The following is a 226,169-nucleotide window of genomic DNA, read 5'->3' on the forward strand; positions in this document are numbered from 1 at the left end:
GGTAGCGGATGCGAAAGCGGGGGAGCACGCGGTGTACGTCTATTCGCCCGAGGACTGGCCGCAGTGGCAGGCGGCGCAGCGGCGCGATGCGACGACGCGGTATATGGCGCGTACGCCGGTCAAGGCGCTGGAAGGGGCAGCACGCGCCTTCCCGGCGTGGCCGTTTGCCGTCGTGTTCGCGCTGGCGATGCTGCTCCTGTGGTGGCGCGAACGCCGTTGATGTCGTGGGGCGGGCGGGCCCCGCCCACCCCACGAACCCCGCTCAGAACGCGTAATCGACCTTCGCGTACATCGAGCGGCCGTTCACCCCGAACGGGCAGGTCTCCCAGCAGTAGGTGAAGCCAAGCTGCGGGAACGGCGCCGCCTTGACCGGATCCCACTTGGTCGGATACGTATCGAACAGGTTGTTCACGCCCAGCGACAGGCTCAGTTTCCGGGTGAAGCTGTAGCGTGCCGTCAGGTCGACGATCCACTTCGCGTCCCAGGTCTGGATGAAGCCTGGCGTGAAACCCTGTCCCTCGACTTCGCCGAAGTAGTTGGCGCGCGCCGTCGCATTCCACGGACCCGTGGTGTAGTCGGCCGCCACCACGTGGTGCTGGCGCGGCTGGCCTTTCTCGATCAGCGTCACCTGGGTGTCGTCGAACAGCTGGGCGCCGGTGAGCACCGAGGATTGCGAGTGGCGGTCCTTGACCTTGGTGCGGTTGAAGCCGAGCTGGCCGGACAGGATCAGCGTCGAACCCTGGCCGCGCGTGGTGTGCTGGGCCACCAGGTCGAAGCCGGTGGTCGAGGTGTCGATCGCGTTGGTGAAGAACTGGGCCTGGCCGACGCGCAGCGGATCGAGTATGGCGCGGATCGGGCAGGCCGCGGCGCTCGGGCAGGAGCCCGACTCCGGCGCGATGTTCGACGAGAACACGATGCGGTCGTCGATGTTGGTGCGGTACAGGTCGGCCGTCACCGAGAAGTTGCTGGTCGGGCGCAGGATCATGCCGATGCTGGCGCTCTTCGACGTCTCTTCCTGCAGCGGCGCGATGCCGAAGGCGCGCGTGACGGGGCTGTTCTCACGCGCGGTCAGGGTCTCGGTCAGCACGCCGGCCGCATTCAGGTTGGTCGACACCGAGCTGTAGAACTTCTGCTGCACGCCCGGCGCCCGGAAACCGGTCGAGCCGCTGGCGCGCAGGCCGATCGTGCGCGAGGGGTCGTAGCGCAGGCTCAGTTTGCCGATGGTGGTGTTGCCGAAGTCCGAGTAGCGTTCGTGGCGCACCGCCGCGCCCAGCGACAGCGCGTCGATCTTGCGCTCCAGGTCGAGGTAGTAGGCGGTGTTGTGGCGGCCGTCGTCGACTTCGGTGCCCGGCGTGTAGCCCGGGAAGCCCTGGATGCCCGAGGCCGCGATGCCGCCCGTCTGGTCGCGGATGATGATGGCGGGGTTGTTGGTGCGGCCGTACTGGTAGGAGACCGGGTCGCCCGCGACGATCTGGTAGTTATCGCGGCGCCATTCGAAGCCGGCGCCGATGTAGAGCGGGCTGCCGGCGACGTTCATCGAACCCTTGAAGTCGAGGTTCAGCGTGGTCTGGTCGAACTTCAGCTTGCCGGTGTCGGCCTCCAGCGGCGAGCTGCCGTTCTCGTAGAAGTAGCTGACGTTGATCGAGTTCCGTTCGTGGAAGGCGAGTTCGCTGCGGCCGTGGTTGACGCTCAGGTCCACGCTCCAGTCGCCCGTCAGGTCATGGCGGTAGCCGACCGCCAGCGAGGCGTCCTTGACGGTGGTGATGATGTTCGGCAGGAAGCCGTTCGGATACACGGACGGCACGTTGCGCCCGTCCTCCGCGGTGCGGAAGAATCCCGCCGCGTCGCCCTTGCGTTTCGACGCGCCGCCGAAGGTATAGAATTCGCCGCCGCCGCTTGGTATCGCCGCGTTCAGCCAGGCGTAGACGTCCTTGGCCTTGCTGTCGCCGATGCGCTGGGTCACGCGCGGCGGATTCACGCGCGCCGTGTCCACGCCGGCGCGGTTGGTCTCGTCGCGGTCGCGCCACTCGGCCGACAGGTTCAGGTAGCCGCCGTCGGCGCCGAGCGTCATACCTTTGTGCGCGCTGGCCGTGTAGGTGTCGCCATCGCCTTCCTTGGTGGTGCCGGCGCTGGCGCTGAGCTGGGTGTCGGTCGCCCCCTTTTTCAGCACGATGTTGATCACGCCGGCGATCGCATCCGACCCGTACTGCGCGGCCGCGCCGTCGCGCAGCACCTCGATCGACTGGATCGCCGACAGCGGAATCGCATTGATGTCGGTGCCGGCCGAGCCGCGGCCGATGGTCTGCTGCACGTTGACCAGGGCCTGCTGGTGGCGCCGCTTGCCGTTCACCAGCACCAGCAGCTGGTCCGGGCCGAGGCCGCGCAGGGTGGCGGGGCGGATGATGTCGGTGCCGTCGCTGATGAAGGTGGTCGTGAAGTTGAACGACGGGTCGAGGTCTTGCAGCACTTTGCCCAGTTCGAGCGAGCCGGCCGTCTGCAAGTCCTTGGCGCTGATCAGGCCCACTGGCACCGCGGTGTCGAGCGCCGTCTTGGCCTGGGTGCGCGAGCCCAGCACCACCACCGTCGCGGTGTCCAGCTGCGCCGCGTTGTTTGCGGCTTCCTGTGCGAATGCGGATGCCATCGCCGATACCAGCGCCGTCGCCAGCAAGGCGTGTTTCTTCCCTTGGTCTGCCATCTTGTCCCCTTGTGTTGAGTTGGATCGTCATGACGAAAACTAAGTCGTCCATAACCACAGAGAATTGATTCTGCGCAAACATTTCTGTAAGTACAAGTGTCAACTGTGCCGTTCGCAACACTTTTCGTAAATTATGCGTATTGACGAAAATGCAGGGGGAGGTGGTTTACAAGGTGGACAAGATGTGGCATTCAGGCGTGGTCGCGCATCCACTCCTTGAGGCCGTCGACCCACTTTTTCGCGGGCAGGTTGAGGTGGCGCCGGATCTCGCCCGCGCGCTCGTACAGCACGGCGAAGTCGATCTGCGGGGCGTGCTTGAAGGCGAGAACGACGATGTTCGCGTCGTGCACTTCGGGCAGCCAGACCACGGCGTCGAAGACCTGCTGCATGGTGAGCAGGTTCTTGTCGTAGCTGTTGAAGTCGCCGAAGACATTGGCGGTCATGATGCCGTCTTCACTCAGGCAGTCGTAGCAGCCCTGGTAGAAGTCGAGCGAATCGAGCACGGGGCCGCGCGCGTCGTGGTCGTAGAGGTCGACCTGCAGGACGTCGACCTTGCCGTGGTTGCCGGCGTCGAGCACGAAGTCCAGCGCGTTCATCTCGCGCACGTCGAGACGCGCGTCGTTTTCGGGGAGGCCGAACAGGGCGCGGCAGATGGCGATCACGTTGGGGTTCAGCTCGGCCGCTTGTACCCGCGCGTTGGGGAAGCGGCGGTAGCAGAACTTGGTCAGCGCGGCGCTGCCCAGGCCCAGCTGGACGATGCGGCGCGGGGCGTGCTGGAACAGGGTCCACATCATCATCATTTGCACGTATTCGAGCTCGATGGCGTCGGGCTTGGACAGGCGCATCGCGCCCTGCACCCAGGAGGTGCCGAGGTGGAGGAAGCGCACGCCCTCGAATTCGTCGATGTTGGCGGGCGGGTGGCCGGGGGCGGCGAAGCGGGGATCGATGCGGGAGTACGAGGGAGGCATGGGGCGGATGATACCGTACGGGCGAGCCAGTCCAGTGGACTGGATCGCGCTTCGCCGTCCGCGCGTTCAGCTCCCGGACGCGTAGTGGCGGCTCATGCGGGAGTCGAACGCGCGGACGGGGGACCCGTCCACCCTACGCAACCCCGTTCCTGCCGAACTCGCGGAAGCCGGGGCGTTCGTTCAGACGGTCGTAGTAGGCGGCGACGTTGGGATAATCCGGCCGCGCCATTGGCGTCATCATCCAGCGGTTCACCGACAGCCCGAGCACGATGTCGGCCAGGGTGAATTCCTCTCCCGTGACGTAGGCGCCGGTCTTGGCCAGCTGCACCTCGAGGATGCCGATGTGGCGGTTCCAGTTGGCGATGCCCGCTTCGATCTGCGCCGGGTCCTGGTGCGCCGGCGAGTTGCGCACCAGCGCCATGAAAGCGTAGCGCCAGGCGGTATTCAGCTCGGTCGACTGCCAGTCCATCCATTGCTCGACACGCGCGCGGCCTTGCGCGTCGTCCGGCAGGAGCGACGATGCGTGCTTGTTGCTCAGGTAGCGGCAGATCGTATTCGATTCCCATAGCACGAAGCCGTCGTCGACCAGCACCGGCACCATCGCATTCGGATTGAGCGAGGCGTGGCTCTCGTTCCAGTCTTCGCGGTCGTAGGACAGATCGAGTTCGGCGCAGGTCCACAGGACCTTGCGGACGTTGATCGAGGTGGTTTTACCGATGATCTTCATGGCGCGGTTCCGGGCAGGGTGGGAAGGATGAGGGTGACGGCCAGGCCGCCGCCCTCGCGGTTGGACAGCAGGATGCGGCCGCCGTGGGCTTCGGCGATTTCGCGCGCCAGGGCAAGCCCGAGGCCGGTGCCGCTGCGCTTGGTCGAATAGAAGGGGACCAGGGCGTTGGTGAGCACGGCGTCACTCATGCCGGCGCCGCGGTCCAGCACGTCGATGCGCAGCGCATCCTGCACGCGCCGGACACTTAGCTCGACGTCTTCCGGCCGTGAGCCCGATTCGTGCGCATTCTTCAGCAGGTTGAGCAGGGCCTGTTCCATCTGCGCCGCGTCGATCCAGGCCGGCGCCGAGGGCAGCTCGCCGGCGAGGCGGAATGCCACCTGGTCGGCCAGCCGGTCGACGAATACGTCCCAGGGGTAGGCTTCCAGGCGCGGCGCCGGCAGCTTGGCGAAGCGCGCGTAGCCGAGGATGAAGCTTTCCAGGTGGCGGGTGCGCTCGCCGATGGTCTGCAGGATCTGCGGCAGGCGCTCGGTCTGGCCGCGCCGCACCAGTTCCTGGCCGGAGTGGGCCAGCGAGGTGAGCGGCGCCAGCGAGTTGTTGAGTTCATGGCTGATCACGCGGATCACCTTCTTCCAGGTCTGCACCTCCTGGCGCCGCAACTCAAGGGTAAGGTGGCGCAGCAGCAGCAGCTCGTGGCGGCGGCCGTTGAGCGTAAAGCTCGAACGCGCCAGGTGGTAGACCTCTTCGTCCTCGGCCTCGCCCGCCGTGAACAGGCCGTCGCCGCCGCGCGCCAGCGCTTCCTTCAAGGCCGGCGCCGCCCCTTCGAGCACGCTGCCCAGCTGGTGGCCCTCCAGCTTGCGGCCGTTCGACAGCAGCTGGCGCGCCGCCAGGTTGGCGTAGACGATGGCGCCGCTGCCGGGGCCGAAATCGGTCACCAGCAGCATCGCCACGGGCGTATTCTGGACCATGGTATCGAGCAGCAGCTCGCGCTGCACCAGGCCGAGGCGCTGCTCGCGCAGCACGTTGCCGAGTTCATTGTGGGCCGCGATCAGGTCGGCCAGCTCGTCGTTCTGCGGCCAGTGCAGGCTGAAGGAAAAGTCGCCGTCGCGGTAGCTCGCCACCGTGCCTTCCAGCGCGCGGAACAGCGACAGGATCGGCTGGATCTGCGAGCGAATGGTGATGATGGCGATCGGGACGATGGCCAGCAGGCAGGCGCAGAACACCAGCACCGGGTGGCCGGGGAAGAAGTAGTCCAGGCCGAGGGCGATCAGCATGCCGAGGGCCAGCAGAGTGCCGACCAGCGCCGACCAGCGCGTGACCAGGGAGAGACGAAAGCCTGTGCGTTTTTCCGCGCTCATGCGCCGCGCGCGATGCCGAGCCGTTCCATGCGCCGGTACAGGGCCTGGCGCGACAGTCCGAGTTCGCCGGCCGCCTGAGCCACCACGCCGCCTGCGCGCGCCAGCGCCTGGACGATGGCGTCGCGGTCCGGCTCCGCGTCCTGGCTGGCGCCGGCCACCAGCGGCAGGCCGAGATCCGCCGCCTTGATCACATCCCCTTGCGCCAGCAGGCTGGCGCGCGCCATCACGTTCTTCAGCTCGCGCACATTGCCGGGCCAGCCGTGGGCCAGCAGCGCGCTTTCCGCCAGCGGATGCAGAGTCTTCCCGCGCAGGAAGGAAAGCGCCAGCGGCAGGATGTCGCCGGAACGCGCGGCGAGCGGCGGCAGGCGCAGTTCGATTACGTTGAGGCGGTAGAACAGGTCTTCGCGGAAGGTCCCGGCGCGGATCATGGCGGACAAGTCCGCATTGGTGGCGCTGATCACGCGCACCTTGACCTGGCGCTCGCGGTTCGAGCCGAGGCGTTCGAAGCGCCCCGTCTCCAGCACGCGCAAGAGCTTCATCTGCCCGGCCAGCGGCAGGTTGCCGATCTCGTCGAGGAACAGGGTGCCGCCGTCGGCCGCTTCGAACTTGCCCTCTCGCGGCCTCAAAGCGCCGGTGTAGGCGCCGGCGTCGGCGCCGAACAGCTCGGCCTCGATCAGCTCGGAGGGCAGGGCGCCGCAGTTCAGCACCACGAAGGGGCCGCTTGCTACCTGCGAGTTGGCCTGGATGATCTCGGCGATGCGCTCCTTGCCGGTGCCGTTCGGCCCCGTGATCAAGACCGGCACGTCGGCGCGCGCCACCTGGCAGGCCAGGGTGAGCACGCGCTCGGTGGCCGGGTCTTGCCAGACCAGGCCGCGCAGGTCGAAGTTCTGTTCCAGTTCCCGTTTCGCCTTGCGTTCGCGCTGCAGGCGCTGGCCCAGCGCCCGGTTGGCCTGGCCCAGCTCGATCAGGTTGGTGACCGTGGTGAGCAGGCGCTCGTCGTTCCAGGGTTTCGACAGGTAGTCGGCGGCGCCGGCCTTGATCAGTTCCACCGCCGCATCCAGGTGGGTCCAGGCGGTGAGCAGGATCACCGGCAGGTCCGGGTGGCGCCGGCGGATCTCGCGGAACAGCGCGACGCCTTCCTCGCCCGAGGTGGTGTCCAGGGTGAAGTTCATGTCCTGGATCACCAGGTCCACTGCCTCGCGCCCGAGGATGTCGAGTCCCTCCTCGGGCGAGGCGGCGCGCAGCGCGGCGATGTCGTGGAGCGAGAACAGGACCTCGAGCGCGATGGCGACCGCGGCGTTGTCGTCGATGATCAGAACGGTGGGCATGGCGACAAGGATACCATTGCTGTTCAGGCGCTGCGGGTGGCGGTCGCCGGCGAGATGCTGGCCGCGCGCCACGCCGGACCGTAGGCGGCCAGGATGCCGAGCGCCCAGAACACCACCGCGCCGCCCACCAGATAGTGCAGCGGCAGGCGCGCCATCTCGAGCTTCGACACCAGGAGGTGGTTCAGGCCCAGTCCTAGCAGCACCCCGCCGAACACGCCGGCGCTGGTGATCAAGACGTTCTCCGTGATGAAATAGCGCAGGATGTCGAGCTTGCGCGCGCCCAGCGCGCGGCGCACGCCGATCTGCTTGCGGCGCTGGGTGACCCACAGGCTGGCCATGCCGACGATGCCGCTGCTGGTGACCAGCAGCAGCAGCACGCTCACCACGATCAGCATCCACGACAGCGCCACGTCGGCGCGGTAGCGGTCCTTGCGGTCGTCCTCGACGGTGGTGGTGCGCAGGATCATCGGGGTGCTGGACGACTTGCGCAGCGCCTCCTCGGCTTCCTTGATGACGCGGTCGCGCTGGCCGGGTTCGGCGCGGATCGCGTACAGATTGCCGGGCTGGCCGTACAGGGTCGTGGGCATGATGACCGAGAACTCGGCGGTTTCGCCGACGTCGGCGTGGGCCGACTGCAGGCGTTCGACCACGCCGACCACCTCGAAGGACTGGGCGGCGTCGCCGATCCCGAACCAGAGTTGCTTGCCCACCGCCGGCGCGCCGGGCCACAGCTTCTCGGCCAGCGCCCTGGTGACGATGATCTGCTTGGGCAGTTCGCGGCTTGCGTTCTCGTTGATCTCGGTGATTTCGCCCGGCAGGAAATCACGCCCTTCGACCAGCTTCAGGCCGAAGGTCTTGATCAGCGAATCGCCGGAGACGTACTGCGAGGCGGGCGCGGTCTCGCGCTGCTGGCGCGGGTCGGCCGTGACGCTGGTGGTGCTGCCGCTGCGCGAGACCGGCATCTGCGACACCTTGGCGGCGGAGGCGACGCCCGGCACCGCGCGCAGCACCGCGAGCTCGCGCTTGATATTGGCCAGCATCAGCTCGGGGCCGTCGCTGCTCAGGTTGCGCACGCGGAAGTAGAAGGTCGAGGCCTCGTCCGACAGGCCGGTGGGGCGCGCGGCGACGGCGCGCCGCTCCTCGACGATGTGCAGGGCGTTGGCCAGGATCGCCAGGCTCAGGGCAACCTGCAGCGCGACCAGGATCGGGCCGGTCTTGTTGCGCAGCAGGGCGGACAGGATGGGACGGATTTCCATGATGAGTCTCCGGTATGCGTTATTGCGATTTCAGCTGGATCGCCGGCGTCACCTGGCAGGCGCGCCAGGTCGGCAGCAGGCCGGCCAGCAGGGCCGCTGCAACCGACATCAGGAAGGTCAGGGCCAGCATCTGCAGGTCCATGCGCGCGACCGCCGCCATGCCCTTGCTCTGCATGCCGATCAGGGCCAGGAAGGCGAAGGCCAGCACCAGTCCCAGCACGCCGCCGACCAGGCCGACCACGCCGGTCTCGATCAGGAACTGCTGGAACACGTCGCGGCGCGAGGCGCCGAGGGCGCGGCGGATGCCGACCTCGGAAGCGCGCACCGAGAACTTCGCCAGCAGCAGGCCGACGGTGTTCACCAGGCACAGCACCAGGAAGCCGAAGGCCAGCCAGGCCGCCAGCTTGCTGTCGTTGCCGACCACCTTCATCTCTTCCATCCACTCCATCACGTTGTACAGCATGTTCGGCGCATTGCGTTTCAGGCGGCCCAGCTTGCGCTGTTCATTGGCGTAGCTGTCGAGGAAGGACTGCACCTCGGCGCGGTCGCTGCTCGATTTCGCCTCGATCCAGAACTGCAGCCAGGTGCATTCGGAAGCCAGCAGGGCGGCCCAGCCCGGGTCGCGGCTGCCGCTGCAGCTCATGCTGCCGTTGTGGACCATCTCATGGCGGATCGCGTTGGAGAAGGGGATGAAGAATTCCTCGCCGTTGCCGAAGCGCTGGCCGCCGATCAGCTTGTAGAAGCGCGGCAGCGGCGCCCAGGTGTCGATCACGCCGACCACGGTGTAGGGCGTGCCCTTCATGCGTACCTGCTTGCCGACCGGGCTGGCGTCGCCGAACAGTTTTTCGGCGATCTCGCGGCTCAGCACCACGACGTCGGCGGCGCGCTGGTCGTCGGCCGCGCTCCACGGCTGGCCGTGCAGAAAAGGCACGTCGAACATGGCGAAGAAATCGCGCGTCGGCGCCAGACCGGTGGAGCTGAAGGCCGGGATGTCGCTGCGCGGCGGTTCGATCGCGACGCCCACGTTGTACATCACGGTGCGGCGCTCGCCGACGCCGCTTCGCAGCAGGTTGTCGGCGTCCGGGTAGCTCAGTTGCCGGTCGTTCGGGCCTTCGCTCGGAACCCAGTTCTCGGGCGAGCCGTTGTCGACCAGCGGCACGAACAGGCGGTCGCTCTTGTGCGGGATCGGGTTGGCCGACATCACGTGCAGGATGGTGAGGGTCGACACGCTGGCCGCCACGCCGATGGCCAGGGTCAGCACCATCAGCGCGGTCAGCGCCGGATTGCGGCGCAGGCTGCGCACGCCGAGAGTGAAGTAGTAGGAGAACATGACTCGCCGCTCCTTATGCCATGGCCTTGTCGACCAGGGACGGGCCCTTGCGCACCAGGTCCGAGACCTGGCCGTCGATGATGTGCACGTTGCGGTGGGTGCGCACGGCCAGTTCCGGGTCGTGGGTCACCATCAGGATAGTGGTGCCGGCCGCATTGATCTCTTCCAGCAGCTCCATCACGCCGCGCGCCATCTGCGTATCGAGGTTGCCGGTCGGTTCGTCGGCCAGCAGCAGCTTCGGGCTGCCGGCCAGCGCACGCGCGATCGCCACGCGCTGCTGCTGGCCGCCGGACAGCTCGGCCGGGTAGTGCTTCATGCGCGAGGCCAGGCCGACTTTCGACAGCGCGTCCTCGATGCGCTCCTTGCGCTCGCGCGCATTGAAGCCGCGGTAGCGCAGCGGAACGTCGACGTTGTCGAACAGGTTCAGGTCGGGGATCAGGTTGAAGCCCTGGAAGATGAAGCCCAGCTTCTCGTTGCGCAGGCGCGAACGGGCCGCGTCGTCCAGGCCCTTCACGTTGACGCCGTCGAGGACGTACTCGCCCGAGGTGAATTCCTCCAGCAGGCCGGCGATGTTCAGGAAGCTGGTCTTGCCGGAGCCGGAGGGGCCGGTGACGGTGACGAATTCGCCCGGCTTGACTTCGATCTCGAAGCCGCGCAGCGCGTGGGTCTCGATCATGTGGGTGCGGTACACCTTGCTCAGGTTGGTCATGCGCAGCATGGGATTCTCCTCGTTCGTATTGGACTTAGCGGTTGATCGACACACGGTTGGCGTTGTTGAAGGTATCGGTGCCGGCGACGACCACCTTGTCGCCGGGCTGCAGGCCGGACAGGATCTCGACGGCGGAAATGCTGGTGGCGCCCAGCTGGACCGGGGTGCGCACGGCGATGCCGTCCACCACCTTGTAGGCGAAGCGTCCGCCCTCGCTCTCCACGAACGGCCCGCGCGGCAGCATCACGACGTTGGGACGCTCCTCGATCAAGAGGCGCGCGGTCACGCGCTGGCTCTGGCGCAGGCCTTTCGGTTGTTCGCCGTCGAAGCGCACGCGCGCCAGCACCTGGTTCTTCACGACTTCCGGCGACAGCGCCGACAGCTTGCCGGTCGCTTTCCCGGACGGCAGGGTGATCTCGGCGTTCATTCCGAGGCCGATGTCGGCCACGTACGATTCCGGCACCTCGACCTCGACTTCGAGCTTGGACAGGTCGACCAGGGTCATCAGGGGCGCGTTGGCGGCGACCACCATGCGGTTCTGGACGTTCAGGGTGCCGATGAAGCCGTCGACCGGCGCGCGCACGGTGAGCTCGTCGACGCGGCGCTGGGCATTCGCCATCGACAGGCGCTGGCGTTCCAGCTCGTTGACCTTGGTTTTCAGGGCCAGCTGGACGTCGTCGCCTTCCAGGCTGGCCGCCTGCGCCGCGTGGCGGGCGCGGATCTCGGCCGAGTTCAGGGCGTCCTTGGCCTTCTGGTAGTCGATCTTGGCGATGATGCCGACCTGCGCCACGCCCTCGTAGCGCTCGAGGGTGCGCTGGGCCGACAGGCGATCGATTTCGGCGGTGTCGGCTTCCCGTTGCGCAAGCAGCTTCTGCTTGCGCGCCAGGATCTGCTGGCGCGCGACTTCGGCTTTCAGCTGCTCGTAGGTGGACACTTCGCGCTTGAGCGCATCGGTGAGGTCGGGCGACTCCAGCTCGGCCAGCACGGCGCCCTTCTTCACGGTGTCGCCGGCGGCGACCTTCAGGTTGACGGTGGACGGCGCGGTCGAATACAGGGTGGGGCTGACGGCGGCCACGACGCGGCCGTTGACCGCGGCGTCGCGCACCAGGGTGCCGCGGGTGACTTCGGCGATGCGCAGGCGGCTCTCGTTGACCGAATGCTCGCTGCTGCTCCAGGCGCCCAGCACGGCGACGGTGACGGCGACCAGGACGACCGCGCCGCCCACCCACAGGGCGCGGCGCTTGATGGTGTGGACGGGCGCCGGGGTGAGGACGGCGTCTTGTTGTGATGTATCGCGGATCATGATGTGTCCAGTAACGACGTGATGCGGTCGTTATTGCATGATCCGTGCCAGCTATTAAGTCATTGATTCATAAGGAAACGGACAGGCCGGACGAGGTGTCCGGGCTGTCCGCGTGGGGGTGTCCGACCGTTCGCGGACACGTCGGTATGCGGCTTGTCGCGACCGTTATTTAAGCGGCTTCTGCTTCTGCGCGTAGGTGCCCATCACTTCACCCTTGCCGATCACGTGGCCCTGCATCGCCTGCAGCAGCTGGTCACGGTCCGCGCCCCATGGCACGTCGAGCATCTTGTCGAGCGCATACACCTGGAAGTGGTAGTGGTGCGGCCTGTCGCCCACCGGCGGCTTCGGCCCCGTGTAGCCCATCGAGCCGCGCGTGTTGCGGCCCTGGAGCACGCCTTCCGGATCGGTCAGGCGCGGCTGCTCCTGCAGGCCCTCGGGCAGGCTGGTGACGCTGGCCGGGATGTTCCAGGCCAGCCAGTGCACGAACGGCGTCATCGGTTTCGCATCCGGGTCTTCCATCACGATGGCGTAGGACTTCGCGTTCGGCACCGCTTTCCACGTCAAGGCCGGCGAGACGCCGTCGGCGTATTCGCTGTACTTCTGGTCCATCGCGCCGCCCGCCTTGAAGCTCGGCGAGCTGACCGACAGCGTGCCCTGCGACTGGGTCTCGGCACGCTTGTTCGCCAGCGGCACGTTATTGCCCTTGTTGGCCTGCTGCTGCATCGGGCCGGCAGGCGCCATGGCGGTGAGCTTGCCCGGCTTGCCGGCGCTGTGGGCGACGCGGTAGATGACGCCGTTGGCATCGTCCGCCATCAGCAGCGAACCGTCCTTGGCCCAGGCCAGGCCCACGGGACGCGCGATGTGGGTCTTGCCGCCGTCGGTCAGGAAGCCGGTGACGAAAGGTTCGACCGACTGCGCCTGGCCGTTCGCGAAGCGCACCCGCACGATTTCGTAGCCGGATGCCTGGGCGCGGTTCCAGGAGCCGCGCATGGTCACGAACGCATCGTTCGCGTATTCGGCCGGGAAGCCGCCGCGGTAGCCGAACACCATCTGCATCGGCGCGGCGTGGGCGGTGTAGCCGACCACCATCGGCTGGCTGCGTGCTTTCCACTCTTCCTTCTTGATCTCGCCGACCGGAGTGCTCTGCGGGTAGATCTCGCCGCCGGCATAGACGTGCGGCCAGCCGTACATCTTGCCCATCTCGATCTTGTTGACCTCTTCCGGCTGCTGCTCGTCGCCGAGGAAGTCGATGCCATGATCGAAGGCCCACAATTCTCCGGTCTGCGGATGCCAGTCGAAGCCGATGGTGTTGCGCAGGCCGCTGGCCCAGATGCTGCGCTGCTGGCCGTCCGGCGACAGGCGCAGGATGGTGGCGTTTTCCGGATTGCTTTCGTTGCAGGTGTTGCAGGTGCTGCCCACGGTGAGGTAGAGCATGCCGTCCGGGCCGAAGGCGATGGTGCGGTTCGGGTGCTGGCCGGAATCCGGCAGGTCGCCGACCAGCAGTTTCAGGTCGCCCAAGCGGCCGTCCGGCTTGATGTCGGCGACGAACAGTTCCTTGACGGTGACGAGGTAGAACTTGTTGTCCTTGATCGCCATGCCGTGCGCGCCGGCGCGGTTGGCGACCTCGATCGGCGCGCCGTCGGCGCGGCCGTCGCCGTTGGCGTCCTTCAGCAGCAGCACGTCGCCCTGGTCGCGGCGGCTGACGTAGATGTCGCCGTTCGGCGCCACCGTGATGATGCGCGCGTTCTTCAGGCCGGTGGCGAAGGGCGTCACCGTGAAGCCGGCGGGCGCCTTGATGCCCCGCATGCGCTCGGGCGTGGCCTCGACCTTGTTGGGCTTGAAGATGTTGGCCGTGGCCGATGCGCGCGTGCCGTCGCCCTGCTGGGCGAAGGCCGCGCTGACCGCCAGGCCGAGTACCGCTGCTGTCGCTGCGCGTTTCATTTTGGTAACTCTCCCTCGTCATGTTATATGGATGTGAAAAGGGATCGTGCCAGAGTGTCGCGCGGCGGTATGTGGGCGAACGTACGCAGCCGGTCGCGCCGGCGGGTCAGCTCACGGCGCGGCGCTCCGGTAATAGCCCGCGCGCGCGATGGCTTCCGGCGCGTTGGCGACCTCCCAGGCGATGGCGGCGATCGCCATCGCCGAATACTGCTGGGCGGAGCGGAACGGCAGCACCTTGTCGTAGGTGTCGGCGACGGTATGGTGCACCTGGCCGTAGTCGAAGTCGGTCAGCACCGAGAAGCGTGGCGTGGGGATGCCGTGCGCGGCGAAGACGATGTCGTCGCTGCCGGTGCGTCCCGCGGCGCGCTCGCGCGGCGTGTCGTCGATGCCGGCCTCGAAGGCGAAAGCCGGGTGGACGCCGCGCAGGTCCTGCTCGACGCGGGCGAACACGCTGTTCCAGGCCGACGGGATGGTCATGCCGCTGATGGCGCCGGGACGCCCGTCGCGATTGAGCATCATGACGACGCCGGGCAGGCGGACGGCGTGCTGCCGGGCGAAGGCCGATGAACCTGTCAGGCCGTTTTCTTCGGCGGCGAAGGCGGCCAGCATGATGGTGCGGCGCGGCTTGATCCCGGCGGCGGCGAGCAGGCGCATCGCTTCCAGCATGGTGGCGACGTTGGCGCCGTTGTCGGCCGCGCCGGCGGCGCCGTCGAAGCTGTCGAGGTGGGCGCCCAGCAGGACGATCTCCTCGGGTTTTTCAGCGCCAGGGATGCGGGCCATCACGTTGTGGTAGGCGACGGGCCCCGGGTAGAACCAGTTGCGGATGTCGAATTCCAGCGTCACCGCTTCGCTTGCGGCCACGCGCCGCCTGATGTCGGCGTACTGCGATTCGGCCAGCTTGATGTCGGGCAGGTTTGGCAGGGCGTCCCAGCTGGTGGGCGCGGCGGCGCCGGAGGACAGCGGTTCTTCGCCGGCCTGGATGGTGCCCAGGGCGCCGGCCTGCTCGAGCGCGCGCATGATGGCGCGCGGCTGGTGACGGTACTCGCCATCGCGCCCGCTGCCGCTGCTCAAGCCTCCGATCAGCACCCACTTGTCCCTGAACTGCGCGGCGCGCGCCTGCGCCTCGTCCAGGGTGGCCGGGCCGATGACGGCGAGGCCGTGCTGCACGCCTCTGGTGCCGGCCGTGTAGGCGGGCGTCGCGATGCGGAGCAGCTGTTCGACCGGCGCCACCATGCGCGCCGTCCACGGACCGCGGTTGAAGCCGAGCGCCACCTGGCCTGCCTCTTCCAGCTCGGCCTCGATGCCCCATTGGCGCAGCTGGCTGCGGGTCCAGGCCGCGGCGTGGGTATAGGCGTCGCTGCCGGTCATGCGGCCGCCGAAGCGGTTGCTGAGGATGTCGAGCCATTCCATCGCACGCGGTTCGGACTGGCCGAGGGCCAGCATGCGGCGCACGGCCGGATCGGCAGCGCCGGATGCGTCCATGCCGCTGAACGACGCCGGCAGCGGATCGCGGCCGGACAGGCCGGCGAGGAAGGCGGCCAGCTGTCCCTTGTCGCGGGCGGCCAGGGCCCGGTCCAGCGCGGGCGAGGCCGGCGCCGCTTGCCGGCGCAGCAGGGTGGCGTAGGCGTGCAGCACGCCGTCCATCGCGGCGTCGTCGATGGCGGCCTGCTGCTGCGCGGATTCCGGATGGCGGATCTGGAAGGCCATCGCGCTGGCGGTGTACTGGAACCTCAGTGCGTCGCGCGCCTCCGGGTGGGCGGCGCCCTTGAGCCAGGTGTAGGCGGTGCTGCCATAGTCGATGGACAGGTCGGGGATGGCCTCGACCCAGGCTTTCAGCCAGGCGCCGTCGCGCTGCATGGCCTCGCGCGGGCGCTGCTGCGCCTCCTGCGCGATGCGCAGCACGCGCGCGCGTTCTTCCGGCGTCGACGGGCCGCGTCCGGCCTCGCCCGCGGGTTCGTTCGATGGCGCGGCAGCCGGGGCGGGCAGCAGTGCGGCGAGCGGGCGCAGGTCGCGCGCGGCGACCCGGACGCCGGTCACCGGCTTGGGTTCGTCCTCGTCGGTTTCGACCAGGCGCTGGCCAACCAGCCGGTCTCCCTGTGCCTGCAAGGTCCAGCGGATGGTAACGTCGGCGACGATGTCGCGGCCATTGCGGCCGCTGGTCACGCGCTTGCCGCCGTGGGTGAAGACCGCGCCGGCGCCAGTCAGGCGGCCTTCGACCTGGCGCGCCGACGTCACGTGTCCCCGTTCGTCGAGCCAGGAGATGGTGCCGGCCAGGCCCTTGCCGCTGCGCGTGATGGTGAAGATGCCCTGGCCCATCTCGTCGGTAGTGACGCCGTTGCTGGTGCTGGCGCCGACCGCCGTCTCGAACCGCCATTGGCCGGCCAGGGTCGATGCGGCGGGGACCTGGGCGCCGGCTGCGCCGGCGGCGAAGAGGGCGAGGCAGACGGCGGCAAGCGGGCGGGTGGAGGGCATGGGCGTCCTGGTCGGATGAAGTTGACGGAGAGACGGCAGCATAGCCACCGGCATCCTTGTCGATCTTTCCATTTCCGACGAACGGCTTTCTTGGGCGACTGGATTGCGCGCCCGGCCGATAAACGGTGCTATGCGGCTTCGCGCAGCGTCCGCGCCGCCGCCACCATGTTTTCCAGCGCCGGCAGCACCTCTTCCCAGCGCCGCGTCTTGAGCCCGCAGTCCGGATTGACCCACAGCTGCGCCGGCGGAATGCGCGCGGCCGCCTTGCGCATCAGGCCGACGATCTGCGCGCGGCTCGGGACGTTCGGCGAGTGGATGTCGTAGACGCCGGGGCCGATGCCGTTCGGGTAGCGGAAGTCGTCGAATGCGCCCAGCAGCTCCATGTCCGAGCGCGAGGTCTCGATGGTGATCACGTCGGCGTCCATGGCGGCGATGGCCGCGATGATGTCGTTGAACTCCGAGTAGCACATATGGGTGTGGATCTGGGTCGCGTCGCGCACGCCGTTGGCGGCGATGCGGAAGGACTCGACCGCCCAGTCGAGATACGTATCCCAGTGCGCACGCCGCAGCGGCAAGCCTTCGCGCAGCGCGGCTTCGTCGATCTGGATGATGCGCACGCCGGCGCGTTCCAGGTCCTGCACTTCGGCGCGGATCGCCAGGGCCAGCTGGCGGCAGGTGGCGGCGCGCGGCTGGTCGTCGCGCACGAACGACCAGTTGAGCATCGTGACCGGGCCGGTGAGCATGCCCTTCATCGGCTTCTCGGTGAGCGACTGGGCGTAGGCGGTCCACTCGACCGTCATCGGGCGCGGGCGGCGCACGTCGCCGTAGAGGATGGGCGGCTTGACGCAGCGCGAGCCGTAGGACTGCACCCAGCCGTTGGCGCTGAAGGCATAGCCTTCGAGCTGCTCGCCGAAGTACTCGACCATGTCGTTGCGCTCGGCCTCGCCGTGCACGAAGACGTCCAGGCCCAGGTCTTCCTGCGCCTTGATGCAGCGCGCGATTTCGGCCTGCATGGCGGCGCGGTAGCCTTGCGCGTCGAGTTCACCGCGCTTGAATTGCTGGCGCGCCTGGCGGATGTCAAGCGTCTGCGGGAAGGAGCCGATCGTGGTGGTGGGGTAGCTGGGCAGGTTCAGCAGCGCCGCCTGTTCGGTCAGGCGCTGGGCGTGCGGGCTGGCGCGGCGGCCCAGGTCCGGCGTGATGGCGGCGACGGCCTGCGCGACCTCCGGCGAGTGCACGCGCCTGGAGGCGCGGCGGCGGTCGACCGCGGCGGCGTTCGCCAATAGCGCTTCCTGTACCTTGACCCTGCCGTGGTCGAGAGCGCAGGCCAGCAGGCGCAGTTCTTCCAGCTTCTGCACGGCGAAGGCGAGCCAGGAGCGGATTTCGGGGTCGAGATGCGTTTCGCTTTCCAGGTCCACCGGCACGTGCAGCAGCGAGCACGATGGCGCGATCCACAGGCGCTCGCCGAGCTGGCGCGCCACCGGTTCAAGCCAGGCCAGGGTGGCGTGCAGGTCGGTCTTCCAGATGTTGCGGCCGTCGACGACGCCGAGCGACAGCACCTTGCTCTCGTCCAGCAGCGCGATCGCGGCCGCGACTTCGTCCTGCGCGTTGATGGCGTCCAGGTGCAGGCCGGCCACCGGCAGGGCGCAAGCCAGCGCCAGGTTGTCGGCCAGCGGGCCGAAATAGGTGGCCAGCAGCAGCTTGGGGCCGTGGCCTTGCAGAGCGGCGTAGGCGTCCTGGCAGGCCTGGCGCCATGCCGGATCGAGGTCGGTGACGAGGGCCGGTTCGTCGACCTGCACCCAGTCGACGCCTTCCGCTTTCAACCAGTCGAGCAGCTGGGCGTACACCGGCAGCAGGGCGGGCAGCAGCGCCAGGCGCTCGCTCGCATCCTTCGACTTGCCGAGCCAGAGATAGGTGAGGGGACCGATGATCACCGGCTTGGCGCGCACGCCCAGGTCCAGCGCTTCGCGCAGCTGCTGTTGCAACCGCGTGGTGTCGAGGGCGAAGGTGGTCGATGCGTCGAACTCGGGGACGATGTAGTGGTAGTTGGTGTCGAACCACTTGGTCATCTCGCCGGCGTGCACGCAGCCGCAGGCGCTGTCACTGGCGGCGCGGCCGCGGGCGACGCGGAAGTACTGGTCGAGCGGCGTGCCGCCGTGGCTGCGGGCGCGAGCAGGGACATTCCCGAGCAGGAAGCTCGTGTCGAGCACCTGGTCGTAGAACGAAAAATCGCCGACGGGGACCAGGTCGAGCGCGGATTGCCGGGCCCAGTGGCGGGCGCGCAGCTCGGCGGCCTGGGTTTCCAGTTCGGCTGCGGTGGCGGCGCCCTGCCAATGACGCTCGAGTGCGAATTTCAGTTCGCGGCGGGCGCCGATGCGGGGGAAGCCGAGGTTGTGCGTGATGGTCATGGCAATGGTCCTGTTGATGTTGGAGCCATGATAGGTCGGACAACCCATGAATAAAATTGATATGATTTCATATATCAATCGAATTAATTCATGCATCATGATCGAGCGTATCCACCTGCTGATCCTGCGCGAAGTAGCAAGCCGCGGTTCGCTGACCGCTGCCGCCGAAGCGCTGCACCTGACCCAGTCCGCGTTGAGCCACGCGATCCGCAAGCTGGAGGGGCAGATCGGCGTCGACGTCTGGACCCGCGACGGCCGCAGCCTGCGCCCGACTCCGGCGGGCCTGTATCTACTGGCCCTGGCCAGCCGCCTGCTGCCCCAGTTCGAGCACGCCGAGCGCCTGATGAGCCAGTACGCGCAAGGCCAGCGCGGCACCCTGCGCATCGGGATGGAGTGCGCGCCCTGCTATCAATGGCTGTTGAAGGTGGTGGCGCCCTACCTGGCGGCCTGGCCGGACGTCGACGTCGACGTCAAGCAGCGCTTCCAGTTCGGCGGCATCAAGGCGCTGGAAGAATGGGAGATCGACGTGCTGGTGACGCCCGACCCGCTGCACAAGACGGGCCTTAGCTGGGTGCCGGTATTCGACTACGAGCAGGTGCTGGTGGTGGCGCGCGACCATCCGCTGGCCGGACGCGCCTACGTCGAACCCTGCGACCTGGTGGACGAAGTCCTGATCACCTACCCGGTCGACATCGACCGCCTCGACATCTACAACATGTTCTTCCTGCCCGCCGCCTGCGCGCCGCGCCAGCGCAAGACCATCGAAACCACCGACATCCTGATGCAGATGGTCGCCAGCGGCCGCGGCGTGGCGGCGCTGCCGCGCTGGCTGGTGGAGGAGTACGGCCTGCGGATGCCGGTCGTGCCGGTGCGCCTCGGGCCGAACGGGATTCCGAAACAGATCTTCCTCGGGCGGCGCGAGGACGAGACGAAGCTCGATTATCTGGACGCGTTCGTACAGCTGGCTGGCAGCGTCGGTGACAATGCTTGAGCTTTGGGGTATGGAGCGGCTGATAAGATCGCCCGATGATCCGTTCCGCATTCGCCCGCCTGTTCGACCTCGATTCAGAACCGCCCGAGCACTTCTTCACCACGGTCGAGATCGGCCGCCTGCAAAGCGTCACCCACGACCCGCGCCGCGCGCTCGACGAGCAGACCTGGCGCGACCTGCTGCTGGAAACCTATGAGGAACGCCTGGCGCAAGGCAGCAGCATCTACGGCCGCCAGCTGCTGCACCGCCGCCTGCGCGACGGCCTGGACGATGCCGACTGCGCGGCGCTGGGCGAGCGCCTGCGCGCCCTGGCGGACGATCCGGCCCGGCTGGATGCCTTGACAACGGCGCTACGGCCGCTGCGCCATGCCGGCCTTGAGGTCGCCGGCCTGCTGTTCGAGGACACGCTGCCGCCACGGCCAGCCTGGGCCTACTTCACCTGGGTGCTGCCGTTCCTGCTGCTCGTCTCGCTCGGCCTGCTGGCCACCCAGCCGCTCGGCTGGCTCGCGACCATCGCGGCGCTGGCGCCGTTGATGGCGCTGCAGATCAGTTATCACCGCCGCCTCGAGATGTGGAAGAACACGCTGGACAGCCTGAACGCGCTGCTATCGGCGAGCGGCAAGCTGGCGCTGCTGGGCGGACCGCTGCTCGATCCCTTCGTCGCGATGCAGCGGGAAACCACGCGCCTGCACAAGCGCCTGGCGCGCTCGCTCCTGCTGCGCGCGATTCCGCTCGCCGAGCCCTATCTCAACTGGTTCGGCGCCTACAACGTGGGCCGCTACTGGAAGACCATCCGCAGCGTCGAGACGGCGCGCGGCTTCCTGCGCACGCTGTACCTGGAGGCCGCGACGCTGGAGGCCGATGTCGCGCTGGCGCGTCACTTGCGCGAGCGCGGCGGCTGGTGCTGGGCCGAGCGCGGCCCGGCGCGCCGGCTGGTGCTGGAAGAGGGCACGCATCCGCTGATGGACAAGCCCAGCGCCTTGTCCGTCACGCTGGACGGCCGCGGCGCCTTCATCTCGGGCCAGAACGCGTCGGGCAAGAGCACGTTTCTGCGCATGGTCGGCCTGAACCTGGTGGCGGCGCGCGCCTTCGGCTTCTGCTATGCGAAGTCCGCGCGCCTGCCGGCCGTGCCGGTGCGCGCCAGCATGCAGAACGAGGATTCGCTGCTGGGCGGCGAGAGTTTATATATGTCGGAACTGCGCCGCGCGCGCGAACTGCTGCAGGCCGACGTGGCCGGCGTCTGCCTGATCGACGAAGTCTTCCGCGGCACCAACCACCTGGAGTCGGTGTCGGCCGCCGGCGCAGTGCTGGAACGTTTATCCAGGCGTGACCTGGTGCTGGTGTCCTCGCACAACCTGGTACTGGCGCGCATCCTGGCAGCGGAGTTCGACCCGCTGCGCATTGACACCGGCAGCGGACGGCCAGTGCTCGCACCGGGCGTGCTGCGCGACCCGAACGGCATCGCGCTGTTGGCCACGCAAGGCTTCGGTCCCGAGATCGAGGGCAGGGCGGCGGAGGTGGCGCGCTGGCTCAGTGCCCACCTGGCCGAGCAGGCAAGCGCTACTGACGCCTGAGCGGCTTGCCGTTGGCGATCACCTCGCGGCAATCGCCCTTCATGGTCGCATCGTCGTAGTCGGTCCAGCCCCAGCTGTCGACATAGCGCTTGTGGCGCTTCAACGAAGGATGGACGAAGCTCCAGTCCAGCCGCTCGCCGGGATAGCGGATGTCCGCCATGTCCAGCACCGTGTGGAACATGTTCTCGGTCGAGAGCCGGAATGTACGGTGCTTGCGCAGCTGGTCGACCTTGTCCGGGAAGCGCTCGCCGTAGGCATCCGAATACCAGACGAAAGCCGGCACGTGGAATTCGTACTGCGTGTTATGCCCGTGGAAGGCGATCTTGCACGACTTGTCGTACAGTGTCTGGCCATGGTCCGCCACATACAAGAGCGACGACGGCAGGCTTGATTCCTTCAGCAGCCCGATCACGTTCGACAGGAACCAGTCGGTATAGAGAATCGCGCTGTCGTAGCTGTTGTTCATCTGCGGCTCGATGCGCACGTCGGTGTAGTCCGGCTTTTCAAGCGACAGCAGCGACGGCTGCCAGCGGTCGAATTCCTTCGGATAGCGGTGGCCGTAGTTCCAGTGGCTGCCCAGGGTATGCAGCACCACCAGCACCTTCTGCGCCGGATCGGCGATCGCACGCCGCAGCGGGTCCAGCAGCACCGCATCGTGGTTCGACGCATCCGAGAAGCCGCCCAGGTTCAGGAACTGGACGTCGTCCGCCTCTTTCGCGAACACCGACACCGGCGTGTCGAACTTGCCGAACGAGACCTGGTTCGAGATCCAGAAGGTCTTGAAGCCGGCTTCCTTGAACGCCGACAGGAAGGACTTCTCCGTGAAGCCATCCTTCAGGCTCTGCATCGCGGGCTTGCGCGAAATGATGACCGGCACCGACAGCCGCGTGGCCGACACCGGGGTGATCACGTCCTTCAGCATCACCAGGTTCTCTTCACGCGCGAGCAGGGGATTGGTGTCGCGGACGTAGCCGTTCAGGCTCCAGCGGTCGTAGCGCGAGGATTCGCCGATCACGACCACCACGACTTGCGGGCCATGTTCCGGCCCGGCCTGGGCAGCGCCGAAGCGAAAAGACGCGCTGCGCCGGTTCAGCTCCGCGAGATAAATGCGCTCCTTGTAGAAGTCGACGCCGCGCATCGTCAATCCGAAGGGCCAGGAGCGGGCCACGACGGCGCGTTCAACGGGGAGCGAAGGCAGGCCCAGTTTGCCGCCGAACGCCACCGCCGCGGCGCCGAGGGCGAGCACCGCCAGCACGACCCAGCGCGAGCGGTCGTCCCAATCCAGTTCGCGCGTACGCCAGGCCACCACCCAGGTCGAGCCGAACCACAGCAGCACCGCGAGCAGGACCGCACCCAGCAGCCAGGCTTTCCCGCCCAGGAATTCCAGCGCCTCGCTGGGGCTGGTCTCGGTGATGATGCCCAGGTGGTGGGTCGAAATGCCCTGGCCGTAATAGGTCAGCAGATAGAGTTCGGTCGGCAGCGCCAGGAAGGCCGGCAGCAGCAGGAGATGAAACCAGGCCGGCCGCTTGCACAGGGCCCAGACCGCGATCCAGGCGCATAGTCCGGTGCCGAGCAATTGCCAGCCATCGTCCTCCTGCGGACCCACGAGACGGGCGATGAAGGGCATGCTGGAGAGCAGCGCATAGCTCAGCAGCAGGTACAGGGTGGCGGGGCGCAGCGGACGGGACATCGACGCGGGTAATGGGCGAAATCGCCTATTATCTCGTCTTTATCGCAGGAAATGCGATCTTTTGCTGGGCTCGCCAAGCGGCCATATGCCCATTTTTGTAGCAAGCTTGCCACATCCACCACGGTAAACCGCCGTTTACCCCGACGAGGGCCTTGACGAGACGGCAAAGCGGTTGACCCTCGCCCATATCGGGTCTATACTCGCAGGTTCTCGATTTATTCTGCACGTGGTATACGCATTCGCAGCCGCTCCTTTTGTTGAGTGGCTTTCGTCGCCTCCGCTATGCGCAAGAAACCGGGACTAGGTTTCAGTCCCCGGTCCAAGACAGCATCGGCCCGGGTCATCAACGTAGTAACTTTGTTGGATTTTTGAACGATGCCAACCATCAATCAACTGATTCGCAAGCCGCGTGAAGCCGCGGTTGTGAAGAGCAAGTCGCCGGCACTGGAAAACTGCCCGCAAAAGCGCGGTGTTTGCACCCGTGTCTACACCACGACCCCGAAGAAGCCGAACTCGGCACTGCGTAAGGTCGCTAAAGTTCGCCTGACCAACGGTTTCGAAGTCATTTCGTACATCGGCGGTGAAGGCCACAACCTGCAAGAGCACAGCGTCGTCCTGATCCGCGGCGGCCGTGTGAAAGACTTGCCGGGTGTGCGTTACCACATGGTCCGCGGCGCGCTGGATACCCAGGGCGTGAAAGACCGTAAGCAAGCTCGCTCGAAGTACGGTGCGAAGCGCGCTAAAGCAGGCGCCAAGAAGTAATTCTCGGACTGTAATCCTGCGGCCCTGTCACAGACAGGTCACATTGAAAAGTTAAGTTGAGCCGGCCGGAAGGCCGAGTAAGTGAAAGATCATGAGGGTCTTTCGCGAGTGCGGATCCCGCACTCAACTGAAGATAGGAAGGAATTGAAATGCCACGTCGTCGTGAAGTACCCAAGCGCGAAATCCTGCCGGATCCAAAATTCGGCAACACCGATGTCGCCAAGTTCGTCAACGTCCTGATGCTGTCCGGTAAAAAATCGGTCGCTGAAAACATCATCTACGGTGCGTTCGAATACATCCAGTCCAAATCGGGCAAAGACCCGCTGGAAGTGTTCACGACCGCGATCAACAACGCCAAGCCGCTGGTGGAAGTCAAGTCCCGCCGTGTCGGTGGCGCCAACTATCAGGTGCCAGTGGAAGTTCGTCCGGTTCGTCGTATGGCGCTGTCCATGCGTTGGTTGCGCGAAGCCGCAAACAAGCGCAGCGAAAAATCCATGCCGCAACGCCTGGGTGGTGAACTGATGGAAGCCGCGGAAATGCGCGGCGGCGCGATGAAGCGCCGTGACGAAGTGCACCGTATGGCAGAAGCGAACAAGGCGTTCTCGCACTTCCGCTTCTAAGCATCTCGCAGTATCTGTTGTTCAGGCCGGGCGCGTTTTGATCTCAAAATGTTGCCCGGTTTTGTCCATTCAAAGATTTAGGAAAAATTATGGCACGCACTACCCCCATTGAGCGCTACCGCAACATCGGTATTTCCGCTCACATCGACGCCGGTAAAACGACCACCACCGAGCGCATCCTGTTCTACACGGGTGTGAACCACAAGATCGGTGAAGTGCACGACGGCGCCGCCACCATGGACTGGATGGAGCAGGAGCAGGAACGCGGCATTACCATTACCTCGGCAGCGACGACCTGCTTCTGGAAAGGTATGGCCAACAACTTCGAGCCGCACCGCTTCAACATCATCGATACCCCGGGCCACGTCGACTTCACCATCGAAGTGGAACGTTCGATGCGCGTGCTGGACGGCGCCTGCATGGTCTACTGCGCAGTCGGCGGCGTGCAGCCGCAGTCGGAAACCGTGTGGCGTCAGGCTAACAAGTACAAAGTCCCGCGTCTGGCCTTCGTCAACAAGATGGACCGTACCGGTGCGAACTTCTTCAAGGTGTACGAGCAGATGCGCGCCCGCCTGAAGGCCAACCCGATTCCGCTGCAGATCCCGATCGGCGCCGAAGACAACTTCAAGGGCGTGGTCGACCTGGTCAAGATGAAGGCGATCCTGTGGGATGACGCTTCGCAGGGCATGAAGTTCGACTACGTCGACGTGCCGGCCGAGCTGGTCGATTCGGCCAACGAGTGGCGCGAAAAGCTGGTCGAAACCGCCGCGGAAGCGTCGGAAGACCTGATGAACAAGTACCTGGAAGAAGGCGACCTGTCGGAAGCCGAGATCAAGAAGGCGCTGCGCGAGCGCACCATCAACGGCGAAATCGTCCCGATGATGTGCGGCACCGCATTCAAGAACAAGGGCGTGCAGGCAATGCTGGACGCGGTCATCGAATACCTGCCGTCGCCAGTGGACATCCCGCCGGTCGGTGGCACCGATGAAGACGACCAGCCGGTCACCCGCAAGGCCGACGACAGCGAGAAGTTCGCTGCGCTGGCATTCAAGATCATGACCGACCCGTTCGTCGGCCAGCTGATCTTCTTCCGCGTGTACTCGGGCGTCATCAATTCGGGCGATACCGTCTACAACCCGATCAAGGGCAAGAAGGAACGCGTCGGCCGTATTCTGCAGATGCACGCGAACCAGCGCGAAGAGATCAAGGAAGTCCGCGCGGGCGACATCGCCGCAGCAGTCGGCCTGAAAGAAGCAACCACCGGCGAGACCCTGTGCGATCCGTCGGCCCCGATCATCCTCGAAAAGATGGTGTTCCCGGAGCCGGTCATCCAGCAGGCAGTCGAGCCGAAGACCAAGGCTGACCAGGAAAAGATGGGCCTGGCACTGAACCGTCTGGCTCAGGAAGACCCGTCGTTCCGCGTGCGTACCGACGAAGAGTCGGGCCAGACCATCATCGGTGGTATGGGCGAGCTGCACCTGGAAATTATCGTTGACCGCATGAAGCGTGAGTTCAACGTGGAAGCGACCGTCGGCAAGCCGCAGGTCGCCTACCGCGAAACCATCCGCAAGGCAGTCACCGACGTCGAAGGCAAGTTCGTCAAGCAGTCGGGCGGTCGCGGCCAGTACGGTCACGCTGTCCTGTCGATCGAGCCGCAAGAGCCGGGCAAGGGCTTCGAATTCGTCGACGCCATCAAGGGCGGTGTGGTTCCTCGCGAATACATCCCGGCAGTCGAGAAGGGTGTGCGCGAAACCCTGACCGCCGGCGTGCTGGCTGGTTACCCGGTGGTGGACGTGAAAGTCACCCTGACCTTCGGTTCGTACCACGACGTCGACTCGAACGAAAACGCGTTCCGCATGGCGGGCTCGATGGCGTTCAAGGACGGCTGCCGTAAGGCGAATCCGGTCATCCTCGAGCCGATGATGGCCGTGGAAGTGGAAACGCCGGAAGACTACGCCGGTTCCGTGATGGGCGACCTGTCGTCCCGCCGCGGTATGGTGCAGGGCATGGACGAAATCCCGGGCGGCGGCGGCAAGATCATCAAGGCCGAAGTCCCGCTGTCGGAAATGTTCGGTTACTCGACCTCGCTGCGTTCGGCGACCCAGGGCCGTGCGACCTACACGATGGAGTTCAAGCACTATTCGGAAGCTCCGAAGCACGTGATCGACGCGATCGTCACCGCGAAAGCCAAGTAATACAAGACCGGAGACGGGGTCCATGTGGGTCTCGTCTCCAAGCAAGCTAAAAACAAATAAACGTTTCTTTTAAAGGAAGATAGGAAATGGCAAAGGAAAAATTCGAACGGACCAAGCCGCACGTCAACGTCGGCACCATCGGTCACGTTGACCACGGCAAAACCACCCTGACGGCTGCAATCGCAACCGTTCTGTCGAAGAAGTTCGGCGGCGAAGCCAAGGCCTACGACCAGATCGACGCGGCTCCGGAAGAAAAAGCACGCGGCATCACCATCAACACCGCGCACGTCGAATACGAAACCGCGAACCGTCACTACGCGCACGTCGACTGCCCGGGCCACGCCGACTACATCAAGAACATGATTACCGGTGCTGCGCAGATGGACGGCGCGATCCTGGTGTGCTCGGCCGCTGACGGCCCGATGCCGCAGACCCGCGAGCACATCCTGCTGGCGCGTCAGGTTGGCGTTCCGTACATCATCGTGTTCCTGAACAAGTGCGACCTGGTCGACGACGCGGAACTGCTGGAACTGGTCGAAATGGAAGTGCGTGAGCTCCTGTCGAAGTACGAGTTCCCAGGCGACGACCTGCCGATCATCAAAGGTTCGGCACGTATGGCGCTGGAAGGCCAGCCGGGCGAAATGGGCGAAGAGTGCATCGAGCGCCTGGCCGAAGCCCTGGACAGCTACATCCCGACCCCGGAACGTGCCGTCGACGGCGCCTTCCTGATGCCGGTGGAAGACGTGTTCTCGATCTCGGGCCGCGGTACCGTGGTGACCGGTCGTGTCGAGCGCGGCATCATCAAGGTCGGCGAAGAGATCGAAATCGTCGGTATCATCGACACCGTGAAGACCACCTGCACCGGCGTGGAAATGTTCCGCAAGCTGCTGGACCAGGGTCAAGCTGGCGACAACGTCGGCCTGCTGCTGCGCGGCACCAAGCGTGAAGACGTCCAGCGTGGCCAGGTCCTGGCCAAGCCGGGCTCGATCAAGCCGCACACCGACTTCACCGGCGAAGTGTACGTCCTGTCGAAAGACGAAGGCGGCCGTCACACCCCGTTCTTCAACAACTACCGTCCGCAGTTCTACTTCCGTACGACTGACGTGACCGGTTCGATCGTGCTGCCGGCTGACAAAGAAATGGTCATGCCAGGCGACAACGTGTCGATCACCGTCAAGCTGATCGCTCCGATCGCGATGGAAGAAGGTCTGCGCTTCGCAATCCGCGAAGGCGGCCGTACCGTCGGCGCCGGCGTGGTGGCAAAGATCATCGCCTAATTTCGGTTAGCGAGATCCGCCCGGGGACGCCCAGCCCTTGCAAGGGCTGGGCGCTATGCGGGCACGGGACATGTCCCGTGAATTCCCCGCAACGCTCCCTCGGGCACAACAATGGGGACAGGCTTTTTCGGCCTGTCCCCATGTTTATGAAGGGGAAGGGTGATATACTCCCGCCTCTTGAGCAGTACCGAAGCACCTTTCACACATTGCCGGCGTCAAGCCGGAACGTTCTTTTAAAGGAAATAGCATGTCCGCTCCGAACCAGAAAATCCGCATCCGCCTGAAAGCGTTCGACTACAAGCTGATCGACCAGTCCGCCCTGGAAATCGTCGACACCGCCAAGCGCACCGGCGCAGTGGTCAAGGGCCCGGTCCCGCTGCCGACCCGCATCCAGCGTTTCGACATCCTGCGTTCGCCGCACGTCAACAAGACCTCGCGCGACCAGTTCGAAATCCGCACCCACCAGCGCCTGATGGACATCGTTGATCCGACCGACAAGACCGTCGATGCACTGATGAAGCTGGACCTGCCGGCTGGCGTCGACGTCGAAATCAAGCTGCAGTAATTCCATTCCCGCCGGCGGAGCGATCCGCCAGGGAAAAGAAGGCCGGGAATCCGCGAGGGTTTCCGGCCTTTGTCTTTGATGGCTTACTGAAACAGTGCGTGGAGGACCGGCGCCAGTTGGCCGCCCAGCACCACGACGGCGCCGAGCAGCAGCACGGCCAGGGCGTAGCGGCCGAGCCAGCCGACCATGGTCGGATGGCGCGACATATGCGTGAAATGCGAGCGGATGGTGGCCGAAGTGAGGCGCGTGGCATCGTCCGGCAGGTGATCGAAGTTCGACATGGGGCCTCCGTGCAAAAGCCTATTGTCGAACTCGCTGCAGCTGGGCTTTTGAGCTACCACAATAGCCGACGCAGCTTGGTGGGGAGGATTCTTACGCGGCACTTAAGCTAATAGGCGTGGCAGGCAGCTTATGCAGGCCACATTGTCCGTGCAGGGCCCACGTGGTGTAATCGACACGATCACCATCACACGCTTATCGGATGCCCCAGCTTCACATGCCACGACGGTTCGGCACTGGCCTGTCCATCGTCCTCGCCCACCTCGTCCTCGTCGCCGCACTGCTTCACCACGCGAATCGTCCCCGGCTCGAGGATACCGGTCCGGTCGAATACATGCGCTACATCGTGGTGCCGAGACCGGCCGCGCCGGTAGTGGCGGAGCGCGCGGCGCCCATTACGACCCCGCCGCTACGCCGCAGCCGCCCGGCTGCGATAAGGAGCGAGGCGCAGCCGGCCATGACAATCGTCTCCCCAGCCGAACCGGCAGCAAGGCAGGCGCCGACAGAAGTCGCAGCGCCGTCCGCCTCACCATCGCCAAAGCTCGACATGGCCGCCCTGCGCGCCGACGCCCGCCGCGCCAGCAAGGACTACGCGCCGGAGCCGTTCGAACAGGTGCGGGCCGCCGAGAGCCGGCTGGAGGCCGAGAAGAGGGATCTGGGCCGCGCCATCGCCAACACCAAGCGGCCGCCGTGCACCAAGAAGTACAGCGGCGGAGAGAAGCTCAACCTGATCGCCCTGATTCCGCTGGCGATCGACACCATCACCGATACGGGTTGCAAGTGGTGAACTCGGGCTAGTGATCTCGCAGACATATTTTGTACCGGTTTGATTAACGATCGTATCGAATGACGATGCAATTACGTATCGCTTTCGTTTGCAATCGTATCGATAATCGATACAAGCAGATCCAGGTACAATGAAGCTCCCACATCGCGTTTCACTCGCAGACGCACTTTTTACCAAGACGACCAAGGCGGTGATCGCGCGTCTGTTCACTCGACCAGAACAATCCTGGCATTTGAGAGAGCTGGCGCGTGCTGCCAACGTGTCTCCCACAATGTTAAGCAAGGAAATCACTACGCTCGCAATGGCAGGCATCGTACTGGACGAACGCGATGGAAACAGGCGACGTGTGAGAGCCAACAGCGACTGTCCAATCTTCGATGAGCTCAAGGGAATTGCGCGCAAAACAGCCGGGTTGGCTGACACGATTCAGGAAGCACTTTCCCAGATTGCGGGAATCGAATGTGCTTTTATCTTCGGATCCGTGGCACGGGGTGAAGAGAGGCCAGGGAGCGACGTCGATGTATGTGTCATCGGTTCGGCAAGAAACCGCGAAGTCATGTCAGCCATGGCAGCGATCGAAGAAACGGTCGGCCGTCCTGTGAGCTGCATCGTCTATACTTCAGACGAGATTCGGAAAAAAATTGTTGATGAAAACGCCTTCGTGTCCAGAATGCTGGCAGCGGAAAAGATTTTCGTCATAGGAGGCAAGGATGAGCTCAAGCGATCAACTCGCCAACTTGCAGAGCAGGGGACTCGTCTCTCCCTATGAGGCTGACCTGATCGAGATCAAAGCCCATATCGACGCCGCCACGAGCTACCTGACAGACGCCCAGAACAAGCATAACGGCAGCCTGACAAGGCTCATGGTCGGCAATATAGCCGGGCACACTTCTTACCGCAGCGCTCAAGATGGCGGGCTACCGGACATCTTCCGATCGGGGACATCGGGCTTTACTCTACGGTATTCTCGATGTACTTCTTCCCGGCGCATCCGGGGCAAAGGCCACCTTGTCCGCTGCACATAACGCCAGAAACAAGTCGGACTATGAAGGTGACATTGTCGATCCGACGGAAGGCATGATCGACGACCTGGTCGACGCTGTCAAAAGTGTAAAAGAAGAGGTCGACTTCAACGACAAGAAGTTCAAGGGTGCGCACGACTTGAAAAACAAGGGCAGCTGAATAAGCTGCCTTGTCAGCTCAATGTTCCACGCGTCGGCTCAGTCTTTCGAGCCCGTCTTCCACCTCAAGCCAAAACCAAAGTGCCGGTCCATCAGCTCGTGCGCGCTGGTGCCGCCCTGCTGCTGGAAGTACTCGGCCAGCTTGGTCACCACCAGGGACCCGCCGCGGTTCTCGATCAGGGCGATGGCGCACATCATCTGGTTGCCGCCGCCGTCCAGGCGCACTTCGATCGGCGCCTGCTCGGGAGCGGCGATGGTCACCACGCCGTCGGTCGCGGACCAGTTGGGCACGCCCTCGTAGATGAAGGAAAAGATCAGCGCGCGGCGGATGCCGTCGAAGCGTTCGCCGTTGATGAACAGGTTCTCGCCGCCGGCGGTCGCGCCGGTGCGGTCGTCGGCGTCGAGGCGGATGTAGGGTTCGCGCTCGAAGTCGCCCCAGGCGTTGCCGAGGGCTTGCACCAGGCCGCGGCGGCCGTCGGCCAGTTCGACCATGCAGCCGAGGTCGAGGTCGATGCCGCCGCGGCCCTTGCGGCCAGCGGTCGCGCCGCTCATCAGCTTGTCGAAGAAACCGGTCTTCGCCGGCTGCGGCGCGGCGGTGGCGGACTGGTTCCAGTTCAGGTTGACGTGGATGCGGCCGAAGCCGCGGCCGGCGCGCTTGTCGAGCGAAACCTTGTCGCCGCGTTTTTCGAGCGTGACCTTGGACAGCGAGACCTTCGGCGCAGCCGGCGCCGGAGCAGGAGCCGCTTTGGGCGCCGCCTCGGTGCCGCCGAAGTGCGCCAGCAGCGCCGACAGGCCACCATTGAATCCCTGGCCGACCGCGCCGAAGCGCCAGCTGCCGTCGCGGCGGTACAGCTCCGCGATGATGATGGCCTTTTCGTCGCCGAAGTCCGATCCCGACAGCGGGAAGCCGACGGCGCCGCCGATCTTCAAGGTGCAGCTGCCCAAGGCGCGCATGGTCTGGGCGCCGTCGATGGCGGCCACGAACACCAGCTTGGAGATCGACGCCGGCAGGGTGTCGAGGTTGACGGCGAAGCGCGATCCCGAACCCGCCAGCTCGAGGCGCACCGCGCCTTCCGGGCTGGCCAGCTGGTTGTAGAACACCATGTAGCGGTCGTCCGACAGCTTGTCCTGCGCATCCAGGCCGAAGCAGGACACGTCGACCGACATGCCGGGCGCGTGGAGGTCCACCTCGACGGTGAAGGCGTGGCCGCAGCCCAGGTCCGCCAGCTTGGCCTTCTGGCCGCGCGAAAAGGTGCTCATGTCGGTTCTCCTTCCATCGAACGGGCGCCGAAGCGGTGGGATTGCTCGACCAGGCGCTCGGCCCAGGCGCGGTGGGTGGCGACTTCGCACATGGCGTCGTCCATGCGGAACACGGCGGGGCTGGCCTCGTCGAGGATGGCGCGCGCCACCGCGAGATCCTGCGGGCGCACCTTGTAGTGCTGCTCGATCGGCGCGATCTGGGTCGGGTGGATCGCGGTCTTGCCGACCATGCCGTAGGCGAGGTCTTCGAGCACTTCCTGGTCCAGCAGCTCCGGCAGGTCGAGGTACTCGAACACCGGCGCGGTGAGCGAGAAGCCGTAGGGACGGAAGGTCGTCACCAGGCGCGCGATCACGGGGCCGAGCGGGGTGCGGTAGATCGTCATGCCGCGCGGGCGGCGCAGGCCGAGCAGGGCGAGCAGGTCGTTGCCGCCGATGCGCAGGGCCAGGATGCGATGGCGCACGCCGGGCGCCTCGAAGGCGGCGCGCAGCAGCTGCATCTCGCTGTCGCTGAACACCTCGGCCGTTTCCAGCGTCGGCATCAGGACGTGGTCGGTATCGCGCACCAGGCGGAAGTAGGTCTCGAAGTTCTGGCGCGTGACCTTGGGCAGCACGAAACCGGTGAGCTTGTCGGCGCCGGGCATGGCCAGCACGCGCGCCATGACCTCGGGATTACGGACGCGCACGAAGCGCTCGGCCGGGATCCCGGCGCGCATGTTCGCCAGTACCACCGACAGGTTGAACAGCGACCAGCTCAGCTCCCGGTCGGCGATCGCATCTTCCAGGCAGAAGATGAGCGAGCGCGCCTGCGGCAGTTTTTCACCGTTCGCGATGCTCGCCAGGCTCTTGTGATTGGCCGGCACGTACAGCGACGCGCCCAGTGATTTAGCCATCCGATGCACTCCTGATCAGGGATACTGCGTGGTAGGGCAGGCTCGGGTCGATCTCGACCGGGACCTGTTTTTCTTCGGCCAGCACTTCGAGGTGGGCCACGTCCGGCGCGCCGGATGCGCGCAGCAGCAAGAGGCGCGGCACGCGGCGCAGCAGCACGCGTGTGGCTTCGCCGATGCCGGGTTTGATGAGATTGACGTCGTTGACGCCGTAGCGCGCCATGGCGCCTTCGAGCCAGGCGCGCGAACGCTGCGCTGCCGCGTGTGCGTCGGGCTGCACCGCGGGCGGCAGTTGCGCTGCGCGCGCAATCGCCAGCGCCGTGACCTCGTCCGCGAAGCGCTGCGACTGATCGTGCGCGGCGAACTCGCCGTAATAGACGCAGCCATGGAAATCGTCCGGCCCGATGCGCTCGTCCAGCACCGTGCGGCTGACCAGCCCCGACACCGTCGCGTTCAGGATGCTGGACGGGATCAGGTAGTCGTCGCCTGAAGCGGCGCAGGCCGCCGCCCCGGCCAGGTCCGACAGCACGTACAGCCCGCTGTCGATCCGCGTACGCTCGCGCGCATTGAAGGCGGAGACCGACGACGCCAGCTCGCGCGCGATCACGCCCTTGCCGGTCCAGCCGTCCACGAACACGATCGATTCCGGCGCGTGGCCATTCGCGAGGATGTGGCGCAGCGCGGCCCCATCGATGCCGCGGTCGCGCACGATCGAGACGCAGTAGTGCACGGCCTCGCGCCCCAGCACCTCGCGCAGCAGGCGCGTCACGATCACGCCGACCGGCGTGCCGGCGCGCGCCAGCGAGACGACGGTGATCGCGCCCGGATGCCGCGCGGCGATCAGCTGCGCCAGGCGCAGGCAGTCGGCCGCCAAGCGCGCGTTGTTGGCGCGGCAGGCGTCCTCGAACACCGTCATGTAGCGCGGCGAGGGCGGCGATTCGGGCGACAGCATCTGGCTGTAGTGGCGCCGGCCGGACTGGATCAGGCGCTCCTTCTCCGCTACCTCCGTGAATTCCTGCGCGGGCAGGCGGGTCAGCAGGAAGTCGACGTCGCCGGCGCGGTAGCTGCCCGAAAAGCTCACAGCGCCTCCACGGTCAGGCGCGCCAGCTGGGTGGCGCGCGGGACGATGGCGTAGTCGCAGGCCGCCATGAAGCGCGCATCCGACCGGCTGTCGCCCATGCCGAAGGTCACGATGTCGCCGTGCTCTTCGCGCAGCAGCGCGGTGACGTGGGCCACCGCATTGGCCTTGTCCAGCGTCTTCGGCAGGATGGCCAGGTTGTTGCCGTTGCGGTGGACGCAGTACTCATCGTGGCCGTCGGCGATCCAGGGCAGCACCGCTTCCTGCTCGACCGTGGCCAGGCGTTCGTGGCGCTTGTCCGGATCCTTCACGACCAGGAAGAAGGGCGTGGCGAAATCCTCGATCATGCGCGCGCGGCCCTTGTAACCGGTGCGCGCGCAGTAGTCGTCGAGGTGGCGCGCCAGCTCCTGCAAGCCAGGCAGGGCGGCGTGCATGGCGGCGCGGCTCTGCTCGAGCCACGGCCGGTTGGCTTCACCGCCCGGTTCCAGCACCACGCCGCCGTAGTTGATGATGGCGTAGCTGTCGAAGGGCAGGTGCACGCGCTTGAGGCCATCGTGGTCGCGCGCGGTGGTCGGGATCACCGTCGTCCCGTCCTGCACGAAGGAGAGGAAGGCGCGCTGGGCGCGCGTGGTGTACGAGCAGATGCTGCCGTCCTTGTAGTAGGCGGCCGGCTCGAGCAGGTCGGCGCCGTTCAGCGGCCCGCACTTCTCGAAGGTCTGGAACAGCGTGTCGTCCAGGTCAGCGAACAGGAACTTCTTCAACGTGATCCTCGGACTGGAAGTGGAAAAGGCGCGCGTCCAGCAGGCCGGCGAGCTCGCGCAGGGCCGGATTGGACGCGGTCTCGTGGCAGACCAGCACGTGGTCGTACTGGCCGGGCGCGATATTGTAGATGAAGTTGGCGACCCCTTCGCCGTAGTTGTCGGGGAAGCGCAGGGCGTGGCTGACCGCGCCCCAGGTCAGGATCGGCGAGCGCGTGGTCGACTGCACCTTGACGTTCACGCCGCGCCGTTCCAGCGCCGCGCCGAGCAGCGTCGCCGCGTGCATGAATTCGCCGGTGCCGAGCACCGCGACCGTGGCGCCGGGCGCAAACTCCGCGGCCAGGCGTTCCGCCAGCTGCTCGGGCGCGCGCAAGGCCTGCGACAAACCGAGGCGCCCGAAGCCCGTGCTGGCGCCGCGGTCCGCATCCGGATCGAAGCGCTGCGCCGCGTCGTTCGGCGCCACGTAGTCGGACGGCTGGAAGCGGTATTCGCCGTCGACCAGCGCGCCCAAGGTCACGGGCAGGCCGAAGCGCGCCGACAGGCCGGCGGTCGCATCCGCCCCCATGAAGTTGGTGATGGTCGCCAGGTGCACCCGGTCGATGCCCGGGTTCAGGCGGCGGCAGGCATTGGTCAGGTTCAGGAAGGTGTTGCCGGTGCTGGCCTCGTCGTCCACCAGCACCAGGGTGCGGGCGCTCAGGAGCAGCGCGCGCAGGGCCGGGTCCTGCGGCATGTGCAGGAACTGGCGCGGCGCGTGGCTGTGCGCTTCTTCGAACTCGATCAGGTCGCCGCTGCCCACGCGGTAGCGCGTGGTATGCACGAACAGGGCTTCCTGCCCCGGATGCGCGCACAGCCAGGCTTCGAACACGCCCTGGCCCAGGCCGATCGCGGTTTCCGCCATGGCGATGAAGACGATTGGGCCCTCGACTGGCGGCACGGTCGCGGCGAGGCGGTCGTGGACACGCAGCATGGTCGATGGCGTGACCGGCCAGTGCTTGCCCAGCACCTTGCTCAGGAAAAGAAAGCCGCGCCTGGCGTTGGCGCGCGCGGCGAAGCCGAGCAGCGCGTCGGCTTCGAGAGCGCCTGCTCCCAGGGTCAGCTCGAGGGCGCCGGTGGGCAGCGTCACGCAGCGCCGTCCCAGGTCGCGTGGATCGGGCTGCGCGTTCATGGCAATTCCTGCGCCTCGGCCATTTCGATCACGCGCATGCCGTTGCGCACTTCCGGCACGGTCACGCTATCGAAGCCGTCGGCGAAACCCTTCAAGGCAATCCAGGGCAGGTTGGGGCCGGCCGCGCAGGCCATGCCGATCCCGCCCGACATGCGCGGGTTGATCTCGAGCAGGCGGGCGCGGCGCGCGTCGCCCTGGCCGGAGTCGCGGAACTGCACGTTATAGATGCCGTTCAGGCCGTAGTCGGCGGTCAGCCTGGCCGTGGCCTCGATCAGTTCCGGCCGCATGTCGATCTGCTGCCCGCTACCCGCCTGCGGCAGCTTGCGGCGCGCCACCGCGGCGACCAGGCGGCCATGGTCGCCGACGCAGTCGACGCTGTATTCCTGGCCGTCCAGGTATTCCATCAGCAGCATGGTGCGGAACTCGCCCAGCTCGGCCAGGCCGCGGCGCAGGTCCTGGTAGCCGATGTGGTACTCGACGCCGGCCAGCAGCAGGGCCGCGCTGCTGCGCTCCTCGTCGACCACGGCGAAGCCGATGCCGTAGATGCCGTGCGAGGGCTTGATGCATAGTTTCGCGTGGCGCGGACGCAGCTCGTCCCAGGCCGCATCGAAGCCGGCCAGGCTGTCGAAGCGGCGGAACTCGGCCACCGGCGCCTGCGGCAGCATCGTCTCGGCATAGAAGCCGGCCTTGTCGTGGATCAGCGCCAGCTTGGCGGGCGTGGCCGCACTCAGCACGCGCGTGCCGATCGCGGCGAAGCGCTCATGGTGGGCGGCAAGGGTGGAGGCGCCGCGGCCCGGCACGAAGATGTCGATGCGCTTGTCGCGGCAGAAGTCCAGGCACCAGTCGGCATAAGCCGTTGCCTCGAGCCCGGTCGGCTCGCCGTGGAACTCGTGGGCGATGCGCGCCGCCGGCATGTGGCGGTTGGGATTGCTGTGAATGAGGGTGAAACGGCCGTCGGTGTCGGCCTCGCGGATCAGTTTGAGGGCGGTGTAGACGGACGAAAAGGTCCTGTTGTACCAGACGCGCATGAAGTCTTTCGGGAGGATGAGGGCGCGCCCGCGGCAGGGGCGGGCGCGCGGGACCGGAGGACGGCGCCGTCCGGTCTGGGGGTGCTTTTGCTCAGACGTTGACGCCGAAGGAGCGCGCCAGTGGGCCGAGGCCGCCCTTGAAGCCCTGGCCGACCGCGCGGAACTTCCACTCGCCGTTATGGCGGTACAGTTCGCCGAAGATCATCGCGGTTTCGGTCGAGCTATCTTCGGACAGGTCGTAGCGCGCGATCTCGGCTTCGCCGGCGGCGTTCAGGCAGCGGATATAGGCCTTGGCGACCTGGCCGAAGCTCTGGCGGCGCGCGTCGGCATCGTGGATGGTGACGCAGAAGGAGATTTTTTCCACTTCCGGCGGCACGCGGGTCAGGTCGACGGTGAGCTTCTCGTCGTCGCCGTCGCCCTGGCCGGTGGTGTTGTCTCCGGCGTGGACCACCGAGCCGTCGCTCGACTTCAGGTTGTTGTAGAAGATGAAATCGCTGTCGCCGCGGACCTTGGCGTCGGCCTTGAGCATGAAGGCGCTGCCGTCGAGGTCGAAAGCGGCGCCGTCGGTCGAGCGCGGATCCCAGCCCAGGCCGATGATGACCTTGGTCAGGTTCGGGGCTTCCTTGCTCAGGTTGACGTTGCCGCCTTTCTGCAGACTGATTGCCATGTGCACTCCTTTTGGGTAGTCGGTAGGATGGTCCCGATGCCGCTGCAGCATCGGGAGCAAACGCCAATATAGGCGTTAATTGCTCGATTGTACACAGTGACTTGGCTGGCCCGGAAGTCACATTCGCCGCTCTCGGCGACGGGCGCCGTGATCAGCCTCATGTCACGTTCCGGTCACGATCGCAGTGGCGGGAAAGAAGGCGCCGGCACATCCGGATGTACGCACGACACATTTTCCAAAGTACAATCCGGCCTGTTATCGATTGCCAGGATTATCATGCCACCGACGCTGAGCGCGCTCACCCTCGCCGTCCTGCTCGCCGCCACGTCCGCGCCCCTGCCGGCAGCGTCCGGCTCGGCTACGCCGCTGCCGGTGGCCGCGCCGGACAGCCAGGGGATGTCCGGCGCGCGCCTGGCGCGCCTGCACGATTTCATCGGTGGCCTGGCCGCGCGCGGCGATTACCTGGGTGCGGTCACGCTGCTGGCTCGCAACGGGCGGATCGTCGACTGGCGCGCCTACGGCCACCTGGACCTCGCGCGCACCCGTCCGATGCCGCGCGACGCCATCTTCCGCATCTATTCGATGAGCAAGACCGTCACTGCGGTCGCCATGATGACCCTGATGGAGGAGGGCAGGTTCGCCCTCGACGACCCGGTCGGCAAATACCTGCCCGAACTGCGCGCGATGCGCGTGCATACCGGCGGCCCGCTCGACGCGCCGCAGAGCCGGCCCGTGGCGCGGCCGCTCACGATCCGCCACCTGCTCACCCACACCCCCGGCTTCGCCGTCTACGGCAAGGAGGGACAGCCGCTCACGCTGCTGTTCGAGCGCGCCGCGCTGGGCGAGTCGCGCGACCTGGCCGACTACGTGGCGCGCCTGGCGCCGCTGCCGCTGGCGCACGAACCCGGCGCCGAATTCCATTACGACGGCGTGCCGATCCAGGTGGCCGGTCGCCTGGTCGAAGTGCTGTCCGGGATGCCGCTGGACGTTTACCTGGAGCGCCGCATCTTCGCGCCGCTGGGCATGCGCGACACCGGCTTCGAGGTGCCGCTGGCCAAGCGCGCGCGCATCGCCGCCATGACCACCACCGGCGCCGACGGCCGGCTGGCGCCGCCGGCGCCCGGCAGCATCGCGGCCGCGGGCGAGCGCAGCAATCCCTACTTCAGCGGCGCCGGCGGCCTGTACTCGACCGCCGGCGACTACGCGCGCTTCGCCCAGATGCTGCTCGATGGCGGCAGCCTGGACGGCGTGACCATCCTGGGCCGCAAGACGGTCGACTTCATGATGCAGAACCAGCTCACCCAGCTCGACGCCGGCGTGCGCGAGTCCAGCCCCGGCGAAGGCTTCGGCCTGGGCGGCTCGGTGGTGCTGGACACCGCGCGCCGCGGCCGTCCCGGCTCGGTGGGGCAGTACGGCTGGTCGGGCGCGGCCGGCACCTACTACACGGTCGACCGCCAGGAAAAACTGGTGGCGATCCTGATGACCCAGCACCTGCCGCAAGGCCTGCCGCAGGATCCGCCACGGCTGGCCGTGCCCTTCTACAACCTCGTCTACCAGAGCCTGGTGCAAGTGAAAGGGCCGTAAATGGCGACCATGAAGCAGGTAGCGGAGCGCGCCGGGGTCTCGACCTCGACGGTCTCGCATGTGATCAACAATACCCGGGTGGTCAGCGACGACGTGCGCGAGCGCGTGACCGCCGTGATCGCCGAGATGCGCTACATCCCGAGCGCCGTCGCGCGCAGCCTCAAGAACGACCGCACGCACACGATCGGGATGATGGTCCCGAACAATTCGAACCCGTACTTCGCCGAACTGATCCAGGGGATCGAGGACGCCGCCTTCAAGGTCGGCTACAACGTCATTCTCTGCAACGCCTACGACGACCCGCGCAAGCAGGCGGCTTACCTGCGCGTGCTGATCGAAAAGCGCATCGACGGCATGATCCTGGTCGCCAGCGGCGCCGACGAGGAACTGGCGCGTTTGCTGGCGCACCAGCAGACCCCGATGGTGCTGGTCGACCGCGAAGTGGCCGGCGTCCAGGCGGACTTCGTCGAAGCCGACCACGAAACCGGCGGCTACCTGGCCACCCGCCACCTGATCGAGCTCGGTCACCGCGCGATCGCCTGCATTTCCGGTCCCCGCGACTTGCCGCCCAGCCTCGACCGCGTCAACGGCTACCGGCGCGCGCTCGCGGAGGCCGGACTCGATGCGCCGTCCGGCTACCTGGTGTACAGCAATTTCACCAGCGAAGGCGGCTACCGCGCCCTGCAGCAGCTGCTGAAATTGGGCAAGCGCCCCACCGCGGTCTTCGCCGGCAACGACCTGATGGCGATCGGCGCCCTGTGCGCGGCCAGCGAGGCCGGCCTGCGCATCCCTTCCGACCTGTCGGTGATCGGCTACGACGACATCGCCCTGGCCTCGTATTCGACGCCGCGCCTGAGCACCATGGCCCAGCCCAAGTACGACATGGGCCAGCGCATCGTCGGCATGCTGATGGAGCGCATCATGGGCAGCGCCCAGCCGCTGCGGCGCGAACTGCTGCAAACCCGGCTGGTGGCGCGCCAGTCGACCGCCGCGCCACGCTAGCGCGCCTGCGCCCACGGCGGATGATGCCGCAGGAGCCTGCCGCACCCCTGTCCTGCCCTTGTTCAATTACTTCTTGACATTGCAGTTTGGCCATTGTTCAATGTGTCAAACGATTGCGCAAACGATTGCGCGCGGCAAAAAGAAGAGTTGGAGACACATGAACAGCAAGAGCACGGGCACGCTCCCCGGCGTGCGGCCACGCATCGCCGTGGTCGGCAGCATCAATATGGACCTCGTGTTCAGGACGCCCCGCATGCCCACGGTCGGTGAGACGATCACTGGCCGGCATTTCTTCCAGACGCCAGGCGGCAAGGGCGCGAACCAGGCTGTGGCCTGCGCGCGCCAGGGCGCGACGGTGGACTTCGTCGGCGCGGTCGGCGCCGACCTGTTTGGACAGCAGGCTTTGGCAGGGCTGGCCGCGGAGGGGATCGGCACCGGGCATATCGTTTCCAGCGACGCCGCCGCCAGTGGCGTGGCCGGCATCTTCGTCGCCGATGACGGCGCCAACAGCATCGTGATCGCCCCCGGGGCCAACGACCTCCTCAGCGTGGCTCAGGTGGACGCCGCCAGCCCGGCGATCGCGGCGGCGGCCTTCCTGGTCTGCCAGCTCGAATCGCCCCTCGACAGCGTGCGCCGCGCGATCGCCATCGCGCGCGCGCACGGGGTCGGCGTGGTGTTCAATCCGGCGCCGGCGCGCGACCTCGACGACGCGCTGCTGTCCCAGGTGGACTACCTGGTGGTCAATGAAACGGAGGCCGCCCAGCTGAGCGGGATCGCGGTCGACGATCCGGAAAGCGCGGTGCGCGCCGCCGGCGCCCTGCGTGCGCGCGGCGCCGCCGTCGTGCTGCTGACCATGGGCGATCAGGGCGTGCTGGTGTCCAGCCCCGATTACACCCGTTTCATCCCGGCCGTGCAGGTGGATGCGGTCGACACCACCGCCGCCGGCGACACTTTCGTCGGCTCGCTCACGGTCGGACTGGCGCGCGGCCACGACTTGGGCGCCGCCGTCGCCGAAGCCCAGTATGCAGCGGCCCTGACCGTCACCCGGATCGGCGCCCAGAGCGCGATCCCGACGCGCGACGAAGTGATCCACCTGATGACCCAACGCCGAGGCTCGCCATGACCTGACCACCGACCGGACGCACCGACGGCCGCCGCCACGATGCGGCGTTTCGATCAAATTTCACAGCATAAAAAAATCATGACAAACGAGACAATGAAATTGAACCCCATCGCAGCGGCAGTCGGTGCGCTGCTCCTGGTCTGCGGCGCCGCCAGCGCCCAGACCACCACCCCGGCCGATCCGCAGAACGTCGCGGACGGCGCCAGCGTGGCCAGCAGCCGCGTGATCGTGACCGGCACCCGCACCGCCAAGGCGGTGGACAAGATCCCGGGCGCCGTCAACGTGATCAGCAGCGCGGAAATCGCCAATTCGCTGGCGGTGTCGGAAGACGCGACCGCGGTGCTGGCGCGCATCGTGCCCGGTTATTCGGAATCGACCCAGGCCATGAGCAACACCGGCGAGACCCTGCGCGGCCGCATCGCGCTGCGCCTGTTCGACGGCATTCCCCAGACCTCGCCGCTGCGCGAGACCAACCGCTCCGGCTCCTTCACCGACCTGGGCGTGATCGGCCGCATCGAAGTCATCAACGGTCCCTCGGCCTCGGAAGGGGTGGGCGCCGCCGGCGGCATCATCAACTACATCTCGAAGCGTCCGACCAAGATGGGCAACGAGATCACCGTCACCTCGAAAATCAATTCCCAGTTCAAGGACGACAGCGAAGGCTGGAAGCTGGGACTGGAAGTGATGCACAAGGACGATGACCTCGACCTGCTGTTCGCGACGTCGGAAGTGGACCGCGGCATCGGCTACGACGCCAACGGCCGCCGCATCGGCATGAACGCCTCCGGTTCGCTGCAGGACACCACCGGCCGCAATATCTTCGTCAAGGTCGGCCACGATTTCGGCGCCGGCAAGACCCAGCGTATCGAAGCCCAGGCCAGCAAGTTCCGCCTCGACGGCAAGGCCGGCTACGTCTACCAGGAAGGCAACCGCGCGCGCGGCCTGACCGACACCTCGGTGCCGGGCCGCCCCTTCGAGGGCATGGCCGAGTTCAACGACTTCCGCCAGTATGCGCTGAACTACACCAACTCGGAGGTGTTCGGCGGCACCCTGTCGGCCCAGGCCTACCGCGCCAGCCAGGCGATGCGCTTCGTCGCGGAAAAGGGCGGCGCCGACAAGCAGGACCCGCTGATCGCGCCGCTCGGCACCCTGACCGACCAGTCCGAGGTCAATTCGCAGAAGCGCGGCCTGCGCACCGGCTGGAGCCGCCCCGACCTGGCCGGCGTCGAAGGCCTCGAGCTGCGCGCCGGCATCGACGTGGTGCGCGACGAGACCGAACAGAAGCTGGCGCTGACCAACCGCACCTGGGTGCCGCCGATGGTCTACACCAGCACCGCGCCGTTCGCCCAGCTGTCCTGGGACGTCGGTCCGGTCACCCTGGCCGCCGGCATCCGCCGCGAAAGCGGCGAACTGTCGGTCGACAGCTACCGCACCACCTATTACAACAACCGTGTGCTGGTCGAAGGCGGCGAACTCGATTACCAGGCCAATCTGCCGAACGTCGGCGCGGTGTGGAAGATCGCGCCCGAATGGTCGGTCTACGGCTCCTACGGCAAGGGCTTCAGCCTGCCGAACGTCGGCATCCCGCTGCGCAACGTGAACAAGCCGGGCCAGACCGTGTCCGGCATCCTCGACCTGCAGGCCGTCATCGTCGACAACAAGGAGGTCGGCCTGAACTGGCGCGGCCGCCAGGGCAGCTTCGGCGTGTCGGCCTACCGCTCGTACTCCGACTTCGGGGTCTCGCTGTCGATCGACCCGCTGACCAACGACTTCATCATGCGCCGCCAGCCGGTGCGGATCGAGGGCCTGGAGCTGACCGCCGAATACATCGTGTCGCGCACCCTGCGCGCCAACGCGCTGTACTCGCGCATCCGCGGCAAGACCGTCAGCCGCGACGCCGGCCCGCTCGACACCGAGATGGGCATCGCCAACATCAACCCGGACAAGATCGGCGGCTCGCTGCTGTGGCAGTTCTCGGAGGCGGGCAATGTGCGGATCGGCTTCACCTCGCTGCAGGACCGCGAGATCAACGTCGGCAAGTCGAGCCAGGAAAAGACCAAGGGCTACACCCTGTTCGACCTGAACGGCAGCTACCGCACCCGCTACGGCGACCTGACGCTCGGCGTGGAAAACCTGTTCAACAAGTTCTACATCCTGACCAGTTCGCAGATTCCGGCTTTCCAGAACTATGCGGCGGGCCGCGGGCGTTCGGTGTCGCTCACCCACAGCATCAAGTTCTGATCCGGCGGCAAGGAAACGCATGCGCAGCAAACTGTTCGTTCCGGGATCGCGTCCCGAATTGTTCGCCAAGGCGCTGGCCGGCCAGGCCGATGCCATCTCGATCGACCTGGAAGACGCGGTGCCGCCCGAACGCAAGGAAGAGGCGCGCGCCAACGTCGCCGCCTTCCTGCGTTCGCCCGCGGCGCTGGCCAGCAGGAAGCTGATCATCGTGCGCGTCAACGGCCTCGATTCACCGTATTTCGAGGACGACGTGCGCGCCGTGGCCCAGGAGGCGCTGGGGCTGCTGAACCTGCCGAAGGCCGAATCGGCGCAGGACGTCGCCGCCTGCGCCGCCGCGCTGGCGCGCGCCGAGCAGGCCAACGGCGTGGCGCGCCCGACGCGCATCCTGGCGAATATCGAAACGCCACGCGGACTGCGGCTGGCGCACGAGATCGCCGCAGCCGACCCGCGCGTGGCCGGCCTGCAGCTCGGTTTCGCCGACCTGTTCGAAGCCCACGGGGTGGCGCGGCGCGACTCCGCCAACGTGCACGCGGCGATGTTCCGGCTGCGCATGGCGGCCGCCGAAGCCGGGGTGTTCGCCTACGACGGCGCCTTTCCCGACTTCCGCGACGCCGACGGCTTTCTTGCCGAGGCGGCGATGGCGCGCCGCCTCGGCTTCTGGGGCAAGAGCTGCATCCACCCGAACCAGGTAGCGCTCGCCAACCGGGCCTTCAGTCCGGACCAGGAGGAACTCGACCATGCGCGCCGCGTGGTCGAGGCCGCGCGCGCGGCCCAGGCCCAGGGCCTGGCCGCATTCACGGTGGACGGCAAGATGGTCGACCTGCCGTTCGTGCGGCGCGCGCAGGCGCTGCTGGCGCAGGCTCCTCAGGCTGCTCAAGCCGCGCCAACTGCTGCTTCCGAACCGGATGCGCCGCCGCGCCGGCCCTTGTCGGGCGTGCGCGTGCTCGACCTGTCCGCCTACATCGCCGGTCCCTACGGCTGCACGCTGCTGGCCGACATGGGCGCCGACGTGATCAAGGTCGAGCCGCCGGGCGGCGACAACCTGCGCAAGTACCCGTCCACGCTGGAAGCCGAGAGCCGCGCCTTCCTCGGCGTGAACCGCAGCAAACGCGGCATCGCGCTCGACCTCAAGCAGCCCGAGGGCCTGGCAGCGCTATTGACGCTGGTGGACGGCGCCGACGTCCTGGTGCACAACTTCCGTCCCGGCGTGCCGGAGCGTCTCGGGATCGGTTACCAGCAGCTGCGCGCGCGCCGGCCCGGCCTGGTCTATTGCGCCGTCACCGGCTACGGCGACGGCGGACCCATGAAGGACAACGCCGGCTACGACCAGGTGCTGCAGACCTTCACCGGCATCTGCGCGCTGCAGGGCGCGGCTGGCGGACCGCCCGAGATCGTGTACGGCTCGGTGGTCGACTACTACGCGGCGGCGCTGCTGGCCGGCGGCGTGTCGGCCGCGCTGGTCGAGCGCGGCCGCAGCGGCCAGGGACAGTACGTCGGCGTGTCGCTGCTGCGCAGCGCGCTGGCGATGCAGTCGGCGCGCTTCGTCTGGGCCGAGGGCGAGCCGCGCGCGATCGGGCGCGACATGCGTTCGGGCGGCATTACCGGCATCCATCCGGCAGGGGAGGGCTATCTCTACCTGTCGGCCAACACGCCCCACTTCTGGCGCACCCTGTGCGAACGGACCGGCTTGACCGAGCTTGCCGATGACCCGCGCTACGACAGCGTGCGCAAGCGCGCCGAGCAGGCCGAGGTGCTGGTGCCGCTGCTGCGCGGCGCGCTGGCGCTGAAAAGTGCGCGTGAATGGGAACGGGTATTCGGCGCCGACGTGCCGTGCGCCGCGGCGCGCACGGTGGAAGACATGTTCGACCATCCGCAGGTGCTGGCGGAAAACATGGTCGCCACCTTGCAGCACCCGGCGCTCGGGACTTACCGCGGCTTCGCCGAGGCGGTCCGCTTCGGCAATGCGTCGCCCGCCGCGCCCTTCGGCGCGCCCGCCTACGGCCAGCATTCGGACGAGGTGCTGGCCGCGCATGGCTACACGCCGGAAGAGATCGCGCGCCTGCGCGGACTCGGCGTGCTGGCCTGAACCACGACATGACAAGCGATTCGACGATGACGATACGATTCTGGATGGGGGCAGGCGGCGCATCGGCCCGCCTGTGGGCGCCGCTGCTCGCCGTGCTGTTTGCTTTGCTGCTTAACCTGCTTCTGGCGCTGGGCGCCGGCCCGGCCCGCGCCGACAACCTGGTCACCCTCCGCACCGCCGACCTGCCGGCGCCGCCGGGCATGACCCAGCCGCCGCGCCTGCTGGCGCTGGGCGAGCGCCTGCTGGCGCTGGACGCTTCCTCGGCCTGGCTGCTGGACGCTGGCAACAAGACCTGGCAGCGCCAGCCCGGCTGGACGCCGCCCGCCGGCGTCGTCGCCAGCGCTTCTGGTGCGGTTGGCGCCGTGCTGCTGGCGGATGCGGGCGCACTGCCGCTGCGCCTGACGCTCGATGGCGGGGTGCTGCGCAGCGCGCCGCTGCCGGCCCTGCCCCTGGCGCTGCGCGGTCCGCGCGCCGCCCTGCTGGGCGACACCCTGTACGTGGCCGGGACCGACGGCGCCGGCGCGCTGCAACTGCTGGCGCTCGAACTGAACACGCAGGGCGCGGCCTGGGCCGCCATGCCGGCCTGGCCGGGGGCCAGCGGCGCCGTCACTTCGCTGGCGGCGCAGAATACGCGCGTGGTCGCGACCCTGGCGGATCCCGCCGGCGGCGGCGAGCACCTGGTCACCTGGAACGCCAGGAAAGGCTGGCGCACCGCGGCGCGCGCGGCCGGACGGGTGCTCGACGGCGGCGTGCGCGCCACCGGCCAGGCCCACCTGCTGTACTTGCTGCAGACCGCGGCCGGGGCCGAGCTGTGGACCTACCATACGATTACCGATACCTGGGCGCGCCAGGGCGCGGCCGGCGTCGTGGGCGCACCCGGCGCGCAGCTCGCCGGGGCGGCCGGCTGGGGCGCCGGCCTGGTGTGGGCCGCCGCCGGCGCCGACGGCAAGACCGTGTTCACCACCGGCGTGCTGGAAGCCGGGCAGCGCCTCCTGCGGCCGCTCGACTGGGTCATGATCATTGCCTACCTGGTCGGCATGCTGGGCATCGGCTGGTACTACTATGCGCGCGAGAAGCGCAACTCGACCGCCGACTTCTTCGTGGGTGGACGTTCGATTCCGTTCTGGGCCGCCGGCATCAGCCTGTACGCGGCCAACACCAGCTCGATCAGCTACATCGCGATTCCCGCCAAGGCCTTCGAAACCAACTGGCAGTACATGACCAACAACCTGATCGCCGTCATCGCGCTCGGTTTCGTCGCGGTCGCCATCGTGCCACTGCTGCGCCGCCTGAACCTGATGTCGGTGTTCCACTACCTGGAGATCCGCTTCCACCCGGCGATCCGCATGCTGGCCAGCCTGATCTGCATCCTGGTGCAGATCGGCAGCCGCATGAGCGTGATCCTGCTGCTGCCTTCGCTCGCGATCGCCACCATCACCGGCATCGACGTCACCTGGAGCATCCTGATGATGGGCGGCTTCACCATCGTCTATACCGCGATGGGCGGCATGAAGGCGGTGGTCTGGACCGACTTCGTGCAGCTGATCGTGAAGATGGGGGGCGCGCTGTTCGCGATCGGCTTCATCATCTGGAAGCTGGACGGCGGCGTAATGGAGTTCGTGCAGACCTCGATGGCCGAGGACAAGACCAGGCTGTTCGACTTCAGCTGGGACCTGACCCAGCCGACCGTATGGGGCTTCATCTTCCTGGTCATCTTCGACGTCGTGCTGACCTTCCCGAAAGACCAGGTGCTGATGCAGCGCGCGCTGTCGACCAGGTCGGCGCCGGAGGCGACCCGCTCGATCATCACCTTCGCCCTGATCTCGATCCCCGGCGGCTTCATCTTCTACACCATCGGCACCGCGCTGTTCGCCTTCTACAAGAGCAATCCGGAGCGCATGAACCCGGCGCTGTCGATCGACGCCACCTTCCCCCTGTTCATCGCCGCCGAACTGCCGGTCGGGATCACCGGCCTGATCATCGCCGGCATCCTGGCGGCCGCGATGGCGACCTTGTCCGGCATCATGAACAGCGTCGCGACCCTGGCCTCGGTCGACTTCTACGAGAAGATGGTGAAGAATCCGACGCCGAAGAAGAGCGTGCTGTTCGCCGAAGTGGCGACCGTGGTCACCGGCCTGATCGGGATCGCTGCGGCGCTGTGGCTGTCGCGTTTCAATTCGCATTCGCTGTTCGACGTCTCGATCGAGCTGGCCGGCCTGCTCGGCGGCGGCTTCGCCGGCGCCTATACCCTGGGCATGTTCACCCGCCGCGCCAACTGGCAGGGCGTGGCCCTGGGCATCGCCGGCAGCACCTGCCTGACCACCTATGCCTGGTCGGTCAAGCTGGTCCATCCCTACTTCTACCTGCCGGTCTCGATCATGCTGTGCATCGGCATCGGTTACCTGGCCAGCTTCCTGTTCCCTGCGCCCCGGCAGTCGCTGGCGGGCCTCACCATCTACGCCGACAAGTAAGGCGGATCACCACTTTGCATACCATGCCCACATCCAAAGAGCCGAAGTTCTACGATACCCCGCTGCCGCACACCATTCCCGCCCACCTGCCGCTGCCGGGCAAGTCGCCGGATTGGCCCTTCCTCACCATCGGCAAGTGGAAGATCGAGGTCAACAACTACGCCGAGAGCTGGCGCGAACAGCTGGCGATCTGGCGCACCGAGCACAAGATCCGGATGGGCTACAGCGACGCCGAGTACCGCCATCCGAAGCTGCAGTGGGCGCAGAAGAATATCGTGCACACCCAGATGATGGTCGAGGACCGCTATTTCTACGACCCGCACACGCGCCGCTACACGGTCGACCGCTACCTCGACGACCTCGAGCAGCGTTACGGCGGCATCGACAGCGTGCTGGTCTGGTATATCTATCCGAACATCGGGATCGACAACCGCAACCAGACCCAGCTCGCCCACGACATGCCGGGCGGCCTGGAAGGATTGACGGGCGCGGTGCGGGATTTCCAGCGTCGCGGCGTCAAGGTGTTCCTGCCCACCATGCCATGGGATAACGGCACCCACGACCAGGGCCAGAGCGACTGGGACGCGGTTACCGCACTGGCGCTGGCGGTCGGCGCCGACGGCGTCAACGGCGACACCTATAACGGCGTGCCGGGCGCCTTCCGCGCCGCCGCCGACGCCGCCGGCATGAAACTGGTGTTCCAGCCCGAAGGCTCGCTCACCTCCGACGAAATGCTGCAGTGGAACCACCAGACCTGGGGCAAGGCGTCGACCGAGATCATCCCGGCGGTCAGCAAGGTGAAGTGGCTCGAGTCGCGCCACATGGTCAACCTCGAGAACCGCTGGTGCCGCGACCGCACCGACGACTTCCAGTACATGTTCTTCAACGCGATCGGCTACACCAGCTGGGAAAACGTGTGGGGCATCTGGAACGGCTTCACGGCGCGCGACGGCGAAACGCTGCGCCGCCTGGCCACCATCCTGCGCACCTTCCACCGCCAGGCGGTCAGCCCGGACTGGCAGCCGTACGCGATGGCGCTGCAGCAGAACGTCTTCGCGAGCATGTTCCCGGCCGGCGGCGTGACCCTGTGGACGGTGGTGAACCGCAACGAGTACGAGGTCGGCGGCGAGCAGCTCACCGTGGATCACGCGCCGGGCCGCCGCTACTACGACCTGTGGAGCGGCGTGCCGATCGAGCCGCTGGTCGAAGGGCAGGGCCTCGAGACCACCGCCACCTTCGCCTTCACCATCGAGACGCGCGGCTATGGCGCGCTGCTGGGGGTGGACGCCGGCGCGGCATGCGACGGCCTGGACGAGGTGCTGGCGACCATGCGCGACTTCGCCGCCAGGCCGCTGCAATCCTTTTCGGGCGCCTGGACCCCGCTGCCGCAGCAGCTGGTCGACAGCGGCGCCACGGCGCCGCGCGCCGAGGCGCCCGCGGGCATGGTGGCGATTCCGGGCGGCGTCTTCAATTTCGAGGTGACCGGCATCGAGGTCGAGGGCTATACCTGGGCCGGCATGGACTTCCAGTATCCCTGGGAGAGCACGGCGCGCCGTGCGCACCGCCATCGCATGAGCATCGCCCCCTTCCACATCGACCGCTATCCGGTGACGAACGCCGAATTCAAGCGCTTCCTGGACGCCAGCGGCTACTGGCCCGAGGACGACCACAACTTCCTGCGCGACTGGATCGACGGCGCACCGCGCGCCGGCTGGGACAACAAGCCGGTGACCTGGGTCGGCCTGGAAGACGCCCGCGCCTACGCCGCCTGGGCCGGCAAGCGCCTGCCGCGCGAGTGGGAATGGCAGTATGCCGCGCAGGGGCTCGACGGCCGCATCTACCCCTGGGGCAATACGTGGAAAGCGGAAGCCGCGCCCGCCGTGTTCACCGGCCGCGAGCTGCCGCCGCCGGCCGACGTCGACGCCCATCCCGCGGGCGCCAGCCCCTTCGGCGTGATGGACCTGGTCGGCAATGTCTGGCAGTGGACCGACGAATACGTCGACGAGCACACCCGCGCGGCCTGCCTGCGCGGCGGCAGCTTCTACGAGCCGCAGACCTCGCACTGGTACTTCCCGCAGGCGCGCCGGCTCGACCAGCACGGCAAGTACCTCTTGATGGCGCCATGCAAGGACCGTTCGGCCTTGCTCGGCTTCCGCTGCGTGATGGACGCCGCATGACGACGGAACCCGACCTGTTTGTCCTGTCCGCCTTGCCAGGGCCCGGGCGGGTGCGCCTGGGCGGGCTGCTGGGGGAGGCACTGGACGCCAACCTGGCCGGCCGCCTGTCGCACTTCATCGCCGACGAGACCAGCCCCGCGATCGCGCTGTTCGGCCAGGCCCACAAATGCTGCAACCATGAGGGCGACTGGTATGGCGAACATGCAGGCAAGTGGCTGGCCGCCGCCGCCCGTGCCGCCGCGCGCAGCGGCGACGCCGCCTTTGGCGCGCAGGTGCGGCGGGTCGCCGACTACCTGGTCGCCCAGCAGGAAGCCGACGGCTATCTCGGCACCTACGCGCCCGAGCGCCGCTTCACGGTACCGCAAGGACCGGCGCCGCGCAGCTGGGACGGCGCCCCCGCCAAGCGCACCTGGGACGTCTGGACCCACAGCTATCTGGTGCTGGGGATGATCGAAGCCTGGCGCTGCCTCGGCGAACAACGCTACCTGGACTGCGCGCGCCGCATCGGCGACCTGTGCCTGCACGCGCTGACCGAGGGCGGCATCGACGTCACTACCCAGGGCAACCACTTCGGCATGTCGGCCACCGTGCTGCTCGATCCGGCCGCCGAACTGTACCTGGCGACCGGCGAGGAGCGCTACCTGGCGCTGGCGCGCCGCGTGCTGGAGCAGGCCAACGCCCGGCCCGAACTGAACCTGCTGCCGCAGGCCCTGGCCGGCGTGGACGCCGCCGAGATCGCGACCGGCAAGGCCTACCAGCTGTGCTGGAACATGGTCGGCGTGGCCAAGCTGTACCGCGCCACCGGCGAGCCGGCGCTGCTGGAGGCGGTGCGCAAGGTCTGGGACAGCATTCGCGGCCACCACCTCAGCCTGGGCGGCGGACCGTGGGGAGGGGTTGCGCACCGCTCGCGCGAAGTGTTCAACCACCGCGGCGTGTTCAGCCCCTACGGCTACGTCGAGACCTGCTCGACCTTTTCCTGGATCCAGCTGAACCGCGAACTGCTGGCGATCACCGGCGAAGCCCGCTACGCCGAGGAGATCGAGCGCGCCGCCTACAACGACCTGCTGGGCGCACAGGCCCCGAACGGCGAGGACTGGTGCTACTACATCTACCCGAACGGAAAGCGCGTCCACACCACCTACTGGCGCTGCTGCAAGTCGAGCGGATCGATGGCGCTGGAAGAGCTGCCCGGCGTGGCCTGGACGGTGCGCGGCCGTGACGAAATCAGGGTCAACCTCTACGGACCGGGCGAGGCCAGGCTGGCGCTGCCGGCGGCCGGGGAGGTTGGACTGCGCCAGGACACCGCCTATCCTTTCGAAGGCGCGGTGCGCATCACGCTGGCGCTGGAACGACCTGCGCACTTCGTCCTCGCGCTGCGCTCGCCCTCCTGGGCCGGGCTGGTGCGCGCCACCGTGAATGGCGTAGGGGCGAGCGCAGCCGATGCGTTCGCGGCCGGTGGATGGATCCGCATCGAACGCGAATGGCAGGACGGCGACGTGGTCACCCTGGCGCTGCCGATGCGGCCGGTGCTGCACGCCCGGGTCAGCCAGAACACCCAGGAATCGCTGGCGCCCGACGGCTCGCCGGTGGCCCAGCAAGTGATGCGCTACGATTACGTGGCGATCACGCGCGGGCCGCTGGTCTACGCAACCAGCCTGATCGATGGGTTCAAGACCGAGGAGACGCTGCGCCTGCCGGAGGACCCGCAAGCCATGCTCGAAACGGCGCCGCCGCCCGAAGGCTACCGCGGGCCTGCGGTGCGCATGCACCTCGGCTACCGTGCGCCGCTCACCTTCCTGCCATATTTCGAAGCCGGAGGCCGCCAGGATGGCACGTGGCGCCTTACCTGGATGCAGGTGGCGCCGAACCTGGCTTGACTCGCCGCCAGCCGCGGACCCTGCCACGGCTTCCTTTCCGTTTCGCCCCGCGCGCGGTAATGGCCCGGGGCGTTTTTTTTGCCTGCCCATGCAGTGCACGCATGCCTGAGAATTTTCTAATACAGAAAACAACTAATATAATTTTCTGATTGTTTAATATTCGGAAAATAATGTAGTATTTTGAAAAAAGAGAGGTTTGACCGCGATCCCATTACCAGGAGTGCATCATGTACCGAAGCGTTCTGCAGCCGTCGAATACCGTGCCCGTAGCAAACGATCTCGCGCTCGCACAGCGCGGTCTTCCCCGCCGCAAGGCCCTATCCCTCGCCGTCGCCTCTCTTCTCTCGCTGGCCTGCGCCCAGGCCGCGGCCCAGGCCGGGCAGGGCGCCGATGCGGCGTCCAGCCCCGCCGCCGACGCCAGCGACCGCACCGAAGTCGTCACCGTGACCGCCACCCGGCGCCGCGAGCCGATCCGCGACGTGCCGCTGCGCGTCGAGACCATCTCCACGGAAGCACTCGAGCGTTCCGGCGCCGCATCGCTGACCGACTACGTCGGCTCGCTGCCGGGCGTGCACGTGGAGAGCGACGGCGGCCCGGGACGCGGCCAGGTCAACATCCGCGGCGTCGGCGTCGGCGGCCTGAGCGCGCCGACGGTCGGCATCTATATCGACGACGTGGCCTTCGGTTCCAGCACCGGCTTCGTCGGCGAGGCGGTGTCCTCGCTCGACCTGTCGCTGCTCGACCTGCATCACGTGGAACTGCTGCGCGGCCCGCAAGGCACGCTGTACGGCGCCGGCGCCATGGGCGGCCTGCTCAAGTACGTGACCAACGACCCCGATCCGAGCGGCCTGTCGGGCAAGGCCGGCGTGGCGGTGCGCCAGAGCCGCAAGGGGGCGCTGGGCCACACCGAGCACGCGGTGATCAATGCGCCGCTGAGCGAGGGCGTGGCGGCGCTGCGGGTGGCCGCCTTCAACGAGCATGACGGCGGCTTCCTGCGCGCGGTCGGCCCGGCGGCGGGCAAGCACGTCAACGACGGCGACACGCGTGGCATGCGCCTGTCGGTGCTGCTCGACCCGAGCTCCAAATTGCGCATGCGCCTGACCGCCACCCAGCAGGACATCGAGCGCGACGGCACCGTCATCGCCCAGTACGACGCCCGCACCGGCCAGCCCCTGCACGGCGACCTGACCCAGTTCCTGTACCGTCCCGAACCCTATTCGATCAGGACCGGGGTCCTGTCCGGCACCGTCGAATACGAGATGGGCTGGGCGCGCCTGAACGTGATCGCTTCCAGCCAGCGCTTCAAGGCCAAGACGGCGCTCGACGCCACCGACATCGTCGGCGGCGAAGGGCTGAACTTCGCGGGCCTCGACAACGATACCAAGCTGCGCAAGCGCAGCGCCGAGGTGCGGCTGACCTCGAGCCGCGGCCCGATCGAATGGCTGGCCGGCTACTACCATACCAAGGAAACCGGCAGCCGCTACCAGCGCCTGTTCGCCCAGCTGCCGGACAATTCGGAGATGGACTTCGTCACTTCCGGCCAGCCCTCGACCTTCCAGGAAAACGCCGTCTACGGCGACATCACCTGGAACCCGTCGGCCGAATGGTCGGTCACGGTGGGTGCGCGCAATGCCAGGAACCGCCAGCTCTACGGCACCGTCACCAACGGCGTGAAGGACTTCGAATCGGGCGGCAAGGAAGGCTCGAAGACCTACCTGGCCACGGTGCGCTATTCGATCGACAAGACCAGCAGCGTCTACTTCCGCGCCGCCAGCGGCTACCGTCCGGGCGGCCCGAACCCGCCGGCGCTCGACCAGGACGGCTCGGTGGTGCCTGGCGCGCCGCTGACCTTCGATGCGGACGAGCTGTGGAGCTACGAGGTCGGCTACAAGGCGGACCTGATGGACCGCCGCCTGTTCCTGGAGCTGGCCCTGTTCGACATCCGCTGGGACAAGCTGCAGCAGCCGGTCGCCTTTGGCGTCACCACCCTCACCGGCAACGCCGGCAAGGCCGAATCGAAGGGCCTGGAGCTGGCCCTGCGCTACAAGGTCAACGATGACTTCAGCGTGGACGGCAGCCTGGCCTGGACCGACGCCAAGCTGACGGAAGATGCGCCGGCCCTGGGCCAGTCGGGGGCGCGCCTGCCGAATACGGCCAAGGTATCGGCCTCGATCAACGCCAGATACGACTTCGACCTCGCCGGCAAGCGCGCCTGGGCGGGGGCGGGCGTGCGCCGCGTCGGCCAGCGCAATGCCGGTTTCGATTCGCCGCAGACTTCGATTCCCTATTTCAGCGTGCCGGGCTACACCCTGGTCGATGCGCAGCTGGGCGTGGACGTCGACGGCTGGGAGGTCGGGGCGTTCGTGCGCAACCTGACCGACAAGCGCGCCCTGAGCGGCGCCGACACCGCGCTGACCGCCTTCGGCGGCCCGCTGCGCGCCACGCCGGTGCAGCCGCGCACCGTCGGCCTGAGCGTGGCGAGGGCCTTCTGATGCGGCGCGCCTCCTTTGCCGCCTGGCTGTCCGCACTGGCCCTGGCGGCAGGCAGCGCCATGGCCCAGGCGCCGCAACAGCCTTCCGTTCCCGCCGCACCCAAGGCGCAAGCCCCGGCGGCCGTCTCCGGCGAAGTACCGGTCACGCCCGAAGCGAAGTCCGCCGCGCCGGCCTTGACCGCCGCCGACGTCGAGACCTGGCTGGACGGCATGATGCCGAGCGCCCTGCGCATCGCCGGCGTGCCCGGCGCGGTGGTCGTCATCGTCAAGGACGGCCAGCCCTTGCTGCAGAAGGGCTACGGCTATGCCGACTGGGACAAGTCGCAGCCGGTCGACCCGAACCGCACCCTGTTCCGCCCCGGCTCGATCTCCAAACTGTTTACCTGGACCGCGGTGATGCAGCTGGTCGAGCAGGGCAAGCTCGATCTCGACACCGACGTCAACCGCTACCTCGACTTCACCGTCCCGGGCCGCAACGGCAAGGCGCTGACCCTGCGCCACATCCTGACCCACACCACCGGACTGGAGGAAGCGGGGCGCGCCCTGATCGTCTACGGCGAGCACGGCTCGGACAACACGCAAGTCCTGAAGAACTACATCCCGCCCTACCTGTACGACCCCGGCACCACCCAGGGCTACTCGAACTGGGCCACTGGCCTGGCCGGCTACATCGTCCAGCGCACCAGCGGCCTGTCGTTCGACGAGTACATCGAGCAGCGCATCTTCGCGCCGCTGAAGATGACGCAATCGAGCTTCCGCCAGCCCTTGCCGAAAGCCTTGCGCGGCCAGATGTCGCAGGGTTACATCAGCGTCGACGAAGAACCGAAGGGCTACGAGGTCGTCAGCCTGCCGCCAGCCGGCAGCCTGGCCTCGCCCGGCTCGGACATGGCGCGCTTCATGCTGGCCTACCTGAACGGCGGCGAGCTCGATGGGCAACGCATCCTGAAACCGGAAACGGTGAAGCTGATGCATACCCGGATCACGCGCGGCATGCCGGACCTGAACGGCATCGGCCTCGGTTTCTACCAGCAGGACATCAATGGCCACCGTTCGGTCGGCCACGGCGGCGACACCATCCTGTTCCACTCCGACCTGATGCTGCTGGTCGACGACGGCATCGGCATCTACGTGTCGGTGAACTCGCCGGGCCGCAACGACCTGGGCAAGTGGCTGCGCGAGCGCCTGTACCACGGCTTCGCCGACCGCTACCTGCCCGATACCCGTCCGGCCGTGGCGTCCACGGTGGACCAGGCCACCGCCGAAGCCCATGCGAAGCTGATGGCCGGCGCCTACCGCAACAGCCGGCGCGAGGATTCGACCTTCTTCTCGATCCTGCAGCTGATCAGCCCCTTGAAAGTCGAGGCGGTCGAGGGCGGGCGCGTCGCGATCACGGTGGGCGGCAGCCGCAGCGTGTTCCGCGAAGTGAAGCCCTTCCTGTGGGAGGAAATCAACGGCAAGCGCCGCCTGCAGGCGATCGCCGAGAACGGCGTCGTCAAGCGCTGGGGTCTGGAGCCGTATGTGTTCGCCTTCATCTTCGAACCGGTGCCCTTCATGGCGAGCGGCACGATGCTGACGCTGCTGCTGGCGTCCCTGGTGGTGATCCTGGGCACGGTGCTGGCCTGGCCGGTCGTGGCGCGCCTGCGCCGCCGCCATGGCCTGATTCCGCCCCTGCGTTCGCTCACCTGGCTGCGCCTGGCGTGCTGCCTGGCGCTGGTCAGCGTGCTGCTGTGGGCAGGCGTCTTCGTCAAGATGGACAACAGCGACCCGGGCACCCTGCTGGCCCTGGCCCAGCTGAGCAGCTGGCTGGCCTTCCTCGGCGGCCTGGGCGTGGCGCTGTGGCATGCGCGCACGGTGTTCGCCGCCGGCGGCCGCAGGACGGTGCTGGTGCTGCCCGTGCTGTGGGTGCTGTGCTTCCTGGTCCTGACGGCGGTGGGCTTCGCCCATCATCTGCTGAGCTTCAACCCCAACTACTGATCCGCGAGGCGTTCGATGAAAGTGCGTACCCATTTCCTGTCCCTCCTCGCGGCCGCCACCCTCGGCCTGGCGCCGGCCCTGGCCGGCGCCCAGGGGCAGAAGTCGCCGGCCGACCTCGCGCCGACTCCCAAGCAGCAGCTGGCGCCGAAGGAAAAGGCCGAGGCGGTGCTGGACAAGAGCCGGGCCGCCGATCCGCAGGTGCCGGAAGCGCCGCGCGCGGCCGCCAATGGCAATGGCGCGGCCGGCGCGCACGCCCTGGAGGCCGCCGATCTCGAGGCCTGGCTGGACGGCCGCGTGCCGTATTCCTTGAAGAGCGGCGAGATCGCCGGGATGGTGATCAGCGTGGTCAAGGATGGCAAGGTCCTGCTGCAGAAGGGCTACGGCCTGGCCGACGTCGAGGCCAAGGTGCCGATGGACCCGGCCACCACCCTGGTGCGCCTGGGCTCGACGTCGAAACCCTTCACCTGGACCGCCGTCATGCAGCTGGTCCAGCAAGGTAGAATCGACCTCGATCGCAACGTCAACGACTACATCGACTTCAAGATCGAGGAAGCCTACGGCAAGCCGATCACCATGCGCGACCTGATGAACCACCGCGCCGGCTTCGAGGAAGGCTTGAAGGACCTGCTGGGCTACGATCCGAAGCGGGCCCAGACCACCGAGCGCTACCTGAAGGAACATCCGCGTCCGATGCTGTGGGCGCCGGGCGAGGCGCCGGGCTATTCGAACTATGGCGTGGCGCTGGCCGGCTACATCGTGCAGCGGGTCTCCGGCATGCCGTTCGAGACCTATGTCGAGCAGCACATCCTCAAGCCGCTCGGCATGAACCACTCGACCTTCGTGCAGCCGGTGCCGCAAGGCTTCCCGGGCTTCCTCTCGAAAGGCTACAACACCACGCAGGAGCCGCCGTCGCCCTTCGAGCTGGTGATCACGGCGCCGGCCGGCTCGTTCACCTCGACCGCCAGCGACATGACGCGCTTCATGCTGGCCCACCTGGGGCAGGGCAGCGTCGACGGCGTGAGCATCCTGGATGCCGCGACCACGGCGCGCATGCACAGCCCCAGCTACACCCACCAGGGCCTGCCCGGCTTCGGCACCATGGCGCACGGCTTCTTCCACGTGCAGCAGAACGGGCGCCTCGTGATCGGCCACGGCGGCGACACCATCGTCTACCACACCGAGATGAACCTGCTGCCCCAGGAAGGCGTCGGCATCTTCTTCACCTATAACAGCCGCGGCAAGGACAGCGCCGTGTATGGCGCGCGCAAGGAGCTGATGGACGGCTTCATGGACCGCTACTTCCCGGCCCCCGCCGCGGCGGAACCGCCGACCCTGGCCACGGCGCAGGCGGACGCGCAAAAGATCGCCGGCCGCTACCAGAGCTCGCGCCGGGTCGACCACGGCTTCCTGCGCTTCTTCTACCTGCTGCAGCAGACCGTCATCACCGCCAACCCGGACGGCACCATCGCCGTGCCGGATGGCCTGGGCGAGATGGGCACCTACCGCGAAGTCGGGCCGCAACTGTGGCGCAAGGTCGGCGGCGCCCAGATGATGGCGCTGCGGGAGATCAATGGCGTCAAGACCGTGATCGACAGCGACAATCCGGTGGCGGTGCTGCAGGAAGCGAGTTTCCTGAACTCGGCGCCGCTCAACGTCAGCATCCTGCTGCTCTCCTTTTTGATCCTGGCAACGAGCCTGGTGGCCTGGCCGGTGGGCAGCCTGCTGCGCCGCGCCGACCGCGCCACCAGCGGCGCCTCGCCGGAACTGGCGCGCCTGCGGCGCTTGCAGCGCTGGGCGGTGCTGGTGTCGCTGGTCTACATCGCGGCCTGGTTCATCCTCATCAAGCCGATCCTGAGCACCGACGTCGCGGTCTACCACAGCGGCATCGACTGGGTCGTCGGCCTGCTGGAAGCGAGCGGCCTGCTGGCGATCGGCGCGGCGGTGGTGGGCGTGTGGGTGGCGTGGCGCATGCGCCGCCTCGATGCTTCGCGCCTGACCCGCGTATGGTCGGTGCTGGTGGCGCTCGGCCTGGTGGGCGTGGTCTGGCTCGGCCTGTCCGGCCACCTGATCACCTGGAACCTGAACTACTGATATGCGCCTCTTCGTCGCCCATCTGGCCACCGAGACCAATACCTTTGCCGCGGCGCCGACCGGGCTGGGCGACTTCGAGGAGATCGGCATCCACCACGGCGATGCCAGCGTCCGGGATCCGGAAGGCGTGGGCGCATTCATTCGCTACTTGCGTGGCCTGATAGACGCCGACGGCGGGGAACTGGTGGAGAGCCTGTCCACGCTGGCCCAGCCGGGCGGGCGCACCGTGCGCCATGTGTACGAGGCGATGCGCGACGAGATCCTGGCGGACCTGCGCGCGGCGCTGCCGGTCGACGCGGTGCAGCTGCTGCTGCACGGCGCCATGGCGGCGGAGGGCGTCGACGATTGCGAGGGTGACCTGGCCGCGCACATCCGCGAGATTGTCGGCCCCGGCGTGCCGATCGGGCTCGAACTCGACCTGCACTGCCATTTCACGGAGCGGATGCGCACGGCCGCCGACGTCATCATCGCTTTCAAAGAGTATCCTCACACCGACACTGACGAACGCGGCGCGGAGCTGTACCGGATCCTGAAGGACGCTGCGTTGGGCAAGGTGCGCCCGGTCACCGCCGTCTTCGATTGCAAAATGGTCGGTCTGTGGCACACGACCCGCGAGCCGATGCAGGGATTTGTCCGGCGCATGCAGGCGATCGAACGCGCGCCGGGCGTGCTGTCGGTCTCGCTCGGCCATGGCTTCCCCTGGGGCGACGTGCCGGAGGCGGGAGCCAAGCTGTGGGTCGTCACCGACAATGACCCGGCGCTGGCGCAGACGCTGGCGCAGCAGCTGGGACGGGAATTCTGGGCGCTGCGCGAGCGCATCGGCCCGGAGGCCTGCAGCATCGACGCGGCGCTCGACGCGGCCTTCGAATCCGGCGCCGGCGGAGCGGATGCGCATGGACCGGCGGTGCTGGCCGACGTTGCCGACAACCCCGGCGGCGGCGCGGCCGGCGACAGCACTTTCATCCTGCGCCGCCTGGTCGAGCGCCGGGTCGCGAACAGCGTCGTCGGCGCGATCTGGGACCTGGGCGCGATCCACGTCTGCAAGGGCGCGGGCGTGGGCGCCCAGCTGGACCTGCGCATCGGCGGCAAGTGCGGGCCGGCCTCCGGCCAGCCGCTCGACCTGCGCGTGACCGTGCGCGCCATCGTCCCGAATCATTCGCAGAGTGCGCTCGGCACCCGCGAGCGCCTGGGCGACTGCGTGTGGGTCGAGGCGGCCGGCGGCCTGCACATCCTCCTGTGCTCGATCCGCACCCAGACCTATGGAACGGACGCCTTTACGGGCGCCGGCATCAGCCTGGCCGACAAGGCCATCGTGGTGGTGAAGTCGACCCAGCACTTCCACGCCGAATTCGCGCCGATCGCGCGCCAGGTGCTGTACGTGACCACGCCGGGGGCGATGAGCTTCGACTTCGCCGCCATTCCTTACCGCCTTCGTTCCCCGGATTACTGGCCGCGCGTGCCGGATCCGCACGGCTTGTCGGCAATTTAGCGTTCCGGAAAACGGGCACGCCGCGTTTTCAATCGTGGCAAGGCCGCACTATAATGGACGCACTAGAAGAGGACACCGATGGCTAGCAAACGCGCGATCAATCACGGACCGGACGCCAACCTGGGCGAATCGCTGCGGCGCATCCGCAAGGAACGCGGCATGACGCTGATCGAGGCCGGCGAGAAGAGCGGCATGCCGATGTCCACCATCTCCAAGATCGAGAACAACAAGATGTCGCTCAGCTACGACAAGCTGCTGCGCATCTGCAATGCGCTGGAAATCGATATCTCCGAGCTGTTCAGCGGCAGCCCCACGGTGGAAAAGGCGCCGGCGCCGGCCTCCAGCGGGCGCCGCAGCATCAACCGGCGCGGCACCGGCTACGTCATCAACACGCCGAACTATTCGCACCTGTACCCGGCGGCCGACTTGCTGAACAAGCGCTCGGTGCCGATCTTCGCCGAGATCCACGCGCGCTCGCTGGCCGAATTCGGTGAGCTGATCCGCCACCCGGGCGAGGAGTTCGCGCTGGTGCTGGAAGGCGCGGTCGACCTCTACACCGACCTGTACGCGCCGGTGCGGCTGGAGACCGGCGACTCGATCTACTTCGACAGCGGCATGGCGCACGCCTATATCGCGGTGGGAGAGGGCACCTGCCGGGTGCTGTCGGTGTGCACCTCGGACGAGCCGAGTTCGGAGGGCACGTATGCCTCGCTGATCGATCCGTCCGAGCCGGCGCCCGACCTGGTGCCGGACAGCGCGCCCGCGCTCAAGGCCGCCGCCAAGCCGGCCGCCAAGAAGAAAAAGCCGGCCGCTCAGGGCCGGTAAGCCGTCACTTCGATCTCGACGTCCACGTCGAAGGCCAGCTTCGCCTGCACGGTCGAGCGCACCGGCAGGTGCGGCGCCTTGAACCAGTTCGCATAGATCGCGTTGAAGCGCGCGAACAGCGCCAGGTCGGACAGCCACACCGTCACCCGCACCACGTCTTCCAGGCGGCTGTCCTGCTGCGCCAGGCTGGCCGCGATCCGCTCGAGCACGCTGGTGGTCTGCTCCTCGATCGTCCCGCGCAGCGGCGCGCCATCGTCGCCCAGCGGGATCTGCCCGGACAGGAAAACGAATCCGCCGGCGCGGACCGCTTTCGAAAAAGGCAGCGGCAAATCGCTGGGCGTGCGTGCGATGTTGGACATGACAATCTCCTCCTTTGAAAGTTTTCTGATTCAGAAATAAAAATCATTATCACCAGGCCCCCACGCGCCGTCAACCGTTTCGCCGCAGCTGTTGCGGAACGCGGTCCGCTTCCCGGAATTGTTTCAGAAAGTGCTTGCAAGGGCATCCGGCGTCGCATATCTTTCAGGTATAGAAGAATTTTCTTTTTCTGAAAAAAGTGGATCGTATGAGTCATGACACTGCGGATTTCATCGTGATCGGCTCCGGCATCGGCGGCGCCTCGGTCGCCTACTGGCTGTCGCAGCGGGCGCGCGTCATCGTGCTGGAGGCGGAATCGCAGCCCGGCTATCACAGTACCGGGCGTTCGGCCGCGCTGTTCATGGAAAGCTACGGGCCAGAGCAGGTGCGCGCGCTGACCCGCGCCAGCCTCGACTTCTTCCGCAATCCGCCGGCCGGCTTCACCGAGCACCCGCTGCTCACGCCGCGCGGCGCCTTCGTGTTCGGCACGCCGGGCCAGGAAGCGCTGCTCGATGAGCACGAAGCCCTGGTGCGCGCCACTTCCTCGCCGGTCGAGCGCCTCGATGCCCAGGCGGCGCTCGCATTTTTGCCGGTGCTGCGTCCCGACCAGGTCATCGGCGGGGTGCTGGAAAAGGATGCCGCCGACATCGATGTCGATGCCCTGCTGCAGGGCTTCCTGCGCGGGACCCGCGCGAATGGTGGGAATACCATCTACGACGCCGGCGTTACCAACATCCAGCGCATCGACGGCCTGTGGCAAGTCACGACCCGCGCCGGCACTTACCGCGCGCCGACCGTGGTGAACGCCGCCGGCGCCTGGGCCGACGAGGTCGCGCGCCTGGTCGGCGCCGCGCCGGTGGGCCTGGTGCCGAAGCGCCGCTCGGCCTTCATCTTCGCCCCGCCCGAGGGGATGGCGACCCAGGACTGGCCGCTGTTCCTCGACGCGACCGAATCCTTCTACATCAAGCCGGACGCCGGCATGCTGCTCGGTTCTCCCGTGAACGCCGACCCGGTGGCGCCGCACGACGTGCAGGCGGAAGAACTCGACATCGCGATCGCGATCGACAATATCGAGCGCCTGACCACCCTGCGCATCCGCCGCCCGACCCACGTCTGGGCCGGCCTGCGCACCTTCGCGCCCGATGGCGAACTGGTGGGCGGCTTCGATCCGGCCTTGCCCGGTTTCTTCTGGGCCGCGGGGCAGGGCGGCTACGGCATCCAGTCGGCGCCCGGCGCGGGGCGCTATCATGCGTCGGTACTGCTGGGCGAAGCGCCGGCGCCGGAGCTGGCGTCCTTCGGCTTCGATCCCGCCCGCATCAGCCCCGCACGCTTTTCTTCCTGAAGGCCGGCCATGCACGTCTATCTCGCCGCACTCGCCCACGAGACCAACAGCTTCTCGCCGATCCCGACCACCTTGCGCTCCTTCGAGGAGGGCATCCTGGTACGGCCCGGCGCCGGAGCGCAGGATCAAGCCCTGGCCCGCGACTTCCCCGGCTACGGCTTCCTGCTCGAGGTCGCGCAGGAACACGGCGACCGGGTCACGCAAGGCCTGTGCGCCTGGGCCCAGCCGGGTGGGCCGGTGGCGCGCGGCGTATACGAAGCGCTGCGCGACGAACTGCTCGAAGAGCTGAAGGCTGCGGGCCCGGTCGACGCGGTGTTCCTGGTGCTGCACGGCGCCATGATCGCCCAGGGCTATCCCGACTGCGAAGGCGACCTGCTCGAACGCGTGCGCGCCATGGTCGGCCCCGATGTGCCGGTCGGCGCGCTGCTCGACCTGCATGCGACCGTCACGCCGCGCATGGCGCGCAGTTGCCCGGGACTGGTGGCGTGCAAGGAGTATCCGCACACCGACTACCTGGCGCGCACGCGCGAGCTGCATGCGATCCTGGCGAACATGCACGAAGGCAGGGTGCGCCCCGCAACACTGCTGCGCCGGGTGCCGATGCTGGGCCTGTTCGGCACCGGCGAGGCGCCGATGCGCGCGCTGTTGCGCCAGGTGGTGGACCATGAGGCCGAAGCCGGCATCCTGTCGATCTCGCTGATCCACGGCTTCCCCTGGTCCGACACGGTCGACACCGGCGGCGCCGTGCTGGTGGTGTTCGAACAGGGCGCGCAAGCGCGGGCCGAGGCCATCGCCGCCCGGCTGGCGCAGGACTTCTACGCGCTGCGCACGCTCGGCGCGCGCTCGATGCTGGCGCTGGACGCCGCGGTCGACGCCGCCCTCGCGCCCGGCAAGCCAGGACTGGTGGTGATGGCGGACAGTTCCGACAACCCCGGCGGCGGCGCGGCCTGCGACAGCACGTTCGTCTTGCGTGCGCTGCTGGAACGCGGCGCGCGCGACGTGGCGCTGGGCATGCTGTGGGATCCGCAGGCGGTGCAGCTGGCGATGGATGCGGGCGTCGGCGCCAAGCTGCCCCTGCGCGTCGGCGGCAAGGTCGGTCCCGGCTCCGGCCAGCCGGTCGACCTGCAGGCCACCGTGACGGCGGTACGCCGCGACGCGCGCCAGCATGGCTTGGCCGGCAAGTACACGGAAAGCCTGGGCGACGCGGTCGCGATCCATGCGGACGGCATCGACATCGTCCTCAACACCCGGCGCCAGCAGGTGTTCTCGCCCGAATGCTTTACCGAACTCGGTATCGACCTGACCAGCAAGCGCCTGGTGGTGGTGAAATCGACCCGCCATTTCCGCGCCTGGTTCGACACCATCGCCGCCGAGACGGTGATCTGCGACGCCCCCGGCGCCCTGAACGGCGACCTGGCGCGCCTGCCCTATGTCCACTTGCAGCGGCCGATGTGGCCGCTCGATCAGGAGACCGGCCATGCGTAAGGACGCCACCTGGTTCGGCCAGCCGCGCGGCCTGACCATCCTGTTCCTGACCGAGATGTGGGAGAAGTTCTCCTTCTTCGGCATGCGCGCGCTGCAGATCTATTACATGACCAAGGAGCTGCAGTACAGCCAGGCGAATGCCTCGCTGATCTTCGGCGCCTATGCGGCCGGCGTCTACCTGACGCCGATCTTCGGCGGCATGATCGCCGACCGCTGGCTGGGCCGGCGGCCGGCCGTGGTGATCGGCGGCCTCCTGATGGCGTTGGGCCACTTCATGATGGCCTTCGAATCGCTGTTCTTCCCGGCGATGGCCGTGATCGCGATCGGCAACGGCCTGTTCCTGCCGAACCTGCCGAGCCAGGTCACCCTGCTGTACCCGAAGGACGACCCGCGCGCCGGCGCCGCCTTTAACGTCTACTACGTCGGCATCAATCTGGGCGCTTTTCTTGCGCCGCTGATCTGCGGCACCCTGGGCGAGGTCTATGGCTGGCACTACGGCTTCGGCGCCGCCGGCATCGGCATGTGCCTGGGCCTTGTGGTCTACCTCTGGGGCGGCAAGTACCTGCCGGCGGAAGCGTCGAAGCCGAGCGGCCGTCCGGGCGCCGTCGATTCGAACGAGGGCATGTCGAACGTGCCGATGCTGGTCGGGGTGGCGCTGGCCGTGATGCTGTTCCGGATCGCCTACGAGCAGACCGGGAATACCTTTGCGGTCTGGTCGGACAATGCGGTCGAGCGTACCGCCTTCGGCCTGACGATTCCCGTGACCTGGTTCCAGTCGCTCAACCCGATGTTCGTGTTCCTGTTCAGCCCCCTGCTGGTGCGCATGTGGAATGCGCGCGCCGCCCGCGGCCTCGGCACGCCGGCCTTGAAACGCATGGGGCAGGGCGCGCTCGGCATCGGCGTCTCGTATGCGCTGCTGGCCGGCCTGATCGTGCTGGCGGCCGGCATGGGCTTCACCATCGGCTGGCCCTGGATGGTGCTGTTCTTCGCCGTCTTCACCCTGGCCGAGCTGTACATCCTGCCGGTCGGCCTGGGCCTGTTCGCGACCCTGGCGCCGAAGCGCTTCGCCGCCACCACGGTGGCCGCATGGTTCTTCTGCTCCTTCACCGGCAACCTGCTGTCGGGCGTGATCGGCGCGACCTGGGAGCGCATGCGTCCCGAGACCTTCTTCCTGATGATGGCGGCGATCGCCTCGGTGTCGGGCCTGATCCTGTTCGGCATCCATCGCAAGCACCAGGCGACGGTGGCGCTGCCGGACGTGGCCATTCCGCCGGTGGAGAAGGCCTTGTAGACCATGCTTGTCCTGCGCAACGCCCTGGAGGCCGACCTGGACGCCGTGTTCGAGATGGCGCAGGGGATCGGGCCGGGCATGACGACCCTGAAGGCCGACCGCGCGGCGCTGCGCGAGCGCCTGGCCCTGGCCGCCGACTCCTTCGCCGGCGAGGCCGCGCCGGAAGATGCCGACTACCTGTTCGTGCTCGAAGACCTGGATAGCGGTCGGGTATGCGGCGTCTCGGCCATCAAGGCCGCGGTCGGGGTCAAGGAAGCCTTCTACAACTACCGGATCGCCACCAGCGTGCACGCCAGCCCCACCACCGGGCTGGTCAACCGGGTGCAGTCGCTGCACCTGAGCCACGACCTGTCCGGCGCCTCCGAACTGTGCTCGCTCTACCTGCGCCCGGAGTACCGCAAGGGCAGCAACGGCCGCCTGCTGTCGAAGGGACGGCTGCTGTTCATGGCCCAGTTCCCGCAGCTGTTCGGCGCCAAGGTGTTCGCCGAGATGCGCGGCTTCCAGGACGAACATGGCGCCTCGCCGTTCTGGGAAGCGGTGGGGCGGCCCTTCTTCCACATGGATTTCCACGAAGCCGACGACTTGTGCGGCAAGGGCGACCGCCTGTTCATCGAGCACCTGGTGCCGCGCCTGCCCCTCTACACCCACCTGCTGGGGGAAGATGCGCGCGCGGCGATCGGCCGCACCCACGTCGACACGGCGCCGGCGCGCCGCCTGCTCGAGCAGGAAGGCCTGCATTTCGACGGTTACATCGACATCTTCGACGGCGGCCCGGTCCTGCAGGCCAAGCTGCACGACCTGCGCGCCCTGCGCGAGAGCCGCCTGGCGCCGGCGCGCGCCGGCACGCCGCAAGCCGCCGTGCCGACCCTGGTCGCTTCTACCGGGCGCCACGCTTTCCGCGTGGTGGTCGCCGACACCGACCCGGACGCGCCGATTCCGACGCTGCCGCAGGCGGCGCTGGATGCGCTGGGCTGCAACGCCGGGACGCCGCTGCGCCTGATGCCCTTGTCCTCAGGCGGCCTGCCGCAGCGCCACTGAAGCGGATTCCTCCGCCAGGTGGATGGCCTGCGCCGGCAGCGCCAGGCGCACGTCGCGCTGTTCCAGCATCGCCACGATGCGCAGGTAGATTTCCTGCTGCGTGTCCATGAAGACCCGGTAGTCGGCGCTGTCGACGTAGTACACGGTTTCGAAGGTGTAGCCGGGCGCCGCCAGCGAAGCCAGGTGGGCGCGGTCGAAGCGTACCTGCGGCTGGGCGGTGACGATGCCTTCCACCAGGGTGGGCAGCTCGCGCAGGACCGGCTCCGGCGTGGCGTAGGTGACGTCGAAGCGGAACACCACGCGCCGCGCTTCCATGCGGCGCAGGTTCTGGATCCGGCTCTTGAGCAGGTCGGCGTTCGAGAACACGATCTGCTCGCCGCCCAGGCTGCGCACCCGGGTGGTCTTCAGGCCGATCCGCTCCACCGTGCCGAGCATGGTGTCGACGATGATGAAGTCGCCCACCACGAAGGGTTTGTCGAGCACGATGGAGAGCGAGGCGAACAGGTCGCCCAGGATGCTCTGCACCGCCAGCGCGATGGCGATACCGCCGATCCCGAGGCTGGCCACCAGGGTGGTGATGTTGACGCCCAGGTTATCGAGGATCATCAGCGCCAGCACCGCCCACAGGGCCACCCGCAGCAGGAAGGCGATGGCGGCGGCCGAGGTCACGCGATCGGGATCTTCCGCCTGGCGTGCGCGGGTCCCGGCCAGCCAGGCGCGTACCGCATGGTCGCCCCAGACCGCGCACTGCACCAGCACGGCGACGACGGCGATGCGGCTCAGCACCAGCCGGGTGTGCTCGGGCAGGACGAGCAGGGCGGCGCCCGCGTACAGGCCGACCAGCACCAGCACCGCCAGGTGGGTGCGCGACAGGGCCGCGACGGCCGCCCCGGCGACGCGCGCATTGCCGGGATCGGCCATGACCAGGCGCGACAGGCGGCGCAGCAGGATGGCCTTGATGGCGTCCAGGCCGGCCGCGACCACGGCGACGGCCACCAGCGCCACCAGCCAGTCGGACAGCGGATTGCCGAGGAAGACGGTATGCATGTGCAGCCCTCCCGTCATGCCGCCGGGCGTTCGTCGATGGCCGCGGCGGGCGCCAGCGCCGCCAGGAAGCCTTCGCCCCAGCGCGCCACGTCGTGCTCTTCGACGATCATGCCGAGGCGCGCGGCGCGGTAGGCGACTTCGTCGGCGCCCATGGTGAGGGCCTGGTACAGGGTCTCGCTCATGGCGTTGGCATCATACGGGTTCACCAGCAGCGCCCCGTGCAGTTCGACGGCGGCGCCGGCGAACTCGGACAGCACCAGCACCCCGGGTCGGCCCACGGCCTGGCGCGCGGCGACGTATTCCTTGGCCACCAGGTTCAGGCCGTCGCGCAGCGGCGTGATCCAGGCGATGCCGCATGCGGCGTAGTGGGCCACCACGTCCTCGAAAGGCAGGGAGCGGTAGAAGTAGCGCACCGGGACCCAGCCGAGGGTGGAAAAGCGGCCGTTGATGCGGCCGACTGCGCGGTCGAGTTCCTCGCGCAGGCTGTCGTAGATCTCCATGCCGCTGGCGGCCGGGGTGACGATGTTCAGCAGGGTGACCTTGCCCAGCAGTTCGGGATGGCGCTCGAGCATGCGCTCGAAGGCTTCCAGCTTCTCGAGCGAGCCCTTGACGTAGTCGAGACGCTCGATCGAGACGATGCCGGTGCGGCCGTTCAGATAGCCATCGAGTTCGGCCAGCTGGTGCTGGACGGTCTCACCCTGCACCAGGGAGTGGATCAGGCCGACGTCGGTACCGACCGGATGCGCGCCCAGCGCAACGCGTCGCCCGCCCACTTCGATGGCGGTATTCAATCGGTCGACCCCGAGCGCGCAGCCATAGGTCAGGAAACGCGGCGCGCAGGGCACGCTGCCCGCCACCTCGACCGGCGCGAAGGAGCGCACCGCGTCGACGAAGTTCTCGACGTAGCGCGGAATGTGGAAGCCCACGTAGTCGCACTGCAGCAGGCTGCCGATGATGTCGCGCCGCCACGGCAGGATGTTGAACACGTCGCTCGAGGGGAAGGCGGTGTGGTGGAAGAAGGCGATCGTCAGGTCCGGGCGCAGCGGGCGCAGGAAGGCCGGCACCATCCACAGGTTGTAGTCGTGGATCCAGGCGGTGGCGCCATGGGCCGCCTCGCGCGCGGTCTGCTCGGCGAACAGGCGGTTCACTTCCAGGAAGCGCTCCCAGTGGGCCTGGTGGAACTCGGCCTTGTCGGGGAAGGAGAAGATGATCGGCCAGAATGCCTCTTTCGAGAACTTTTTATAGAACAGGTCGATGTCTTCCGCGGTGAGCGCGATGCGCGCCGCCTGCAGCTGCGGGTAGCGTGCGGCGTCGACCGCGACGTGGGTCTGGAAGCCGCCTGGGGCGCGGCTGTCCTGCTGCGACCAGGCGACCCAGGAACCCTTGCGTCCGCCGGCGAAGAAGTTGAGCAGGGTCGGCATGATGCCGTTCGGGCTCTTCGGGCGGCGCTGCAGGGTGATGCCGTCGACCACCAGCTCGTCGTAGGGCAGGCGGTGGTAGACCATCACCAGTTCGGCGTCCCCGAAGGGCTGGGCCGTTTCTTGCGGCGCCGGCTCGCCGAGCGCCATGCCGTGGCGCGCCAGTCCTTCCAGGATGCCGCCGCAGCCCTCCTGCGTCGCCACGTGCACGCGCGGATTCTTGCGCACGCGCTCGACCAGGGCCGGCTCGGAGCCGCCCACGGCCACGCCGCGGAAACCCGCTTCGAACATCGACAGGTCGTTCAGGGTGTCGCCCGCCACCACCACGCTGGCCGGATCGAAGCCGGCCGCCAGGACCAGGCGGCGCAGCGCGGCGCCCTTGCCGACGCCGCGCGGCAGCACGTCGAGGTAGCGTCCGGCCGAGAACAGCAGCTCGCAGTCGAGGGCTTCCACCGCCGCCTGCAGCGCCGGCGTGATCGCGTCCTCGGTAGCGAGGAAGGAACAGCGCCGTTCCTGCGGCACGCTCTGGCGCACCAGCTGCGGGAATGGCTGCAGCGCCTTCAGGACCGCCTGGCTGCCGGGCCAGTGGGCGGTCAGTTCGTGCTGGATCGGCTCGACCGGGCGCAGCTCGCGGTCGACCACCGTCGCGCCGACGTCGGCGATGATGTAGTCGGGCGTGGGGATGGTCGGGTCGCTCAGCAGGGGCATGACGGTCTCGAGGCCGCGTCCGGTGACGAATACCAGGGTGGGACGGGCGCCGCCGGCAGCGGGAAGGGCGGCGAACAGGTCGCGCACGCGCCGGCGCGCCTCATGGGTGCCGGCCAGCAGCGTACCGTCGAGGTCGGTTGCCAGCACGAGGCGGGTTGGGTCGAGGGGGCGGGATATGACGGTCATGAATCATCCTTGTAACGATGCGTCCGCGCGCGGATGGCGGCGGACCGGGTCGGGCATGCGGGACGGGCCGGGAGGCGCACATGCGGAATAAAGGCAGGCGCTGCGCGGGACGCAGCGGGGATCTGCCGGCGAAGGGGGAGTACGAGGTTTTTTGTAAATTACATTTGTACAATAGCATTTCGTGGCGGCATCGACAACCCTTGATCCGATTGCGGGGCCGTTGAAAAAAGCTATTGCAAAACTGCTGAGGGGCTACGTATAATGCGGCTCCCCGGGCGGTTAGTTCAGCTGGTTAGAATACTTGGTCGACATCCAAGGGGTCGCAGGTTCGAATCCTGCACCGCCCACCAGACTTCCAGATCGCAGGCTCCCAGCAATGGTTGTAGCCTGCAGAGAAAAGGCGCAGCGGTGTGCCTTTTCTGTGCCGGCCAGCCAGGCCGGATTCCTCGCTCTTCTCCAGGATACTGCGTAAAACGCAACAGGCCGAGTACACCTCGAAAACCCTGTTGCGTCGTTGCCGTTTGCACGTTATACTAGCCGGCTTCGGTATGGACGCGTCTTTTTATGTCCGTACTTTTTTAGTAGTACTAATTAGCCCCGCCCAATCGTAGGTGGGAATGGAGAAAAAATGAGCCTGGGCCTCCTCGGTCGCAAGGTTGGCATGATGCGTATCTTCACGGATGACGGCGATTCGATCCCTGTCACCGTGCTGGACGTGTCCAACAACCGTGTTGCGCAAGTCAAAACCCCTGAAACTGATGGCTACACTGCGGTGCAAGTCGTCTTCGGCCAGCGTCGCGCTTCCCGCGTGAACAAGGCCGCTGCTGGTCACTACGCCAAAGCTGGCGTCGAAGCCGGCACCCTGCTGCGTGAATTCCTGATCGATTCCGCCAAAGCCGCCGAACTCAAAGCCGGCGACACCATCGATGCATCGATGTTCGAAGTGGGCCAGAAAATCGACGTGCAAGGCACCTCGATCGGTAAGGGCTACGCCGGTACCATCAAGCGTCACAACTTCGCCTCGGGTCGCCAGACCCACGGTAACTCGCGTTCGCACAACGTTCCTGGCTCCATCGGTATGGCGCAGGATCCGGGCCGCGTGTTCCCGGGCAAGCGCATGACCGGTCACATGGGCGACGTTACCGTCACCACCCAGAACCTGGAAATCGCCCGCATCGACGCTGACCGTCAACTGCTGCTCGTGAAAGGTGCCGTTCCTGGCGCCAAGAACGGCCAGGTGATCGTCAAGCCGGCTGTCAAAACCAAAGCCAAGAAAGGAGCCTAAGCATGGAACTCCAGCTCCTGAATGAGCAAGGTCAAGCTGGCGCCGGCGTTGCAGCTGCCGACACCGTGTTCGGCCGCGAATACAACGAAGCCCTGATCCACCAGATCGTGGTCGCCTACGCCGCCAACGCGCGCAGCGGCAACCGCAAGCAGAAGGATCGTGAAGAAGTCCACCACACCACCAAGAAGCCATGGCGCCAGAAGGGCACCGGCCGCGCTCGTGCTGGTATGTCGTCGTCGCCTCTGTGGCGCGGCGGTGGTCGCATCTTCCCGAACACCCCGGACGAGAACTTCTCGCACAAGGTCAACAAGAAGATGTTCCGCGCAGGTATCTGCTCGATCTTCTCGCAGCTGGCCCGCGAAGGCCGTCTGAGCGTTGTCGAAAACCTGTCGATCGAAGCTCCGAAGACCAAGCTGCTGTCGCAAAAGCTGCAGAGCATGGGCCTGGAATCGGTCCTGGTGATCACCGACACCATCGATGAAAACCTGGAACTGGCGTCGCGCAACCTGCCGCACGTGCTCGTCGTCGAGCCGAAGGCAGCTGACCCGATGTCGCTGGTGTTCTACAAAAAAGTCCTGGTCACCAAAGCTGCACTGGCCAAGATCGAGGAGATGTACGCATGAGCGCCGCAATCAAATTCAGCGAAGAGCGCCTGATGAAGGTGCTGCTGGCTCCGGTCATTTCCGAAAAGGCGACTTTCGTCGCCGAAAAGAACGAACAGATCGTGTTCAAGGTTCTGCCGGATGCGACCAAGCCGGAAATCAAGGCTGCCGTCGAACTGCTGTTCAAGGTCGAAGTGGAATCGGTGCAAACCGTGAACCGCGAAGGCAAACAGAAGCGTTCGGGCCGTTTCACCGGTCGCCGCAACCACACCAAGCGTGCTTTCGTGTGCCTGAAGCCAGGCCAGGAAATCAATTTTGTCGAGGAGGCTAAATAATGGCACTCGTTAAGATGAAGCCAACCTCCCCAGGCCGCCGCGGCATGGTGAAAGTTGTGACCGAAGGCCTGTACAAGGGCCGTCCGTTCGCAGCGCTGTTGGAAAAGAAATCGAAGACCGCCGGCCGTAACAACAACGGCCACATCACCACCCGCCACATCGGCGGTGGTCACAAGCAGCACTACCGCCTGGTTGACTTCAAGCGCAACAAGGACGGCATCCCTGCCAAGGTCGAGCGTATCGAATACGACCCGAACCGTACCGCGCACATCGCTCTGCTGTGCTACGCCGACGGTCACCGTGCGTACATCATCGCTCCGAAGGGCGTCGCTGTCGGCGATACGCTGATGAACGGTTCGGAAGCACCGATCAAGGCCGGTAACTGCCTGCCGATCCGCAACATCCCGGTCGGTACCGTGATGCACTGCGTCGAAATGCTGCCTGGCAAAGGCGCACAGATGGCCCGCACCGCCGGCGCCGCTGTCGTCCTGATGGCCCGCGAAGGCACCTACGCCCAGGTCCGCCTGCGCTCGGGTGAAGTCCGCCGCGTGCACATCGAGTGCCGTGCAACCGTGGGTGAAGTCGGCAACGCCGAGCACAGCCTGCGCAAGATCGGTAAAGCCGGTGCGATGCGTTGGCGCGGTGTGCGTCCGACCGTCCGCGGTGTCGTCATGAACCCGATCGACCACCCGCACGGTGGTGGTGAAGGCCGTACGGCAGCGGGTCGTCACCCGGTGTCGCCATGGGGCCAGCAGACCAAGGGCAAGAAGACGCGTTCGAACAAGCGCACTTCGTCGATGATCGTCTCGCGCCGCGGCAAGAAATAAGGGATAAAACATGACTCGTTCATTGAAAAAAGGGCCGTTCATTGACGCCCACCTGGTGAAAAAAGTCGAAGCCGCGCAAGCGACCAAAGACAAGAAGCCAGTCAAAACCTGGTCGCGCCGCTCGACGATCACTCCTGACTTCATCGGTCTGACCATCGCCGTGCACAACGGCAAGGTCCACGTCCCGGTGTACGTCTCGGAGAACATGGTCGGCCACAAGCTCGGCGAATTCGCGCTGACCCGTACGTTCAAGGGCCACGCTGCTGACAAGAAGGCGAAACGATAATGGAAACTAAAGCAATCCTCAAAGGCGTTCGCCTGTCGGAACAAAAGGGCCGCCTCGTCGCTGACCTGATCCGCGGCAAGAAAGTTGACGCAGCACTCAACATTCTGCAGTTCAGCCCGAAAAAGGGCGCGACCATCATCAAGAAGGTTCTCGAGTCGGCAATCGCCAACGCGGAACACAACGATGGCGCCGACATCGACGAACTGAAGGTCGTGCAGATCTACGTCGAAAAGGGTCCGATCCTGAAGCGCTTCACCGCACGTGCGAAGGGCCGCGGCGATCGTATTTCGAAACAATCCTGTCACATCTACGTGACTGTCGGTAACTAAGGGGTCACACGATGGGTCAGAAAATCCACCCAACCGGCTTCCGCCTGGCGGTCACCCGTAACTGGGCGTCGCGCTGGTACGCTGGCAACGGCAACTTCGCCGACATGCTGAAGGAAGACCTGGAAGCTCGCGCTTTCCTGAAGAAGAAGCTGAAGAACGCTTCGGTCGGCCGCATCGTCATCGAGCGTCCTGCCAAGAACGCACGCTTCACGATCTACTCGTCGCGTCCGGGCGTCGTGATCGGCAAGAAAGGCGAAGACATCGAAGTCCTGAAGACTTCGCTGGCGAAGATCATGGGCGTGCCCGTGCACGTCAATATCGAAGAGATCCGCAAGCCGGAAATCGATTCGCAGCTGATCGCCGACTCGATCTCGCAGCAGCTCGAAAAGCGCATCATGTTCCGCCGCGCCATGAAGCGCGCGATGCAGAACGCCATGCGCCTGGGCGCTGTCGGCATCAAGATCATGTCGTCGGGCCGCCTGAACGGCATCGAAATCGCACGTACCGAATGGTACCGCGAAGGCCGTGTGCCTCTGCACACCCTGCGCGCCGATATCGACTACGGCACCAGCGAAGCATCGACCACCTACGGCATCATCGGCGTCAAGGTCTGGGTCTACAAGGGCGACCGTTCGGTCACCGGCGAAGCCCCGGTCATCGACACCCCGCCGGATGAGAAGAAGCCACGCGGCCCGCGTCGCGACGACGGCAAGCCGTCGCGCGGCCCACGCCCGGCCGGCGCCGGCCGTCCTGGCAATGCAGCACCTACCGTCCGTGCACGTCCGGCTGTCAAGCCTGCCGCTCCGGCCGCCGCTGCGCCAGCTGAGAAAGCAGGAGAATAAGCATGCTGCAACCATCGCGCAGGAAGTATCGTAAAGAGCAGAAAGGCCGCAACACCGGCATTTCGCACACCCGCGGCACCGCGGTCTCGTTCGGCGAGTTCGGCCTGAAGGCAGTTGCCCGCGGCCGTATCACCGCACGCCAGATCGAAGCGGCGCGTCGCGCAATGACCCGTCACATCAAGCGTGGCGGCCGTATCTGGATCCGTATCTTCCCGGACAAGCCGATTTCGAACAAGCCGGCCGAAGTCCGTATGGGTAACGGTAAGGGTAACCCGGAGTACTACGTCGCTGAAATCCAGCCAGGCAAGGTCCTGTACGAGATGGATGGCGTCGCAGAAGAACTGGCGCGCGAAGCGTTCCGCCTGGCCGCTGCCAAACTGCCGCTGGCGACCACCTTCGTGGTCCGTCAAGTCGGCCAATAACAGGAGTTGAATATGAAAGCATCGGAACTCCGCGGCAAGGACCAGGAAGCGCTGCAAAAGGAGCTGAATGAGCTGCTGAAGGCCCAGTTCGGCCTGCGCATGCAAATCGCTACCCAGCAGCTGGGCAACACCGCGCAGCTCAAGAAAGTACGTCGCGACATCGCGCGTGTGAAGACTGTGATGAACTCGAAGGAAGCCAAATGAACGACACCACTAAAACGGCGCTGAAGCGTACGCTGGTCGGCAAGGTCGTGTCCGACAAAATGGACAAGACGGTGACCGTCCTGATCGAGCGTCACGTGAAGCACCCGCTGTACGGCAAGATCATCGTGCGTTCGAACAAGTATCACGCGCACGACGAGTCCAACCAGGTCAAGACCGGTGATACGGTCGAGATCACGGAAGGTCGCCCGATCTCGAAGACGAAGGCCTGGACCGTGACCCGTGTTGTGCAAGAAGCACAGGTCATCTAAGCCTTAAAATTTGTCTTGCGTGGCCCGCTGGTATCTGTGATACTAGCGGGCTTCGTTCATGTGTCGCCGCAGTTTGTACCCGCGGATCAGCGGCCTGTAACGAAAGTTATATTGGAAAGTCCAATCACCCAATCGTGAAGCTCCAGCAGGGGCGGCACGGCGGGACCAAGACTGACCGCAGGCCCACGGTTTCCGTGGGGTTTACTACGGCTTAAGTTGGGAAAGAAAATACTATGATTCAAACCGAAAGCCGGCTCGAAGTAGCCGACAACACCGGTGCCAAGGAAGTTCTGTGCATCAAGGTGTTGGGCGGCTCGAAGCGCCGTTATGCGAGCATTGGCGACATCATCAAGGTCACCGTCAAGGTGGCTGCGCCGCGTGGCCGCGTCAAGAAGGGCGAAATTTACAACGCCGTGGTCGTGCGCACCGCCAAGGGTGTGCGCCGCCAGGACGGTTCCCTGGTCAAGTTCGACGGCAACGCCGCCGTTCTGCTGAACGCCAAGCTGGAGCCGATCGGCACCCGTATCTTCGGACCGGTCACGCGCGAACTGCGTACCGAGAAGTTCATGAAGATCGTGTCGCTGGCACCTGAAGTTCTGTAAGGAATCGACATGGATAAAATTCGTAAAAACGACGAAGTCATCGTTCTGGCCGGTAAGGACAAGGGCAAGCGTGGCGTCGTTCAGAAGCGTGTAGACGCTGAGCACGTCATCGTTGAAGGCGTCAACGTCGCTAAGAAAGCGACCAAGCCGAACCCGATGACCGGTGTTACTGGTGGTATCGTCGACAAGACTATGCCGATTCACGTGTCGAACGTCGCGCTGTTTAATGCTGCGACCGGCAAGGCAGATCGCGTTGGCTTCAAAGACCAGGACGGCAAAAAAGTCCGCGTCTTCAAGTCGAACGGCGAAGTAGTGAAGGGGTAAGATAAATGGCCCGTCTCCAACAAATTTACAAAGACAAAGTCGTCGCCGAGCTGACCGAGAAATTCGGTTACAAGTCGATCATGGAAGTCCCGCGCCTGACCAAGATCACCCTGAACATGGGTCTGTCGGAAGCAGTCGCCGACAAGAAGATCATCGAGCACGCTACCGGTGACCTGACCAAGATCGCCGGCCAGAAGCCGGTCGTCACCAAGGCCCGCAAGGCAATCGCAGGTTTCAAGATCCGCGAAGGCTACCCGATCGGCACCATGGTGACCCTGCGCGGCAACCGCATGTACGAATTCCTGGACCGCTTCATCACCGTGGCGCTGCCGCGCGTGCGTGACTTCCGCGGTGTGAATGGCAAATCGTTCGACGGTCGTGGCAACTACAACATCGGCGTCAAGGAACAGATCATCTTCCCTGAAATCGACTACGACAAGATCGACGCGCTGCGTGGCATGAACATCTCGATCACCACCACCGCTAAGACCGACGAAGAAGCCAAAGCGCTGCTCGCCGCCTTCAAATTCCCGTTCAGGAACTAAGAGCATGGCAAAACTTGCACTGATTAACCGCGAAAAGAAGCGTGCAGACCTGGTGGCGAAATTCGCTCCGAAGCGTGCCGCTCTGAAAGCAATCATCGACGACCAGTCGAAGTCGGAAGAAGAGCGTTACGATGCGCGCCTGAAACTGCAGGCCCTGCCGCGTAATTCCGCACCGACCCGCCAGCGTAACCGCTGCGCCATGACCGGCCGCCCACGTGGCACCTTCCGTAAATTCGGTCTGGCCCGTACCAAAGTCCGCGAATTCGCCATGAAAGGCGAAATCCCGGGTATGACCAAAGCCAGCTGGTAATAGGAGAATAAGCAATGAGTATGAGCGATCCTATCGCCGATATGCTGACCCGCATTCGCAACGCACAAACTGTCCAAAAAACCTCGGTCGCAATGCCGTCGTCGAAAGTCAAGGTTGCCATTGCCAACGTCCTGAAGGACGAGGGTTACATCGAAGATTTCGCAGTGACCACCGAAGGTGGCAAGGCGGAACTGAAAATCGGTTTGAAGTATTACACCGGCCGTCCGGTCATCGAGCGCATCGAGCGCGTGTCCCGTCCTGGCCTGCGCGTCTACAAGGGCAAGGATGACATCCCGTCGGTCATGAATGGCCTGGGCGTGGCAATCGTCTCGACCCCGCAAGGCGTGATGACCGACCGCAAGGCACGTGCTACCGGCATCGGTGGCGAAGTGCTGTGCTACGTGGCTTAAGGAGTAGACATGTCTCGAGTAGCTAAGATGCCAATCGCCGTCCCGGCAGGTACCGATGTCGCGATCAACGCGTCGTCGATCACCGTCAAGGGCCCGCTCGGCACCCTGACCCAGCCGCTGAACGGCCTGGTCAAAGTGGAAAACAACAACGGCACGCTGACTTTCGACGTGGTGGACGATTCGCGTGAATCGAACGCCATGTCGGGCACCCTGCGCGCCCTGGTCAACAACATGGTTACCGGCGTCACCAAGGGCTTCGAGAAGAAGCTGAACCTGGTGGGCGTGGGCTACAAGGCAGCTGTGCAGGGCAACGCCCTGAACCTGTCGCTGGGCTTCTCGCACCCGGTGCTGCACGCGATGCCGGAAGGCGTCACCGCCGTGACCCCGACCCCGACCGAAATCCTGATCAAGGGTATCGATCGCCAGAAGGTCGGCCAGGTCGCCGCTGAAGTGCGCGCTTACCGCTCGCCTGAGCCTTACAAGGGCAAGGGTGTCCGTTATTCGGACGAAGTGGTGAAGCTTAAAGAAACCAAGAAGAAATAATCGGAGCTGACATGGACAAGAAACAATCGCGTCTGCGTCGCGGACGTCAAACCCGCATCAAGATCGCCCAGCTGGGCGTGAACCGCCTGTCGGTTCACCGCACCAACCTGCACATCTATGCGAACCTGATCAGCCCGGACGCTAAGGTGCTGGTGTCGGCTTCGACGCTGGAAGCCGAAGTCCGCGCCGAACTGGCTGGCAAGACCGGCGCCGGCGGCAACGCTGCCGCTGCCGCCCTGGTCGGCAAGCGCGTCGCAGAAAAAGCACTGAAAGCAGGGATCACCGAGGTCGCATTCGACCGTTCGGGTTTCCGTTACCACGGCCGTGTCAAAGCGCTGGCAGAAGCTGCCCGCGAAGCCGGTCTGAAGTTCTAAGGAAGAATCGTCATGGCAAAAATGCAAGCGAAAATGCAAAGCGACAAGCCGGATGATGGCATGCGCGAAAAAATGATCGCGATCAACCGCGTGACCAAAGTGGTCAAGGGTGGTCGTATCATGGGTTTTGCAGCGCTGACCGTGGTCGGTGACGGCGATGGCCGCATCGGCATGGGTAAAGGCAAGTCGAAGGAAGTTCCGGTCGGCGTGCAAAAAGCGATGGAAGAAGCCCGCCGCAACCTGATCAAGGTGCCCCTCAAGAACGGTACGCTGCACCACACCGTGTCCGGTCGTCACGGCGCCTCGCGCGTCATGATGATGCCGGCCAAGCCTGGTACCGGCGTCATCGCTGGTGGCGCAATGCGCGCTATCTTCGAAGTGATGGGCGTGACCGACGTGGTCGCCAAGTCGACCGGTTCGTCGAACCCGTACAACCTGGTTCGCGCGACCCTCGACGGTCTGTCGAAAATGAGCACTGCTTCCGACGTCGCCGCCAAGCGCGGCAAGTCGGTCGAAGACATCCTGGGTTAAGGGGAACAAACATGGCAAACACTGTCAAAGTCAAGCTCGTCAAGGGCCTGATCGGTACCCGTCAGGATCACCGTGCCACCGTGCGCGGCCTGGGTCTGCGTCGTGTCAACTCGGTCTCCGAGCTGCAGGACACCCCGTCCGTGCGTGGCATGATCAACAAAGTCGCGTACCTCGTTAAAGTTGTTTCGTAAGCCCTCGGGCTTACGTACGGAGAAATCAATGGAACTCAATACCATTCAACCAGCTGACGGCGCCAAGCACGCGAAGCGTCGCGTTGGCCGCGGTATCGGCTCGGGCCTGGGCAAGACTGCCGGCCGCGGTCACAAGGGTCAGAAATCGCGTTCGGGCGGCTTCCACAAAGTCGGCTTCGAAGGCGGTCAGATGCCTCTGCAGCGTCGTCTGCCGAAGCGTGGCTTCAAGTCGCTGAACGCATCGTTCAAGGCTGAAGTGCGCCTGTCTGACCTGAACAACCTGGCTGTCGGCGAAATCGACATCCTGGTGCTCAAGGCAGCAGGCGTCCTGCCGGTGGTGGCGCGCGACGTGCGCGTCATCCTGTCGGGCGAGATCACCAAAGCGGTGACCCTCAAGGGCCTGAAGGCAACTGCCGGCGCGAAAGCGGCGATCGAAGCAGCTGGCGGTTCGGTCGCTTAATTGCGGCCCTGCCTGATCGGAGCAAAAATTGGCGACTAATTCACAACTTGGTAAAAGCGCCGCTTCCGGCTTCCCCTGGGGCCGGCTGTGGTTTTTGCTTGGCGCATTGGTCGTGTACCGCATCGGTGCTCACATCCCGGTCCCCGGGATTGACCCGGTGCAGCTGGCAGCGCTGTTCAAGCAGAACGAAGGCGGCATCCTGGGCATGTTCAACATGTTCTCGGGTGGCGCCCTGTCCCGCTTTACCGTGTTCGCCCTCGGCATCATGCCTTACATTTCGGCTTCGATCATCATGCAGCTTGCATCGATCGTCTCGCCGCAACTCGAGGCGCTGAAGAAAGAGGGCGAGGCCGGCCGCCGCAAGATCACCCAGTACACCCGTTACTTCACGGTTGCGCTGGCACTGTTCCAGGCGTTCGGCATCGCGGTCGCGCTCGAAGCGCAGCCAGGCCTCGTGCTCGATCCGGGCATGGGCTTCCGCTTCGTCACGGTGACGACGCTCCTGACCGGCACCATGTTCCTCATGTGGCTGGGCGAGCAGATCACCGAACGTGGTCTTGGCAACGGTATTTCGATCATCATTTTTGCCGGTATCGCAGCGGGTCTGCCGTCGGCCCTGGGTGGCCTGGTCACCCTGGTTTCGAACGGTTCGATCAGCAGCATTGCCGCGATCATCATCGTGATCCTGGTGGCAGCGGTAACGTATGCCGTCGTGTTCGTGGAACGCGGACAGCGCAAGATCCTGGTGAATTACGCAAAACGTCAGGTCGGCAACAAGATCTATGGTGGCCAAACCAGCCACCTGCCCTTGAAGCTGAACATGGCCGGCGTGATCCCGCCGATCTTCGCCTCGTCGATCATCCTGTTCCCGGCGACTATCGTGGACTGGTTCACGCGTGGCAAGGATTCCTCGAGCCCCTTCATCGGGTTCCTCAAGGATCTGGCCGCGTCGCTGGCGAACGGTGAGCCGCTTCACGCGGTACTGTATGCGGTGGCGATCGTGTTCTTCTGCTTCTTCTACACCGCGCTGGTATTCAACAGCAAGGAAACGGCGGACAACTTGAAGAAGAGCGGCGCATTCGTTCCGGGCATCCGTCCGGGCGAGCAGACTGCCCGCTACATCGACAAGATCCTGATGCGCCTGACCCTGGCCGGTGCGGTCTATATCACCCTGGTGTGCCTGGTGCCGGAGTTCCTGACCTCGCAGTGGAAAGTTCCTTTCTACTTCGGTGGCACGTCGCTCCTCATCGTAGTCGTGGTGACGATGGACTTCATGGCACAAGTGCAGAACTACGTCATGTCGCAGCAATATGAATCGCTGCTGCGCAAGGCGAATTTCAAGGGTGGGATTCCGTCGCGTTAAGCGAGGAAGGCATAGACCGAATGGCAAAAGACGACGTCATCCAAATGCAGGGGGAGATTCTGGAGAATCTCCCGAACGCAACGTTCCGCGTGAAGCTGGAAAACGGGCACGTAGTTCTGGGACATATCTCGGGTAAAATGCGGATGAATTACATCCGCATTCTCCCGGGTGACAAGGTGACGGTGGAACTGACCCCGTACGACCTGTCCCGGGCTCGCATTGTGTTCCGCACCAAGTAAAAATCATTAAAGTAAACGAACCGAAGAGAGTGCAAAATGAAAGTTAACGCTTCAGTCAAGCGGATCTGCCGCAACTGCAAGATCATCAAGCGCAAGGGCGTGGTCCGTGTGATCTGCGTCGAGCCGCGTCACAAGCAGCGTCAAGGTTAAGAGGAATAACGAATGGCACGTATTGCAGGGGTTAACATCCCAAATCATCAGCACACTGTTATCGGCCTGACGGCGATCTACGGTATTGGCCGTCCGCGTTCGCAGAAGATCTGCGACGCCACCGGTATCGCGACCAACAAAAAGGTCAAGGACCTGGACGATAACGAACTCGAGAAGCTGCGTGACGAAGTCGCGAAGTTTGTCGTGGAAGGCGACCTGCGCCGCGAACTGTCCATGAACATCAAGCGTCTGATGGACCTGGGCTGCTACCGCGGCATGCGTCACCGTAAGGGCCTGCCAGTGCGCGGTCAGCGCACCCGCACCAATGCACGTACCCGCAAGGGCCCGCGCAAGGCCGCTCAATCGCTGAAGAAATAATCTAGGAACCGACCATGGCCAAGCAACAGAGCAGCGCAGCAGCAGCCCGCGTGCGCAAGAAAGTCAAGAAGAACGTCGCCGAGGGCATCGCCCACGTGCACGCGTCCTTCAACAACACCATCATCACGATCACCGACCGCCAGGGCAACGCCCTGTCGTGGGCAACCTCGGGCGGCGCCGGCTTCAAAGGCTCGCGCAAATCGACCCCGTTCGCAGCGCAGGTTGCTGCCGAAGCCGCGGGCAAGGTCGCTCAGGAATCGGGCGTGAAGAACCTGGAAGTGCGCATCAAGGGCCCAGGCCCGGGCCGTGAATCGGCTGTGCGTGCACTGAACAACCTGGGCATCAAGATCACCGAGATCCAGGACGTCACCCCGGTTCCGCACAACGGCTGCCGTCCGCCGAAGCGTCGTCGTATCTAATACGGCGTCGATTCGGGGGTAGGGGAGGCCTCGTGCCTCTCCTGCGTCGCGAAAAGCCAACGACGGGGCCTTGCGCCCCGTTGTGTTTTACGAGATTGGCCGGTGCAGTGCCCTGAAAATGGGTTATACTGCCCGGCTCTTGTCGTCTGCCGTTTTCACGGCGGGCGTTTTTTCAAGCCACGTCCGCTCTCTCGCAGAAGCGGACTAGCGCCTGGGCCGCATGGCTCTGGGGCGTGATCAATTTAAAAGGTATTCAACGTGGCACGTTATATCGGACCAAAAGCAAAACTGTCGCGCCGTGAAGGCACCGACCTGTTCCTGAAGAGCGCACGCCGCTCGCTCGATTCGAAGTGCAAACTGGACATCAAGCCAGGCCAGCACGGCGTCAAGTCGGGTGCCCGCACCTCGGACTACGGCAACCAGCTGCGTGAAAAGCAGAAGGTCAAGCGCATGTACGGCGTCCTCGAGCGTCAGTTCCGCCGCTACTTCGCTGAAGCATCGCGTAAAAAAGGCAACACCGGCGAAACCCTGCTGCGCCTGCTGGAAACCCGCCTGGACAACGTCGCGTACCGCATGGGCTTCGGCTCGACCCGCGCCGAAGCACGCCAGTTGGTGAGCCACAAGGCCTTCACCGTCAACGGCCAGGTCGTGAATATCGCTTCCTACCAGGTCAAGACCGGCGACGTGATCGCTGTTCGTGAAAAAGCCAAGAAGCAAGTGCGTATCGCTGAAGCGCTGTCGCTGGCTGAACAGATCGGCTTCCCGAGCTGGGTGTCGGTCGATGCCAAGAAGTTCGAAGGCACCTTCCGTTCGTTCCCGGAGCGTAACGAGATCGCTGCTGACGTCAACGAAGCGCTGATCGTCGAACTGTACTCGCGTTAATCGACTTCGTCGCGGTCTCCCCGCGACGAAGTCGTCCCGGCGAAGGCCGGGATCCAAGTTTGCCGGCATATCGAAAAACTTGGGTTCCGGCCTGCGCCGGAAGTCGGAGCCGCCAGTGGCGGGTACGACGGTGGTGTGCGGCTGCAGCGACCAAAGGTCGGCGCCGCAACAGGATCAGAATTTCACTTCCCGTCGTTCACTAGAATTCGTATCACCGCCTGCTCATCGAGCAGGCGCTTTTATTAATGCCATCAGCCTTATCGGTGTAACGAGCCGAGGGTATTGAAGAGGACATTTCATGCAAAACAGTCTGTTGAAGCCACGTATTATCGATGTCGAAGCAATCGCTCCGGGTCACGCCAAAGTCGTGATGGAGCCGTTCGAGCGTGGTTATGGCCACACCCTGGGCAATGCGCTGCGTCGCGTGCTGCTGTCGTCGATGATCGGCTACGCGCCGACCGAAGTGACGATCGCCGGTGTCGTGCACGAGTACTCGTCGCTGGACGGCGTGCAGGAAGACGTCGTCGACCTGCTGCTGAACCTGAAGGGCGTGGTCTTCAAGGTCCACAACCGTGATTCGGTCACCCTGACCCTGAAGAAGGAAGGCGAAGGCGCCGTCCTGGCATCGGACATCGACCTGCCGCACGACGTCGAGCTGATCAACCCGGACCACGTGATCGCCCACCTGACCGCCGGCGGCAAGCTGGACATGCAGATCAAGGTCGAGAAGGGCCGCGGCTACGTTCCCGGCAACGTGCGCCGCCTGTCGGAAGACACCAACAAGACCATCGGCCGCATCATCCTGGACGCATCGTTCTCGCCGGTCCGCCGCGTGTCGTACGCCGTGGAATCGGCCCGTGTCGAACAGCGTACCGACCTGGACAAGCTGATCATCAACATCGAGACCAACGGCGTCATCACCCCGGAAGAGGCGATCCGCCAGTCGGCACGCGTGCTGGTCGACCAGCTGAACGTGTTCGCCGCCCTGGAAGGCACCGAAGCCGCCGCCGAAGCACCGTCGCGCGCACCGCTGGTCGATCCGATCCTGCTGCGTCCGGTCGACGACCTGGAACTGACCGTCCGCTCGGCAAACTGCCTGAAAGCGGAAAACATCTACTACATCGGCGACCTGATCCAGCGTTCGGAAAACGAACTGCTCAAGACGCCGAACCTGGGCCGCAAGTCGCTAAACGAAATCAAGGAAGTCCTGGCTTCCCGCGGCCTGACCCTGGGCATGAAGCTGGAAAACTGGCCGCCTGCAGGTCTGGAAAAGTAATTGCTGTACCTGCCCGGGCAATGTCGTTCGGGCAGTCTTAAACCCCTAGAACCGGTCCGCGGACATGCGCAAGCATGAACGATCGAAGAACTGGACATTAAACACTCGAAAGGAAGTACCATGCGTCACCGTCACGGCCTCCGTAAGCTGAACCGTACCTCGTCCCACCGCCTGGCAATGCTGCGCAACATGACCGTCTCGCTGCTGCGTCATGAAGCCATCAAGACCACCGTGCCGAAAGCCAAGGAACTGCGTCGCGTCATCGAACCGATCCTGACCCTGGGCAAGACCGACACCCTGGCCAACAAGCGCCTGGCATTCGCTCGCCTGCGCGATCGCGAAATGGTGCAGAAGCTGTTCGCCGAACTCGGCCCGCGTTACGCCAACCGCAACGGCGGCTACCTGCGCATCCTGAAAATGGGTTTCCGCGTGGGCGACAATGCGCCGATGGCCTACGTCGAACTGCTGGACCGTCCGGAAGTCACCTCGGCTGAAGAAGCACCGACCGCCGAGTAATCGCTTCGCGCGACTCGAAAGAACCAGGCCTTGCGCCTGGTTTTTTTTCGCCAGTATGGCGCCGGGCCGAGCAGGGCGGCGGCGGCCGGTGTACCATGCCGGTGCGCTGTAACAACTCATCCGACACCATGTTCCTTTCGTTTCACCGTTTCACGAGCGGCCTGCTGCTGGCCTGCCTGGCCATCCTGCTCGGCTTCGCGCCGGGCGCCCGCGCCGACGACTTCCTCGACCCCGCCATCGCCTTCCGTTTCGAGGCGCGCATGCTCGACCCGCAGACCGTCGAGGTGCGCTACGGGATCGCCGACGGCTACTACATGTACCGCGAACGCTTCGCCTTCCGCGCCGCCGGCGCGAAGCTGGGCACGCCCGAGATCCCGCCGGGCAAGGTGAAATACGACGAGACCTTTCAGAAGGACGTCGAGACCTACAAGGGCGAGGTGGTGATCCGGATTCCGGTGGAAGGCAGCGGGCCGTTCACGCTCACCGCCACCAGCCAGGGCTGCGCCGACGCGGGCCTGTGCTATCCGCCGCAGGATCACAGCGCCCAGTTGGCGGCAGGTGGCGGCGCTCCGACTGCGCCTGCGCTGCCGATCGGGGCAAGCGCGGGCGCGAATCCGCCGCAGATGTCGACCGGGCCCTTGTCCTCGCAGCCGGCAATGGATACTGCACCCGCAGCAGCGCAAACCGCACCTGTCGCGGCCGAGCCGGCGCCTGCAGTGACGGCAGCGCCCCAACCGGCATCCACCGCGCCATCCGATATGTCGCGCATCGACGCCGTGCTGCAGGGCGGCCGCCTGCTCGCCATCGTCCCCGCCTTCATCCTGCTCGGCCTCGGCCTGGCCTTCACGCCCTGCGTGCTGCCGATGGTGCCGATTTTGTCGTCCATCATCGTCGGCGAAGGCCAGGTCAGCCGTGGCCGCGGCTTCCTGCTCTCGGCGACCTATTCGCTCGGCATGGCCATCGTCTACACCCTGCTCGGCGTCGCCGCCGGGCTGGCCGGCGAGGGCTTGTCGGCCGCGCTGCAGAACCCGTGGGTGCTGGGCGCCTTCGCCCTCTTGATCGTGGCGATGGCGATGTCGATGTTCGGCTTCTACGAGCTGCAGCTGCCTTCCAGCCTGCAAAGCCGCCTGGCCGGCGCCTCGAGCCGCCAGTCCGGCGGCAAGCTGCTCGGGGTGTTCGCGATGGGCGCGATCTCGGCCCTGATCGTCGGCCCCTGCGTGGCCGCGCCGCTGGCCGGCGCCCTGGTCTACATCAGTCAGACCCGCGACGTCGTCGTCGGCGGCGCGGCGCTGTTCTCGATGGCGGTGGGGATGAGCATCCCGCTGCTGCTGGTCGGCGTCTCGGCCGGCACACTGCTGCCGCGCGCCGGCGCCTGGATGGAATCGGTCAAGCGCCTGTTCGGCGTGCTGATGCTGGCGATGGCCCTGTGGCTGGTGTCGCCGGTGCTGCCGCCGATCGTGCAGATGCTGGGCTGGGCGGCGCTGCTGCTGGGCTATGGCTTCTACCTGCTGCGCAAGCACAAGCACTGGGTGGCGATGGCGGCGGGCGCCGCGTTTGCCTTGCTGGGCGGTATCCAGCTGGTCGGCGCCGCCACGGGCGGACGCGATGCGCTTGCTCCGCTGGCGCACCTGACAGGCGGCGCGCATCAGGGGCTGGTCTTCAAGCGAATCAAGACCGTGGAGGACCTTGACCGCGAGCTGGCCAATACGGGCGGCAAGACGGTGATGCTGGACTTCTATGCGGACTGGTGCGTGTCGTGCAAGGAGATGGAGAAGCTGACCTTCGTCGATCCGAACGTACAGGCGAAGCTGGCGAATACGACCCTGTTGCAGGTGGACGTGACGGCCAACGATGCGGCGGACAAGGCCATGCTCAAGCGTTTCAAGCTGTTCGGGCCGCCGGGGATCATCCTTTTTGGGGCGGATGGAAAAGAGATCGACGATAGTCGGGTCATCGGGTATCAAAACCCGCAGAAATTCCTGGCGTCTCTGGCGAAGCTGCCGTGAGTTGAACGCGTGGGCGGCGGACCGCCCACCCTACGGAAAATCGCTTTTGCAGGGTGGGCAAGTTTCTTGCCCACGCGGTCAGCCAGCCTGAAATTAGCCGCGCATCATGCCGTGGCCGCCGCGGTGATGACGGCCATGCTTCTGCTCGTCGAACACCTTGCGCTGTTCCGGCGTGAGGGCCGCGTACAGGCTGTTCAGGGCCGACAGGCGCGCTTCCATGCGGGCGGTGCGCTGCTTCTGCATGGCGATCTGGCGTTCCAGGCGCTGCGGGGCGGTGAGGGCGGTGCGCTGCTCCTTCGTCAGGCGCTGGCCGGCACGGTCACCCTGCTGCTGCGGCGCCATGCTGGCCACGAAAGCCTGCCACACGGGCTGCTGGGCGCGGGTCAGCTTGAGGTCGTCGGCCAGCCTGGCCTGGCGGGCGGCGCGGTGTTCGGCGCGCTTGGCCTTGAACTCGGCGAACTTCGCCTGGCGCTGTTCCGGCGTCAAATTGCGGAACTCGGCGCGTTTCGCTTCGCGCTGTTCCTTGCTCATCGCATGCGGATGGCGGCCTTCCTGGGGCGCGGCGGTCTGGGCCTGGACACCCAGCGAGGCGCCGGCGATGCCGAGTGCGGACAGGACGATGACCAGGTTTTTGCGGACGGTATTCATGGTTGTTTCCTCTGTGAGAATGAGAAGTCGGTCGGTGTGCACCTTGCATCCGGACTGCTCGCTGCACGGTTCCCATCATCGGAAAAAACTGTAACCGCGGGATTTCCCCTGTCCGGTACTTTGTATCAATATGTTTCGCGCTCAGCGGCATATACAAGCCGATACAAAACGGCTGTCCAAGGGTGCGCCGAATCCGGATAATTGCGGTCATGGACAATCCCTCTACGATCTTGATCGTCGACGACGACCGCGATATCCGCACTCTGCTCGCCGACTACCTCGAGTCGAACGGCTACCGCACGATCGCCGCCGCCGACGGCACCGGCATGTGGAAAGCGCTCGACGACGCGCGCCCGGACCTGATCGTGCTCGACCTGAACATGCCGGGCGACGACGGCCTGACCCTGTGCCGCAAGCTGCGCGCCACCTCCAGCCTGCCGGTCATCATGCTGACCGCCCGCAACGAGCCGCTCGACCGCATCCTCGGCCTCGAGATGGGCGCCGACGACTACCTGCCGAAACCCTTCGAGCCGCGCGAACTGCTGGCGCGCATCCGCAGCGTGCTGCGCCGTTCGCATGCGATGCCGTCCAACGCCCCGTCCGAGAACGTGCAGCAGATGCGCTTTTCCGGCTGGACCCTGGACCTGACCGCGCGCCACCTGGTCAACCCGCAGGGCGTGGTGATCATGCTGTCGGGCGCCGAGTTCCGCCTGTTGCGCGTCTTCCTCGAGCATCCGAACCGCGTGCTCAACCGCGACCAGCTGCTGAACCTGACCCAGGGCCGCGACGCCGACCCCTTCGACCGCTCGATCGACATCCAGATCTCGCGCCTGCGCCAGAAGCTGGGCGAAGACGCGCGCATGCCGCAGATCATCAAGACCGTGCGCAACGGCGGCTACGTGCTGGCCGGCCAGGTGACCGTGGAGCCGCCGGCGTGAAAGCCTTCTTCGGCTCGATGACCGGGCGCGTGTTCATCACCCTGCTGCTCGGCATCGTGATCTCGGCGGCGCTGACCCAGCTGGCCGCCGACCTCGAACGCCTGCGCGTGATCGAACAGCAGCGCGACCAGCACCTGCTGGAACGCGCCGAACAGCTCGTCATGGCGACCGAGATCGTGCCGACCTCGGCGCGCTCGGTCTACCTGTCGGTGGCGAACCGTCCCGGCCTGCGCCTGGAAGTCGGCAACGTCACGCCCCCAAGCCAGCCGCCCAGCTGGTTCGCGCGCTCGCTGGCGGCGCGCCTGGGCGACGGCTACCGCATCACCTCGGCCGCCGGCCGCCCGGCCTCCTGCGACATGCCGCAGCGGCAAATGGTGCTCTATGGCCTGGTCTCGACCGACTGGCGCGGCGCCTGCGAAACCCTGAACGTGCGCCTGCGCGACGGCGAGGAGCTGCGCCTGTCGGTGCTGCCGCCGCGCTCGGTCTTCACCGGCCCCGAAACCGACTACCGCACCACCATCGCCTTGTTCCTGGTCAGCATCGCGGCGCTGGCCTACCTGGTGGCGCGCATGACGACCCGACCGCTCAAGGTGCTGGCGCGCGCCGCCCAGGACCTGGGCCAGGACATCAACCGCGCGCCGCTGTCCCTGGACGGCGCCAGCGAGATCCGCCAGGCCAGCGCGGCCTTCAACGCCATGCAGGCGCGCATCCGCCAGTACATTTTCCAGCGCACGCAGATGCTGGCCGCCATCACCCACGACCTGCAGACTCCCTTGACGCGCATGCGCCTGCGCCTGGAAAAGGTGTCGGACCGCGAGCTGCAGGAGCGCCTGATCGGCGACCTGTCGGCGATGCAGGAAATGGTGCGCGAAGGCCTGGTGCTGGCGCGCAGCATGGACACCACCGAGAACATGCAGATGCTGGACCTCGATTCGCTACTGGAAGCCGTGTGCGCCGACGCCGTCGACGCCGGCCAGCAGGTCGAGCTGAAGGGCCACGCCGGCATGGCCCTGATGGGCCGGCCGCTCGACCTGCGCCGCTGCCTCGGCAACCTGATCGACAACGCGGTGAAGTACGGCCGCGACGTGCGCGTCTGCGTCGACCGCAGCAACGGCGCGGCGCGGGTGCGCATCCGCGACAGCGGCCCGGGCATCCCGGCCACCGAGCTGGGCCGGGTGTTCGATCCCTTCTACCGGATCGAGACCTCGCGCTCGCGCGAGTCGGGCGGCACCGGCCTGGGGCTGACGATCGCGCGCAACATCGCCGAGCAGCACGGCGGCAGCATCGCCCTGGCGAATCACCCGGAAGGCGGCCTGGAAGTCACGCTGATGCTGCCGGAGTACTACCCGAACAAGTGATACAAAGCGACACCGCATACACAATCCTGAAACATGGCCGTGCGAGAATGGTGCGCCCCGCGTATGGGCATGCGCGGCAGGCTGGATAATCGAAAGAAATAGCCGCCGGGACTGGCGGCAAGGGACGAACATGAAAAAGAAGAATGCTGGTTGGATCGTGGGTGTCGTGGCGGTCGCCGTGGCGGGCGCCTGGTACCTGAACAAGGGCGACACGGCCCACGCCGGCGGCCCCGGCGGCCAGGGCGGCCCGGGGGGCAAGAACGGCATGCCGCCGACCACGGTCAACGTGGTGGCGCCGCAACGCCAGGACGTCGGCGTGGAACTGTCCGCCAACGGCACCGTGACCCCGGTGCGCACCGTCGACCTGCATCCGCAGACCACCGCGACCATCCGCAAGGTGCACATTCGCGAAGGCCAGTTCGTCAAGGAAGGGCAGGTGCTGTTCTCGCTGGACGACCGCGCCGACCGCGCCAACGTGGCGCGCGCCGAAGCGCAGGTGGCGCAGAACCGCGCGACCCTGGCCGACCTCGAGCGCCAGTACAAGCGTAGCCAGGAACTGGCTGCCCAGAACTTCCTGTCCCAGAGCGCCGTCGACTCCCTGAAGAGCCAGGTCGAGGCATCGCGCGCCCTGGTGCAAAGCAATGTCGCGGCCACGCGCGCCAGCCAGGTCAGCGCCAGCTACACCACCATCCGCGCCCCGATGTCGGGCCGGGTCGGCGCCATCGACATCCACCCGGGCGCCCTGGTGCAGCCGACCACCTCGCTCACCACCATCACCCAGCTCGACCCGATCGACGTCTCCTTCAACCTGCCGGAATCGAGCCTGGGCAGCGTGCTCGCGGCCTCGCGCGCCGGCAAGGTGGCGGTGCAGGCCAGCACCGGCGACGCGGGAGCCAGGCCGGTGACCGGCGAACTCAAGTTCGTCGACAACGCGGTCGACGCCACCGCCGGCACCATCCGCGTGAAGGCCCAGTTCGCCAATCCGGATGCCAGCCTGTGGCCGGGCCAGTACGTGACCACCAAGGTCACGGTGCAGACCATCCGCGACGCCGTCGTGATTCCGCAGAACGCGATCATCACCAGTACCAACGGCACCTTCGTCTACGTGGTGGGCGAGGGCATGGAGGCGAAACAGGTCAAGGTGGCGCGCCTGCACGGCTTCGGCGAGTATGCTGCCGTGACCGGCCTGCTAGGGACCGAAAAAGTCATCACCGAAGGCAAGCAGAACCTGCGCCCGGGCGGCAAGGTCAAACAGGCTGGCGCCCCCGGCGCCAAGTCCCAGCCGACCGCCCTTGCCAAGAAGGATGAAAAGGCATGAACCTGTCCGAACTGTGTATCCGCCGTCCCGTGATGGTGGTGCTGCTGTCGCTGGCCCTGGTGCTGGTCGGCGTGCTGGCCTACATGCACATCCCGGTCGCGGCGCTGCCGAGCTATAACACGCCGGTCATCAACGTCAACGCCAACCTGGCCGGTGCCAGCCCGGAAAACATGGCCTCGTCGGTCGCGCTGCCGCTGGAAAAGCAGTTCGCGACCATCGCCGGCATCAAGATGATCAGCTCGACGAATACCCAGGGCAATACTTCCCTGACGCTGGAGTTCGACGAATCGATCGACGTCAACCAGGCCGCCGTCGACGTCCAGGCCGCGCTGCTGCAGGTGCAGCGCCAGCTGCCGCAGGAAATGACCGACCTGCCGTCCTACCGCAAGATCAATCCGGCCGACTCCCCGATCCTGTTCATGCACATGACCTCGCCGTCGATGGACTTGTCGGAGCTGAACGACTACGCGGAAAACCTGGTCTCGCCGGCGATCTCGACGCTGCCGGGTATTGCCCAGGTGACGGTGAACGGCGGCAAGCGCTTCGCCGTGCGGGTACGCGCCCGCCACGACCTGATGAGCGCCCGTAACATCTCGATGGCCGAACTGGCCACCGCTTTACGTTCTGCCAATTCCATCACCCCGCTCGGCATCCTGGACGGCCCCAGCCAGAGCCTGACGATCCAGGGCGGCGGCCAGCTCATGAAGGCCGCCGACTTCGCCGGCCTGATCGTCGCCACCCGCGACGGCCTGCCGGTGCGCCTGCGCGACATCGCCTCGGTCGAGGACAGCTACCAGTCGGTCAAGGCCACCGGCAGCCTGAACGGCGAGCGCTCGATCGTGCTGATGGTGCAGCGCCAGCCCAATGCGAATACCGTGCAGGTGGTCGATGCGGTGCGCGAGCTGATGCCGCGCTTCGAGACCCAGCTGCCGCAGTCGATCAAGATCCACCTGGTCAATGACCGCTCGGTCTCGATCCGCGAAGCGATCCACGACGTCAATCTCACCCTGGCCGGCACCGTGATCCTGGTCATCCTGGTGATCTTCCTGTTCCTGCACCGCCTCACCGCGACCCTGATTCCGGCCGTCACCGTGCCGATCTCCCTGCTGGGCGCGCTGTCGCTGCTCTATGCCTTCGGCTATAGCCTGGACAATATTTCGCTGCTCGGCATCACCCTCGCCGTCGGCCTGGTGGTCGACGACGCCATCGTGGTGCTGGAAAACATCGTGCGCCACATGGAGCTGGGCAAGAAGCCGATGCAGGCGGCCCTGGTCGGTTCGCGCGAGATGGGCTTCACCATCATCTCGATCTCGATCTCGCTGGTGGCGGTGTTCATCCCGATCTTCTTCATGCCGGGTGTGATCGGCCTGCTGTTCCGCGAATTCGCCGTGATCGTCGGCCTGGCGGTGCTGGTCTCGGCCATCGTGTCGCTGACCCTGGTGCCGATGATGTGCTCGCGCCTGATCAAGCACGGCGGCCACGTCGATCCGAAGGACATGTCCTGGGTCGGCCGCCGCTTCGAGGCGATGTTCACCAATGTGCGCGACGGCTATGCCCGCACCCTGGACATGGCGCTGCGCCACCGCTTCCTGGTCCTGATGCTGGCGGTCGGCACCGTGGTGCTGACGGCCGTACTGTACTCGACCATGCCGAAGGGCTTCTTCCCCGAGGAAGACATCGGCCAGCTGCGCGTGACGGTCGAGGCGGCGGAAGACACCTCGTCCATGAAGCTGATGCAGCTGCAGGCGCAAGTGGTCGACATCGTGCGCGCCAGCCCCTACGTGCAAGATACGACCTCGTTCAGCGGCGGCGGCAATACCGGCCGCATGTTCCTGGTCCTGAAGCCGCGCTCGGAGCGCCCGCCGATGTCGCAGGTGGTGGATGAGCTGCGCAAGGCCACCCGCGGCGTCGCCGGTGTGCAAGTGTTCCTGTCGCCGGTGCAGAACCTGCAGCTGGGCGGCCGCCAGTCGAAGAGCCGCTACCAGTACACCCTGCAGAGCGTGTCGGGCGGCGAGATCGGCCAGTGGGCCGACCAGTTCCTGGAACGCATGCGCGCCGATCAACGTTTCCGCGACGTCACCAGCGACTCGCAGAACAAGGCGCTGCAGGCCACCATCGACATCGACCGCGACAAGGCGGCGCTGCTGGGCGTGGAGATGGCCGACATCCGCACCGTGCTGTATGCCTCCTTCGGCGAACGCCAGGTCTCGACCATCTACTCGACCGCGGCCAGCTACTACGTGATCCTGGAAGCGGCCGAATCCGACCGCTACTACGACGAAGCACTGTCGCGCGTGTCGGTGCGTTCCAAGAACGGCGACTTGGTGAAGCTGTCGAGCTTCGCCAAGGTCCGGCGCACTGTCGGCCCGCTGGCGGTCAACCACCAGGGGCAATTGCAGGCGATCACCCTGGCCTTCAACCTGGCGCCGGACGTGCCGCTGGGCGACGCCACCGCCGCCATCGAACAGTTCGGCCGCGACATGAAGCTGCCGGCGTCGGTGATCACCAACTACGGCGGCGACGCGGCGGTATTCAAGGATACGCAATCGAGCCAGCTGATCCTGATCATCGCGGCGATCGGCGTGATCTACGTGCTGCTGGGCGTGCTGTACGAGAGCTATATTCACCCGCTCACGATTCTGGCCGGCCTGCCGTCGGCGGCGGTGGGGGCGCTGCTCACCTTGTGGCTGTTCAATATGGACCTGACCCTGATCGCGATGATCGGCATCCTGATGCTGATCGGTATCGTCAAGAAGAACGCGATCATGATGATCGACTTCGCCCTCGACGCCCAGCGCAACCAGGGCATGAAGCCGGTCGACGCGATCCGCGAGGCCTGCATCCTGCGCTTCCGTCCGATCCTGATGACGACCCTGGCCGCGATGATGGGCGCGCTGCCGATCGCGCTGGGCATCGGCGCCGGCGCCGAGCTGCGCCAGCCGCTGGGCCTGGCCGTGGTGGGCGGCCTGATCTTCTCGCAGGTGATCACGCTCTACATCACCCCGGTGATCTACCTCTACCTGGACAAGTACAGCGGCACCGGTCCGATGACCGACAAGCAGCTGACCAAGCTGGAAGAGGCCGCGGCGCATTGAGGCTGCAGTTGGCAGCGCGGAAACATCTTGTAACATCCTTCAAGGTGTCCGCGCCGCCGCTAAGCATCCTCTAAGCTGCGTCCTAGTCGCAAAACGGTTAGACTGCGGCTCTCGTGCCGCATTGCGGTAACAAAGTTGCCAGAACCAGGAACCGTTCGACCTTGCGTGACCATTCCCACACCTACGAGGAGCACAGCGACGTCTGCGCACATTGCGGCCAGACGCTGCCGGGACGCGCCGCCCCGAGCTATGGGCGCCAGGGGCCGAACCGCCCGGCCCTGGTGGCGACCATCCTGCTGCACGTGCTGCTGGTAGCGATCTGGTTCTTCCATCCCGACAAGGACGGCAAGCAGGCCAAGCCGGCCTCGGGGGCCGAGGGCGAGGTGGTGTATGTCGCGCCGCTGCAACAGCCGGCCAAGCCGCCGCCGCGTGCGCAGGCGCCGTCGCCCACGAAAACGAAGCCGACGCCGCGTCCGCGCCAGGAGCGGATCGAGATCGCGCGCCTGCCGGATACCATCACCCTGCCGGAAGAAAAGCCGGTCGAGCAGCCCAAGCCCGAGCCGCAAAAGAAATTCGACGAAAAGCAGCCGGTCGACATGGCCGACTTCATCGCCGCCCGCCGCGCCCAGCGCGGCGCCCCGACCGGCAGCGAAGACACCACGCCGGAAAGCGAGGCCACCAAGGGCGCGCGCAACGCGATGGCCAATATCGCCGCCATCAACGGCCGCGGCCGCGAAGACCGCAACGAAACCGGCGGCGTGTTCTCGGTATCGAACAAGACCTTCCACAGCATGGACCTCAAGTTCCGCGGCTGGAACCCGAACTTCAAGCGCCGCTGGCTGACCAGCGTGACGGTGGAGCAGGGGAGCGAGGCCGATGTCGAGATCGCCGTGGTCAAGAAGATGATCGAACTGATCCGGAAAGAAAAGACCGGCGATTTCGAATGGGATTCGCACCGGCTGGGCAAGATCGTCAAGCTCAGTGCGCGGCCGGCCGATACGGATGAGCTGATGACGTTCTTGTTCAAGGAGATGTTTCCGGAGTATAAGCCGCCGGCGCAGTGGCGGTGAGGTTCCGGGCTGATCGGGGAAAATTGGGTTCCGGCCTTCGCCGGAACGACGGTTTTTAGGCTAGAGGTAAAAGTTGCAGCACCTCTAGCTTGGAGACCGTCATGCGCGCCACTGGCGCCCATGACTCCCGGCGAAGGCCGGGATCCAAGTTTGCATGAAGACCTACAACGCAAACAAAAAGGCTGTGTTCGCGTTAGTTATGGATTTGCAGCCGCCTTCACTGAACTTGTCGTACCGCAGCACATAGCCACTGCGCTGGTGTACGCAACGCTTGCGCATCCAGTAATCGCTGCCACCCCGAATAGTTCGCCAGGTAGCGACTGGCCACACCCTTGAAGCGCACCAGCCAGTTCTTGAAGCGACTGTGCCAGCCATTCACGTTCTGGATGTGGATCGCACCGCGTGCGCGCCGCCCGGCCCGCACGTTGACGGATTCGTACATGATTCCGGCGTCAAGGGCAAACCGGACGTAAGCCGCAGCGCCATCGCTGATGAGCAGCCCGTCGCTGGGCAGCACCGATTGCAGGCAGGTGCGCAGTTGCGCAGCGGTCACGGGACCACGTCCGGTATGAAAGTCCAGCGTCGTGCCGATGCGGTCACGCGCTACCAGCAGGCAATCGTGCTCGCGGTTGATGCCGCGCCGCCGGGCGGCGCCACCACGCTTGCGCGGCGGGCGTGACAAGGTGCGCGAACCCTTCTGCGATTCCAGTCTGTAGGTTTCGTCGGCCTCTATGATTCCCGTCAATGCTGCGGGCCGGTGCCGGGCGGCGCCCGACGCGAATCGGTGGCGCCAGCGAAAACTCGTTGTGCGATGCACGCCGGTAGCGAGCGCAGCGTCGCGTACAGTGCGTGATTCCAGCAAGCACTTGATATATGGCAGCCAGCACTCGCGCTTGCGCAGGCGGGCCAGCGGCGTGCCGGTCAGCGCATTGAAGGAGCGACGACAACCTTGGCAGCGATAACGCTGCAGGCCGCTGGCGAAGCCGGAGCGGTGCAAGCGCGCGCAAGCACAGTGCGGACAGGGCCGACCTGCAGCGGCCGCTTCGATGAGCGCCAGGCATTCGGCCGGGTCGCGGATGCTGTCGAGCCAGTCGCGCAGCCGGGCAAGATCGGCGCTGGACAATGGCGCGGCGGTCAGAAAAGCAAACAATTCGTCGAAGCGCGGGCCTTGCATCGTCACTCCAGATGAGTTAACTCGACAATGCGTAGGACTTCGACAACGCGATTTGGTTCACCTACCTATCGCGAACACAGCCAACAAAAACGGCGCCACCGGCGCCGTTTCTTCTTTAACGCAAGCGGGGTATCACCCCTGCGCCTTCAACTTCCGCGCCACCTCCAGCGCAAAATAGGTGAGCACCCCATCCGCCCCCGCCCGCTTGAACGCCATCATCGACTCCATCATGACCTTGTCATGATCCAGCCACCCGTTCTGCGCCGCCGCTTTCAGCATCGCGTATTCCCCGCTGACCTGGTAAGCAAACGTCGGCACCTTGAACTCGTCCTTCACGCGCCGCACCACGTCCAGATAAGGCATCCCCGGCTTGACCATCACCATGTCCGCGCCCTCGGCCAGGTCCAGCGCCACTTCGCGCAGCGCCTCGTCGGTATTGGCCGGATCCATCTGGTAAGTGTTCTTGTCGGCCTTGCCGAGGTTCGCCGCCGACCCCACCGCGTCGCGGAAAGGCCCGTAGAAGGCCGACGCATACTTGGCCGAGTAGGCCATGATGCGGGTATGGATGTGGCTATCCGATTCCAGCGCGCCGCGAATTGCACCGATCCTGCCGTCCATCATATCCGACGGCGCCACCACGTCCACGCCGGCTTCGGCCTGGGCCAGCGACTGGCGGATCAGCATCTCGATGGTCTTCTCGTTGACGATGTAGCCGTTCTCGTCCGGCAGGCCGTCCTGGCCGTGGGTCGTGTACGGGTCGAGCGCCACGTCGGTCATGATGCCCAGTTCCGGGAAGCGCTTTTTCAACTCGCGCACGGCGCGCGGCACCAGGCCTTCCGGATTGGTGGCTTCGACACCGTCATAGGTCTTGAGCGAGGCGTCGACCACGGGGAACAGGGCCAGCATCGGAATGCCGAGCGACACGGCTTCCTCGGCCACCTTCAGCAACAGGTCGACCGACAAGCGCTCCACGCCCGGCATCGAGGACACTTGCTGGCGCTGGTTCTCGCCGTCGAGGATAAAGACTGGATAGATCAGGTCGGACGGCGTGACGACGTTCTCGCGCATCAGGGCGCGCGAGAAAGGGTCGCGGCGCATGCGGCGCATGCGGGAGGCGGGATAGCTTGTGGGAACGATGATCGTCATAAACTTTTCTCCAGTACTTCCAACAAATGTTTATTCCGCGCTGTCGGATTCCGCTGGCGCGTCCTCGTTATCCAGCCCCAGCAGCTCGATGATCTTGGCGTCCGCCTCCTCGATGCCGATGCGCTTGAGCGCCGAGAACAGCTGCACCGTGAACGGGAAGCCTTCGCCTTCTTCGTCGACATAGCTGTCGAGGATCTTCTGCGCCTGGCGCAGGGCGTTGGTCTTTTCGTTCTGGTTGAGCTTGTCGGCCTTGGTCAGGATGCAGTGGATCGGCTTGCCGGTCGGCGCGAACCATTCCAGCATCTGGACGTCGAGGTCGGTGAAGGGACGGCGCGAATCCATGATCAGGACCAGGGCGGCGAGCTGCTCGCGGCGCTGGACGTAGTCGCCCAGCAGCTTCTGCCAGTGCAGCTTGGCGGTGCCGGACACTTCGGCATAGCCGTAGCCGGGCAGGTCGACCAGCAGGGCGCGGATTTCCTCGACAATGGTCGGGTCCTTGCGGTGCTGGGCGACGTGGGCGCCGCCGATCGAGAAGTAATTGATGTGCTGGGTGCGGCCCGGCGTCTTGGATGCGAAGGCCAGGCCCTTCTGATTGGTCAGGATATTGATCGCCGTGGACTTGCCCGCGTTCGAACGCCCGGCGAAGGCGATTTCGGGCACGACCGTGCCGGGCAGATCGCGCAACTGATTAACGGTCGTGAAGAACCGGGCTTGCCAGAGTTGGGACATGGGAAGTTGGGAAAGGTTTAAATGACAACGGAATGGCGATGCGGAAACAAAGCTATTGTACAATAAGGGGTTCATTGCCGCTCCCCGGGGGAGCACCAGTAAGGCCGCTGCACTGTATCACTGTAAATTCCAAAATCTGTTTTTGACTTTTTCAGGGTGCTTGAATGAATCGTCTGACGTTTCCGCTTTTGAAGTCCTTGTTGCTTGCAACCCTGGCTGTGTGCGGTACGGCATCCGCGGCCGAAGCTCCGCGCGCCGCCGCCAAGGCCGATCCGGCCAAGGGCGGAACCCTTTACGATTCGGGCGACGCCGCGCGCGGCCTGCCGGCCTGCATGTCCTGCCACGGCGCCGCCGGCAACTCGACCATCGTCGCCAACCCGAAACTGGCCGGCCAGATCGAAGCCTACACCCACAAGCAGCTGGTCGACTTCACCACGCCGAACCGCCAGCAGCCGATCATGACGACCTACGCCAAGATGCTGACCGAGGACGAGAAGCGCAATATCGCCGCCTACCTCGCCACCCAGAAGCAGAAAGCCGGCGCCGCCAAGAACAAGGACACCGTCGAGCTCGGCCGCAAGATTTACCGCGGCGGCATCGCCGAGAAGGGCGTCGCCGCCTGCGCCAGCTGCCACGGCGCCACCGCCGGCGGCATCCCGGCCCAGTACCCGCGCCTGTCGGGCCAGCACCAGGACTACACCTACGCCCAGCTGGAAGCCTTCAAGTCCGGCACCCGCAAGAACAGCATCCAGATGACCACGCTGTCGCAGCGCATGTCGACCGAGGAAATGAAGGCGGTGTCGGACTATATCGCGGGCCTCAAATAAGCAGCGCCGGTCACGCAACCGGGTGTCGATGTCGTACGGTGGACGGGAAACCCGTCCGCCATTACGTGTATGCTCTGGTGGTTAAATACGCTGTAGAGAAGTAATCATGAGTACCACCGGAATTGAATTGAACACCCGCCGCCGCGGGTTCGCCGAAGCGGTCGAGCTGGTGTCCTCGATGCGTTTCGCCATCAGCCTCCTGGTCATCGTGGCGATCGCCGCGATCATCGGCACCGTGCTCAAGCAGGCCGAGCCGATGCCGAACTACGTGAACCAGTTCGGCCCCTTCTGGTTCGAGGTGTTCGCCCGCCTCGGCCTCTACAACGTCTATACCAGCCCCTGGTTCCTGGCCATCCTGGTCACGCTGATCGTCTCCACCGCCCTGTGCGTGGTGCGCAATGCGCCGAAGATGGTCAAGGACATGCGCAGCTGGCGCGAAAACGTGCGCGAAGAGTCGCTGCGCAACTTCCACCACAAGACCGAATGGACCGCGCCGCTGGACCGCCCCGGCCTGGCTGCGCAGACCGCCGCGCGCCTGCGCCACGCCGGCTACGCCGTCAAGCTGGTGGACAAGGACAACGGCACCCTGGTCGCGGCCAAGAAGGGCGCCGGCAACAAGTTCGGCTACATCTTCGCCCACTCGGCCATCATCGTGATCCTGCTGGGCGGCATGCTGGATTCGGAATTGCCGGTCAAGTTCCAGCAGTGGTTCTTCGGCAAGACGCCCTTCGGCGGCAGCGGCGTGATCGCCGACATCCCGGCCCAGCACCGCCTCGGCGTGTCGAACCCCACCTTCCGCGGCAACACCCTGATCGCGGAGGGCCAGACCAGCAACACCGCGCTGCTGCCCCAGCCTGCCGGCGTGCTGGTGCAGGAGCTGCCGTTCTCGATCCAGCTGAAGAAATTCCACATCGATTTCTATTCGACCGGCATGCCCAAGCTGTTCGCCAGCGACGTCGTGGTGCGCGACCCGGAGACCGGCAAATCGTTCCCCGCCACCATCAAGGTCAACCACCCGCTGATCTACAAGGGCGTCGCCGTCTACCAGTCGAGCTTCGAGGATGGCGGCAGCAAGCTGAAGCTGACCGGTTTCCCGATGCGCGGAGACAAGAGCGAATCCTTCGAGATCGGCGGCGCCGTCGGCGCGTCCACCGAACTGAAGCAGGGTGGCGAGACCTGGACGGTCGAGTGGTCGGGCTTCCGTCCCTTCAACGTCGAGAACATGGCGGCGGGCCAGGACGCCCGCGCGGTGGCGAAGAACACTTCCTTCAACGAGCAGCTCAGCGCCACGCTCGGCAAGGCCTCCGGCTCGGCCGCGAAGAGCGCGGACAACAAGGACCTGAAGAACGTCGGCCCGAGCGTGCAGTACAAGCTGCGCGACAAGACCGGCCAGGCGCGCGAATTCCTGAACTACATGCAGCCGATGACCCTGGAAGGCGCACAGGTCTACCTGGCCGGCGTGCGTTCCAGCCCGGCCGAAAACTTCAGCTTCCTGCGCATCCCGGCCGACGCCGAGTACAGCGTGCGCACCTGGATGCGCCTGCGCGCGGCGCTGGGCGATCCGGCCCTGCGTAACGAGGCGGCGCGGCGCTACGCGGCGCGCGCACTGGCGCCCGAGCAGCGCAGCCAGGACGGCCTGGCGCGCCAGCTCGAGGAATCGGCGGCGCGCACGCTGGCCATCTTCGCCGGCGAGGGAGACGCGCGCGGCGGCTTTGTCGGCGTCTCCCGGTTCCTGGAAAAGATCCCGCCGGCCGAACAGGAAAAGGCCGCCGGCATCTTCATGAAGATGCTCAACGGCGCCCTGTGGGAGCTATGGCAGGCCGCGAATGCGCGCGCCGGCCTTGATCCGGTCGAGCCGAGCGAGGCCAACGGCCGCTACCTGCAGCTGGCCACCAATGCGCTGTCCGACAGCGTGTTCTACGGCGCCCCGGTCTACCTGCAGCTGGAGGAATTCGAGGAAGTGAAGGCCTCGGTGCTGCAGATGACGCGCTCGCCGGGCAAGGGCATCGTCTACTTCGGATGCCTGTTGCTGGTAGCCGGCGTGTTCGCAATGTTTTATATTCGTGAACGGCGCATCTGGGTGTGGGTGCGCCACCAGGACGGCGGCGCGCATGCGCTGATGGCGATGAGCACCCAGCGCAAGACGCTCGACTTCGAACGCGAATTCGACGACCTGAAAGAAAAACTGCCGCAGCGGGCTTGACCCGCGCGCAACCAGGAGACCAGCATGGAACTGTCGCAAACCGGAGCGGGCCAGCCCAAGGCCTACGTCGAGCAACCCGGGTTCTTCCGCAGCCTGAAGCCGGCGGACTGGCTGTACGCCATCGCCCTGCTGGCGGCGGCGCTGTTCGCGCTGAACCGCTACGCCCACCACATGGACATCTACGAGCAGGCGATCCTGGTGGCGACCGCGCCGACCTTCGCCCTGCTCGGCTGGCACTGGAAGCCGATGCGCTGGCTGCTGCCCCTGGTCGGCCTGCTGTCGCTGTGGGCGATCTCGCTCTACGGCGGCGTCATCGACGCGGCCAACCAGAAGTTCTTCCTGAAGTACATGCTGTCGAGCCAGTCCGCGATCCTGTGGATGAGCGCGCTGTTCGTGTTCTCGACCGTGTTCTACTGGCTGGGCCTGGCCAGCCGCTCGGAATTCGGCGGCTCGGTCGGCAGCAAGCTGTGCTGGGCCGGCGTGGTGCTGGGATCAAGCGGCATGATGGTGCGCTGGTACGAGTCCTACCTGCTGGGCCCCGACGTCGGCCACATCCCGGTGTCGAACCTGTATGAGGTCTTCATCCTGTTCGCGCTCATCACCGCGCTGTTCTACCTCTACTACGAAGGCCGCTACGCGACCCGCCAGCTGGGGCCCTTCGTGCTGTTGATCATCTCGGCCGCGGTGGCGTTCCTGCTCTGGTACACGGTCTCGCGCGACGCCGCCCAGATCCAGCCGCTGGTGCCGGCCCTGCAGAGCTGGTGGATGAAGATCCACGTGCCCGCCAACTTCATCGGCTACGGCACCTTCGCCCTGGCCGCCATGGTCGGCACCGCCTACCTGCTGAAATCCCATGGCATCCTGGCCGACCGCCTGCCCGCGCTGGAAGTGCTGGACGATGTGATGTACAAGTCGATCTCGGTCGGCTTCGCCTTCTTCACCGTCGCCACCATCCTGGGCGCCCTGTGGGCGGCCGAAGCCTGGGGCGGCTACTGGTCGTGGGACCCGAAGGAGACCTGGGCCCTGATCGTCTGGCTCAACTACGCGGCCTGGCTGCACATGCGCCTCATGTCCGGCCTGCGCGGCCGCGTGGCGGCCTGGTGGTCGGTGGTGGGCTTGCTGGTGACCACCTTCGCCTTCCTGGGCGTGAACATGTTCCTGTCGGGGCTGCACTCGTACGGCGAACTGTAAGGTTCTTCAGTTGCCTCGATAGGTCGAATAGCCGAAAGGGCTCAGCAGCAGTGGGATGTGGTAGTGCTGCGCCGGCGCATCCACGGTGAACTCGACCGGGATGCGCGGGAAGAAGCTCGGCTGTCCCTTGCGGGCGAAATGCTCGCCCGTCCTGAACACGATGCGGTAATCACCCGCGGCCATCGCCTTGCCGTCGGGGTAGAGGGCAGGAATACGCCCCTGCTCGTTCGTCACGCCGCTCGCCAGTTGCATCCATTCCGTTCCCTTGCGCTGCTCGAGCGTGACCTGGATGCCCGCGCCCGGCTGGCCGCTCTGCTGGTCGAGCACATGGACGCTGAGCGGGTTGGCCGCGGCGGATGCCCCCAAGCCGGCGGCGCCGAGCAGGGTGGTGAAGGTAAGTTGGCGGACGAGTCGCATGGTGGTTCTCCACTGAAGTCAGGAAGCCGCCATGCTCGCATACCGCCCCCCACGGCCGGCTGACCGCCAGATGACAGCTTCGTCATCTTCGGACGCGAGGCTTCGGCATAGAATGCGGTTTTCTTTTCCATTCCCGCCATGACCATCCTCGTGATCGAAGACGAGCCGAAGACCGGCGACTACCTGCAGCGCGGCCTGGCGGAATCGGGCTTCGCGGTGCGCCTCGCGCGCAACGGGCGCGACGGCCTGGCCATCGCCCGCGAGGAAGACGTCGAGCTGGTGGTGCTGGACGTCATGTTGCCGCGGATGGACGGCTGGCAGGTGCTGGAAGCCTTGCGCGCGGATCCGGATACCGAGCAGATCCCGGTGCTGTTCCTGACGGCGCGCGACGAGGTCGCGGACCGTGTGCGCGGCCTGGAGCTGGGCGCCGACGACTACCTGGTCAAGCCATTCGCCTTCGTGGAACTGGTGGCGCGTATCCGCACCCTGCTGCGGCGCGGACCGGTGCGCGAGGAAGAGCTGATCCGCATCGCCGACCTGGAGATCGACGTGCTGCGCCGCCGTGTTCGGCGCGGTGGCCAGGCGGTGCTCCTGACGGCCCAGGAGTTCGCCCTGCTGCATTTGCTGGCGCGACGCCAGGGCCAGGTGCTCGCGCGCGCCCTGATCGCATCCCAGGTCTGGGACATGAACTTCGACAGCGACACCAATGTCATCGATGCCGCCGTGCGCCGCCTGCGGCGCAAGATCGACGACCCGTTCAGTCGCAAGCTGATCCACACGCGGCGCGGCATGGGCTACGTCTGCGAAGCGCAGGACCCGGCATGAAGGCGTCCTTCCGGCAGTCCCTGGCCCTGCGCGTGACCCTGGCCTTCGTGCTGATCGTCGCCGTCAGCGCCGCGGGCCTCGGGGTCTACCTGTACCGTGCTTTCATGACCGAAATCGTACGCCGCGACGACCTCCAGCTGCTGGGCAAGCTGCGCCAGGTACAGATCGTGCTCGGCCGCCCGGGCGCGGCCGAACTTCTTGCGGCGCAGCCCGATTTCTTCCGCGACACCATGCGTGGCCAGGAAAATTCGCTGGTGCGCATCGTCACGGCCGACGGTACGGTGCTGGCCGATATCAACCCGGCCGGCGAACGCTATCCCGTGCCGGCCGCAGCCGGCACGGCGCCGGGTGCGGGCGCGATCGCGGGCTGGACGACGCGCGGCGGCATCCCGGGACGCGTAGTGGCCGGCAGCGCCCGTCTGGGCGCCACTCCCGTGACCGTCGTGGTGGCGCGTGCCTACGGGGAGCGCACCGCTATGTTCGCACGCTACCGCGGACGCATCCTCGGCGCCTGTGCAGTCGCGGCGCTGGCGGCCGCTCTGCTCGCCGCACTGATGCTGCGGCGCGGATTGCGTCCCCTGCGCAAGGTGGCGGAGCACGCCGCGCTGGTCAAGCCAGGCACTCTGGCGCAGCGTCTCGACATCGCGGACGCGCCGTCCGAGCTGCGGCCGCTGATCGACGCCTTCAACGCCATGCTGGGCCGCCTGCAAGAGGGCTACGCACGCCTGTCCGGATTCTCCGCCGACCTGGCGCACGAATTCAGGACGCCGGTGACGAACATGATCGGACAGAGCCAGGTGGCGCTGGGGCAAGGCCGCAGCCGGGAAGAATACGAAACCCTGCTGGCGTCGAACATCGAGGAACTCGAACGCCTTGCGCGCATGATCGAAAGCATGCTGTTCCTGGCCCGTGCCGGCCAGGACGAGGTCGTGCTCGCGCGCCAGCCGCTGGCGGCGCGCGACGAACTGGCGCGGGTGGCGGATTTCTTCGAGGGCATGGCAGAGGAACGTGGCCTGCGCCTGCAATGCAGCGGCGAGGGACACTTCGCCGCCGATGCCGGGCTGGTGCGGCGAGCGCTGGCCAACCTGGTCTCGAACGCCGTGCGCCATGCGGACGCGGGCACGACCGTCGTCCTGCATGCCGAGTCCGGTGTGGGCACGGTCGCGTTGAGCGTCCAGAACAAGGGCGCGCCGATTCCACGCGCGCACCTTGGGCACCTGTTCGAGCGCTTCTACCGGGTGGACAGCGCCAGAAGCGATGGCGCGGGTTCGACCGGACTGGGCCTGTCGATCGTCAGCGCCATCATGAATTTGCACGGCGGCAAGGCGACCGTGATATCGGACGGTCCGGAAACCTGTTTCACGCTCGTCTTCCCAGCGAATGACGCGCTTTTGTCCGGCGCGCCAGGCGCCATCTTGCCGGGCGGATAGGTGCGCTAACGCGCGCCTAAGCCGACTGGTGTAATCTGAAGTCTCTCTCTGCAGCGGAGTCAACCATGCTTTTCAAACGCAATCCCGACGGGATCATCCTGCCCTCCGAGATCACGCCGCGCGAGGTCTACGAAGGCCGGCGCCAGTTCATCGCACGCGCCGCCGCGACCGCCGTGGCCGGCAGCGGCATCTGGGAGATGGCCAACCGCGAAGCCTTCGCGCAAGCCACGGCCCAGCGCCTGGCCGCCACCCGCAACGCGGCGCTGTCGACGACCGAAGCGCAGACGTCCTTCAAGGACGCCAGCTCCTACAACAATTACTACGAATTCGGCACCGACAAAGGCGACCCGGTCGAGAACGCGCATACGCTCAAGACCCGGCCCTGGACCGTCACCATCGAGGGCGAGGTGAAGAAGCCCGTCACGCTCGACATCGACCGCATCCTGAAGCTCGCGCCGCTGGAAGAGCGCGTCTACCGCCTGCGCTGCGTCGAGGGCTGGTCGATGGTGATTCCCTGGGTCGGCTATTCGCTGTCGAACCTCCTGAAGCAGGTCGAACCGACCGGCAATGCGAAATACGTCGAGTTCACCACGCTCGCCGACCGCCGCCAGATGCCGGGCCTGCGCAGCCCCGTGCTCGACTGGCCCTATGTGGAAGGCCTGCGCATGGACGAGGCCATGCATCCGCTGGCGCTGCTCGCGGTCGGCATGTACGGCCAGGTGCTGCCGAACCAGAACGGCGCGCCGGTGCGCCTCGTCGTGCCCTGGAAGTACGGCTTCAAGTCGGCCAAGTCGATCGTGCGCATCCGCCTGGTGAGCCGCCAGCCACGCACCGCCTGGAACGATTCGGCGCCGAACGAATACGGCTTCTATTCGAACGTGAACCCGAACGTCGACCACCCGCGCTGGTCGCAGGCCACCGAGCGCCGCATCGGCGAGGACGGCTTCTTCCAGAGGAAGCGCAAGACCCTGATGTTCAACGGCTACGACCAGGTCGCCTCGCTGTACGGCGGCATGGACCTCAAGAAGTTCTTCTGACGATGGCATTCAATCCTTCGCCCAAGCAGCTCACGGTGATCAAGGCGCTGGTCTTCGTGCTGGCGCTGCTGCCTTTCCTGCGCATGGCCTGGCTGGTGGCGCAGGGCGTGCCGGTCGAGCCCTTGGAGTTCCTGACGCGCGGCACCGGCGACTGGACCCTGTACTTCCTGTGCATCACGCTGGCCGTCACGCCGCTGCGCCGCCTCAGCGGCTGGAACTGGGTCATCAAATTGCGCCGCATGCTCGGGCTGTACGCCTTCTTCTACGCGCTGCTGCACTTCGTGACCTTCTTCTGGTTCGATCACTTCTTCGACATCGCCGAGATGCTCAAGGACGTGGTCAAGCGGCCCTTCATCACGGTCGGCTTCATCGCCTTCTTGCTGCTGATCCCGCTGGCCGTCACCAGCACCAATGCGATGGTGAAGCGCCTGGGCGGCAAGCGCTGGCTGTGGCTGCACCGGCTGATCTACCTGATCGCGCCGCTCGGCATCCTGCACTTCTGGTGGATGAAGGCGGGGAAGAACGACTTCCAGGAGCCGATCATTTTTGGTGCGATCGTGGCGCTGCTGCTGGCCATGCGGGTCTACTGGAGTTATGCGAAGAAGGCGCAGGCAGCGCGCGCCTGAAAAAAAGCCCGCTGGCGCGGGCTTCGTTCTTACTTCAGCATCGACTCGAGCGCGAACAGCTCGGCCGGGTTCTCGCGCCGGCGGATCTGGTGAACCCGGCCGCCGTCGACGATGACTTCGGCCGCGCGGCCGCGCGTGTTGTAGTTCGAGGCCATGGTCATGCCGTAGGCGCCGGCCGTCATGATCGCCAGCAGGTCGCCCGGCTGCACGTTCAGCGCGCGCTCGCGCGCCAGCCAGTCGCCCGATTCGCACACCGGGCCCACCACGTCGTAAGTCAGCTTGTCGCCCTCGCGCGGCGCGACTTCCTGCACGCCCATCCAGGCCTGGTACAGGGTCGGGCGCATCAGGTCGTTCATGGCCGCATCGACGATGGCGAAGTTCTTTTCCGCGCCGGGTTTCAGGAATTCGATTTTCGTCAGCAGCACGCCGGTATCGGCCACGATCGAGCGGCCCGGCTCGAAGATCACCTTGACCGGGGCGCCGCCATGCTTTTGAGCGCGCCAGGCGTCGATGCGGGCGAACAGGCGGCCCAGGTACTCGCCCACCGGGACCGGCGGCTTGTCGCCCTCGGCGCCATAGTTCACGCCCAGGCCGCCGCCGATGTCGAGGTGATGGATGTGGATGCCCTCGCCGTGCAGGGTGTCGATCAGTTCGATCAGCTTGTCCAGGGCTTCGAGCAGCGGCGCGTCGTCCAGCAGCTGCGAGCCGATGTGGCAGTCGATGCCGACCACGTCCAGGTTCGGCAGGCTGGCGGCGGTGCGGTAGGTGGCCAGCGCATCGTCGAAGGCGACGCCGAACTTGTTCGCCTTCAGGCCGGTGGCGATGTAGGGGTGGGTCTTGGCGTCCACGTTCGGGTTCACGCGCAGCGACACCGGCGCGCGCTTGCCCATGCTGCCGGCCACCTCGTTCAGGCGGTGCAGCTCGGGGATCGACTCGACGTTGAAGCACAGGATGCCTTTTTCCAGCGCCAGCCGCATTTCCTCGACGGTCTTGCCGACGCCCGAGAAGATGGTCTTGCCAGGGTCGCCGCCGGCCGCGATCACGCGCAGCAGTTCGCCGCCCGAGACGATGTCGAAGCCTGCTCCTTCACGCGCCAGCAGGTCGAGGATGGCGAGGTTCGAGTTGGCCTTCATCGCATAGCAGACCAGCGCGTCGCGCCCCGTGCATGCATCGGCGTAGGCGCCGAAGTTTTCGAGCAGGGCGGTCTTCGAATAGACATAGGTCGGCGTGCCGAATTCCTCGGCGATGGCGGACAGGGCAACGCTGTCGGCGTGCAGGACGCCGTTCTGGTACTGGAAATGCGACATGAGGGTGCTTATTTGTTGGGGGCTGGGGTGGACGCGTTGTTCGACGGGACGGGCTGGGCCGGCAGCGGATTGGCGGCGGCGGTCGCGGCGGGGGCGGGCTTGGCCGGCGGGTTCGGCATGTAGAGCGGACCCGTCTGGCCGCAGCCGGCGAGCAGCACAGCGCCGCAAAGCAGTGCGATGGTGGACTTCACGATTAGAATGGGGGTTTGATTAGCAGACTTTGGAGTGTAGCATGACCGAATCCGAATTTTTGGCGCTGGCCGAAAGCACCCTCGACCGCATCGAAGGATGCCTCGACAAGCTGAACGACGACGACGTGGTCGACGTCGAATGCCGCCGCAGCGGCAATGTGCTGGAAATCGAATTCCTGCGCAACGCGACCAAGATCATCGTCAACAGCCAGGCCCCGCTGCAGGAGATGTGGGTGGCGGCGCGCTCGGGCGGCTACCACTACAAGCGCGTGGGCGACGAGTGGCGCAACACGCGCGACGATTCGGAGCTGTTCGCGTCGCTGTCGCAGTACGTGACGGAGCAGGGCGGGGCGCCGGTCGCGCTGGGCTGAGCGACCGCCAGGCTTCAGGGCGAGAATACCGCGCGCACGCAGCCGTCTTTCTTGTACTTGAACATGTCGTAGCCGCGCGGTCCGTCCTCGAGCGAGAAACGGTGCGTGGCGAGATACGCCGGGTTCAGCTCGCCTTTTTGTGCGTGCGCGAGCAGCCGCTCCATATACGCTTGCCCGTGCTGCTGGGCGGTACGCAGCGTCATGCCCTTGTTCATCAGGGCGCCCATGGGGAATTTGTCGAGCACGCCGTACACCCCCAGCACCGACAGCGTGCCGCCCTTGCGGCAGGCCATGATCGATTCGCGCAGCGCCTGGCCGCGGTCGGTTTCCAGGCGCATGGCCTGCTTCACGAGGTCGTAGGCATATTGCGGCCCGGTGCCGTGCGCCTCCATTCCCACCGCATCGATGCAGGCATCCGGACCGCGTCCGCCGGTCATTTCCTTGAGCACGTCCAGCACGCTGTCGACCTGCGTGTAGTCGATCGTTTCGGAACCGGCGTGCTCGCGCGCCATCCGCAGGCGCTCGGGGAAACGGTCGATCCCGATCACCCGCTCGGCGCCCATCAGCCGCGCGCTCTGCTGCGCCATCAGGCCCACGCCGCCGCAGCCCCAGACCGCGACCGTGTCGCCCGGCTGGATGTCGCAGAAGTCGGCGCCCATATAGCCGGTCGGCGCCGCATCCGAGAGAAACAGCGCGGTCTCGTCGGCCACCCCGTCGGGCACCTTGAAGCAGTCGTTGTCGGCGAACGGCACGCGCACGCACTGCGCATGCGCGCCGGCGTAGCCGCCGAAGGCGTGGGTGTAGCCGTAGATGCCGGCGGTGGGATAGCCGCCCAAGAGCGGCTCCTGCAGCTCGGGCTTGGGGTGGGTGTTGTCGCACAGGGAGTACAGCGATTGCTGGCAGTACCAGCACTGGCCGCACACGATGAACGAGGGCACGACGACGCGGTCGCCCTTCGCCACCCGCTTCACCGCGGAGCCGACTTCCTCGATCACGCCCATGAATTCGTGGCCGATCACGTCGCCCGCTTTCATGCTCGGGATGTAGCCGTCGATGAAGTGCAGGTCCGAGCCGCAGGTCGTCGACAGGCTGACGCGCAGGATGGCGTCGTGCGGATTGACGATCTCGGGGTCCTTCACCGTGCCGACCCGCAGGTCGTTCACGCCGTTCCAGTACAGTGCTCGCATGATGTGCTCCTTTAGCGGGTGTCGGCGCGCGCGGCGGGCTGGCGCGCGGTGGTGGGGATCTCGCCGGTCTCGGCGAGGTTCTTGAAGCGGCGCAGCGCGCCGTCGGCGATGCTGCCCAGCGGCGTGGCGCCCAGGTGCCGGACGATCCACTCGCCGAGCGCGCCGCCCGGCGGCTCCAGCCGCAGGCGCAGGGTCAGCACGGTGCCGCGGCCGGCCGGGGCGGGGTGGAAGCGGATCGCGCCCTCGTTCGTGACGGCACCGTCGGCCACCGAACGCCATCCGATGCCGTCGCCGGCGCCGTCGACCGTCTCGGTGTCCCATTCGCAGGCGCTGCCTAGAGGACCCGCCAGCTTCCAGTGCAAGCGCCCCGCGCCGGCCTGCCGCACGGTCGCGAAGCCCGCCATGATCTGCGGCAGCGTCTGCGGATCGAGCCAGCGCTCGCGCAGCTCCTCCGCGCTCTTGCCGATCGTGATCGAACGCGTGACCTCGGGCTCGGCGCCTGTCTTCGCATGTGCGCCGTGCGCGCTGCGCAGCGCCCCCGCCGCGCCGGCGCCGGCAACGGCGCCGAGCGCCAGCGCCGCGGCGCCTTTCTTCCTGCCTCCCAGCGCGGCCGCGAGCGCCGCTGCGCCCAGCGCGATGGGAATCCAGCCGATGTCCCACAGCGGGCCTCTTCGTGTCGAACCGGTGTCGCCTGTCATGATGCATCCTCCTCGTGGTCGGTAAGCGCCTTGCGCGGTGTCAGTCGCGTGGCTGCGGCAGGCGCCACAGCTGTGTCGGCAGGGCCAGCGGCGCGGCGCGGTTGAAGAACGCCGAGTCCTGGATGCGCGAGCTGGTCACGTACAGGGCGCCGTCCGGTCCCTGGCTGAACGTGTCGGGCCAGCGCAGCCGCGGGTCGCGCACCACCGTGCGCAGTGCGCCGTCCGGGCCCTGGGACAGACGGCGGGCCTTGATCGCGTTGTCCTCGATCGAGGTGAGGTACAGGGTGTCGCCGCCGCGGCCGATCCATAGTCCGTCGGTGCGCACGACCACGCCTTTCTCGGGCTGGGTCGACGGGTGGCCGTCCAGCACGCGGCGCGCCTTGCCGCTGGCCAGTTCGACCACGACCAGCGCACCGCGCTGGCCGGCATCGGTCAGGTAGGCGTACTTGCCGTCGTTCGAGAAGCGCACGTCGTTCAGGTAGGAACCGGGGATGGCGACATCCTGGCCGAAGGGGATCACCTGGGCCACCCGGTCGGTGGCGAGGTCGATGCGCACCAGCTTGGGTCCCCGCGGCACCAGGCCGTCCACCGCCGGCGCGGCGGGATCGACGACCCAGACGCTGCCGCGGCCATCGGCGACCACGCTCTGGACGCAGACCCAGTGCTGGGCCGGATCGAGTTCGTCGCGCCGCACGTTGCGCCAGGCATTCCATCGTTCGTCGGGATAGGGGCGCAGGCTGCCGTCCTTCAAGACCTCGGCGACCGAGACCGGCGCGTCCTCGGTCCAGCGCGGGAAGTTGACGAAGATGCGGCCACGTTCGCTGACGGTCACGCCGGTGACCTGGTGTTCGAACTGGGCCGCCTGCTGCAGCATGGCGCCGGCGCGGCGATGTTCCGGCCGGGCCTCGGGCGCGCCCTGCGCCGCCGGCGCTGCGCCGGAAAACAGGCCGGCTCCAGCCGAGACGAGTGCGAGAAAAATGGCTGCGGTTCGCATGGCGCTTCCCTTCCGAGAACGACTGCCTGCATGGCGTGGAGGTTTATTCTGGCACGCAAAAAACGTTCTATTTGCAGGCGCACATGCCAGTCCGAATATTTAATTGCGGTCGAGCGGCGGGCGTGCTCAGCATCCAAAATCCCCGTTGAGCCATGTTCCGCAAGCTATGCGAAAGGCGCTGCCGATCAAGAAAATTGCGCACCGCTTCCTCTTGTTATCCGGGCGTCCGCGATCACTGTGAAGGGATAGTTCCGCGGCGGCGCTGTCCGCGGTTCCCTTAACTTTTGCCAGGGCGAAGCGCGTCGATGCGTCCCGCGGGACAGGTCGGGCCATGGCGTGTCACAGGAGCACATCATGAAAGCAGTTGTCTATCGAGGACCCAACCAGGTCGCCGTGGAAGACGTGCCGGACCCCAGGATCGAACGTCCGACCGATGCCATCATCAAGATCACCAGCACCAATATCTGCGGCTCGGACCTGCACATGTACGAGGGCCGTACCGATTTCGAGCAGGGCCGCGTGTTCGGCCACGAGAACCTGGGCGTGGTCATGGAAGTCGGTCCCTCGGTCGAGCGCCTCAAGCCCGGGGACTGGGTGTGCATGCCCTTCAATATCAGCTGCGGTCATTGCAGGAACTGCGAACGCGGCCTGACCAACTATTGCCTGAACGCGAACGAACCCGGCGTGGCCGGCGGCGCCTTCGGCTTTGCCGACATGGGACCATGGCAGGGCGGCCAGGCCGAATACCTGCGCGTGCCCTGGGCCGACTTCATGTGCCTGAAGCTGCCGCCGGACGCCGAGGAAAAGCAGGCCGATTACGTGATGTGCGCCGACATCTTCCCGACCGGCTGGCATGCGACCGAACTGGCCGGCATGAAGCCGGGCGATGCGGTGGTCATCTACGGCGCCGGGCCGGTGGGCCTGATGGCCGCGCACTCGGCGATGATCAAGGGGGCCTGCAGCGTGATGGTGGTCGACTGCCATGCCGACCGGCTCAAGCTGGCCGAGTCGATCGGCGCCATCGCGATCGATTATGCGAAGGAAGACCCGGTGCAGCGGGTAATGGACCTGACCCATGGTCGCGGCGCGGACGTGGGCTGCGAATGCGTCGGCTACCAGTGCCACGACCACCACCATCACCGCCAGGAGAAGCCCAACCTCACGATGAACAACCTGGTCAACTCGGTCAAGTTCACCGGCGGGATCGGGGTGGTCGGCGTGTTCGTGCCGGAGGACCCGAACGGCCCGGACGCGCTGGAGAAGGAAGGGAAGATCGCGCTCGACTGGGGCATGCTCTGGTTCAAGGGGCAGCGCGTTGCCACCGGCCAGTGCCCCGTCAAGGCCTACAACCGGCAACTGCGCGACCTGATCCACGCAGGGCGGGCCAAGCCGTCCTTCATCGTGTCGCACGAACTGAAGCTGGAGCAGGCGCCGGACGCCTACCAGCACTTCGATGCGCGCGATCATGGCTGGACCAAGGTGATCCTCCATCCCGGGGCTTGATGAAAAAAATGCCGCCCAGGGTGACTGGACGGCATCGGGCTGCCTGCGCCGTTTCCGGCGAAGCGCTAGGTCAGAACAGTTCGTTCCTGACGGCGTCGCGCTGTTTCTGCTCGCTTGGGGCCGGCGGCGGTCCGACGTCCAGCGTCGCCACGCCCGTCCCCGGCGGCGTCTCGGCGTAGTAGTACTCGCCACCCGCCAGCACCAGCCCCGGCGGCACTTCGCGCTCCACCATCGGCTCGGTCTTGAGCGCCTTGCTCATGTAGCCGATCCAGATCGGCAGGGCCAGGCCGCCGCCGGTTTCGCGGTTGCCGAGGTTCTTCGGCTGGTCGTAGCCGATCCAGGCGATGCCGACCAGCTTCGGGTTGTAGCCGGCGAACCAGGCGTCGATCGAGTCGTTGGTGGTGCCGGTCTTGCCGGCCAGGTCGGTGCGCTTCAGGGCCATCGCCTTGGCCGCGGTGCCGTAGCGGACCACGTCCTTGAGCATGCTGTCGACCAGGAAGGCGTTGCGCGCGTCGATCACGCGGTTGGCCTCGACGCCGGCGCGTTCCGGACGCGCCTCCGACAGCACCTTGCCGTCGGCGTCGGTGACCTTCGAGATCAGGTAGGGGCTGATGCGGTAGCCGCCGTTGGCGAACACCGCGTAGGCGCCGGCCATCTGCAGCGGCGTGGTCGAACCTGCGCCCAGCGCCAGCGTCAGGTAGGCCGGGTTGCGTTCCGGATCGAAGCCGAAGCGGGTCGCGAATTCCTGGCCGTAGCGGGCGCCGATCTTGTTCAGGATGCGGATCGAGATCATGTTCTTCGACTGGGTCAGGCCGCGCCGCATGGTCATCGGGCCTTCGTACTTGTTGTCGTAGTTCTTCGGCTCCCAGGCCTGGCCGCCGGTCTGGCCGGCGTCAAAACTGATCGGCGCGTCGTTGACGATCGTCGCCGGCGACAGCCCGCGTTCCAGCGAGGCCGAATAGATGAAGGGCTTGAACGAGGAACCCGGCTGGCGCCAGGCCTGCGTCACGTGGTTGAACTTGTTGCGGTTGAAGTCGAAGCCGCCGACCAGCGCGCGGATCGCGCCGTCCTCGGTGTTCGCCGCAACAAACGCCGATTCCACTTCCGGCATTTGCGTGATGACCCACTTCGATTCGTCGTCCTGCATCACGCGCACCACGGCGCCGCGGCGGATGCGGCGGTTCGGCGCGGCCTTGTCGGACAGCCAGGCCTTCGCAAAGCTCAGGCCCGGGCCGCTCATCTTGATCGTTTCGCCGGAGGCGATGGTGGCGGTGACCTGGGTCGGCGAGGCTTGCAGCACGATGGCGGCGACGATGTTGTCGCTGTCCGGGTGTTCGGCCAGCTCGGCCTCGATGGCCTCGTCGGCCTCGCCCTTCTCGCTCGGGATCTCGATATAGGATTCCGGGCCGCGGTAGGGGTGGCGGCGCTCGTAGTCCATCACGCCGCGGCGCAGCGCCAGGTAGGCCGCGTCCTGGTCGGCCTTGGTGATGGTGGTGAACACGTTCAGGCCGCGCGTGTAGGTGTCTTCCTTGAACTGCTCGTAGACCAGCTGGCGCGCCATCTCGGCCACGTACTCGGCGTGCACGCCGAAGGCGGTGCTGTCGGTCTTGATCTTCAGAGGTTCTTCCTTGGCCTGCTTGTACTGGGCGTCGCTGATGTAGCCCAGGTCGTGCATCCGCTGCAGGATGTACTGCTGGCGCGTCTTGGCGCGGGTCGGGTTCACCACGGGGTTGTAGGCCGACGGCGCCTTGGGCAGGCCGGCCAGCATCGCGGCTTCGGCCACGGTGATGTCACGCAGGTCCTTGCCGTAGTAGATCTGGGCCGCCGACTGGAAGCCGAAGGCGCGCTGGCCCAGGTAGATCTGGTTCATGTACAGCTCGAGAATCTGGTCCTTGCTGAGGTTCTTCTCGATCTTCCACGCCAGCAGCGCCTCGTAGGCCTTGCGCTTGAAGGTCTGCTCGGACGACAGGAAGAAGTTGCGCGCGACCTGCTGGGTGATGGTCGAGGCGCCCTGGCGCGAGCCGCCGGTGGCGTTGCGGAACACGGCGCGCAGGATGCCGAGGTAGTCGATGCCGCTGTGCTGGTAGAAGCGGTCGTCCTCGATCGAGAGCACGGCCTTCTTCATCACGTCCGGGATGTCCTTGAAGTGCACCAGGGTGCGGCGCTCCTCGCCGAATTCCCCGATCAGGACGTTATCGGCGGTGAAGATCCGCAGCGGCATCTTGGGCCGGTAGTCGGTGATGGTGTCGAGCGCGGGCAGGTTGGGGTAGGCCATCGCGAGCGCGAACACCAGCACCAGCACGCCGATCACGGCCAGGCCGGTGACGGCGCCGACCGCCATCAGGATCAGGCGCTTGGGGCTGTATTTCGAGGGGGCGGGCGACCCGTTCTTGCCCGAGGCTTGTTTCTCTTTCATGCTGACTTTCGCTGGGTAAATTTAGCTCGGTTGATCGGGCCATTATAAGTCACACGATTCCAGCCCGATACCGGCACGGATGAGCAGAACTTCAAGCAAAACGGCGTCCGTCAATATCAAGCTGCAAACGGTCGTGGCAGGGGAGATAACACTCTGTGGCGGAGTGTGGCGCGCACGCCCCGGAATCGCCCCTTCCCGGGTAGAAAAATCTTGTCCCAGAGCATCCTTTTCGCTACGATCTAACGCGATGCCTCATATATGTGCATCAAGTCTCAGATTTATTGAAGAAATTCCCGCACGCGGGCGTTGAACATCAGATCCCGTCGCAACCGACGGGCACCAGGGAGTACGCGCGTGATCAATCTCAGTTCCTTGTTCGGAAAGTCCAGTCCGCCATTGGCCGGACTCGACATCAGCACGTCCAGCGTCCGGCTGGTCGAGCTGGCCGATGCCGGCAAGGGTATGCTCCGCCTCGAGCGCTATGCCGCGGAACCGCTGCCGCGCGGCGCGGTCGTGGACGGCAATATCGAAAACATCGACCAGGTGTCCGAAGCGGTGCGCCGCGTCTGGAAAAAGAGCGGCACCCGCGCCAAGCTGGTTGCGCTCGGCATGCCGCCGGCCGCCGTCATCACCAAGAAAATCATCCTCCCGGCCGGCATGTCGGAAGACCAGCTGGAAGTGCAGGTCGAGTCCGAAGCCAGCCAGTACATCCCGTTCGCGCTGGACGAGGTCAGCCTCGACTTCGACGTGATCGGGCCGGCCCCGAACTCGGTCGAGGACATGGAAGTCATGCTGGCCGCCGCGCGCCGCGAGAAGGTCGAGGACCGCGTGGCGATCGCCGAAGCGGCCGGCCTCACCGCCACCGTGATGGACATCGAATCCTACGCCGCACGCGCCGCGCTCGATCGCGTGGCCGCGGCCAAGCCGGACCAGATCATCGCCCTGTTCCAGATCGGCGCCCAGGCCACCCACGTGTCGGTGCTGCAGAACGGCGAGACCATCTACGAGCGCGAGCAGCCCTTCGGCGGCAACACGCTGACCCAGGACATCGTGCGCGCCTACGGCCTGTCGTTCGAGGAAGCCGAGACGCGCAAGAAGGCCGGCGACCTGCCGGAGAATTATCGCGCCGAGATCCTCGCTCCCTTTCTCGAAAGCGCGGCGCTGGAAATCACGCGCGCGATCCAGTTCTTCTTCACCTCGACGCCCTATACCCGCATCGACCAGCTCTACCTGGCCGGGGGCTGCGCCTGCCTGCCGGGCCTGCTGGACCTGATCGCCGGCCGCACCCGCATCCCGAGCGGCATCGTGGCGCCCTTCGAGGGCATGGGCTACGGCCCGCTGGTGCGCGAACAGCAGCTGCGCCAGGAAGGCGCGGCCTACCTGGTGGCCTGCGGCCTGGCCCTGCGGAGGTTCGGATGATCCGGATTAACCTGCTGCCTCACCGCGAGGCCAAGCGCAAGCAGAAGCAGGCGGCATTCGTCGCCCTGATGGCGCTGGGCGGCCTGGCCGGCGTCGCCATCGTGCTGCTGGTCGGCGCCTGGAACGCCAGCCGCATCGCGGTCCAGGACGAGCGCAACCTGGTGCTCAAGACCGCCGGCGCGGAACTGGACAAGAAGATCGCCGACATCAAGACCCTGAAGGAAGAAATCGAAGCCCTGAAGGCGCGCCAGCAGGCGGTCGAGGACCTGCAGGGCGACCGCAACCAGCCGGTCTACCTGCTCGACGAACTGGTGCGCCAGACGCCGGAAGGCGTGTACCTGAAATCGTTCCGCCAGACCGGCCAGCTGGTCACCCTGAACGGCTACGCCCAGTCGCAGGAGCGGGTGGCCGAACTGCTGCGCAACGTGTCGGGCAGCTCGACCTGGCTGGAGCGCCCCAACCTGACCGAAGTGAAGGTCGCGACCCTGGAAAAGAGCAAGAGCGGCCGCAAGGTGGTCGAGTTCCAGATGGACGTGCAGATCAAGCGTCCGCGCGAGCAGGAGGAATTGCCGGGCAAACCGGGCGCGCCGGCCGCCGGCGCCACGGTCGCGAAGGCCCCATGACATGAATATTGATCTCAAAGACCTCGGCGCCCAGCTGGCCGCCCAGTTCCAGGACCTGCAGGGCCGCCAGCCCGGCCAGTGGCCGCTGGCCCCGCGCCTGCTGTGCGCCGCCGGCGTGATGGCGCTGGTGGCCGTGCTCGGCTACTTCTTCTACTGGAGCGGCCAGTTCGAGACCCAGGAACAGGGCGCGGCCGAAGAACAAAGGCTGCGCGAGGAATACCGCGTCAAGATGGCGCAGGCGATCAATCTCGAGGCCCTGCAGGCGCAGAAGGCCCAGGTCGACCAGTACGTGGTGCGCCTGGAGAAGCAGTTGCCGAGCAAGTCGGAGATGGCGGACCTGCTGTCCGACATCAACCAGGCCGGCGTCGGCCGCGGCCTGCAGTTCGAGCTGTTCAAGCCGGGCGCGGAAGTGGTGCGCGACTACTACGCCGAACTGCCGATCGACATCAAGGTGGTCGGCAAGTACGACGACGTCGGCGCCTTCGCCGCCGACATGGCCAACCTGCCGCGCATCGTCACGCTCAACAACATGGCGGTCAGCGGCAAGGACGGCAGCCTGCAGCTCGAAGCGGTGGCCAAGACCTTCCGCTACCTCGATCCGGACGAGATCGCGGCGCAGAAGAAAAAGGCGCGCGAAGAGAAGATGAAGAAGCAGAAGGGGGGCGCATGATGCTGCGCAATATGTGCGCCTTGCTCGCGGCCGGCCTGCTGCTGGCCGGCTGCGGCGACGGCGACGTCAAGGAAGTGCGCGACTGGATGGAGCAGGTCAAGCAGGAGACCACGCCCGCCGTCAAGCCGCTGCCGGAACCGAAGGAATTCGTCCCCTACGCCTACGATCCGCGCGGCGCGGTCGAGCCGTTCAGCGAGGTCAAGCTGCTGGGCGAGATGCAGCGCATGGCCGCCGCCAGCGCCAATCCGCTGGCGCCGGACGCCAACCGGCCGCGCGAAGTGCTCGAGAACTACCCGCTCGACACCATGCGGATGGTGGGCACGCTGCAGAAGGGCGGCGTCAGTTATGCGCTGGTGCAGATCGACGCGTCGATCTTCCAGGTCAGGACCGGCCAGCGCATCGGCCAGAATTACGGGTTGGTCACGCGCATCAACGAAGGCGCGATCGACATCAGGGAAGTAGTGCAGGACCCCACCGGCGACTGGGTCGAGCGCAAGGCGACGATCGAGCTGGCGGACAGCAAGGAGAGCGGTAAATGACCCAACACATGAACATGCGTTCGACCGTGCCGGCCTGGCTGCTGCGCTCGGCCGCGATGCTGCTGCTGGCGCTCGGCGCCGGCGCGGCCGCGGCCCAGAACGCGATCGAGTCGATCACCGCCACCCAGCAGGGCCCGAACGTGGTCCTGAACATCGGCATGCGCGAGGCGATGGCGAAGCCGCCGATCGGCTTCTCGATCACGAATCCGGCGCGCATCGCGCTCGACTTCGGCGCCACCAGCAACGCCACCGGCAAGTCGGCCCAGGACATCAACCTGGGCGACGTGCGCAGCCTGAACGTGGTGCAGGCCGGCGAGCGTACCCGCCTGGTGCTGAACCTGGCGCGCGCGCTGAACTACAGCAGCGCGGTCGAGGGCAAGATGGTGCGCGTCACCGTCGAAGGCCCGGGCACCGCCCCGGCGGTGGCCGCCAGCGCGCCGGCGCCGGCGGCAGCCGCGCCGGCGGCCCGTCAAATGCTGCGCGACCTCGACTTCCGCCGCGGCGCCAACGGCGAAGGCCGCATCGTGGTCGACCTGCCGAACGGCCAGACCGGCGTCGACGTGCGCCAGGCGGGCAACCAGATCATCGTCGACTTCCTGCGCACCGGCGTGCCGGCCACCCTGCGCCGCCGCCTCGACGTGACCGACTTCGGCACCCCGGTGGCGCGCATCACCACCACGCCGCAGGGCGAGAACACCCGCATGACCATCGACGCCCAGGGCCTGTGGGAGCAGTCGGTGTACCAGAGCGACACCCAGCTGGTGGTCGACGTGCGTCCGATCAAGGAAGACCCGAACCGCCTGGCCCAGGGCACCACCGGCTACCGCGGCGAGAAGCTCTCGTTCAACTTCCAGAACGTCGACGTGCGCGCCGCCCTGCAGGCGATCGCCGACATCTCCGGCCTGAACATCATCACCAGCGATTCCGTCACCGGCAACCTGACCCTGCGCCTGAAGGACGTGCCCTGGGACCAGGCGCTCGACGTGGTGCTGCAGGCCAAGGGCCTGGACATGCGCAAGAACGGCAACGTGCTGTGGATCGCGCCCAAGGAAGAACTGCTGACCAAGGAAAAGCTCGAGCTCGAGCAGCGCGCCCAGATCGCCGAACTCGAGCCGCTGCGCTCCGAGATCTTCCAGCTGAACTACCAGAAGGTCGAATCCTTCCGCACCGTGTTCGGCCTCGACGCCGGCACCGGCGCGCCCTCGGGCGACAACCGCGGCCGGGTGCTGTCCAAGCGCGGCAGCGCCATCATCGACCCGCGCACCAACCAGCTGTTCGTGACCGACGTGGCGTCCAAGATCGAGGACATCCGTAAACTCATCCAGAAGACCGACGTCGCCTCCAAGCAGGTGCTGATCGAGGCGCGCCTGGTGGAAGCGAACGACGGCTTCTCGCGCAACCTCGGCGCCAAGCTCGGCTTCGCCGACCTGCGCACCCTGCGCGGCGGCGACTCGGGCTGGCAGGTCAAGGGCAACGAGCGCGTCGCCATCGGCGGCAACCTGACCGGCATCGGCCAGGTGACGGGCCAGACCCCGGACAACGGCGACGGCTACACCAACACCACCCTGGTCAACCTGCCGGCGGCCGCGATCGGCGGCGCCGCCGCGCCCTCGCTGGCCTTCAGCCTGTTCTCCTCGGCCGCCAACCGCTTCCTGAACCTGGAACTGTCGGCGCTGGAAGCGGACGGCAAGGGCAAGATCATCTCGAGCCCGCGCGTGGTCACCGAGGACAAGCAGATCGCCGTGATCGAGCAGGGCATCGAGCTGCCCTACCAGGTCGCCACCAGCAGCGGCGCGACCTCGATCACCTTCAAGAAGGCCAACCTGCGCCTGGAAGTCACGCCGCAGATCACCCCGGACGGCAACGTCGTGCTGGAGGTCGACGTCAACAAGGACAGCAAGGGCGAGGAAACCCGCGCCGGCCCCGCCATCAACACCCAGCACGTGAAGACCAAGGTGATGGTGGAGAACGGCGGCACGGTGGTGCTGGGCGGGATTTACCAGCAGACCGAACGCAACAACGAGAACAAGGTGCCGCTGCTGGGCGACGTCCCGGTGCTCGGCTACCTGTTCAAGTCGACCGGCCGCGAGAGCACCAAGACCGAACTGCTGGTGTTCATCACGCCGAAGATCGTCGCCGACGTCGGCCGCTGATTCGGGAACGCCGCCGCGCATAAAGTACCGCAGTACAACGACACGATAAAAGGAAGAACAGAAGTCATGCACCAATCAGCCAAACAGGACGCGCTGGCGTCGCTCGGTCGCTGGACCGCCATCGGCCTGGCGGCCGCCATCCTGACCGCCTGCGGCGGCGGCGGCGGTTCGCCGGGCGGCACCGGCGGCACCGGCTCGGGCAACACCGGCGGCGGCGCCACCACCCCGGTCACGACCGACCCGAAGATCAGCGTCACCCTGACCGACGGCGGCGGCGCCAATATCAGCTCGCTGTCGGGCGGCCAGAGCGCCACCGTCAGGGCCACCGTGCTGGACGCCGCCGGCAAGCCGGCGGTTGGCGCGATCGTCCAGTTCACCACCACTACCCAGGGCCTGGTCGCCTTCACCCCGGAGAGCGGCTCGGCCCTGACCGACGCCAACGGCGTGGCCGTGGTGTCGGTCAAGCCGGCCAGCGTGACCTCGGCCGGCGCGGTCGGCATCACCGCGACCTCGGTGGTCGGCGGCAAGACGGCCACGGCCAGCAGCAACATCTCGGTGGGCGCGGCCCCGCTGACCGTTGGCGCGCTGACTTTCTCGCCGCCCCCGAGCGGGGCCTTGCCGGCTTTCAGCACCGTCTCGCTGAGCATTCCGGTCACCAGCGGCGGCCAGGCTGCTACCTCGATCTCGGGCCTGAACATGACCTCGCTGTGCGTGGGCGACGGTACCGCGACCCTGGTGCCGGGCGCGTTCGCCAACGGTATCCAGACTGCCACTTACACCAATAACGGCTGTACGCGCGGCAAGGACACCATTACCGTTTCGATCGGGAACTCGAGCCGGAACATACCGCTGGACGTTATCGCTGCCAACATTGGCGCGATCCAGTTCTCGGGCACCAGCGTGTCGGGCAGTTCGATCGTGCTGAAGGGCTCGGGCGGTCTGGGCCGCTCGGAAGCGGCACAGGTCACTTTCCGCGTGGTCGACCAGCATGGCAACGCGCTGCCGGGCGTGGGCGTGAACTTCAGCGCCACTACCAACACCGGCGGCCTGGCGGTGTCGCCGAACTTCGCAACCACCGACAGCGCCGGCAACGTGATGACCATGGTTTCTTCGGGCACGGTGCCGACCCCGGTGCGCGTGATCGCCGAAGCGACCCGCAACGGCGTCAAGATCAGCGGCCTGTCCGATACCCTGACCATCTCGACCGGCCTGCCGATCCAGAAGTTCATGTCGATGAGCGCCGAGAAATACAACATCGAGGGCACCAGGTACGATAACGAAACGACCGACATCACGGTGCTACTGGCCGACCAGTACGGGAATCCCGTGTCGGACAACACCGCGATCAACTTCGTGACCGAAGGCGGCGCCGTCGGCAGTTCGGCACAGGGCGCCTGCGTCACCAAGGACGGCGGCTGCACCGTGACCCTGCGCAGCCAGGAATACCGGCCAAAGGACGGCCGTGTAACGGTGATGGCCTACCTTCAGGGTATCGAGAACTTCGTGGACGAGAATGGCGATGGCCAGTACACCTGCCGCGGTTATACCGGCCCCGCGCCTTACCGTCCGCTGGTCGATATCTGCAACGGCGTCGGCGAAAAATTCCCGGATGCGTCGAGCGACCAGAGCGGCGACCTGGGCGACCCCTTCCTCGACGCCGATCTGAACGATGGCGACTACGATCCCAACAAGCGCGACCTGCCGTTCCCCTACAACCGCAGCACCTACAGCAAGGCGGGCGATGGCAAGTGGGGCTTGAACTACATCCGCCGCTCGATCGAGATCGTGTTCAGCGATTCGGACGCCAACCTGGTGCGCCAGGTCTGCACCGGCTCCACCTGCCGCGACTGGACCGCCGCCGACGGCGACCCGAGCTTCGTCGAAGGCGTGTCGGGCACCGGCTGCTCGGAAAAGGTGCTGACCGTGCGCCTGTACGACCGCAACAACAACCCGCTGCCGGCCGGCACCACGGTGGGCACCACCGACTCCACCAAGCTGGGCGTGTCGAGCTTCCTGCCGGAATCCGTCGCCTCGACCAATGCCGTGGGCGGCACCCTGCACCGCGTGACGGTCAAGCCGGACCTGACCTGCGCGCCGGGCAGCTTCATGGTGCGCGTGGCGACGCCGAAGGGCAAGGTCACCGGCTTCGGCTTCCGCGGCTGATCCCTTGCGACGCCGCCGCGCGCGGCGTTTTTTTGACGGAACCGAAGGCGGCCAGTCTATACTGGCCGTCTTTTTTTCATTTCCGCGGACCCGGCAGTGCCTCATCCAAAGAGCAACAACATCTTCCTGGTCGGCCTGATGGGGGCAGGGAAGACCACCATCGGGCGGCAGATCGCGCGCAAGCTCGGCAAGCGCTTCGTCGACTCCGACCACGAGATCGAAGCGCGCACCGGCGCCACCATCCCCTGGATCTTCGAGATCGAGGGCGAGGCCAGTTTTCGCCGCCGCGAAGCGGACGTGATCCGCGACCTGAGCAGCCAGGACGACCTGGTGCTGGCCACCGGCGGCGGCGCCGTGCTGAACCCGGCCAGCCGTGCCCTGCTGGCCGAGCGCGGCACCGTGATCTACCTGCGCGCCTCGATCGGCAGCATCCTGCAGCGCACCTCGCACGACAAGAACCGCCCGCTGCTGCAGACCGCCGACCCGCGCGCCAGGCTGGAAGAGCTGTTCGCCCAGCGCGACCCCCTGTACCGCGAGATTGCGGACCTGGTCATCGATACCGGCCGACCTAACGTACAATCGATGGTACAGACCATTTTGGACCAGCTCGCCGCGCTGGACGCCGCCCGTGCCGCGGCCTGCGCTCGGCGGCCCGGCAAGGACGCAATGAACCAACAGGCACCCACCACGCTCAACGTCGAACTCGGCGAACGCAGCTACCCGATCGCGATCGGCCCCAATCTCCTCGACGACGGCGCGCTGCTGGACCGCCACGTCGACGGCGGCAAGGCCGCCATCGTCACCAACACCACCGTCGCGCCGCTCTACCTGGCGCGCGTAGCCGGCGCCCTGCGCGCGCAGGGGCGTGAGGTGGTCGAGATCGTGCTGCCGGACGGCGAAGAGCACAAGAACTGGGAGTCGCTCAATCTGGTGTACGACGCCCTCCTGAAACACCGCTGCGACCGCAAGACCACCCTGGTGGCGCTGGGCGGCGGCGTGATCGGCGACCTGACCGGCTTCGCCGCCAGCAGCTACATGCGCGGCGTGCCCTTCCTGCAGCTGCCGACGACCCTGCTGTCCCAGGTCGATTCCTCGGTGGGCGGCAAGACCGGCATCAACCACCCGCTGGGCAAGAACATGATCGGCGCGTTTTACCAGCCGCGCGCCGTGATCGCCGATACGTCCACCCTCGACACCCTGCCGCCGCGCGAGCTGTCGGCCGGCCTGGCCGAGGTGATCAAGCACGGCGCCATCCTGGATGCCGACTACTTCGCCTGGATCGAGCAGAACATCGGCAAGCTGGTCGCGCGCGAGCCGCAGGCGATGGCGTATGCGATCGCGCGTTCCTGCGAGATCAAGGCGGACGTCGTGCGCAAGGACGAACGCGAAGGCGGCCTGCGCGCGGTGCTGAACTTTGGCCACACCTTCGGCCACGCGATCGAATCGGGCCTCGGCTACGGCAACTGGCTGCACGGCGAAGCGGTCGGCTGCGGCATGGTGATGGCGGCCGACCTGTCGGCGCGCCTGGGCCTGGTCGGCGCCGCCACCGTGGAGCGCGTGCGCGCGCTGGTGCAGGCGGCCGGCCTGCCGACCGTGGCGCCGGACCTCGGCATCGAGCGCTGGATCGAGCTGATGGCGGTCGACAAGAAGAACGAGGGCGGGGCGATCAAGTTCATCCTGCTCAAACCCCTGGGCAGTCCTTCGATCACCACCGTCCCGCCAGAGACCTTGCGGGCCACGCTGGACGCCTGTGTGAAAGGATAAACGCATGGACTTCGACGCCCGCCTCGCCCCCTACGCAGCCCATTCGTCGAAGTCGCGCGGCCGCACCCACATCGAGCCGCCGGCGGGGTCGCGCAGCGAGTTCCAGCGCGACCGCGACCGCATCATCCACTCGACCGCCTTCCGCCGGCTCGAATACAAGACCCAGGTCTTCCTCAACCACGAGGGCGACCTGTTCCGCACCCGCCTGACGCACTCGATCGAAGTCGCCCAGATCGGCCGCACCCTGGCGCGCAGCCTGCAGCTCAACGAAGACCTGGTCGAAGCCACCGCGCTCGCGCACGACCTCGGGCACACGCCCTTCGGCCACGTGGGCCAGGACGTGCTCAACGAATGCATGAAGGATTTCGGCGGCTTCGAGCACAACCTGCAAAGCCTGCGCGTGGTGGACGAGCTGGAAGAGCACTACGGGGCGTTCGACGGCCTGAACCTCACTTTTGAGACGCGCGAGGGCATCCTCAAGCACTGCTCGCTGACCAATGCGCGCCAGCTGGGCGAGCTGGGACGCCGCTTCCTCGACCGCAGCCAGCCCAGCCTGGAAGCGCAGCTGACCAACCTGGCCGACGAGATCGCGTACAACAACCACGACATCGACGACGGCCTGCGTTCGGGCCTGCTCACCATGGCGCAGATGGAGGAAGTGGAACTGTTCGCGCGCCACCGGCACATGGTGGAGACCCAGTACCCGGGGCTGGCGGGACGGCGCGCGCTGTACGAGACGATCCGCCTGATGATCACGGCGATGACGGCGGACCTGGTCGAGACCTCGCGGGCCTTGCTGCTGGAAGCGGCGCCGCAGAGCATCGACGACGTGCGCGCCTCGGCGCCGCTGATCCGCTTCTCGCCGCAGATGCGGGCCGAGACCACCGCGCTGAAGCGCTTCCTGTATGCGAATTTGTACCGCCACTTCCAGGTCAACCGCATGCGGGTAAAGGCGTCGCGCATCGTGCGCGAGCTGTTCGAGGCGTTCCTGCAGGATCCGGTGCTGCTGCCGAACGATTACCAGGTCGAAGGGGATCCGATGCGGCAGGCGAGGAAGATTGCGGATTACATCGCGGGGATGACGGACCGGTATGCGATTCGCGAGCATCGCCGCATCTTCTCGCTCGATCACTTCTGACCTGACGTTGCCGTCAGTCGCTCGCCTCAGCACGTCGCTCCGGCGAAGGCCGGAGCCTAATTTCGTGGCGTCACGTTGGCAGGTGCACGCAAGCGTTAATGGTCCGCGTGCAAGATTGGATCCCGGCCTCCGCCGGGATGACGGTTTGTAGGGCGGTGGTGGGAAGAGGCGGTGGCGAGATGCCGGCCGTCAGCTAAATAAGCCTGGCGTCCCCAACTCCACCAGCAGCTTCTTGACCGGCGCCGGCAACGGCGCCTCCTCGATGCGCGCCAGGTCCCACCACAGATGCCGCCCGGTCGCCCCACCACGCTCCGACAAGCGCACCAGCCACGGATTGATGTGCAGTTTGTAGTGCGTGAACACGTGCACCAGCGGCCGCAGCGCCTCCACCTCGTCCACCCGCCCGAACTGCGCCGCCGCGACAGCCACCGCGGACGCGGACGGGGCATCGACTTCGACGCCCAGGTGCCCGTCCACTTCGGGCAGCGACAGCAAGCCACCCCAGATCCCGGTCCCCGGCCGCTGCTCCAGCAGCACCTGCCCGCGGTCGATCACGACCAGCATGCCGGCGCGTTTTTCCGGAGTGGTCTTCTTCGGTTTGCGCACCGGCAGCTCCGCCGTGCGGCCGGTGGCGTAGGCCACGCAGCGCGCCTGCAGGGGACAGCGTTCGCAGGCGGGGCGCGAGCGGGTGCAGAGCGTCGCGCCCAGGTCCATCAAGCCCTGGGTATACGATTCCATGCCGCTTTCCGGCAGCAGCGCATCGGCGCGGCGCCACAGGGCGTCCTCGACCTTTTTCTCGCCCGGGTACTGGTCGATGCCGAACACCCGCGCGAACACGCGCTTGACGTTCCCGTCCAGGATCGCGGCGCGCACGCCCGACGAGAAGGCGGCGATGGCGGCGGCGGTGGAGCGGCCGATGCCGGGCAGCTCGGCCAGCAGCGCCGGGTCGCTCGGAAACACGCCGCCGTAGTCCGCGACCACGCGCTTGGCGCAGGCGTGCAGGTTGCGCGCGCGGGTGTAGTAACCGAGGCCGCTCCAGTGCGCCATCACGTCCTCGCCCGGCGCCTCGGCCAGGGCGTGGACGGTCGGGAAGCGCTCGAGGAAGCGCGCGTAGTAGCCGAGCACCGCGGCGACCTGGGTCTGCTGCAGCATGATCTCGGACAGCCAGATGCGGTAGGCATCCGTCGTGTTCTGCCAGGGCAGGGTGTGGCGGCCGTGGCTGCGCTGCCAGTCGATCACGGCGTGGGAAAAGGTCGGGTCGGCCAGCTGGTCGAATTCGGTGAGGCGTTTCATGCGGTATGTTCGTCGAGGACGGCGTGGATGCGCGCCGCCATCGTGGTGAGGCTCGCGCGGCGGGTTTCCCACTCGCGCTGGGTGGTTTCGAATGCCTCGATCTTCTGTTCCAGGCTGTCGGTGGCGTCGTGGATGCGCTCGATCGAGGCCAGGCGGTGGCGCAGCCCTTCGCGGTGCTGGCGGATCGCCGTCTCGAGCGGCGCCATCAGGACCTTGAGCCAGGTTTCGGCATCGGCGTTCGCGGCCTGGAAGCTGCGCCGCACGCGCGAGACGATGGCGTCGACGAAACGCTCCATCAGCGTCGCGCGGCTGGTCATGAGCAGGGTGGCGGTGCCGAACTGCTTCACGAACAGCGCCTCGACCTCATCGATCTCCTGGCGGTAGCGGTCGAGCGAGAGCGGCATCGTGCTGGACAGGGCCAGGCCGTGCTCGGCCGAGAACTTGCGGCTCATGCTGTCCATCATGGCGGCGATTTCGTCGACCTTGGCCTGGGACGCATCCAGGCTGGCGCGCGCGCCGGCGAAATAGTCGCGCACCGGCGCGCGCATGCCGGTGGCGAAGCGTGCGGCGGCGATCGCATCGCGCACCGTGTCGGCCTGCGCCGCGACCAGGTCCATGCCCAGGGTCGAATACAGTTCCGTGGACAGGCGCGCGAACACGGCGCGGGTGCCCTGCAGCTTGACCAGGCTGGCGTCGAATTCCTTCTTCTCGAGGTCGACGCGGCGCATCATGTGGGCGATCACGCCCTTGTTCTTGCCGCGCAGGCTTTTCAGCTCCTGCAGCTGCTCGACCAGGTCGCGCATGCGCGCGGCGGCCAATGCCTTTTCGCCGGCCGCGAGGCTGTCCAGGTCGTGGCGCAGCTGGCGCCGCACGATGTCCCTGCGCGCCGGGATCAGGTCGTGGAACAGGGCCGCTTCCAGCGCTCCCAGGCGGCTCTTCTCGAACAGCGCCATGTCGCCGTTGATCTTGCCGACCAGGGCCTTCTGCGCCGACACCGGATACACCCGTGCGCTGTCGAGCCCCAGCATCTGCGCCACGCCCGCCTGCTGGCGCGCGATCTCGGCGTCGTTCTCCTCAAGCGTGCGCAGCTCGTCCCACATGGCGTCGATCTTGTTCAGCACCGCCAGGCGTCCGGGCCCGGCGCCGATATGGGTGCGCCAGACCTCGATGTCGCTGCGCGTCACGCCGGTTTCGGCGGCCAGCACGAACAGCACCGCGTGCGCGTTCGGGATCAGGTTCAGGGTCAGTTCCGGCTCGGTGCCGATCGCATTCAGGCCCGGGGTGTCGAGGATCACCAGGCCTTGCTTGAGCAGCGGATGCGGCAGGTTGATGATGGCGTGGCGCCAGCGCGGGATCTCGACCGTGCCGTCCGGGCCCAGGCTGCTCGCGGTGTCCGGGTCTTCCGGGTCCCACAGGCCGTATTCCACCGCTTCGCCGCTGGGCACGCGGCGCGTCAGGCTGACCTGGCGGAAGGCTTCCTGCATGCGCTCGGGCGCGTCGAGCTCGAGCGGCAGCACGGTCCAGGCGGCGCTCTCGTCGCGGTAGTCGCTGGTGGACAGGTGGCCGGCGCGGGTCTCGATCGGCAGCAGGCGGATGCAGGGCGGCAGGGCGGCGTCGTACAGCAGCTCGGTCGGGCACATGGTGGTGCGGCCGGCGCTGGAAGGCAGGATGCGCTGGCCGTAGTCGGCGAAGAAGATCGCGTTGATCAGTTCGCTTTTACCGCGCGAGAACTCGGCCACGAAGGCCACCGACAGGCGATCGTCGCGCAAGCGCGCCAGGGCCCGCGCCAGACCCTGCTCGCCGGCGCCGTCGATCGCGCCCGTTTCGCGCAGTGCCGCGCCGTAAGCTTCCAGTGACTGGCAAACCGCGGCGCGCCATGCGCCGTACTGTTGAAAATCCTGCATCTTCCGCCCTCGAATCGTGCTTGGTCGCCTTTTAACGCTGGCACTGGACGCAGTAGAACGTCGAGCGCTGGCCCTGCTTGATCTGGCGGACCGGCGTGCCACAGTTGCGGCAAGGCACTCCAGCACGATCATAGACGAAATATGTCTGTTGGAAATACCCTGACTGGCCATTTACTGCAATAAAGTCTTTCAGGGTACTGCCGCCCTGCACGATGGCGGCGGCCAGGATGTCCTTGATCGCCTCGGCCAGCCTGTCGTAGCGGGCGCGGCTGATGCGCGCGGCTGGGGTCTTGGGATTGATCCCGGCGCGGAACAGGCTTTCGCAGGCGTAGATATTGCCGACCCCGACCACGATGTCGCCGGCCAGCAGCACCTGCTTGATCGGCGCGCTGCGCTTGCGGGTCTCGCGGTGCAGCAGCGCGCCGGAAAAACCGTCGCCCAGCGGCTCGACGCCGAGGCCGCGCAGCAGCATGTGCGCTTCCAGTTCGCCCTCATGCTCCCCATGCCATAGCACGGCGCCGAAGCGGCGCGGGTCGTGCAGGCGCAGCACCTGGCGGCTGGACGGGCCAATGTCGGGATCGGCGACCACCAGGTCGAAGTGGTCGTGCTTGCGCGGCTCGACCCCGGGCGGCAGCACGCGCAGGTGGCCGGACATGCCGAGGTGGACGATCAGGGTGCCGTGCTCGAAATTGATCAGGAGGTATTTGCCGCGCCGGCCAGTGGCGAGGATGCGGCGGCCGGCCAGCAAGCCCGCCAGGTCGGGCGGGAAGGGCCAGCGCAGGCCCTCGCGGCGCAGGACGGCGGTTTCGACGATGCGGCCTTCGATGTGGGGCGCGACACCGCGCCGGGTGACTTCTACTTCTGGCAGTTCAGGCATGGGGGAGGGAGTTCGTGTAAAGTCGTCGCAGCGGTTCAGGATGCGCTGCAGTGCACGCGGGCGCATGCTTGAGCGTAGAATCGGACAACATCCTCGACACCCGGACATGCCTTGAAAAACGCTTTCGTCATTGTAACCCTCTCCAGTCTCCTGGCGGCGTGCGCTGTCGCGCCGAAACAGCAGCCCGCGGCGACCGGCGCGTCGTCCGCGGCCGCGCCCGTGGCGGAGTCCGACACCCCGCTCGCCGCGGCGGAAGGGGAGGGGGCGGAACCCGACGAGGAAGCGGCGGAGGCGAAGGCGCGTCTCGAAGCCGAGGCCAAGCTGCCGAAAGTGGAACTGACCAGCAGCATGCTGAACCAGTTACTTAAGGCCGAGTTCGCATTCCGCAAGGGTGACTGGCAGGGGCCGTACCTGACCATGCTGGCGCTGGCGCAGCAGACCCGCGATCCGCGCCTGGCGCGCCGCGCGGCCGAGATGGCGGTGGCGGCGCGCCAGGCCGACGATACCCTGGCCGCGGTGCGCGTGTGGCGCCAGCTCGATCCGGCGTCGGACGAGGCGACCCAGTACTTCGTCGGCATGGTGGTCACCTCCGACAATATCGCCGAGGTCGAGCCGATCTTCGTCGAGCGTTTGCAGAAGGTGGCGCCGGACCGGCGCGGCCTGCTGCTGTTCCAGATCCAGCAACTCCTTGGCCGCGCCAAGGACAAGGAAGCCGCCGCCGCCATGCTGGAGCGGGTGGTGGCGCCCTATGCCGGCACCATGGAAGCGCACATCGTGCGCGCCCAGGTGGCCCTCGGCCGGGGCGACCGCGCGGCAGCCGGCAGCGAAGCCCGCGCCGCGCTGGCCGCCAAGCCCGATTCCGAGATCGCCGTGCTGATGGTGGCCCAGACCATGGAAGACGAGGTCAAGGCCGGGCAGATGCTGGAAGCCTTCCTCAAGAGCCATCCGGACGCGCGCGAGGTGCGGGCGGCGCACGCCCGGGTCCTGGTCAACCAGAAGCAGTACCCGCAGGCGCGCGCCCAGTTCGAGGCGCTGCTGGCCGGGCGCCCGGACGACGCCGGCAACCTGTACGCGCTCGGCGTGCTGGCCAGCCAGATGAACGACGCCGGCGCCGCCGAAGGCTATTTCACCCGCTTCGTCGAGGTGCTGGGCCGCAATCCCGAAGACGAGCGCGACCCGACCCGGGCGCTCCTGATCCTGGCGCAGATCGCCGAGGAACGCGGCGATTACGCCGGCGCCTCGGCCTGGCTCGACAAGGTGCCGCCCGGTACCGAACCTGCGCTGCTGTTCAGCGCTCAGTTGCGCCGTGCCCAGCTGCTCGGCAAGCAGGGCGACCTGGCGGGCGGACGCAAGCTGCTGGCCGGCCTGAAACCGCTGGAAGAAACGCAGCAGGTGCAGGTGGCGGTGGCCGAATCGCAATTGCTGCGCGACGCAGGCCGTCTGAACGACGCCTATGTTCTAATGGAAGCGGCCGCCAAGCGCTTCCCGAAGAATCCCGACCTGCTCTACGACTTCGCGCTGCTGGCCGAAAAGCTGGGCAAGGTCGATGTGATGGAAAAGCAGTTGCGCGAGGTAATGGCGCTGGCGCCGGATAACCACCACGCCTACAACGCCCTCGGTTACTCGCTGGCGGAGCGCAATGTGCGCCTGCAGGAAGCGCAAGCGCTGGTGAACAAGGCGCTCGAGATGGCGCCGGGCGACCCTTTCATCATGGACAGCATGGGCTGGGTGCACTATCGCCTGGGTAACCTGGACGAGGCCGAAAAATACCTGCGCCGCGCCTATGCGCTGCGCCGTGACCCGGAGATCGCCGTGCACCTGGGCGAGGTGCTGTTCCAGAAGGGCCGCCAGGCCGATGCCCAGCAACTCTGGCGCGAGGCGCGCGCCAAGGACCCGCAGAACGATACCCTGCGCAACACGCTGGCGCGCCTGCGCCAGAGCTTGTGAAATAATCCACGTTTTCGATGCCGGCTTGCCCTTGATGAAACGGCGGGCCGGCGTTCGCCACCTTTGTCTTTCCCATCTCATGCCGATGAATCGACGCTTGACCCTGTCCGCCCTCGCACTTGCCTTCGCCCTGACCGGCTGCGCCACCGCACCCAGCAGCAATCTCGCCACCGTGGCCGCCTACCGCGACACCATCGAGCTGAGCGGGCGGCTGTCGGTGAATTACCAGAAGGATGGCAAGGTCGAATCGGTGACCGGCAGCTTCGACTGGACGCAGCGCCCGGGCAATGTAAACGTGTCGCTGGCCAATCCGCTGGGCCAGACCGTGGCGACCATCGACGTCACGCCGCAATCGGCGACGCTGACCCAGGGCGGCAGTGCGCCGGTGAGCGAAGCCGATATCGACACACTGACCCAGCGCACGCTGGGCTGGCCGCTGCCGGTCTCCGGCCTGCGCGACTGGTTGCAGGGCTATGCCGTCGATGCCCAGGGCCAGCGCTTCGCCGCGTCGCCGGCGCGCAACGAAATCGTCACGAAAGACGGCTGGCGCCTGCGCTTCATGGAATGGCATGACCCGAACGCGGCCCAGCCAAAGCCGCGCGTGATCCATGCGACGCGCGCCGCGGCAGGGGACATCCAGGACCTGGAAATCCGCATCATCGTCAACCAGGCCTGAGGTTTTACCAGATGCGTTCGCTGCACCATTGCCCGGCCCCGGCCAAGCTCAACCTGTTCCTGCACGTGACCGGCCGCCGTGCCGACGGCTACCACCTGCTGCAAAGCGTGTTCCAGCTGATCGACCGCGCCGACACCCTGCATTTCGACCTGCGCGCGGACGAGCGCATCGTGCGCGTCAACGAGGTGCCCGGGGTGCCGGAAGAGCAGGACCTGATCGTGCGCGCGCTGCGCCTGCTGCAGGCGGAGCATGCGCGCCGCCATGGCCGGCTGCCGCCGGGCCTCGACGTGCGGGTGGACAAGATCCTGCCGATGGGCGGCGGGCTGGGTGGCGGTTCCTCGGATGCGGCCACCGCGCTGATGGCGGCGAACCACCTGTGGCAGGCGGGCCTGTCGCAGCAGGAGCTGATGATTCTGGGCTTGCCGCTGGGCGCCGACATTCCCTTCTTCCTGTTCGGGGAGACCGCGTTTGCCGAAGGCATCGGCGAAGCCCTGCAGGCCGTGCCTGGGCCGGATTGCTGGTATGTGGTGGTGGAGCCGGGCGTCTCGGTGCCGACCCCGGCGATTTTTTCGGCGCCCGATTTGACAAGAGATACGAAGCCCGTCATAATAGCGGACTTTTCCAGCAGCTACGCCGAATCAGGCAGTCGGATTGGCTTCGGGAAGAATGATTTGCAGGACGTGGCTGAACGCCTGTTCCCGCCGGTAAGAGAGGCGGTTGAATGGTTGGGCGGTTACGGCGATGCCAGGATGACTGGCTCGGGGGCATGTGTGTTCTGTGCATTTTCCAGCGAGCGCGATGCGGATGCTGTTCTGGCACATGTGCCGGATAAGTGGAGAGCATGGAAGGCGCATTCGCTTGGAAGCCACCCGATGAAATCGCTCTTGCAGAATCAAGCAGTTATGGAATAAAATTTTGCCTGTCGCGACGTTAGACGTTAAAATACGTGGAATGTAACGGCAAGCAGTTCAGTCGTGTAGGGGAATCGCCAAGCTGGTTAAGGCACCGGATTTTGATTCCGGCATACCAAGGTTCGAATCCTTGTTCCCCTGCCAAAGTTTTCCCGGCTGTCGAGGCATGATCCTCCAGCGGGATAAACAGCGGTGCAGCGTTCGGCCTGCATCCATAAGCTAATCAGCCGGCTCGACCGGCTGATTGTTTTTCCAGTTTCAACAACGCATTTCTTGGGGTTCCCTCCATGGCTTACGAAAACCTGATGGTTTTTACCGGCAACGCCAATCCGGCACTAGCAGAGGGGGTCGCGAAAAATCTCGGCATTCCACTCGGCAAAGCAATGGTTTCGAAGTTCTCGGACGGCGAAGTCATGGTCGAGATCAACGAGAACGTGCGTGGTAAAGACGTCTTCGTCCTGCAATCGACCTGCGCACCGACCAACGACAACCTGATGGAAATCATCCTGATGGTGGACGCGCTCAAGCGCGCTTCGGCCGGCCGCATCACCGCTGCGATTCCTTACTTCGGCTACGCCCGCCAGGACCGCCGCCCGCGCTCGGCGCGCGTCGCGATCTCGGCCAAGGTCGTCGCCAACATGCTGGAAGAAGCCGGCGTCGAGCGCGTCCTGATCATGGACCTGCACGCCGACCAGATCCAGGGCTTCTTCGACATCCCGGTCGACAATATCTACGCATCGCCGATCCTGCTGGGCGACCTGCAGCGCAAGAACTACGAAGACCTGCTGGTGGTCTCGCCGGACGTCGGCGGCGTGGTCCGCGCCCGCGCGCTGGCCAAGCGCCTCGGCTGCGACCTGGCGATCATCGACAAGCGCCGCCCGAAGGCGAACGTGTCGGAAGTCATGAACATCATCGGTGAAGTCGAAGGCCGCAACTGCGTGATCATGGACGACATGGTCGACACCGCCGGCACCCTGACCAAGGCTGCCGAAGTGCTGAAGGAACGCGGCGCCAAGAAAGTCGTGGCGTATTGCACCCACCCGGTTCTGTCGGGTCCGGCAATCGACCGCATCTCGAACTCGCCGCTGGACGAGCTGGTCGTTACCGACACCATCCCGCTGAGCGCCGCGGGCGCCGCCTGCGGCAAGATCCGCCAGCTGACCAGCGCACCGCTGCTGGCCGAAACCTTCAAGCGGATCGTAAAGGGTGATTCGGTCATTTCGCTGTTCGCTGAATAAGCAGATAAGCAACACCGCACCGTAATTTACGGCGCGCCTGGCTGACAAGGCCGGCGCGCCGTTGATGCAAGAAGAACTTGGGTCCCGGCCTGCGCCGGGACGACATTCTCGGCAGGCCGAAAATGTCGGGTTTCCGCATTCTTGAGCGCGCAGTCCGGCGCTTGTTCTTGACTGCCCTGGTCGCGGGGCGGTCACCACTGGGTTACCGGGCTGGCGTCGAAGCCGGCATTCGGACCCGTTTATTTTTTGGAGTTTCACATGAAAGTAGTCGCATTCAACCGCACTCAGCAGGGGACCGGAGCGAGCCGCCGCCTGCGCAAGGCTGGCCAGACCCCAGGCATCATCTACGGTGGCAGCGCCACCCCGGAACTGATCGCCCTGGACGGCAACGCCCTGTACCACGCGCTCAAGAAAGAAGCGTTCCACGGTTCGGTCCTGGACCTCGAAATCGAAGGCAAGACCCAGCAAGTCCTGCTGCGCGACTTCCAGATGCACGCATACAAGCAACTGGTCCTGCACGCTGACTTCCAGCGCGTCGACGCATCGAAGCCGATCCACACCAAGGTCACCCTGCACTTCGTCAACGCCGAGATCTCGCCAGCCGTCAAGCTGAGCAGCGCTGTCATCTCGCACGTCGCCAACGAGCTGGAAGTGGCTTGCCTGCCGGGCAAACTGCCGGAATTCATCGAAGTCGACCTGAGCAAGCTGGAAGCCGGCCAGTCGATCCACGTGAACGACCTGGTGCTGCCGGAAGGCGTCACCGCGCTGACCCACGGTCAGAACCTGACCCTGGTCACCACCTCGATCCCGCGTGGCGTCGCTTCGGCTGAAGCCGCTGCAGAGTAATACTTTCTTGTGGGCCGCCGTGGCGGCTCCTTGAAATCCGAAACCCGCCGTGGCTTTGCCCGGCGGGTTTTGTTTTTGTAGGGTGGGCGGCCATACCTGCGGCCTGTGATATGCCGCGCCGTGTGCGCCGCCCACGCGTTCAACCAGCGCAAGAACAGGCGAGCGGGCGGCATCACCGTGGTTTGAACGCGCGGTCGGCGCCCACGATGCCGCAAAATCGGTTTCACGGTAGAGCCGACCACCCTACGCGGCGCTGGTTTTCGGCGATAATCCTCTTTTCCCAGAATCAAAGTAGACAGCGCATGTCCATCCGTCTGATCGTCGGCCTCGGCAACCCGGGTCCGGAATACGAACAAACCCGCCACAACGCCGGCTTCTGGCTGGTCGACAACCTGGCCAACTCGCTGCCCGGCTGCCGTCTGCAGCGCGAGTCGCGTTTCAATGCCATGGTCGCGAAGACCCGGATCGCGGGCAACGAAGTCTGGCTGCTGGAACCGCTGACCTATATGAACCGCTCCGGCCAGTCGGTCGGCGCGCTGGCGCGCTTCTACAAGATCAATCCGGATGAAGTGCTGGTCGTGCACGACGAGCTCGACATGCTGCCGGGCGTCGCCAAGCTCAAGAAAGGCGGTTCCTCGGGCGGCCACAACGGCCTGAAGGACATCACCTCGGCGCTCGGCACCCAGGAATACTGGCGCCTGCGCCTCGGCATCGGCCACCCGCGCAGCCTGAACCTGCAGCAGGCCGTTGCCGACTTCGTGCTGCACCGCCCGCGCCGCGAAGAACAGACCCTGATCGAGGAGTCGATCGACAAGGCGCTGCGCATCATCCCGCTCGCTTGCGAAGGCAAGATGGAGCAGGCGACGATGCAGTTGCACACCAACTGACGTCAGGGCCTGCGCTAACGCCCCTGCACGACCACCTGCGTGCGCAGGTCGCGCTTCATGCGCTCGAGTGCCGGCCGCATCTGGCGGTAATCCTCCGGCGTGCAGGTCGCCGCCGTGTGCCTGAACTGCAGGCGCCGCTTCACCACCACCGCATCCCCCTGCCGCGCATACTGCGCGCGGTAGTAGAACCTGCCGTCGTCGACCAGTACCGGCTTGGGCAGCGCCAGTACCCGCGTGCGCGGCGGCAGCGCATAACGCAGCTCGTCCTCGGCGTCGATGGCGGGGCAGACGAAATCCTGGCGCCGTTCCGGCTCGCGTCCGAGCTCGAATACCGCATCGCCCAATCCATTCCAGAAGTTGTAGGTCGTTGTCAGCGCCACCGGACCCGGCAGCTGCACGAAGCCTTCGCTCGCGCCGGAAAACGCCACCGTGTAGTCGCTGGTCGCCGCCTCGGTGTCGCCGGCCTCGAGGGAGCCGTCGCCGGTCTGCCCGAGCCCCGCCAGCAGGCGCCGTACCAGGCCGGCGCGCGCATCCTGCGGCGTGGCGCGCACGGCGTCGCGCCAGGGTTCGGCGCCGGCGCCGCCGCTGGTGCGCGCGACACGGAAGCGGCTGCTGCCGTCGCGCGCGATGTCGAAGCGTGTAGCGGTGCGGCTGGGCGCCGCCTGGTACACCGGCGTCATGGCCAACTCGCCGCTTGCCGCCAGCAGCACCGGTTTACCGAGCAGGCTTGGGGGCAGGAACCCGCCGGCGACCGCACCGGCGGTTGGGTCGAGGTAGAGCTGCAGCGCCGGCACGTAGACGATGACGTGGTTGAGCACGCCAAGCGTCGGCACTGACGGCAGCCGGTAGGCATGGTCGGCGTTCAGCAGCGCCGGCCCGGCCTCGATCCCGCTTGCCGCCAGCAAGGCCTGCAGCAGCACGGCGTGGTCCTTGCAGTCGCCGTAGCGGTTTGCCAGCACCGCGGAGGCCGCGTGCGGCACCACGCCGCCCGGGCCGAGGTAGACCGCGACGTAGCGGATATTGCGGCGTACCCAGTCCGACAATGCCAGTGCCCGCGCGTGCGGATCGTCGATGCCGCGCGTGATGTCTGCCGCCAGCCGTGCCAGCGCCGCGTCCGGTTTCGATGCGTTTGTGGCACGCGTCTGGTAAGCCTGCGCGAACGCGGGATAGTCCGGAAAAGTGGACACGGCCAGCCGCCTGCCGTAGTCGAGATAGCTCACCGAGCCATGTTCGATGCGTGCATTCTCTCCGCCCGCGTGGCGCCAACCGTAGCGGCGCCGGCCTGGCGCGCTGTCGAGGCTCAAGGGTTCGAAGCCGACCGGGTCCGCATGCAGCGGCATCGATGCGGGCAGGTCGTAGACCAGGCGGAAGTCGCCATAGCGAAGCTGCCTGGCCACGGTGAAATCCTCGAAGTGGCCGGCGAACAGCGGCGTGTGACGCCGCACCTTGTAGCGCAGGGTGAGGGTGTCGCCCACGGCGACGTCGGGGAAGATGACCGCTTTCAGGCGCGTGTCCTGGAACATCGGGGCATCGCTCGACGCGGCTTCCTGCTGCTCGCGGATGGCGGCGGGGCCGACCGCGAGGCGCCGTCCGTCCGCCTTGGTGGTCCAGGCCTCGATGGCGGTCACGGTATCGAGCGAGGCGTTGAAACCGATGAACTGCTCGGCCTGCTGCTCGATGGCGGCGGCGCCGGCGATGGTTTTTACCAGCTCGACTTCGAGCAGGTAGGCGCCGCTGGGCTCGACCGTGTAATGCTGGACGTAGCGGTCGACCAGCACCGAACGGTCGGTGCCGCTGTCGGCCGCAAGCGCTCGCGCGCAGGCGCACAAGAGCAGCAAAACAAGTGTGAGACGGAACAACATGATGCGACTCCGCAAGGACGAGCGCCCCATCTTACGCAGCGTCCTCGTTTCACCCTTGAGTCGGCGCAAGCGCGCTCTTCCTGCGATAATTTTGTCCATGAAGGCACTCACTTTCCACGCCGGGCCGCTGGCCCTGGCCCAGATCGGCGCACAAGGCTTGCGCGCCCAGGACATCGCCATCGTGCCGGCCGCGGCCGGCGGCCCCAAGGGCCTGATCTTCCAGGCCCTGGACCAGTGGATGTTCGGCGAGTGGCTGCCGTCGAGCCCGCGCGAGCGCATCCTGATCGGTTCCTCGATCGGCGCCTGGCGCATGGCCGCCGCCTGCCAGCGCGACCCGGTCAAGGCCTTCGCCCGCCTCGGCGAGCTGTATGCCGGCCAGCGCTACACCAGCAAGAAGCCGACCCAGCACGACATCGACAAGGTGGTGCAGGGCCTGCTGGGGGAATTCGTGCGCGGCCACGAAGAGGACATCGTCAGCCATCCGCACCACCGCCTGCACCTGCTCGCGGTGCGCGGCAAGGGCCGTCTCGCCGCGCCCGGCCACCCGCGTGCCGAACTGCGCGGATTCGCCGCGGCGGCACTGCACAACGCCTGCTCGCGCACCTGGCTCGGGCGCCTGATGGAGCGGGTCGTGATCGGCGATGCGCGCGCGCAGGCGCCGTGGCTGCGCGAACGGTTCGACGCTTTTACGACCCACTTTTCCGCACTCTCGCGCACCAACCTTGCCGCCAGCCTGCTGGCCTCGGGCACGCTGCCGCTGATCATGAAACCGGTGACGGCGATCGCCGATCTGCCGCCGGGCAGCTACTGGGATGGCGGCATCATTGATTACCACCTGGCCTTGCCGTATACGCGCGCGGCGGGGGAGAACAAGACCGACCTGGTGCTGTACCCGCACTTCACCCAGCACATCGTGCCGGGCTGGCTCGACAAGGGTTTCCCGTGGCGACGCGCCGCGCGCGCCCATCGCGGCTGGCTGGATAACGTGCTGATCGTCGCGCCCTCTGAAGAATTCCTGCGCACCCTGCCGCGCAAGAAGTTGCCGGACCGGGCGGACTTTACCTTCTATGGCCTCGACCATGACGAGCGCATCCGCAACTGGCAACGCGCGATGGGAGAGGGGCAGCGCCTGCGCGACGAGCTGGCGGAGTTCGTGCATCGTCCTGATTTGTCGCGTGTTTCGACACTCAATTGACTGCTTGTAGTTGCATTAGAAGATAGTCGTTCACGCTTATGAGTTGTTGAAAAAATAGGCAGTCAACCGGTTGTATGTGCTATCATCTGTATAAAAATACAGTAACTTTTGACCCAATTTACGAAAGGATTGGTCATGACTTCCGCGCTTGATGTGGCGCAAGTGTTTCTAAATTTCGCGAGAGATGAACGTAGAAGGCTTACGAACATGCAGCTTCAGAAGTTGGTGTTCTTTGCACATGGCATTCATTTGGGAGCCTTCGATGGTGAGCCCCTGATTGAGGAAGAAGTCCGAGCATGGGATTTCGGACCAGTTATTCCAGTGTTGTACGAAGAGTTGAGAAGATACGGCCGCGGGAATGTAGAAGACGACCTTGTACATGAGCTTCCGCCTGAGTTGCATGATTCGGAGAGTAGCCAAATGGAAGCCATCCGCACAGCCTGGGCTAGTTATAAAGATATGACAGCTTGGCAGTTGTCTGAAATATCTCATTTAGACGAAAGTCCTTGGGCGCAGGTTTGGAATCAGCGAAGGTATGCGCCTATCCCTGATCGCCTTATTCGCGATTACTATCGGCAGCATCTGGATATACAAAATGCCGACTGATCCTCCGTCGAATGTCTCATCGTCTAGCCAATCAGGAACGCCGCCTGCGAAAACACGAGGACGCCCCCGGAAAATATCGATCAAACTCGATCCTCAGCTTACTGGAAGTGTTAGTGCTGGCGGCGCGCAGTCGCCGATTCCCAACGATCCAGATCCGTCAAAAAGTCTCGACGAGTACCGGACGGCGCGCCTTGAGGAAGAAATAAAGGAACTTAGACGCCAGCATGAAGAACGGAAGGATTTGCATGGCATCAGGACAAGACATGCTTGGCTACTCTTCTACCTTACTGTAGCCTGGGTTGTCGTTGTTTGGCTTGTCATCCTTCTGCAAGGGTTTGGGCAGTGGTTTTTGCCAACCCCGCCTCCAACAAACGAGCATTTTTACCTTAAATTCAAGTTGTCGGATACAACAATCGTCGCGTTCATGACGTCTACAACAGCGACGGTACTTGGCCTTTACGGGATTGCCGCCTACTGGATGTATGGGAACAACCGACGGCAAGCTGAGGGAAACAAGAAAGATAAGCAAGGTAAGTCTGAAGCAAACGAGAAAGACGGGAGCGCTAACTGAACCCTATATGCAGTGCTGTCGGGTGGTGCGGTCACCAATACAATGTGTAACGTTTGCCCAAGCACCTCCCGTCCGGAGGTACAATGCTGGGTTTATGGAGCGGCTGTAAGGCCGCTTCGCATTTATTGAATTAGAAAGAGTCCCATGAGCCTCCAATGCGGCATCGTCGGCCTGCCGAACGTCGGCAAGTCCACCCTGTTCAACGCCCTGACCAAGGCCGGTATCCCGGCCGAGAACTATCCGTTCTGCACCATCGAGCCGAACGTCGGCGTGGTCGAGGTGCCGGATCCGCGCATGCAGCAGCTGGCCGAGATCGTCAAACCGGAGCGCATCGTGCCGGCGATCGTCGAGTTCGTCGACATCGCGGGCCTGGTGGCCGGCGCGTCGAAAGGCGAGGGCCTGGGTAACCAGTTTTTGTCGCACATCCGCGAGACCGACGCCATTGTCAACGTGGTGCGCTGCTTCGAAGACGACAACGTCGTGCACGTGGCCGGCAAGGTCAGCCCGATCGACGACATCGAAGTGATCCAGACCGAGCTGGCGCTGGCCGACCTGGGCGCCGTCGAGAAGGCGATCCACCGCGAGAACAAGAAGGCGCGCTCGGGCGACAAGGATGCCGCCAAGCTGGTGGCGATGTGCGAGCGCATGCTGCCGCACCTGAACGAAGGCCAGCCGGTGCGCACCATGGGCCTGGACGCCGAAGAGATGGCCTTGATCCGCGAACTGCACTTGATCACGGCCAAGCCGGCGATGTACGTGGCCAACGTGTCCGACACCGGCTTCACCGACAACCCGCTGCTCGACCAGCTGACCGCCTTCGCCAAGAAGCAGAACGCGCCGATCGTCGCGATTTCCGCCGCGATCGAATCGGAAATCGCCGAGATGGACGACGCCGACAAGAAGGATTTCCTGGCCGACATGGGCATGGAAGAGCCGGGCCTGGACCGCCTGATCCGCGCGGCCTACTCGCTGCTCGGCCTGCAGACCTACTTCACCGCCGGCGTGAAGGAAGTGCGCGCCTGGACCGTCAAGGTCGGCGCCACCGCCCCGCAGGCGGCCGGCGTGATCCACACCGACTTCGAACGCGGTTTCATCCGTGCGCAGACCATCGCGTTTGATGACTACATCGCCTACAAGGGTGAAGCGGGCGCCAAGGAAGCGGGCAAGATGCGCGCGGAGGGCAAGGAATATATCGTCAAGGATGGCGATGTGTTGAACTTCCTGTTCAACGTCTGATTGCTTCAGACTGCTTGAAAAGCCCCGCCGCCGAGCGGGGCTTTTCGTTTCATCCCATGGTCACGCCGCTTCGTCCCAGTATTGTTTCCAGCTTCCTACAGGTATGGTCAACTACGTCTGGTTAAACTTTCCCGGACAACCGACTAGTGAACAACATGAAAAAAAGCCTGACCACCGCCGCCCTGCTGCTGACGGCAAACAGCGCCCTGGCGCAGGACGCGATCAACTGCAGTTCCTGCGCCGAGTGGAACAAGCCTGTCGCGCCCTTCAACATCCATGGCAACAGCTGGTACGTCGGCACCGCCGGCCTGTCGTCGGTGCTGGTCACCAGCCCGCAAGGCCACGTCCTGATCGATGGCGCGCTTCCTCAGTCGGCGCCGCTGATCCAGAAGAACATCGAAGCGCTCGGCTTCAAGATGCAGGATGTGAAGTTCATCCTGAATTCGCATGCCCATTTCGACCACGCCGGCGGCATTGCCGCATTGCAGAAGGCGAGTGGCGCCACGGTTGCCCACACTGCGCACGGCGCCCGGGTGTTGCGTGACGGGACGCACGGAAATGACGATCCGCAGTATGACCCGAAGGATCGCACCCTGATGCCCAAGGTCGCGCAGGTGAGGGAAGTGAAGGACGGCGAGACGTTGTCGGTCGGGCCGCTGCGCATCACGGCGCACACGACGCCGGGACATACGCCGGGCGGCATCACGTGGACGTGGCAGTCCTGCGAAGCCGGCAAGTGCCTGGACGTGGTGTATGCCGACAGCCTGACCATGATTTCCAGCGATGGGTTCTACTTCAGCGGCGGGGCGGGTTATCCGGATATCTCGGCGAGCGTGCGTAACACCTTTGCCAAAGTCGCCGGCCTGAAGTGCGATATCGTGATTGCTGCGCATCCGTCGGCGACCGATGTGTTTGCCAAGGCGGCGGGAAAGACGGCGCAGGCGAATCCGTTCATCGATCCGGAAGGGTGCCGCAAGCTGGCGGCGGGGGCGGCGAAGAAGTTCGAGGAGCGGTTGCAGCGGGAGCGGGAGGAGAAGGCGAAAGCGGTTGCTCAGTAATGCGCCCGCTGGCTGCATGTCTTTAGGTTAGCGGCTGAGCGACGAAATTGGGTTCCGGCCTTCGCCGGAACGACGTGAACAGGGCGCGGGGCGAAACTATAACCCTGCGTATCAGCCGGCCTGATCTCGACGTGTGCCAAGCCCCAGAATCCCTGCCATACTGTCGGCCTTCACCTCCAAGGTTTGACAGCATGGCCACCGTTACCGAACTCGTCATCTACCCAATCAAGTCCTGCGCCGGCATCCCGGTGCGGGAAGCGGCGTTCGGCATCTCCGGCCTGCGCGCCGAGGGCGTGCACGATCGCGAATGGATGCTGGTCACGCGCGAAGGCCTGTTCCTGACCCAGCGCGAGTACCCGCGCATGGCATTGATCCAGCCGCGTATCGACGGCGATGCGCTGGAAGTGAGCGCTCACGGGATGCCGCCGTTGCGACTGCCTCTGGCGCACGACGCCGCCGCCCCGACGCTGATGGTGCAGATCTGGGACGACCACATCCAGGCCGCCGATTGCGGCGATGCCGCGGCTGCCTGGTTCGCCGACGCGCTGGGCGGACCCTGCCGCCTGGTGCGCTTTCGTCCCGAGCAACACCGGCCGACCAGCACCAAGTGGACCGGTGGCACGCCCGCCGAGACCCGCTTCGCCGACGGCTACCCGATTCTCGTCATCGGTCAGGCCTCGCTCGACGACCTCAACGCGAAGCTCGCACAAGACGGGCGCGAAAAGCTGCCGATGAACCGCTTCCGCCCGAACCTCGTCGTCGACGGCCTCGAAGCGTTCGAGGAGGATTTCGTCGAATCGTTCTCGGCAGGCGGCCTGGTGCTGCGCCCGGTCAAGCCCTGCGCGCGCTGCCCGATTCCCGCCATCGACCAGGCCACCGGCATTCCCGGCCCCGACCCGCTCGACATCCTGCAATCCTACCGCGCCAATCCGCGCATGGACGGCGCCGTTTGCATGGGCATGAACTGCATCGTCAGCGCCGGTGCCGATCACATCCTCCGGATCGGCCAGGAATTGGAAGTTGCGATAGCGTTTTAACAAGCGGTCGTCAATATCCGGCTGTTCATGCGCAACACATGGATGCGAAATCGCCTCGCGGAGGCGGTTTTCGTTTTCAACCACCGGCAATTGGCGTAATGTTACGGGTATTGCTGAAAGGAATTTTCGATGCACGAGCCGGACACGCACACGCGAGAACTGATGTTGGAGAACGAGACCCTGCGTTCCCGCATGGCGTACCTGCTCGAACAGGCCGAACGCAACCATTCGATCATGACCCGGCACCAGGCTTTCGACCTGAAACTGGTCGGTTCCAGCACCTTCCAGGAACTGGTGACGACGATCTTCCAGACCCTGCCGGTCATTTCCGAGCTCGACATCGTGACCCTGTCGCTGGTCGATCCGGACGCCGACATTTACACGGTCATGCACAAGCTGGGCGTCGACTATGAAACGCTGCCGCACCTGAGCTTCTGCGAGCATGCCAGCGAGCTCGGGTTTCCGCACATCGAGGGCCGCCGCCCGGAGCCGATCCTGGGGCCGTACGCGCCGGCGCGCCACATGGGAATGTTCCCGCACCCGCCGGCGGGCCTGCAGAGCGTGGCCCTGGTGCCGCTGCTGCGCAATACGCGCCTGATCGGCAGCCTGAACCTGGGCAGCGCGGACCCGAACCGGTTCACGCCGGCGCTCGGCACCGACTTCATCGAGCATATGGGGTCGATCATTGCGATCTGCCTCGAGAACGTCATCAGCAACGAGATGCTGAAGTTCATCGGCCTGACCGACTCGCTCACCGGCGTCTACAACCGCCGCTACATCGACCGCCGCCTGGTGGAAGAGATCGCGCGGGCGCGCCGCCAGGGCTACCGGATCTCGGTGATGTACATCGACATCGACCACTTCAAGCAGGTCAACGACACGGTCGGCCACCAGGGCGGCGACGAGGTGCTGCGCGAAGTGGCCCAGCGCATCAAGGCCGAGCTGCGCATCTCGGACGCGCTGGCGCGCATCGGCGGCGAGGAATTCGTGGTGCTGCTGATCGACGCCGACCTGGAAAGCGCGAGCGCGGTGGCGAACCGGATCCGCGCAAGCGTGGAAGCGCGGGCGGTCGATATCGCGGGTGGCGCGCAGGTGTCGGTGACGGTGTCGATCGGCGTGGCGACGCTGGACGATTTCGAGCGCGATCATGCGATCGAGGGCGTGGCGCAGGATCTGGTGGCGCAGGCGGATACGGCCTTGTATCGGGCCAAGTCGACCGGGCGCAACAGGGTTGTATCGTTGTCGTAGGGTGGGCGGTCCCCCGCCCACCCTACACCAGCCGGCTTTCGGCGCGGCTGACTGCTTCGCCGGCGCCGCGCAACACCAGCACATCCCCCGCCAGCAGCACCGTCTCTGGATCTCCTTCGAGGCTCCTGCCATTCCTGCGCAAGGTGGTCACTTCGGCCTCCACATCCTCCAACCCCAGCTCCCCCAGGCGCCGTCCGATCGCCGGAGCCCCATCGCGCAAGGTCACCGAATGCAGCCGCACATACGTGTGCTCCAGGTCGTCCGACACATCCCCCGCGCCATGGAAGTAGCCGCGCAGCGAGGCATAGCGTTCGTCGCGCGCCGTCTGCACGCGGTGCACCACGCGCCGCAGCGGCACGCCCATCGTCACCAGCGCGTGCGACGCCAGCATCAGGCTGCTCTCCAGCGCCTCCGGCACCACCTCGGTCGCGCCGGCGCCCTTGAGCACATCGAGGTCGCTGTCGTCGTGGCTGCGCACGATGACCGCCAGGTTCGGCGCCAGCTCGTGCACCAGGTGCAGCACTTTCAAAGCCTGGCGCGTGTCGGCAAAGGTGATCACGAGCGCACTGGCGCGGTTGATGCCGGCCGCGATCAGGCTCTCGCGCCGCGCCGCGTCGCCATAGGACACGTTGGCCCCGGCCGACTGCGCCTCCTGCACCCGCTCGGGGTCGAGGTCGAGCGCATACCAGGGCAGCTTTTCATCGCTCAGCAGCGTGGCCAGGCTCTGCCCGCTGCGCCCGAAGCCCGCGATGATCACGTGCTTTTGCGTCTTCATGGTGCGGCTGGCGAGCTGGGTCAGCTGCAGCGACTGCATCATCCATTCGTTGGACGCGACCTTCATCACGATCTTGTCCATGTTCGCGATCATGAAGGGCGCGGCCAGCATCGACAGCACCATCGAAGCCAGCACCAGCTGGATCAGGAAGGGATCGATCAGTTTCGAGCCGGAGGCCAGGTTCAGCAGCACGAAGCCGAATTCGCCGGCCTGGGCCAGCGCCAGACCGGTGCGCATCGCCACGCCGTCCGACGATCCGAATGCCTTGGCCAGCAAGGCGATGATCGCGAACTTGAGCAGCACCGGGAAGATCACCAGCGCCAGCACCACCCACCACTGCTCCAGCACCAGCTGCAGGTTGAGCAGCATGCCGACGGTGATGAAGAACAGCCCGAGCAGCACGTCGCGGAAGGGCTTGATGTCTTCTTCCACCTGGTGCTTGTACTGGGTCTCGGAGATCAGCATGCCGGCGACGAACGCCCCGAGCGCCAGCGACAGGCCGGCCTGCTCGGTCACCCATGCCAGGCCGAGCGTCACCAGGAGCAGGTTGAGCATGAACAGCTCCTGTGAGCGGCGCTTGGCGACCACGGTGAACCAGAAGCGCATCAGCTTCTGGCCGAACTTCAGGAGCAGCGCCAGCACGAATGCCGCTTTCAACAAGGCCCAGCCGAGCGTGACCACCAGTTCCTCGGCCGGCTTGGCCAGCGACGGAATCAGGATCAGGAGCGGCACCACGGCCAGATCCTGGAACAGCAGGATCCCAATGATGCGGCGCCCATGTTCGCTTTCGAGCTCGAGCCGCTCGGTCAGCATCTTGACCACGATCGCGGTCGAGGACATCGCCAGCGCGCCCCCTAGCGCAAACGCCGCCTGCCAGCTCACGTGCAGCCGCGGCGCCCACCAGGAGATGAACAGGCCGAAGGCCATCGCCGCCACGATCGTCAATACGACCTGGGCCAGCCCGAGCCCGAACACGATGCGCCGCATCGATTTCAGCTGGGCCAGCGAGAACTCGAGGCCGATGGAAAACATGAGGAAGACGACGCCGAACTCGGCCAGCGAGTGGGTGGCGGGACTGTCGTCGGCCAGCGCCAGCGCGTGGGGGCCGATCAGTACGCCGACGGCGAGATAGCCGAGCATCGGCGGCAGGTGGAGCATCCGGAAGGCGACCACGCCCAGCACGGCGCAGCCCAGCAGGAGCAGGGTCAGTTCAAGTCCGGAATGCATTATCCCCTAGTAGCATTTGTTGTTGTTTCCGAATCACGACAAACCTGCTGCGCGTTGCACTGTCGGCTTGCGATGCTCGCTGTACTCTCGTACAGCTGCGCTTCTCAGCCAACATTGCTGCCGCTCGCGACGGTTTTTCGTGATTCTTGTTACGACTGGCAAACTTTTTGCTTACCCGTTTCGGCTATACTGCCATCATGAGTGTAACCGATGAAAAAACAATGCTGAAAAGTTTTGACGAAGGCCAGGCCAGACGCGTGCTCGAACTGGGCCGCGAGACCCTGGCCATCGAAGCGGACGCGATCCGCGCGCTGCATGCGCGCCTGGGTGACGACGACAGTTTCGTGCGCGCCGCCGACCTCTTGTACCGCTGCAGCGGCCGCGTGGTGGTCTCCGGCATGGGCAAGTCCGGCCACATCGGCCGCAAGATCGCGGCCACGCTGGCCTCGACCGGCACCCCGGCCATGTTCGTGCACCCGGGCGAAGCCGCGCACGGCGACCTCGGCATGGTCACCGCCAAGGACGTCTTCATCGCCATCTCGAACTCGGGCGAATCGTCCGAGCTGCTGGAAATCCTCCCGGCCGTCAAGCGCATGGGCACGCAGGTGATCGCGATGACCGGCAAGCCGCAATCGCGCCTGGCCAGGCTGGCCGAGATCCACCTGAACATCGCGGTGGACAAGGAAGCCTGCCCGCTCAACCTGGCCCCCACCACCAGCACCACCGTGACCCTGGCCATGGGCGACGCCCTGGCCGTGGCCCTGCTCGACGTCCGTGGCTTCCGTGAAGAAGACTTCGCGCTGTCGCACCCGGGCGGCGCCCTCGGCCGCCGCCTGCTGACGCACGTGCGCGACGTGATGCGCACCGGCGACGCCATCCCGGCAGTCGGGCCAGATACCCTGCTGGCCAAGGCCCTGCTGGAAGTGAGCCAGAAGGGCATGGGCATGACCGCGATCGTCGACGATGAACGCCGCCCGATCGGCGTGTTCACCGACGGCGACCTGCGCCGCCTGATCGAGCGCTACCACGACTTCTCCAACATCCTGATCCGCGACGTCATGCACGCGAATCCGCGCCGCGTCCATCCGGAGCAGCTGGCGGTGGATGCCGTGGCCGTGATGGAGGAATTCCGCATCAACCAGATGCTCGTGGTGGACAGCGAAGACCGCCTGGTCGGCGCCCTGCACATCCACGACCTGACCCGCGCCAAGGTGATCTGATGGTGACGGCACTCCAACACATGGAACGCGCCGCGCGCGTGAAAATGATGATCTTCGACGTCGACGGCGTGCTCACCGACGGCAGCCTGACCTATGGCCCGGACGGCGAAGTCACCAAGACCTTCAACGTGCTGGACGGCCTCGGCATCCAGCTCTTGAACAAGACCGGCGTGCAGACCGCCATCATCAGCGCGCGCAAGTCGCCGATCGTGGTGAAGCGCGCCGCCGACCTGGGCATCTCGCACGTCTACCAGGGCATCCACGACAAGCGCGTCGGCTTCGCGGAACTCCTGCAGGCCACCGGCGTGACCCCTGAAGAATGCGGCTACATCGGCGACGACGTGATCGACCTGCCGCTGTTTACCCGCGTGGGCCTGGCCATCACCGTGCCCTCGGGCCACCCCGAGGTGCAGCACCGCGCCCACTATGTGACGCGCAACGCGGGCGGCAAGGGGGCGGTGCGCGAGGTGTGCGACATGATCATGCGCGCCCAGGGCACCTACGAACAGGCGCTGGCGCCGTACTTCGCCTGAGGCCGCGGGACCGAGCATGGCGCCATCCACCTACAAACGCACCGCGCACCGCTGGAAGCTGCTGGCGGTCATGATGATCGGGGTGTTCTGCGCCTTCGGCAGCTTCTGGCTGCTGCAGGTGATGCAGAACGACGACGAGGATCCGCGCCTGGCCGGCCCGTCCAGCGAGCCGGACTACATCGTCGAGAACTTCTCGTTCGTGCGCATGACGCAGGACGGCAAGCCGAGCTACGTGGTCTCGGGCAAGCGCCTGGCGCACCGTCCGCTGGGCGACGTGTCCGAGGTCGAACAGCCGGTGGTGCAGGGCGTGACCCCGGGCCGTCCGCGCATGACGGTGGTGGCGCAGCAGGGCCAGATCTTCCATGAAGAGCACCGCGTCGACCTGCTCGGCAACGTCGACATCCAGCGTCCCGCGACCCCGACCAGCGAAGCGCTGCGGGTGCGCACCCAGGCGCTGACGGTGCTGCCCGACGAAGAGATCATGAAAACCGACAAGCCGATCGAGATGCAGCTCGGCACCGCGACCGTGACCGGCACCGGCATGGTCGCCAACAATGCGACCCAGAAGCTGCACCTGGCCAGCCGCGGCCAGATCGTCTATCCGCCGCGCGCGCAACGCTAATTCCTCCATGCCTGCGCCGCGTTTCAACAGGACCAGCAAAACCATGAAAAACATACTCGCTGCCGCTTTCCTTTCCCTGGCCGCCTTCGGCGCCCACGCCGAGCGCGCTGACTCGCTCAAGCAGGCCGTGATCAACTTCGACACGCTCGACGTCGACGAAGTCACGCAGACCCGCATCCTGACCGGCAACGTCGTGCTCACGCGCGGCACCCTGATCCTCAAGTCGGACCGCGCGCTGGTGAAGGAAACCCCGGAGGGCTACATGAGCGTGACCCTTACCGCCAACAACGGCAAGATCGCCACCTTCCGCCAGAAGCGCGACGGCGGCCCCGACCTGTGGGTCGAGGGCCAGGCCCAGCGCATCGAATACGACGAGCGCGCCGAACTGGTGAAGCTGTTCAACACCGCGGAAGTGCGCGAGCTGGAAGCGGGACGCCTGACCAACGAAATCAAGGGTCCGTTCATCTCCTACGACAACCGGCGCGAAGTGGCCCAGGTGCGCAATAGCGCGACCGGCGAAAGCCAGGTCGGCGGCGGCCGCGGCACCCTGATCATCGCACCGCGCCGCACGGCGCCGGCGGAAGGCGGTAAATGATGGCGGCAGTGCTGGACAACGCAACGGCGCAGGGCAGCAGCACCCTGGTGGTCAAGGGGCTGCAGAAGAGCTACGGCAAGCGCCTGGTGGTGCGCGACGTCTCGCTGCAGGTCGATTGCGGCGAAGTGGTTGGCCTGCTGGGCCCGAACGGCGCCGGCAAGACCACCTCCTTCTACATGATCGTCGGCCTGGTGCCGTCGGACGCCGGCTCGATCGACATCAACGGCACCGACATCACCAGCCTGCCGATCCACCGCCGCGCGGTGCTGGGCCTGTCCTACCTGCCGCAGGAAGCCTCGGTGTTCCGGAAGCTGACGGTGGAAGAGAACATCCGCGCCGTGCTCGAGCTGCAGCGCGACGACAGCGGCAAGGCGCTGGCCAAGGCCGAGATCAACGAGCGCCTCGACACCCTGCTGGCCGAGCTGCAGATCGAGAAGCTGCGCGAGAACCCGGCGCTGTCGCTGTCGGGCGGCGAGCGGCGCCGGGTGGAGATCGCGCGCGCGCTCGCGACCAACCCGCGCTTCGTGCTGCTCGACGAGCCGTTCGCGGGCGTCGACCCGATCGCGGTGATCGAGATCCAGCGCATCGTGCGCTTCCTGAAGGAGCGCAACATCGGCGTCCTGATCACCGACCACAACGTGCGCGAGACCCTCGGCATCTGCGACCGCGCCTACATCATCAACCAGGGCGCGGTGCTGGCCTCCGGCCGTCCTGACGACATCATCGCCAACGAATCCGTGCGGCGCGTCTACCTCGGCGAACACTTCCGCATGTAAGCAACAGGCAAGGCCACGAGTCAATGAAACAGTCCCTGCAGCTCCGCACTTCGCAGCACCTGGCGCTCACGCCGCAACTGCAGCAGTCGATCCGGCTGCTGCAACTGTCCACGCTCGAACTGCACCAGGAGATCGAGCAGATCCTGCACGACAATCCGCTGCTCGAACGGCTCGACGATCCGCTCGACCGCTCGGTGCGCCTGCTGGCCGACGGCGCCATCAACAATGCGCCGGCCAATGGCGAAGCGCCGCCTGCGCAGCCGGGGCAGGAAAACAGTGGCGAGAGCCCGAAGCCCGAAGGCGAAGGTGGCGAAGGAAGCGAGGACGGCGACCGTGGTGATCGTGGCGATGGCGATACCGATTGGGGCGGCGAGGGCGGCGGCGCGCGCAGTGACGACGACGAGGATGGCCGCCCGCAGCTGGAAGCCGACGGCGTCACGCTGCGCGAGCACCTGGCCGAACAGATCCGCCTGACCGGCTGCAGCACGCGCGACCGGGCGCTGGCCGAGCTGGTGATCGATGCGCTCGACGACAACGGCTACCTGGAAGAACCGCTCGACGAGATCCACGCGCGGCTGCCGGAAGAACTCGAGATCGAGATGGACGAGCTGCGCTGCGCGCTGGCGCTGGTGCAGAGCCTCGACCCGGTCGGCGTCGGCGCGCGCAGTGCGGCCGAGTGCCTGGCGCTGCAGATCCGCCGCATGCCGGGCGTGCCGCTGGTGACGCGGCGCCTGGCGCTCACCATCGTCGAAGGTTACCTGTCCTGGTTTGCGCAGCGCGAATACACCAAGCTGAAAAAGGCGCTCGACTGCGACGACGAAGACCTGCGCGAGGTGCAGGCCGTGGTCCGCCAGTGCAATCCGCATCCCGGCGCGGCCTTTGCCTCGAACGTGTCGGACTATGTGGTGCCGGACGTGATCGTGCGCCGCGCCAAGAACGGCTGGCAGGTAGCGCTGAACCCGGACGTGATGCCGAAGCTGCGCGTGAACAGCCTGTACGCCAACCTGCTCAAGCAGGGCAAGAGCGAAAGCCAGATGGGCGCGCAGCTGCAGGAAGCGAAGTGGCTGATCAAGAATATGCGCCAGCGCTTCGACACGATCCTGCGGGTTGCCGAGGCCATTGTCGAGCGCCAGCGCAACTTTTTCAGCCACGGCGCGGTTGCCATGCGCCCCCTTGTGCTGCGCGAGATAGCTGATACACTAGGCCTACACGAGAGCACGATCTCCCGTGTGACCACGCAGAAATACATGCTGACCCCGCACGGCATGTTCGAGCTGAAGTATTTCTTCGGAAGCCATGTCGCCACCGAAGCGGGGGGAGAAGCTTCCTCGACGGCGATCCGCGCGCTCATCGCGCAATTGACAGGAGCAGAAGACCCTAGGAATCCTCTATCCGACAGCAAGATCGCGGAGATGCTCGGGGAACAAGGTATGGTCATTGCGCGCAGGACGGTTGCCAAGTACCGCGAAGCGCTCAAGATTCCGCCCGTCGCCCTCCGCAAATCCCTGTAAAGCATCTGCCCACTTCAACCTTGTGGGGCGGGCAGGGCACCTTCCCAAGGAGTGTGTATGAACCTCACCATCAGCGGCCACCACCTCGAAGTCACCCCCGCCATCCGTGAATACGTTCAGAATAAGCTCGAGCGCATCACCCGCCATTTCGACCACGTGATCGATACCCACGTGTTCCTCGCGATCGACAACCTCACCGAAAAAGAAAAAAGGCAGAAAGCCGAGATCAACTTATCGGTATCGGGAAAGAAACTCCACGTGGCCAGCGCCGCGCAAGACCTGTACGCAGCGATCGACATGCTGATGGACAGGCTGGACAGGCAGGTTCTGAAACACAAATCCATGCTGCAGGACCATAACCACGTTGCACACAAACGCATGCCGGACAGCGGCGAAGCCGCAGCAGCAGCGTAAATCCAGCACACTGCATTTACCGCGGTAACACAGCCAGGGCGTTCGAGGGAACGCCCTTTTTGCATTGTAAAGATATGAATTCTGGATAGCTTGGGTAAAATGCATGTCTTTTTGACCACCGCTTACGCCATGACCGACCATGTCCTGACCCGCGTCGCCAACCGCACCGGCGTCATCACGCTCGACCGCCCGAAAGCCCTGAACTCGCTCTCGCTCGACATGGTGCGCGCACTCACCGCCATCCTGCTGAAGTGGAAGATCGATGCGAATGTGGACGCGGTCGTGATCACCAGCAGCAGCGAGAAGGCGCTGTGCGCGGGCGGCGACATCCGCTTCTTCCACGACGTCGGCCGGGTTGCGCCGACGGGCGGCAGCGCACTGCTGGAGGATTTCTTCACCGAGGAATACGCGCTCAACCACCTGATCCACTTCTACCCGAAACCGTACATCGCGGTCATGGACGGCGTGGTGATGGGCGGCGGCATGGGCATCGCCCAGGGCGGCCCCGATTGCGGCCTGCGCATCGTGACCGACCGCACGAAGATGGCGATGCCGGAGGTGAACATCGGCCTGTTCCCGGACGTGGGCGGCAGCCATTTTCTCTCGCATGCGCCGGGCCAGCTGGGGCAGTACCTGGGCCTGACCGGGCTGACGATCGGCGCGGCGGATGCGCTCTACGTCGGGCTGGCGGACGTGTTCGTCCCTGGCGAGCAGCTGGATGCATTGAACGCGCTGGTGGAGGCGACGCCGGGAGCGCAGCTGCCGGATGCGATCCGCGCGTTTGCCGCGCAGTTCTCGGCGGGGCCGAGCGAACTGCAGGCGCAGCGCGGGGTGATCGATGCGCACTTCGGCGCGGCGTCGGTGCCGGCGATCATGGAATCGCTGGCGCGTGACGAGAATCCGTTCGCGCAGAAGGCGCTCAAGGCGATGCGCCAGCGCTCGCCCTTGATGATGTGCGTGACGCGCGAACTGCTGCTGCGTGGGGCCTCATTGGATGTAGCCGACTGCCTGCGCATGGAACGCAACCTGGTGCGCCGCAATTTCGAGCATGGGGAGGTGCTGGAGGGGGTGCGGGCGCTGGTGATCGACAAGGATAATCAGCCGAAGTGGAATCCGGCCAGCCTGGAAGACGTGACGCCGGAAATGGTGGCGCGTTTCTTCGAGCGGGTGTGGCCGGACTACGCGCACCCGCTGCGTCATCTTGCTTAGTTAGCTCGTCGTTCCGGCGTAGGCCGGAACCCAAGTTCGTTGCGTCGAGTTAGCTGTGCACGCAAGTGTTGATGATCCGCGAGCAAAATTGGGTTCCGGCCTTCACCGGAAGTCGTAGGCGCCAGTGGCGCGTACGACGGTCTTACGGTTAGCGGTTTTGATCAGATCGACGCGTGCTTCGGCTGCTCGCGGTGACGCACGATCACGCGTTCCGTCGCACTGAAGTAGGCCCCCAAACGTTCGGCCATATACACCGACCGGTGCTGCCCCCCCGTACACCCCACCGCCACGGTCAGGTAACTCCGGTTATCCGTCTTGAACGACGGCAGCCACTTCGCCACGAACGCCTTGATATCCCCCAGCATGTCCGCCGCACTTGGCTGCGCATCGAGAAAATCGATCACCGGCTGGTCACGCCCCGTCAGCGGCCGCAGCGACAGGTCGTAATACGGGTTCGGAATCGCCCGCACGTCGAACACGAAGTCCGCATCCAGCGGCACCCCCACCTTGAACGCGAACGATTCGAAGAACAGCGTCAGCGGCGCGTGCTTGAGGTCGGCCAGCTCCTTGATCCAGGCGCGCAGCTTGTTGGCGGAGAGTTCGGAGGTGTCGATCACATGGCCCAGGTTCTCGATCGCCGACAGGCGCTCGCGTTCCTCGGCGATGCATTCGATCAGGGTACGGCGCGATGCGGGATTCTCGCCGGGACGCAGTTCGTGCGACAGCGGGTGGCTGCGGCGGGTCTCGGAAAAGCGCGCGACCAGCGAGTGCGTGCTGGAAGTCAGGAACATCACCTTGACGTTGTGGCCTTCCTCTTTCAGGTGGCGCACGCTGACCGGCAACTCCACTAGCGACTCGGCGCTGCGCGCATCGACGGCGACGGCGATCTTCTCCGTGCCCTTTTCGTTGACCGCGTAGACCAGGGCCGGCAGCAGGGCCGGCGGGAGGTTGTCGACGCAGTAGTAGCCTGCGTCTTCCAGGACGTTGAGGGCAACCGATTTGCCCGAGCCGGAAATGCCGGTAATGAGGACGATGTGCATGGGCGCGATGATACCCCAAACGGGGCGGGGCTGACGCTAGTCGCCGCTCATCGCTTGCCGCTGCCGCTCCATGAATTCCTGCAGGGTGTCGATGCCGCGCAGCTGCAGGATCGTGTTGCGCACGGCGGCCTCGAGCAGCACCGCGATGTTGCGGCCGGCCGCCACGGGGATCACGACCTTGCGGACCGGCAGGCCCAGCACGTCCTCGGTCGGGAAGTGGAAGGGCAGGCGCTCGACTTCTTCATCGAGTGCACCGCGCTTGACCAGGTGGACGATCAGTTTCAGGCGCATCTTGCGGCGCACCGCGGTCTCGCCAAAAATCGCCTTGATGTCCAGCAGGCCCAGGCCGCGCACTTCCAGCAGGTTCTGCAGCAGCGGCGGACAGCGGCCTTCGATCATGTTCGGGGCGATGCGCGAGAATTCGACCGCGTCGTCGGCCACCAGGCCGTGCGAGCGCGAGATCAGTTCCAGGCCCAATTCGCTTTTGCCGAGGCCGGAGTCGCCGGTGATCAGCACGCCCACGCCCAGCACGTCCATGAACACGCCGTGCATGATGACGCGCTGCGCCAGCTTCTTCGAGAGATATACGCGCAGGAAGTCGATCACCTGGGCCGCCGGCAGCGGGGTCGAGAACAGGGGAATGTTCTGCTCGTCGCAGATGGCGAGGATGTCGGGCGGGGTTTCCAGGCCCTGCGCGATGATCAGCGCCGGCGGGCCACCGCCGACCAGCTCGCCGATCACGTGAGAACGCGAGCTCGATTTCAGTCGGTGGTAGTAATTCAGTTCCTGGTGGCCAAAGACCTGGATGCGGCCCGGGTGGATCAGGTTCAGGTGGCCGACCTGGTCGGCGGCCGAAGCGGCGTCGCCGGCGATCTGGCGTTCGCCGCCGGGGAAACCCGCGAACCAGCCGAGTTGCAGGCTGTCACGGTTGTCGTCGTACAGCCGTTGGATGGTCAGCGGGGTTTGCAGCATGGGCATATCGTGGAGTCCGCGGCGGGTTGCCGAGCAGACAGTTTAGCCCAAAGCTTGCAGGCTGGGTTGCCAGTTGATGATGCGCTCGTGGACGGATTTCGGGTCCGGGTCGGTGGCCAGGGCCGTGCGGATTGCTTCGTCCGAGAACAGCTCGGCGATTTCCGACAGGATCTCGAGGTGCTGCTGGGTGACGTGGTCCGGGATCAGCAGGAAGAACAGCAGGCTGACCGGCTGGCCATCCGGCGACTCGAAAGGAATCGGCTCGACCAGGCGCACGAAGGCGGCCAGCGGCGACTTCAGGCTTTTCGAGCCCTTGATCCGGCCATGCGGCACGGCCACGCCGTGGCCCAGGCCGGTGGAGCCGAGGCGCTCGCGCGCGAACAGATTGTCCGACACGGTCGAACGTGCAATACCGCAGTTGTTTTCGAAGATCAGGCCGGCCTGCTCGAAGGCGCGTTTCTTGCTGGAGACTTCGAGGTCCAGCTGGACGTTTTCGAGCGAGAGGATTTTGCTAAGGTTCGTCATGACTAGTGTGCGTGGCACAGGGTAGCTGCTTGCGAGGCGGAATTATAGGCCTGTTTCCAGGGCGCGGCATTCGATTTCGCATCTGTACGCTTATACAGTAGACCAGATGGGGCCAACTCGGCGAAACCGTATGCTTTTGATACAAATTCCCTCCGAGCACGGAACGCAATTTCCTAATCGAAATTCTGGAGAAAGGTTCGCAAACGGGTGTCGCCAGCGCTTCAGGCCGACTTTTCGATGCATTCTGCCTGAAAATTCAGCAGCGCGTTTTCATGCTGTCCTTCTAACTGAACCGCATGAGGCCTGTGGCCGAAAACGCACATTATTGACGCGCTGTTCGCAAGTTGCCCGGCATGCCGGTGCTGAAGTTGGCGCGCCAGGGGTTGATGTCCAGGCCGCCGCGGCGGGTATAGCGGGCGTAGACCGCCAGCTTGGTCGGCTTGCACTGGCGCAGCACGTCCATGAAGATGCGCTCGACACACTGCTCGTGGAACTCGTTGTGCTCGCGGAAGCCGATCAGGTATTTCAGCAAGCCTTCCTGGTCGATCTGCGGGCCGACGTAGCGGATCTGCACCGTGCCCCAGTCGGGCTGGCCGGTGACCAGGCAGTTCGATTTCAGCAGGTGCGAGACCAGGGTTTCCTCGACCGGCGCTTCGTCATGGTTCGCACTCAGCAGCTCGGGCGAGGGGGCGTAGTTGTCGATCTCGACGTCGAGGCGGTCCAGCAGCGTGCCGTCGAGCTCGCCCATTTTCAGGCTGCCGAAGGCGTCGGGCGTGGTGATGGTCACGTGGACCGGGGCGCCGAAGGCGGCGGACAGGTCCTGGCGCAGCAGTTCGACCAGCGCGTCGGTGCCGGCCAGTTTGGTCTGGTTGAAGGAGTTCAGGTAGAGCTTGAAGGACTTCGATTCGACGATGTTGGGCGAATCGGCCGGCGCCGAGATGGTGGCGATCGCCACCTGGGGTTTCCCGCGCATGTTCAGCCAGGACAGCTCGTAGGCGTTCCAGATGTCGACGCCGAAGAAGGGAAGGCGGCTGCCTTCGCCCAGGCCGATTTCCTCGCGCTTTTGCAGGCGCGGGATCGGGAACAGGAGGTCGGGGGCGTAGTGGCTTTGGTAGGCGGAGGATTTGCCGAGGGGGGATTGGTCAGGAGTGTTCATAGCAAGAGAAAACGCTTTTGGCGTAGGGTGGTCGGCTTTGCCGACCGCGCGTTCAAATAAACGGTGCGTACTCGCGGTGGGGGTAACACTGCGGTACGAGAAATTGGGTTCCCGCCTGCGCGGGAAGCCGTAGGCGCCAGTGGCGCGTACGACGGTCTTGAGGTTAGTGGTGCAATCGGGCGGATCCTATGCGCCGAGGAAGAGCTTATACACCGGATTCGCGCTCTCATCCCAGTAGCGATAACCGAGCGTGGCGAGGAACTGCCTGAACTCATCCATCTCCGCCGCCGGCACCTGCAGCCCCACCAGGATCCGCCCCACGTCTCCACCTTGATTGCGGTAGTGGAACAAGGAGATATTCCAGTTCGGCGCCATGCTGTCCAGGAAGCGCATCAGCGCCCCCGGCCGTTCGGGAAACTCGAAACGATACAGCAATTCGTCCTGCGCCAGCGCGCTTTTTCCGCCGACGAGGTGGCGGATGTGGAGCTTGGCCAGTTCGTCGTAGGTGAGATCCAGCGTGCGGAAATCGTGTTCCTCGAAGGTGCGCGCCAGCAGGCCCGATTCGCCGCGGCTGGCCACCTGCACGCCCACGAAAATGTGCGCCTCGCGCGCGTCGCTGATGCGGTAATTGAATTCGGTGACGTTGCGCGGGCCGACCAGCGCCGAGAAGCGGCGGAAGCTGCCGCGCTGTTCCGGAATCGTCACCGCGAACACCGCCTCGCGCGACTCGCCCAGCTCCGCGCGCTCGGCCACGAAACGCAGGCGGTCGAAGTTCATGTTGGCGCCGCAGGCCACCGCCACCAGGGTCTCGTTCTTGACCGGATTGCGGCCCATCTGCGAGCGTTCCACATAGGCTTTGGCGCCGGCCACCGCCAGCGCGCCGGCCGGCTCGAGGATGCTGCGGGTGTCCTGGAATACGTCCTGGATCGCGGCGCAGATGGCGTCGGTGTCGACGATGATGATCTCGTCGACCACTTCCTTCGCCACGCGGAAGGTCTCCTCGCCCACCAGGCGCACCGCGGTGCCGTCCGAGAACAGGCCGACGTCGCTGAGGGTCACGCGCTCGCCGGCCTTCAGGCTGCGCGCCATCGCGTCCGAATCCAGCGTCTGCACGCCGATGATCCGGATGTCCGGCCGCACCGCCTTCACGTAGGCGCCCACGCCCGCCACCAGGCCGCCGCCGCCGATGGCGACAAAGATCGCGTGGATCGGGCCGGAGTGCTGGCGCAGGATCTCCATGCCGATGGTGCCCTGGCCGGCGATCACGTCGGGGTCGTCGAAGGGGTGGACGAAGGTCAGGCGCTGTTCCTTTTCCAGCAGCAGCGCGTGGTTGTAGGCGTCGGTGTAGGAGTCGCCGTGCAGCACGACCTCCACCGCCGCGCCGCCGCGCGCCTTGACCGCGTCGATCTTCACCTGCGGGGTGGTGGTCGGCATCACGACCAGGGCGCGGCAGCCCAGGCGCGCCGCCGACAGGGCCACGCCCTGGGCGTGGTTGCCGGCCGAGGCGCAGATCACGCCGCGCCGCAGGCTTTCCGGCGACAGATTCGCCATCTTGTTGTAGGCGCCGCGCAGCTTGAAGCTGAACACGCTCTGCATGTCTTCGCGCTTGAAGTACACGCGGTTGTCGAGGCGCTTCGACAGCGTGGGCGCGTAGTCGAGCGGGGTTTCTTCGGCGACGTCGTAGACGCGGGCGGTCAGGATTTTCTTGAGGTAGTCGGTGGTCATGGTCGGCAATCGGGTGATTCTGTGCCGGCAGGGGATGGGCCGGCGGTCCGGACGACGCAAACTGTTCCGCTCAGGGGGTGGCCGGGCGCGCGCAGCAACGATAAGGCGCCCGGGGTATCGGGCTCGGCGTATCGTGTCGTTACGTAATGTGAACCTCATTATAATGGACCATTATCACAACCGCTCAAGCCTGCGCTCAAGCTTGTTTCCCGATGATCGAAAACGCCGTCACCTGGTTGCTGGATCTCCTCGCCGCGCCGAGCATCGGGCTGACCTCGATCTTCATCATCAGCTTCATCTCCGCCACCCTGCTGCCGCTCGGCTCCGAGCCGGCCGTGTTCGCGGTGGTGAAGGCCAATCCCGCCATGTTCTGGCCGGCGGTCTTCGTCGGCACGCTCGGCAATACCCTGGGCGGGGCGGTCGACTACTTCATCGGCTACCGCGCGAAAGTCGCTTTCGCCAAGGAGCGCCAGAGCCGCTGGTTCGGCTGGCTCAAGAAATACGGCGCCAAGACCATGCTGCTGTCCTGGGTGCCGGGCGTGGGCGACCCGCTGTGCACCCTGGCCGGCTGGCTGCACCTGCCGTTCTGGCCCAGCGTGATGTACATGGCGATCGGGAAGTTCCTGCGCTATGTGACGATGACGGCGATCCTGCTCTACATCCCGAACGGGTTCTGGCGGACGGTGGGCGACTTCTTCGAGCGCCTGATCGGCTGACTTATTTCCGGTCGCCGGAGACCAGCGACACGGTGGTTTCCACGCCGTCGAGGCCAAGCTGGCTTTCCAGGCTGCGCAGTTCGAGGACGTAGCTTCCCTTGGCCAGTGCGAAGTCGGCGAGGCTGGCGGCGGCCGTCGGGAAGCGGAAATGCAGGTTCAGCGAATAGGGCTTGCCGACCGGGGCGTCGAATTCCTTGCGCATGGGCGCGTCCGCCTGCTGGAGGGCGAAGGGCTCGTCCTGGAACAGCGGGGGAAAAGCGCAGGCGCCGGCGACGAACATCGCCAGTGCGATCACGGGTTTCTGGCACAGCGAATAGGTGAGCGGGTCCATGCGGGTGGGGCCTTTCGGGAAAGCGGCGCGATCGCCGTGCGTGCAGTATGGCGCTGCTAGTCGCGCCAGGTGCCGGCTGGGTGGCCGAGGTGCGGGGGCCGCGACGCGCGGTATCGCGCGGCGATACCCGGTCTTGCCACTTAAGCAAAACCTCAACAATGGGATAGCCGGTCTCGGTACAGTGCATGTCCATGGCCAGCCTGACCTTTCATCCCGCCGTCTCTTCACCGCGCCTGTCAGATGGTCGGCTGGGCGCACTTGCGCTCACGCTGCTCGTGCACGCGGTGCTGGTGCTCGGCTGGCAAATGGCGCGGTCGCTGCCCGAGGCGGACGAAGAGGAGGGCGAAGCCGCCATCCAGTGGCTGCGCCTGCCGCCGCCCGCAGCACCGGTCGATGCGGCGGCGCCGCCGGCGCAGGTGCGATCCGTCTCGCCGGGCCGCGGCGGCCGGCCTCTGCCCGCCGCGCCGGCGGTTCCCGATGCCGCGCTGGCGCCCCTGTCACCCGTGGCCGAGGACACCGCGCCCGCCCTCGATGCGCCGCCCGAGTCGATCGCGGACGTTGCGCGGCGCAGCGCCGGCGGCATCGCGCGCGAACTGCGCAAGGAAAGCCGTCCGCTCATCGTGGCGCCGCCAGACAGTCCGCAGATCCGGCTGCGGCAGGGCCTCGAGCACGCCCACGCCATGGCGCCGCCGCGCCTGTGGGAGACGCCGAAGATCGAGGAACTGGTGAACAACACCGGCGACGGCGCGCGCCGCACGCGCGTGATCACCGGGCGCGGCACCTATTGCATCACCGAGCGCGCGCCCACCACCAACGTCGAGATGATCGAAATGCACGGCAAGATCAGGTTCACCACCTGTCCGAAGCACGAGACGCCGGCCAAGCCGCAGGAGTGGCGCACCGCGCGCGACTGAGCGCCGCGTCGATGGCGTATGATGCGGGCCATCATGTCCAAACCACCCAGCCTCCTTTCCCTCCTGCTCGTCCTCGTCCTGCTCGCGGTCTTCGGCGTCCTCGGCGCGAAATTCATGCTGGGCCGGCACGCCGCATCGACCACCAGCCAGCTCGCCCTGGTCTGGCCGAACATCGACACCCTGCCGGCAGGCGAGCGCGCCTTCCTGGTCGAACTCGCTCACACCTGCAACGTGACGATGCGCGAGCCGCAGCGCGCGGAGGTCGTCGACTGCCTGCGTTCGGTGCAGATGAACGCCGCCGCGAGCGCGCGCCTGGAGGGCCTGCTCAAGGGGGCGGCGACTCCGGCATCCACACCAGCAGGTCGGTGACGCCGATGTCCACCCCGGCTTGCGTCAGGAGGGTGCTGGCCTGGCCGCGGTGATGGGTCTGGTGGTTGAACAGGTGCAGCAGCACGCTGCCGAAATGCTTGTGGAAGGCCTGGCCGCTCATGGTGCGGTAGGTGAAGGTCTGCTCCAGGTCGCCGGGGCGCAGCTCGGCCGCCAGCGCCGTGATCATGTCGTCCAGGCGCTCCCGCTGGGGACGCAGTGCCGCCACGCTGTCGCCGAAGGTGTGGCGCAGGCCGGATGGCAGCGCCGCGCCGCGCAGCGCTGACAGCGCCGCGAATGCCGACGGATGCCCGGCGAAACGGGTCAGCCAGATCGTATCGCCGGCCAGCAGGTGGTTCATGGTGCCGAGCAGGGAGCCGAAGAAGGCGCCGCGGTCGGCACGCGCTTCGTCAGGCGGCAGGCTGGCGGCGGCGGCGTACAGCCGGCGGTTCATGTCGGCGTTGTAGCGCGCGAGCAGGATGATGTCGTCACAGGTGGGCAAGCGAAGTCCTTGTCAAGAGCGGATGAGCATCCGCCAGCATCGCCGAAAACGGCGCCGCCGTCACCTGCCTTACGCAATATGCCATTCCTTGCTTCGGTGCAAATAAACGTTGCACGGCGGCCGGTTTGTGCAAACGAAATTTGCATAGGGGCATCCCTTTCGGAATATTCTTGTGTCGGACCCTGCCGTTTTCGCATCGCTCCCCAGCGTGGTGCAACGCAATAAGCTAGAATGAACCTCCTTCGGACCCGTCCGACCGACGCCCTGCATCCATGAACGCGCCCGCACACATCCATACCCTGCTCGCCGACAATGCCCCTGCGCGTTTGCGCGAGATCCCCTATAACTACACCTCCTTCTCCGACCGCGAGATCGTGATCCGCCTGCTGGGCGAATCCTCGTGGCGCCTGCTGGACGAACTGCGCGGCGCCCGCCAGACCGGCCGCTCGGCGCGCATGCTGTACGAGGTGCTGGGCGATATCTGGGTGGTGCGCCGCAATCCCTACCTGCAGGACGACCTGCTGGACAACCCGAAACGCCGCCAGAAACTGATCGACGCGCTGCACCACCGCCTGGGCGAAGTCGACAAGCGCCGCGCCACGGTGGACGCGGAAGAGGGCGACCCGCAGGCCGCAAGCAAGCGCAGCGCCGCCGTCGAACAGCTGTTGGCGGCGGCACGCAAGGCGGTCGACGATTTCGCGCGCGAGTTCCGCGAGACCTACGACCTGCGCAAGCGCGCCAGGCAGGTGCTGGGCGCCTACACCGACAAGCGCAACATCCGCTTCGACGGCATGCACCGCGTCTCGCACGTCACCGACGCCACCGACTGGCGGGTCGAATACCCCTTCCTGGTCCTGCTGCCCGACAGCGAGGAAGAGATGGCCGGCCTGGTGAAGGGCTGCATCGAACTCGGATTGACCATCATCCCGCGCGGCGGCGGCACCGGCTACACCGGCGGCGCGATTCCGCTGACGCCGATGTCGGCCGTGATCAACACCGAAAAACTGATCGGCATCGGCGAGGTCGAGCTGCAGCGCCTGCCGGGCCTGGACCGCGACTACGCCACCATCCACACCTATGCCGGCGTGGTGACCCAGCGCGTCTCGCAGGCCGCCGAAAAGGCCGGCTTCGTGTTCGCGGTCGACCCGACCTCGGCCCACGCCTCCTGCATCGGCGGGAACATCGCCATGAACGCCGGCGGCAAGAAGGCCGTCCTGTGGGGCACGGCGCTCGACAATCTGGCTTCCTGGCGCATGGTCGACCCGAACGGCGACTGGCTGGAAGTCACGCGCATGGACCACAATCTGTCCAAGATCCACGACGCGCCGGTGGCCACCTTCCAGCTCGAATGGACCCACCCGAGCCCGCGCGGCGCGGCGAAGAATGCGCCGTTCCGCACCGAGACGCTTTCCATCGAAGGCCGGCGCTTCCGCAAGGAAGGCCTGGGCAAGGACGTCACCGACAAATTCCTGGCCGGCCTGCCGGGCATCCAGAAAGAGGGCACCGACGGATTGATCACCTCGGCGCGCTGGATCCTGCACAAGATGCCGAAGTTCACCCGCACCGTGGCGCTCGAATTCTTCGGCCAGGCGCGCGATGCGATCCCGTCGATCGTCGAGATCAAGGATTACCTCGACAGCCTCCCCAAAAACGGCGACCCGGCCTTTGCCACCCTGCGCCTGGCCGGCCTGGAACACCTGGACGAGCGCTACCTGCGCGCGGTCGGCTACGCGACGAAATCCAAGCGCGGCGTGCTCCCTAAAATGGCGCTGTTCGGCGACATCGTCGGCGACGACGAGAACGCGGTCGCCATCGCGGCCTCGGAAGTGGTGCGCCTGGCGAACACCCGCGTCGGCGAAGGCTTCGTCGCCGTCAGCCCGGAAGCGCGCAAGAAATTCTGGCTCGACCGCGCCCGCACCGCGGCGATCGCGCGCCATACCAACGCCTTCAAGATCAACGAAGACGTGGTGATTCCCCTGAACCGCATGGGCGAATACACCGATGGCATCGAGCGCATCAACGTCGAGCTGTCGATCAAGAACAAGCTGCAGCTGGCCGACGCCCTGCACGAGTACCTGGCGAACGAACACCTGCCGATCGAGAAGAGCGACGACGCCAGCGGCGACACGGTCGACCGCGCCGAGATCCTGGGCGACCGTCCGCAGCAGGCGGTGGCGCTGGTGGAGCAGGTGCGGGCGCGCTGGGGCTTCATCCTGGCGAATCTCGACGCGCCCCTGCGCGATGTGCGCGGCAAGCTCGATGAGCTGGGCCTGGACGGCCTGTCGGCCACGCTCGATGGCCGCATCGGCGCGCAGCCGGACGCCTTGCTGTTCGACGTGGTGCAGGACCACACCATCCGCATCTCGTGGAAAGCAGACCTGCGCGCGCCGCTGCGCCAGATCTTCAACGGCGCCGCCTACAAATGCATCCTCGACGAATCCACCGCGATCCACAAACGGATCCTGCGTTCGCGCGTGTTCGTGGCCCTGCACATGCACGCGGGCGACGGCAACGTCCACACCAACCTGCCGGTGAACTCGGACGACTACGCGATGCTGCAGGACGCGCACAAGGCGGTCGAGCGCATCATGCGGCTGGCCCGCTCGCTGGACGGCGTGATCTCGGGCGAGCATGGCATCGGCATCACCAAGCTCGAGTTCCTGACCGACGAAGAGATCCGCGAATTCCGCGAGTACAAGAACCGCGTCGATCCGGAAGGCCGCTTCAACAAGGGCAAGCTGCTGAACACGACGGCGGTGTCGGCCGACCTCACCAACGCCTACACGCCATCGTTCGGCCTGATGGGACACGAGTCGCTGATCATGCAGCAGAGCGACATCGGCGAGATCGCCAACAGCATCAAGGACTGCCTGCGCTGCGGGAAGTGCAAGCCGGTCTGCACCACGCACGTGCCGCAGTCGAACCTGCTGTACTCGCCGCGCGACAAGATCCTGTCGACGTCGGCCCTGATCGAAGCCTTCCTGTACGAAGAGCAGACCCGCCGCGGCGTCTCGATCCGGCACTGGGAAGAATTCGAGGACGTGTCCGACCACTGCACCGTGTGCCACAAATGCGTGACGCCGTGCCCGGTCAACATCGACTTCGGCGACGTCTCGATGAATATGCGTAACCTGCTGCGCAAGATGGACAAGCGCAGCTTCAAGCCGGCCAACCGCGCGGCGATGTTCTTCCTGAACGCGACCGACCCGACCACCATCAACGCCACCCGCAAGGTGATGGTGGACCTCGGCTACAAGGCCCAGCGCCTGGGCAACCAGATGCTGCGCGGCCTGGCCAAGCCGCAGGTCGACGCGCCGCCGCCGACCACCGGCAAGGCGAAGGTAACCGAGCAGGTGATCCACTTCATCAACAAGAAAATGCCGGGCAACCTGCCGAAGAAGACGGCGCGCGCCCTGCTCGACATCGAGGACGACAAGGTCATCCCGATCATCCGCAATCCGAAGAAGACCAACGCCGACACCGAGGCCGTGTTCTACTTCCCGGGCTGTGGCTCCGAGCGCCTGTTCTCGCAGGTCGGCCTGGCCACGCAGGCGATGCTGTGGGAGGTCGGCGTGCAGACCGTGCTGCCGCCGGGCTATTTGTGCTGCGGATACCCCCAACGGGGAGCTGGCCAGTACGACAAGGCCGACAAGATGATGACGGATAACCGCGTGCTGTTCCACCGCATGGCCAACACGCTGAACTACCTCGACATCAAGACGGTGCTGGTCTCGTGCGGCACCTGCTACGACCAGTTGTCGACCTACGAGTTCGAGAAGATCTTCCCGGGCTGCCGCATCATGGACATCCACGAGTACCTGCTCGAAAAAGGCGTGAAGCTCGAAGGCGTGTCCGGCACCCGCTACATGTACCACGACCCCTGCCACACGCCGATGAAGATGCAGGATTCGCTCAAGACCGTGAATTCGCTGGTCTCCACGTTCGATAACGTGAAGATCGAGAAGAACGACCGCTGCTGCGGCGAGTCCGGCACCTTCGCCGTGAGCCGTCCGGACATCGCGACCCAGGTCCGTTCGCGCAAGCAGGGCGAGATGGAGAAGGGCGCCGACAAGCTGCGCGAGGACGGCTTCGACGGCAACGTCAAGATCCTGACCAGCTGCCCGTCCTGCCTGCAGGGCCTGTCGCGCTACAACCATGACGCCGGCACCACCGCCGACTACATCGTGGTCGAGATCGCGCGCCACCTGCTGGGCGAGAACTGGATGCCGGACTACGTCCAGCGCGCCAACAACGGCGGCATCGAGCGGGTGCTGGTATGACGCGGCAGGCGGGATGCGAACTGTGCGAACTGGCGATGCCGGTTGCGTGGCGGGGCGAGAAGTTCGCCGTCATCGTGGTCGACGATGCGGCCTATCCCGGCTTTTGCCGCGTGATCTGGCGCGAGCACGTGCGCGAGATGAGCGACCTGGCGGCGGCCGACCGGCTGCTGCTCAACGACGCCGTGTATGAGCTGGAGCTGGCGGTGCGCGAGGTGATGGCGCCGCTGAAGGTCAATGTGGCCAGCCTCGGTAATGTGGTGCCGCATCTGCACTGGCATGTGATTCCGCGTTATGCGGACGATGCGCATTTCCCGGCGCCGGTGTGGGCTGCTGCCAGCCGTCAAACTGACGAAGCCGTGCTGGCTGTACGCCGCGCATTGCTGCCCGCACTGGCGGATGCGATCGTCCGCCGTTTCGAACAATTCCAATAAGAGGAGCTTTCATGCCCAATCCAACCGAGATCGCCGTGCGCCAGAAATCGCGCCTGCTGGACATCGCTTTTGACGACGGCAGCAGCTTTTCGATCCCGTTCGAGCTGATGCGCGTGTACTCGCCGTCGGCCGAAGTGAAAGGCCACGGCCCCGGACAGGAAGTGCTCCAGGTGGGCAAGCGCGAGGTCGGCATCACGGGCGTGGAGCCGGTCGGGAACTACGCGATCAAGCCGCTGTTCGACGACGGCCATGCGAGCGGGATCTTCACCTGGGATTACCTGCACAAGCTGGGCAGCGAGCAGGAATCGCTGTGGCGGCAGTATCTCGAGCGGCTGCATGCGGCTGGTTTTGCGGGTGACAGCGGGCGCGAGCCGGGCGTCGCATTGCCGGGGGCGCCCAAGCGCGGTGGCTGCGGGCAATCGCACTGAAAACGTCCGATCCGGATTCGACAAGCGTTGTACCGGATACGGCCGAGTGCAGCATGGCCGTACATTGACCCGGAATCTACGGTGTCGATCGCCAATTTATTTAATGCGAGGAAACGAATTCGGTGTTTGCGTGCGGTGGAAACGCGAAGGTCGATTTCATGCGCTTCGCCTCCAGTGCCGGCGTCCGCCCGAACATGCGCTTGAATTCGCGGCCGAACTGCGAGGCGCTTTCGTAGCCGACCTCTGCGGCGGCAACTGCAGCGGGCTTGTCGTTACGCACCATCAACAGACGTGCCTGGTGCAAGCGCGTCGATTTCAGGTATTGCATGGGCGAAGTGCCGGTGACGGTACGGAAGTGGCTGTAAAAGGTCGGTACGCTCATGCCGGCCTCGGCGGCTAGCTGTTCCACGCTCAAGTTCTCGCGATATGCGGTATGAATGCATCGCAGTGCCTTGACGATCCGGCCCGACTTGCCGCGCTGTGCGAGCGCTGCGCGGATGGCGGCGCCTTGTTCTCCCGTGAGCGCGCGGTAATAGAGCTCGCGTAGCAGGCCGGGGCTAAGGATGGCGGTTTCCGCCGGGCTGCTCAGTGCCTGGACGAGCCGCAGCACGGTCGCCGCCAGCGCCTCGTTCATGGGTGTCGACCACATGCTGCGCGCAGCCGCCTTGGCGGGGAAGTCGTGCTGCGCGATTTCCAGCATCAGGTCCGCCGCCAGCTTGACATCCAGGTGCAGGTAGATGGCCAGCAAGGGTTCAGCCTCGCTGGCCATGGTCTCCATCGTGAAAGGCACTGGCACCGCTACGGCCAGGTAATGTTGGGCGTCGTAGCGATAGATCTCACCGCCGAAATAGCCTTGCTTGCTGCCCTGGCACACGATGACGATGCCGGGGGCGTACAGAACAGGTGTTCGCTGCAAAGGGCGGTTGGAGCGCAACAAGCGGACGCCAGGAAGGCCGGTCAGGTTGTAGCCCTCACGCGGGGCCAGGCCTGCCAGCAGTTCAATGGTCCGTTTTCTGTCATTCATAGAATTAGGCTAGAAAACGCGTGATTTCGGCCGGAACGCCGTGTTTAGCGAGAATAGCATGCCTGTCTCCTTCCATGAAACGAGGCTATATGAAGAAACTGATCTTGATTACCGGAGTCAGCAGCGGCTTTGGCTGCGCACTGGCAAGCGCGGCGCTCGAAGCGGGTCATCGGGTGGTTGGCACGGTACGCGCTCCCGAGCAGGCGCAGGCATTCGCAGCACGTCGTCCCGGCCATGCGCATGCGGCACTGCTGGATGTGAGCGATAGCGACGCTGTCGCGCGTGTCGTGATGCACGTCGAACGCAACATCGGGGCCATTGACGTGCTCGTCAACAATGCCGGCTACGGTCATGAGGGCGTGCTGGAAGAGTCGCCGCTCGAGGACATGCGCAGACAGTTCGACGTGAACGTGTTCGGGGCAGTGGCGATGATCAAGGCGGTATTGCCCGGGATGCGACAACGCCGGCGCGGTCACATCATCAACATGACGTCGATGGGCGGCACCATTACCATGCCTGGCATCGCCTATTACTGCGGCAGCAAATTCGCGCTCGAAGGCATCTCCGATACGCTCAGCAAGGAACTGGCGCCGTTCGGCATCTTCGTAACAGCTGTCGCACCGGGATCTTTTCGTACCGATTGGGCAGGGCGTTCGATGGTGCGTGCTCCGCGCCGTATCGCCGACTACGACGCCAGCTTCGATCCGGTGCGGCAGGCGCGGATCGAAAAAAGCGGCAAACAGGCGGGCGATCCGGTCAAGGCGGCCCAGGCCATCCTGCACCTGGTCGACAGTCCCGCGCCACCGGCGCATCTGCTGCTCGGCAGCGATGCGCTGGCCCTCGTACGCGCCGCGCTTGCGCAGCGCCTGGAGCAAATCGATGCGTGGGAGGCGGTGACCCGCTCCACCGATGCCTGATCCTGTCATCGGCCCGGAGACCAGGCGGGAAGCTATACGGCGCCTTGAGCCCGACCTGGATGGGGACAGAGTGACATTATTCGCCAACATCCTACCTGCAAGGTGCTTCGTACTGTTGATCTTTACTTCGCCCAACTGATCAGCAGACCGTACTCAGTAATTCGACGCTTACCCTGTTTATGCGGGCCGTCAGGAGCGCATAGCATAATGAGGGTCGGTAATGAGGGTCGGAGTCAAATTGATCGCCAAAAGGCCTCCAGCAATGTTCGGAGGCGACGTTTTGATGCTTGAGCAGCAGGGTGCTGAATCAATTGGCAAACAATTTGACTCTGACCCCATTAATCCTGACCGTCCTGCAAGGTTGGCATCAAAATGCGGCGGAAAAAACACAAAGGGCACGTCGATGACGTGCCCTGTCGACCTGCCCGCGAGCGGGCAGTCTGGCTTCAGGCGGATGCCTGGATGTTCGATGCTTGCTTGCCTTTCGGGCCGGCAGTGATCTCGAAGCTCACGCGCTGGTTTTCGGCCAGCGATTTGAAGCCTTGGGCATTGATGGCCGAGAAGTGCGCAAAGACGTCTTCGCCACCGCCGTCCGGGGTGATGAAGCCGAAACCTTTAGCATCGTTGAACCATTTTACAGTGCCAGTCGCCATGGTAATTCCCTCAATTTAGTTTATCTATGTTATAGCCCTGTTCGCGTACCCAGGGGTTCAGGACCGATGGTGCGCTCAACATTGCGAAACTGATTATAGAGACAATTTGTTGGATCGGTGACAAGAATTTTTCAATCGTGCGCACCGTCAACTTTTCATCCGGATCGCATGTCTCTCTCTACGATCCGGGTGTCCTGCAATCGAATAAACAATCAGAAGCTGAAGGGCATGCGCACCGTCAGCGACACGTCCGGGGTGTCGCGGGTGACGCCGGCGCCCACCGCCACGCTCATCGAGCGCTTTTCGTTGAAGCGGTAGGAGTAGCCGAGCAGCAGGGTCCCGAGCTGGGTGCGCACCGAGCCCGGCACCGTGCGGCCATCCTGCTTCATGCGGCCCACCGTGCTGTGGTCGTAGCCCAGGCTCAGCGACGCCTTCTCGTTCAGCGCCAGGCCCATGCCGAAGTTGAAGCCGATGATGGCGCCCGGTTCCAGCTGGCCCAGCGGTTCGCGCACGCCGTCGCGCACCAGGCGGGTGACGTTGTCGCGCTTGAAGTTGTGCAGGTAGCTGATGTTGCCGAAGAAGACCGCCGGGTCCGAGGGGAACAGCCAGGTCAGGCTGCCCTGCAGCGAATGGAAGCCCGAGCCGGTCGGCAGCGACAGCGGCAGGCCGGTGCCCGTCACGTTTTCGCCGATGCAGCGGGTCTGGCAGTCGGTCACGACTTCGAACGGATCCTTGCCGGTGGTCGATTTATAGCGCAGGCCGGCGATGTAATACGGCTTGTCCGCGCCGCCGTTGTTGAGCTGGTAGCGGGTCGCGAGTTCGACATCGCCCAGGCTCTTGCCGCTGGTGCTGAACACGCGCTCGGCGGCGGTGCCGGTGAAGATTTCGCGGCTGACGGTGGCGTCCGAACGGTACACATAGGGCACCCGCAGCTCGACTTCCATGCGGTTGTTGATGCCGGTGCGGGCGGCGATCGAGCCAGTGAAGGTGTTGCGCTTGACTTCGCGCACGTCGACCAGGCCGATCAGCAGCGCCGGGATCACGGTGTAGCCGACCAGGGCCACGCGGTTGCTCGACGAGTAGCCGAACTGCAGCGAGGGTTCGAGGATGTACTTGCCGCGCGGCGTCAGCACGCCCGGGGCCTCGAACAGCGGAGCGACTTCGGGCGGACGCTGGTCGCGCTCGGTGCGGGTCGGGGTGCCGTTCTGGGCCTGGGCCTGGGCGGCGCCGCGCGCCGCGGCCTGGCCCGGGGCGGGGCCGTTGATCGGCTTCGGCGTCGACGGCGGCGGATTGGTGGGCGGCGCGGGCTGCCCGTTCTGCGCCACCTTGGCCTGGGTCTTGTTTTGCTGGTTCTGCTGGTTCTGCTGGCCAGGCTGCTGGCCATTATTCGGCTGCGGGTTGTTCTGCGCCACATTGCTTGGCGCACCGCTGTTCTGCCCACCGGTGCCGCGCTGCTGGTCGAGCAGGGCATCGTCGAGGCGCGGCGGCAGGGCGATGGTGTCGGCCAGGGCCGGCATGGCGTCGTCGCGGCGGTCCTCGATGCGCTCGATCTTGGCGCGCTGCGCCTGCAGTTCGCGCATCAGCTTGTCGACCAGCTCGCGCTGGGCGGCCAGCTCGGCCTTCAGGGTGGCCAGTTCCTGGCTGCGCTCGGTGTCAACGGCGGGCGTCTGCTGCGCATGGGCGACCGGCGCCAGCAGCATGGCCGCCAGCCCGGCGGCCTTGAGGCCCGCGAGGGGTTTGTGCATCGGAATCTCCGTCAGGAAATTAATAATAATGCAATACTACATGCTTCCTGCCGAGCGCACGATTGCATCGCGGACGGTTCCGTTAAAATTAATATCCTTGATCAGCGCCATGCTGTTCACGGTGGAGGTGATCGTGGTGTAGGTCTGGATGGTCTGGTCGTTCAGGGTGTTCTGGACCAGGGTGGCGCCGTTGGCCAGGCCGAGGTCGGGCGCGATCACGTTGTTGCCGCCGATCTGGATCAGGCGCGCCGCACCGAGGGCGTCACGCGCTTGCGCCAGCTGGTCGGCGGAGATGGAATTCAGGTCGGAGATCGCGACATTGGTGCGCGACATGATTTCGCCATTGATCGAGACCACACGCTCGATTCCCAGCGACAGATTCAGGCCGCCCGGCGTCTCGAAGCCGCCGCGGGCCTCATCCAGGGTATCCGCGTCGACCGCGGTCCAGCCATTCGGGGCATCTTCCGCCACGGCGGCGCTGCAGGCCCCCGCGAGCAGCGTGGCCACCAGGGCGCGGCATGCGTGTGTGAGCCATTGCATGGTGAATCCTCTCAAAAGTCGCCAGGCCCGAATTTCGGCAGGCTCTGGCTGTACTGTTCCTGGTTGATGCCGGACCCCAGCGGCGCGCGCGGTGCGGCGCGCCATTGCTCGGAGACGTTGAAGGCCACCTTGCCGGGGAATTTGTAGACGACGAACAGGAGCCGGTTGGTCCACAGCTCCATGAAGCGCTCGCGCGTGACCGAGCGCGTGCCTGCCGACGGGTCGCCCAGCAGGATGCGGCCGTCCTCGGCGCCCTTGATGACGACGAAGTGGTTGTAGCCGCGGTCGGTGATCAGGACGATGGCCGGGAGTTTCGCTTCGAGCAGCTTGTCGAGCGGCTGCTGGAAGCCGTCGCCGATGAAGCCCTTCGAGGCCAGGAAATTCTTCATGTCCAGCATGGAGAAGCCCTGCTTGTGGATCTTCGCCTTGTCGCCGTTGGCGTACATCTGGTCGAAGACCGCCTTTTCCGTCACCGGGGTATCGAAATGGTAGGTCAGCAGGGTCGCGACGGCGGCCGAGCCGCAGCTGAAGTCGAACTGCTGCCGGGTGGTGCTGCGGAACTTGATTTCCTTGAGGCTGGTAACTGGGACATTGGCCCGCTGCCCGACCGCGAAATCGATCGTCGAGGCCGGGCACCGGGGTGCCAGCAACATGCCGCACAGGGCGGCGCCGATGGCGAAATACGTGTTCATGTAGAGGGCGAGCCTATTGCAGACGCAGGTTGATGGTGGTGGCGCTCTGGATCAGCACGTTCGAGCCGCTGTTCTGGATCACCACCGGCAGGCCCGACGCGTTGGCGAAGGAACCGCTGTCGATGACGTTGTTGCCGCTCACCGTGTTGACCGCCGTGTTGTTGCCCACCGTGCCACCGAGTACGGACTCCGCATGCATCGTGTCGTCCTTGCCGGTGGTGCGTTCCAGGCGCTCGCTGTCGCTTGCGTCCCAGCCGCTGGTGAGGTCGCGCGCCGCCGGAGCCACATTCACCTCGGACAGGAAGCTGATCCTGACGGGCAGCTTCGCCGGTTCCGCGGCCTGGGCCGCGAGCGGGAGCGCGACCAGCGCCGCCAGCATGAATCGGTTCACAGGTTTCATGAATTCTCCCCTTGTTCAGAAAAACCGCAGCGCGGCATGCGCCACGCTGCGGTCCTGGCCGTGATTACTGGCCGCTGCCGACGTTCATGTTCGACTGAACGTTGACGCTCTGCTGGATCAGGGAGGAGAAGCCGTTGTTCTGGCTGATCACCGAGATGCCGGCTGCGCCCGAAGCGACGTTGCTCATCGCGTTCGACATGTCGAAGGCGCCGGTGGTCACGTTCTGGGTGCCGCCGTTGCCGCCTGCGCCCATGCCGCCGTTGCCGGCAGTCGCGTCGCCGACGGTGTTCGAGCCGCCCATGCCGCCGTTGCCGCCGGTCGAGGAGCCGCCTGCGCCGCCTTCGCCGCCGTTACCGCCGGTTGCCGCGCCCGAGGTGCCCGAGCCGCTGGCCGAATCGCCGTTGGTGGCGGTGCCGCCTGCCGCGCCCGAACCGCTGGTGTTCGACGAGGAACCGCTGGCAGCGCCGTTGCCGCCCATGCCGCCCGCTGCGCCCGAACCGCCGGTGCCGCCTGCTGCACCTGCGCCGCCAGCTGCGCCTGCGCCGCCGTCGCCGCCCGAACCGCCTGCACCGCCGACGCCGCCTTCGCCGCCTGCTGCGCCTGCGCCTGCGGTTGCCGAACCTTCAGCACCTGCACCGCCGGTCGAGGAACCTGCGCCGCCTTCGCCGCCGGTTGCCGAGCCGGCTGCGCCCGCGCCGCCCATGCCGCCGACGCCGCCGGTGCCCGAAGCACCCGCACCGCCGGTGCCCGAGGCGCCTGCGCCGCCGGTGCCGCTCAGGGCTGCGCCTGCGCCGCCCATGCTGCCGGTAGCCGCGCCGCCAGCTGCACCTGCGCCGCCGGTTGCCGAACCTTCGGCGCCCGAACCGCCTGCGCCGCCTGCTGCGCCTGCACCGCCGGTGCCGCCGGCGCCGGACATGGCGTCACCGCCGGTGTTGGCCGAACCGCCGGTGGTGCCGGTGCCTGCCGAGATCGCGCCGCCGGTCGAGCCTGCGCCGCCGCTGGTGCCTGCGCCGCTGCCTGCATCGGTCGTGCCCGGGGTGCCGCCGGCGCCCGAGGATGCGGTGTTATCGCCGTTCATGGCCGCGCCGCCGGTGGCGACGTCGGACGAGGATTGGGTCGAGCCGGTAGCCGCGCCGGTTGCACCAGCTGCGCCGCCTGCACCGCCCAGGCCGCCAGCAGCGCCTGCGCCGCCGGTTGCGCCCGAACCGCCGCCCATGCCGCCCGCACCCGAGGTGGTCGAACCTGCCGAGCCGCCGTTGCCGCCGTCCAGAGCGCCGGTTGCGCCGCCGGCGCCGCCGGTTGCCGCGCCGCCCAGGCCGCCGGTGGCCGAACCGCCAGCCGCGCCTGCGCCGCCTGCGCCGCCGGTGGCATCCGATGCGCCGCCCAGGCCGCCGGTGGAGCTCGACGAGCCGCCCATGCCGCCGGTGGCGGTCGAGGAGCCGCCTGCGCCGCCCATGCCGCCGGCTGCGCCTGCGCCGCCGGCGTTGCCGCCTGCGCCCATGCCGCCCGCGCCGCCTGCCGCGCCGTTGCCGCCCATGCCGCCAGCTGCGCCTGCGCCGCCGAAGCCGCCGGCTGCGCCCGAACCGCCGGCGCCGGTGTCGGCGTTGCCGGTGTTGCCGCCTGCGCCGCCTGCGCCGCCGGCTGCGTTGCCGATCGAGGCTGCGCCGCTCGAAGCCGAGCCGCTCACGCCGTCGGCGCCTGCGCCGCCAGCTGCGCCGCTGGCGCCCGAAGCCGCACCGCCGGCTGCGCCTGCAGCGCCGCTGGCCGAGCCGCCGGTGGCCGAGCCACCTGCCGCACCGACGCCGCCGCTGCCGTTGGCGTTGCCGCTGTTGGCGGCGACGTTACCGATGTTGTTGATGTTGTTGCCGGACACGTTGCCGGTCAGGCTGCTGGTCGCGTTGGCGCTCGAGGTGTTGAACGAGTTCGACATGTTCGAGGTTGCGTCGCCGCCGTTGTTGGCAGCGGCCGAAGCGGCAGCCGAAGCGGCCGAGTTGCCCGAGCTGCGGTTCTGGCCCGACGAATCGCGCGAGTTGTTGTTGTTGGTGGTGCTGTTGTTCGAGTTGTCGCTGTTGTTCGAACGGTCGCTGTTGTCCGACGCGTCGGTGTTGTTGGTCGTGGTGTTGGTGGTAGTGCGCTGGCTGTTGTCCGAACGGTCGCTGCTGTCGGTGTTCGTGGTGGTGGTCGAACGGTCGCTGTTGTCGGTGTTGGTCGTGGTATTGGTGCGCTGGCTGTTGTCCGAACGATCGCTGTTGTCGGTGTTGGTCGACGTGTTGGTCGACGTGTTGGTCGTGGTGTTGGTACGCTGGCTGTTGTTGGTGTTGTCCGTCGAGTTGGTGCTGTTGTTCGAACGGTCGATGCTGGTGGTTTGGGTATTGTCGCCACGGACGCGGTCCACGGTGGTATTGCCGTCTTGTGCGTGTGCCAGACCGAATGCCGATGCGATCGCGATCGCCAGGATAGTGCGCTTCATGTGTGTTGCTCCCCTATGTGTCACTCAATAAATTGATATGCCCGGTGTCGAAATGACAACCGGTCCATCCCTCTACTAGCATTTAGCGTGCCAGCTTCATTTCGGTTTGTAAGTCATTGATTACATGGGGTGTTTTTATAGAAAGAAAGTTTGTAGGACTATCTTGATGAGGCAGTTCAATAACTTTGAAAAAAGGTGTCACACCGCTGTGACAGTTGTCACCCGATTGTCACCAGACTGTATCAAGCTGTAACACGCACGCGGGCATGTCCCGGTTTTCAGGCCGGGATGCTTGCAACGAAGACGTAGGAAAAGGAGAGGGGGGAAAACGCCGCGGGCGCATGAACGCGCCCGGGTAAAAGCCGGGTTACGGTGCGATCGAGTGCTTGGCCATCAGGCGGTACAGGGTCATGCGCGAGACGCCGAGATCGCGCGCGGCCTGGCTGATGTTGTTGCCGCACTTGGCCAGGCTGTTCCAGATGGCGGTGCGTTCGGCGCTGCCGCGCGAATTGTCCAGGCCGTCGCGCAGGATGATGGCGTCGTCCTTCGGCGCCAGCTCCAGGTCTTCCGGCATGATCAGGCGGTGTTCTGCCAGCACCATGGCGCGCCGCATGCGGTTGATCAGTTCGCGGATATTGCCCGGCCAGTCGTGCTGGGCCATCGCGCGCAGCGCCTGCTTGCTGATGCCCTTCAGTTGCGGGCTTTTTTCGTCCGCATACTTGTTGAAGATGATCTCGGTGAGCATCGGCAGGTCGTCCTTGCGCTCGCGCAGGGGCGGCACGCGGATCGGGAACACGCTGAGGCGGTAATACAAGTCTTCGCGGAAACGTCCCTCGGCCACCGCCTTCGGCAGGTCGACGTGGGTGGCGGCGATCACGCGCGCATCGACCGCCACCGTGCGGGTGCCGCCGACGCGATAGATCGTGCGTTCCTGCAGGAAGCGCAGCAGGCTGGCCTGCAGGTCGAGCGGCAGGTCGCCGATCTCGTCCAGGAAGATGCTGCCGCCGGACGCGGCCTCGATCAGGCCGGCCTTGTCCTTGCCGGCGCCGGTGAAGGCGCCGCGCTCGTAGCCGAACAGTTCGGAGTGGATCAGGCCCGGTGGGATCGCGCCGCAATTGATGGCGATGAAGGGGCCGCGGGCGCGCGGCGACTGCGCATGGATTTCCTGCGCCGCCAGTTCCTTGCCGCTGCCGCTCTCGCCGCCGATCAGCACCGGCGCGTCGACCGCGGCGATCTTGTCGATGTGGGCGCGCAGGCGCCGGATCGCCGCCGACTCGCCGTCGATGTGGCGCGCGCTGCGCAGGTGCGGCGGGGTGGTTCGCGCCAGCATCGCCATGCCGTGGGCGTGGCCGAGCGAGTGGTGCAGGCGCACGGTGTCGACCGGACGCGTGTGGAAATCGAACAGGTGGGTGGCAATCGCCTGGCGCAGCTGGGGGCGGTGCAGCAGGTCGGCATTGAACACGCCGATCCAGCGCACATGATGGTGCTGCTGCAGGAAGCGCTCGGTGTCGTCCTGCTCCAGGCTGCCGCCAGCGTCGAGCAGGAGCCCGACCGCATAGTGCTGCTGCGCCAGCACCTTGCGGGCCGCATGGATACTGTCTACCGTGCAAACATCCCAGCCCCGCAAGTCGCCGCAGGCCGCACGAACGCCTGAATTTCCCTCATTCGTGATGCATAAGAGTCGCTTGACCGACACCATTAACCTCGTTGTTCTTTATTCTTACGGTAATACAGGGTGATGCTGTCGGCCAAAGGACCGCAGCTCTGTCAGCGAAACGGCCGGTCATATCTGCCGGATTTGTCCCACAGCTTGTCGCTATTTAAACAGAATCCGGCTTGATTCGGCGCACACGAATTGTTGAGTTGGTAATCTGCACCAATAAAATTCTGTAGGGAATCAATCCCTTAACGCACTTCTGCACCGGCGCGGCGCGCCATGGCCTGCAAACATGGCGCAAATCTCACATATTTTCACTCGTCAAATTTGTCAATGCAGACCAGGGGCGTGCCGTGACAGGCGAGGCGTCGCGGCGTCGCCTGTATAATGTGGCAACCCTCAACCGCTTGCATATATGACCAATACCACCCACTTCGGTTATAAAACCGTCGCCGAGGACCAGAAGGTCCAGGAAGTCGCCAAGGTCTTTCATTCGGTCGCCTCCAAGTACGACGTCATGAACGACCTGATGTCGGCCGGCCTGCACCGCGCCTGGAAGATGTTCACCATCGCCCAGGCCGGCGTGCGTCCCGGCTTCAAGGTGCTCGACATCGCCGGCGGCACCGGCGACCTGGCCAAGGCCTTCGCGAAGCAGGCCGGCCGCACCGGCGAGGTCTGGCTCACCGACATCAACGAGTCGATGCTGCGCGTGGGGCGGGATAGACTCTTGAACAAGGGTCTCGTGACCCCAACTATGCTGTGCGACGCCGAGAAGCTGCCGTTCCCGGACAATTATTTCGACCGCGTCAGCGTCGCCTTCGGCCTGCGCAACATGACGCACAAGGACCAGGCGCTGGCGGAAATGCGCCGCGTCCTGAAACCCGGCGGCAAGCTGCTGGTGCTGGAATTCTCGAAGGTGATCGCGCCGCTGCAGAAGCCCTACGACCTGTACTCGTTCTCGGTGCTGCCGTGGCTGGGGCAAAAGATCGCCGGCGATGCGGAAAGCTACCGCTACCTGGCCGAGTCGATCCGCATGCACCCGGACCAGGACACCCTGAAGGGCATGATGCTCGACGCCGGCCTGGAGCGGGTCCAGTACTACAACCTGACCGGCGGCGTGGCGGCGCTGCACACCGGCATCAAGATGTAAGACCGCAAAGGAATCGTGATGAAAAAATTCGTGGCAACCCTGGTACTGGCGCTCACCGCCGTATCGATGATTGCGGAAGCGACCGCGCGCCCGATGGGCGGCAAGCGCTCGATCGGCCGCCAGTCGCAGCCGGTGCGCCAGATGCAGGCGCCGGCACCCGCGCCGCAACCCGGCATGCAGCCGCAGCGCGCACCCGCGCCTGCCGCCGTGCCGGCTGCCGGGGCGGCCGGAGCCGCCGCTGCCGCGCGCAGTACCCAGCGCTCCGGCATGTGGAAGGGCATCCTGGGCGGCGCGCTGCTCGGCCTCGGCCTGGGCGCGCTGCTGTCGCACTTCGGCATCGGCGGCGCGCTCGCCAGCGTGATCTCGACCATCCTCATGATCGGCCTCTTGGCGCTGGCCGTGCTGTTCGTGGTGCGCATGTTCCGCCGCAAGGACACGCCGGCCAATCCGGCCTTCGGCAACAACTACGCCAATCCGGTGCCGGCGGGTGCTTCCGCCGGCGGCGTCGCCACGCCCGAGATCGGTTCCGGCCTGCGCCAGCCGGCGGCCTTCCAGGGATCGACCGGCGGCGTGTCGCTCGGCAAGCCTGAGAGCGCGCCGGCGCATACCCAGTGGGGCGTGCCGGGCGACTTCGACCAGGAAGCCTTCCTGCGCCACGCGAAAGCCTCCTTCATCCGCATGCAGGCGGCCTGGGACCGCGGCGATACCAACGACCTGCGCGAGTTCACCTCGCCGGAAGTGTATGCCGAGCTCAAGCTGCAGATCCAGGAACGCGGCGCCAACGCCGACTTTACCGACGTGGTCAGCATCGACGGCCAGCTGCTGGGCATCGAGACCACCGCCACCGACTACCTGGCCAGCGTGCAGTTCAACGGCATGATCCGCAGCGCGCCGAACGCGCCGGCGGAACCCTTCGTCGAGGTGTGGAATATGTCGAAGCCGCTGTCGGGACCGGGCGGGTGGGTATTGGCGGGCATTCAGCAAGTCGCCTGACAATTATTTTCTGATAATGTCCTGTGCCGCCGGGCTCCTGCCCGGCAAACTGGTAAGATCAACCGCCCGACTCACCACCGGGCGGTTTTTTTTCGTTCACCTGACCGCAAACTATGTTCTCGAGTAAGGCCCTCTTGGCCACGCCCGCCGTCGCCACCATCAACCACTTGCTGGCCCAGGAAGCCTGGGCGCGCGACGCCCTCAAGCGCCATGCCGGCAAGGAAGCCTGCATCGACACCGGCCACTTGCAGCTGCGCCTGCGCGTGGCGCGCGACGGCATGCTGGAAGCCGGCAGCGGTCAAGGCCCGGCAAATGTGACCATCCGCATGAAGCTGACCGACCTGCCGCTGATCGCCGCCAATCGCGAGCGGGCCATGTCCTATGTGAAGATAGAAGGCGATGCCGAGTTCGCCAACGCGATCTCGGCCCTGTCGAAGGATTTGCGCTGGGACGCCGAGCACGACCTGGAGCGCGTGGTTGGCCCGCTCGGTGCGCGCCGCATCGCCGAAGGTGGCCGCTCGCTTGCCGGCGGCGTGCTGAACGGTGGCCGCCGGCTGGCGGAAAATGTCGCCGAGTTCCTACTCGAGGAACAGCCCGTACTGGTGCGTCCGGCGCAAGTGCAGGGCTTCGCCGCCGACGTGGTGCGCCTGCGCGACGACGTCGAGCGCGCGTCCAAGCGCATCGCCAAGCTTGAGCAGCGCCTCGCGCAGAGCGCCCCTGCCGCCACCGTGATCCTGACCCCGGATAACTGATGATCCTGAAATTCCTGCGCCTGCTGAAGATTCTCACCGTCGCCACCAAGTACGGTCTCGACGAAATCGCCGTCACCAGCCTGCACGCCCCGCGCACCGCGCGTTTCATGAACACCGTGTTCTTCTGGCGCCGCATCACTTCGCCACGCGCCATCCGCCTGCGCCAGGCGCTCGAGGAACTCGGCCCGATCTTCATCAAGTTCGGCCAGGTGCTGTCGACCCGGCGCGACCTGATGCCGCCCGATATCGCGGACGAGCTGTCGCTGCTGCAGGACCGGGTGCCGCCCTTCGATTCCGACCTGGCCATCGCCCAGATCACCGAAGCGCTCGGCGCCCACCCTGATCAATTATTCGCCAGCTTCGAGCGGACCCCGGTGGCCTCGGCGTCGATCGCGCAAGTCCACTTCGCAACCCTGAAGAACGGCAAGGAAGTCGCCGTCAAGGTGCTGCGTCCGGGCATGAAGAAAACCATCGACGAAGACCTGGCGCTGATGGACCTGGCCGCCGCCCTGATCGAAAAGGTGTGGGCCGAGAGCCGCCGCCTGAAGCCGCGCGAAGTGGTCGGCGAGTTCGACAAGTACCTGCACGACGAGCTCGACCTGATGCGCGAGGCGGCCAACGCCAGCCAGCTGCGCCGCAACTTCGCCGAGTCGACGCTCTTGATGGTGCCGGAGATGTACTGGGACTATTGCTCCAGCAGCGTGATCGTGATGGAACGCATGCGCGGCATCCCGGTGTCGCAGATCGACCGCCTGGCGGCCGAGGGCGTGGACCTGAAAAAACTGTCGAGCGATGGCGTCGAGATCTTCTTCACGCAAGTGTTCCGGGATGGCTTCTTCCACGCCGACATGCACCCGGGGAACATCCTGGTCTCGGTCGAGAAGGAAACCTTCGGCCGCTACATCGCGCTCGACTTCGGCATCGTTGGCACCCTGAACGATTTCGACAAGGATTACCTGTCGCAGAATTTCCTGGCCTTCTTCCGGCGCGACTACAAGCGCGTGGCCGAAGCCCACATCGAATCGGGCTGGGCGCCGCGCGATACCCGCGTCGACGAACTGGAGTCGGCGGTGCGTGCCTGCTGCGAGCCGATCTTCGACCGTCCCTTGAAAGACATTTCCTTCGGCCAGATCCTGCTGCGCCTGTTCCAGACTTCGCGCCGCTTCAATGTCGAGGTCCAGCCGCAGCTGGTGCTGCTGCAGAAGACCCTGCTCAATATCGAGGGGCTGGGCCGCCAGCTCGACCCGGATCTCGATCTGTGGAAGACGGCGAAACCCTACCTGGAGCGCTGGATGGGCGAGCAGGTCGGCTGGCGCGGCATGGTCGAGCGCCTGCGCGCCGAGGCGCCGCGCTACGCCCACATCTTCCCGCAACTGCCGCGCCTGCTGCACCAGACGCTCGAGCGCCACGCGCATTCCGGCGTCGACATGCACAACGGCCAGCGTCTCGGCAATGCCGACCTGCTGGCCATGGTGCTGGCCGAACAACGCCGCACCAACCGCCTGCTGGGCCTGATGACCTTCCTGGGACTGACCACGGGGGCGCTGGGGATGGCGGTGGTGGGGTGGTATTTCTACGGTGGCTGATTTCAGCCATCGCGACCCGCGCGATCCGGCCTTCTGGGACGAGCGTTTTAGCAAAGCCTTCACGCCCTGGGACCGGGGCGGGGTGCCGCGGGCGCTGCGCGATTTCGTGGCGCGCCAGTCGCGGCCGCTCGTGGCCCTGATTCCCGGTTGCGGCAGTGCCTACGAGCTGGTGTACCTGTGCGAGGCCTGCTGGGATGCCACGGCGATCGACTTCGCGCCGGAAGCGGTGGCGCGGGGCAGGGCGCTGGCGGGGCAATGGGCAGAGCACATTGTCGAGGCGGATTTCTTTGCGTGGCAGCCGGCGCGTCCTGTCGAACTCATCTACGAGTGCGCTTTCCTGTGCGCCTTGCCGCCGGCGCTGCGGCCACAGGTCGTGGCGCGCTGGGCCGAGCTGCTGGCGCCGGGCGGGTGTGTAGCCGGGTTCTTCTATGTCGACCGGACGGTGAAGGGGCCGCCGTTCGGCATCGAACGCGCCGAGCTCGAGCGTTTGATGGCGCCGTATTTCGTTTGCGTCGAAGATATGTCGGTCGACGATTCGATTCCCATTTTTGCCGGCAAGGAACGTTGGATGGTGTTCCGGCGGTTGTGACCAAAGAAAAGGCGCTGTCACCGTTCAGTGTGGATTGCCTGGCCCGAATATGCCCAGCGCCAGGCGCCGCAGCCGTTCGGCGGTGCCGATCCGTCCGCCGTCGAGCGCCCATTGCCAGCCGAGATAGTTCGGCAGATAACGTGACGCCACACCATTGAACCGCGCCAGCCATTGGCGAAAGCGGCGGTGATAAGCGTTGACGTTCTGCACGTGAACGGCGCCACGCACGTGCTCGCCTGCGCTGACATTCACGTACGCATGCGAGATGCCGGCCTGCGACGCAAAAGTCCGGTAGGCCGGATGCGCGTCGGTCACCAGCAGCACGTCGCGGTCGAGTACGGGCAGCAGGTGACGCTGCAGCTGGGCGACCGTGACCTTGCCGCGTCCGGTGACGCAATCGATGGTGCCGCCGGTGCGGTCGCGCGCGACCAGGATGCAGACGTGCTCGTGGCTGATGCCGCGGCGGCTGGCTGTTCCGCCGCGCTTGCGGGCCGGGCGCTGCAGCGCGCGCGAGCCCTTTTGCGATTCGAGCAAGAACATCTCGTCGGCCTCGGTAATGCCGGCCAGCGACTCGGGGCGGTCATGTTTCGCTTGCTGCAGAAAGCGGTGGCGCCAGCGCATGCTGGTGTTGCGGTGAATGCCGACCAGGTCGGCAGCGGCGCGCACCGTGCGGCTGTCGAGCATGCTTTTGAGATAGTCGAGCCATTTGTCGCGGCGGCGCAGGCCGGCCAGCGGCGTGCCGGTCAAGGCATTGAAGGTGCGCCGGCAGGCGCAGCAGCGGTAGCGCTGGATGCCACGATCGCGGCCATGACGGTGGACATGGCGCTCGCCGCAGGCGGGGCAACATGGCGCGGGCCGCGCCGCGTCGATGGCGGCGCAGACCTGGTCGTGCCCGCGCGCCGATTGCAAGATGGCGAGCAATTGCTCGCGCTGCTGAGGCGCGAGTTCCGCCACCCGTCCCAGCCACCGCTTGAACCCCGCCGCCTGCATTGCCCCCTCCGCTCACGCTCGAGATAGCAATCAGACAGTAGCTCAGTCCGACAGTTCAGTCGACTCAACAGTCAACGGTGACAGCGCCAAAGAAAAAGCCCGCACAAGGCGGGCTCGGGAAAAGCAGTTTTCTTCTACGGACCAGCGGCGGATTGACCGCGCAAAATCTTCTGTTTCTTCTTAACCTTGGACAGCAGCGCTTTCTCTACTGTCATCATGTTCGAAGGAAAGATGCTATTTAATCACCCGGCACTGTGCTTGCGCAAATGAAACACGCGTTGTCGATGATTAAAAACAACACCTCAGCCGTATCCTGTGTGTCCCTCCATCGCCCCGCTGCGGGCAAAACAGGCAAGGATGGATGCAAAAGCTTTATAATTCAGGGTTTTGAAGATTTTTGCGGAGTATCAGATGCCGATTTACGCTTACCGCTGCGATGAATGCGGTTTTACCAAAGATGTACTGCAAAAAATTTCTGACCCGGTCCTGACGGTCTGCCCCTCCTGTGGCAAGGATGCCTTCAAAAAGCAAGTGACGGCCGCCGGCTTCCAGCTCAAGGGCACCGGCTGGTACGTGACGGACTTCCGCGGCGGTACGCCGCCAGCCACGGGTACGAGCGCCGGCAGCAACGGCAGCGGTAGCGCCACGCACGCAGCATCGGGCGACGCCGGCAGCAGCACGGCTGCCGCCCCGGCCGCCGCCGCGCCTGCGGCCGCTCCGGCGCCGACCGGCGGCGACAAGAGCAGTACGTAATCCAGCACGACCTGCCGCGGCCCGCAAAGCCGCAGCCTGAACAAGAACAAGAGAACACGATGCGCAAATATTTCCTGACCGGCTTGCTGGTGCTGGTGCCCCTGGCGATCACCGCCTGGGTGCTGAGCATCATCATCACGACACTCGACGGGTCGCTGCTGTTCGTGCCGGAAGCCTGGCAGCCGCGCTCGCTGTTCGGCATGGACATCCCGGGCTTCGGCGCGGTCCTGACGATCGCCATCGTCTTCCTGACCGGCCTGCTGACCAATAACCTGATCGGCGGCTACATCGTGCGCCTGGGCGACCGGATCATGAAGCGCATCCCGGTGGTCAGCTCGCTGTACGGCAGCGTCAAGCAGGTCTCGGACACGCTGTTCTCGTCCTCGGGCAACGCGTTCCGCACGCCGGTGCTGATCCCGTATCCGCATGCGGATTCCTATACCATCGCATTCCTGACCGGCGTCCCGGGCGGGGACGTCAAGAATCACCTGGTGGGCGACTACGTGAGCGTGTACGTGCCGACCACCCCGAATCCGACCTCGGGCTTCTTCCTGATGATGGAACGCAGCAAGGTCGTGGAACTGAACATGTCGGTCGACGCGGCCCTCAAGCACATCGTCTCGATGGGCGTCGTCGCACCGGAATAAAATAACGCAATAAGAATTGGCCCTCGGCCTCAAACGAACCAACCAACCTGGAACGAAAACTATGTCCTCCATGCGTACCAACTACTGCGGCCTCGTCACCGAGGAACTGCTGGGCCAAACCGTCAGCCTGTGCGGCTGGGTGCACCGTCGCCGCGACCACGGCGGCGTGATCTTCATCGACCTGCGCGACCGCGAAGGCCTGGTGCAGGTGGTCTGCCACCCGGACAACGCCGAGGTGTTCAAGGCCGCCGAGCACGTGCGCAACGAGTACTGCCTGCGCGTCACCGGCCTAGTGGTGAACCGCCTGGAAGGCACCGCCAACGCCAACCTGAAATCGGGCAAGATCGAGATCAACACCACGCAACTGGAAGTGCTGAACGCCTCGGTGCCGGTGCCGTTCCAGCTGGACGACGACAACCTGTCGGAAACCACCCGCCTGACCCACCGCGTGCTCGACCTGCGCCGCAACCAGATGCAGCACAACCTGCGCCTGCGCTACAAGGTGTCGATGGAAGTGCGCAAATACCTCGACAACCTGGGCTTCATCGACATCGAGACCCCGATGCTGACCAAGTCGACCCCGGAAGGCGCCCGCGACTATCTCGTCCCGTCGCGCGTCAACCCGGGCAACTTCTTCGCGCTGCCGCAGTCGCCGCAGCTGTTCAAGCAGCTTCTCATGGTCGCCAACTTCGACCGCTACTACCAGATCACCAAGTGCTTCCGCGACGAAGACCTGCGCGCCGACCGCCAGCCGGAATTCACCCAGATCGACTGCGAAACCTCGTTCCTGACCGAGCAGGAAATCCGTGACCTGTTCGAAGACATGATGCGCGTCGTCTTCAAGAACGCGGCCGGCATCGACCTGCCGAATCCGTTCCCGGTGATGGACTTCGCCACCGCCATGGGCTCCTATGGTTCGGACAAGCCGGACATGCGCGTCAAGCTGGAATTCACCGAACTGACCGAGCTGATGAAGTCGGTCGAGTTCAAGGTGTTCAATTCCGCCGCGAACATGGCCGGTGGCCGCGTGGTCGGCATGCGCGTGCCGCAGGGCGCGTCGATGCCGCGTTCGGAAATCGACGCCTACACCCAGTTCGTCGCCATCTACGGCGCCAAGGGCCTGGCCTACATCAAGGTCAACGAGAAGGCCAAGGGCCGTGACGGCCTGCAGTCGCCGATCGTCAAGAACATCTCGGACGAAGTCCTGGCTCAGATCCTGGAACTGACCAAGGCCGAAGACGGCGACCTGATCTTCTTCGGCGCGGATAAAGCCAAGGTCGTCAACGACGCCATCGGCGCGCTGCGCGTGAAGATCGGCCACTCGGAATTCGGCAAGAAGGCCGGCCTGTTCGACGACCGCTGGGCGCCGCTGTGGGTCATCGACTTCCCGATGTTCGAGTACGACGAAGACGGCGACCGCTGGAACGCCACCCACCACCCGTTCACCGCACCGAAGGATGGCCACGAGGACATGCTCGAGACCAACCCGGGCGCCTGTGTCGCCAAGGCCTATGACATGGTCCTGAACGGCTGGGAACTGGGCGGCGGCTCGATCCGTATTCACCGCGAAGAAGTCCAGAGCAAGGTGTTCCGCGCCCTGAAGATCGATGCCGAGGAAGCGCAGCTGAAGTTCGGCTTCCTGCTCGACGCCCTGCAGTACGGCGCGCCGCCGCACGGTGGCCTGGCCTTCGGCCTGGACCGCCTGATCACCCTGATGACCGGCTCCGAGTCGATTCGCGACGTGATCGCCTTCCCGAAAACCCAGCGTGCACAAGATCTGCTGACCAATGCGCCGTCGGAAGTCGACGAGAAGCAACTCAAGGAACTGCACATCCGCCTGCGCAACGAGCCGAAAGTCGCCTGAACGGCTTGATGGACACGCGGCCGGAAACGGCCGCCGTCCGTAGGGTGGTCGGCTTCGCCGACCGCGCGTTCAACTCACGCGGGCATGACCGAAACACCGGTCCTGCCCGCGTTTGTTCATCTGGCCCCATGCCCCATAAAATCCCCGAATCGGTCCTGGTCGTCATCCACACCGCCGACCTGGAGGTCCTGCTGATCGAACGCGCCGATCGCCCCGGCTTCTGGCAATCCGTCACCGGCTCCCTCGATGCCCTCGACGAACCCTTGCCCCTCACCGCCGCCCGCGAACTGTTTGAGGAAACCGGCATCGTGGCCGACGGCGAACACATCCGCCTGCACGACTGGCAACTGTCCAACGTCTACGAAATCTACCCGGTCTGGCGCCACCGCTACGCCCCAGGCGTCACGCATAACACCGAGCATATTTTCTCCGTCTGCGTGCCGCGCGAGGTCCCGATTGTTCTGAGCCCGCGCGAGCACGTGCGGCATGCCTGGCTACCGTATCTCGAGGCTGCGGACCGCTGCTTCTCGTCCTCGAACGCGGAAGCGATCCTGCAACTGCCTCGTCTCTTCTCGAACGGCTGAGCAGAAAATTTCCACCCGTAAACTCTCTTTGATAATTTACTGTAAGTAACTGATTCTAAATAGAAATATCCTTGTCTATAAGGCGCAACAGGAAAAATATTTTTCCACCCAGCGGAATAGACGTTTTGACCATGTATTTCCGTGCGACGCCGTACGTTGTGCGGAAATTTGACGACCTTAAAACGCGTTTTCCCTATGGAAGTTGAACTGTGACAAGCCAAAATGTCACAATTTGTAACCAAATGTTATTAGACAATTTCCTATCTGCACGATAGATTCATCGTTTGACATACGGAACTGTTTCCGAATATCTTCGAATGAGTCGCTGGCAGTTGTTTCGCGACGAAAATCTAAACTAGACATCTGGGAGAACGACACATGGACCAACACCTGAAGTTCGACGATATGGTCAGGGAAATCAGCTTTGGCAATGGCTGCCTCCACGTCGACCTGTCGAACGGGCTGCGCCTGTCCGGACCAATGGGCTCGAACGATGAAGTCACCCGCGCCGCGCAACGCCCGCGTCGCATGATGGTCAGTGGCCACGAAGCCATTAACAGCCAGGCACACGCTTTCAGCTGATCCACCGCGGGCAGGGCCCGCACCCCCAGATCACCCGGCAGCGCACAATTGGGCCTCGTTCCACGAGGACAACCGCCCGATGCGGTTAGAATGTTCCCATGAAAATTCGTGTGGCTACCTACAACATTCACAAGGGCGTCTCGTCGCTGCGCAGCACGCCCCGGGTGATCGCCCTGAAGAAAGCAATCGCCGAATTCCACGCCGATGTCGTGTTCCTGCAGGAAGTGCAGGGCCGGCATGACCGCTTCCAGGCCAAGTACGGCATGGAAGACCGCGGTCACCGGCACTGGCCCGAAACGGCGCAGTACGATTACTTCAAGGGTGAGCAGCACCACAGCGCTTACGGCATGAACGCGGTCTACGACCATGGCCACCATGGCAATGCGCTGCTGAGCTGTTTCCCCATCGAGAATTCCCATAACCACGACGTCTCCGACCATGCTTACGAGCAGCGCGGCATCCTGCATTGCGTGCTCGAGACGCCGGCCGGCAAGGTTCACTGCTACGTGGTGCACCTGGGCCTGTTTGAAGGCAGCCGCGGACGCCAGACTGCAGCCCTGATCGAAGCCGTGAACGCCTCGTCCAACGGCGAGCCGGTGGTCATCGCAGGCGACTTCAACGATTGGCGCAACACCCTGAGCGACCGCCTGCGCAATGCGCTCGGCGTGGTCGAGGTATTCGACGAGCTGGGACCAAAGTCGGCCATGGGTGACATGGTGCGCAGCTGGGCCGGCCGCCAGCCGCGCCTGGCGCCGGCACGCACCTTCCCGGCGATGCTGCCCTGGTTCCGCCTCGACCGCATCTACGTGCGCGGCTTCAAGGTCGACAACGCGCAAGTGATGCACGGCGCCCTGTGGGCCAAGCTGTCCGACCACGCACCCATCGTGGCGGAACTGCAGCTGTCGTAGCGCCCATGCGCCACGTCACTTTCGTAGACAACAACGATGTCACCCTGCTGGAAAGCGGCACCGCCTACTTCCCGGCCCTGATTGCGGCGCTCGACGCCGCCGAGCACGACGTCCTGTTCGAGACCTATATCTTCGCCGAAGACCCGACCGGCGAAACGGTGCGCGACGCCCTGGTCCGCGCGGCGCAGCGCGGCGTCAAGGTGCGGGTGCTGGTCGACTGGATCGGCACCGAGCACGGACCGTCGCAGCGCCTGGGCGCCATCTTCGCCGAGGGCGGCGTGCACTACCGCGTGTTCAACCCCTGGTGCAAGCGCGGCATCGCCCGCTCGCACCGCAAGATCGCGGTGATCGACCGCGAAGTCGCCTTCGTCGGCGGCATCAACGTCAACGACGACTGGCTGTGCGACCACGCCGAACACCAGCGCCTGGCCGCGCCGCGCTGGGATTTCACGGTGAGGGTAGCCGGCCCCCTGGTCGACCACATCCACGACGAAGCCCAGGGCCAATGGCTGCGCGCCGGCCGCCTCAAGCTGCGCCAGCGCATCGAGCTGTTCAAGGAAATGCGCAAGGAACCGCGCCAGACCTGCGAATTCCCGGCGCGCGCCGCCTTCGTGGTGCGCGACAACCTGCGCAACCGTTCCACCATCCAGCGCGCCTACCTGCAGGCCCTGGGCCGCGCCAAGCACAGCGTGCTGCTGGCCACCCCATACTTCGCCCCCGGCCGCAAGTTTCGCAAGGCCCTGGCCCATGCCGCGCGGCGCGGCGTGCAAGTGACCCTTTTAATCGGGGTGGGGGAGTTCCAGATACAGGATGCGGTGGCGCATTCCTTCTATCCCAAGCTGCTGGCCGAAGGCATCAACGTCGTCGAGTATCGCAAGACCCAGCTGCACGCCAAGGTCGCGGTGGTCGACGACGACTGGGCGACAGTGGGCTCGAGCAATTGCGATGGCCTGTCGCTGTTCCTGAACCAGGAAGCCAATGTGGTGGTGCTGGACGAGCGCTTCGCCGCCACCATGCGCGCCCACATCGAACGCGGGATCGCGGACGGCGTGCCGGTGCGCGCGGAGGAATTCGCCCACATCGGCTGGCTGCGCCGCGCGAGTTATGGCGCCGCCTATATGCTGTATAAACTGGTCATGCGGATCTTTGCGATCGGCTATGCGTAATGAAAGAAGGAAGTATGCAAGACAACAATGTACGACTCGACAAATGGCTCTGGGCAGCGCGCTTCTTCAAGACCCGCTCGCTGGCCACCGACGCGATCGACCGCGGCCGGGTGCGCATCGATGGCGAACCCGTCAAACCTGCGCGCAATGTGAAGGTGAACGACAAGCTTCTCATCGATAACGGTTCCGACCGCTGGGAAGTGATCGTCGCCGCGCTGTCCGATGCGCGCGGACCGGCACCGGTGGCGCGCACGCTGTACTTCGAAACCGACGAAAGCATCGCCAAGCGCGAGAACGACAAGACGGCGCGCCGCTTGTTCCCGGAACCGAGCCTGGACATCAAGGGCCGGCCGACCAAGCGCGACCGCCGGGCGATCAGCCGCGTCGTCGACGAGTAGAGCTAAGTACTCGACCAGAAATAGATGTGAATTTGGCAAAGATAACCGGATGCAAGGCGTTGAGTGTGCCGCCGTGCGAGCACTGCAAGCAGGAGCCAACGCAGCAACGCGCCGGTTATGGCAGCCAAAAACATATTTATTTCGTGGCGTTAGTCCTGCTTGCAGGCGAGTGGCGGCAGCTTCGTCACCACCGGCTCGACCTGTTCCCCGCGCGGCTGGAAGGACTTGTCGACGTAGGCCTCCAGCGTGGGCACGCCGGCGCTTCCGAGCAGCGCCGTAATCTCCTCCTCCGAGCGCATCACGCGCAGGCGCCGCACCAGCTCCTTCCTGAACGCCGGCGTATAGATGTCGGCCCGCGCCGTGCTCCTCGAGCCGTCGAGCGGCGCGAGGAAGACCAGGGCGTCGTAGGCGTCGGCCATGGTCTGTCCGGCCTGCGCATCCATCATGTGGTTGCCCACATAAGCCGCCTTTCCGAAGGGCGTGCCCTGCAGGTCGAAGGCGAGCGGGCGGTAACCGGCGGCCTGGTGGGCGCAGTCCCAGGCGCCGTCTTCCATGCGGATCCAGCGCACCGAGGCGCGCTCCAGGCCTTCGCGGGTGCTCGCGCCAGCGGGGACCGTGCGCGGCTTGAGTTCCAGTGCCGCATGGTGAAAACGCACGGCATAGCTCTTGCCGGGGTGGTTCTGCTGGAAAAAGGTTCCGGCGTTCCAGTAAAGCCGACCTTGGGCATTGCGAACGCCCTTGTAGCTGTGCCGAGTATTGGTCAGCAGGATGCCCTTTTCCTTCTCCTTGAACCAGCCCAGCTGGCTCGCCGTGACGGCGTACATATGGTAATCGCGCGCCTCGCCCGAGACCATGCTCAGTTCCCAGTCGCGTCTGGTCTGCATGAGCGGCCAGTAGGAGGGCTGGTCGGTGCCGATCACGCGCAGGCGCTTGTCGACCGGGAGCGTGCGGTTCACCTCGCGCACTGCGCGCAGCAGGTCGATATAGGTCTGGTAGGCCCAGCCCAGGTCGCCGGCCGATTGCAGGGCCGGATACAGGAGGGTGGGGTCGTCGACCGGGCTGTCCAGATAGGCGTCGATCGCCGGCTGGAAGTTAACCGGCAAGACTTCGATGAAGATGTTGCGCACCTGGCCATGGAAGGCGGGATGCTGTACCAGCTCGATATAGAAACGCCAGGGCTCGACCGCCGTGTGCATGGCGTCGTCGAAGATCAACAGCTCGTGCGTCCTGAACTTGTCGAGCACGAAATCGACTGGCGCGGAGGCCCGCGCCATCACGGCGGCATGGGTCGCCAGGGTGGGCTGTGCGGCGGGGAGGCTGGCGCTGAACAGTGCGAGGAGAAGGGGGAGCAGGCGGTGTACGTGCATGAAAGAGGGGCTAACCGAAGAAAATAGTGCGGGCTTTGAGCTTGCCGGCCACCTGCGTACGCCACAAGCCCCCAAAATGGGGTATTTTTACATCTGCGACAACGTTGTCCTGGCCGTATCCAGCCTGGCAGGTCAGCAGGCGGTTTCCTCCTCCTGCTGTTGTCTTGCATCAATAGAATCTCGCCTCTAAGTTCCCGTTTGACATTTCAACCTCAGTAGATAATAGTACGAGCGTTCGGATTTTTTCGATTCAGGGGCAGCTATCACTACTTCAGCCAAATTCATGCGCAAGGGCGAACTCACGCGGGCGGCGATTCTCGACGTGGCGCTCGAGCTGTCCAGCCGCGACGGCCTGGAAGGCCTGACCATCGGCCTCCTGGCCGACCGGATGAACATGTCCAAGTCCGGCGTGTTCGCCCACTTCGGTTCGCGCGAAGACCTGCAGCTGGAAGTGGTCAAGCTGTACCACCACCGCTTCGAGCAGGAAGTGTTCTTCCCGAGCGTGCGCGAGCAGCGCGGCCTGCCGCGCCTGCAGTCGATGTTCGACCGCTGGCTTGCCCGCGTGTCGGTCGAGATCGCGTCCGGCTGCATCTATATCAGCGGCGCCGTCGAGTACGACGACCGTCCGGGCCCGATCCGCGAGGAGCTGGTCAAGATGGTGCAGGCCTGGCAGGGCGCCCTGCAGCGCAGCGCGCGCCAGGCGATCGAGGTCGGCCACCTGCGGCCTGATGCCGACGCCGAGCAGCTGGTGTACGAGATGTACGGGCTGATCCTGGCCCTGCACCACGACGCGCGCTTCCTGCGCATGCCCGGGTCGGTCGACCGGGCGCGCCGCGGCTTCGAGCGGCTGATCGAAAACTATCGCAATCCATCCACGCCGGCGCAATAAAGCACCGCCAGTCCAGCTAATTACACTTTTACCTTCGTTCAGGAGAAAACCATGGGTCAGTACGTCGCGCCAATCCGGGATATGCAGTTCGTTCTGCACGAATTCCTCAACGTCAGCGAAGAGTTCAAGAACCTGCCTGCCTACCAGGAAATCGACGCCGACATCATCAACCAGGTGCTGGAAGAAGGCGCGAAGTTCACCCAGGAAGTGCTGTTCCCGCTGAACCACTCGGGCGACCGCGAAGGCTGCTCCTTCGACGCGTCCACCAAGGCCGTGACCACCCCGAAGGGTTTCAAGGAAGCGTATAAACAGTATGTCGAAGGCGGCTGGGCCGCGCTGGCGTGCGATCCGGAATACGGCGGCCAGGGCCTGCCGGTCTCGCTGAACAATTCGTTCTACGAGATGCTGAATTCGTCGAACCAGGCATGGACCATGTACCCGGGCCTGTCGCACGGCGCCTACGAGTGCCTGAAGGAGCACGGCACCGACGAGCAGAAGAAGCTGTACCTGCCGAAGCTGGTCTCGGGCGAGTGGACCGGCACCATGTGCCTGACCGAAGCGCACTGCGGCACCGACCTGGGCCTGCTGCGCTCGAAAGCCGAACCGCAGGCCGACGGCACCTACGCCATCAGCGGCTCGAAGATCTTCATCTCGGCCGGCGAACACGATATGGCCGAGAACATCGTCCACCTGGTGCTGGCGCGCCTGCCGGATGCGCCGGAAGGCTCGAAGGGCATCTCGCTGTTCCTGGTCCCGAAATTCAAGGTCAATGCCGACGGTTCGCTGGGCGAGCGTAACGGCATCGCCTGCGGCGCCATCGAAGAAAAGATGGGCATCCACGGCAACGCCACCTGCCAGATGAACCTGGACGGCGCCATCGGCACCCTGATCGGCCAGCCGCACAAGGGCCTGCAGGCGATGTTCGTGTTCATGAACGCCGCCCGCCTGGGCGTCGGCATGCAGTCGCTCGGCCTGACCGAAGTCGCTTACCAGAACGCGCTGGTGTATGCGAAGGACCGCATCCAGATGCGTAGCCTGTCGGGCCCGAAAGCCCCGGACAAGCCGGCCGACCCGATCATCGTGCACCCGGACGTGCGCCGCATGCTGCTGACCGCCAAAGCCTTCGCGGAAGGCGCGCGCGCGCTGACTTCGTACGTCGCGCTGCAGATCGACCGTGAGCTGAACCACCCGGACGAGGAAGTGCGCAAGGAAGCCGCCGGCGAAGTCGCTCTCCTGACCCCGATCGTCAAGGCCTTCATCACCGACAACGGCTGGATCGCGACCTCGGAAGCGATGCAGGTCTACGGCGGCCACGGCTACATCAGCGAGTGGGGCATGGAACAGTATGTGCGCGACGCCCGCATCAACATGATCTACGAAGGCACCAACACCGTGCAGTCGCTCGACCTGCTGGGCCGGAAGATCCTGATGGACAACGGCGCCAAGCTGCGCGCCTTCGGCGAGAAGATCAAGGCCTTCGTGGAAGAGAACGGCCTGGACGAGTCGATGTCGGAATTCGTGACCCCGCTGGGCGAGCTCGGTGAAAAGGTCACCAAGCTGACCATGGAAATCGGCATGAAGGCCTTCCAGAACCAGGACGAAGTCGGCGCTGCCGCCGTGCCATACCTGCGCGTCGTCGGCCACCTGGTGTTCAGCTACTTCTTCGCGCAGATGGCGAAGATCGCGCTGGCCAAGCAGGATTCGGATGACAAGTTCTACGCGGCCAAGCTGCACACGGCGCGTTTCTACTTCGCCCGCCTGTATCCGGAAACCGCGATGCTGATTCGCCAGGCGCGTTCGGGTGCATCGAACCTGCTGGCGATGGACGCGGATCTGTTCTAACCACCTCATCACGCATACCGTCGTACCGGCGAAGGCCGGTACCCAAGTTCGCGGCTAAGCACCAAACTTGGGTTCCGGCCTGCGCCGGAACGACGAGCTAACTCTTAGGAAGACTTACATGTCCAATTTCATCGTCAAGAAAGTCGCCGTGCTGGGCGCCGGCGTGATGGGGGCGCAGATTGCTGCGCACTGCGTGAACGCGAAAGTGCCGGTCGTGCTGTTCGACCTGCCCGCCAAGGAAGGTGCTAAAAACGGCATCGTCCTGCGCGCCATCGAGAACCTGAAAAAACTGTCGCCGGCCCCGCTGGGCAACAAGGATGACGCGGCCCTGATCGAAGTCGCCAACTACGAGGACAACCTCGACGTGCTGGCGGGCTGCGACCTGATCATCGAAGCCATCGCCGAGCGCATGGACTGGAAACACGACCTGTACAAGAAGGTCGCCCCGCACATCGCCCCGAACGCGATCTTCGCCTCCAACACCTCGGGCCTGTCGATCAACAAGCTGGCCGAAGGTTTCGACGAAGAACTCAAGGCGCGTTTCTGCGGCGTCCACTTCTTCAACCCGCCGCGCTACATGCACCTGGTCGAACTGATCCCGACCACCAGCACCCGTCCGGAAATCCTGGACCAGCTGGAAACCTTCCTGACCTCGACCCTGGGCAAGGGCGTGGTGCGTGCGAAAGACACCCCGAACTTCATCGCCAACCGCGTCGGCATCTTCGGCATGCTGGCCACCATCCATGAAGCCGAGAAGTTCGGCCTCTCCGTGGACGTGGTCGACGACCTGACCGGCGCCAAGCTCGGCCGCGCGAAATCGGGCACCTTCCGCACCGCCGACGTCGTGGGCCTGGACACCATGGGCCACGTGATCAAGACCATGCAGGACACCCTGCAGGACGACCCGTTCTTCAGCCTGTACAAGACCCCGGACGTGCTGGCCAGGCTGATCGAGAAGGGCGCGCTGGGCCAGAAGACCGGCGCCGGCTTCTACAAGAAGGTCGGCAAGGAGATCCAGCGCCTCGACTTCGCCACCGGCGAATACGTCGCGGGCGGCGCGAAAGCTGCCGACATCGTCGGCCGCATCCTGAAAGAGAAGGACCCGGTCAAGAAGTTCAAGGCCATGCGCGAATCGACCAACCCGCAGGCGCAGTTCCTGTGGGCGATCTTCCGCGACGCCTTCCACTACATCGCCTTCCACCTCGACAGCATCGCCGACAACGCGCGCGACGTCGACTTCGCGATGCGCTGGGGCTTCGGCTGGAGCGTCGGTCCCTTCGAGACCTGGCAGTCGGCCGGCTGGAAGCAGATCGCCGAATGGGTCAAGGAAGACATCGACGCCGGCAAGGCGCTGACCAACGCACCGCTCCCAAGCTGGGTATTCGAAGGCCAGGTCGCGGAGAAGGGCGTGCACACCGCGGAAGGCTCGTACTCGGCCTCGAAGAACGCCTACGTCCCTGCGTCCGACCTGCCGGTCTACAAGCGCCAGCAGTTCCGCGCCCCGGTCCTGGGTTCGACCAGCATCGATCCGAAGACCTTCGGCACCACCGTGTTCGAGGACGACTCGGTGCGCCTGTGGCACGCGGACGACGAAGTGCTGGTCATCTCGCTCAAGACCAAGATGCACGTCATCGGCGAAGGCGTGGTGAAGGGCCTGCAGCGCGGCATGGAAGAGGCGGAGAAGGGCTACAAGGGCCTGGTGATCTGGAATACCGACGCGGCCGAAGGCGGCGCCTTCTCGGCCGGCGCCGACCTGCAGTCGGCCCTGCCGGCCTTCATGATGGGCGGCGCCAAGGCGATGGAACCGATGGTGCGCCAGCTGCAGGACGTGTTCATGCAGATGAAGTACTCGAACATCCCGGTGGTCGCCGCGGTCGCGGGCCTGGCGCTGGGCGGTGGTTGCGAGATGGCGCTGCATGCGTCGAAGCGTGTCGCCTCGATCGAGTCCTACATCGGCCTGGTCGAAGTCGGCGTCGGCCTGGTGCCGGCCGGCGGCGGCCTGAAAGAGGCGGCCGTGCGCGCCTTCACGGAAGCGAAGGGCAACGACATCCTGCAATTCCTGAAGACCGGCTTCACCAACGCGGCCACCGCGCAGGTGTCGAAATCAGCCCTGGAAGCCAAGGCCATGGGTTACCTGAAGGAAGACGACGTCATCGTCTTCAACCCCTACGAACTGCTGCACGTGGCGAAGACCACCGCGCGCGCCATGTTCGACGCCGGCTACCGCGCGCCGGCACGCCGCAACGTGACCGTCACCGGCCGCTACGGCTGGGCGACGATCCGCGGCCAGCTGGTCAACATGCGTGACGGCGGCTTCATCTCGGCCTACGACTACCACCTGGGCGACACCATCGCCGAGATCGTGACCGGCGGCGACATCGACCAGGGCAGCGTCGTGTCCGAGCAGTGGCTGCTCGACATGGAGCGCAAGGCCTTCATCGCGCTGCTGGCCAATCCGAAGACCCAGGAACGCATCATGGGCATGATGCAGAACGGTAAGCCGGTCCGTAACTAAGCGACGACAGAACAGGACGACAAATCATGAGCAAACAACTTCAAGACGCATACATCGTCGCGGCGACCCGCACCCCGATCGGCAAGGCGCCGCGCGGCTTCTTCAACAAGACCCGCCCGGACGACCTGCTGGTGCACGCGATCCGCGGCGCCATGGCCGCCGTGCCGAACCTGGACCCGGCCCTGATCGTCGACGCCATCGTCGGCTGCTCCTTCCCGGAAGCCGAGCAGGGCTTCAACGTGGCGCGTAACGCCGTGGTGCTGGCAGGCCTGCCGAACACCGTCGGCGGCGTCACCGTCAACCGCTACTGCGCCTCGGGCATCACCGCCCTGGCAATGGCGGCCGACCGCATCCGCGTGGGCGAAGCCGACGTGATGATCGCCGGCGGCGTCGAATCGATGTCGATGGTCCCGATGATGGGCCACCACCCGTCGATCAATATGGAGACCTTCAAGGACGAGAACGTGGGCCTGGCCTATGGCATGGGCCTGACCGCCGAGAAGGTGGCCGAGCAATGGAAGATCTCGCGCGAAGACCAGGACGCCTTTGGCCTGGAATCGCACCGCCGCGCCATCGCCGCCCAGCAGGCCGGCTACTTCAAGGACGAGATCACCCCGGTGGAGATCGTCACCCGCACGCCGAACCTGGCGACCGGCGAGATCACCGTGAAGCGCCGCACCGTCGACCTCGACGAAGGCCCGCGCGCCGACGCCTCGATGGAAGGCATGGCCAAGCTCAAGCCCGTGTTCGCCGCCAAGGGCTCGGTGACCGCCGCGACCTCCTCGCAGATGTCGGACGGCGCCGGCGCGCTGATCGTCGTCAGCGAGAAGATCCTGAAGGAGCACAACCTGACCCCACTGGCCAAGTTCTCCTCCTTCGCCGTGCGCGGCGTGCCGCCGGAGATCATGGGCATCGGCCCGAAGGTCGCCATCCCTGCCGCACTGGCCGCCGCCGGCATCACCCAGGACCAGCTGGACTGGATCGAGCTGAACGAAGCCTTCGCCGCCCAGGCGCTGGCCGTGATCCGCGACCTGGGTCTGGATACCTCGAAGGTCAACCCGATGGGCGGCGCGATCGCCCTCGGCCACCCGCTGGGCGCGACCGGCGCCATCCGCGCCGCGACCGTCGTGCACGCACTGCGCCGCAACAACCTGAAGTACGGCATGGTGACGATGTGCGTCGGCGCCGGCATGGGCGCTGCAGGCATCATCGAGCGCGTCTAAGTACCAGGAAGTACATCACCGCGTGGGCGGGAGGATCGCTTGCCCTCGTAGGGTGGGCGGTCCCCCGCCCACGCGTCCAACCAGCCTCACAAAAATACGGGAGACTCCTGAACCATGGACATGCTGATCACCAAGGCCGCCGGCCTGCTTACCATCGAATTCAACCGCCTCGAGCGCAAGAACGCCATCACCGCCGCGATGTACCAGTCGATGGCCGACGCCCTGCTGGACGCCGAACAGGACACATCCGTCCGCGCCATCCTCATCGCCGGCAAACCCGAGATCTTCACCGCCGGGAACGACCTCGACGACTTCATGAAGAACTCGGCTCCCGGCGTCGCGGTCGAAAACCGCCCGGTCTACCAGTTCATGCGCGCCCTGCACGGCTCGACCAAGCCGGTCATCGCCGCAGTCGCCGGCGCCGCCATCGGCATCGGCACCACCATGCTGATGCACTGCGACCTGGTCTATGCCGCCGACAATGCGAAATTCTCGATGCCCTTCACCCAGCTCGGCCTGTGCCCGGAATTCGGCTCATCGCTGCTGCTGACGCAATCGGCCGGCTACCCGCGCGCCGCCGAGAAGCTGCTGCTGGGCGAAGCCTTCGGCGCCCAGGAAGCCTTCGACATGGGTCTGCTCACGAAAGTGCTGCCGGCCGCGGAACTGCGCGCCTTCGCCGAGCAGCAGGCCGCCAAGCTGGTCGCACTGCCGGCCGCCTCGATCCGCACCACCAAGGCGCTGATGAAGCGCCCGCGCGTCAAAGACATCGAGTCCGCCATCGCCGCCGAGAACGAACGCTTCGCCGCCATGCTGCTGGCGCCGGAAGCGAAGGAAGCGTTCACCGCTTTCTTCGAGAAGCGCAAACCCGACTTCTCGAAGTTCGACTGATGAAGCGGGTCCTTGCAATGGCGATGCTGTGCTGCTGCGCGCTGCCGGCCATGGCGGCGGACCCGTGGTGCAGCGCGCGCGCCACGCCCGCGCTCACTTTCGAGTGGCAGAGCGCGAACAAGGCCGAACCATCAAGTGGCCGGGTGCTGGTCAAGAACGCATTCGGCAAGACCGTGCAGGTGCTCGACAAGCTGGAGAATTACTACGGCAGCAGCGAATCCCTGCGCACCGAAACCGACTTCAATAACGACGGCTGCCGGGATCTGGTGGTGACGAACAGCGTGGCCGGCATCGGCAACGAGAGCAATTCGGTGTTCCTCTATCAGCCGGCGACCAGGCGCTTCGTGCTGAACGAGGCGCTGTCGGAAATCGGCGGGCTGGAGCTCGACCGCGACGACAAGAACTGCGTCACCAGTTTCTGGAAGGGCGGCGCCGCGGACATGTACACGGCACGCCATTGCTGGAGCAAGGGCAAGCTCCTCCTGCAACGCGAATACCAGGTCTCGCCGCGCTATAAGGAGGACGGCGAGGTGCAGTGCTACGAGCACGTGGAGACCGAGTACCGTGGCGGCAGGAAGCGCACCAAGACCGACTGCACCACGGAGTTCTGAGCCTGCGATGCTACAGTGGGCATTTGCTCCGCTTTCCTGCACATGCCACGACTACTGCAACGCCCTTACATCTGGTGCCTGGCTAGCCTGCTGCTGGCTGCGGCAGCCGCCCAGTGCTGGCCCTCGTTGGCGACAAGGACCGGGTGGTGGCGGTCGATACCTTCATCCCCGCGTTGAAGGCGGCCTTGGGCGCCAGTCCGCATGCCGAGGTCCGGCGCCTGCCGGACCTGAACCACTTCTTCCAGACCGCGGGCAGCGGCGAGTTCTCCGAAGTGGAAGGGATCGCCGAGACGATGTCTTCGCGCGCTGGAGCTCATCGGAGCGTGGACGCGGGCACGGGCCACGCGATAGCGCATATCCGCTTCCGTGCGGACCTCATCCGTGCATCGGTGCTAGCATGCTTTTTATGCAACTAAACACCGATTCCCTGCGCGAACTGGCCGGCCTCGAACCTGCCGCCGCATTGCACCAGCTGATCGCGGCCGGCGCCGACCGCCTGCCGCTGCCGGGCCACGGCGCAACTTTGGAGCGCTGGCGCTTGCTCGCCGCCGTCGGCGCGCATGACCTGAGCCTGGCCAAGCTGTTCGAGGGCCACACCGACGCGCTGGCGATCCTGCATGAAGCCGGCGCGCCGCGCGATGAAGCGGGATCGGCCTGGGGCACCTGGTGCGCCGAACCGCCCGATGCGCGCCTGCAGCTGGACCGCACGGGCAACGGCGGCTTCGTGCTGAACGGCCGCAAGGCCTGGTGTTCCGGCGCGCAAAGCGTCACGCATGCGGTAGTCAGCTGCTGGAACGCTGCAGGGGAGGCGATGCTGGTCGCCGTCGATCTGCGCCAGCCCGGCGTTTCGATGAGCGACGCCACGTGGCAGGCGGTCGGCATGCGCGGCTCCGCCAGCATCGACGTGCACTTCGACGGCGTCGCCGCCCAGCCACTGGGCGGCCCCGGCTTCTATGTGCAGCGCGCCGGCTTCTGGCACGGCGGCGCGGGCGTTGCCGCCTGCTGGTTCGGCGCGGCCACGGCGCTGGCGGAGGCGCTGGCGCAGGCCATGCGTGCGCGGCAGGATGCGCACCGGCTGGCGCAGCTCGGCGAGGTGACGGTCGCCCTGCAGGGCAGCGCCGCCCTGATGCGCGAGACCGCCGCCGCGATCGACCGCGCACCCGATGCGGATGCGATGGCGGCGGCGCTGTCGGTGCGCCTGAGCGTGGATGCGGCGTGCGGCGCGGTGCTCGCCGCGGTCGGCCGCGCGCTCGGCCCCGGACCGATGTGCAAGGATGCCGACATGGCGCGCCGCTTTGCCGACCTGCCGGTGTTCATCCGCCAGAGCCATGCCGAACGCGATCTCGAAACGCTGGGCCGGCTGGTGGCGCAAGGGGAAGGGCGGCCATGGATGCTGTAGCGCGCGACCGCTTCATCCGCGGCGACGGCACCGCCGCCGATGCCTGGCGCGGCAGCGCCGCCCTGGCCGGCGTGGCCGATGCCGGCGCTGCCGATCTGGCGCCGCCCGGCGCGCGCCTGGTGGTGGTGGCGCCGCATCCCGACGACGAGATCCTGGCCTGCGGCGGCCTGCTGCAGCTGCTGGCGGACCGTCCAAGCCTGCTGGTCGCGGTCACCGACGGCGAAGCCAGCCACCCCGGATCGCTGGAGTGGCCGGTGGAGCGGCTGCGCGCCATGCGTCCCGGCGAAACCGAAGCGGCGCTGGCCTGCCTCGGCGTCGCGCCAAGCGTCCTTCGTCTCGGGATACCCGACGGCGGCGTGACGGCGCGCGAGGCCGAGCTGGCGGATCGGCTGGCGCAGCTGCTGGCGCCCAGCGACGTGGTGCTCACCACCTGGCGCTACGACGGCCATCCCGACCACGAGGCGACCGCGCGCGCCTGCCTGGCGGCGGCGCGCGCTTGCGGCGCGCGCACCCTGGAAGCCCCGGTCTGGGGCTGGCACTGGAGCGCGCCGGACGACGGCGCGATGCCGCTCGCGCATGCGCGCAGGCTGGCGCTGCCGGAAGCCGTCCTGGCGAGGAAGCGCGCCGCCATGGCCTGTTTCGCGAGCCAGGTGCTGCCGGACGTCAGCCGCGGCGCGGCGCCGATCGTGCCGCCGCAGGCGCTGGAGCGCGTCCTCACCCCTTTCGAACTGTTCTTCCATGACCCTGCACGCCCATTTTGAAGCCCTGTACGCGGCCGACGAGGACCCGTGGGCGGTGCGCGCCGCCTGGTACGAGCGGCGCAAGCGCGCGCTGCTGCTCGCCAGCCTGGGCAAGGAACGCTACCGCAGCGCCTTCGAGCCGGGCTGCGGCAACGGCGAGATGAGCGCGCAGCTGGCGCAGCGCTGCGAACGGCTGCTGGCCTGCGATGGCGCCGCCAGCGCGGTGGCCGCCGCCCGGCGTCATCTGCACGCAGCGGGCGTGAATAAGTTCCGCATCGAGCAGCGCAGCTTGCCCGCGCAATGGCCGCGCGACAAACGCTTCGACCTGGTCGTCATCAGCGAACTGGCGTATTACTTCGAGGCCGACGTCCTTGAGGACATGCTGGTGCGCGCCTGCGCCATGCTGGACGCGGGCGGCGAACTCGCGCTGTGCCACTACCTGCACGATTTCGACGACCGCGTGACGGGCACCGAAGCGGCGCATGCGCTGATTGCCCGCCTGCCCGGCATGACGCGCGCCGTGCACCACCTCGACCAGGACTTCCTGCTCGAGGTCTGGCGGAAGGAGGCGCCATGATCGGCGTCGCGATCCCCGCCCACAACGAGGAAGCCTTTCTCGGCGCCTGCCTGGACGCGCTGCTGGCCGCCGCCCGCGATCCCGCGCTGGACGGCGAGGCGGTGACGGTGCTGGTGGTGCTGGACGCCTGCACCGACGGTTCGGCGCAAGTGGTGCAGGATTGCCTGCCACGGTTCGCGGCCGTTGGCGTGGCGCTCGACTGCATCGAGGTGGACGAACGCCGCGTCGGCGCCGCGCGCGCCGCCGGCGCCCGGCATCTGCTGGATGCGGGCGCGCGCTGGCTCGCCTTTACCGATGCCGACACGCGCGTCGCGCCCGGCTGGCTGGCCGCGCAGCTGGCGCTGAACGCCGACGTGGTGTGCGGTTCGGTGGCGGTCGACGACTGGTCGCCGCACGGACAGACGGCCGAAGCGCTGCGCGCCCACTTCGACGGCTTCTACCAGGACCGCGACGGACACCGCCACATCCACGGCGCCAATCTCGGCGTCAGCGCGGCCGCCTACCGGGCCGCCGGCGGCTTCGAGGCAGTGCCCTGCCACGAGGACGTGCTGCTGGTCCGGGCGCTGGAGGGGATCGGCGCGCGCTTCGCCTGGAGCGCGCGGCCGCGCGTGTTCACCAGTGCGCGCGTGGATGCGCGGGCGCGCGACGGTTTCGGCGATACGCTGTTGCGGATGCTGGACAACGCGTCATGAACACAGCGCCAGGAGCAGCTCGAGGCAATCCGCCATCGCCTCCTGGCTCTTCAAACGAAAGCGCGCCGCGCTCGGTCCCTCGCTGCCCACCTTGACCGTCACCCAGCCAGGTGGCGCCTGGCGGAACACGATCTCGTCGTTCTCGTCGTCGCCGGCGAAGAACACGGGCGCGCCGTCCGCCAGCTCGCGCAGCGCGCGGAACTTGTCCCAGGAACCCGCCGGCAGCAGGTTCAGCACGCATTTGCCGGGCACGATGGCAGGTAGAGGATGCAGCGCGGCCGATGCCGCGAGCAGGCGCGCCCGAGCGCTTTCCGGCTCTGGCGCCAGGCGGTAGTGCAGCGACAGCGTATAGCGCTTGTCTTCCAGCAGGATGCCGGCGCCGGTCAGCGCGTCCGTGCCCGCGAGCTGGGCCAGCCACCCGGCGCAGATGGCCGCCTGTTCGGCCTGGCGCGCCGGATCGGCGCCGGGCATGCCTTCGGCGCCGTGGTTGCCGATCACCCAGCGCGGCGTGCCGGCCAGGCGCGCGCGCACGTCGGCGACGCCGCGCCCGGTGACCACCGCCACCGGCAGGCGCCGCGCGAGTGCGGCGAATGCGCCGGCGGTGCGCGCCTCCATCGCCACTTCGCCGGGCGTGGGCCGGATCGGCGCCAGGGTGCCGTCGAAATCGAAGCCGAAGATGGCGGGCACGCCGCGCAAGCGCGCCAGCGCCGCGCGGCCCTCCTGCGAAAACAGCGCGCTCATGCCGCCACCGCGGTTGCGGGGACGGCCGCCTGGGCCGCCATGCCGTCTTCCAGTAGCCGCGCGGCCCAGCGGAACACGGTGTGCTCGCGCACCACGGCGCGCATGGCCGCCATGCGCGCTCCTTGCTCGCCGGGCGGCATGGCCAGCGCGGCGCCGATCGCCTCGGACAGCGCCGCGATGTCGCGCGGGTCGACCGGCAGCGCCTGCGCCAGTTCGGCGCTGGCGCCGGCCCAGCGGCTCAGCACCAGCACCCCGCGCAGGTCGGCGCGCGCCGCGACGAATTCCTTGGCCACCAGGTTCATGCCGTCCTGCAGGCTGGTGACGAGGCAGGCGTCGCAGGCGCGGTAGCAGTCCGCCACGCCGGCCGCATCGAGGCCGCCGGTGTGCAGCAGCACCGGAAGGTAGCCGGCGCGGCCGAAGCGGCGGTTGATGCGGCCCGCCAGCACGCGCACGGTGCGGTCGAGCCGGCGGTAGGGGGCGAGCGCCGTCCGGCCCGGCGCAGCGACCTGCAGCAGGGCGACCCGGCCGGCCTGGTCCGGGTTCTGCTGGAGGAACAGCGCGAAGGCGCGCAGCCGTTCGACGATGCCCTTGGTGTAGTCCATGCGGTCGACGCCGAGCAGCAGGCGCACGCCCGGCGCCACCTTGAAGCGGTTGCGGATGCGCGTGTGCGCCGCTGCCACGGCATCCGGCTCCTGTACCGGCCAGGCGATCGAGATCGGATAGGCGCGCGCCACGGCGCCGCCCGGCGGCTCGTTCATGCCGGCGCGCGCCGCGTCGAGGCGCGCCAGGTCGCCGGCGGTCTGCACCCCGAGCACGGTGCTGGCCAGCAGGCCGCGCATCAGTTCCGCACGCCAGGGGAAGCGCGCCAGCGTGCGTGCTTCGGGGAAGGGAATGTGCCAGAAGGTGAGGATGACGGCGTCCGGCAGGCGCGCGCGCACCATGGCCGGCACCAGCGCCAGGTGGTAGTCCTGGACCAGCACCACCGGCCGCTCGCTGCGCGCCTCGGCCACCACGGCGTCGGCGAAGCGTTGGTTGACCCGGCGGTAGCAGGCCCAGTCGGCCTCGCGCAGCCTCGGTTCGACGCCGGCGCGGTGGCACAGCGGCCACAGGGCGCCATTGGCCAGGCCGTCGTAGTAGCCGGCCACCTCGGCGTCCGACAGCCACAGGCGGCGCAGGCGGTAGGACCCCGGCAGGTGGTGCGCCAGCACGTGGCCGCGCGCGTCGCAGGTGGCGCGGTCGGCGCTGCCGCTGCCGTGCGCGATCCAGCAGCCGCCCTGGCCCGCCAACACCGCTTCCAGCGCCGTCACCAGGCCGCCGGCGGGACGTTCGCCGACGATGCCGTCTGGCGTGGCGCGGTGGATCCAGGGCGCGCGGTTCGAGACGACGATGATGTCCTCGCCGCAGTCGAGGCGCGCGAGCAGGCGCGCCAGGTCGGCCGCATTGCGCACGCCGGCGGCGTTTGAGAGCATCGGGTCGGCCATGCCTTCTTCCTCTCGCTATTTCTCGGAACGAAAGAAGCAAGGTAGTACGGATGAGTTCACATAACTGTTCGCCGCTTCACTTAGGCGTAGCGCCGACACGCGCCAGCGGGTCCCTCGCGGTTCATGCCGTTGCCATTGCTTCGGCGTCCGCGCCGGCCGGGATGGAGAGCGGCGTGCCCGGATCGGTCGCGGCGCGCCAGACCGCCTCGGCCACGTCGAGCGCATGCGTGACCGGCCCGTCGCCGCGCCGGCCGGCGAACACGCCGTCGAGGAAGCCGGCATAGGCTTGCGGCGCCGCGTCCTGCATGCGCGCCTGCGCGGTGCGGCCGAACGACGTTTCCGGCGAGCGGCCCGGCAGCACCAGGTGCGCGCGCACGCCGATGGCTTGCAGCTCGAGCGCCAGCGACGCGGTCCAGGCATTCAGCGCCGCCTTGCTCGCCGTGTAGGCGGCCAGCAGCGGCAGCGGCCCGTAGGTGGTGGCGGACGAGACGTTGACGATCACGCCGGCGCCGCGTTCCCTGAACCCGGGCAGCACGGCCTGCGTGACGGCCATGGCGCCCAGCAGGTTGGTGTCGAACACCTCGCGCAGGGTCGCCATCGGCGTCGACTCGAACACGCCCATCAGGCCGATGCCGGCATTGTTGACCAGGACGTCGACCGGGCCGCTTTCCACGGCCGCACGCTGGATGCTTTCGGGATCGAGCAGGTCGAGCGCGACGATGCGCAGCTTCGGTGACACCGGCAGCAGGTCGGGACGCGGGGTGCGCATGGTGGCGACGACGTCCCAGCCGCGTTCCAGGAAGTAGCTGGCGGTGGCGAGGCCGAATCCGGACGAGCAGCCGGTGATAAGGACGGTGGGCATGAGGGGCTCCTGATGTGGTGGGGATGGGAGCACTATAGGTCGCCGGCTCCGGACTGGATATAATCGAAAGTACACATTTCATTCGCGAGCGTCCGAACATGGTCGATCCTTTCGCCGAACTCGTCCTGTTGCTGCAGCCGGGCGCGCCGTATTCCAAGGTCGTCACCGGGGCGGGGCCCTGGCGCGTGCGCCGTTCCGAATACGGCCGGCCCTTCTACGGCGTGGTGCTGGAGGGCGGCTGCCGCCTCGCGGTCGACGGACACGAGACCATCGTCCTCGAGCAGGACGACTTCGTCCTGATTCCCTCGGCGCGCAACTTCACGATGTCGAGCCTGGGGCCGCCGCCGGAAGATGAAGTAGCGCCGCCCGTCATGCGCGACAACGAGATCCGGCACGGGATCCAGGATGGCCCGCCGGACGTCAGGATGCTGGTCGGTTACTGCAGCTTCGCCTCGTCCGACGCGGCGCTGCTGGTCTCGCTGCTGCCGCAACTGGTCCACGTGCGCGGCGACCGGCGTTTGTCCGTCATCGTGCAGCTGGTCGGCGACGAGTTCCGCGCGGCGCGGCCGGCGCGCGACATCCTGCTGGCCAAGCTGCTGGAAGTGCTGCTGATCGACGCCCTGCGCGCAGGCGCCCAGGGTGCGGCCTCGCCCGGCCTGCTGCGCGGCCTGGCCGACGAGCGCCTCGCCGCGGCGCTGCGCCGCCTGCACGAAGACCCGGCGCGGGCCTGGACCGTGGCAGCGCTGGCGCAGGAGGCGGCCCTGTCGCGCTCGACCTTCTTCGAACGCTTCAGCCGCGCGCTCGGGATGGCGCCGATGGCCTACCTGTTCGCGTGGCGCATGGCGCTGGCCGGCGACCTGCTGCGGCGCGGGCAGGGCGGCGTCGCCGAAGTGGCGGCGCGGGTCGGCTACGGCTCGGCCAGCGCCTTCAGCGTCGCTTTTACCCGCCATGCCGGCATGCCGCCGGCGCGCTATGCATCCAGCACTGGCTGAAACCCGGCCGGTCCTACGTGGCAGCACGGATCAACAGCCCGGCGACGCCCGTAGTAGACTGGCGGACGCTTCCAACCGGTTTCTCCCATGTCCACACCTTCCCCCGCCACGCCAGTCGCCGCCTCGCCATCCGGCACGGTGATGCAGATCCTGTTCTCCGTCGCCTTCGTCCACCTGCTCAACGACTGCGTGCAGGCCGTGCTGCCGGCGATCTACCCGCTGCTCAAGCAGGAATTCGCGCTCAGCTTCGCCCAGATCGGCCTGATCACCCTGACCTTCCAGTGCACGGCTTCCCTGCTGCAGCCGTGGATCGGCCTGGTCACCGACAAGCGCCCGATTCCCTTCCTGCTGCCGGCCGGGATGTGCATCACCCTGCTCGGCGTCGCGCTGCTGTCGATGGCGCACAGCTTCGCCATGCTGCTGCTGGCCGCCGGCATGATCGGCGTCGGCTCCTCGACCTTCCACCCGGAAGCCTCGCGCGTCGCGCGCCTGGCGTCGGGCGGACGCTTCGGCTTCGCCCAGTCGCTGTTCCAGGTCGGCGGCAACCTCGGCTCGGCCTTCGGGCCGCTGCTGGCGGCCGCCATCATCGTGGGCAGCGGGCAGGGACGCATCGCCTGGCTGATGGTGCTGGTGCTGCTGGCGGTCGCCGTGTTGATTGGCGTGAGCCGCTGGTACGCCGGCCACCTGAAAAAGGCCACCGGCAAGGTCGCCGTGCACGCCGGCCCCGGCCTGTCGCGCGGGCGGGTGCTGTGGGCGCTCACCGTGCTCGCCATGCTGGTGTTCTCGAAGTACATCTACATGGCCAGCCTGTCCAGCTACTACACCTTTTATCTCATCGAAAAATTCCACGTGTCGGTGGAGTCGGCCCAGGGCTACCTCTTCCTGTTCCTGGCGGCGGTGGCGGCCGGCACCTTCGCAGGCGGGCCGATCGGCGACCGCATCGGCAGGAAGCGCGTGATCTGGTTCTCGATCCTGGGCGCCGCGCCATTCACCCTGGCGCTGCCGTATGCGAGCCTGGGCTGGACCGCGGTGCTGTCGGTGATCATCGGCCTGGTGATGTCCTCGGCCTTCTCGGCCATCGTGGTGTTCGCGCAGGAGCTGGTGCCGAACAAGGTCGGCATGATCGCCGGCCTGTTCTTCGGCCTGATGTTCGGGATCAGCGGCATCGGCGCCGCGGCGATGGGCGCGATCGCGGACAGCACCGGCATCGAGCACGTGTACCGCATCGCGTCCTTTTTACCGCTGCTGGGCATCCTCGCGGTGCTGCTGCCGCGGACGGAGTCGGCGCGCGGCTAGCCTGCCTATAATGAGGCATGACCGCCATCTCGATCCGCTCCGCCACGCTCGACGACGCAGCCGCCATCTGCGCCATCTACAACCCCTATGTCGCGACCACCACCATCAGCTTCGAGGAAGACGCGGTGACCGGCAGCGACATGGCGCAGCGCATCGCGGACGTGGGCAAGGCCGGCCTGCCCTGGCTGGTCGCCGAATGCGAAGGGCGCCTGCTCGGCTATGCCTACGCCACCAGGTGGCGGGTCCGTCCCGCCTACCGCACCTCGGTCGAAAGCTCGGTCTACCTCGATGGCGATGCCGCCGGGCGCGGCGTCGGCACGCTGCTGTACCGCGCGCTGCTGGACGCCCTGCGCGGCCTGGACGTGCACATGGTGATCGGCGGGATCGCCCAGCCGAATCCCGCCAGCGTGGCGCTGCACGAGAAGCTGGGCTTTCGCAAGGTGGCCCACTTCAGCGAAGTGGGGCGCAAGTTCGGGGGCTGGGTCGACGTCGGCTACTGGGAACTGCGGCTCGCATAATCGGGCAGCGGCGAGGCCAGCGAGCAGCCGAGCAATACCAGCGCTAGCGTGCGCGGGCCGAACAGCACCTGGGGCAAGGTCCCGCGCACGGTGGCTGCCGGCCTGTCATCAGTCTGTCAAAAGCCTTCGATACCATTCGAAGCTTTGCCACTTCCCGCGATGGAAACGATGAAGGACTCCCCGATGGACACCAAGGCCGCGATCGCGGCGCTCGGCGCGCTGGCCCAGGACTCGCGGCTGGCGGCGTTCCGGCTGCTGGTGCGCGCCGGCAGCACGGGCATGGCGGCCAGCCGCATCGCCGAGACCCTCGACATGCCGGCGTCCTCGCTGTCCTTCCACCTGAAGGAACTGACCCACGCCGGCCTGATCGCGCCGCGCCAGGAAGGCCGCTTCCTGATCTACGCGGCGCAGGGCGGCACGATGCACGGCCTGCTGGCCTTCCTGTCCGAGCACTGCGCCGACTGACGGTGCAAGCCTGCGTGCTCAAGCGTGCGCGGCGGCGCGGACTTTCTTGTCACAATGCGCGATTGATTCCTTGTCGATCGCCTCGCGATGCCGTCACCCGCCTGCCTCCCTGCCGTCCTGCCTCCCAGCCGCATTCCGTCCGGCGCCTTGCCGTTGGCAGCGGTGATGCTCCTGTGTTACCCGCTCTCGATGATCCTGCCGCGCAGCTGGGGATGGGAAAACGGTCCGCTCGAAGTGGCGCAGGTGCTGGTCCTGCTGGTCGGCGCCGTGCTCGCCCTGCGCGCTTGGTGGCGCAACCGGCCGCTGCCGCTGGCGACATTGGCGCTGTGCGCCGCGCCCCTGTGGATCGTGCTGGCGGGGCGCGAGCTGAGCTGGGGCGCGGTGTTCGGGGCGCCGCTGGCGCTCACCGACCACGGTCCGGTGTTTTCCTCGCGCAACCTCTGGTACAAGCCGCTGGTGGCGCCGGCCATCGGCCTGCTGCTGGGTGCGGCGCTCGTGCATGCCTGCCGCTGGCGCCTCGACCGGCTGGCGCTGCGCCTGCTGCGCGAAGGTCACATCCCCTGGCTGGTGCTGGGCCTGGCCGTGCTGGCGGAAGCCGGCTCGAGCTGCGCCGAAGGCCATCTGCAATGTACGTTCGCATTGCGCCTGCCGTATGCGATGGTGTTCGAGGAATTGATCGAGCTGGCCGCCTATCTGTCGCTGCTCGCGGCCCAGGCCAGCCTGTTCCGGGAACGCGCGCCGGCGCCGCCAGCCATGGCGCAGCAAGCGGCGGGGGCGGCAAGGCCGCTGCCATGACGCCGGTGCGCGTACAGCTGAGCCGCAGAAAAGGCTGGAAGCTGCCGCCGGAGACGGTGTCGGTGGTGCGCCCCGGACGCTGGGGCAATCCCTTCTCGGTGGCGCCGGAGCTCGCGCCCGGCACACCGGTCGGCACGCGCTACACCGCCATGCCGACGGTGGCGGAGGCGGTGGCCGCCTACCGGCGCTGGATCATGGAAGACCCGGCCGGGCGCCGCATCGCCGAACAGGCGCGGCTGGAACTGCGCGGCAGGAACCTGGCCTGCTGGTGCCCGCTCGACGGCCCCTGCCACGCCGAGGTGCTGCTCGAGATCGCCAACCGCGCCGATTGAGACACTTCGTTTATTTGACGGCGACCACGCTGCCGATGCCCGACACCGACTTGCTCACCTTGCGCGGATTGCCGTAGTAGCTCAGGTTACCCATGCCCTGCACGCGGGCGTCCAGTTTCTCGCTGGCGTGGACCTTGACCGAGCCGATGCCCTCGAAGCTGACGTCGGCGTCGCGGGTGCGCAGGTCCTTGGTGTCGACTTCGCCCACGCCCTCGGCGTGCAGGTGCAGGGTGCGCACCTCGCCGTTGATCGCCAGGCGGCCGGCGCCGCGGTAGTCGACGTCGAAACGCTCGCCGCGCACATTGTTCAGGATGATCTGGCCGGCGCCTTCGCCGCTGAAGCGCTGCAGTTCCGGCAGGGTGACGATGACGCGGTCCTTGTTGCCGATATTGGCGCGCTTGCTTTCCTTGTAGCCGAGGCGCAGCTCGCCGCCGGACACTTCGCTGGTGACGCGGTCGATGAAGCGCGCGTCGCCCTCGACCCGCAGCGAGAAGGATTTACCGGCCTCGACCACCAGGCTGACCGGACCCTGGACCGTGATGCCCTTGAACGGGGTGACCTGGCGCATCTGCTCGTCGGCGTGGGCGGACAGCGAGGCGAGGGACAGGACGGCGGCGAGGATCAGGCGTTGCATGGTGGTCTCCGGTGAAGTGGTATGCATCCATTGTAGGGAGCTAGGCAAAGCCGGGGCGGCGTTTGCGACGGACTGCAAGAAAACGGGATTGGACGGTCGAGCGGGGCGCTGGCCGTCATTTCAATGCCCGCATGAAATGGACTTCGTGCGTGTCGATACGGGTGTTGTGCGGCGTTTGTAAAAAATAGCTGTGTGATCAACACAAATGGCCGCGCACGATTGCACGGATGCTAATATTGTCGAGGCGATAAGGCTATAATTTTCTCGTCACTTAGCCCACCAACGATCATGCACATCTCAACCGTTACCCTGCCTGAACTGAAGCTTGCCGGACTGCCGCTCGTCGGTCCGTCTTTGGCCCTGGAAACGGATATGCCGGAAGTCTGGAGCGACTTCCTGGCACGCGAACAGGAGCTGGGAGAAAGCAAGGACCTGCATTACGGCGTCAGCCTGCACGACAAGGACGGCATGCGCGTCGAATGCGTGGCCACCGAAGTCGCCGACCTGAACAACCTGCCGCCCGGGATGATCGGGATCCGCATCCCCGAGCGCCGCTACGCCATGCTGACCCACCGCGGGCCGATGGCGCGCGTCCAGGCCACCTACCTCACCGGCTACGCCGCCATCGAGCAGCTGGGCATGGTGCAGGACGAGGAGGGCTGGCGCCTGGAGCGCTACGACCGCCGCTACACGCCTACCCTGCACGATGGCGCGCGGCCGGACAATGCCTACGACATCTTGATCCCGCTGTTGTAAGCGGTTTGAAGCGCTGCGCGCAACGCGCAGCGTGATTGAATTGGTGCCGGTATATTTCCCGACCGCCGGCGCCGGTAGGGCGGCTTGCGCCGCCAGCGTCCCTTCCCAAGGAGCCATTGCATTCTGACCGGCAAATGTGACCGGCGTTTGACAGAATATGGCGTGCGCGCGGGGATTTGCAGCGTCAATATTCCTGCTGGCAATAAAAGAGCCGATAATGCCTGCTTCCCTTGAAGCCACACGGAGCAGGCAGTGCAACCTTCCCAAGATACTTCCGCCACCCAACCCGAAGACCCGGCGCGCCGCCGCGTGATGCAGGCCGCGGCCGCTGGCCTGTCGCTGGCCGTGCCCGGCCTGGCCGACGCCGCGCCGGCCAAGCCCGCCGCAGCGCCCAAGGCCGGTTCGCTGGACGCCAAGCTGCGCGCCCACGTGAAGAACGTGGTCGTGATCTACCTGGAAAACCGCAGCTTCAACAACCTGTTCGCCGACTTCCCCGGCCTGGCCGCACCGCTCTCCAGCCTGCCGCCGCAGGCTTACCAGCAAAAGGATCGCGACGGCTCGGTGCTCCCGAGCCTGCCGAAGATCTGGGGCGGCATGGTGCCGGGCCGCCAGAACCTGGGCGGCAAGGACTACATCATCAAGGAAGACGAGATCCAGGGCTTGCCGAATGCGCCGTGGAAACTGCGCGATGCAGAGGGCAAGCCGCTGCCGGAAGGGATCATCACGCGCGACCTGACCCACCAGTTCTATCACAACCAGATGCAGATCAACGGCGGCCGCAACGACGGCTTCGTGGCCTGGGGCGACTCCGGCGCGCTGGTGATGGGGCATTACGGCGAGACCAGCAAGAACCTGGGCCTGTGGCAGATCGCGCGCGAATTCACGCTGTGCGACAACTTCTTCATGGCGGCCTTCGGCGGCTCCTACCTGAACCACCAGTTCCTGATCAGCGGTCGCACCCCCGAGTATTTCAACGCGGCCTCGACGCCGGCGAAATCGAAGATCGCGGTGCTGGCCGACGGCCCCACCGGCACCCGCCTGGCGCTGGAGCCAGGTTCGCCCAGGTCGGCGCTGGAAGGCAAGCCGAAGTACGTGCACAACGGCGCGATGACGCCGGACGGCTACGCGGTCAACACCATGGCGCCGCCCTACCAGCCGACCTGGGTCAAGCCGGCGCCGGGCGGCGACCCGCTGCTGGCCGACCCGCAGGACCCGTCGACCCTGCCGCCGCAAACCTACAAGACCATCGGCGACCTGCTATCCGAAAAGGACGTGAGCTGGGCCTGGTACGGCGGCGGCTGGCAAGCCGCGCTGGACGGCCGCGGCGACGGCAGCCGGCCGAATTTCCAGTACCACCACCAGCCCTTCAATTACTTCAAGCAGTTCGCCCCCGGCACCAGGGCGCGCACCGAACACCTGCGCGACGGCGGCCTGGGCGACAGTCCGATCTCGAACCGCTTCATCGCCGACGCGGTGGCCGGCAAGCTGCCCGCGGTCAGTTTCTACAAGCCGCAGGGCAACCTCAACCTGCACGCCGGCTACTCGGACATCGAATCGGGCGACGCCCACGTGGCCAATGTGATCGAGCACCTGAAGAAATCGCCGCAATGGAAGGACATGGTGGTGGTGATCACGTTTGATGAGAACGGCGGCTGGTGGGACCACGTGGCGCCGCCCAAGGGCGACCGCTGGGGCCCGGGCTCGCGCATCCCGGCAATCATCGTCTCGCCGCACGCCAAGCGCGGCGCGGTCGACCACAACTTCTACGACACCACCTCGATCCTGCGCTTCATCACGCGCCTGCACGGCCTGCCGCTGCTGGAAGGCCTGGCGGCCCGCAACGCCGCTTTCGAAGCGCGCGGCGCACGCGGGCCGGGCGATCTGACCGCCGCCCTGCGCTTCCGCTGAACGGAAGAACTTCCCTGGGAGGCCAGTCCGCGGACTGGCCTTTTTTACGTCTGCGCATATCGAAAGTTGCTATACGGCTAACGTGCGCTGTCCCGCAAGGCGCGGCGATACACTCGACCACGCTCGACATGACGCGATGTCAGACAGGACAGGTGACGGCGCGTGGCATTGCCGAAGCGGCCGCCCCATACCATTCCAACAGGAGAAAAACCATGCAGAACAACCAGATCAAGAAACTGCTCGCGGTGAGCGCGTTTGCCGCCATGTTCAGCGCCTTCGGCGCCCAGGCCCAGACCGCCCAGTCGATGACGAACCAGAGCGCCACCAGCACCCAGAACATGACCGGCAAGACCGCCGCCGACGGCACCGTCAACAACACCAGCAGCCAGGGCATGGAAGACCGCAGCGCCCAGACCTCGGGCGCATCGGGCGCTAGCGGCCAGACCGGCTCTGGCATGGCCAAGGTGAGCGCGGCCGACAAGAAGGCGATCATGGACATGGCAATGGCCAATATGGCCGAGGTCGAGACCGGCAAGCTGGCCCTGAGCAAGAGCCAGAACGCCGAAGTGAAAGCCTTCGCCCAGCAGATGGTCGACGACCACGGCAAGGCCCTGGCCGACCTGCAGCCGCTGGCGCAGTCGAAGGGCGTGACCCTGCCGACCGAACTGGACGCCAAGCACAAGGCCATGTCGGCCAAGCTGGAAAAACTCAATGGCGACGCCTTCGACAAGGAATACATGAAGATGGCCGGCCTGAAGGACCACAAGGACACCCACGCCAAGCTGCAGAAGATCAGCAAGAGCGCCAAGGACGGCGACGTGAAGGCCGCGGCCGACAAGACCCTGCCGGTGGTCGAGCAGCACCTGAAGGCCGCGCAGCAGATGTCGTCGGCGAAGTCGGGCACCACTTCCGGCAAATAAGCCCCGGTTCGACTGAACCAGCAGCAAGGCGTGCGCCGGCGGGAGTCGCGTCCCGCCGGCGCACATGCGTTTCCGGCACAGCCGTTTGAGTACAGATAAGGGAGAAACCTATGCAGCAACAACACCGCAAACAATCGCTGCGCACGGCATTGCCGGCCGTCCTGATGGCCGCCGTCTTTGCCGCCGCGCCGGCCCATGCCGACAAGGGCCAGGCGGCTACGCCCGCCGCCACCCCGGGCGCCGCGCCCGCCGGCAAGGCGGCGCCGGCCAAGCTGGACCGGGCCGACCGCAAGGCGCTCGAAGACCTGGCGGAATCGAACCTGGCCGAGATCGCGGCCGCGCGCCTGGCCCTGGAGAAGAGCCAGAACGCCCAGGTGCGCGCCTACGCCCAGCGCATGATCGACGAGCACACCAAGGCCCACGCCGAGGTGCGCGCCCTGGCCCAGACCAAGGGCGTCGAGCTGCCGGCCGAGCCGAACCTCACCCACAAGGCCAAGAGCAAGATGCTGGAGGCGCTCAGCGGCGACATCTTCGACCGCACCTACATCAAGCAGTCGGGCCGGCGCGACCACCGCGCCACCCACGAGAAGCTGAAGTCGAACATGGACAAGCTGAAGGATCCGGAAGTCACGGCCCTGGTCACCAAGATGCGCCCGATCGTCGAGCAGCATCTGCTGGCCGCCGACGAGATGATCGCCAAGACCGCGCGCAGCGCCACCGGCACCGCCGGCACGCCGGGCAACGACACCAGCACCGCCACCGGCAAGGAACCGACGCCGATGAAGAAGTAATGCTGCACTGCCGGCGAGGGCGCTCGCCTCAGGCCGAGGGAGCGCCTTTCCATTTGCCGTCGATGCGGTCGATGGGAATCTCGATCCCGACGATGGCCCTCAGCATGCCGTCGATGTAGCTGGCCGGCGCATCGTCCACCGACCAGGGCTGCGCTTGCGCCGCTTCATGATGCGCGGTCTGGCCGCGCAGGAAGTCCAGCAGCCAGGCCGGATCCTCGATCGCGCGCAGCACCCCGCGCGCATGCACCACTGAATAATCCCAGGTCGGCACCACGCGCCCGCCAGTCTCCGCCTTTTCTTGCGCATCCGGCGGCACGTAGGATGCCCGCCCGCGAAACACTACCAGCACTTCCTGCCCGGCCCGACGCCACAGCGGATTGGCGCGCGCCACGTGGGCCCGCAGCAGGCCATGTTCGCCGCCGGCGACGAACTCGAAGGGAATGTGGTCGGCAACCGGCAGGCCTTGGTCGAGCGTCACCAGCATGCCGAGGGCGTGGCGCTCGACCAGTGCGCGCATGGCCTGCGGGTCGGATTGGCGATGGCGGGCCGGCAGGTACATCAGCGCGCCTCCATGACGACGATGTCCGTCCTCAAGGACGGCGAGGATGCCGCCGCTACGTGCCGCCCGCCGTCGAAGCGCCAGGCGTGGGCGCGGCTGTAGCGTCCGTCGAGGAAAGGTTGGCCATCGCGCTGCCACGCCACCCGGGCTTCGAACCGTTTCATGCATCCTCCTGTTGAAAGAGCCATCATCTTAGGCACTGCATTGGCTTGCCTATAGGTCCAATCCGGGCGAAGATGGGCGTACCAATCATGCTCGATCACGACCTCATCGCCGCCATTCCGCTGGACCGTTCCGGCAGCACGCCGCTGTTTCGCCAGCTGTATGCGCGCCTGAAGGACGCCATCTTGCAAGGCGCACTCGTCCCCGGCGCGCGCCTGCCGGCCACACGCGAGCTGGCGCGGCAACTGCGCGTCTCGCGCCAGACCGTGCTGGGCGCCTACGAGCAGCTCACCGCCGAGGGTTATCTGCGCGGCGGAGTAGGGCAGGGCACTTTCGTCGACACCGCCCTGCCCGCGGCGAAGGCGGCGGCTGGCGGGGACACGCGCGCCCCGCGGCCGTTGCCGCCGCGCGGCCAGGCGATGGCCTCGAGCATGGCGCGCGTGCGCCACCACGCCGGCCCCTTGCGCAGCTTCCGCATCAGCATGCCGGGCCTCGACCTGTTCCCTTTCGAGACCTGGCGCAAGATCGAAGCCCATCACTGGCGCCGCCGCGAACTGCCGCTCGGCTACGGCGCGGCGGCGGGCTACGAGCCGCTGCGCGAGATGCTGTGCGCCTACCTGAACGCCTCGCGCGGAGTGCGCTGCACGCCGCAGCAGATCATCGTCACTACCGGCTCGCAGCAAGCCTTGTATCTGCTGGCCCAGCTGCTGCTGGCGCCGGGCGAGGGCGTCTGGCTCGAGTCGCCCGGCTACCAGGGCGCGGCCGCACCCTTCGAAGTGGCGGGCGCGCGCATCTGTCCGGTGCCGGTCGACGGCGAGGGCATGGACGTGGCCTATGCCGCGCGCCGGTATCCGGACGCCGCCATGGTCTTTGCCACGCCCTCGCACCAGCTGCCGCTGGGCGTGACCATGAGCCTGGCGCGCCGCCTCGACCTGCTGCGCTGGGCCGAAGCGAACCGCGCCTGGATCGTCGAGGACGATTACGACAGCGAGTACCGCTACACCGGCCCGCCGCTGGCCTCGCTGCAAAGCCTGGACCGAAGCGCATGCGTGATCTACGTCGGCACCCTCTCGAAGGTGCTGTTCCCCGGCCTGCGCCTGGGCTATGTGGTGGCCCCTCCCAGCCTGGTCGAGCCGCTGCGCCAGGCCAAGGCCGTGGTCGACCGCCACAGCCCGGTCGTGCCGCAGGCGGTGCTGGCCGACTTCATCCGCCAGGGCCACTTCGCGCGCCACATCCGGCGCACCCGCGAGGCGTATGCGGAGCGCCGCGCCGTCATGCTCGAAGCGCTCGCGAGCCGCTTTGACGGCATGCTGCGCGCCGGTCCGACCGACACGGGGCTGGACGTCTGCGTGCACCTCACCGGGCCGCTGGACGAGGCGCAGGCGGCCAGGCGCGCCGAAGAAGCCGGCGTCGACGTGCGCCCCTTGTCCTATTTCGCGCATCCGGTGGCCGGTCCCGCATGCGCGGCGCCGCCCGGCCTGCTGCTCGGCTTTTCGGCCTTCACGCCGGAGCAGATCCGCGCCGGCGCCGCGCGTCTGGAGGAAGCCCTGCTACGCTAACTGCTTTGACGCGCTCATCCATTGTCGATACCATCGTCCGGCACAGTTTGGAAACGTTGCCAACATTCGAGGAGACGATGATGAAATACGCTTTCGCCCGGCTGCTGCTGGGCTTTACCCTGCTGCTGTCCTGGGCTGCTGCGAGCGGCCAGGAGGCGCGGCCCGGCGACGTCCAGCTGGCCGGCCAGCCCGCCGCCGGCGCCCGCGCCGATGCGGCGATGGCGCCCGTGCAGAACATTTACGGCCGCAGCCACCTGAGCCTGAACGGACGCTGGTCCTACATCATCGACCCCTACGAGAACGGTTTCTACGACTACCGCCGCCAGGCCTTCGACGCATCGAAAAGCGGCAAGGGCGGCTTCTACGACGATCGCAAGCCGAAGGACAAGGGCGACTGGGTCGAATACGACTTCGACCGCGCCCCGACCATGAAGGTGCCGGGCGACTGGAACTCGCAGGCGGAGAAGCTGCAACTGTACGAGGGCACGGTGTGGCTGCGCCAGCTCTTCGAGGCGGATCCGAAGCCGGGCCGCCGCTACGTGCTCTACTTCGGCGCCGTCAACTACGAAGCCCACGTCTACCTGAACGGGAAGAAGCTCGGGATGCACAGGGGAGGCTTCACGCCCTTCCAGTTCGACGCCACCGCCGCCTTGAAGAAGGGCCGCAACGTGGTCGTGGTCAAGGCCGACAACACGCGCCACCAGGACGCCATCCCGACCGTGAACACCGACTGGTGGAACTACGGCGGCATCACGCGCGACGTGCTGCTGGCCGAGCTGCCGGCGACCTGGATCGCCGACTACAAGCTGCAGCTGGCGAAGGGCGACGCGCGCCGCCTGCAGGGCTTCGTGCAGATGGCCGGTGCGTCGCCCGCGCAGAAGGTGACCGTATCGATTCCGGAAGCCGGCGTGACGTTCGCCGTGCAGCCCGACGCCAAGGGCCGCGCCGTCATCGACGTGCCGGTCAAGCCGCTGGTGTACTGGTCGCCGCAGCAGCCCAAGCTCTATGCGGTGGAGTTCAGCGGAGGCGGCGACAAGGTGCTCGATCGCATCGGTTTTCGCACCATCGAGACGCGCGGCCAGGACATCCTCCTGAACGGCAAGCCGGTGTTCCTGCGCGGGATCTCGCTGCACGAGGAGAACCCGCTGATCCCGGGCCGCCTGCGCGGCCAGGGCGACATGCGCATGCTGCTCCAATGGGCCAGGGAGTTGAACTGCAATTTCGTGCGCCTGGCCCACTATCCGCACAGCGAGGAGATGACGCGCCTGGCCGACGAGATGGGCCTGATGGTGTGGGCCGAAGTGCCGGTCTACTGGACCATCTCGTGGACCAATCCGGACACGCTGCGTGAAGCCGGCCGCCAGCTGACCGACATGATCGAGCGTGACCGCAACCGCGCCAGCGTGGTGGTGTGGTCGGTCGGGAACGAGACCCCGATCGGAGAAGCGCGCAACGCCTTCATGGGCAGCCTGGTGCGCACCGCGCGCGGGCTCGACGACACCCGCCTGGTGGCCGCCGCGCTGGAGATCCACCGCAGGGGCCGCGACATCACCATCGAAGACCCGCTGGCCCAGCTGATCGACCTGGCCAGCTTCAACGAGTACGCCGGCTGGTACTGGGCCAGCAATGCCGAGATGCTCGACTTCCGCTTCGACATCCGGCTCGACAAACCGGTGGTGGTCACCGAGTTCGGCGCCGACGCCCTGGGCGGCTACCACGCGGACGCCGACACGCGCTGGAGCGAGGAGTACCAGGACCGGCTCTACCAGAACCAGTTCCGGATGCTGTCCGGGATCCCCGGCCTGCGCGGCATGACGCCCTGGGTGCTGGCCGATTTCCGCTCGCCGCGGCGCCAGCATCCTTACTTCCAGGACTTCTGGAACCGCAAGGGTTTGATCTCCGACGACGGCAAGAAGAAGGAGGCGTTCTGGACCCTCAAGAAGCATTACGACGAGGTGGAAAAACGCTACGGACCGTGAGGCTCTGCCTCCACATTCGCGTCGCATTTTCGTAACAATCATTGCCCGGATGGCTACGTCATCCGGGCAATACTTTTTGGGGGGAAGCGCTGTCTATCGGAGGGGCGTATTGATTTTGGATAGACTTTCGAAGTAAAAAAGTCAAGACATTGACATTGATTTAGATAAAAAAAATAAAACAGTTTTCACTAACTTTGTGTCGTGCAATTGGTTTATAGTGCGCACAAACCAAGGGGAAATATCCTCTAACGATAACCATAAAAACGGTGTCGCACGGCTGGAGACGGCTAGCAGCGGCGCCGAATCCAAAACTAAAAACACGCGCAATCATGAGCATTGTCGACGTAGATGTCCTGCTTCAGGAAGTGGAAGCGGGCATGCCGTGTGGGCCGAACCTGGAGTACGACCCGCTGTTCCTCGAACTCGAGCAGAACGCCCTCGGCAAGCCTGAAGTCCAGTACGGCAAGACCATCGTTCCGGCCGTCCCGCCGGAGTGGAAGCTGGTCAAGAAGCAGGCCTTCGAGCTGCTCGGCCGTGCGCGCGACCTGCGGGTCGCGATGCTGCTGCTGCGTAGCCTGCTGGCCCTGCACGCGGTGCCCGGCTTCGCCGATGGCCTCAGGCTGATCGAGCGCCTGGTCGAGGAGCGCTGGGACAGCGTCCATCCACAGCTGGACCCGGACGACGACAACGACCCGACCCTGCGCCTGAATTCGCTGGCCACCCTGGTCGACCCGGCCTCGATCATCCGCGACCTCAAGGACACCGCCTTCATCCAGCTGCCCAACCTGGGACCGCTGTCGGTGCGCGTGCTGGAGATCGCGAACGGCGAGACGACGCCGCCCGCGGGCCAGGCGGCGATCGCCCCGGCCTCGATCGAGGCCGCGCTGCGCGACGTGCGGCCGGAAGCCATGCTGGAATCGGCGCAGGCGGTCGGCGCGGCGCACGACAGCGTGGCCAATCTCGAAGCGCTGCTGGCGCGCCAGGTCGGCGCCGCGAATGCGATCGACCTAGGACTCCTGAAACGCCAGCTGCGCCGCATGCGCGACCTGCTGGCGCCCCACCTGCCGCAAACGGAAGAGGCCACGGACATGGCGGACGCCCCGATTTCCGATGAAGCCGCCGCGCCGGCCGCCGCGACCGCGGCCGCAGCGCCGGCCCCGATCTCCGGCGAGATTAACAGCCGCGCCGACGTGGTGCGCATGCTCGACAAGATCCTCGTCTACTACCAGCGCAACGAACCCTCCAGCCCCGTGCCGATGCTGATCGAGCGCGCCAAGCGGCTGGCACCCAAGAACTTCTTTGAAATCATGGAAGAACTGGCGCCCGAGAGCGTCAACCAGCTGAAGATCCTGCGCGGTCCCGAAGCAGCCTGACTCGTAGCACCAGCCGTCGCTGCAGCACCTGCATCACCTTCGCATCGCGCGTCTTCGTTCCAGCATCAAGCCGTGTAGTCCAATCTGAAGGAGTCAATCGTGGGGAAAGAGAGTAGCCAGAAGTTCATCGCGCGCAACCGTGCGCCGCGTGTGCAGATCGAGTACGACGTCGAGGTCTATGGCGCCGAGAAGAAGGTCCAGCTGCCTTTCGTGATGGGCGTGCTGTCCGACCTGTCCGGCCAGCCGGCCGACCCGCAGGCGCCGGTCGCGGACCGCAAGTTCCTCGACATCGACGTCGACAACTTCGACGAGCGCCTCAAGGCCATGAAGCCGCGCGTCGCGGTGCAGGTGCCGAACACCCTGACCGGCGAAGGGAATATGGCGGTCGACCTGACCTTCGAAAGCATGGACGACTTCACCCCGGCCGCGATCGCGCGCAAGGTCGAGTCGCTCAACAAGCTGCTCGAAGCACGCGGCCAGCTGGCCAACCTGATGACCTACATGGACGGCAAGACCGGCGCCGAGGACTTGATCGGCAAGCTGCTGGCAGAGCCGGCCCTGATGCAGGCGCTGACCTCGGCGCCGAAGCCCGTCGACGAAGCCACCCAATAAGCCGAGACCCAATCCTAGGGAGAACCACGATGTCCGAAGCACTCGCAGAAGTACAGAAGGAATCCGGCACGCTCGAAATGAGCGACTTCGGGGCCCTGCTGCAGAAGGAATTCAAGCCGCAGTCCGACAAGGCCAAGGAATCGGTCGAAGTCGCGGTGCGCACCCTGGCCGAGCAGGCGCTCGCCGGCACCAACCTGGTGTCGGGCGACGTGCTGGCCACCATCCAGAGCCTGATCGCGGCGCTCGACAAGAAGCTCACCGAGCAGATCAACCTGATCATGCACACCGAGGAGTTCCAGAGCGTCGAAAGCGCCTGGCGCGGCCTGCACTACCTGGTGAACAACACGGAAACGGACGAGATGCTCAAGATCCGCGTGCTGAACATCTCGAAGAACGAGCTGGCCAAGTCGCTGAAAAAATTCAAGGGCACGGCCTGGGACCAGAGCCCGCTGTTCAAGAAGATGTACGAGGAAGAGTACGGCCAGTTCGGCGGTGAGCCCTTCGGCTCGATCGTGGCCGACTACTACTTCGACAACAGCGCTCCCGACGTCGAGCTGCTGACGTCGATGGCGAAGATCTCGGCGGCCGCCCACGCGCCCCTGATCACCGGCGCCGCGCCGTCGGTCATGCTGATGGAATCGTGGAACGAGCTGGCCAACCCGCGCGACTTGACCAAGATTTTCCAGACCCCGGAACACGCCGCCTGGCGCTCCTTCCGCGAGTCCGAGGATTCGCGCTACGTGGGCCTGGCCATGCCGCGCTTCCTGGCGCGCCAGCCCTACGGCGCCAAGACCGATCCGGTGGAAGCCTTCGACTTCGAGGAAGACACCAGCGCCCCCGGCTCGAAGGACTACGCCTGGGCCAACGCGGCCTACGCGATGGCGGTGAACATCAACCGCTCGTTCAAGGAATACGGCTGGTGCTCGCGCATCCGCGGCATCGAGTCCGGCGGCGCGGTCGAAGGCCTGCCGGTGCACGCCTTCCCGACCGACGACGGCGGCGTGGCGATGCAGTGCCCGACCGAGATCGCGATCTCCGACCGGCGCGAAGCGGAACTGGCGGCCAACGGCTTCATGCCGCTGGTGCACAAGAAGAACACCGACTTCGCCGCCTTCATCGGCGCCCAGTCGATGCACAAGCCGGCCGAGTACGACGACCCGGACGCCAGCGCCAACGCCAACCTGGCTGCGCGCCTGCCGTATCTGTTCGCGACCTGCCGCTTCGCCCACTACCTGAAGTGCATCGTGCGCGACAAGGTCGGCTCCTTCAAGGAACGCGCCGACATGCAGCGCTGGCTGCAGTCCTGGATCATCAAGTACGTCGACGGCGACCCGGTCAACTCGAGCGAAAGCACCAAGGCGCGCAAGCCGCTGGCCGCCGCCGAAGTGGTGGTCGAGGAGATCGAGGGCAATCCCGGCTACTACAGCTCCAAGTTCTTCCTGCGTCCGCACTACCAGCTCGAAGGCCTGACGGTGTCGCTGCGCTTGGTGTCGAAGCTGCCGTCGGCCAAGGGCTGATCCATCGATTCACCTCAGCGGTTCACGTAGCACAGCGCGGGCAAGCCGGCTTGCCCGTTCACTCACATCGCCGGCGCAGTCCGGCAACCAAGGAGAAATGCAATGGCATTGGATATGTTCATCAACATGGGCGAAACCATCAAGGGCGAATCGGCGGATGCTACCCGTTCGGCCAAGGGCGACATCGACGTCCTGGCCTGGAGCTGGGGCATGTCGCAGTCCGGCACCACCCACATGGGCGGCGGCGGCGGCGCGGGCAAGGCCAACTTCCAGGACGTGAGCTTCACCAAGTACGTCGATGCGTCGACCCACGCGATCATGACCGCCCTGGCCAAAGGCACCCACATCCCGAAAGTGCAGCTGCTGGTGCGCAAGGCCGGCGAAGGCCAGAAGGACTACATGCACATTATCATGCAGGAAGTCCTGGTGACCTCGCTCTCGACCGGCGGCAGCGGCGGCGAAGACCGCCTGACCGAGAACGTGACCCTGAACTTCGCCAAGGTCACCTTCGGCTACAAGCCGCAGACGGAAGCAGGCGCCCTCGAAGCGGTCAAGCCGTTCGCATGGGACATCGCCGGCAACGTCGCCGGCACCGCCGAAGACGTGGTCTGACGCGAGCCCAGCCCGGCGGCCCCCTGGGGGCCGCCCCTTACTTCTTTTCCAACCCGGGGATATGCCATGCAAGCGCAAGCCTTGATCAAGGAAGGCAAACTGGCCGAGGCGCTCGCCGCGCTGCAGGGCCAGGTCCGCAGCGAAGCATCGAACGCCAGGCATCGCATCTTCCTGTTCCAGCTTCTGGCCGTGATGGGGCAGTGGGGCCGCGCCCTGACCCAGCTGAACGTGGCGGGCGAACTCGACGCCACCGCGCTGGCCATGGTGCAGACCTACCGCGAAGCGATCCAGTGCGAGGCGCTGCGCGCCGAGATCTTCGCAGGGAAACGCGCGCCGCTGATCTTCGGCGAACCGCAGGACTGGCTCGGCCTGCTGGTCGAGGCATTGCGTATCGAAACCGCCGACCCGGCCGGCGCCGCCGCCCTGCGCGAGCAGGCCTACGAGGCCGCGCCCACAACGAGCGGCAGCATCGACGGCGCAGCCTTCGCCTGGCTGATGGATGCCGACCGGCGCCTCGGCCCGGTGCTGGAAGCCGTCGTCAACGGCCGCTATTTCTGGATTCCCTTCAGCCGCATCGCGAAGATCGAGATCGATGCGCCGAGCGACCTGCGCGACACCGTCTGGACCGCCGCCACCTTCACCTGGGCGAATGGCGCGCAGGCGGTCGGCCTGATCCCCACCCGCTACGACGGCAGCGCAGAGAGCCCGGACGACGCCGTCCGGCTGGCGCGCCGCACCGAGTGGGAGGGCGAGCGCGGGCTGGGCCAGCGCATGTTCGCCAGCGACAGCGCCGACTACGCCCTGATGGACGTGCGCGCGATCGCCTTCGATGCCGCCGAATCCCATGGCTGAACTGGCGCCGCGCGAACGCCTGCAGCCTTCGCTGCTGGACCGGCTGACCGACGACGAGCCGGAACAGCAGATGGAGGCGCGCGAGCGCCGCATCATGTCGATGCGCAGTTTGCGCGAAGGCGTGCTGCGCGACCTGGCATGGCTGCTCAACACCACCAACCTGCTGTCGGTCAGCGCGGATTCGAACACCCGGCGCCTGCCGCACCTGGCCTGCTCGGTGCTCAACTACGGCATGCCCGACATCTCGGGCGCTTCGCTTGCGGGCATGAACACGAGCGACCTCGAACGGGCGATCCGCCAGGCGATCTGGGACTTCGAGCCGCGCCTGATCCGCTCCTCGGTGCAGGTCAAGGCCGCCAAGTCCGATAGCATCACCAAGATCACCTTCGAGATCGAGGCCGACATGTGGGCCCAGCCCTACCCGGAGCGGCTGTACATCAAGACCGAACTCGACCTCGACCAGGCGCACATCAGCCTGTCCGAATCCGCAGGCAGGCGGCCATGACCAATCCACGCCTGCTGCGCTACTACAGCCAGGAACTGCAGCACCTGCGCGAAGTGGGCGGCGAGTTTGCGGCCCAATATCCAAAGGTCGCGGGCCGCCTCGGCCTGGAAGGCTTCGACTGCGCCGACCCCTACGTCGAGCGCCTGCTGGAAGGCTTTTCCTTCCTGACCGCGCGCGTGCAGATGAAGATCGACGCCGAGTTCCCGCGCTTCACCCAGCACCTGTCCGAGATCGTCTACCCGCATTTCCTGGCGCCGACGCCGTCGATGGCGATCGTGCAGCTGCAGCCGGACCTCTCCAACCCGGCGCTGAACGCCGGCTACCAGATCCCGCGCGGCAGCGGCATGCGCAGCGTGCTGGGCAAGGACGACGTCACCGCCTGCGAGTACCGCAGCGCCCACGCGCTCACCCTGTGGCCGATCGAACTGGCGGAAGCGCGCTTCTTCACCCACGGCGGCAGCATTGCTGGTGTCGATGCCACGCTGCCGCCCGGTGTGAAGGCCGGCTTGCGCCTGCGACTGCGCACCACCAACGGCGCACCCTTCGGCAGCCTGGCGCTGGATCGTCTGAGCCTGCACCTGCGCGGCGCCGACGAGCTGCCGGGCCGCATCCTGGAAAAGCTGCTGGGCGGCGTCGAAGGCGTGCTGGTGCTGCCGCGCCCGGGCGGCGGCGCCAACCCGGCCTGGCACAAGCTGCTGCCGAAAACGGCGCTGCACCCGCGCGGCTTCCACGAGGACGATGCGCTACTGCCGAGCGGTCAGCGCAGTTACCAGGGCTACCGCCTGCTGCAGGAATACTTTGCCTTCGCCCAGCGTTTCCTGTTCGTCGAGGTGAGCAGCCT

At 66.1% G+C, this 226,169-nt stretch carries 213 protein-coding genes, 2 tRNA genes and 1 pseudogene (2 of these 216 cut by a window edge); 153 read left to right on the top strand and 63 right to left on the bottom strand.

Going from position 1 to position 226,169, the window contains the following annotated elements; translation table 11 throughout:
• Positions 1 to 220, top strand: the 3' portion of a protein-coding gene (locus LQ564_RS11425; protein ID WP_231058239.1) for a carotenoid 1,2-hydratase. 1,307 nt of this gene lie to the left of the window's left edge; the window shows 220 of its 1,527 coding nt (coding positions 1,308-1,527); the start codon falls outside the window, past its left edge; its stop codon occupies positions 218 to 220.
• A gap of 42 nt (positions 221 to 262) precedes the next feature.
• Here the strand turns inward: LQ564_RS11425 and LQ564_RS11430 are convergent, their stop codons facing one another.
• The 12 genes from LQ564_RS11430 to metE form a co-directional block, all read right to left on the bottom strand.
• Entirely contained in the window at positions 263 to 2,695 is a 2,433-nt protein-coding gene (locus LQ564_RS11430) for a TonB-dependent receptor plug domain-containing protein (RefSeq protein WP_231058240.1), read from the bottom strand.
• Positions 2,696 to 2,886: 191 nt separating this feature from the next.
• On the bottom strand, positions 2,887 to 3,663 hold the full coding sequence (locus tag LQ564_RS11435; RefSeq protein WP_231058241.1) for a spermine/spermidine synthase domain-containing protein: 777 nt from the start codon (positions 3,661 to 3,663) through the stop codon (positions 2,887 to 2,889).
• Positions 3,664 to 3,796: 133 nt separating this feature from the next.
• A complete protein-coding gene (locus LQ564_RS11440) occupies positions 3,797 to 4,390 on the bottom strand; it encodes a glutathione S-transferase family protein (RefSeq protein ID WP_231058242.1) in 594 nt (197 codons plus the stop codon).
• The gene (locus LQ564_RS11445) at positions 4,387 to 5,745 is read right to left on the bottom strand and encodes a sensor histidine kinase (RefSeq protein WP_231058243.1); all 1,359 of its coding nucleotides are present in this window, start codon (positions 5,743 to 5,745) and stop codon (positions 4,387 to 4,389) included. The genes LQ564_RS11440 and LQ564_RS11445 overlap by 4 nt, the downstream gene beginning before the upstream one ends.
• A complete protein-coding gene (locus tag LQ564_RS11450) occupies positions 5,742 to 7,073 on the bottom strand; it encodes a sigma-54-dependent transcriptional regulator (RefSeq protein WP_231058244.1) in 1,332 nt (443 codons plus the stop codon). The genes LQ564_RS11445 and LQ564_RS11450 overlap by 4 nt, the downstream gene beginning before the upstream one ends.
• Before the next feature lie 23 nt (positions 7,074 to 7,096).
• Positions 7,097 to 8,329: an ABC transporter permease gene (locus LQ564_RS11455; protein WP_231058245.1), complete on the bottom strand. Its 1,233-nt coding sequence runs from the start codon at positions 8,327 to 8,329 to the stop codon at positions 7,097 to 7,099.
• A gap of 19 nt (positions 8,330 to 8,348) precedes the next feature.
• The gene (locus tag LQ564_RS11460; protein ID WP_231058246.1) at positions 8,349 to 9,659 is read right to left on the bottom strand and encodes an ABC transporter permease; all 1,311 of its coding nucleotides are present in this window, start codon (positions 9,657 to 9,659) and stop codon (positions 8,349 to 8,351) included.
• 13 nt (positions 9,660 to 9,672) lie between these two features.
• Positions 9,673 to 10,377, bottom strand: coding sequence for an ABC transporter ATP-binding protein (locus LQ564_RS11465; RefSeq protein WP_231058247.1), 705 nt, complete (start codon positions 10,375 to 10,377; stop codon positions 9,673 to 9,675).
• 25 nt (positions 10,378 to 10,402) lie between these two features.
• Positions 10,403 to 11,671: an efflux RND transporter periplasmic adaptor subunit gene (locus tag LQ564_RS11470; protein WP_231058248.1), complete on the bottom strand. Its 1,269-nt coding sequence runs from the start codon at positions 11,669 to 11,671 to the stop codon at positions 10,403 to 10,405.
• Positions 11,672 to 11,836: 165 nt separating this feature from the next.
• Positions 11,837 to 13,612: a YbhB/YbcL family Raf kinase inhibitor-like protein gene (locus LQ564_RS11475; protein ID WP_231058249.1), complete on the bottom strand. Its 1,776-nt coding sequence runs from the start codon at positions 13,610 to 13,612 to the stop codon at positions 11,837 to 11,839.
• A gap of 111 nt (positions 13,613 to 13,723) precedes the next feature.
• Complete coding sequence (locus tag LQ564_RS11480) at positions 13,724 to 16,084, bottom strand: M28 family metallopeptidase (RefSeq protein ID WP_231058250.1); 2,361 nt, start codon at positions 16,082 to 16,084, stop codon at positions 13,724 to 13,726.
• Between the two features lie 128 nt (positions 16,085 to 16,212).
• The gene (gene metE / locus LQ564_RS11485) at positions 16,213 to 18,489 is read right to left on the bottom strand and encodes a 5-methyltetrahydropteroyltriglutamate--homocysteine S-methyltransferase (protein ID WP_231058251.1); all 2,277 of its coding nucleotides are present in this window, start codon (positions 18,487 to 18,489) and stop codon (positions 16,213 to 16,215) included.
• Between the two features lie 97 nt (positions 18,490 to 18,586).
• Here metE and LQ564_RS11490 point away from each other — a divergent pair, with 97 nt between their 5' ends.
• Positions 18,587 to 19,480, top strand: coding sequence for a LysR family transcriptional regulator (locus LQ564_RS11490; protein ID WP_231058252.1), 894 nt, complete (start codon positions 18,587 to 18,589; stop codon positions 19,478 to 19,480).
• Between the two features lie 35 nt (positions 19,481 to 19,515).
• Positions 19,516 to 21,054 (top strand): MutS-related protein, encoded by a 1,539-nt coding sequence (locus LQ564_RS11495; RefSeq protein ID WP_231058253.1) that lies wholly within the window; start codon positions 19,516 to 19,518, stop codon positions 21,052 to 21,054.
• Here the strand turns inward: LQ564_RS11495 and LQ564_RS11500 are convergent.
• Entirely contained in the window at positions 21,041 to 22,744 is a 1,704-nt protein-coding gene (locus LQ564_RS11500; protein WP_231058254.1) for a phosphoethanolamine transferase, read from the bottom strand. The genes LQ564_RS11495 and LQ564_RS11500 overlap by 14 nt on opposite strands.
• Positions 22,745 to 23,119: 375 nt before the next feature.
• On the opposite strand from LQ564_RS11500, the gene rpsL reads away from it, so the two are divergent.
• From rpsL to rpsJ, 5 genes are all read left to right on the top strand, one after another.
• Positions 23,120 to 23,506 carry a 30S ribosomal protein S12 gene (gene rpsL, locus LQ564_RS11505; RefSeq protein WP_027867278.1) on the top strand — a complete coding sequence of 129 codons (387 nt, stop codon included), beginning with the start codon at positions 23,120 to 23,122 and terminating at the stop codon, positions 23,504 to 23,506.
• Positions 23,507 to 23,655: 149 nt separating this feature from the next.
• On the top strand, positions 23,656 to 24,126 hold the full coding sequence (gene rpsG, locus LQ564_RS11510; RefSeq protein ID WP_231058255.1) for a 30S ribosomal protein S7: 471 nt from the start codon (positions 23,656 to 23,658) through the stop codon (positions 24,124 to 24,126).
• Positions 24,127 to 24,215: 89 nt separating this feature from the next.
• Positions 24,216 to 26,321, top strand: a complete 2,106-nt coding sequence (fusA, locus tag LQ564_RS11515; RefSeq protein ID WP_231058256.1) for an elongation factor G — start codon at positions 24,216 to 24,218, stop codon at positions 26,319 to 26,321.
• 86 nt (positions 26,322 to 26,407) lie between these two features.
• On the top strand, positions 26,408 to 27,598 hold the full coding sequence (gene tuf, locus LQ564_RS11520) for an elongation factor Tu (RefSeq protein ID WP_231058184.1): 1,191 nt from the start codon (positions 26,408 to 26,410) through the stop codon (positions 27,596 to 27,598).
• A gap of 247 nt (positions 27,599 to 27,845) precedes the next feature.
• The gene (gene rpsJ, locus LQ564_RS11525) at positions 27,846 to 28,163 is read left to right on the top strand and encodes a 30S ribosomal protein S10 (RefSeq protein ID WP_036209000.1); all 318 of its coding nucleotides are present in this window, start codon (positions 27,846 to 27,848) and stop codon (positions 28,161 to 28,163) included.
• A gap of 83 nt (positions 28,164 to 28,246) precedes the next feature.
• On the opposite strand, the gene LQ564_RS11530 is transcribed toward rpsJ, so the two are convergent.
• Entirely contained in the window at positions 28,247 to 28,444 is a 198-nt protein-coding gene (locus tag LQ564_RS11530; protein WP_231058257.1) for a hypothetical protein, read from the bottom strand.
• 455 nt (positions 28,445 to 28,899) lie between these two features.
• Between LQ564_RS11530 and LQ564_RS11535 the strand changes: the two genes are divergently transcribed.
• From LQ564_RS11535 to LQ564_RS11545, 3 genes are all read left to right on the top strand, one after another.
• Positions 28,900 to 29,229, top strand: coding sequence for a hypothetical protein (locus LQ564_RS11535; protein ID WP_231058258.1), 330 nt, complete (start codon positions 28,900 to 28,902; stop codon positions 29,227 to 29,229).
• A gap of 130 nt (positions 29,230 to 29,359) precedes the next feature.
• Entirely contained in the window at positions 29,360 to 29,998 is a 639-nt protein-coding gene (locus tag LQ564_RS11540) for a nucleotidyltransferase domain-containing protein (RefSeq protein WP_231058259.1), read from the top strand.
• A 140-nt stretch (positions 29,999 to 30,138) separates the two neighbouring features.
• A complete protein-coding gene (locus LQ564_RS11545; RefSeq protein ID WP_231058260.1) occupies positions 30,139 to 30,411 on the top strand; it encodes a hypothetical protein in 273 nt (90 codons plus the stop codon).
• A 38-nt stretch (positions 30,412 to 30,449) separates the two neighbouring features.
• On the opposite strand, the gene LQ564_RS11550 is transcribed toward LQ564_RS11545, so the two are convergent.
• The 7 genes from LQ564_RS11550 to LQ564_RS11580 all read right to left on the bottom strand — a co-directional run bounded on the left by LQ564_RS11550 (position 30,450) and on the right by LQ564_RS11580 (position 37,253).
• Entirely contained in the window at positions 30,450 to 31,670 is a 1,221-nt protein-coding gene (locus LQ564_RS11550; protein WP_231058261.1) for a TerD family protein, read from the bottom strand.
• Positions 31,667 to 32,560: an HpcH/HpaI aldolase/citrate lyase family protein gene (locus tag LQ564_RS11555; RefSeq protein WP_231058262.1), complete on the bottom strand. Its 894-nt coding sequence runs from the start codon at positions 32,558 to 32,560 to the stop codon at positions 31,667 to 31,669. Before LQ564_RS11555 ends, LQ564_RS11550 begins: the two co-directional genes overlap by 4 nt.
• Entirely contained in the window at positions 32,553 to 33,638 is a 1,086-nt protein-coding gene (locus LQ564_RS11560; RefSeq protein WP_231058263.1) for a cysteine protease StiP domain-containing protein, read from the bottom strand. Before LQ564_RS11560 ends, LQ564_RS11555 begins: the two co-directional genes overlap by 8 nt.
• Entirely contained in the window at positions 33,635 to 34,396 is a 762-nt protein-coding gene (locus LQ564_RS11565) for a hypothetical protein (protein WP_231058264.1), read from the bottom strand. The genes LQ564_RS11560 and LQ564_RS11565 overlap by 4 nt, the downstream gene beginning before the upstream one ends.
• On the bottom strand, positions 34,374 to 35,558 hold the full coding sequence (locus LQ564_RS11570; protein ID WP_231058265.1) for a phosphoribosyltransferase domain-containing protein: 1,185 nt from the start codon (positions 35,556 to 35,558) through the stop codon (positions 34,374 to 34,376). The genes LQ564_RS11565 and LQ564_RS11570 overlap by 23 nt, the downstream gene beginning before the upstream one ends.
• Complete coding sequence (locus tag LQ564_RS11575) at positions 35,555 to 36,586, bottom strand: ATP-grasp domain-containing protein (protein WP_231058266.1); 1,032 nt, start codon at positions 36,584 to 36,586, stop codon at positions 35,555 to 35,557. The genes LQ564_RS11570 and LQ564_RS11575 overlap by 4 nt, the downstream gene beginning before the upstream one ends.
• Positions 36,587 to 36,677: 91 nt before the next feature.
• Positions 36,678 to 37,253, bottom strand: a complete 576-nt coding sequence (locus LQ564_RS11580; RefSeq protein ID WP_231058267.1) for a TerD family protein — start codon at positions 37,251 to 37,253, stop codon at positions 36,678 to 36,680.
• A gap of 276 nt (positions 37,254 to 37,529) precedes the next feature.
• On the opposite strand from LQ564_RS11580, the gene LQ564_RS11585 reads away from it, so the two are divergent.
• The 14 genes and pseudogenes from LQ564_RS11585 (at position 37,530) to LQ564_RS11655 (ending at position 60,684) form a co-directional block, all read left to right on the top strand.
• On the top strand, positions 37,530 to 38,837 hold the full coding sequence (locus LQ564_RS11585) for a serine hydrolase domain-containing protein (RefSeq protein WP_231058268.1): 1,308 nt from the start codon (positions 37,530 to 37,532) through the stop codon (positions 38,835 to 38,837).
• Positions 38,838 to 39,839 (top strand): LacI family DNA-binding transcriptional regulator, encoded by a 1,002-nt coding sequence (locus LQ564_RS11590; RefSeq protein WP_231058269.1) that lies wholly within the window; start codon positions 38,838 to 38,840, stop codon positions 39,837 to 39,839.
• Between the two features lie 157 nt (positions 39,840 to 39,996).
• Complete coding sequence (gene rbsK / locus LQ564_RS11595) at positions 39,997 to 40,962, top strand: ribokinase (protein WP_231058270.1); 966 nt, start codon at positions 39,997 to 39,999, stop codon at positions 40,960 to 40,962.
• Between the two features lie 93 nt (positions 40,963 to 41,055).
• Complete coding sequence (locus LQ564_RS11605) at positions 41,056 to 43,203, top strand: TonB-dependent receptor (RefSeq protein WP_269143517.1); 2,148 nt, start codon at positions 41,056 to 41,058, stop codon at positions 43,201 to 43,203.
• Positions 43,204 to 43,222: 19 nt separating this feature from the next.
• Positions 43,223 to 44,044: pseudogene (locus LQ564_RS11610) on the top strand (HpcH/HpaI aldolase/citrate lyase family protein); the annotation flags it as partial.
• A 93-nt stretch (positions 44,045 to 44,137) separates the two neighbouring features.
• A complete protein-coding gene (locus tag LQ564_RS11615) occupies positions 44,138 to 45,289 on the top strand; it encodes a CaiB/BaiF CoA transferase family protein (RefSeq protein ID WP_371873482.1) in 1,152 nt (383 codons plus the stop codon).
• Positions 45,290 to 45,315: 26 nt separating this feature from the next.
• Positions 45,316 to 47,760 carry a sodium:solute symporter family protein gene (locus LQ564_RS11620; RefSeq protein ID WP_231058271.1) on the top strand — a complete coding sequence of 815 codons (2,445 nt, stop codon included), beginning with the start codon at positions 45,316 to 45,318 and terminating at the stop codon, positions 47,758 to 47,760.
• Between the two features lie 23 nt (positions 47,761 to 47,783).
• A complete protein-coding gene (locus tag LQ564_RS11625) occupies positions 47,784 to 49,937 on the top strand; it encodes a formylglycine-generating enzyme family protein (RefSeq protein ID WP_231058272.1) in 2,154 nt (717 codons plus the stop codon).
• A complete protein-coding gene (locus LQ564_RS11630) occupies positions 49,934 to 51,814 on the top strand; it encodes a glycoside hydrolase family 127 protein (protein ID WP_231058273.1) in 1,881 nt (626 codons plus the stop codon). Before LQ564_RS11625 ends, LQ564_RS11630 begins: the two co-directional genes overlap by 4 nt.
• A gap of 227 nt (positions 51,815 to 52,041) precedes the next feature.
• Positions 52,042 to 54,306 (top strand): TonB-dependent receptor, encoded by a 2,265-nt coding sequence (locus tag LQ564_RS11635; protein WP_231058274.1) that lies wholly within the window; start codon positions 52,042 to 52,044, stop codon positions 54,304 to 54,306.
• Positions 54,306 to 56,279 carry a serine hydrolase domain-containing protein gene (locus LQ564_RS11640; RefSeq protein ID WP_231058275.1) on the top strand — a complete coding sequence of 658 codons (1,974 nt, stop codon included), beginning with the start codon at positions 54,306 to 54,308 and terminating at the stop codon, positions 56,277 to 56,279. Before LQ564_RS11635 ends, LQ564_RS11640 begins: the two co-directional genes overlap by 1 nt.
• A 15-nt stretch (positions 56,280 to 56,294) precedes the next feature.
• Positions 56,295 to 58,370: a serine hydrolase domain-containing protein gene (locus LQ564_RS11645; RefSeq protein ID WP_231058276.1), complete on the top strand. Its 2,076-nt coding sequence runs from the start codon at positions 56,295 to 56,297 to the stop codon at positions 58,368 to 58,370.
• Position 58,371: 1 nt separating this feature from the next.
• Complete coding sequence (locus tag LQ564_RS11650; RefSeq protein WP_231058277.1) at positions 58,372 to 59,859, top strand: M81 family metallopeptidase; 1,488 nt, start codon at positions 58,372 to 58,374, stop codon at positions 59,857 to 59,859.
• A gap of 78 nt (positions 59,860 to 59,937) precedes the next feature.
• Positions 59,938 to 60,684: a helix-turn-helix domain-containing protein gene (locus LQ564_RS11655; RefSeq protein ID WP_231058278.1), complete on the top strand. Its 747-nt coding sequence runs from the start codon at positions 59,938 to 59,940 to the stop codon at positions 60,682 to 60,684.
• On the opposite strand, the gene LQ564_RS11660 is transcribed toward LQ564_RS11655, so the two are convergent.
• Positions 60,672 to 61,043, bottom strand: a complete 372-nt coding sequence (locus tag LQ564_RS11660) for a RidA family protein (protein ID WP_231058279.1) — start codon at positions 61,041 to 61,043, stop codon at positions 60,672 to 60,674. The two genes, LQ564_RS11655 and LQ564_RS11660, sit on opposite strands and share 13 nt — an antisense overlap.
• Before the next feature lie 206 nt (positions 61,044 to 61,249).
• Between LQ564_RS11660 and LQ564_RS11665 the strand changes: the two genes are divergently transcribed.
• The 4 genes from LQ564_RS11665 to astA are packed head-to-tail and all read left to right on the top strand — an operon-like array spanning position 61,250 to position 66,197.
• Positions 61,250 to 62,383 carry an NAD(P)/FAD-dependent oxidoreductase gene (locus LQ564_RS11665; protein ID WP_231058280.1) on the top strand — a complete coding sequence of 378 codons (1,134 nt, stop codon included), beginning with the start codon at positions 61,250 to 61,252 and terminating at the stop codon, positions 62,381 to 62,383.
• A 9-nt stretch (positions 62,384 to 62,392) separates the two neighbouring features.
• On the top strand, positions 62,393 to 63,868 hold the full coding sequence (locus LQ564_RS11670) for a M81 family metallopeptidase (protein ID WP_231058281.1): 1,476 nt from the start codon (positions 62,393 to 62,395) through the stop codon (positions 63,866 to 63,868).
• A complete protein-coding gene (locus LQ564_RS11675; protein WP_231058282.1) occupies positions 63,861 to 65,159 on the top strand; it encodes a peptide MFS transporter in 1,299 nt (432 codons plus the stop codon). The genes LQ564_RS11670 and LQ564_RS11675 overlap by 8 nt, the downstream gene beginning before the upstream one ends.
• 3 nt (positions 65,160 to 65,162) lie before the next feature.
• Entirely contained in the window at positions 65,163 to 66,197 is a 1,035-nt protein-coding gene (gene astA / locus LQ564_RS11680) for an arginine N-succinyltransferase (protein WP_231058283.1), read from the top strand.
• On the opposite strand, the gene LQ564_RS11685 is transcribed toward astA, so the two are convergent.
• Together LQ564_RS11685 and ggpS are read right to left on the bottom strand one after the other, a co-directional pair.
• Positions 66,171 to 67,244, bottom strand: a complete 1,074-nt coding sequence (locus tag LQ564_RS11685) for a mechanosensitive ion channel family protein (protein WP_231058284.1) — start codon at positions 67,242 to 67,244, stop codon at positions 66,171 to 66,173. The two genes, astA and LQ564_RS11685, sit on opposite strands and share 27 nt — an antisense overlap.
• Positions 67,245 to 67,258: 14 nt before the next feature.
• On the bottom strand, positions 67,259 to 69,556 hold the full coding sequence (gene ggpS / locus LQ564_RS11690) for a glucosylglycerol-phosphate synthase (RefSeq protein WP_231058285.1): 2,298 nt from the start codon (positions 69,554 to 69,556) through the stop codon (positions 67,259 to 67,261).
• A gap of 273 nt (positions 69,557 to 69,829) precedes the next feature.
• Here ggpS and LQ564_RS11695 point away from each other — a divergent pair.
• From LQ564_RS11695 to dsbD, 30 genes are all read left to right on the top strand, one after another.
• A tRNA-Val gene (locus tag LQ564_RS11695) sits at positions 69,830 to 69,906 on the top strand.
• 278 nt (positions 69,907 to 70,184) lie between these two features.
• Positions 70,185 to 70,841 (top strand): 50S ribosomal protein L3, encoded by a 657-nt coding sequence (gene rplC, locus LQ564_RS11700; RefSeq protein WP_231058286.1) that lies wholly within the window; start codon positions 70,185 to 70,187, stop codon positions 70,839 to 70,841.
• A gap of 2 nt (positions 70,842 to 70,843) precedes the next feature.
• Entirely contained in the window at positions 70,844 to 71,464 is a 621-nt protein-coding gene (rplD, locus tag LQ564_RS11705) for a 50S ribosomal protein L4 (protein ID WP_231058287.1), read from the top strand.
• Entirely contained in the window at positions 71,461 to 71,778 is a 318-nt protein-coding gene (rplW, locus tag LQ564_RS11710) for a 50S ribosomal protein L23 (protein WP_020655679.1), read from the top strand. The genes rplD and rplW overlap by 4 nt, the downstream gene beginning before the upstream one ends.
• A complete protein-coding gene (rplB, locus tag LQ564_RS11715; RefSeq protein WP_231058288.1) occupies positions 71,778 to 72,605 on the top strand; it encodes a 50S ribosomal protein L2 in 828 nt (275 codons plus the stop codon). The genes rplW and rplB overlap by 1 nt, the downstream gene beginning before the upstream one ends.
• 10 nt (positions 72,606 to 72,615) lie before the next feature.
• Positions 72,616 to 72,891, top strand: coding sequence for a 30S ribosomal protein S19 (gene rpsS / locus LQ564_RS11720; protein WP_005663463.1), 276 nt, complete (start codon positions 72,616 to 72,618; stop codon positions 72,889 to 72,891).
• On the top strand, positions 72,888 to 73,220 hold the full coding sequence (rplV, locus tag LQ564_RS11725; RefSeq protein WP_171085678.1) for a 50S ribosomal protein L22: 333 nt from the start codon (positions 72,888 to 72,890) through the stop codon (positions 73,218 to 73,220). Before rpsS ends, rplV begins: the two co-directional genes overlap by 4 nt.
• Positions 73,221 to 73,231: 11 nt before the next feature.
• A complete protein-coding gene (rpsC, locus tag LQ564_RS11730) occupies positions 73,232 to 74,062 on the top strand; it encodes a 30S ribosomal protein S3 (RefSeq protein ID WP_231058289.1) in 831 nt (276 codons plus the stop codon).
• A 2-nt stretch (positions 74,063 to 74,064) separates the two neighbouring features.
• Positions 74,065 to 74,484: a 50S ribosomal protein L16 gene (gene rplP, locus LQ564_RS11735; RefSeq protein WP_005663456.1), complete on the top strand. Its 420-nt coding sequence runs from the start codon at positions 74,065 to 74,067 to the stop codon at positions 74,482 to 74,484.
• 12 nt (positions 74,485 to 74,496) lie between these two features.
• Positions 74,497 to 74,688: a 50S ribosomal protein L29 gene (rpmC, locus tag LQ564_RS11740; RefSeq protein WP_027867254.1), complete on the top strand. Its 192-nt coding sequence runs from the start codon at positions 74,497 to 74,499 to the stop codon at positions 74,686 to 74,688.
• Positions 74,685 to 74,957 carry a 30S ribosomal protein S17 gene (gene rpsQ, locus LQ564_RS11745; protein ID WP_231058290.1) on the top strand — a complete coding sequence of 91 codons (273 nt, stop codon included), beginning with the start codon at positions 74,685 to 74,687 and terminating at the stop codon, positions 74,955 to 74,957. The genes rpmC and rpsQ overlap by 4 nt, the downstream gene beginning before the upstream one ends.
• A 233-nt stretch (positions 74,958 to 75,190) precedes the next feature.
• Positions 75,191 to 75,559 (top strand): 50S ribosomal protein L14, encoded by a 369-nt coding sequence (gene rplN / locus LQ564_RS11750; protein ID WP_005663451.1) that lies wholly within the window; start codon positions 75,191 to 75,193, stop codon positions 75,557 to 75,559.
• A 9-nt stretch (positions 75,560 to 75,568) separates the two neighbouring features.
• Entirely contained in the window at positions 75,569 to 75,883 is a 315-nt protein-coding gene (gene rplX, locus LQ564_RS11755) for a 50S ribosomal protein L24 (protein WP_027867252.1), read from the top strand.
• 5 nt (positions 75,884 to 75,888) lie between these two features.
• Positions 75,889 to 76,428: a 50S ribosomal protein L5 gene (gene rplE, locus LQ564_RS11760; protein WP_224946781.1), complete on the top strand. Its 540-nt coding sequence runs from the start codon at positions 75,889 to 75,891 to the stop codon at positions 76,426 to 76,428.
• A 4-nt stretch (positions 76,429 to 76,432) separates the two neighbouring features.
• A complete protein-coding gene (gene rpsN / locus LQ564_RS11765) occupies positions 76,433 to 76,738 on the top strand; it encodes a 30S ribosomal protein S14 (protein ID WP_231058291.1) in 306 nt (101 codons plus the stop codon).
• Positions 76,739 to 76,752: 14 nt separating this feature from the next.
• Entirely contained in the window at positions 76,753 to 77,148 is a 396-nt protein-coding gene (gene rpsH, locus LQ564_RS11770; RefSeq protein ID WP_231058292.1) for a 30S ribosomal protein S8, read from the top strand.
• 9 nt (positions 77,149 to 77,157) lie between these two features.
• The gene (rplF, locus tag LQ564_RS11775; RefSeq protein WP_211519059.1) at positions 77,158 to 77,691 is read left to right on the top strand and encodes a 50S ribosomal protein L6; all 534 of its coding nucleotides are present in this window, start codon (positions 77,158 to 77,160) and stop codon (positions 77,689 to 77,691) included.
• Positions 77,692 to 77,702: 11 nt separating this feature from the next.
• Positions 77,703 to 78,065 (top strand): 50S ribosomal protein L18, encoded by a 363-nt coding sequence (rplR, locus tag LQ564_RS11780; RefSeq protein ID WP_005663438.1) that lies wholly within the window; start codon positions 77,703 to 77,705, stop codon positions 78,063 to 78,065.
• A 12-nt stretch (positions 78,066 to 78,077) separates the two neighbouring features.
• Positions 78,078 to 78,596, top strand: coding sequence for a 30S ribosomal protein S5 (gene rpsE / locus LQ564_RS11785; protein WP_231058293.1), 519 nt, complete (start codon positions 78,078 to 78,080; stop codon positions 78,594 to 78,596).
• Positions 78,597 to 78,607: 11 nt separating this feature from the next.
• The gene (gene rpmD / locus LQ564_RS11790; protein WP_036246278.1) at positions 78,608 to 78,787 is read left to right on the top strand and encodes a 50S ribosomal protein L30; all 180 of its coding nucleotides are present in this window, start codon (positions 78,608 to 78,610) and stop codon (positions 78,785 to 78,787) included.
• Between the two features lie 28 nt (positions 78,788 to 78,815).
• Positions 78,816 to 79,247: a 50S ribosomal protein L15 gene (rplO, locus tag LQ564_RS11795; protein ID WP_231058294.1), complete on the top strand. Its 432-nt coding sequence runs from the start codon at positions 78,816 to 78,818 to the stop codon at positions 79,245 to 79,247.
• Positions 79,248 to 79,275: 28 nt separating this feature from the next.
• The gene (secY, locus tag LQ564_RS11800; RefSeq protein ID WP_231058295.1) at positions 79,276 to 80,610 is read left to right on the top strand and encodes a preprotein translocase subunit SecY; all 1,335 of its coding nucleotides are present in this window, start codon (positions 79,276 to 79,278) and stop codon (positions 80,608 to 80,610) included.
• A 20-nt stretch (positions 80,611 to 80,630) separates the two neighbouring features.
• Positions 80,631 to 80,849, top strand: a complete 219-nt coding sequence (gene infA / locus LQ564_RS11805; protein WP_005663428.1) for a translation initiation factor IF-1 — start codon at positions 80,631 to 80,633, stop codon at positions 80,847 to 80,849.
• Between the two features lie 36 nt (positions 80,850 to 80,885).
• Positions 80,886 to 80,999: a 50S ribosomal protein L36 gene (gene rpmJ, locus LQ564_RS11810; protein WP_005663407.1), complete on the top strand. Its 114-nt coding sequence runs from the start codon at positions 80,886 to 80,888 to the stop codon at positions 80,997 to 80,999.
• A gap of 12 nt (positions 81,000 to 81,011) precedes the next feature.
• A complete protein-coding gene (rpsM, locus tag LQ564_RS11815; RefSeq protein WP_036208931.1) occupies positions 81,012 to 81,377 on the top strand; it encodes a 30S ribosomal protein S13 in 366 nt (121 codons plus the stop codon).
• A gap of 14 nt (positions 81,378 to 81,391) precedes the next feature.
• Entirely contained in the window at positions 81,392 to 81,796 is a 405-nt protein-coding gene (gene rpsK / locus LQ564_RS11820) for a 30S ribosomal protein S11 (protein WP_005663404.1), read from the top strand.
• A gap of 258 nt (positions 81,797 to 82,054) precedes the next feature.
• The gene (gene rpsD, locus LQ564_RS11825; RefSeq protein ID WP_231058296.1) at positions 82,055 to 82,678 is read left to right on the top strand and encodes a 30S ribosomal protein S4; all 624 of its coding nucleotides are present in this window, start codon (positions 82,055 to 82,057) and stop codon (positions 82,676 to 82,678) included.
• 298 nt (positions 82,679 to 82,976) lie between these two features.
• Positions 82,977 to 83,954: a DNA-directed RNA polymerase subunit alpha gene (locus tag LQ564_RS11830; protein ID WP_027867241.1), complete on the top strand. Its 978-nt coding sequence runs from the start codon at positions 82,977 to 82,979 to the stop codon at positions 83,952 to 83,954.
• A 120-nt stretch (positions 83,955 to 84,074) separates the two neighbouring features.
• Positions 84,075 to 84,470, top strand: coding sequence for a 50S ribosomal protein L17 (gene rplQ / locus LQ564_RS11835; protein WP_005663400.1), 396 nt, complete (start codon positions 84,075 to 84,077; stop codon positions 84,468 to 84,470).
• A gap of 128 nt (positions 84,471 to 84,598) precedes the next feature.
• The gene (gene dsbD, locus LQ564_RS11840; protein WP_231058297.1) at positions 84,599 to 86,476 is read left to right on the top strand and encodes a protein-disulfide reductase DsbD; all 1,878 of its coding nucleotides are present in this window, start codon (positions 84,599 to 84,601) and stop codon (positions 86,474 to 86,476) included.
• A gap of 93 nt (positions 86,477 to 86,569) precedes the next feature.
• On the opposite strand, the gene LQ564_RS11845 is transcribed toward dsbD, so the two are convergent.
• Positions 86,570 to 87,124 carry a Spy/CpxP family protein refolding chaperone gene (locus LQ564_RS11845; protein WP_231058298.1) on the bottom strand — a complete coding sequence of 185 codons (555 nt, stop codon included), beginning with the start codon at positions 87,122 to 87,124 and terminating at the stop codon, positions 86,570 to 86,572.
• 209 nt (positions 87,125 to 87,333) lie between these two features.
• Here LQ564_RS11845 and LQ564_RS11850 point away from each other — a divergent pair, with 209 nt between their 5' ends.
• From LQ564_RS11850 to LQ564_RS11870, 5 genes are all read left to right on the top strand, one after another.
• A complete protein-coding gene (locus LQ564_RS11850) occupies positions 87,334 to 88,062 on the top strand; it encodes a response regulator (protein WP_231058299.1) in 729 nt (242 codons plus the stop codon).
• Complete coding sequence (locus tag LQ564_RS11855) at positions 88,059 to 89,420, top strand: ATP-binding protein (protein ID WP_231058300.1); 1,362 nt, start codon at positions 88,059 to 88,061, stop codon at positions 89,418 to 89,420. The genes LQ564_RS11850 and LQ564_RS11855 overlap by 4 nt, the downstream gene beginning before the upstream one ends.
• 130 nt (positions 89,421 to 89,550) lie before the next feature.
• Positions 89,551 to 90,738, top strand: coding sequence for an efflux RND transporter periplasmic adaptor subunit (locus LQ564_RS11860; protein WP_231058301.1), 1,188 nt, complete (start codon positions 89,551 to 89,553; stop codon positions 90,736 to 90,738).
• Positions 90,735 to 93,833 carry an efflux RND transporter permease subunit gene (locus LQ564_RS11865; protein ID WP_231058302.1) on the top strand — a complete coding sequence of 1,033 codons (3,099 nt, stop codon included), beginning with the start codon at positions 90,735 to 90,737 and terminating at the stop codon, positions 93,831 to 93,833. Before LQ564_RS11860 ends, LQ564_RS11865 begins: the two co-directional genes overlap by 4 nt.
• 161 nt (positions 93,834 to 93,994) lie before the next feature.
• Entirely contained in the window at positions 93,995 to 94,903 is a 909-nt protein-coding gene (locus tag LQ564_RS11870; RefSeq protein ID WP_231058303.1) for a hypothetical protein, read from the top strand.
• Positions 94,904 to 95,120: 217 nt separating this feature from the next.
• Here the strand turns inward: LQ564_RS11870 and LQ564_RS11875 are convergent, their stop codons facing one another.
• The 3 genes from LQ564_RS11875 to yihA form a co-directional block, all read right to left on the bottom strand.
• Positions 95,121 to 96,077, bottom strand: a complete 957-nt coding sequence (locus LQ564_RS11875) for an IS1595 family transposase (RefSeq protein WP_231058304.1) — start codon at positions 96,075 to 96,077, stop codon at positions 95,121 to 95,123.
• Between the two features lie 132 nt (positions 96,078 to 96,209).
• Positions 96,210 to 97,223 (bottom strand): porphobilinogen synthase, encoded by a 1,014-nt coding sequence (gene hemB / locus LQ564_RS11880; protein WP_231058305.1) that lies wholly within the window; start codon positions 97,221 to 97,223, stop codon positions 96,210 to 96,212.
• Positions 97,224 to 97,253: 30 nt separating this feature from the next.
• A complete protein-coding gene (yihA, locus tag LQ564_RS11885; RefSeq protein ID WP_231058306.1) occupies positions 97,254 to 97,952 on the bottom strand; it encodes a ribosome biogenesis GTP-binding protein YihA/YsxC in 699 nt (232 codons plus the stop codon).
• A gap of 164 nt (positions 97,953 to 98,116) precedes the next feature.
• On the opposite strand from yihA, the gene LQ564_RS11890 reads away from it, so the two are divergent.
• The 3 genes from LQ564_RS11890 (at position 98,117) to ccsB (ending at position 102,173) form a co-directional block, all read left to right on the top strand.
• Positions 98,117 to 98,779 (top strand): c-type cytochrome, encoded by a 663-nt coding sequence (locus LQ564_RS11890; protein WP_231058307.1) that lies wholly within the window; start codon positions 98,117 to 98,119, stop codon positions 98,777 to 98,779.
• A 106-nt stretch (positions 98,780 to 98,885) separates the two neighbouring features.
• A complete protein-coding gene (locus LQ564_RS11895) occupies positions 98,886 to 100,982 on the top strand; it encodes a cytochrome c biogenesis protein ResB (RefSeq protein WP_231058308.1) in 2,097 nt (698 codons plus the stop codon).
• A 24-nt stretch (positions 100,983 to 101,006) separates the two neighbouring features.
• Entirely contained in the window at positions 101,007 to 102,173 is a 1,167-nt protein-coding gene (gene ccsB / locus LQ564_RS11900; protein WP_231058309.1) for a c-type cytochrome biogenesis protein CcsB, read from the top strand.
• Positions 102,174 to 102,179: 6 nt separating this feature from the next.
• On the opposite strand, the gene uraH is transcribed toward ccsB, so the two are convergent.
• Positions 102,180 to 102,590, bottom strand: coding sequence for a hydroxyisourate hydrolase (uraH, locus tag LQ564_RS11905; protein WP_231058310.1), 411 nt, complete (start codon positions 102,588 to 102,590; stop codon positions 102,180 to 102,182).
• A gap of 138 nt (positions 102,591 to 102,728) precedes the next feature.
• On the opposite strand from uraH, the gene LQ564_RS11910 reads away from it, so the two are divergent.
• The 4 genes from LQ564_RS11910 (at position 102,729) to msrQ (ending at position 106,508) form a co-directional block, all read left to right on the top strand.
• Entirely contained in the window at positions 102,729 to 103,415 is a 687-nt protein-coding gene (locus LQ564_RS11910; protein WP_231058311.1) for a heavy metal response regulator transcription factor, read from the top strand.
• Positions 103,412 to 104,845, top strand: a complete 1,434-nt coding sequence (locus LQ564_RS11915; protein ID WP_231058312.1) for a heavy metal sensor histidine kinase — start codon at positions 103,412 to 103,414, stop codon at positions 104,843 to 104,845. Before LQ564_RS11910 ends, LQ564_RS11915 begins: the two co-directional genes overlap by 4 nt.
• A gap of 65 nt (positions 104,846 to 104,910) precedes the next feature.
• Entirely contained in the window at positions 104,911 to 105,882 is a 972-nt protein-coding gene (gene msrP / locus LQ564_RS11920; RefSeq protein WP_231058313.1) for a protein-methionine-sulfoxide reductase catalytic subunit MsrP, read from the top strand.
• 2 nt (positions 105,883 to 105,884) lie between these two features.
• Positions 105,885 to 106,508, top strand: a complete 624-nt coding sequence (gene msrQ / locus LQ564_RS11925; protein WP_231058314.1) for a protein-methionine-sulfoxide reductase heme-binding subunit MsrQ — start codon at positions 105,885 to 105,887, stop codon at positions 106,506 to 106,508.
• Between the two features lie 29 nt (positions 106,509 to 106,537).
• On the opposite strand, the gene lysA is transcribed toward msrQ, so the two are convergent.
• Positions 106,538 to 107,815, bottom strand: coding sequence for a diaminopimelate decarboxylase (gene lysA, locus LQ564_RS11930; RefSeq protein ID WP_231058574.1), 1,278 nt, complete (start codon positions 107,813 to 107,815; stop codon positions 106,538 to 106,540).
• A gap of 8 nt (positions 107,816 to 107,823) precedes the next feature.
• The gene (lptM, locus tag LQ564_RS11935; RefSeq protein WP_371873474.1) at positions 107,824 to 108,006 is read right to left on the bottom strand and encodes an LPS translocon maturation chaperone LptM; all 183 of its coding nucleotides are present in this window, start codon (positions 108,004 to 108,006) and stop codon (positions 107,824 to 107,826) included.
• Between the two features lie 41 nt (positions 108,007 to 108,047).
• Between lptM and cyaY the strand changes: the two genes are divergently transcribed.
• Positions 108,048 to 108,377 (top strand): iron donor protein CyaY, encoded by a 330-nt coding sequence (gene cyaY, locus LQ564_RS11945; RefSeq protein WP_231058315.1) that lies wholly within the window; start codon positions 108,048 to 108,050, stop codon positions 108,375 to 108,377.
• Positions 108,378 to 108,391: 14 nt separating this feature from the next.
• Here cyaY and LQ564_RS11950 read toward each other — a convergent pair whose 3' ends face one another.
• The 3 genes from LQ564_RS11950 to LQ564_RS11960 are packed head-to-tail and all read right to left on the bottom strand — an operon-like array spanning position 108,392 to position 111,256.
• On the bottom strand, positions 108,392 to 109,564 hold the full coding sequence (locus tag LQ564_RS11950) for a zinc-dependent alcohol dehydrogenase (protein ID WP_231058316.1): 1,173 nt from the start codon (positions 109,562 to 109,564) through the stop codon (positions 108,392 to 108,394).
• An 11-nt stretch (positions 109,565 to 109,575) separates the two neighbouring features.
• Positions 109,576 to 110,262: an SRPBCC family protein gene (locus LQ564_RS11955; RefSeq protein ID WP_231058317.1), complete on the bottom strand. Its 687-nt coding sequence runs from the start codon at positions 110,260 to 110,262 to the stop codon at positions 109,576 to 109,578.
• Between the two features lie 40 nt (positions 110,263 to 110,302).
• Entirely contained in the window at positions 110,303 to 111,256 is a 954-nt protein-coding gene (locus LQ564_RS11960; RefSeq protein WP_231058318.1) for an L-dopachrome tautomerase-related protein, read from the bottom strand.
• Positions 111,257 to 111,610: 354 nt separating this feature from the next.
• On the opposite strand from LQ564_RS11960, the gene LQ564_RS11965 reads away from it, so the two are divergent.
• Positions 111,611 to 112,759 (top strand): glutathione-independent formaldehyde dehydrogenase, encoded by a 1,149-nt coding sequence (locus LQ564_RS11965; RefSeq protein WP_231058319.1) that lies wholly within the window; start codon positions 111,611 to 111,613, stop codon positions 112,757 to 112,759.
• A 70-nt stretch (positions 112,760 to 112,829) separates the two neighbouring features.
• On the opposite strand, the gene LQ564_RS11970 is transcribed toward LQ564_RS11965, so the two are convergent.
• On the bottom strand, positions 112,830 to 115,175 hold the full coding sequence (locus LQ564_RS11970) for a penicillin-binding protein 1A (protein ID WP_231058320.1): 2,346 nt from the start codon (positions 115,173 to 115,175) through the stop codon (positions 112,830 to 112,832).
• Positions 115,176 to 115,529: 354 nt separating this feature from the next.
• Between LQ564_RS11970 and LQ564_RS11975 the strand changes: the two genes are divergently transcribed.
• From LQ564_RS11975 to LQ564_RS12010, 8 genes are all read left to right on the top strand, one after another.
• Entirely contained in the window at positions 115,530 to 116,594 is a 1,065-nt protein-coding gene (locus LQ564_RS11975) for a pilus assembly protein PilM (RefSeq protein WP_231058321.1), read from the top strand.
• The gene (locus LQ564_RS11980) at positions 116,591 to 117,217 is read left to right on the top strand and encodes a PilN domain-containing protein (protein WP_231058322.1); all 627 of its coding nucleotides are present in this window, start codon (positions 116,591 to 116,593) and stop codon (positions 117,215 to 117,217) included. The genes LQ564_RS11975 and LQ564_RS11980 overlap by 4 nt, the downstream gene beginning before the upstream one ends.
• A gap of 1 nt (position 117,218) precedes the next feature.
• Complete coding sequence (locus LQ564_RS11985; RefSeq protein ID WP_231058323.1) at positions 117,219 to 117,887, top strand: type IV pilus inner membrane component PilO; 669 nt, start codon at positions 117,219 to 117,221, stop codon at positions 117,885 to 117,887.
• Complete coding sequence (locus tag LQ564_RS11990) at positions 117,884 to 118,426, top strand: pilus assembly protein PilP (protein ID WP_231058324.1); 543 nt, start codon at positions 117,884 to 117,886, stop codon at positions 118,424 to 118,426. The genes LQ564_RS11985 and LQ564_RS11990 overlap by 4 nt, the downstream gene beginning before the upstream one ends.
• Positions 118,423 to 120,579, top strand: coding sequence for a type IV pilus secretin PilQ (locus LQ564_RS11995; protein WP_231058325.1), 2,157 nt, complete (start codon positions 118,423 to 118,425; stop codon positions 120,577 to 120,579). The genes LQ564_RS11990 and LQ564_RS11995 overlap by 4 nt, the downstream gene beginning before the upstream one ends.
• Positions 120,580 to 120,645: 66 nt before the next feature.
• Positions 120,646 to 122,742, top strand: coding sequence for an Ig-like domain-containing protein (locus tag LQ564_RS12000; protein WP_231058583.1), 2,097 nt, complete (start codon positions 120,646 to 120,648; stop codon positions 122,740 to 122,742).
• A gap of 138 nt (positions 122,743 to 122,880) precedes the next feature.
• A complete protein-coding gene (aroKB, locus tag LQ564_RS12005) occupies positions 122,881 to 124,506 on the top strand; it encodes a bifunctional shikimate kinase/3-dehydroquinate synthase AroKB (protein WP_231058576.1) in 1,626 nt (541 codons plus the stop codon).
• 4 nt (positions 124,507 to 124,510) lie between these two features.
• A complete protein-coding gene (locus tag LQ564_RS12010; RefSeq protein ID WP_231058326.1) occupies positions 124,511 to 125,644 on the top strand; it encodes a deoxyguanosinetriphosphate triphosphohydrolase in 1,134 nt (377 codons plus the stop codon).
• 189 nt (positions 125,645 to 125,833) lie between these two features.
• On the opposite strand, the gene mutY is transcribed toward LQ564_RS12010, so the two are convergent.
• The 3 genes from mutY to mutM are packed head-to-tail and all read right to left on the bottom strand — an operon-like array spanning position 125,834 to position 129,718.
• Complete coding sequence (gene mutY / locus LQ564_RS12015) at positions 125,834 to 126,937, bottom strand: A/G-specific adenine glycosylase (RefSeq protein WP_231058327.1); 1,104 nt, start codon at positions 126,935 to 126,937, stop codon at positions 125,834 to 125,836.
• On the bottom strand, positions 126,934 to 128,841 hold the full coding sequence (locus tag LQ564_RS12020) for a dynamin family protein (protein ID WP_231058328.1): 1,908 nt from the start codon (positions 128,839 to 128,841) through the stop codon (positions 126,934 to 126,936). Before LQ564_RS12020 ends, mutY begins: the two co-directional genes overlap by 4 nt.
• A 31-nt stretch (positions 128,842 to 128,872) precedes the next feature.
• Positions 128,873 to 129,718 (bottom strand): bifunctional DNA-formamidopyrimidine glycosylase/DNA-(apurinic or apyrimidinic site) lyase, encoded by an 846-nt coding sequence (gene mutM / locus LQ564_RS12025; protein WP_231058329.1) that lies wholly within the window; start codon positions 129,716 to 129,718, stop codon positions 128,873 to 128,875.
• A 111-nt stretch (positions 129,719 to 129,829) separates the two neighbouring features.
• Here mutM and LQ564_RS12030 point away from each other — a divergent pair, with 111 nt between their 5' ends.
• The 7 genes from LQ564_RS12030 (at position 129,830) to pth (ending at position 136,223) form a co-directional block, all read left to right on the top strand.
• A complete protein-coding gene (locus LQ564_RS12030; protein ID WP_231058330.1) occupies positions 129,830 to 131,665 on the top strand; it encodes a tetratricopeptide repeat protein in 1,836 nt (611 codons plus the stop codon).
• 97 nt (positions 131,666 to 131,762) lie between these two features.
• The gene (locus LQ564_RS12035; protein WP_231058331.1) at positions 131,763 to 132,341 is read left to right on the top strand and encodes an outer membrane lipoprotein LolB; all 579 of its coding nucleotides are present in this window, start codon (positions 131,763 to 131,765) and stop codon (positions 132,339 to 132,341) included.
• Between the two features lie 11 nt (positions 132,342 to 132,352).
• On the top strand, positions 132,353 to 133,252 hold the full coding sequence (ispE, locus tag LQ564_RS12040) for a 4-(cytidine 5'-diphospho)-2-C-methyl-D-erythritol kinase (RefSeq protein WP_231058332.1): 900 nt from the start codon (positions 132,353 to 132,355) through the stop codon (positions 133,250 to 133,252).
• A gap of 67 nt (positions 133,253 to 133,319) precedes the next feature.
• A tRNA-Gln gene (locus LQ564_RS12045) sits at positions 133,320 to 133,396 on the top strand.
• Positions 133,397 to 133,539: 143 nt separating this feature from the next.
• Positions 133,540 to 134,490, top strand: a complete 951-nt coding sequence (locus LQ564_RS12050; protein ID WP_231058333.1) for a ribose-phosphate pyrophosphokinase — start codon at positions 133,540 to 133,542, stop codon at positions 134,488 to 134,490.
• A gap of 258 nt (positions 134,491 to 134,748) precedes the next feature.
• Positions 134,749 to 135,336, top strand: a complete 588-nt coding sequence (locus LQ564_RS12055) for a 50S ribosomal protein L25/general stress protein Ctc (protein WP_231058334.1) — start codon at positions 134,749 to 134,751, stop codon at positions 135,334 to 135,336.
• 302 nt (positions 135,337 to 135,638) lie between these two features.
• Positions 135,639 to 136,223, top strand: coding sequence for an aminoacyl-tRNA hydrolase (gene pth, locus LQ564_RS12060; RefSeq protein WP_231058335.1), 585 nt, complete (start codon positions 135,639 to 135,641; stop codon positions 136,221 to 136,223).
• A gap of 14 nt (positions 136,224 to 136,237) precedes the next feature.
• On the opposite strand, the gene LQ564_RS12065 is transcribed toward pth, so the two are convergent.
• Entirely contained in the window at positions 136,238 to 138,085 is a 1,848-nt protein-coding gene (locus LQ564_RS12065; RefSeq protein ID WP_231058336.1) for a DUF3857 domain-containing protein, read from the bottom strand.
• Between the two features lie 97 nt (positions 138,086 to 138,182).
• Between LQ564_RS12065 and LQ564_RS12070 the strand changes: the two genes are divergently transcribed.
• From LQ564_RS12070 to LQ564_RS12100, 7 genes are all read left to right on the top strand, one after another.
• Positions 138,183 to 139,280, top strand: a complete 1,098-nt coding sequence (locus LQ564_RS12070; protein WP_231058337.1) for a patatin-like phospholipase family protein — start codon at positions 138,183 to 138,185, stop codon at positions 139,278 to 139,280.
• A gap of 135 nt (positions 139,281 to 139,415) precedes the next feature.
• On the top strand, positions 139,416 to 139,886 hold the full coding sequence (locus tag LQ564_RS12075; protein ID WP_231058338.1) for a Panacea domain-containing protein: 471 nt from the start codon (positions 139,416 to 139,418) through the stop codon (positions 139,884 to 139,886).
• Positions 139,876 to 140,457 carry a hypothetical protein gene (locus tag LQ564_RS12080; protein ID WP_231058339.1) on the top strand — a complete coding sequence of 194 codons (582 nt, stop codon included), beginning with the start codon at positions 139,876 to 139,878 and terminating at the stop codon, positions 140,455 to 140,457. Before LQ564_RS12075 ends, LQ564_RS12080 begins: the two co-directional genes overlap by 11 nt.
• 144 nt (positions 140,458 to 140,601) lie before the next feature.
• The gene (ychF, locus tag LQ564_RS12085) at positions 140,602 to 141,693 is read left to right on the top strand and encodes a redox-regulated ATPase YchF (RefSeq protein WP_231058340.1); all 1,092 of its coding nucleotides are present in this window, start codon (positions 140,602 to 140,604) and stop codon (positions 141,691 to 141,693) included.
• A gap of 155 nt (positions 141,694 to 141,848) precedes the next feature.
• Positions 141,849 to 142,751 carry a subclass B3 metallo-beta-lactamase gene (gene bla, locus LQ564_RS12090; protein ID WP_231058341.1) on the top strand — a complete coding sequence of 301 codons (903 nt, stop codon included), beginning with the start codon at positions 141,849 to 141,851 and terminating at the stop codon, positions 142,749 to 142,751.
• Positions 142,752 to 142,942: 191 nt separating this feature from the next.
• Positions 142,943 to 143,788 (top strand): MOSC domain-containing protein, encoded by an 846-nt coding sequence (locus LQ564_RS12095; RefSeq protein WP_231058342.1) that lies wholly within the window; start codon positions 142,943 to 142,945, stop codon positions 143,786 to 143,788.
• 129 nt (positions 143,789 to 143,917) lie between these two features.
• A complete protein-coding gene (locus tag LQ564_RS12100; protein ID WP_231058343.1) occupies positions 143,918 to 145,036 on the top strand; it encodes a GGDEF domain-containing protein in 1,119 nt (372 codons plus the stop codon).
• A 22-nt stretch (positions 145,037 to 145,058) separates the two neighbouring features.
• Here LQ564_RS12100 and LQ564_RS12105 read toward each other — a convergent pair whose 3' ends face one another.
• The gene (locus LQ564_RS12105; protein ID WP_231058344.1) at positions 145,059 to 147,038 is read right to left on the bottom strand and encodes a monovalent cation:proton antiporter family protein; all 1,980 of its coding nucleotides are present in this window, start codon (positions 147,036 to 147,038) and stop codon (positions 145,059 to 145,061) included.
• Between the two features lie 197 nt (positions 147,039 to 147,235).
• Here LQ564_RS12105 and LQ564_RS12110 point away from each other — a divergent pair, with 197 nt between their 5' ends.
• From LQ564_RS12110 to LQ564_RS12145, 8 genes are all read left to right on the top strand, one after another.
• On the top strand, positions 147,236 to 148,258 hold the full coding sequence (locus tag LQ564_RS12110; RefSeq protein WP_272492086.1) for a KpsF/GutQ family sugar-phosphate isomerase: 1,023 nt from the start codon (positions 147,236 to 147,238) through the stop codon (positions 148,256 to 148,258).
• Positions 148,258 to 148,791: a KdsC family phosphatase gene (locus tag LQ564_RS12115; protein WP_231058346.1), complete on the top strand. Its 534-nt coding sequence runs from the start codon at positions 148,258 to 148,260 to the stop codon at positions 148,789 to 148,791. Before LQ564_RS12110 ends, LQ564_RS12115 begins: the two co-directional genes overlap by 1 nt.
• Positions 148,792 to 148,807: 16 nt before the next feature.
• Entirely contained in the window at positions 148,808 to 149,413 is a 606-nt protein-coding gene (lptC, locus tag LQ564_RS12120) for an LPS export ABC transporter periplasmic protein LptC (RefSeq protein WP_231058347.1), read from the top strand.
• Positions 149,414 to 149,456: 43 nt separating this feature from the next.
• On the top strand, positions 149,457 to 150,008 hold the full coding sequence (lptA, locus tag LQ564_RS12125; protein WP_231058348.1) for a lipopolysaccharide transport periplasmic protein LptA: 552 nt from the start codon (positions 149,457 to 149,459) through the stop codon (positions 150,006 to 150,008).
• A complete protein-coding gene (gene lptB / locus LQ564_RS12130) occupies positions 150,008 to 150,784 on the top strand; it encodes an LPS export ABC transporter ATP-binding protein (protein ID WP_231058577.1) in 777 nt (258 codons plus the stop codon). The genes lptA and lptB overlap by 1 nt, the downstream gene beginning before the upstream one ends.
• Before the next feature lie 23 nt (positions 150,785 to 150,807).
• Positions 150,808 to 152,295 carry an RNA polymerase factor sigma-54 gene (locus LQ564_RS12135; protein WP_231058349.1) on the top strand — a complete coding sequence of 496 codons (1,488 nt, stop codon included), beginning with the start codon at positions 150,808 to 150,810 and terminating at the stop codon, positions 152,293 to 152,295.
• Between the two features lie 57 nt (positions 152,296 to 152,352).
• On the top strand, positions 152,353 to 152,709 hold the full coding sequence (hpf, locus tag LQ564_RS12140) for a ribosome hibernation-promoting factor, HPF/YfiA family (RefSeq protein ID WP_231058350.1): 357 nt from the start codon (positions 152,353 to 152,355) through the stop codon (positions 152,707 to 152,709).
• 129 nt (positions 152,710 to 152,838) lie between these two features.
• Positions 152,839 to 153,918 carry an enoyl-CoA hydratase/isomerase family protein gene (locus tag LQ564_RS12145; protein ID WP_231058351.1) on the top strand — a complete coding sequence of 360 codons (1,080 nt, stop codon included), beginning with the start codon at positions 152,839 to 152,841 and terminating at the stop codon, positions 153,916 to 153,918.
• A 161-nt stretch (positions 153,919 to 154,079) separates the two neighbouring features.
• Here LQ564_RS12145 and rapZ read toward each other — a convergent pair whose 3' ends face one another.
• The 5 genes from rapZ to ilvA all read right to left on the bottom strand — a co-directional run bounded on the left by rapZ (position 154,080) and on the right by ilvA (position 159,336).
• Positions 154,080 to 154,958 carry an RNase adapter RapZ gene (rapZ, locus tag LQ564_RS12150; RefSeq protein ID WP_231058352.1) on the bottom strand — a complete coding sequence of 293 codons (879 nt, stop codon included), beginning with the start codon at positions 154,956 to 154,958 and terminating at the stop codon, positions 154,080 to 154,082.
• 36 nt (positions 154,959 to 154,994) lie between these two features.
• A complete protein-coding gene (gene hprK, locus LQ564_RS12155) occupies positions 154,995 to 155,930 on the bottom strand; it encodes an HPr(Ser) kinase/phosphatase (RefSeq protein ID WP_231058353.1) in 936 nt (311 codons plus the stop codon).
• Between the two features lie 42 nt (positions 155,931 to 155,972).
• Positions 155,973 to 156,455, bottom strand: coding sequence for a PTS sugar transporter subunit IIA (locus LQ564_RS12160; RefSeq protein ID WP_231058354.1), 483 nt, complete (start codon positions 156,453 to 156,455; stop codon positions 155,973 to 155,975).
• A 322-nt stretch (positions 156,456 to 156,777) separates the two neighbouring features.
• The gene (gene queF, locus LQ564_RS12165; RefSeq protein ID WP_231058355.1) at positions 156,778 to 157,611 is read right to left on the bottom strand and encodes an NADPH-dependent 7-cyano-7-deazaguanine reductase QueF; all 834 of its coding nucleotides are present in this window, start codon (positions 157,609 to 157,611) and stop codon (positions 156,778 to 156,780) included.
• A gap of 186 nt (positions 157,612 to 157,797) precedes the next feature.
• On the bottom strand, positions 157,798 to 159,336 hold the full coding sequence (ilvA, locus tag LQ564_RS12170) for a threonine ammonia-lyase, biosynthetic (protein ID WP_231058356.1): 1,539 nt from the start codon (positions 159,334 to 159,336) through the stop codon (positions 157,798 to 157,800).
• Between the two features lie 212 nt (positions 159,337 to 159,548).
• Between ilvA and LQ564_RS12175 the strand changes: the two genes are divergently transcribed.
• Positions 159,549 to 160,052: a YqaA family protein gene (locus tag LQ564_RS12175; protein ID WP_231058357.1), complete on the top strand. Its 504-nt coding sequence runs from the start codon at positions 159,549 to 159,551 to the stop codon at positions 160,050 to 160,052.
• Between the two features lies 1 nt (position 160,053).
• Here LQ564_RS12175 and LQ564_RS12180 read toward each other — a convergent pair whose 3' ends face one another.
• Positions 160,054 to 160,383, bottom strand: coding sequence for a hypothetical protein (locus LQ564_RS12180; protein WP_231058358.1), 330 nt, complete (start codon positions 160,381 to 160,383; stop codon positions 160,054 to 160,056).
• A 185-nt stretch (positions 160,384 to 160,568) separates the two neighbouring features.
• Between LQ564_RS12180 and LQ564_RS12185 the strand changes: the two genes are divergently transcribed.
• The gene (locus tag LQ564_RS12185) at positions 160,569 to 161,297 is read left to right on the top strand and encodes a hypothetical protein (protein WP_231058359.1); all 729 of its coding nucleotides are present in this window, start codon (positions 160,569 to 160,571) and stop codon (positions 161,295 to 161,297) included.
• A gap of 33 nt (positions 161,298 to 161,330) precedes the next feature.
• Positions 161,331 to 161,666, top strand: coding sequence for a hypothetical protein (locus LQ564_RS12190; RefSeq protein ID WP_231058360.1), 336 nt, complete (start codon positions 161,331 to 161,333; stop codon positions 161,664 to 161,666).
• Here the strand turns inward: LQ564_RS12190 and LQ564_RS12195 are convergent.
• Entirely contained in the window at positions 161,623 to 162,165 is a 543-nt protein-coding gene (locus tag LQ564_RS12195) for a DinB family protein (RefSeq protein ID WP_231058361.1), read from the bottom strand. The genes LQ564_RS12190 and LQ564_RS12195 overlap by 44 nt on opposite strands.
• Before the next feature lie 272 nt (positions 162,166 to 162,437).
• Between LQ564_RS12195 and LQ564_RS12200 the strand changes: the two genes are divergently transcribed.
• Genes LQ564_RS12200 through LQ564_RS12210 form a run of 3 tightly spaced genes read left to right on the top strand, consistent with a single transcriptional unit; the run spans position 162,438 to position 167,304 of the window.
• Positions 162,438 to 166,445, top strand: coding sequence for a DUF3683 domain-containing protein (locus tag LQ564_RS12200; RefSeq protein WP_231058362.1), 4,008 nt, complete (start codon positions 162,438 to 162,440; stop codon positions 166,443 to 166,445).
• Complete coding sequence (locus tag LQ564_RS12205) at positions 166,442 to 166,876, top strand: HIT family protein (protein ID WP_231058363.1); 435 nt, start codon at positions 166,442 to 166,444, stop codon at positions 166,874 to 166,876. Before LQ564_RS12200 ends, LQ564_RS12205 begins: the two co-directional genes overlap by 4 nt.
• Positions 166,877 to 166,887: 11 nt before the next feature.
• Positions 166,888 to 167,304 carry a gamma-butyrobetaine hydroxylase family protein gene (locus LQ564_RS12210; protein ID WP_231058364.1) on the top strand — a complete coding sequence of 139 codons (417 nt, stop codon included), beginning with the start codon at positions 166,888 to 166,890 and terminating at the stop codon, positions 167,302 to 167,304.
• Between the two features lie 100 nt (positions 167,305 to 167,404).
• Here LQ564_RS12210 and LQ564_RS12215 read toward each other — a convergent pair whose 3' ends face one another.
• On the bottom strand, positions 167,405 to 168,328 hold the full coding sequence (locus LQ564_RS12215; protein ID WP_231058365.1) for an AraC family transcriptional regulator: 924 nt from the start codon (positions 168,326 to 168,328) through the stop codon (positions 167,405 to 167,407).
• A gap of 89 nt (positions 168,329 to 168,417) precedes the next feature.
• On the opposite strand from LQ564_RS12215, the gene LQ564_RS12220 reads away from it, so the two are divergent.
• Positions 168,418 to 169,245: an oxidoreductase gene (locus LQ564_RS12220; protein WP_231058366.1), complete on the top strand. Its 828-nt coding sequence runs from the start codon at positions 168,418 to 168,420 to the stop codon at positions 169,243 to 169,245.
• 446 nt (positions 169,246 to 169,691) lie between these two features.
• On the opposite strand, the gene LQ564_RS12225 is transcribed toward LQ564_RS12220, so the two are convergent.
• The 7 genes from LQ564_RS12225 to LQ564_RS12255 all read right to left on the bottom strand — a co-directional run bounded on the left by LQ564_RS12225 (position 169,692) and on the right by LQ564_RS12255 (position 177,444).
• Positions 169,692 to 169,898, bottom strand: coding sequence for a cold-shock protein (locus LQ564_RS12225; protein WP_231058367.1), 207 nt, complete (start codon positions 169,896 to 169,898; stop codon positions 169,692 to 169,694).
• A 212-nt stretch (positions 169,899 to 170,110) separates the two neighbouring features.
• Positions 170,111 to 171,643 carry a hypothetical protein gene (locus LQ564_RS12230; RefSeq protein ID WP_231058368.1) on the bottom strand — a complete coding sequence of 511 codons (1,533 nt, stop codon included), beginning with the start codon at positions 171,641 to 171,643 and terminating at the stop codon, positions 170,111 to 170,113.
• A gap of 36 nt (positions 171,644 to 171,679) precedes the next feature.
• The gene (locus tag LQ564_RS12235) at positions 171,680 to 172,183 is read right to left on the bottom strand and encodes a hypothetical protein (RefSeq protein WP_231058369.1); all 504 of its coding nucleotides are present in this window, start codon (positions 172,181 to 172,183) and stop codon (positions 171,680 to 171,682) included.
• Between the two features lie 11 nt (positions 172,184 to 172,194).
• Positions 172,195 to 172,875: a C39 family peptidase gene (locus LQ564_RS12240; protein ID WP_231058370.1), complete on the bottom strand. Its 681-nt coding sequence runs from the start codon at positions 172,873 to 172,875 to the stop codon at positions 172,195 to 172,197.
• Positions 172,876 to 172,888: 13 nt separating this feature from the next.
• Positions 172,889 to 173,275, bottom strand: coding sequence for a hypothetical protein (locus tag LQ564_RS12245; protein WP_231058371.1), 387 nt, complete (start codon positions 173,273 to 173,275; stop codon positions 172,889 to 172,891).
• A 64-nt stretch (positions 173,276 to 173,339) separates the two neighbouring features.
• Complete coding sequence (locus LQ564_RS12250; RefSeq protein WP_231058372.1) at positions 173,340 to 175,745, bottom strand: hypothetical protein; 2,406 nt, start codon at positions 175,743 to 175,745, stop codon at positions 173,340 to 173,342.
• 367 nt (positions 175,746 to 176,112) lie between these two features.
• Positions 176,113 to 177,444 (bottom strand): sigma-54 dependent transcriptional regulator, encoded by a 1,332-nt coding sequence (locus tag LQ564_RS12255; RefSeq protein WP_231058373.1) that lies wholly within the window; start codon positions 177,442 to 177,444, stop codon positions 176,113 to 176,115.
• Positions 177,445 to 177,817: 373 nt separating this feature from the next.
• On the opposite strand from LQ564_RS12255, the gene ubiE reads away from it, so the two are divergent.
• The 5 genes from ubiE to LQ564_RS12280 all read left to right on the top strand — a co-directional run bounded on the left by ubiE (position 177,818) and on the right by LQ564_RS12280 (position 182,472).
• Positions 177,818 to 178,552, top strand: coding sequence for a bifunctional demethylmenaquinone methyltransferase/2-methoxy-6-polyprenyl-1,4-benzoquinol methylase UbiE (gene ubiE, locus LQ564_RS12260; protein ID WP_231058374.1), 735 nt, complete (start codon positions 177,818 to 177,820; stop codon positions 178,550 to 178,552).
• 18 nt (positions 178,553 to 178,570) lie between these two features.
• Complete coding sequence (locus LQ564_RS12265) at positions 178,571 to 179,545, top strand: Tim44 domain-containing protein (protein ID WP_231058375.1); 975 nt, start codon at positions 178,571 to 178,573, stop codon at positions 179,543 to 179,545.
• A gap of 113 nt (positions 179,546 to 179,658) precedes the next feature.
• A complete protein-coding gene (locus LQ564_RS12270) occupies positions 179,659 to 180,297 on the top strand; it encodes a ubiquinone biosynthesis accessory factor UbiJ (RefSeq protein ID WP_231058376.1) in 639 nt (212 codons plus the stop codon).
• Complete coding sequence (gene ubiB / locus LQ564_RS12275) at positions 180,297 to 181,883, top strand: ubiquinone biosynthesis regulatory protein kinase UbiB (RefSeq protein WP_231058377.1); 1,587 nt, start codon at positions 180,297 to 180,299, stop codon at positions 181,881 to 181,883. Before LQ564_RS12270 ends, ubiB begins: the two co-directional genes overlap by 1 nt.
• Positions 181,876 to 182,472, top strand: coding sequence for a methyltransferase domain-containing protein (locus LQ564_RS12280; protein ID WP_231058378.1), 597 nt, complete (start codon positions 181,876 to 181,878; stop codon positions 182,470 to 182,472). Before ubiB ends, LQ564_RS12280 begins: the two co-directional genes overlap by 8 nt.
• Positions 182,473 to 182,496: 24 nt before the next feature.
• On the opposite strand, the gene LQ564_RS12285 is transcribed toward LQ564_RS12280, so the two are convergent.
• Positions 182,497 to 183,462, bottom strand: coding sequence for an IS1595 family transposase (locus LQ564_RS12285; RefSeq protein WP_231058379.1), 966 nt, complete (start codon positions 183,460 to 183,462; stop codon positions 182,497 to 182,499).
• Positions 183,463 to 183,873: 411 nt separating this feature from the next.
• Here LQ564_RS12285 and LQ564_RS12290 point away from each other — a divergent pair, with 411 nt between their 5' ends.
• From LQ564_RS12290 to LQ564_RS12325, 8 genes are all read left to right on the top strand, one after another.
• Positions 183,874 to 184,215 carry an FmdB family zinc ribbon protein gene (locus tag LQ564_RS12290; RefSeq protein ID WP_231058380.1) on the top strand — a complete coding sequence of 114 codons (342 nt, stop codon included), beginning with the start codon at positions 183,874 to 183,876 and terminating at the stop codon, positions 184,213 to 184,215.
• A gap of 59 nt (positions 184,216 to 184,274) precedes the next feature.
• Positions 184,275 to 184,862, top strand: coding sequence for a DUF502 domain-containing protein (locus LQ564_RS12295; RefSeq protein ID WP_231058381.1), 588 nt, complete (start codon positions 184,275 to 184,277; stop codon positions 184,860 to 184,862).
• A 61-nt stretch (positions 184,863 to 184,923) separates the two neighbouring features.
• The gene (aspS, locus tag LQ564_RS12300) at positions 184,924 to 186,726 is read left to right on the top strand and encodes an aspartate--tRNA ligase (protein WP_231058382.1); all 1,803 of its coding nucleotides are present in this window, start codon (positions 184,924 to 184,926) and stop codon (positions 186,724 to 186,726) included.
• A gap of 128 nt (positions 186,727 to 186,854) precedes the next feature.
• Positions 186,855 to 187,310, top strand: a complete 456-nt coding sequence (nudB, locus tag LQ564_RS12305) for a dihydroneopterin triphosphate diphosphatase (protein ID WP_231058383.1) — start codon at positions 186,855 to 186,857, stop codon at positions 187,308 to 187,310.
• Positions 187,311 to 187,688: 378 nt separating this feature from the next.
• Entirely contained in the window at positions 187,689 to 187,892 is a 204-nt protein-coding gene (locus tag LQ564_RS12310; RefSeq protein ID WP_231058384.1) for a hypothetical protein, read from the top strand.
• 98 nt (positions 187,893 to 187,990) lie between these two features.
• Positions 187,991 to 188,800 (top strand): endonuclease/exonuclease/phosphatase family protein, encoded by an 810-nt coding sequence (locus tag LQ564_RS12315; RefSeq protein WP_231058385.1) that lies wholly within the window; start codon positions 187,991 to 187,993, stop codon positions 188,798 to 188,800.
• 5 nt (positions 188,801 to 188,805) lie between these two features.
• Complete coding sequence (gene clsB / locus LQ564_RS12320) at positions 188,806 to 189,966, top strand: cardiolipin synthase ClsB (protein WP_231058386.1); 1,161 nt, start codon at positions 188,806 to 188,808, stop codon at positions 189,964 to 189,966.
• A 14-nt stretch (positions 189,967 to 189,980) separates the two neighbouring features.
• Entirely contained in the window at positions 189,981 to 190,364 is a 384-nt protein-coding gene (locus LQ564_RS12325) for an RNA-binding S4 domain-containing protein (RefSeq protein WP_231058387.1), read from the top strand.
• 149 nt (positions 190,365 to 190,513) lie between these two features.
• Here LQ564_RS12325 and LQ564_RS12330 read toward each other — a convergent pair whose 3' ends face one another.
• Positions 190,514 to 191,731 carry a hypothetical protein gene (locus LQ564_RS12330; protein WP_231058388.1) on the bottom strand — a complete coding sequence of 406 codons (1,218 nt, stop codon included), beginning with the start codon at positions 191,729 to 191,731 and terminating at the stop codon, positions 190,514 to 190,516.
• A gap of 283 nt (positions 191,732 to 192,014) precedes the next feature.
• On the opposite strand from LQ564_RS12330, the gene LQ564_RS12335 reads away from it, so the two are divergent.
• The 11 genes from LQ564_RS12335 to LQ564_RS12385 all read left to right on the top strand — a co-directional run bounded on the left by LQ564_RS12335 (position 192,015) and on the right by LQ564_RS12385 (position 203,107).
• Complete coding sequence (locus tag LQ564_RS12335) at positions 192,015 to 192,620, top strand: TetR/AcrR family transcriptional regulator (RefSeq protein WP_231058389.1); 606 nt, start codon at positions 192,015 to 192,017, stop codon at positions 192,618 to 192,620.
• A 51-nt stretch (positions 192,621 to 192,671) separates the two neighbouring features.
• Positions 192,672 to 194,462, top strand: coding sequence for an acyl-CoA dehydrogenase C-terminal domain-containing protein (locus LQ564_RS12340; RefSeq protein ID WP_231058390.1), 1,791 nt, complete (start codon positions 192,672 to 192,674; stop codon positions 194,460 to 194,462).
• Between the two features lie 118 nt (positions 194,463 to 194,580).
• On the top strand, positions 194,581 to 196,977 hold the full coding sequence (locus LQ564_RS12345) for a 3-hydroxyacyl-CoA dehydrogenase/enoyl-CoA hydratase family protein (RefSeq protein WP_231058391.1): 2,397 nt from the start codon (positions 194,581 to 194,583) through the stop codon (positions 196,975 to 196,977).
• 26 nt (positions 196,978 to 197,003) lie between these two features.
• Entirely contained in the window at positions 197,004 to 198,200 is a 1,197-nt protein-coding gene (locus tag LQ564_RS12350; RefSeq protein ID WP_231058392.1) for an acetyl-CoA C-acyltransferase, read from the top strand.
• A gap of 114 nt (positions 198,201 to 198,314) precedes the next feature.
• A complete protein-coding gene (locus tag LQ564_RS12355; RefSeq protein ID WP_231058393.1) occupies positions 198,315 to 199,088 on the top strand; it encodes an enoyl-CoA hydratase in 774 nt (257 codons plus the stop codon).
• Positions 199,088 to 199,699, top strand: a complete 612-nt coding sequence (locus LQ564_RS12360; protein ID WP_231058394.1) for an XAC2610-related protein — start codon at positions 199,088 to 199,090, stop codon at positions 199,697 to 199,699. Before LQ564_RS12355 ends, LQ564_RS12360 begins: the two co-directional genes overlap by 1 nt.
• A gap of 113 nt (positions 199,700 to 199,812) precedes the next feature.
• Entirely contained in the window at positions 199,813 to 200,115 is a 303-nt protein-coding gene (locus LQ564_RS12365) for a hypothetical protein (RefSeq protein WP_231058395.1), read from the top strand.
• A complete protein-coding gene (locus tag LQ564_RS12370; protein ID WP_231058396.1) occupies positions 200,106 to 201,098 on the top strand; it encodes an acyl-CoA dehydrogenase family protein in 993 nt (330 codons plus the stop codon). The genes LQ564_RS12365 and LQ564_RS12370 overlap by 10 nt, the downstream gene beginning before the upstream one ends.
• Complete coding sequence (locus tag LQ564_RS12375) at positions 201,086 to 201,859, top strand: PIG-L deacetylase family protein (protein WP_231058397.1); 774 nt, start codon at positions 201,086 to 201,088, stop codon at positions 201,857 to 201,859. The genes LQ564_RS12370 and LQ564_RS12375 overlap by 13 nt, the downstream gene beginning before the upstream one ends.
• Complete coding sequence (locus tag LQ564_RS12380) at positions 201,837 to 202,415, top strand: methyltransferase domain-containing protein (protein ID WP_231058398.1); 579 nt, start codon at positions 201,837 to 201,839, stop codon at positions 202,413 to 202,415. The genes LQ564_RS12375 and LQ564_RS12380 overlap by 23 nt, the downstream gene beginning before the upstream one ends.
• Positions 202,412 to 203,107, top strand: a complete 696-nt coding sequence (locus LQ564_RS12385) for a glycosyltransferase family 2 protein (RefSeq protein WP_231058399.1) — start codon at positions 202,412 to 202,414, stop codon at positions 203,105 to 203,107. The genes LQ564_RS12380 and LQ564_RS12385 overlap by 4 nt, the downstream gene beginning before the upstream one ends.
• On the opposite strand, the gene otsB is transcribed toward LQ564_RS12385, so the two are convergent.
• The 3 genes from otsB to LQ564_RS12400 form a co-directional block, all read right to left on the bottom strand.
• Positions 203,102 to 203,848 carry a trehalose-phosphatase gene (otsB, locus tag LQ564_RS12390; RefSeq protein ID WP_231058400.1) on the bottom strand — a complete coding sequence of 249 codons (747 nt, stop codon included), beginning with the start codon at positions 203,846 to 203,848 and terminating at the stop codon, positions 203,102 to 203,104. The two genes, LQ564_RS12385 and otsB, sit on opposite strands and share 6 nt — an antisense overlap.
• A complete protein-coding gene (locus LQ564_RS12395) occupies positions 203,845 to 205,329 on the bottom strand; it encodes an alpha,alpha-trehalose-phosphate synthase (UDP-forming) (RefSeq protein ID WP_231058401.1) in 1,485 nt (494 codons plus the stop codon). Before LQ564_RS12395 ends, otsB begins: the two co-directional genes overlap by 4 nt.
• 121 nt (positions 205,330 to 205,450) lie before the next feature.
• Entirely contained in the window at positions 205,451 to 206,191 is a 741-nt protein-coding gene (locus LQ564_RS12400) for an SDR family oxidoreductase (RefSeq protein ID WP_231058402.1), read from the bottom strand.
• 98 nt (positions 206,192 to 206,289) lie between these two features.
• Here LQ564_RS12400 and LQ564_RS12405 point away from each other — a divergent pair, with 98 nt between their 5' ends.
• The 6 genes from LQ564_RS12405 (at position 206,290) to LQ564_RS12430 (ending at position 210,589) form a co-directional block, all read left to right on the top strand.
• Positions 206,290 to 207,183: a helix-turn-helix transcriptional regulator gene (locus LQ564_RS12405; RefSeq protein ID WP_231058403.1), complete on the top strand. Its 894-nt coding sequence runs from the start codon at positions 206,290 to 206,292 to the stop codon at positions 207,181 to 207,183.
• 87 nt (positions 207,184 to 207,270) lie between these two features.
• The gene (locus tag LQ564_RS12410; RefSeq protein WP_307729959.1) at positions 207,271 to 208,479 is read left to right on the top strand and encodes an MFS transporter; all 1,209 of its coding nucleotides are present in this window, start codon (positions 207,271 to 207,273) and stop codon (positions 208,477 to 208,479) included.
• 17 nt (positions 208,480 to 208,496) lie between these two features.
• Positions 208,497 to 208,997, top strand: a complete 501-nt coding sequence (locus tag LQ564_RS12415; RefSeq protein WP_231058404.1) for an arsinothricin resistance N-acetyltransferase ArsN1 family B — start codon at positions 208,497 to 208,499, stop codon at positions 208,995 to 208,997.
• A 183-nt stretch (positions 208,998 to 209,180) separates the two neighbouring features.
• Entirely contained in the window at positions 209,181 to 209,462 is a 282-nt protein-coding gene (locus LQ564_RS12420) for an ArsR/SmtB family transcription factor (protein ID WP_231058579.1), read from the top strand.
• Between the two features lie 165 nt (positions 209,463 to 209,627).
• Positions 209,628 to 210,257 carry a hypothetical protein gene (locus LQ564_RS12425; RefSeq protein WP_231058405.1) on the top strand — a complete coding sequence of 210 codons (630 nt, stop codon included), beginning with the start codon at positions 209,628 to 209,630 and terminating at the stop codon, positions 210,255 to 210,257.
• Positions 210,254 to 210,589, top strand: coding sequence for a DUF4326 domain-containing protein (locus LQ564_RS12430; RefSeq protein ID WP_231058406.1), 336 nt, complete (start codon positions 210,254 to 210,256; stop codon positions 210,587 to 210,589). Before LQ564_RS12425 ends, LQ564_RS12430 begins: the two co-directional genes overlap by 4 nt.
• 10 nt (positions 210,590 to 210,599) lie before the next feature.
• Here LQ564_RS12430 and LQ564_RS12435 read toward each other — a convergent pair whose 3' ends face one another.
• Positions 210,600 to 211,223: a head GIN domain-containing protein gene (locus tag LQ564_RS12435; protein WP_231058407.1), complete on the bottom strand. Its 624-nt coding sequence runs from the start codon at positions 211,221 to 211,223 to the stop codon at positions 210,600 to 210,602.
• A 288-nt stretch (positions 211,224 to 211,511) separates the two neighbouring features.
• Between LQ564_RS12435 and LQ564_RS12440 the strand changes: the two genes are divergently transcribed.
• From LQ564_RS12440 to LQ564_RS12455, 4 genes are all read left to right on the top strand, one after another.
• Positions 211,512 to 211,979, top strand: coding sequence for a GyrI-like domain-containing protein (locus LQ564_RS12440; protein WP_231058408.1), 468 nt, complete (start codon positions 211,512 to 211,514; stop codon positions 211,977 to 211,979).
• A gap of 312 nt (positions 211,980 to 212,291) precedes the next feature.
• The gene (locus LQ564_RS12445; RefSeq protein ID WP_231058580.1) at positions 212,292 to 213,887 is read left to right on the top strand and encodes an acid phosphatase; all 1,596 of its coding nucleotides are present in this window, start codon (positions 212,292 to 212,294) and stop codon (positions 213,885 to 213,887) included.
• 212 nt (positions 213,888 to 214,099) lie between these two features.
• On the top strand, positions 214,100 to 214,807 hold the full coding sequence (locus tag LQ564_RS12450; protein ID WP_231058409.1) for a DUF4142 domain-containing protein: 708 nt from the start codon (positions 214,100 to 214,102) through the stop codon (positions 214,805 to 214,807).
• Between the two features lie 110 nt (positions 214,808 to 214,917).
• Complete coding sequence (locus LQ564_RS12455) at positions 214,918 to 215,598, top strand: DUF4142 domain-containing protein (RefSeq protein WP_231058410.1); 681 nt, start codon at positions 214,918 to 214,920, stop codon at positions 215,596 to 215,598.
• A gap of 28 nt (positions 215,599 to 215,626) precedes the next feature.
• On the opposite strand, the gene LQ564_RS12460 is transcribed toward LQ564_RS12455, so the two are convergent.
• Both LQ564_RS12460 and LQ564_RS12465 read right to left on the bottom strand, forming a co-directional pair.
• Complete coding sequence (locus LQ564_RS12460) at positions 215,627 to 216,157, bottom strand: FMN-binding negative transcriptional regulator (RefSeq protein ID WP_231058411.1); 531 nt, start codon at positions 216,155 to 216,157, stop codon at positions 215,627 to 215,629.
• Positions 216,157 to 216,321, bottom strand: a complete 165-nt coding sequence (locus LQ564_RS12465) for a hypothetical protein (RefSeq protein WP_307729960.1) — start codon at positions 216,319 to 216,321, stop codon at positions 216,157 to 216,159. Before LQ564_RS12465 ends, LQ564_RS12460 begins: the two co-directional genes overlap by 1 nt.
• An 87-nt stretch (positions 216,322 to 216,408) precedes the next feature.
• On the opposite strand from LQ564_RS12465, the gene pdxR reads away from it, so the two are divergent.
• From pdxR to tssF, 9 genes are all read left to right on the top strand, one after another.
• Positions 216,409 to 217,878, top strand: a complete 1,470-nt coding sequence (gene pdxR, locus LQ564_RS12470; protein WP_231058412.1) for a MocR-like pyridoxine biosynthesis transcription factor PdxR — start codon at positions 216,409 to 216,411, stop codon at positions 217,876 to 217,878.
• A gap of 77 nt (positions 217,879 to 217,955) precedes the next feature.
• On the top strand, positions 217,956 to 219,857 hold the full coding sequence (locus LQ564_RS12475) for a glycoside hydrolase family 2 protein (RefSeq protein WP_231058413.1): 1,902 nt from the start codon (positions 217,956 to 217,958) through the stop codon (positions 219,855 to 219,857).
• A gap of 329 nt (positions 219,858 to 220,186) precedes the next feature.
• Positions 220,187 to 221,230: a type VI secretion system protein TssA gene (gene tssA, locus LQ564_RS12480; RefSeq protein WP_231058414.1), complete on the top strand. Its 1,044-nt coding sequence runs from the start codon at positions 220,187 to 220,189 to the stop codon at positions 221,228 to 221,230.
• A gap of 99 nt (positions 221,231 to 221,329) precedes the next feature.
• Complete coding sequence (tssB, locus tag LQ564_RS12485) at positions 221,330 to 221,842, top strand: type VI secretion system contractile sheath small subunit (protein ID WP_231058415.1); 513 nt, start codon at positions 221,330 to 221,332, stop codon at positions 221,840 to 221,842.
• 29 nt (positions 221,843 to 221,871) lie between these two features.
• The gene (gene tssC, locus LQ564_RS12490; RefSeq protein ID WP_231058416.1) at positions 221,872 to 223,359 is read left to right on the top strand and encodes a type VI secretion system contractile sheath large subunit; all 1,488 of its coding nucleotides are present in this window, start codon (positions 221,872 to 221,874) and stop codon (positions 223,357 to 223,359) included.
• A 102-nt stretch (positions 223,360 to 223,461) separates the two neighbouring features.
• The gene (locus LQ564_RS12495; protein WP_231058417.1) at positions 223,462 to 223,971 is read left to right on the top strand and encodes an Hcp family type VI secretion system effector; all 510 of its coding nucleotides are present in this window, start codon (positions 223,462 to 223,464) and stop codon (positions 223,969 to 223,971) included.
• A gap of 66 nt (positions 223,972 to 224,037) precedes the next feature.
• The gene (locus tag LQ564_RS12500) at positions 224,038 to 224,823 is read left to right on the top strand and encodes a type VI secretion system accessory protein TagJ (RefSeq protein ID WP_231058418.1); all 786 of its coding nucleotides are present in this window, start codon (positions 224,038 to 224,040) and stop codon (positions 224,821 to 224,823) included.
• Positions 224,816 to 225,328 (top strand): type VI secretion system baseplate subunit TssE, encoded by a 513-nt coding sequence (tssE, locus tag LQ564_RS12505; RefSeq protein ID WP_231058419.1) that lies wholly within the window; start codon positions 224,816 to 224,818, stop codon positions 225,326 to 225,328. Before LQ564_RS12500 ends, tssE begins: the two co-directional genes overlap by 8 nt.
• Positions 225,325 to 226,169, top strand: partial view of a type VI secretion system baseplate subunit TssF gene (tssF, locus tag LQ564_RS12510; RefSeq protein ID WP_231058420.1) — the 5' portion only. It continues 1,045 nt past the right edge of the window; only the first 845 of its 1,890 coding nucleotides appear in the window; the start codon lies at positions 225,325 to 225,327; its stop codon lies off the right edge, out of view. The genes tssE and tssF overlap by 4 nt, the downstream gene beginning before the upstream one ends.

This window comes from Massilia phyllostachyos, assembly GCF_021044825.1.
Lineage (GTDB): Bacteria > Pseudomonadota > Gammaproteobacteria > Burkholderiales > Burkholderiaceae_D > Telluria > Telluria phyllostachyos.

Coding starts and splice junctions, on each gene's coding strand:
- LQ564_RS12285 (WP_231058379.1), bottom strand. CDS start 183,462: ATGCAGGCGGCGGGGTTCAAGCGGTGGCTGGGACGGGTGGCGGAACTC.
- LQ564_RS11660 (WP_231058279.1), bottom strand. CDS start 61,043: ATGTCCAACATCGCACGCACGCCCAGCGATTTGCCGCTGCCTTTTTCG.
- LQ564_RS12460 (WP_231058411.1), bottom strand. CDS start 216,157: ATGTACCTGCCGGCCCGCCATCGCCAATCCGACCCGCAGGCCATGCGC.
- LQ564_RS12415 (WP_231058404.1), top strand. CDS start 208,497: ATGACCGCCATCTCGATCCGCTCCGCCACGCTCGACGACGCAGCCGCC.
- LQ564_RS12235 (WP_231058369.1), bottom strand. CDS start 172,183: ATGCAATGGCTCACACACGCATGCCGCGCCCTGGTGGCCACGCTGCTC.
- LQ564_RS12055 (WP_231058334.1), top strand. CDS start 134,749: ATGAAAGTAGTCGCATTCAACCGCACTCAGCAGGGGACCGGAGCGAGC.
- LQ564_RS11590 (WP_231058269.1), top strand. CDS start 38,838: ATGGCGACCATGAAGCAGGTAGCGGAGCGCGCCGGGGTCTCGACCTCG.
- lysA (WP_231058574.1), bottom strand. CDS start 107,815: ATGTCGCATTTCCAGTACCAGAACGGCGTCCTGCACGCCGACAGCGTT.
- rpsL (WP_027867278.1), top strand. CDS start 23,120: ATGCCAACCATCAATCAACTGATTCGCAAGCCGCGTGAAGCCGCGGTT.
- LQ564_RS11620 (WP_231058271.1), top strand. CDS start 45,316: ATGACGATACGATTCTGGATGGGGGCAGGCGGCGCATCGGCCCGCCTG.
- LQ564_RS12070 (WP_231058337.1), top strand. CDS start 138,183: ATGAAGGCACTCACTTTCCACGCCGGGCCGCTGGCCCTGGCCCAGATC.
- LQ564_RS11960 (WP_231058318.1), bottom strand. CDS start 111,256: ATGCGAACCGCAGCCATTTTTCTCGCACTCGTCTCGGCTGGAGCCGGC.
- LQ564_RS12475 (WP_231058413.1), top strand. CDS start 217,956: ATGATGAAATACGCTTTCGCCCGGCTGCTGCTGGGCTTTACCCTGCTG.
- rpsM (WP_036208931.1), top strand. CDS start 81,012: ATGGCACGTATTGCAGGGGTTAACATCCCAAATCATCAGCACACTGTT.
- LQ564_RS11440 (WP_231058242.1), bottom strand. CDS start 4,390: ATGAAGATCATCGGTAAAACCACCTCGATCAACGTCCGCAAGGTCCTG.
- ggpS (WP_231058285.1), bottom strand. CDS start 69,556: ATGACCGTCATATCCCGCCCCCTCGACCCAACCCGCCTCGTGCTGGCA.
- LQ564_RS12000 (WP_231058583.1), top strand. CDS start 120,646: ATGCACCAATCAGCCAAACAGGACGCGCTGGCGTCGCTCGGTCGCTGG.
- LQ564_RS11985 (WP_231058323.1), top strand. CDS start 117,219: ATGAATATTGATCTCAAAGACCTCGGCGCCCAGCTGGCCGCCCAGTTC.
- yihA (WP_231058306.1), bottom strand. CDS start 97,952: ATGTCCCAACTCTGGCAAGCCCGGTTCTTCACGACCGTTAATCAGTTG.
- LQ564_RS12240 (WP_231058370.1), bottom strand. CDS start 172,875: ATGAACACGTATTTCGCCATCGGCGCCGCCCTGTGCGGCATGTTGCTG.
- LQ564_RS12215 (WP_231058365.1), bottom strand. CDS start 168,328: ATGAATGACAGAAAACGGACCATTGAACTGCTGGCAGGCCTGGCCCCG.
- LQ564_RS11460 (WP_231058246.1), bottom strand. CDS start 9,659: ATGTTCTCCTACTACTTCACTCTCGGCGTGCGCAGCCTGCGCCGCAAT.
- LQ564_RS11550 (WP_231058261.1), bottom strand. CDS start 31,670: ATGAGCACCTTTTCGCGCGGCCAGAAGGCCAAGCTGGCGGACCTGGGC.
- LQ564_RS11665 (WP_231058280.1), top strand. CDS start 61,250: ATGAGTCATGACACTGCGGATTTCATCGTGATCGGCTCCGGCATCGGC.
- LQ564_RS12420 (WP_231058579.1), top strand. CDS start 209,181: ATGGACACCAAGGCCGCGATCGCGGCGCTCGGCGCGCTGGCCCAGGAC.
- LQ564_RS12465 (WP_307729960.1), bottom strand. CDS start 216,321: ATGAAACGGTTCGAAGCCCGGGTGGCGTGGCAGCGCGATGGCCAACCT.
- LQ564_RS11555 (WP_231058262.1), bottom strand. CDS start 32,560: ATGGCTAAATCACTGGGCGCGTCGCTGTACGTGCCGGCCAATCACAAG.
- LQ564_RS12500 (WP_231058418.1), top strand. CDS start 224,038: ATGCAAGCGCAAGCCTTGATCAAGGAAGGCAAACTGGCCGAGGCGCTC.
- LQ564_RS11585 (WP_231058268.1), top strand. CDS start 37,530: ATGCCACCGACGCTGAGCGCGCTCACCCTCGCCGTCCTGCTCGCCGCC.
- bla (WP_231058341.1), top strand. CDS start 141,849: ATGAAAAAAAGCCTGACCACCGCCGCCCTGCTGCTGACGGCAAACAGC.
- LQ564_RS11875 (WP_231058304.1), bottom strand. CDS start 96,077: ATGCAAGGCCCGCGCTTCGACGAATTGTTTGCTTTTCTGACCGCCGCG.
- lptC (WP_231058347.1), top strand. CDS start 148,808: ATGGCGCCATCCACCTACAAACGCACCGCGCACCGCTGGAAGCTGCTG.
- LQ564_RS11465 (WP_231058247.1), bottom strand. CDS start 10,377: ATGCTGCGCATGACCAACCTGAGCAAGGTGTACCGCACCCACATGATC.
- rbsK (WP_231058270.1), top strand. CDS start 39,997: ATGAACAGCAAGAGCACGGGCACGCTCCCCGGCGTGCGGCCACGCATC.
- tssE (WP_231058419.1), top strand. CDS start 224,816: ATGGCTGAACTGGCGCCGCGCGAACGCCTGCAGCCTTCGCTGCTGGAC.
- LQ564_RS12065 (WP_231058336.1), bottom strand. CDS start 138,085: ATGTTGTTCCGTCTCACACTTGTTTTGCTGCTCTTGTGCGCCTGCGCG.
- LQ564_RS11640 (WP_231058275.1), top strand. CDS start 54,306: ATGCGGCGCGCCTCCTTTGCCGCCTGGCTGTCCGCACTGGCCCTGGCG.
- LQ564_RS12290 (WP_231058380.1), top strand. CDS start 183,874: ATGCCGATTTACGCTTACCGCTGCGATGAATGCGGTTTTACCAAAGAT.
- rpmD (WP_036246278.1), top strand. CDS start 78,608: ATGGCAAACACTGTCAAAGTCAAGCTCGTCAAGGGCCTGATCGGTACC.
- LQ564_RS11480 (WP_231058250.1), bottom strand. CDS start 16,084: ATGCCCTCCACCCGCCCGCTTGCCGCCGTCTGCCTCGCCCTCTTCGCC.
- LQ564_RS12105 (WP_231058344.1), bottom strand. CDS start 147,038: ATGCATTCCGGACTTGAACTGACCCTGCTCCTGCTGGGCTGCGCCGTG.
- rplO (WP_231058294.1), top strand. CDS start 78,816: ATGGAACTCAATACCATTCAACCAGCTGACGGCGCCAAGCACGCGAAG.
- LQ564_RS12145 (WP_231058351.1), top strand. CDS start 152,839: ATGACCGACCATGTCCTGACCCGCGTCGCCAACCGCACCGGCGTCATC.
- LQ564_RS11915 (WP_231058312.1), top strand. CDS start 103,412: ATGAAGGCGTCCTTCCGGCAGTCCCTGGCCCTGCGCGTGACCCTGGCC.
- LQ564_RS12350 (WP_231058392.1), top strand. CDS start 197,004: ATGAGCAAACAACTTCAAGACGCATACATCGTCGCGGCGACCCGCACC.
- LQ564_RS11570 (WP_231058265.1), bottom strand. CDS start 35,558: ATGAACGCGCAGCCCGATCCACGCGACCTGGGACGGCGCTGCGTGACG.
- LQ564_RS11430 (WP_231058240.1), bottom strand. CDS start 2,695: ATGGCAGACCAAGGGAAGAAACACGCCTTGCTGGCGACGGCGCTGGTA.
- LQ564_RS11650 (WP_231058277.1), top strand. CDS start 58,372: ATGCGCCTCTTCGTCGCCCATCTGGCCACCGAGACCAATACCTTTGCC.
- LQ564_RS12340 (WP_231058390.1), top strand. CDS start 192,672: ATGGGTCAGTACGTCGCGCCAATCCGGGATATGCAGTTCGTTCTGCAC.
- LQ564_RS12455 (WP_231058410.1), top strand. CDS start 214,918: ATGCAGCAACAACACCGCAAACAATCGCTGCGCACGGCATTGCCGGCC.
- LQ564_RS11955 (WP_231058317.1), bottom strand. CDS start 110,262: ATGACAGGCGACACCGGTTCGACACGAAGAGGCCCGCTGTGGGACATC.
- LQ564_RS12405 (WP_231058403.1), top strand. CDS start 206,290: ATGGTCGATCCTTTCGCCGAACTCGTCCTGTTGCTGCAGCCGGGCGCG.
- LQ564_RS11470 (WP_231058248.1), bottom strand. CDS start 11,671: ATGATCCGCGATACATCACAACAAGACGCCGTCCTCACCCCGGCGCCC.
- LQ564_RS12440 (WP_231058408.1), top strand. CDS start 211,512: ATGCACATCTCAACCGTTACCCTGCCTGAACTGAAGCTTGCCGGACTG.
- aspS (WP_231058382.1), top strand. CDS start 184,924: ATGTCCTCCATGCGTACCAACTACTGCGGCCTCGTCACCGAGGAACTG.
- rpsQ (WP_231058290.1), top strand. CDS start 74,685: ATGAACGACACCACTAAAACGGCGCTGAAGCGTACGCTGGTCGGCAAG.
- rplF (WP_211519059.1), top strand. CDS start 77,158: ATGTCTCGAGTAGCTAAGATGCCAATCGCCGTCCCGGCAGGTACCGAT.
- otsB (WP_231058400.1), bottom strand. CDS start 203,848: ATGAGCGCGCTGTTTTCGCAGGAGGGCCGCGCGGCGCTGGCGCGCTTG.
- LQ564_RS12210 (WP_231058364.1), top strand. CDS start 166,888: ATGCCCAATCCAACCGAGATCGCCGTGCGCCAGAAATCGCGCCTGCTG.
- rplX (WP_027867252.1), top strand. CDS start 75,569: ATGGATAAAATTCGTAAAAACGACGAAGTCATCGTTCTGGCCGGTAAG.
- rplW (WP_020655679.1), top strand. CDS start 71,461: ATGAGCGCCGCAATCAAATTCAGCGAAGAGCGCCTGATGAAGGTGCTG.
- metE (WP_231058251.1), bottom strand. CDS start 18,489: ATGACCATCACGCACAACCTCGGCTTCCCCCGCATCGGCGCCCGCCGC.
- LQ564_RS11845 (WP_231058298.1), bottom strand. CDS start 87,124: ATGAATACCGTCCGCAAAAACCTGGTCATCGTCCTGTCCGCACTCGGC.
- LQ564_RS12445 (WP_231058580.1), top strand. CDS start 212,292: ATGCAGGCCGCGGCCGCTGGCCTGTCGCTGGCCGTGCCCGGCCTGGCC.
- LQ564_RS12360 (WP_231058394.1), top strand. CDS start 199,088: ATGAAGCGGGTCCTTGCAATGGCGATGCTGTGCTGCTGCGCGCTGCCG.
- LQ564_RS12410 (WP_307729959.1), top strand. CDS start 207,271: ATGTCCACACCTTCCCCCGCCACGCCAGTCGCCGCCTCGCCATCCGGC.
- rpsH (WP_231058292.1), top strand. CDS start 76,753: ATGAGTATGAGCGATCCTATCGCCGATATGCTGACCCGCATTCGCAAC.
- astA (WP_231058283.1), top strand. CDS start 65,163: ATGCTTGTCCTGCGCAACGCCCTGGAGGCCGACCTGGACGCCGTGTTC.
- ispE (WP_231058332.1), top strand. CDS start 132,353: ATGCGTTCGCTGCACCATTGCCCGGCCCCGGCCAAGCTCAACCTGTTC.
- LQ564_RS12020 (WP_231058328.1), bottom strand. CDS start 128,841: ATGCAGGATTTTCAACAGTACGGCGCATGGCGCGCCGCGGTTTGCCAG.
- rpsJ (WP_036209000.1), top strand. CDS start 27,846: ATGTCCGCTCCGAACCAGAAAATCCGCATCCGCCTGAAAGCGTTCGAC.
- LQ564_RS12450 (WP_231058409.1), top strand. CDS start 214,100: ATGCAGAACAACCAGATCAAGAAACTGCTCGCGGTGAGCGCGTTTGCC.
- rplB (WP_231058288.1), top strand. CDS start 71,778: ATGGCACTCGTTAAGATGAAGCCAACCTCCCCAGGCCGCCGCGGCATG.
- LQ564_RS12205 (WP_231058363.1), top strand. CDS start 166,442: ATGACGCGGCAGGCGGGATGCGAACTGTGCGAACTGGCGATGCCGGTT.
- LQ564_RS12110 (WP_272492086.1), top strand. CDS start 147,236: ATGAGTGTAACCGATGAAAAAACAATGCTGAAAAGTTTTGACGAAGGC.
- msrP (WP_231058313.1), top strand. CDS start 104,911: ATGCTTTTCAAACGCAATCCCGACGGGATCATCCTGCCCTCCGAGATC.
- LQ564_RS11435 (WP_231058241.1), bottom strand. CDS start 3,663: ATGCCTCCCTCGTACTCCCGCATCGATCCCCGCTTCGCCGCCCCCGGC.
- LQ564_RS12400 (WP_231058402.1), bottom strand. CDS start 206,191: ATGCCCACCGTCCTTATCACCGGCTGCTCGTCCGGATTCGGCCTCGCC.
- LQ564_RS11995 (WP_231058325.1), top strand. CDS start 118,423: ATGACCCAACACATGAACATGCGTTCGACCGTGCCGGCCTGGCTGCTG.
- LQ564_RS12075 (WP_231058338.1), top strand. CDS start 139,416: ATGACTTCCGCGCTTGATGTGGCGCAAGTGTTTCTAAATTTCGCGAGA.
- LQ564_RS11685 (WP_231058284.1), bottom strand. CDS start 67,244: ATGCATACCGTCTTCCTCGGCAATCCGCTGTCCGACTGGCTGGTGGCG.
- rplE (WP_224946781.1), top strand. CDS start 75,889: ATGGCCCGTCTCCAACAAATTTACAAAGACAAAGTCGTCGCCGAGCTG.
- LQ564_RS11535 (WP_231058258.1), top strand. CDS start 28,900: ATGACAATCGTCTCCCCAGCCGAACCGGCAGCAAGGCAGGCGCCGACA.
- LQ564_RS12175 (WP_231058357.1), top strand. CDS start 159,549: ATGATCGAAAACGCCGTCACCTGGTTGCTGGATCTCCTCGCCGCGCCG.
- fusA (WP_231058256.1), top strand. CDS start 24,216: ATGGCACGCACTACCCCCATTGAGCGCTACCGCAACATCGGTATTTCC.
- lptB (WP_231058577.1), top strand. CDS start 150,008: ATGGCGGCAGTGCTGGACAACGCAACGGCGCAGGGCAGCAGCACCCTG.
- mutM (WP_231058329.1), bottom strand. CDS start 129,718: ATGCCTGAACTGCCAGAAGTAGAAGTCACCCGGCGCGGTGTCGCGCCC.
- LQ564_RS12180 (WP_231058358.1), bottom strand. CDS start 160,383: ATGGACCCGCTCACCTATTCGCTGTGCCAGAAACCCGTGATCGCACTG.
- rpmJ (WP_005663407.1), top strand. CDS start 80,886: ATGAAAGTTAACGCTTCAGTCAAGCGGATCTGCCGCAACTGCAAGATC.
- pth (WP_231058335.1), top strand. CDS start 135,639: ATGTCCATCCGTCTGATCGTCGGCCTCGGCAACCCGGGTCCGGAATAC.
- LQ564_RS12425 (WP_231058405.1), top strand. CDS start 209,628: ATGCTCCTGTGTTACCCGCTCTCGATGATCCTGCCGCGCAGCTGGGGA.
- LQ564_RS12245 (WP_231058371.1), bottom strand. CDS start 173,275: ATGAAACCTGTGAACCGATTCATGCTGGCGGCGCTGGTCGCGCTCCCG.
- LQ564_RS11970 (WP_231058320.1), bottom strand. CDS start 115,175: ATGAAAGAGAAACAAGCCTCGGGCAAGAACGGGTCGCCCGCCCCCTCG.
- LQ564_RS11605 (WP_269143517.1), top strand. CDS start 41,056: ATGAAATTGAACCCCATCGCAGCGGCAGTCGGTGCGCTGCTCCTGGTC.
- rplN (WP_005663451.1), top strand. CDS start 75,191: ATGATTCAAACCGAAAGCCGGCTCGAAGTAGCCGACAACACCGGTGCC.
- LQ564_RS11950 (WP_231058316.1), bottom strand. CDS start 109,564: ATGCGAGCACTGTACTGGAACGGCGTGAACGACCTGCGGGTCGGCACG.
- LQ564_RS11860 (WP_231058301.1), top strand. CDS start 89,551: ATGAAAAAGAAGAATGCTGGTTGGATCGTGGGTGTCGTGGCGGTCGCC.
- ubiE (WP_231058374.1), top strand. CDS start 177,818: ATGACCAATACCACCCACTTCGGTTATAAAACCGTCGCCGAGGACCAG.
- hpf (WP_231058350.1), top strand. CDS start 152,353: ATGAACCTCACCATCAGCGGCCACCACCTCGAAGTCACCCCCGCCATC.
- LQ564_RS11630 (WP_231058273.1), top strand. CDS start 49,934: ATGACGACGGAACCCGACCTGTTTGTCCTGTCCGCCTTGCCAGGGCCC.
- dsbD (WP_231058297.1), top strand. CDS start 84,599: ATGTTCCTTTCGTTTCACCGTTTCACGAGCGGCCTGCTGCTGGCCTGC.
- LQ564_RS12050 (WP_231058333.1), top strand. CDS start 133,540: ATGGCTTACGAAAACCTGATGGTTTTTACCGGCAACGCCAATCCGGCA.
- LQ564_RS11495 (WP_231058253.1), top strand. CDS start 19,516: ATGATCCGTTCCGCATTCGCCCGCCTGTTCGACCTCGATTCAGAACCG.
- LQ564_RS12185 (WP_231058359.1), top strand. CDS start 160,569: ATGTCCATGGCCAGCCTGACCTTTCATCCCGCCGTCTCTTCACCGCGC.
- LQ564_RS12160 (WP_231058354.1), bottom strand. CDS start 156,455: ATGACGAACCTTAGCAAAATCCTCTCGCTCGAAAACGTCCAGCTGGAC.
- LQ564_RS12335 (WP_231058389.1), top strand. CDS start 192,015: ATGCGCAAGGGCGAACTCACGCGGGCGGCGATTCTCGACGTGGCGCTC.
- rpsC (WP_231058289.1), top strand. CDS start 73,232: ATGGGTCAGAAAATCCACCCAACCGGCTTCCGCCTGGCGGTCACCCGT.
- LQ564_RS11490 (WP_231058252.1), top strand. CDS start 18,587: ATGATCGAGCGTATCCACCTGCTGATCCTGCGCGAAGTAGCAAGCCGC.
- ilvA (WP_231058356.1), bottom strand. CDS start 159,336: ATGACCACCGACTACCTCAAGAAAATCCTGACCGCCCGCGTCTACGAC.
- LQ564_RS11890 (WP_231058307.1), top strand. CDS start 98,117: ATGAATCGTCTGACGTTTCCGCTTTTGAAGTCCTTGTTGCTTGCAACC.
- LQ564_RS11545 (WP_231058260.1), top strand. CDS start 30,139: ATGGCGGGCTACCGGACATCTTCCGATCGGGGACATCGGGCTTTACTC.
- LQ564_RS12220 (WP_231058366.1), top strand. CDS start 168,418: ATGAAGAAACTGATCTTGATTACCGGAGTCAGCAGCGGCTTTGGCTGC.
- LQ564_RS11910 (WP_231058311.1), top strand. CDS start 102,729: ATGACCATCCTCGTGATCGAAGACGAGCCGAAGACCGGCGACTACCTG.
- rpsE (WP_231058293.1), top strand. CDS start 78,078: ATGGCAAAAATGCAAGCGAAAATGCAAAGCGACAAGCCGGATGATGGC.
- rpsN (WP_231058291.1), top strand. CDS start 76,433: ATGGCAAAACTTGCACTGATTAACCGCGAAAAGAAGCGTGCAGACCTG.
- LQ564_RS11540 (WP_231058259.1), top strand. CDS start 29,360: ATGAAGCTCCCACATCGCGTTTCACTCGCAGACGCACTTTTTACCAAG.
- clsB (WP_231058386.1), top strand. CDS start 188,806: ATGCGCCACGTCACTTTCGTAGACAACAACGATGTCACCCTGCTGGAA.
- LQ564_RS12345 (WP_231058391.1), top strand. CDS start 194,581: ATGTCCAATTTCATCGTCAAGAAAGTCGCCGTGCTGGGCGCCGGCGTG.
- LQ564_RS12315 (WP_231058385.1), top strand. CDS start 187,991: ATGAAAATTCGTGTGGCTACCTACAACATTCACAAGGGCGTCTCGTCG.
- nudB (WP_231058383.1), top strand. CDS start 186,855: ATGCCCCATAAAATCCCCGAATCGGTCCTGGTCGTCATCCACACCGCC.
- cyaY (WP_231058315.1), top strand. CDS start 108,048: ATGACCGAATCCGAATTTTTGGCGCTGGCCGAAAGCACCCTCGACCGC.
- rplQ (WP_005663400.1), top strand. CDS start 84,075: ATGCGTCACCGTCACGGCCTCCGTAAGCTGAACCGTACCTCGTCCCAC.
- LQ564_RS11670 (WP_231058281.1), top strand. CDS start 62,393: ATGCACGTCTATCTCGCCGCACTCGCCCACGAGACCAACAGCTTCTCG.
- rplR (WP_005663438.1), top strand. CDS start 77,703: ATGGACAAGAAACAATCGCGTCTGCGTCGCGGACGTCAAACCCGCATC.
- LQ564_RS12225 (WP_231058367.1), bottom strand. CDS start 169,898: ATGGCGACTGGCACTGTAAAATGGTTCAACGATGCTAAAGGTTTCGGC.
- LQ564_RS12330 (WP_231058388.1), bottom strand. CDS start 191,731: ATGCACGTACACCGCCTGCTCCCCCTTCTCCTCGCACTGTTCAGCGCC.
- LQ564_RS11965 (WP_231058319.1), top strand. CDS start 111,611: ATGAAAGCAGTTGTCTATCGAGGACCCAACCAGGTCGCCGTGGAAGAC.
- rplD (WP_231058287.1), top strand. CDS start 70,844: ATGGAACTCCAGCTCCTGAATGAGCAAGGTCAAGCTGGCGCCGGCGTT.
- LQ564_RS12380 (WP_231058398.1), top strand. CDS start 201,837: ATGACCCTGCACGCCCATTTTGAAGCCCTGTACGCGGCCGACGAGGAC.
- infA (WP_005663428.1), top strand. CDS start 80,631: ATGGCAAAAGACGACGTCATCCAAATGCAGGGGGAGATTCTGGAGAAT.
- LQ564_RS12135 (WP_231058349.1), top strand. CDS start 150,808: ATGAAACAGTCCCTGCAGCTCCGCACTTCGCAGCACCTGGCGCTCACG.
- ubiB (WP_231058377.1), top strand. CDS start 180,297: ATGATCCTGAAATTCCTGCGCCTGCTGAAGATTCTCACCGTCGCCACC.
- LQ564_RS11450 (WP_231058244.1), bottom strand. CDS start 7,073: ATGCCCACCGTTCTGATCATCGACGACAACGCCGCGGTCGCCATCGCG.
- tuf (WP_231058184.1), top strand. CDS start 26,408: ATGGCAAAGGAAAAATTCGAACGGACCAAGCCGCACGTCAACGTCGGC.
- LQ564_RS12080 (WP_231058339.1), top strand. CDS start 139,876: ATGCCGACTGATCCTCCGTCGAATGTCTCATCGTCTAGCCAATCAGGA.
- tssA (WP_231058414.1), top strand. CDS start 220,187: ATGAGCATTGTCGACGTAGATGTCCTGCTTCAGGAAGTGGAAGCGGGC.
- lptA (WP_231058348.1), top strand. CDS start 149,457: ATGAAAAACATACTCGCTGCCGCTTTCCTTTCCCTGGCCGCCTTCGGC.
- LQ564_RS12100 (WP_231058343.1), top strand. CDS start 143,918: ATGCACGAGCCGGACACGCACACGCGAGAACTGATGTTGGAGAACGAG.
- LQ564_RS12355 (WP_231058393.1), top strand. CDS start 198,315: ATGGACATGCTGATCACCAAGGCCGCCGGCCTGCTTACCATCGAATTC.
- LQ564_RS12095 (WP_231058342.1), top strand. CDS start 142,943: ATGGCCACCGTTACCGAACTCGTCATCTACCCAATCAAGTCCTGCGCC.
- LQ564_RS11500 (WP_231058254.1), bottom strand. CDS start 22,744: ATGTCCCGTCCGCTGCGCCCCGCCACCCTGTACCTGCTGCTGAGCTAT.
- LQ564_RS12435 (WP_231058407.1), bottom strand. CDS start 211,223: ATGCAACGCCTGATCCTCGCCGCCGTCCTGTCCCTCGCCTCGCTGTCC.
- LQ564_RS12270 (WP_231058376.1), top strand. CDS start 179,659: ATGTTCTCGAGTAAGGCCCTCTTGGCCACGCCCGCCGTCGCCACCATC.
- LQ564_RS11990 (WP_231058324.1), top strand. CDS start 117,884: ATGATGCTGCGCAATATGTGCGCCTTGCTCGCGGCCGGCCTGCTGCTG.
- LQ564_RS12200 (WP_231058362.1), top strand. CDS start 162,438: ATGAACGCGCCCGCACACATCCATACCCTGCTCGCCGACAATGCCCCT.
- LQ564_RS12395 (WP_231058401.1), bottom strand. CDS start 205,329: ATGGCCGACCCGATGCTCTCAAACGCCGCCGGCGTGCGCAATGCGGCC.
- LQ564_RS11625 (WP_231058272.1), top strand. CDS start 47,784: ATGCCCACATCCAAAGAGCCGAAGTTCTACGATACCCCGCTGCCGCAC.
- msrQ (WP_231058314.1), top strand. CDS start 105,885: ATGGCATTCAATCCTTCGCCCAAGCAGCTCACGGTGATCAAGGCGCTG.
- LQ564_RS12295 (WP_231058381.1), top strand. CDS start 184,275: ATGCGCAAATATTTCCTGACCGGCTTGCTGGTGCTGGTGCCCCTGGCG.
- LQ564_RS12430 (WP_231058406.1), top strand. CDS start 210,254: ATGACGCCGGTGCGCGTACAGCTGAGCCGCAGAAAAGGCTGGAAGCTG.
- LQ564_RS11580 (WP_231058267.1), bottom strand. CDS start 37,253: ATGGCAATCAGTCTGCAGAAAGGCGGCAACGTCAACCTGAGCAAGGAA.
- LQ564_RS12370 (WP_231058396.1), top strand. CDS start 200,106: ATGCAACTAAACACCGATTCCCTGCGCGAACTGGCCGGCCTCGAACCT.
- LQ564_RS12190 (WP_231058360.1), top strand. CDS start 161,331: ATGTCCAAACCACCCAGCCTCCTTTCCCTCCTGCTCGTCCTCGTCCTG.
- rplC (WP_231058286.1), top strand. CDS start 70,185: ATGAGCCTGGGCCTCCTCGGTCGCAAGGTTGGCATGATGCGTATCTTC.
- LQ564_RS11530 (WP_231058257.1), bottom strand. CDS start 28,444: ATGTCGAACTTCGATCACCTGCCGGACGATGCCACGCGCCTCACTTCG.
- LQ564_RS12495 (WP_231058417.1), top strand. CDS start 223,462: ATGGCATTGGATATGTTCATCAACATGGGCGAAACCATCAAGGGCGAA.
- LQ564_RS11445 (WP_231058243.1), bottom strand. CDS start 5,745: ATGAGCGCGGAAAAACGCACAGGCTTTCGTCTCTCCCTGGTCACGCGC.
- LQ564_RS12010 (WP_231058326.1), top strand. CDS start 124,511: ATGGACTTCGACGCCCGCCTCGCCCCCTACGCAGCCCATTCGTCGAAG.
- rpmC (WP_027867254.1), top strand. CDS start 74,497: ATGAAAGCATCGGAACTCCGCGGCAAGGACCAGGAAGCGCTGCAAAAG.
- queF (WP_231058355.1), bottom strand. CDS start 157,611: ATGAACACTCCTGACCAATCCCCCCTCGGCAAATCCTCCGCCTACCAA.
- LQ564_RS11455 (WP_231058245.1), bottom strand. CDS start 8,329: ATGGAAATCCGTCCCATCCTGTCCGCCCTGCTGCGCAACAAGACCGGC.
- rplP (WP_005663456.1), top strand. CDS start 74,065: ATGCTGCAACCATCGCGCAGGAAGTATCGTAAAGAGCAGAAAGGCCGC.
- LQ564_RS12325 (WP_231058387.1), top strand. CDS start 189,981: ATGCAAGACAACAATGTACGACTCGACAAATGGCTCTGGGCAGCGCGC.
- LQ564_RS11655 (WP_231058278.1), top strand. CDS start 59,938: ATGGCTAGCAAACGCGCGATCAATCACGGACCGGACGCCAACCTGGGC.
- rpsS (WP_005663463.1), top strand. CDS start 72,616: ATGACTCGTTCATTGAAAAAAGGGCCGTTCATTGACGCCCACCTGGTG.
- LQ564_RS11645 (WP_231058276.1), top strand. CDS start 56,295: ATGAAAGTGCGTACCCATTTCCTGTCCCTCCTCGCGGCCGCCACCCTC.
- LQ564_RS11475 (WP_231058249.1), bottom strand. CDS start 13,612: ATGAAACGCGCAGCGACAGCAGCGGTACTCGGCCTGGCGGTCAGCGCG.
- LQ564_RS11575 (WP_231058266.1), bottom strand. CDS start 36,586: ATGCGCGTCTGGTACAACAGGACCTTTTCGTCCGTCTACACCGCCCTC.
- LQ564_RS12375 (WP_231058397.1), top strand. CDS start 201,086: ATGGATGCTGTAGCGCGCGACCGCTTCATCCGCGGCGACGGCACCGCC.
- rpsK (WP_005663404.1), top strand. CDS start 81,392: ATGGCCAAGCAACAGAGCAGCGCAGCAGCAGCCCGCGTGCGCAAGAAA.
- hprK (WP_231058353.1), bottom strand. CDS start 155,930: ATGCTGCAAACCCCGCTGACCATCCAACGGCTGTACGACGACAACCGT.
- tssC (WP_231058416.1), top strand. CDS start 221,872: ATGTCCGAAGCACTCGCAGAAGTACAGAAGGAATCCGGCACGCTCGAA.
- aroKB (WP_231058576.1), top strand. CDS start 122,881: ATGGGGGCAGGGAAGACCACCATCGGGCGGCAGATCGCGCGCAAGCTC.
- LQ564_RS12265 (WP_231058375.1), top strand. CDS start 178,571: ATGAAAAAATTCGTGGCAACCCTGGTACTGGCGCTCACCGCCGTATCG.
- LQ564_RS11980 (WP_231058322.1), top strand. CDS start 116,591: ATGATCCGGATTAACCTGCTGCCTCACCGCGAGGCCAAGCGCAAGCAG.
- LQ564_RS12230 (WP_231058368.1), bottom strand. CDS start 171,643: ATGCACAAACCCCTCGCGGGCCTCAAGGCCGCCGGGCTGGCGGCCATG.
- LQ564_RS12255 (WP_231058373.1), bottom strand. CDS start 177,444: ATGGTGTCGGTCAAGCGACTCTTATGCATCACGAATGAGGGAAATTCA.
- rpsG (WP_231058255.1), top strand. CDS start 23,656: ATGCCACGTCGTCGTGAAGTACCCAAGCGCGAAATCCTGCCGGATCCA.
- LQ564_RS12115 (WP_231058346.1), top strand. CDS start 148,258: ATGGTGACGGCACTCCAACACATGGAACGCGCCGCGCGCGTGAAAATG.
- LQ564_RS11895 (WP_231058308.1), top strand. CDS start 98,886: ATGAGTACCACCGGAATTGAATTGAACACCCGCCGCCGCGGGTTCGCC.
- LQ564_RS11675 (WP_231058282.1), top strand. CDS start 63,861: ATGCGTAAGGACGCCACCTGGTTCGGCCAGCCGCGCGGCCTGACCATC.
- uraH (WP_231058310.1), bottom strand. CDS start 102,590: ATGCGACTCGTCCGCCAACTTACCTTCACCACCCTGCTCGGCGCCGCC.
- LQ564_RS12310 (WP_231058384.1), top strand. CDS start 187,689: ATGGACCAACACCTGAAGTTCGACGATATGGTCAGGGAAATCAGCTTT.
- rapZ (WP_231058352.1), bottom strand. CDS start 154,958: ATGCACATCGTCCTCATTACCGGCATTTCCGGCTCGGGCAAATCGGTT.
- LQ564_RS11865 (WP_231058302.1), top strand. CDS start 90,735: ATGAACCTGTCCGAACTGTGTATCCGCCGTCCCGTGATGGTGGTGCTG.
- LQ564_RS11850 (WP_231058299.1), top strand. CDS start 87,334: ATGGACAATCCCTCTACGATCTTGATCGTCGACGACGACCGCGATATC.
- pdxR (WP_231058412.1), top strand. CDS start 216,409: ATGCTCGATCACGACCTCATCGCCGCCATTCCGCTGGACCGTTCCGGC.
- LQ564_RS12385 (WP_231058399.1), top strand. CDS start 202,412: ATGATCGGCGTCGCGATCCCCGCCCACAACGAGGAAGCCTTTCTCGGC.
- ychF (WP_231058340.1), top strand. CDS start 140,602: ATGAGCCTCCAATGCGGCATCGTCGGCCTGCCGAACGTCGGCAAGTCC.
- LQ564_RS11830 (WP_027867241.1), top strand. CDS start 82,977: ATGCAAAACAGTCTGTTGAAGCCACGTATTATCGATGTCGAAGCAATC.
- LQ564_RS11635 (WP_231058274.1), top strand. CDS start 52,042: ATGTACCGAAGCGTTCTGCAGCCGTCGAATACCGTGCCCGTAGCAAAC.
- LQ564_RS12250 (WP_231058372.1), bottom strand. CDS start 175,745: ATGAAGCGCACTATCCTGGCGATCGCGATCGCATCGGCATTCGGTCTG.
- mutY (WP_231058327.1), bottom strand. CDS start 126,937: ATGAAACGCCTCACCGAATTCGACCAGCTGGCCGACCCGACCTTTTCC.
- hemB (WP_231058305.1), bottom strand. CDS start 97,223: ATGACGATCATCGTTCCCACAAGCTATCCCGCCTCCCGCATGCGCCGC.
- ccsB (WP_231058309.1), top strand. CDS start 101,007: ATGGAACTGTCGCAAACCGGAGCGGGCCAGCCCAAGGCCTACGTCGAG.